The sequence below is a fragment of the Crossiella sp. S99.2 genome (genome assembly GCF_023094165.1).
GTDB lineage: Bacteria > Actinomycetota > Actinomycetes > Mycobacteriales > Pseudonocardiaceae > Crossiella.
The window spans coordinates 57495-230412 of the sequence record NZ_JALMDK010000017.1 but is presented as its reverse complement, the minus strand read 5'-3'; the positions used below and the strand labels follow the sequence as shown (position 1 = coordinate 230412).

General features: G+C 70.3%; 129 protein-coding genes and 2 pseudogenes (1 of these 131 running past the window's edge). 67 read left to right on the top strand and 64 right to left on the bottom strand.

Annotated features, from left to right (window positions below):
* Positions 1-220: 220 nt before the first annotated feature.
* From MZC64_RS42030 to MZC64_RS42020, 3 genes and pseudogenes are all read right to left on the bottom strand, one after another.
* Complete coding sequence (locus tag MZC64_RS42030; RefSeq protein WP_247764727.1) at positions 221-1711, bottom strand: FAD-dependent oxidoreductase; 1491 nt, start codon at positions 1709-1711, stop codon at positions 221-223.
* 40 nt (positions 1712-1751) lie between these two features.
* Positions 1752-11186 (bottom strand): annotated as a pseudogene (locus MZC64_RS42025) (SDR family NAD(P)-dependent oxidoreductase); the annotation flags it as partial.
* Positions 11187-11235: 49 nt separating this feature from the next.
* Positions 11236-18573: a type I polyketide synthase gene (locus MZC64_RS42020; protein ID WP_247764731.1), complete on the bottom strand. Its 7338-nt coding sequence runs from the start codon at positions 18571-18573 to the stop codon at positions 11236-11238.
* A gap of 671 nt (positions 18574-19244) precedes the next feature.
* On the opposite strand from MZC64_RS42020, the gene MZC64_RS42015 reads away from it, so the two are divergent.
* Positions 19245-21944 carry an AAA family ATPase gene (locus MZC64_RS42015; RefSeq protein ID WP_247764732.1) on the top strand — a complete coding sequence of 900 codons (2700 nt, stop codon included), beginning with the start codon at positions 19245-19247 and terminating at the stop codon, positions 21942-21944.
* Here MZC64_RS42015 and MZC64_RS42010 read toward each other — a convergent pair.
* Genes MZC64_RS42010 through MZC64_RS41985 form a run of 6 tightly spaced genes read right to left on the bottom strand, consistent with a single transcriptional unit; the run spans position 21933 to position 30745 of the window.
* Positions 21933-22886, bottom strand: coding sequence for a Gfo/Idh/MocA family protein (locus MZC64_RS42010; RefSeq protein ID WP_247764733.1), 954 nt, complete (start codon positions 22884-22886; stop codon positions 21933-21935). The two genes, MZC64_RS42015 and MZC64_RS42010, sit on opposite strands and share 12 nt — an antisense overlap.
* Positions 22886-24292 (bottom strand): NDP-hexose 2,3-dehydratase family protein, encoded by a 1407-nt coding sequence (locus MZC64_RS42005; protein WP_247764734.1) that lies wholly within the window; start codon positions 24290-24292, stop codon positions 22886-22888. The genes MZC64_RS42010 and MZC64_RS42005 overlap by 1 nt, the downstream gene beginning before the upstream one ends.
* A gap of 32 nt (positions 24293-24324) precedes the next feature.
* Positions 24325-25653 (bottom strand): lipopolysaccharide biosynthesis protein RfbH, encoded by a 1329-nt coding sequence (rfbH, locus tag MZC64_RS42000; RefSeq protein ID WP_247764735.1) that lies wholly within the window; start codon positions 25651-25653, stop codon positions 24325-24327.
* Positions 25650-26789 (bottom strand): DegT/DnrJ/EryC1/StrS family aminotransferase, encoded by a 1140-nt coding sequence (locus MZC64_RS41995; RefSeq protein WP_247764893.1) that lies wholly within the window; start codon positions 26787-26789, stop codon positions 25650-25652. The genes rfbH and MZC64_RS41995 overlap by 4 nt, the downstream gene beginning before the upstream one ends.
* 10 nt (positions 26790-26799) lie before the next feature.
* Positions 26800-29901 carry an amino acid adenylation domain-containing protein gene (locus MZC64_RS41990; protein ID WP_247764736.1) on the bottom strand — a complete coding sequence of 1034 codons (3102 nt, stop codon included), beginning with the start codon at positions 29899-29901 and terminating at the stop codon, positions 26800-26802.
* 16 nt (positions 29902-29917) lie between these two features.
* Positions 29918-30745 (bottom strand): hypothetical protein, encoded by an 828-nt coding sequence (locus tag MZC64_RS41985; protein WP_247764737.1) that lies wholly within the window; start codon positions 30743-30745, stop codon positions 29918-29920.
* A 149-nt stretch (positions 30746-30894) separates the two neighbouring features.
* On the opposite strand from MZC64_RS41985, the gene rfbA reads away from it, so the two are divergent.
* Positions 30895-31776: a glucose-1-phosphate thymidylyltransferase RfbA gene (rfbA, locus tag MZC64_RS41980; protein WP_247764738.1), complete on the top strand. Its 882-nt coding sequence runs from the start codon at positions 30895-30897 to the stop codon at positions 31774-31776.
* Here the strand turns inward: rfbA and MZC64_RS41975 are convergent.
* From MZC64_RS41975 to MZC64_RS41965, 3 genes are all read right to left on the bottom strand, one after another.
* Entirely contained in the window at positions 31734-33050 is a 1317-nt protein-coding gene (locus MZC64_RS41975) for a hypothetical protein (protein ID WP_247764739.1), read from the bottom strand. The genes rfbA and MZC64_RS41975 overlap by 43 nt on opposite strands.
* 44 nt (positions 33051-33094) lie before the next feature.
* Positions 33095-34102 (bottom strand): hypothetical protein, encoded by a 1008-nt coding sequence (locus tag MZC64_RS41970; protein WP_247764740.1) that lies wholly within the window; start codon positions 34100-34102, stop codon positions 33095-33097.
* Between the two features lie 127 nt (positions 34103-34229).
* Positions 34230-35330, bottom strand: a complete 1101-nt coding sequence (locus MZC64_RS41965) for a glycosyltransferase (RefSeq protein ID WP_247764741.1) — start codon at positions 35328-35330, stop codon at positions 34230-34232.
* 359 nt (positions 35331-35689) lie between these two features.
* Between MZC64_RS41965 and MZC64_RS41960 the strand changes: the two genes are divergently transcribed.
* The 3 genes from MZC64_RS41960 (at position 35690) to MZC64_RS41950 (ending at position 40466) form a co-directional block, all read left to right on the top strand.
* On the top strand, positions 35690-37054 hold the full coding sequence (locus tag MZC64_RS41960; protein WP_247797782.1) for a M1 family metallopeptidase: 1365 nt from the start codon (positions 35690-35692) through the stop codon (positions 37052-37054).
* 44 nt (positions 37055-37098) lie between these two features.
* Complete coding sequence (locus MZC64_RS41955; RefSeq protein ID WP_308301130.1) at positions 37099-38151, top strand: acyltransferase; 1053 nt, start codon at positions 37099-37101, stop codon at positions 38149-38151.
* Between the two features lie 194 nt (positions 38152-38345).
* Positions 38346-40466, top strand: a complete 2121-nt coding sequence (locus MZC64_RS41950; protein ID WP_247764744.1) for a tetratricopeptide repeat protein — start codon at positions 38346-38348, stop codon at positions 40464-40466.
* A 4-nt stretch (positions 40467-40470) separates the two neighbouring features.
* Here MZC64_RS41950 and MZC64_RS41945 read toward each other — a convergent pair whose 3' ends face one another.
* The 5 genes from MZC64_RS41945 to MZC64_RS41925 form a co-directional block, all read right to left on the bottom strand.
* Positions 40471-41958 (bottom strand): hypothetical protein, encoded by a 1488-nt coding sequence (locus MZC64_RS41945; protein WP_247764745.1) that lies wholly within the window; start codon positions 41956-41958, stop codon positions 40471-40473.
* A gap of 266 nt (positions 41959-42224) precedes the next feature.
* Positions 42225-43037, bottom strand: coding sequence for a hypothetical protein (locus MZC64_RS41940; RefSeq protein ID WP_247764746.1), 813 nt, complete (start codon positions 43035-43037; stop codon positions 42225-42227).
* Positions 43034-44818: a GMC family oxidoreductase gene (locus MZC64_RS41935; protein ID WP_308301129.1), complete on the bottom strand. Its 1785-nt coding sequence runs from the start codon at positions 44816-44818 to the stop codon at positions 43034-43036. The genes MZC64_RS41940 and MZC64_RS41935 overlap by 4 nt, the downstream gene beginning before the upstream one ends.
* Positions 44815-45183 carry a hypothetical protein gene (locus MZC64_RS41930; protein ID WP_247764747.1) on the bottom strand — a complete coding sequence of 123 codons (369 nt, stop codon included), beginning with the start codon at positions 45181-45183 and terminating at the stop codon, positions 44815-44817. The genes MZC64_RS41935 and MZC64_RS41930 overlap by 4 nt, the downstream gene beginning before the upstream one ends.
* A gap of 326 nt (positions 45184-45509) precedes the next feature.
* A complete protein-coding gene (locus tag MZC64_RS41925; RefSeq protein WP_247764748.1) occupies positions 45510-47093 on the bottom strand; it encodes a helix-turn-helix domain-containing protein in 1584 nt (527 codons plus the stop codon).
* Between the two features lie 109 nt (positions 47094-47202).
* Here MZC64_RS41925 and MZC64_RS41920 point away from each other — a divergent pair, with 109 nt between their 5' ends.
* The gene (locus tag MZC64_RS41920; protein WP_247764749.1) at positions 47203-48315 is read left to right on the top strand and encodes a serine hydrolase; all 1113 of its coding nucleotides are present in this window, start codon (positions 47203-47205) and stop codon (positions 48313-48315) included.
* Position 48316: 1 nt separating this feature from the next.
* On the opposite strand, the gene MZC64_RS41915 is transcribed toward MZC64_RS41920, so the two are convergent.
* The 5 genes from MZC64_RS41915 to MZC64_RS41895 form a co-directional block, all read right to left on the bottom strand.
* A complete protein-coding gene (locus MZC64_RS41915) occupies positions 48317-49579 on the bottom strand; it encodes a cation:proton antiporter (RefSeq protein ID WP_247764750.1) in 1263 nt (420 codons plus the stop codon).
* Between the two features lie 100 nt (positions 49580-49679).
* A complete protein-coding gene (locus MZC64_RS41910; RefSeq protein ID WP_247764751.1) occupies positions 49680-50648 on the bottom strand; it encodes a hypothetical protein in 969 nt (322 codons plus the stop codon).
* Positions 50645-50992 (bottom strand): helix-turn-helix transcriptional regulator, encoded by a 348-nt coding sequence (locus tag MZC64_RS41905; protein ID WP_247764752.1) that lies wholly within the window; start codon positions 50990-50992, stop codon positions 50645-50647. The genes MZC64_RS41910 and MZC64_RS41905 overlap by 4 nt, the downstream gene beginning before the upstream one ends.
* Before the next feature lie 99 nt (positions 50993-51091).
* Complete coding sequence (locus tag MZC64_RS41900) at positions 51092-51679, bottom strand: TetR/AcrR family transcriptional regulator (RefSeq protein ID WP_247764753.1); 588 nt, start codon at positions 51677-51679, stop codon at positions 51092-51094.
* 277 nt (positions 51680-51956) lie between these two features.
* Positions 51957-52553, bottom strand: coding sequence for an alpha/beta hydrolase (locus tag MZC64_RS41895; protein WP_247764754.1), 597 nt, complete (start codon positions 52551-52553; stop codon positions 51957-51959).
* Positions 52554-52677: 124 nt separating this feature from the next.
* Here MZC64_RS41895 and MZC64_RS41890 point away from each other — a divergent pair, with 124 nt between their 5' ends.
* The 4 genes from MZC64_RS41890 to MZC64_RS41880 all read left to right on the top strand — a co-directional run bounded on the left by MZC64_RS41890 (position 52678) and on the right by MZC64_RS41880 (position 55105).
* Entirely contained in the window at positions 52678-53634 is a 957-nt protein-coding gene (locus MZC64_RS41890; protein WP_247764755.1) for a hypothetical protein, read from the top strand.
* 64 nt (positions 53635-53698) lie between these two features.
* Positions 53699-53830 (top strand): hypothetical protein, encoded by a 132-nt coding sequence (locus MZC64_RS48390; RefSeq protein WP_282106727.1) that lies wholly within the window; start codon positions 53699-53701, stop codon positions 53828-53830.
* A 212-nt stretch (positions 53831-54042) separates the two neighbouring features.
* The gene (phoU, locus tag MZC64_RS41885; RefSeq protein WP_247764756.1) at positions 54043-54744 is read left to right on the top strand and encodes a phosphate signaling complex protein PhoU; all 702 of its coding nucleotides are present in this window, start codon (positions 54043-54045) and stop codon (positions 54742-54744) included.
* 4 nt (positions 54745-54748) lie between these two features.
* Entirely contained in the window at positions 54749-55105 is a 357-nt protein-coding gene (locus MZC64_RS41880) for a hypothetical protein (RefSeq protein ID WP_247764757.1), read from the top strand.
* A gap of 30 nt (positions 55106-55135) precedes the next feature.
* On the opposite strand, the gene MZC64_RS41875 is transcribed toward MZC64_RS41880, so the two are convergent.
* From MZC64_RS41875 to MZC64_RS41860, 4 genes are read right to left on the bottom strand one after another with little or no spacing between them, the layout of a single operon-like run.
* Complete coding sequence (locus MZC64_RS41875; RefSeq protein WP_247764895.1) at positions 55136-56080, bottom strand: bile acid:sodium symporter; 945 nt, start codon at positions 56078-56080, stop codon at positions 55136-55138.
* 55 nt (positions 56081-56135) lie between these two features.
* Complete coding sequence (locus MZC64_RS41870; RefSeq protein WP_247764896.1) at positions 56136-56729, bottom strand: MerR family transcriptional regulator; 594 nt, start codon at positions 56727-56729, stop codon at positions 56136-56138.
* A 43-nt stretch (positions 56730-56772) separates the two neighbouring features.
* A complete protein-coding gene (locus tag MZC64_RS41865) occupies positions 56773-57942 on the bottom strand; it encodes an MFS transporter (RefSeq protein ID WP_247764758.1) in 1170 nt (389 codons plus the stop codon).
* On the bottom strand, positions 57939-58505 hold the full coding sequence (locus MZC64_RS41860) for a Chromate resistance protein ChrB (protein ID WP_247764759.1): 567 nt from the start codon (positions 58503-58505) through the stop codon (positions 57939-57941). Before MZC64_RS41860 ends, MZC64_RS41865 begins: the two co-directional genes overlap by 4 nt.
* A gap of 929 nt (positions 58506-59434) precedes the next feature.
* Here MZC64_RS41860 and MZC64_RS41855 point away from each other — a divergent pair.
* The 5 genes from MZC64_RS41855 (at position 59435) to MZC64_RS41840 (ending at position 62301) form a co-directional block, all read left to right on the top strand.
* Complete coding sequence (locus MZC64_RS41855; RefSeq protein ID WP_247764760.1) at positions 59435-59605, top strand: hypothetical protein; 171 nt, start codon at positions 59435-59437, stop codon at positions 59603-59605.
* Positions 59602-59733, top strand: coding sequence for a hypothetical protein (locus MZC64_RS48385; RefSeq protein WP_282106726.1), 132 nt, complete (start codon positions 59602-59604; stop codon positions 59731-59733). The genes MZC64_RS41855 and MZC64_RS48385 overlap by 4 nt, the downstream gene beginning before the upstream one ends.
* Positions 59730-60410, top strand: a complete 681-nt coding sequence (locus tag MZC64_RS41850) for a hypothetical protein (protein ID WP_247764761.1) — start codon at positions 59730-59732, stop codon at positions 60408-60410. The genes MZC64_RS48385 and MZC64_RS41850 overlap by 4 nt, the downstream gene beginning before the upstream one ends.
* 142 nt (positions 60411-60552) lie before the next feature.
* Positions 60553-61029: a hypothetical protein gene (locus MZC64_RS41845; protein WP_247764762.1), complete on the top strand. Its 477-nt coding sequence runs from the start codon at positions 60553-60555 to the stop codon at positions 61027-61029.
* Positions 61030-61557: 528 nt separating this feature from the next.
* A complete protein-coding gene (locus tag MZC64_RS41840; protein WP_247764763.1) occupies positions 61558-62301 on the top strand; it encodes a type 1 glutamine amidotransferase domain-containing protein in 744 nt (247 codons plus the stop codon).
* 38 nt (positions 62302-62339) lie between these two features.
* Here MZC64_RS41840 and MZC64_RS41835 read toward each other — a convergent pair whose 3' ends face one another.
* Both MZC64_RS41835 and MZC64_RS41830 read right to left on the bottom strand, forming a co-directional pair.
* Positions 62340-63062, bottom strand: a complete 723-nt coding sequence (locus MZC64_RS41835; protein WP_247764764.1) for a ParB N-terminal domain-containing protein — start codon at positions 63060-63062, stop codon at positions 62340-62342.
* 191 nt (positions 63063-63253) lie between these two features.
* Positions 63254-64549, bottom strand: a complete 1296-nt coding sequence (locus MZC64_RS41830) for a S8 family serine peptidase (RefSeq protein ID WP_247764765.1) — start codon at positions 64547-64549, stop codon at positions 63254-63256.
* A 244-nt stretch (positions 64550-64793) separates the two neighbouring features.
* On the opposite strand from MZC64_RS41830, the gene MZC64_RS41825 reads away from it, so the two are divergent.
* Positions 64794-65780: a transcriptional regulator TrmB gene (locus MZC64_RS41825; protein WP_247764766.1), complete on the top strand. Its 987-nt coding sequence runs from the start codon at positions 64794-64796 to the stop codon at positions 65778-65780.
* A gap of 97 nt (positions 65781-65877) precedes the next feature.
* Here the strand turns inward: MZC64_RS41825 and MZC64_RS41820 are convergent, their stop codons facing one another.
* Entirely contained in the window at positions 65878-66456 is a 579-nt protein-coding gene (locus MZC64_RS41820; protein ID WP_247764767.1) for a TetR/AcrR family transcriptional regulator, read from the bottom strand.
* A gap of 91 nt (positions 66457-66547) precedes the next feature.
* Here MZC64_RS41820 and MZC64_RS41815 point away from each other — a divergent pair, with 91 nt between their 5' ends.
* Entirely contained in the window at positions 66548-67648 is a 1101-nt protein-coding gene (locus MZC64_RS41815; RefSeq protein ID WP_247764768.1) for an FAD-dependent monooxygenase, read from the top strand.
* Positions 67649-67680: 32 nt separating this feature from the next.
* Positions 67681-68574, top strand: a complete 894-nt coding sequence (locus MZC64_RS41810) for an NADP-dependent oxidoreductase (protein ID WP_247764769.1) — start codon at positions 67681-67683, stop codon at positions 68572-68574.
* A gap of 155 nt (positions 68575-68729) precedes the next feature.
* On the opposite strand, the gene MZC64_RS41805 is transcribed toward MZC64_RS41810, so the two are convergent.
* The 6 genes from MZC64_RS41805 to MZC64_RS41780 are packed head-to-tail and all read right to left on the bottom strand — an operon-like array spanning position 68730 to position 77603.
* Positions 68730-69752 carry a family 2 encapsulin nanocompartment cargo protein polyprenyl transferase gene (locus MZC64_RS41805; protein WP_247764770.1) on the bottom strand — a complete coding sequence of 341 codons (1023 nt, stop codon included), beginning with the start codon at positions 69750-69752 and terminating at the stop codon, positions 68730-68732.
* Positions 69749-71101 (bottom strand): family 2B encapsulin nanocompartment shell protein, encoded by a 1353-nt coding sequence (locus MZC64_RS41800; protein ID WP_247764771.1) that lies wholly within the window; start codon positions 71099-71101, stop codon positions 69749-69751. Before MZC64_RS41800 ends, MZC64_RS41805 begins: the two co-directional genes overlap by 4 nt.
* Positions 71098-72420, bottom strand: coding sequence for a cytochrome P450 (locus tag MZC64_RS41795; RefSeq protein WP_247764772.1), 1323 nt, complete (start codon positions 72418-72420; stop codon positions 71098-71100). Before MZC64_RS41795 ends, MZC64_RS41800 begins: the two co-directional genes overlap by 4 nt.
* The gene (locus MZC64_RS41790; protein WP_247764773.1) at positions 72417-73469 is read right to left on the bottom strand and encodes a hypothetical protein; all 1053 of its coding nucleotides are present in this window, start codon (positions 73467-73469) and stop codon (positions 72417-72419) included. The genes MZC64_RS41795 and MZC64_RS41790 overlap by 4 nt, the downstream gene beginning before the upstream one ends.
* A 16-nt stretch (positions 73470-73485) precedes the next feature.
* Complete coding sequence (locus tag MZC64_RS41785; protein WP_247764774.1) at positions 73486-76185, bottom strand: cholesterol oxidase substrate-binding domain-containing protein; 2700 nt, start codon at positions 76183-76185, stop codon at positions 73486-73488.
* Positions 76185-77603, bottom strand: a complete 1419-nt coding sequence (locus tag MZC64_RS41780; protein ID WP_247764775.1) for a family 2B encapsulin nanocompartment shell protein — start codon at positions 77601-77603, stop codon at positions 76185-76187. Before MZC64_RS41780 ends, MZC64_RS41785 begins: the two co-directional genes overlap by 1 nt.
* Before the next feature lie 587 nt (positions 77604-78190).
* On the opposite strand from MZC64_RS41780, the gene MZC64_RS41775 reads away from it, so the two are divergent.
* The 10 genes from MZC64_RS41775 (at position 78191) to MZC64_RS41730 (ending at position 94110) form a co-directional block, all read left to right on the top strand.
* Complete coding sequence (locus MZC64_RS41775) at positions 78191-79612, top strand: family 2B encapsulin nanocompartment shell protein (RefSeq protein WP_247764776.1); 1422 nt, start codon at positions 78191-78193, stop codon at positions 79610-79612.
* Positions 79599-81755: a polyprenyl synthetase family protein gene (locus MZC64_RS41770; RefSeq protein ID WP_247764777.1), complete on the top strand. Its 2157-nt coding sequence runs from the start codon at positions 79599-79601 to the stop codon at positions 81753-81755. Before MZC64_RS41775 ends, MZC64_RS41770 begins: the two co-directional genes overlap by 14 nt.
* Before the next feature lie 134 nt (positions 81756-81889).
* Positions 81890-82618 (top strand): spermidine synthase, encoded by a 729-nt coding sequence (locus MZC64_RS41765; protein WP_247764778.1) that lies wholly within the window; start codon positions 81890-81892, stop codon positions 82616-82618.
* A gap of 305 nt (positions 82619-82923) precedes the next feature.
* Positions 82924-83118 (top strand): hypothetical protein, encoded by a 195-nt coding sequence (locus MZC64_RS41760; RefSeq protein WP_247764779.1) that lies wholly within the window; start codon positions 82924-82926, stop codon positions 83116-83118.
* Positions 83119-83205: 87 nt separating this feature from the next.
* A complete protein-coding gene (locus tag MZC64_RS41755; RefSeq protein WP_247764780.1) occupies positions 83206-85719 on the top strand; it encodes a LuxR C-terminal-related transcriptional regulator in 2514 nt (837 codons plus the stop codon).
* A gap of 30 nt (positions 85720-85749) precedes the next feature.
* Positions 85750-87309 carry an alkyl sulfatase C-terminal domain-containing protein gene (locus MZC64_RS41750; RefSeq protein ID WP_247764781.1) on the top strand — a complete coding sequence of 520 codons (1560 nt, stop codon included), beginning with the start codon at positions 85750-85752 and terminating at the stop codon, positions 87307-87309.
* Positions 87294-88031: an ANTAR domain-containing protein gene (locus tag MZC64_RS41745; protein WP_247764782.1), complete on the top strand. Its 738-nt coding sequence runs from the start codon at positions 87294-87296 to the stop codon at positions 88029-88031. The genes MZC64_RS41750 and MZC64_RS41745 overlap by 16 nt, the downstream gene beginning before the upstream one ends.
* Positions 88032-88878: 847 nt before the next feature.
* Entirely contained in the window at positions 88879-89313 is a 435-nt protein-coding gene (locus MZC64_RS41740; protein WP_247764783.1) for a hypothetical protein, read from the top strand.
* Positions 89314-89442: 129 nt separating this feature from the next.
* On the top strand, positions 89443-92031 hold the full coding sequence (lanKC, locus tag MZC64_RS41735) for a class III lanthionine synthetase LanKC (RefSeq protein ID WP_247764784.1): 2589 nt from the start codon (positions 89443-89445) through the stop codon (positions 92029-92031).
* A gap of 255 nt (positions 92032-92286) precedes the next feature.
* Positions 92287-94110 carry an ABC transporter ATP-binding protein gene (locus tag MZC64_RS41730; protein ID WP_247764785.1) on the top strand — a complete coding sequence of 608 codons (1824 nt, stop codon included), beginning with the start codon at positions 92287-92289 and terminating at the stop codon, positions 94108-94110.
* A 171-nt stretch (positions 94111-94281) separates the two neighbouring features.
* Here MZC64_RS41730 and MZC64_RS41725 read toward each other — a convergent pair whose 3' ends face one another.
* Positions 94282-95769 carry an MFS transporter gene (locus MZC64_RS41725; protein WP_247764786.1) on the bottom strand — a complete coding sequence of 496 codons (1488 nt, stop codon included), beginning with the start codon at positions 95767-95769 and terminating at the stop codon, positions 94282-94284.
* Positions 95770-95815: 46 nt separating this feature from the next.
* Between MZC64_RS41725 and soxR the strand changes: the two genes are divergently transcribed.
* The 6 genes from soxR (at position 95816) to MZC64_RS41690 (ending at position 102780) form a co-directional block, all read left to right on the top strand.
* On the top strand, positions 95816-96286 hold the full coding sequence (soxR, locus tag MZC64_RS41720; RefSeq protein ID WP_308301131.1) for a redox-sensitive transcriptional activator SoxR: 471 nt from the start codon (positions 95816-95818) through the stop codon (positions 96284-96286).
* A 112-nt stretch (positions 96287-96398) separates the two neighbouring features.
* On the top strand, positions 96399-99071 hold the full coding sequence (locus tag MZC64_RS48380; RefSeq protein ID WP_308301128.1) for an AAA family ATPase: 2673 nt from the start codon (positions 96399-96401) through the stop codon (positions 99069-99071).
* A gap of 334 nt (positions 99072-99405) precedes the next feature.
* Entirely contained in the window at positions 99406-99729 is a 324-nt protein-coding gene (locus MZC64_RS41705) for a hypothetical protein (protein ID WP_247764788.1), read from the top strand.
* A 98-nt stretch (positions 99730-99827) separates the two neighbouring features.
* Complete coding sequence (locus MZC64_RS41700) at positions 99828-100331, top strand: hypothetical protein (RefSeq protein ID WP_247764789.1); 504 nt, start codon at positions 99828-99830, stop codon at positions 100329-100331.
* A 31-nt stretch (positions 100332-100362) separates the two neighbouring features.
* Positions 100363-101202: a PadR family transcriptional regulator gene (locus tag MZC64_RS41695; protein ID WP_247764790.1), complete on the top strand. Its 840-nt coding sequence runs from the start codon at positions 100363-100365 to the stop codon at positions 101200-101202.
* A 69-nt stretch (positions 101203-101271) separates the two neighbouring features.
* Positions 101272-102780, top strand: a complete 1509-nt coding sequence (locus MZC64_RS41690; RefSeq protein ID WP_247764791.1) for an FAD-dependent monooxygenase — start codon at positions 101272-101274, stop codon at positions 102778-102780.
* Here the strand turns inward: MZC64_RS41690 and MZC64_RS41685 are convergent.
* The 3 genes from MZC64_RS41685 to MZC64_RS41675 all read right to left on the bottom strand — a co-directional run bounded on the left by MZC64_RS41685 (position 102765) and on the right by MZC64_RS41675 (position 106010).
* On the bottom strand, positions 102765-103346 hold the full coding sequence (locus MZC64_RS41685) for a dihydrofolate reductase family protein (RefSeq protein ID WP_247764792.1): 582 nt from the start codon (positions 103344-103346) through the stop codon (positions 102765-102767). The two genes, MZC64_RS41690 and MZC64_RS41685, sit on opposite strands and share 16 nt — an antisense overlap.
* 66 nt (positions 103347-103412) lie before the next feature.
* Positions 103413-105617, bottom strand: coding sequence for an ABC transporter ATP-binding protein (locus tag MZC64_RS41680; RefSeq protein WP_247764793.1), 2205 nt, complete (start codon positions 105615-105617; stop codon positions 103413-103415).
* 123 nt (positions 105618-105740) lie between these two features.
* Positions 105741-106010 (bottom strand): DUF5132 domain-containing protein, encoded by a 270-nt coding sequence (locus MZC64_RS41675; protein ID WP_247764794.1) that lies wholly within the window; start codon positions 106008-106010, stop codon positions 105741-105743.
* Between the two features lie 299 nt (positions 106011-106309).
* Between MZC64_RS41675 and MZC64_RS41670 the strand changes: the two genes are divergently transcribed.
* Genes MZC64_RS41670 through MZC64_RS41660 form a run of 3 tightly spaced genes read left to right on the top strand, consistent with a single transcriptional unit; the run spans position 106310 to position 109686 of the window.
* Positions 106310-107635, top strand: coding sequence for an aspartate aminotransferase family protein (locus MZC64_RS41670; protein ID WP_247764795.1), 1326 nt, complete (start codon positions 106310-106312; stop codon positions 107633-107635).
* Positions 107632-109041, top strand: coding sequence for a class I adenylate-forming enzyme family protein (locus MZC64_RS41665; protein WP_247764796.1), 1410 nt, complete (start codon positions 107632-107634; stop codon positions 109039-109041). Before MZC64_RS41670 ends, MZC64_RS41665 begins: the two co-directional genes overlap by 4 nt.
* A 3-nt stretch (positions 109042-109044) precedes the next feature.
* The gene (locus MZC64_RS41660; RefSeq protein WP_247764797.1) at positions 109045-109686 is read left to right on the top strand and encodes an alpha/beta fold hydrolase; all 642 of its coding nucleotides are present in this window, start codon (positions 109045-109047) and stop codon (positions 109684-109686) included.
* Here the strand turns inward: MZC64_RS41660 and MZC64_RS41655 are convergent, their stop codons facing one another.
* From MZC64_RS41655 to MZC64_RS41625, 7 genes are read right to left on the bottom strand one after another with little or no spacing between them, the layout of a single operon-like run.
* Positions 109687-110613 (bottom strand): Gfo/Idh/MocA family protein, encoded by a 927-nt coding sequence (locus MZC64_RS41655; protein ID WP_247764798.1) that lies wholly within the window; start codon positions 110611-110613, stop codon positions 109687-109689. It lies immediately after the preceding gene.
* On the bottom strand, positions 110610-112343 hold the full coding sequence (locus MZC64_RS41650) for a B12-binding domain-containing radical SAM protein (RefSeq protein WP_247764799.1): 1734 nt from the start codon (positions 112341-112343) through the stop codon (positions 110610-110612). The genes MZC64_RS41655 and MZC64_RS41650 overlap by 4 nt, the downstream gene beginning before the upstream one ends.
* Before the next feature lie 27 nt (positions 112344-112370).
* The gene (locus tag MZC64_RS41645) at positions 112371-114095 is read right to left on the bottom strand and encodes a B12-binding domain-containing radical SAM protein (protein ID WP_247764800.1); all 1725 of its coding nucleotides are present in this window, start codon (positions 114093-114095) and stop codon (positions 112371-112373) included.
* A gap of 18 nt (positions 114096-114113) precedes the next feature.
* Positions 114114-115859 (bottom strand): beta-ketoacyl synthase N-terminal-like domain-containing protein, encoded by a 1746-nt coding sequence (locus MZC64_RS49000; RefSeq protein ID WP_247764801.1) that lies wholly within the window; start codon positions 115857-115859, stop codon positions 114114-114116.
* Positions 115856-116728, bottom strand: coding sequence for a glycosyltransferase family 2 protein (locus tag MZC64_RS41635; RefSeq protein WP_247764802.1), 873 nt, complete (start codon positions 116726-116728; stop codon positions 115856-115858). Before MZC64_RS41635 ends, MZC64_RS49000 begins: the two co-directional genes overlap by 4 nt.
* Entirely contained in the window at positions 116725-117015 is a 291-nt protein-coding gene (locus MZC64_RS41630) for an acyl carrier protein (RefSeq protein WP_247764803.1), read from the bottom strand. Before MZC64_RS41630 ends, MZC64_RS41635 begins: the two co-directional genes overlap by 4 nt.
* 25 nt (positions 117016-117040) lie before the next feature.
* Positions 117041-118969 carry a KedN5 family methylcobalamin-dependent radical SAM C-methyltransferase gene (locus MZC64_RS41625; RefSeq protein ID WP_282106723.1) on the bottom strand — a complete coding sequence of 643 codons (1929 nt, stop codon included), beginning with the start codon at positions 118967-118969 and terminating at the stop codon, positions 117041-117043.
* 139 nt (positions 118970-119108) lie between these two features.
* Here MZC64_RS41625 and MZC64_RS41620 point away from each other — a divergent pair, with 139 nt between their 5' ends.
* From MZC64_RS41620 to MZC64_RS41610, 3 genes are read left to right on the top strand one after another with little or no spacing between them, the layout of a single operon-like run.
* Positions 119109-120068 carry a PIG-L deacetylase family protein gene (locus tag MZC64_RS41620; protein WP_247764804.1) on the top strand — a complete coding sequence of 320 codons (960 nt, stop codon included), beginning with the start codon at positions 119109-119111 and terminating at the stop codon, positions 120066-120068.
* A 16-nt stretch (positions 120069-120084) separates the two neighbouring features.
* Positions 120085-120711, top strand: coding sequence for a helix-turn-helix domain-containing protein (locus MZC64_RS41615; RefSeq protein ID WP_247764805.1), 627 nt, complete (start codon positions 120085-120087; stop codon positions 120709-120711).
* Positions 120712-120715: 4 nt separating this feature from the next.
* Positions 120716-121240: a hypothetical protein gene (locus MZC64_RS41610; protein ID WP_247764806.1), complete on the top strand. Its 525-nt coding sequence runs from the start codon at positions 120716-120718 to the stop codon at positions 121238-121240.
* A gap of 6 nt (positions 121241-121246) precedes the next feature.
* On the opposite strand, the gene MZC64_RS41605 is transcribed toward MZC64_RS41610, so the two are convergent.
* Together MZC64_RS41605 and MZC64_RS41600 are read right to left on the bottom strand one after the other, a co-directional pair.
* Entirely contained in the window at positions 121247-122311 is a 1065-nt protein-coding gene (locus tag MZC64_RS41605; protein ID WP_247764807.1) for a methyltransferase, read from the bottom strand.
* Positions 122311-123441 (bottom strand): radical SAM protein, encoded by a 1131-nt coding sequence (locus tag MZC64_RS41600; RefSeq protein WP_247764808.1) that lies wholly within the window; start codon positions 123439-123441, stop codon positions 122311-122313. The genes MZC64_RS41605 and MZC64_RS41600 overlap by 1 nt, the downstream gene beginning before the upstream one ends.
* Before the next feature lie 205 nt (positions 123442-123646).
* On the opposite strand from MZC64_RS41600, the gene MZC64_RS41595 reads away from it, so the two are divergent.
* Together MZC64_RS41595 and MZC64_RS41590 are read left to right on the top strand one after the other, a co-directional pair.
* Entirely contained in the window at positions 123647-125350 is a 1704-nt protein-coding gene (locus tag MZC64_RS41595) for a carbamoyltransferase C-terminal domain-containing protein (RefSeq protein WP_247764809.1), read from the top strand.
* On the top strand, positions 125347-126504 hold the full coding sequence (locus MZC64_RS41590; RefSeq protein WP_247764810.1) for a DegT/DnrJ/EryC1/StrS aminotransferase family protein: 1158 nt from the start codon (positions 125347-125349) through the stop codon (positions 126502-126504). Before MZC64_RS41595 ends, MZC64_RS41590 begins: the two co-directional genes overlap by 4 nt.
* A 42-nt stretch (positions 126505-126546) precedes the next feature.
* Here MZC64_RS41590 and MZC64_RS41585 read toward each other — a convergent pair whose 3' ends face one another.
* Together MZC64_RS41585 and MZC64_RS41580 are read right to left on the bottom strand one after the other, a co-directional pair.
* Positions 126547-128208, bottom strand: coding sequence for a PHP domain-containing protein (locus MZC64_RS41585; protein WP_247764811.1), 1662 nt, complete (start codon positions 128206-128208; stop codon positions 126547-126549).
* A gap of 323 nt (positions 128209-128531) precedes the next feature.
* Positions 128532-128825, bottom strand: a pseudogene (locus tag MZC64_RS41580) (helix-turn-helix transcriptional regulator); the annotation flags it as partial.
* A 163-nt stretch (positions 128826-128988) separates the two neighbouring features.
* Between MZC64_RS41580 and MZC64_RS41575 the strand changes: the two are divergent.
* The 4 genes from MZC64_RS41575 (at position 128989) to MZC64_RS41560 (ending at position 132920) form a co-directional block, all read left to right on the top strand.
* On the top strand, positions 128989-130335 hold the full coding sequence (locus tag MZC64_RS41575) for an MFS transporter (protein ID WP_247764812.1): 1347 nt from the start codon (positions 128989-128991) through the stop codon (positions 130333-130335).
* Positions 130332-131474, top strand: coding sequence for an ROK family transcriptional regulator (locus tag MZC64_RS41570; RefSeq protein ID WP_247764813.1), 1143 nt, complete (start codon positions 130332-130334; stop codon positions 131472-131474). Before MZC64_RS41575 ends, MZC64_RS41570 begins: the two co-directional genes overlap by 4 nt.
* A gap of 59 nt (positions 131475-131533) precedes the next feature.
* Entirely contained in the window at positions 131534-132247 is a 714-nt protein-coding gene (locus MZC64_RS41565; protein ID WP_247764814.1) for an SDR family NAD(P)-dependent oxidoreductase, read from the top strand.
* A 412-nt stretch (positions 132248-132659) separates the two neighbouring features.
* Positions 132660-132920 (top strand): hypothetical protein, encoded by a 261-nt coding sequence (locus MZC64_RS41560; protein WP_247764815.1) that lies wholly within the window; start codon positions 132660-132662, stop codon positions 132918-132920.
* A gap of 64 nt (positions 132921-132984) precedes the next feature.
* On the opposite strand, the gene MZC64_RS41555 is transcribed toward MZC64_RS41560, so the two are convergent.
* The gene (locus MZC64_RS41555; protein WP_247764898.1) at positions 132985-134007 is read right to left on the bottom strand and encodes an Lrp/AsnC family transcriptional regulator; all 1023 of its coding nucleotides are present in this window, start codon (positions 134005-134007) and stop codon (positions 132985-132987) included.
* Between the two features lie 86 nt (positions 134008-134093).
* On the opposite strand from MZC64_RS41555, the gene MZC64_RS41550 reads away from it, so the two are divergent.
* Together MZC64_RS41550 and MZC64_RS41545 are read left to right on the top strand one after the other, a co-directional pair.
* Positions 134094-135662 (top strand): AbgT family transporter, encoded by a 1569-nt coding sequence (locus MZC64_RS41550; RefSeq protein WP_374205866.1) that lies wholly within the window; start codon positions 134094-134096, stop codon positions 135660-135662.
* A gap of 43 nt (positions 135663-135705) precedes the next feature.
* Entirely contained in the window at positions 135706-136872 is a 1167-nt protein-coding gene (locus MZC64_RS41545; protein ID WP_247764817.1) for a M20 family metallopeptidase, read from the top strand.
* Here MZC64_RS41545 and MZC64_RS41540 read toward each other — a convergent pair whose 3' ends face one another.
* The gene (locus MZC64_RS41540; protein ID WP_247764818.1) at positions 136873-137109 is read right to left on the bottom strand and encodes a type I-E CRISPR-associated endoribonuclease Cas2; all 237 of its coding nucleotides are present in this window, start codon (positions 137107-137109) and stop codon (positions 136873-136875) included.
* Between the two features lie 15 nt (positions 137110-137124).
* The gene (locus MZC64_RS41535; protein ID WP_247764819.1) at positions 137125-138012 is read right to left on the bottom strand and encodes an NAD(P)H-binding protein; all 888 of its coding nucleotides are present in this window, start codon (positions 138010-138012) and stop codon (positions 137125-137127) included.
* 104 nt (positions 138013-138116) lie between these two features.
* Between MZC64_RS41535 and MZC64_RS41530 the strand changes: the two genes are divergently transcribed.
* The gene (locus MZC64_RS41530; protein ID WP_247764820.1) at positions 138117-138503 is read left to right on the top strand and encodes a nuclear transport factor 2 family protein; all 387 of its coding nucleotides are present in this window, start codon (positions 138117-138119) and stop codon (positions 138501-138503) included.
* A gap of 129 nt (positions 138504-138632) precedes the next feature.
* Here MZC64_RS41530 and MZC64_RS41525 read toward each other — a convergent pair whose 3' ends face one another.
* Positions 138633-140036 carry a KamA family radical SAM protein gene (locus MZC64_RS41525; RefSeq protein ID WP_247764821.1) on the bottom strand — a complete coding sequence of 468 codons (1404 nt, stop codon included), beginning with the start codon at positions 140034-140036 and terminating at the stop codon, positions 138633-138635.
* Positions 140037-140156: 120 nt separating this feature from the next.
* Between MZC64_RS41525 and MZC64_RS41520 the strand changes: the two genes are divergently transcribed.
* The 7 genes from MZC64_RS41520 to MZC64_RS41490 all read left to right on the top strand — a co-directional run bounded on the left by MZC64_RS41520 (position 140157) and on the right by MZC64_RS41490 (position 148229).
* On the top strand, positions 140157-141170 hold the full coding sequence (locus MZC64_RS41520) for an L-erythro-3,5-diaminohexanoate dehydrogenase (protein ID WP_247764822.1): 1014 nt from the start codon (positions 140157-140159) through the stop codon (positions 141168-141170).
* Positions 141171-141175: 5 nt separating this feature from the next.
* On the top strand, positions 141176-142807 hold the full coding sequence (locus MZC64_RS41515) for an amidohydrolase (RefSeq protein ID WP_247764899.1): 1632 nt from the start codon (positions 141176-141178) through the stop codon (positions 142805-142807).
* On the top strand, positions 142804-144387 hold the full coding sequence (locus MZC64_RS41510) for a lysine 5,6-aminomutase subunit alpha (RefSeq protein ID WP_247764823.1): 1584 nt from the start codon (positions 142804-142806) through the stop codon (positions 144385-144387). Before MZC64_RS41515 ends, MZC64_RS41510 begins: the two co-directional genes overlap by 4 nt.
* Positions 144384-145133, top strand: a complete 750-nt coding sequence (locus tag MZC64_RS41505; RefSeq protein ID WP_247764824.1) for an OAM dimerization domain-containing protein — start codon at positions 144384-144386, stop codon at positions 145131-145133. The genes MZC64_RS41510 and MZC64_RS41505 overlap by 4 nt, the downstream gene beginning before the upstream one ends.
* Positions 145130-145528 carry a hotdog domain-containing protein gene (locus tag MZC64_RS41500; protein ID WP_247764825.1) on the top strand — a complete coding sequence of 133 codons (399 nt, stop codon included), beginning with the start codon at positions 145130-145132 and terminating at the stop codon, positions 145526-145528. Before MZC64_RS41505 ends, MZC64_RS41500 begins: the two co-directional genes overlap by 4 nt.
* 245 nt (positions 145529-145773) lie before the next feature.
* The gene (locus tag MZC64_RS41495) at positions 145774-146631 is read left to right on the top strand and encodes an alpha/beta fold hydrolase (RefSeq protein WP_247764826.1); all 858 of its coding nucleotides are present in this window, start codon (positions 145774-145776) and stop codon (positions 146629-146631) included.
* 80 nt (positions 146632-146711) lie between these two features.
* Entirely contained in the window at positions 146712-148229 is a 1518-nt protein-coding gene (locus tag MZC64_RS41490) for a trypsin-like serine protease (protein ID WP_247764827.1), read from the top strand.
* 210 nt (positions 148230-148439) lie between these two features.
* Here the strand turns inward: MZC64_RS41490 and MZC64_RS41485 are convergent, their stop codons facing one another.
* Positions 148440-149210: an arylamine N-acetyltransferase gene (locus MZC64_RS41485; RefSeq protein ID WP_247764828.1), complete on the bottom strand. Its 771-nt coding sequence runs from the start codon at positions 149208-149210 to the stop codon at positions 148440-148442.
* Between the two features lie 248 nt (positions 149211-149458).
* Between MZC64_RS41485 and MZC64_RS41480 the strand changes: the two genes are divergently transcribed.
* Positions 149459-150253, top strand: a complete 795-nt coding sequence (locus MZC64_RS41480; protein WP_247764829.1) for a polyprenol monophosphomannose synthase — start codon at positions 149459-149461, stop codon at positions 150251-150253.
* Positions 150254-150366: 113 nt separating this feature from the next.
* Here MZC64_RS41480 and MZC64_RS41475 read toward each other — a convergent pair whose 3' ends face one another.
* From MZC64_RS41475 to MZC64_RS41460, 4 genes are all read right to left on the bottom strand, one after another.
* Positions 150367-150714: an RNA polymerase-binding protein RbpA gene (locus MZC64_RS41475; RefSeq protein WP_247764830.1), complete on the bottom strand. Its 348-nt coding sequence runs from the start codon at positions 150712-150714 to the stop codon at positions 150367-150369.
* Between the two features lie 249 nt (positions 150715-150963).
* Positions 150964-151737 (bottom strand): thymidine kinase, encoded by a 774-nt coding sequence (locus MZC64_RS41470; protein ID WP_247764831.1) that lies wholly within the window; start codon positions 151735-151737, stop codon positions 150964-150966.
* 32 nt (positions 151738-151769) lie between these two features.
* Complete coding sequence (locus tag MZC64_RS41465; RefSeq protein ID WP_247764832.1) at positions 151770-153182, bottom strand: MFS transporter; 1413 nt, start codon at positions 153180-153182, stop codon at positions 151770-151772.
* Positions 153183-153318: 136 nt separating this feature from the next.
* Positions 153319-154077 (bottom strand): MBL fold metallo-hydrolase, encoded by a 759-nt coding sequence (locus MZC64_RS41460; protein ID WP_247764833.1) that lies wholly within the window; start codon positions 154075-154077, stop codon positions 153319-153321.
* Between the two features lie 79 nt (positions 154078-154156).
* Here MZC64_RS41460 and MZC64_RS41455 point away from each other — a divergent pair, with 79 nt between their 5' ends.
* Positions 154157-154783 carry a transglycosylase family protein gene (locus MZC64_RS41455; RefSeq protein WP_247764834.1) on the top strand — a complete coding sequence of 209 codons (627 nt, stop codon included), beginning with the start codon at positions 154157-154159 and terminating at the stop codon, positions 154781-154783.
* An 85-nt stretch (positions 154784-154868) separates the two neighbouring features.
* On the opposite strand, the gene MZC64_RS41450 is transcribed toward MZC64_RS41455, so the two are convergent.
* Positions 154869-155666 carry a glycerophosphodiester phosphodiesterase family protein gene (locus tag MZC64_RS41450; RefSeq protein ID WP_247764835.1) on the bottom strand — a complete coding sequence of 266 codons (798 nt, stop codon included), beginning with the start codon at positions 155664-155666 and terminating at the stop codon, positions 154869-154871.
* Between the two features lie 67 nt (positions 155667-155733).
* Between MZC64_RS41450 and MZC64_RS41445 the strand changes: the two genes are divergently transcribed.
* From MZC64_RS41445 to cysC, 6 genes are all read left to right on the top strand, one after another.
* Positions 155734-156090 (top strand): hypothetical protein, encoded by a 357-nt coding sequence (locus MZC64_RS41445; RefSeq protein ID WP_247764836.1) that lies wholly within the window; start codon positions 155734-155736, stop codon positions 156088-156090.
* 89 nt (positions 156091-156179) lie between these two features.
* Positions 156180-158225, top strand: coding sequence for an EAL domain-containing protein (locus tag MZC64_RS41440; RefSeq protein ID WP_247764837.1), 2046 nt, complete (start codon positions 156180-156182; stop codon positions 158223-158225).
* A gap of 794 nt (positions 158226-159019) precedes the next feature.
* Positions 159020-160210 carry a cupin domain-containing protein gene (locus MZC64_RS41435; protein WP_247764838.1) on the top strand — a complete coding sequence of 397 codons (1191 nt, stop codon included), beginning with the start codon at positions 159020-159022 and terminating at the stop codon, positions 160208-160210.
* A 19-nt stretch (positions 160211-160229) separates the two neighbouring features.
* The gene (locus MZC64_RS41430) at positions 160230-161471 is read left to right on the top strand and encodes an MFS transporter (RefSeq protein WP_247764839.1); all 1242 of its coding nucleotides are present in this window, start codon (positions 160230-160232) and stop codon (positions 161469-161471) included.
* Positions 161472-161496: 25 nt separating this feature from the next.
* Positions 161497-162705, top strand: coding sequence for a cupin domain-containing protein (locus MZC64_RS41425; protein ID WP_247764840.1), 1209 nt, complete (start codon positions 161497-161499; stop codon positions 162703-162705).
* Positions 162706-162968: 263 nt separating this feature from the next.
* Positions 162969-163526 (top strand): adenylyl-sulfate kinase, encoded by a 558-nt coding sequence (cysC, locus tag MZC64_RS41420; RefSeq protein WP_308301127.1) that lies wholly within the window; start codon positions 162969-162971, stop codon positions 163524-163526.
* 2 nt (positions 163527-163528) lie between these two features.
* On the opposite strand, the gene MZC64_RS41415 is transcribed toward cysC, so the two are convergent.
* Positions 163529-164776: a hypothetical protein gene (locus MZC64_RS41415; protein WP_247764841.1), complete on the bottom strand. Its 1248-nt coding sequence runs from the start codon at positions 164774-164776 to the stop codon at positions 163529-163531.
* A gap of 483 nt (positions 164777-165259) precedes the next feature.
* Here MZC64_RS41415 and MZC64_RS41410 point away from each other — a divergent pair, with 483 nt between their 5' ends.
* On the top strand, positions 165260-166063 hold the full coding sequence (locus MZC64_RS41410) for an AfsR/SARP family transcriptional regulator (protein ID WP_247764842.1): 804 nt from the start codon (positions 165260-165262) through the stop codon (positions 166061-166063).
* Positions 166064-166071: 8 nt separating this feature from the next.
* Here the strand turns inward: MZC64_RS41410 and MZC64_RS41405 are convergent, their stop codons facing one another.
* Genes MZC64_RS41405 through MZC64_RS41395 form a run of 3 tightly spaced genes read right to left on the bottom strand, consistent with a single transcriptional unit; the run spans position 166072 to position 170752 of the window.
* Positions 166072-167112 carry a sulfotransferase gene (locus MZC64_RS41405; RefSeq protein ID WP_247764843.1) on the bottom strand — a complete coding sequence of 347 codons (1041 nt, stop codon included), beginning with the start codon at positions 167110-167112 and terminating at the stop codon, positions 166072-166074.
* The gene (locus MZC64_RS41400; protein WP_247764844.1) at positions 167109-167696 is read right to left on the bottom strand and encodes a flavoprotein; all 588 of its coding nucleotides are present in this window, start codon (positions 167694-167696) and stop codon (positions 167109-167111) included. Before MZC64_RS41400 ends, MZC64_RS41405 begins: the two co-directional genes overlap by 4 nt.
* Positions 167693-170752, bottom strand: coding sequence for a type 2 lanthipeptide synthetase LanM family protein (locus MZC64_RS41395; protein ID WP_247764845.1), 3060 nt, complete (start codon positions 170750-170752; stop codon positions 167693-167695). The genes MZC64_RS41400 and MZC64_RS41395 overlap by 4 nt, the downstream gene beginning before the upstream one ends.
* Before the next feature lie 569 nt (positions 170753-171321).
* Here MZC64_RS41395 and MZC64_RS41390 point away from each other — a divergent pair.
* Entirely contained in the window at positions 171322-172080 is a 759-nt protein-coding gene (locus tag MZC64_RS41390; RefSeq protein WP_247764846.1) for an ABC transporter ATP-binding protein, read from the top strand.
* A 4-nt stretch (positions 172081-172084) separates the two neighbouring features.
* A protein-coding gene (locus MZC64_RS41385) for an ABC transporter permease (RefSeq protein ID WP_247764847.1) crosses the window boundary here: on the top strand, positions 172085-172918 show its start. Its footprint extends 1635 nt past the window's final position; the window shows 834 of its 2469 coding nt (coding positions 1-834); the start codon lies at positions 172085-172087; the stop codon falls past the right edge of the window.

Sequence of the window (172918 nt, the reverse complement as noted above, 5' to 3'; positions counted from 1 at the left end):
GTCCAGCCCAACGCATGCACACCCTGCTCACCAAGCATCGCTAGCCCACCACGATGCAACCACCACTAGAAACCGCCTTGTCGTACACGGTGTTGGCCGAACTGGCGGCGTGCTCCGCACTCCCCGGCCACTTGGGCCAACTGGTACGCCCACTTGGGCCAAACTGGCGTACCGGTTGGGCCAACTCGACGCCCATAACGGCCAACTCGGGTGGGTGGGGTTAGCGTCTGATGGCTGGTTCGCCGAACCAGGTCCGTAGCGCGCTGCGCAGTCCGGCGTCGTCGGCGCCGGTCGAATCCGCCCAGGCCACATAGCCGTCCGGCCGTAGCAGCAGGGCCACCGCCGCGATCTCCGCGGTCGGTTTGGCCGGGACCACGTCCACCCGGCAGGCCCAGCCGTCGATGCCGGCCAGGCTGACCGCGCCCTCGGACAGGTCGAGCACCACGCCCCGGCCTGCCCGCAGCAGCACGCCGAGGTCGGTCTCCCCGGTGGAGAGGGCCACTGGCACGTGCGGCAACCGGCGGCCCAGCAACGGATGCGCGCCCGCGGTCGCGGAGGTGATCGGGTAGCGCACGTCCAGATTCCCCTGCACCTTGATCAGGTACTCGTTGACCTCGGCGAACTGGATCAACTCGGTGAGCAGTTCCCGCACTGGCGCCACCTGCTCCACCGGGTGCATCAGCGCCACCTGCGCTTGCGAGGTGCGGCAGGCGCGGGCCCCCGCCGGGTGGCGCTCCGCGTGGTAGGTGGACAGCAGTCCCGGCGGCGCCCACCCGTGGATCTCGGCCGTCAGCTTCCAGCCCAGGTTGACCGCGTCCTCCAGCCCGGTGGCCAATGCCTGGCCCCCCAACGGAAAGTGCACGTGCGCCGCGTCCCCGGCCAGGAACAACCGCCCCGCCCGGTACCGCTCGGCCTGTCTGGTCGCGTTTTCCCAGCGGCTGAGCCAGCGCGCCTGCCCGGTGGGCTGCCAGTCAGCCTCGGCCAGCCGGGACACTGTCGCCCGCAGCTCGTCGAAGGTAGGCGTGGCAACGGGATCCGGCGTGGCGCGGCCGAATTCGGCGGTCACCACCCGGATCCGCCCCGGACCCGACGGCACCGCCATCAGGATCCCGTCCGGCGCCAGCCGGGTGCCGATCCACTCGGTCAGCGCGTCGCCGGGTTCGTGCTCGACCTCCGCGATCAGGCCGTAGAACGGGGATTCGGCGCCGGGGAAGTCGATCCCGGCCAGCCCACGCACCACACTGCGCGCGCCGTCGCAGCCCACCAGGTAGCGGCACGGCACCGACTCGATGCCCGCCTCCCCCCGCAGGTCCACCACCACACCGTTCTCGTCCTGGTTGAAGCCGACGACCTCCTGCCCGTGGCGAATGGTCACCCCGAGTTCTACCGCCCGCTCGGCCAGCCGCCGGGCGAGCTGGGCGTGCGGGATGACGAACCCGTACACCCGCTTCTCCCGCATCCGCGCGGTGTCCAGCCACAGCAACGCGAATCGCGCCTGCGGCAACTCGACTCCATCGGACCGGATGGCGTCCATGATGCCCCGCTGGGCGAGCAGTTCGACAACCGTCGCGTTCACCGCGATACCCGGGGCATCCTCCCTGGGCTGTGGACGCTGTTCGACCACAAGCGTGCGCACCCCCAGCAGGGCCAGCTCGCAGGCGAGCATCAGGCCGACCGGGCCACCGCCGGCGACAACGACCGAGTGGCTCATGCCAACTCCCTTCGTGACATTTCGGAACCTCATGACGGACTCACCGCCCGGACCCGGACGCGAGTTCCGCGCAGAGGTGTTCGGCCAGTGCCGCGGGCGTCGGGTTGTCGTACATCGCGCCCGGCGAGACCTCGATGCTCAACCGGCGCAACCGCTTGCTGAACTCCACCGCCGCCAGCGAGGAGAACCCCAGATCCAGGAAGTTGACCTCCGGATCGACCCGGTCGGTAGCGGGGATGTTCAGCACTGTTTTGGTGGTGGTGGAGACCAGGTCCAGCACGATCGCCAGCCGTTCGTCACCCTCGGCGGCAGCCAGCCGTTCGTGCAGGGAAGGCCCGGCTTCCTCGGACACCGGCTGGGCGGGTTCCGGTTTGACGAGGGCGCGGAACAGCGCCGTGTGGCCGCCTGCGTTCACCACTTGCGACCAGTCGGCGTCGGCGACCAGGATGCTCTGGCCCTGCCGGTCGAAGGCCCGGCCCAGCACGCCCATGGCCAGCTCGGGCGACAGGCCGCGCAGGCCGAGCGCCTGGCCGTCCTGCGTTGGCCCCCAGCCCACGTGCAGGGCGCCGCGTCGTTGGGCGAGCGCCTGCATGGCGGCCTGCGCGGGCGCGGAACCGGGTAACTCCGGCGCGGCGGAGAACAGCACGAAGGCCGCCAGGTCCAGTTCGGCGGTCAGCTCGTCCAGCACGACTGCTTCGTCCACTGTGGACTGTGCACTGTGGACGACGACGGCGAGTGGGTGCGTGTCGGGGATGCCGTTGATGACCTCGGCCAGCAACGCCCGGTCGGCCGCGGATCCCCTTACCAGGTCCACGGATGCCCCGCTCCCGAGGAGACTGGCGTGGAGTTCCGGCACCGGCGTCTCGGCCACCAGCACGAATCGTTCGGCGCCGTGCTGAGCCAGCCAGCGGGCCGCGGGTGCGGCCAGGAGGCTGTCGCAGCCGGTGATCAGGACGGTCGCGCCGTCGGGCACCCGGGCCTTGTCCTCCTGGACAGGGAGGTGGATCAGCCGCCGCGCGAACACCCCGGCGGGCCGGATCGCGAGCTGGTCCTCGCCGTCGGTCGCGGTCAGCACCTGGGCCAGTCGCGCGCCGGCCCGGCTGTCGAGCGGGCCCGGCAGGTCGACCAGCCCGCCCCAGCGTGCCGGGGACTCGGTGGCCATTGCCTGGCCGAATCCCCAGAGCTGGGCCTGGGATGGGTCGGCAGCCGTACCGTCGACCGGCATCGCGCCGACGGTCGTCGCCCAGACCGGCGCGGCCACCTCGGCGTCCTCCAGTGCCCGCAGCAGGTCGGCCGTGGCGGCCACATCAAGCTGAACGCACAGCACACCTCGAACGTCGCCTTGCCGTGCCTGGCTGATCAGTTCCGGCGTGTCCACGATGACCGGGACGGGGTCGAAACCGTGCTCGGTCAGCGCCTGGAGTACTCCCAGTGGGTCGTCCAGGTAGGTGTCCGGGATGGCGACCAGCCAGCGTCCGGCCGGAGCGTGGGGGGTGTCGGGCAGCAGGGTCCAGGTGAGGCGGTACTGGCTGTCGCGCTGGCGGCGCCACCTGGACAGCAGGGGCAGCGCGGTCCGCAGGGCGGCTTGCTGGTCCGCGTCCACCGTGCCGAGCAGCGCCGCCAGATCCGCGTCCGAGAACTGGTCCGGTGCGGGTTGACGCGGTTCGGTCAGCCAGTAGCGCGAACGCTGGAACGGGTAGGTGGGCAGTTCGACTTGTTGCGGCTGAAGGGGTTCGAGCAGGGCTTGCCAGTTGAGCGGGTGGCCGTGAAGGTGAGCTTGGGCGAGGGCGGTGGTGAGAGTGGTGGGTTCGGGGGCGTTGCGGTTGAGGGTTGAGGTGATCAGGGCGGTGGTGTTGTGGTTTGCGAGGGTGGTCAGGGTGGTGTCTGGGCCGAGTTCGAGGTAGGTGGTTGCGCCGAGTTTTTCGAGGGTGGTGATGCCGGGGCCGAAGTGGACTGGTTGGCGGATGAGTTGGGCCCAGTAGGTGGGGTCGGTGAGTTGTTCTTGGGTGGCAAGGGTTCCGGTGAGGTTGGAGATGATCGGGATGGCGGGCGCCCGGTAGGTGAGGGTGGCTGCGTGGTCGGTGAAGGCTTCGAGGATCTGCTCGGTGTGCGCGGAGTGGAAGGCGTGGGCTACGCGCAGCTTCCGGGTCTTGATTCCCTTTGCCAGCAGGAGTTCTGCGAGTTGGTCGATGTGTTCGATTGATCCGGAGACGACGGTGTGGGTGGGGCTGTTGTAGGCGGCGATGTCGATGTGGTCTGGCAGGTCGGTGGTGGTCTGGATGTTGAGCATCGAGCCGGGTGGGAGGGTGTTCATCAGGCGGGCTCGGGTGGCGACGAGGCTGCAGGCGTCGGGGAGGGTGAGGACTTCGGCGGCTGCGGCTGCGGTGAGTTCGCCGATCGAGTGGCCGATCAGGTAGTTGGGCTGTAGGCCGTAGTGGGTGAGCAGGCGGAACAAGGCCAGTTCCAGGGCGAACAGGGCTGGCTGGGTGTAGAGGGTTTGTTCCAGGAGTGCGGTGTGCTGGCCGAACATCACCTCGCGCAGGGGGTGGTCCAGGTGCTTGTCGAACTCGGCGCAGATTTCGTTCAGGGCTTCAGCGAAGACTGGGTTCGCGGCGTAGAGCTGGCTGCCCATGCCGGGGTGTTGGCTGCCCTGGCCGGAGAACATGAAGACCAGGCCGCCGGTGTTGCCGTCATGCCGGTGGGTCAGGAGTGCGGGGTGTGGACGGCCTGCGGCGAGTTCTTCCAGTGCTGTTGCGAAGTCCTTGCTGTCGCTGGCAATGACCGCGGCTCGGTGCGGGAACTGGGCGCGGGTGGCCAAGGTGTGGGCCACGTCGACCGGGTGGAGGTCGGTCCGGCGGGCCAGGTTTCTGGCTTGGGCGCGCAGGGCCTGATCGGACTTTGCGGAGAGCACCCACGGCACGACCGCGTCACTGGGCGTTTCGGTCGGGGGCTCGGCGGTGGGCGGTTGTTCGAGGATTACGTGGGCGTTGGTGCCGCTGATGCCGAAGGAGGACACGCCGGCGCGACGAGGGTGGTCGGTCTCGGGCCAGGGCGTGCTTTCGGTGAGCAGCTGCACGGTGCCGCTGGACCAGTCGACGTGGGGCGTGGGCTGGTCGACGTGCAGGGTTTTGGGCAGGGTGGCGTGGTTCAGGGCGTGCACCATCTTGATGACACCGGCGATACCGGCGGCGGCCTGGGTGTGGCCGAGGTTCGACTTGAGCGAGCCGAGGTAGAGCGGCCGGCCTGCGCGTTGGTTGCCGTAGGTGGCCAGCAGGGCCTGGGCTTCGATGGGGTCGCCGAGCGTGGTGCCGGTGCCGTGCGCTTCGACCGCGTCGACTTCACCGGGGGTCAGGCCGGCGTTGGCCAGGGCAGCCTGGATCACGCGTTGCTGGGACGGGCCGTTGGGGGCGGTGAGGCCGTTGGAGGCGCCGTCCTGGTTGACGGCGGTGCCTCGGATGACGGCCAGGACTTGGCGGCCTTCGCGTACTGCGGCGGAGAGGGGTTGCAGCACAACGAGTCCGGCGCCTTCGGCGAAGCTGGTGCCGTCGGCGGCCGCGGCGAAGGATTTGCAGTGGCCGTCGGCGGCCAGGCCGCGCTGGCGGCTGAACTCGGTGAGCACGCCGGGGGTGACCATCACGGTGACACCGCCGGCCAGCGCCATGGTGCAGTCCCCGCTGCGCAACGCCTGTACGGCCTGGTGGATGGCGACCAGTGAGGACGAACAGGCGGTGTCGATGCTGACCGCGGGGCCTTGCAGGCCAAGGGTGTAGGCGATGCGGCCAGAGGCGACGCTGCTACCGGTGCCGGTGCCGAGGTAGCCCTCCAGATCGGGGGAGACCTGGGACAGGCGGGTGGCGTAGTCGCTGTGCATGAGGCCGGTGAACACCCCGGTTTGGCTCTCGCGCAGCGTGCTGGGGTTGATGTTGGCGTGTTCCAGGGCCTCCCAGGCGATTTCGAGCAGGAGTCGTTGCTGGGGGTCCATGGCGAGGGCTTCGCGTGGGTTGATGCCGAAGAAGTCCGCGTCGAAACCGGCGGCGTTGGCGAGGAAACCGGCCCGCTGGGTGTACGTGGTGCCGGGGTGATCGGGGTCCGGGTGGTAGAGGTCGCTGTGCCAGCCACGGTCCTCGGGGAAGTCGCCGACGGCGTTGGTGCCGTTGGCGACCAGTTGCCAGAGGTCTTCGCCGTTGCTGACGCCGTGTGGGAAGCGGCAGCCGATACCCACGATCGCGATGGGCTCGTTGGGCTGCAGGACTTCCAGCGTGGTGGGGGTGGCAGCCTGGTTGGCGAGTAGTTGATCACGCAGGAAGTGGGCCAGGGCGGTGAGGGTGGGGTGGTCGAAGATCGCCGTGGCGGGCAGGCGGTGGCCGGTCGCGGTGGTGAGGTTGTTGCGGAGTTCGACCGCGGTGAGGGAGTCGAAGCCCAGTTGCTGGAAGGCTTGTTCGGGGTCGAGGCGGTGGGTGGAGGGGTGGCCCAGTACGGCGAGGGCGTGGGTGTGGATGAGGGCGAGCAGGGTTTGTTCTTGCTCGGCCGGGGTTTGCTGGGCGAGTTGGGTTGGCAACCCGGTTGCGGTGGAGCGGGCCGGGGCCAGGTTGGCGAGTAGTGGGCGTGGGCTGGTGCTGTTGAGCCGGGCTGGGTTGAGGCGGGCCGGGATGGTCACCGGATCCGGGTGGGTCAGGCTGAGGTCGAGCAGGGCGAGGGCGTGCTCGGTGTCGAGCGGGGTGATGCCGCTGGTGATCAGGCGCCGCTGGTCAGTCTCGGTGAGATGGCCGGTCATACCGCTGGCTTCGGCCCAGAGGCCCCAGGCGAGGCTGGTGGCAACTCGTCCCTGGGCGTGGCGGTGGTGGGCGAGGGCGTCGAGGAAGGTGTTCGCCGCGGCGTAGTTGGCCTGGCCCGGGTTGCCGAGGATGCCGGCCAGCGAGGAGTACAGGACGAACGCGGTCAGGTTGTGGTCGCGGGTGTGGTGGTGCAGCAGGTAGGCGCTGCGGGCCTTGGCGGTGACGACGTGGGCGAGCTGGGCGGGGGTGAGTGTGGTGAGGGTGGCGTCGTCGAGGACTCCGGCGGTGTGGAAGATCGCGGTGAGTGGGTGTTCGGCGGGGATACCGTCCACCAGCGTGGCCACGGCCGCGGAGTCGGTGAGGTCGCAGGCGATGATCTCGACGTGTGCGCCGGACTGGGTGAGTTCGTCGTGTAGCTGTTGGGCGCCTGGGGCGTTGGGGCCGCGGCGGGAGGCCAGCAGCAGCCGCTGGGCTTGGTGGTTCGTGATCAGGTGGCTGGCGAGGGCGGTGCCGAGGGTGCCGGTGCCGCCGGTGATCAGGATCGTGCCGTGGCCAAAGTCCTTTTCGGACTGGTCCACTGTGGACTCGGTACGGGCGAGGCGGGGGATGAGCAGGGTGCCGTTGCGGACCGCGATCTGGTCTTCGCCGTGGGTCAGGGCGGCGGACAGTGCGGTGGACAGGGCGAGGTGGGTGTTGGGGTCGTCGTCGATATCGGCGATGAGGATGCGGCCGGGGTGTTCGGTTTGCGCGCTGCGCAGCAGTCCCCAGGCCGCGGCGGCGGGCAGATCGGTGACGGTGTCGCCGGTGTTGGTGGTGATCGCGCCGTGGGTGAGCACGATCAGGTGTGGGTTTTCGCTGGTGGTGAGCCAGTTCTGCAGGTGGGCGAGCAGGGCGGTGGTGAGTTCGACGGCCTGGTCAGCGGGGTTGTCGTCGCTTGGGGTGCTGATCAGCGGCAGGACCACAGCGCGCGGGGTGTTGATCGTGGTGTTGAGGTGCTGGGACAGGGTGGCGTGCAGGTGGGCGCGGTCGGTGTTGGCGACCAGCACGGTCCAGTCGGCTGCCTCGGCAGCGTCGGTTTCCCGGGCCAGCCAGGTGAGGTGGAACAGGCTGTTGTGCTGGGGGTTGGTGAGTTGACCCGCGGGCAGGGGGCGCAGGGTGAGGTTGCCGATGGTAAGCAGGGGCGCGCCGTCGGTTCCGGTGACCGTCAGGCTCTGGTGCTGGTCCTGACCGGTGGTGTGCACGTGCAGGGCGGTGGCCTGGGTGGGTTCGGCGGTGTGCAGGTGGACGTCCCGCCAGGCGAACGGCAGCTGCGGGGTGGTGAACGGGGTGCGCAGGGCCGTGGTGTGCAGGGCGGCGTCGAGCAGCGCCGGGTGGAAGTGGAAGTTGCCCGGTTCGGTGCCCGGGGGCAGGGCGGCGGCGCCGTGGACGGTGTTTCCGTTGTGCCAGGCGGAGTGCAGGCCCTGGAAGAGTGGGCCGTAGTGGAGGCCGGTGTCGGCGAGGTCGTGGTAGAGGTCCGCGGTGGGCAGCGGGGTGGCGGCCGGGGGCCAGGGCGTTGCGGGTGGCGGTGGCTGGTGGGTGGTGGCGAGCAGGGCGGTGGCGTGCAGCACCCAACTGCCGGTGCTGGGTCGCGAGTGGACGGTCAGGGCGTGCCCGCCCTCGGTGTCCGTGGTCAGGTGCAGGTGCAGCTGGACGGTGTCCGCCTCGCCCACCCGCAGCGGGGTGTGCAGGGTGAGTTCGGTGATGTGGTTGCACTCGGCGTGCCGGGCGGCGTAGATCGCCAGGTCCAGGAACGCGGTTCCCGGGAGTAGTGCGGTGTCGTGGACTCGGTGGTCGGCGATCCAGGGGTGGGTGGCCAGGGAGATCCGGCCGGTGAACACGGTGCCGTTGCCGGGCAGGTCGACGACCGCGCTGAGCAAGGGGTGTTCGGCGGACTGCTGGCCGAGTTGGGTGGGGTCGCCGCTTTCGGTGCTGGTGAGCCAGTAGTGGGACCGCTGGAAGGCATACGTGGGCAGGGAAATCGGGCGCGGGTTTGTTGTGCCGAGGACGGCCTGCCAGTCGAGGCCGTGGCCGTGCAGGTGAGCCTGGGCGAGTGCGGTGGTGAAGGTGTGGACCTCGGGTTGGTTGCGGCGCAGGGTGATCAGGGTGTGGGCTCTAGGGTGACTGGTGAGGGTGTCCTGGAGGGTCGGGTTCAGGACGGGGTGCGGGCTGGTTTCCAGGAAGGCGCGGTAGCCGTCCCGCAGCAGGGCTTGCACTGCCTGGTCGAATCGGACGGTGTTGCGCAGGTTGTTGTGCCAGTACGCGGCGGTGAGCGTGGTGGTGTCGATGCAGTCGCCGGTGAGGGTGGAGTAGAACGGGATTTCGGCCGGCTGCGGGGTGATGGGGGCCAGTGCGGCGTGGATGTCTTCGGCGAGGATGTCGACTTCGGCGCAGTGCGAGGCGTAGTCCACCTTGATCGCGCGGGCCTGCACGCCCTGGTCGGTGAGCTGGGCGAGCAGGCGTTCGAGGGCTGAGGTGGGGCCGGAGACGATGGTGGTGGCCGGGCCGTTGATCGCGGCGATGGACAGCTCGGGGTAGTCCTCGGTCAGGAGCTGTCGAACCTGTTCCGTCGGCAGGGTCAGGGCGGCCATGCCACCGGTGCCCGCCAGCCGGATCAGCAGCTGGCTGCGCAGGGTCACTACCCGGGCGGCGTCGGCGAGGCTCAGCGCACCGCTGATGTGGGCGGCGGCGATCTCGCCCTGGGAGTGGCCGATGACCGCCTGCGGCTTGATTCCGTGGTGTTCCCACAGCCGGGCCAGGGACACCATGATCGCGAACAGCGCGGGCTGGACGACGTCGACGCGTGCTAATGATGCGGCGCCGGGGCGTTGCAGGAGGACATCCAGCAGGGACCAGTCGGTGAACTCGTCGATGGCCTTGGCACAGGCTTCGAGGTGTTCGCGGAAGACGGGGAAGTGCTCGTACAGTTCGGCGCCCATGCCGGACCACTGCCCGCCCTGGCCAGGGAAGACGAACACCACGCCGTTGTCATCGCCGCCGTTGCCGGACTGGTCGAGTCGGTGGATCAGCAGGGCGGGGTGCGGCCGACCTGCGGCGAGTTCTTCGAGTGCGGCCGTGAACTCCGTGGCGGTGCTGGCGATGACCGCGGCGCGGTGCGGGAGCTGGGCGCGGGTGGTGGCCAGGGCGTGGGCCACGTCGGCCGGGCGCGGATCGGACAGGCGGGCCAGGTTTCTGGCCTGGGCCCGCAGGGCCTGATCGGTTCGCGCGGAGAGGACCCACGGCACGATCGCGTCTTCGGTGACCTCGGCGGTCGGCTCGGTGGTGGCCGGGGGTTGTTCGAGGATGAGGTGCGCGTTGGTGCCGCTGATGCCGAAGGAGGAGATGCCCGCGCGGCGTGGCCGGCCGGTCTCGGGCCAGGGCGTGCTCTCGGTGAGCAGCCGCAGGGTGCCGGTGGACCAGTCGATGTGCGGCGAAGGCTCGTCGACGTGCAGGGTTTTGGGCAGGGTGGGGTGGTTCAGGGCGTAGGCCATCTTGATCACGCTGGCGACCCCGGCGGCGGCCTGGGTGTGGCCGATGTTGGACTTCAGCGAGCCGAGGTAGAGCGGCCGGTCGTGGTGGTGCTCGCCGTAGGTGTCCAGCAGGGCCTGGGCTTCGATGGGGTCGCCGAGGGTGGTGCCGGTGCCGTGCGCCTCGACCACGTCGACCTGGTCCGGGCTCAGGCCGGCGTTGGCGAGCGCGGCCTGGATGACGCGTTGCTGCGACGGGCCGTTCGGTGCGGTCAGGCCGTTGGAGGCGCCGTCCTGGTTGATCGCCGAGCCGCGGATCACGGCCAGGACTTGACGCCCCTGCTGAAGGGCGGCCGAAAGGGGTTGCAGCACAAGGAGTCCGGCGCCCTCGGCGAAGCTGGTGCCGTCGGCGGTGGCGGCGAAGGACTTGCAACGGCCGTCGGGGGCCAGACCACGCTGACGGCTGAACTCGGTCAGCACGCCGGGGGTGGCCATCACCGTGACACCACCGGCCAGGGCCATCGTGCACTCACCGGCCCGCAGGGACCGGACCGCCTGGTGGATGGCGACCAGTGAGGAAGAGCACGCGGTGTCGATACTGACCGCTGGGCCTTGCAGGCCAAGGGTGTAGGCGATCCGGCCGGAGGCGACGCTGACCAGGGTGCCGGTGAGGTGGTGGCCGGTCAGCTCGTCCGCGGGCTCGTGCAGCCGAGGTCCGTACTCCTGAGCCGTCACCCCGGTGAACACGCCCGTGGCGGTTTCGCCGAGGCTGGTGGGGTCGATGCCCGCGTGTTCCAAGGCTTCCCAGGCGATTTCGAGCAGGATGCGCTGTTGCGGGTCCATGGCGAGGGCTTCGCGCGGGCTGATGCCGAAGAACTCGGCGTCGAACTCGCCCGCGTCGTGCAGGAAGCCGGCCTCGCGGACGTAGACCTTGCCCGGCTTTCCCGGTTCGGGGTCGTAGAGGTCCTCGATCGGCCAGCCGCGATTGGTGGGCAGCCCTGAGATGGCATCGGTTTCCGCGCGGACGAGCTGCCACAGTTCGTCCGCCGAGGTGACCCCGCCGGGAAAACGGCAACCCATGCCCACGATCGCGATGGGCTCGCCTTCCCTGGCCTCCAGTTCCTGGATGCGCTTGTGCGCCTTGCGCAGGTCTACCGTTGCCCGCTTGAGGTACTCGCGGAGCTTCTCGTCGCTCATGCCGGTGGTCCCCAGTCGAAAGAAGAGTCTGTGGTGGTCTGGTCGCGGGCTACGGCGCCTGGAATTCGTTGTCCAGGATGCTGAACAGCTCCTCGTCGGTGGCTGTCGCGAGATCCTCGGGCGCCGCGGCATCCGGTTGGGTGCGCACCGGCTGGTGTGCCGCGCCCGCCGGGAGCGGGATCTTGCCGCTCAGGAAGGCGGACAGCGTTGCGGGCGTGGGATGATCGAAGATCATGGTGCTCGGCAGGCGCAGGCCGGTGGCCGCGGCGAGCTGGTTGCGCAGCCGGACGGCGGTCAGCGACTCGAAGCCGAGGCTTTTGAAACTGCGCGCGGATCCGACGTCCTCGGCGTCCGCGTGGCCGAGGATCTCCGCCACCTGCGTCCGCACCAGCTTCAGCAGCGCGCGCTCACGCTGCCGCGGTGACAGCCCGGTCAACTGCTCGGTGAGTGTCGAATTGTCCTGGGGCGCGGTCGATTCCTGGAGCTGGGCCTCGGGCAGTTCGGCGAGCAGCGGGCTCGGGCGGGTCAGAGTGAAGGCGGGGGCGAACCGCGTCCAGTCCACGTCGGCGACGACGCTGCTCACCTCGTCCTGGTCCAGGATCTGTTGCAGTGCGGCGAGGGCGCGGTCAGGCTCCATTGTGGACAGACCGTGCGCGGCGAGCCGTTCCCGGAACGCGTTGTCCTCGGTCGCCATCCCGCCGCCGGCCCACGGTCCCCAGGCGACCGCGTGTGCCGGGAGGTCGCGGCCGCGGCAGTGCTGGGCGAAGGCGTCCAGGAAGGCGTTGCCCGCCGCGTACGCCGTGTGGTTGCCCGCGCCCCAGATCCCGGAGATCGAGGAGTAGAGGATCAGCGCGTCCAGTGATCGCGGGGCGAGCAGGTCGGCCAGGTGCCGGGCGCCGAAGACCTTGCCGGACAGCACATCGCGCATCTCTCTTGGGGTGCTCTGCGTCAGCGGCGCTTCGCGGTTGACCCCGGCGGCGTGCACCACCACCCGCAGCGGGGCCTCCGGCCGGTCGATCCTGTTGACGAGCGCGGCGACTGAATCCCGGTCCGCCAGATCGCAGGCCAGGACCTGGGCGGTCACCCCGAGTCCGGTCAGCTCGGTGATCAGCTCGGTCGCTCCAGGTGCCTGGTCGCCGCGGCGGCTGGTGAGCACGATGTGCCGGGCGCCGTTGCGGGCCAGCCAGCGGGCCAGGTGCGCGCCGAGTCCGCCGGTGCCGCCGGTGATGAGGGCGGTGTCCCGTGGGCGCCACTCGCGCGCGGCCTTCCTGGGCGCGGCGCGGAGGAGCCGCCGGGCGTAGGCGCCGGCGGGGCGGATGGCGAGCTGGTCCTCGCCCTCGGGGCGGGCCAGCACCGAGCAGAGCGTGGTCAACGCCCGTTTGTCGAGGGACTCGGGGAGGTCGATCAGGCCACCCCAGTGCTGCGGCAGTTCGAGTGCGGCGACCCGGCCCATGCCCCACACCAGGGCCTGATCGGGATGCGTTGGCGTCTCGGTCTCGGCGGTGGCGACCGCGCCGTGGGTGACCGTCCACAGTGGAGCGATCGTGCCGCTGTCCTGGATTGCCTGGAGGAGCGCGAGGGTTCCGGCGAAGCCGGTGGACACGGGGAGATCGGGGGAGTGCGGGCGGTCGTCCAGGGCGAGCAGGGACAGGATGCCGGTGACCTCGTCGCCGGTGGACAGGGCCGACTTCAGCAGGTCGGTCAGTGTGCTGCGGTCGAGGTCGTTCTGGGTGAGGCGGAGGTTGAGAATGTTGATGCCCTGCCCGGCGAGGTGCTGGGTCAGCGTGTCGGCTGTGGGGTCACCGTCCGGTGCGACTACCAGCCAGCGGCCGTGCAGGCGGGACGATGACTGGATGCTGAGCTGCTTCCAGGAGATCCGGTAGCGCCAGCCGTTCTTGTCGGCAGCAGTGCTGGGGTTCAGCCAGTAGCGGGTGCGTTGGAACGCGTAGGTGGGCAGTTCGACCTGCTGTGGCTGGTGAGGTTCGAGGAGGGTTTGCCAGTTGAGGGGGTGGCCGTGGAGGTGGACTTGGGCCAGGGCTGTGGTGAGGGTGGTGGGCTCTGGGTTGGTGCGGTTGAGGGTGGCGGTGATGAGTGCGGTGGTGTTGTGGTTGGTGAGGGTTGTGAGGGTGGTGTCTGGTCCGAGTTCGAGGTAGGTGGTGGCGCCGAGGTTTTCGAGGGTGGTGATGCCGGGTCCGAAGTGGACTGGTTGGCGGATGAGTTGGGCCCAGTAACCGGGATCGGTGAGTTGTTCTTGGGTGGCAACTGATCCGGTGAGGTTGGAGATGATCGGGATCGTGGGTGGGTGGTAGGTGAGGGTGGCTGCGTGTTTGGTGAACTCGGGCAGGATTTGTTCGGTGTGTGCGGAGTGGAAGGCGTGGGCGACGTGCAGCTTTCGGGTTTTGATTCCCTTGGCTTGCAGGAGTTCTGCGAGTTGGTCGATGTGTTCGGGTGATCCGGAGGCGACGGTGTGGGTGGGGCTGTTGTAGGCGGCGATGTCGGCCTGGTCGAGTAGATCGGCTGTGCCGTGGATGTTGAGCATCGCGCCGGGTGGCAGGGTGTTCATCAGCCGTGCTCGGGTGGCGACCAGGCTGCACGCATCCGGGAGGGTGAGGACGTCGGCGGCTGCGGCGGCGGTGAGTTCGCCGATCGAGTGGCCGATCAAGTAGTCGGGCTGGAGTCCGTAGTGGGTGATCAGCCGGAAGAGAGCCAGTTCCAGGGCGAACAGGGCTGGCTGGGTGTAGCGGGTTTGTGCCAGGAGAGCGCCTTGGCGGTCGAACATCACTTCGCGCAGGGGGTGGTCGAGGTGGGTGTTGAACTCGGTGCAGATTTCGTCCAGGGCTGCGGCGAATACCGGGTGGGATTGGTAGAGCTGGCTGCCCATGCCGGGGTGTTGACTGCCCTGGCCGGAGAACATGAACACCAACTTGCCCTGGCCGCCGTCGTTGACCTGGCTGATCAGTTCGGGGTGGGTGCGGCCTGCGGCGAGGGCTACCAGCGCGGCCGTGAAGTCGTTGGTGTTGCCGGCAATCACTGCTGCTCGGTGCGGGAACAGGGTGCGCTTGGTCAGTGCGTGGGCCACGTCGACGGGGTGCAGGTCGGTCCGGTGGGCGAGGTTGGTGGCCTGGGCGCGGAGGGCCTTGTCGGTCTTGGCGGAGAGAATCCACGGCACGACCGTGTTGATTGGTGATTCGGTGGAGATTTCAGCGGCCGGGGGTTGTTCGAGGATTACGTGGGCGTTGGTGCCGCTGATGCCGAAGGAGGACACAGCAGCCCTGCGCGGGTGGTCGGTCTCCGGCCAGGGGGTGCTTTCGGTGAGCAGGTGCAAGGTGCCGCTGGACCAGTCGATGTGCGGGGACGGTTCGTCGATGTGCAGGGTTTTGGGCAGGGTGGCGTGATGCAGGGCCTGCACCATCTTGATCACACTGCCGATGCCCGCGGCGGCCTGGGCGTGGCCGAGGTTGGATTTCAGCGAGCCGAGGTGGAGTGGCTGGCCGTTGCGGTGCTTGCCGTAGGTGGCCAGCAGGGCGTGGGCTTCGATGGGGTCGCCGAGGGTGGTTCCGGTGCCGTGCGCCTCCACCGCGTCGACCTGGTCGGCGGTAAGGCCTGCGTTGGCCAGGGCCGCGTGGATCACGCGCTGCTGGGCGGGGCCGCTCGGGGCGGTGAGGCCGTTGGAAGCGCCGTCCTGGTTGATCGCCGAACCCCGGATGACGCCGAAGACACGGCGGCCTGCGCGCAGGGCGGCGGAGAGGGGTTGCAGCACAACGAGTCCGGCGCCTTCGGCGAAGCTGGTGCCGTCGGCGGAGGCGGCGAAGGACTTGCAGCGGCCGTCCGGGGCCAGACCGCGTTGGCGGCTGAACTCGGTGAGGATGCCGGGGGTGGCCATCACGGTGACGCCACCGGCCAGGGCCATCGTGCACTCACCCGCGCGCAGGGCCTGCACGGCCTGGTGCAGGGCCACCAGGGAGGAGGAACAGGCGGTGTCCGTGGTGATCGCCGGTCCGTGCAGGCCAAGGAGGTAGGCGATCCGGCCGGAGATGATGCTGAGGCTGGTGCCGGTGAGGCGGTGGCCGGTCAGCTCCGCCGACTGCTCGTACCGCCGGGGGCCGTACTCCTCGGCCATCGCGCCGACGTAGACGCCAGTGGGGCTCTCGGGCAGGGTGGTGGGATCGATGCCCGCGTGTTCGAGCGCTTCCCAGGCGATCTCCAGCAAGATCCGCTGCTGTGGGTCCATGGCGAGTGCCTCATGGGGGCTGATGCCGAAGAAGTCGGCGTCGAAATCCCCGGCGTCGGGCAGGAAACCACCCGCGCGGGCGTAGGACTCGCCGTCCGGGGCGAAGTGGACCTGCTCGGGCCAGCCGCGGTCGATCGGGAACCCGGAGATCGCGTCGGTTTCCTGGAGCACCAGCTGCCACAGCTCGGCCGGCGAGCTGACTCCGCCCGGGTAGCGGCAACCCATACCGACGATCGCGATGGGTTCGTTGTGGGCCAGTGGTGCCGTGGTGGTGACGCCGACGTGGCCGGACAGTTCCTCGCTCAGGTGCCGGATCAGCGCCTGCGGGGTCGCGTGGTCGTAGAGCAGGGTGGTGGGCAGGTTGAGGTTTGTCGCCGTGTTGAGGTGGCCGCGCAGTTCCAGGGCGGCGAAGGACTCGAAGCCGAGGTCCTTGAACGTGCTGTGCAGGTCCACGGGGTCGGTGGGTGCGTGGCCCAGAACTGCGCGCACGCTCGCCTGGACGAGATCCTCGACCGTGCGACTGTCCAGGGCGGCCAACGACGTGGGTTCGGCCTGGGCAGTGGAGTTCAGCCAGTGGCGGGTGCGCTGGAAGGCGTATGTGGGCAGGGAAACCGGGCGCGGGTGGTGTGCGCCGAGGAGGGCTTCCCAGTCCAGGGTGTGGCCGTGCAGGTGGGTCTGGGCGAGCGCGGTGGTGAGGGTGTTGGGTTCGGGTTGGTCGCGGCGTAGGACGGCGGTCGCCAGGGCGGTGGTGAGGCTGTGCTTGGCGAGAGTGGCCAGGGTGGTGTCCGGGCCGAGTTCGAGGTACGTGGTGGCGCCCAGGCTTTCCAGGGTGGTGATGCCGGGTCCGAAGTGGACTGGTTGGCGGATGAGTTGGGCCCAGTAGCCGGGATCGCTGAGTTGTTCTTGGGTGGCAAGGGTTCCGGTTAGGTTGGAGATGATCGGGATGGTGGGTGCCCGGTAGGAGAGGGTGGCGGCGTGTTCGGTGAAGGCGCGCAGGATGGGTTCGGTGTGTGCGGAGTGGAAGGCGTGGGCTACGTGCAGCCTTCGGGTCTTGATTCCCTTTGAGTACAGGAGTTCCGCGAGTTGGTCGATGTCTTCGATTGATCCGGAGGCGACCGTGTGGGTTGGGCTGTTGTAGGCGGCGATGTCGATGTGGTCTGGCAGGTCGGTGGTGGTCTGGATGTTGAGCATTGCGCCGGGCGGGAGGGTGTTCATCAACCGAGCGCGGGTGGCGACCAGGCTGCACGCGTCGGGAAGGTTGAGGACGCCTGCGGCGCAGGCGGCGGTGAGTTCGCCGATCGAGTGGCCGATCAGGTAATCGGGCTGCAGGCCGTAGTGGGTGACCAGGCGGAACAAGGCCAGTTCCAGCGCAAACAAGGCTGTTTGGGTGTACAGGGTCTGTGTCAGGAGAGCGGAGTGCTGGTCGAACATGACCTCGCGCAGTGGGTGGTCCAGGTGCGGGTCCAGCTCGGCGCAGATCTCGTCCAGGGCTGCCGCGAACACCGGGTGGGTTTGGTAGAGCTGGCTGCCCATGCCAGGGTGCTGGCTGCCCTGGCCGGAGAACATGAACACCAGGCTGGGTGCGCCATTGTCGAGCCGGTTGCGTACGACTGCCGGGTGCGGCCGACCGGCGGCCAGTTCCGTCAGTGCGGTGCTGAATTCCGTTGCGGTACTGGCGATCACCGCTGCCCGGTGCGGGAAGTGCGTGCGGGTGGTGGCCAGCGAGTAGGCCACGTCGACCGGGCGCGGGTCAGACCGGCCGGCGAGCTTGGCGGCTTGGGCGCGCAGGGCCTGGTCGGTGGTGCCGGACAGGACCCAGGGCACCACCGCGGCACCGGGTTCGCTGGCCACTGGAGCCTCGATGTCCGGGGGCTCCGCGAGCACCACATGGCAGTTGGTGCCGCCCATGCCGAAGGAACTCACCCCGGCGATCAACGGCCGGTCGGGATGCGGCCAGGAGGTCAACTCGGCCTGGACCTTGAGGTTGAGCTGGTCCAGGTCGATTTCCGGGTGCGGGGTCTCGAAGTTCAGGCTGGGCGGGAGTTCCCGGTGCCTGATGCTCAGGATCGCCTTGAGCAGACCGACGATCCCGGCGCCGCCCTCCAGATGTCCGACGTTGGTCTTGGCCGAACCCACGACCAGCCGGTCACCGGGGGAGCGCGCGGACCCCAGCGCGGCGCCCAGCGCGGCTGCTTCGACGGGGTCGCCGACCCGGGTTCCGGTGCCGTGCAACTCGACGTACTGCACCTCCGCCGGGTCGATGCCGGCCCGCTCGTGCGCGCGCCGGAGCACGTCGGCCTGGGCTGTCGCGCTGGGCACGGTCAGGCCGTGTGTGCCGCCGTCGTTGTTCACCGCGCTGCCGCGGATGACGCAGTACACGGTGTCGCCGTCCTCGATCGCCCTGGCGAGCGGCTTGAGCAGCACCAGGCCGCCGCCTTCGCCGCGCACGTAACCGTTGGCACGGTGGTCGAAGGTGAAGCAGCGGCTGTCGGGGGAGAGGCCGCCGAAGGCCGCGGTCCGGGCGGTGCTCTCGGCGGCGATGATCAGGTTGACGCCGCCGGCCAGCGCGAGGGTGGACTCCCCGGTCCGCAGGCTCTCGCAGGCCAGATGTACTGCCACCAGCGAGGAGGACTGCGCCGTGTCCACGGTCAGGCTGGGGCCGCGCAGGCCCAGGGTGTAGGAGAGCCGGTTGGCCAGGATGGCCCGCTGGGTGCCGGTGAGCGAGTGCTGGTTGAACGACTCACTACCGCCCTGGTTGAGCAAGGTCGTGTAGTCGTCCCAGATCGCGCCGAGGAAAACCCCGGTCCGGGTGCCGTCCAGGTCGGCGGGGCGGAGGCGCCCGTCCTCCAGGGCCTCCCAGCCCAGTTCCAGCATCAGTCGCTGTTGCGGATCCATCATGGCGGCCTCGCGCGGCGGAATGCGGAAGAACCCGGCGTCGAAACCGTCGACCTCGTCCAGAAAGCCGCACTCATAGCGGGTTTCCGACCCGGTCGACAGTGCCGGCGGCCGGTTCGGTGGTACCGGTGCGATGGCGCTGCGACCGTTTCGCAGCAGCTGCCAGAAGGCCAGTGGGTCGGCTGAACCGGGGAGACGGCAGGCTATTCCGGTCACCGCGATCGCGTCGTCATGGGCAGCACCATTGGCGGCGTTGACCATTATTACTCCCCCCAGGCCGGCAGTAATCACTCGGCGTAGGATTGCCGGGCGGGCTAGTGCGCCTCTAAACAGGCTCTAAACCGTATTCCGGGACCGCGCCCGCCGCCGAACTCGACCCGCTCCCGGGTCCGCCGGGCCCCACGGCGGGTCTGTCCGAGACGTCCTGTTCCGGTGGCACCGCTACCGGGCCGTTATCGGGGACATGCCCAGAGATCGCCCGGGAACCATGATCGAGGAGTAGGATCAGTCCGAAGCCAGAGCGCTGTAGATCATTCCGGCAGCAGTGCTCAACTGGGGTGGGGGAAACCCTGTGGCATTTCTGGGGGTCGACTGGGGCGGTATTAGGAAAGAGTTCTTCCCTTTGTTTACGCGCAGCTGACAGCGGGGAAGAACACGCGTGTAACACGTGTGTGAAGTTGTGGACCTGAGATCCGGCCGGTGCGGGCGTGCCCGACCGGAGCGCCGGTCCACCTGGTGGCCGACCACGGTCGGCGGCGCGGCCGTTCCGAATTGTCGATCAGGTGCCGGAGGCAGCCGGTACACCTTTTGTACATCGACGCCGGAACTGGCTTCTGTGGGGATTACGCCTGCCCGCCCTGATCTTGAGGTTGCGCCTCCCGGTGTGGCCTCTCGTCGTCTTGACGGTCACAGCGCTGGGGGATACACCAATCATGTTCCTGATTGAAAGAAGTGATGAGACGAAGGTCTTCGAAAAGAGTCTCAAGGAGAGCGAACAGCACCGCGGCAGCGTGCTGCTGGTCACCGCGCCAGACGGGTGTGGGAAGACCGAGCTGTTGCACCAGTTCGCCGACCACGCGCGTTCCGAGCAGATGCTCACGCTCATCGCGAACTGCGTCCGGTCGGAACGGCATTTCCCGCTCGGCATCATGGAACAGCTGCTCACCCAGTCGGAGTTGCCGGGCTCGCTGACCGATGAGGTGACCACCCTCCTTGAGTCCACTAAGGACATTGCCGAACTGGACGTGCTCGAACTCTCCGTCCGCTTTTCGGAGGGTTTTCACAAACTGTTCGCCAAACTCGGCAAGATTCACCCGCTGGTGCTCTGTATCGACGATGTGCACGACATCGACCGGGTGTCCCTGCACTGCCTGCTGTACCTGATCCGGCGCATCCGCAACGAGCGGATCGTGGTCATCCTGACCGAGCGCGAGGACATGACGCCCGGTCACTCGCTGATCCTGGGCGACCTGCTGCGCCGGGCGCACGTGCGGCGGTTCAGCCTGGCCCCGCTGAGTCACGGCGGCACCGAGCGGCTGCTCGCCCACCACCTGGGCGCCGCCCCGCCGGAGCCGACCGCCGCCGAGTCCTTCCTGCTCACCGGCGGCAATCCGCTGCTGCTGCACGCGCTGATCCAGGACATGCAGAAGCGCGCCGGGCTGGTCCCCGGCCACGCCTACCAGCAGGCCGTGGTCGAACTGCTGCGCAGGCACGAGCCACACGTGCTGCGGATGGCCCAGGGCCGCGCGCTGTTCTCCGGCGCCAGCCCCAACCAGCTGCTGGAGCACTCCTTCGAGGCCGGCCCTGGCGCGGCGGATCACGCGCTGCGCATCCTCACCCAGCTCGGCCTGGTGCACGAGCAGGACTTCCGGCATCCGCAGATCGGCACCGCCCTGCTGGCCAACCTGGCCCTGGACGAACGCGCCGTGCGGCACCGGCGGGCCGCCCAGCTGCTCTACGAACAGGGCGCGCCCGCGGTGGAGGTCGCGCACCACCTCATCGCCGGCGGCGCCACCGCGACCCAGTGGAGCGCCCCGCTGCTGGCCGAGGCGGTGGACCAGGCGCTGGCCGAGAACGACACCGCCTTCGCCAGGGAGACCTTCGAGTACGCCACCACGCAGTTCGCCGACGCCGGCCTGAAGTCCGCGATCAAGGCCAAGCTGCTGGAGTACACCTGGGGCAGCAATCCCGAGGCCACCATCCGCACGCTCTACCCGCTGCTCGCCGAGTTGCGCGCGGGGCAGTTGCCGGTCAGGTACGCGTTCTCGTTGGTGCGCAACCTGGTCTGGTACTGCCACGGTGACAAGGCCGAGGAGGTGCTGGCCGCGCTGGACGCCAGGGCCGCCCTGCACGACAAGCAGGCCGCGGCCGAGGCGGAGGTGATCCGCTGCTGGCTCTCGGTCAGCCAGCCCACCTCGGCGGAAACCGTGGTGGAGAGCGCGATCCCGGCCGACGGCGACCTCCGGCTGCGCGCCTTCCGGATGCTGAAATCCGCGCTGCGGCACGGCGCGTCCGCGGCGGAGGTGACCGAGGCGGAACAGGCCCTGCGCTACACGGAGTTCACGGCGCAAACGTTTGAGCCGGTGTTCAGCCTGATCACCCTGCTGATCCACTCCGAGCAGGCGGACAAGGCGATCACCTGGTGCGACAAGGTGGAACGCGAGGCGGTCAGCGCGCAGCGTCCCGAGTTCCGCGCCCAGCTGCTCGCGTTGCGGGCCCAGGCCCTGCTTGGCCAGGGCGATCTCGCCGGCGCCTACCAGCACGCGAGGGAGAGCCTCACCGTGCTGGCGCCTGCCGCGTGGGGGGTGGCGGTGGGCCTGCCGCTGGCCATCCTGATCGAGGTGTGCCTGGATCTGCGGCGGGAGGAGGAACTCGGCGGCTACGTCGGGCATCCGGTGCCGCCGGAGATGTACCAGACCCGCTACGGGCTGCACTTCGTCTACGCCCGCGGCCTGCACCACCTCGCCACAGGCCAGCTGGAGGCGGCGGCCGCGGACTTCGACAAGTGCGGTCAGCTCATGGAGGCATGGGAACTGGACTCGCCCACCTTCATCTCCTGGCGGATCGGCGCGGCCGAGGCGCGCCGCCGGGCCGGGGACCACGACGACGCCCGGCACCTCATCGCCGACCAGCTCGCCCGGCTGAGCCGGGACCAGCCACGCACCTGGGGGGTGAGCCTGACCGCGATGGCCGAGCTGACCCAGCCCGCCGAACGGCACGCCGTGCTGACCGAGGCCACCGAGATGCTCAACCGCTCCGGCGATCACCTGCAACTGGCCCGCGCGCTCACCAAACTCGGCCACACCTACGAGCAACTCGGTGAGGACGGGCCGGCGCGCACGATGTTCCAGCGGGCCCAGCAGACGGTCAAGGACTATGACGCCGATCCGGTGTGGCCCCAGCTGGAGTTCGGCCTGGACGCGCTGGCCGTGGACGATCCGGTGCTGGAATCGTTGAGCTACGCCGAACAACGGGTGGCCGCGCTGGCCGCGCACGGGGCCACCAACCGGCAGATCTCGGTGCGGCTGCACATCACGGTCAGCACGGTGGAGCAGCACCTGACCCGGATCTACCGCAAGCTGGGGGTCAAGGACCGCAAGGATCTGGCCGGCCTGCTGAGGTCACGCCCGTGAGCGGACCTCGGCCAGCAACCGGGCCAGTTCCAGGCTGGACTCCATTGCGGGGGAGACGCCGGCCCGGACCGCGGCGACAAAGGCAGCGATCGTGTTGGCCACCTGGTCGTCGGGTTCGAGCACGATCTCCTTGACGTCCGGGCCGCGCCGCAGGTGCAGGGTGGGCCGGTGGTCGGCGGGCGGGGTGAAGGCGTGTTCCACGCTCAGCCGCCCTTCATCGCCCCACACTTCATACATCGAGCGGTAGGCGTGCTCGAAGCCGAACGTCAGGTGCGCCGCGACCCCGCCAGCGGCTCGCAGCAACGCGGCGCCCGCCACGTCCACACCCCGTGCGCCGGGGGTGAGGAAGGCGCCGATGACCTCCAGCGAGCCGCCCAGGAACAGTGAGGCCGCCCGCAGTGGGTAGACGCCCACGTCCCAGAGCGCGCCACCGTCCAAATCGGACTGATAGCGGATGTCGCCGGGCGGCAGCGGCGGGATGGCGAAGCAGGACTGGAAGACCTGCACCTGGCCGATCGCGCCGTCGGCCAGCAGGGCCAGGGCCTCGGCGTGCTGGGCGTGGTGCACGAACATGATGTTCTCCATCAGCACCAGCCCGGACCGGGCGGCCAGCGCGAGCAGTTCCGCGGTGCCGGCCGCGTCGGTGGTCAGCGGCTTCTCCGCGAGCACGTGCTTGCCCGCCCGCAATGCCGCCGCCACCCATTCCGCGTGCAGCGCGGCGGGCAGCGGCACGTACACCGCGTCCACGTCCGCCCGCGCCAGCAACTCCTCGTAGCCGTGCACCGGGCAACCGCCGAAGACCGCCGTCGCGGCGGCCGCGCGATCCTTGTCCCTACTGGCGATCGCCGCGATCTTGATCCCCGGCGTCCGCCCGACTGCGGGCAGCACCCGGCGCCGGGCGATGCCCGCGTAGCCGAGCACACCGAGCCGCAGCGGGTCCATCACCCCTGCGCCCACATGGCGTTGAGACAGGCCAGCAGGGTGCGGGCCTGCACGTTGACGTAGTGGCTGTGCCGCACCAGCGAGATGAGCTGGCCGTGCGAGACCCAGCGGAAGCCCGGCGGCGGGTCCAGGGGGGTCTGGCTGTCGTCGGTTTCCACCACCAGGTAACGGCTCTCGGCGTTGATGAACCGTCCGCCCTCCTCCGAATGCACTGCCTCATAACGGATCCGGGCCGGGTCCGCGTTGAGCACCAGGTCCAGGTACCGCGGCCGGGCGGGCTCAGGCAGGTCCAGGTAGTTGCTCGGTACACATTGGACGGTGGGGCCGAGTTCCATGGTGTCCAGGAAACCGCCCTCGACCCGGGACTGGGTCAGCACGTGCGGCACCCCGCCCAGCCGCCGGGTCAGGAAGGCCGCCACCCCGCGCCCGCACGGCTGGATCAGCGGCTGGGTCCAGGAGGCGACCTCGCGGGAGTCGGCGTGCACCGACACGGCCACCACGCTGAAGTACTGACCCTTCTCGTGGTCGATCGAGTACGGCCGGTGCACCCAGCCGGGCAACGAACCCAGCGGCATCAGCTGCGCGTGCACCTGGTTGCGCGCTCGTTCGGCGGTGATCCAGGACAGCAGGTCCACATCGGACCCCATCGCGCCGGTTTCCTCGCTCTGGCTGGGCACACAGGCCAGCACGGTGCGCGAGTCCATGTTCACCAGGTTGTCCTCCAGCAGGAGCTCGCCGATCTGACCCAGGGTCAGCCAGCGGAAGTCCTCGTGCACCGGCACCTCGTCGAAGGCTTCGACGATCATGTTGCGGTTGCACTTGCGGTAGAACCAGGAACCGTGTTCGGACTGCAGCACATCGGCGACCACACTGCCGTTGCGGGTGGTGCTGAAATGCTCCAGGTAGCGCACCGGCGAACCCTGGTGCACCTTCATGTAGTTGCTGCGGGTGGCCTGCACGGTCGGCGAGAGCTGCACCAGGTTGGGGTTGCCGGGCTCCATCTTGGCCTGCATCAGGAAGTGCAGGACGCCGTCGAACTCCTTGACCAGGATGCCCAGGATGCCGACCTCGGGCTGGTTGATGATCGGCTGGTACCACTCGACCTGCGCGCCGTCGTCCACGCTGGCCCGCAGCCCTTCGACGGTGAAGAACCGCCCGCTGTCGTGCTGGAGGTTGCCGGTGGTGGCGTCGAAGGACCATTTGTCCATGGCGGAGAACGGGATGTGCTCGACCCGGTGCCGTTGGGAGGACACGCGTTCGGCCCACCACTTGTGGAAGTCCTCGACGCCGCCGAACCGGCCCTCCAGGGCCTTGGCCGAGAGAGTGAGCCTGCTGACCAGCGCGGCGTCCTCTCTCGGCTGGAGCCGAGAGGAGGCGGCCGCGCTGTCGGCGAGGTTGGATACCATGACACAGCTCCTTGGCTGGGGCGGTCGCCGGCTCAGCGCCTGCTGCGCGCCTGCACGAATTCCTTGATCGAGTCGAGCACGTAGTCGAGCATCTCCTCGGTGAGCGAGGGGTAGACGCCGACCCAGAAGGTGTGTTCGGTGACGATGTCGCTGTTGGTCAGCTCCTCCGCCACCCGGTGCGGCGCCTCGACGTAGGCGGGCTGGCGGGTCAGGTTGCCGCCGAAGAGCCTGCGGGTGCCGATCTTGCGGGTTTCCAGGAAGTCGACCAGCTCGGCCCGCTTGAACGGCGCCTCCGGATCGACGGTGATGATGAATCCGAACCAGCTCGGATCACTGTCCGGGGTGGCTTCGGGCAGGATCAGCCACGGCACTCCGTCCAGGCCCTCGCGCAGCCTGCGCCAGTTCGACCGCCGCACCGCGCCGAAGTAGTCCAATTTGGACAGTTGAGTCAGGCCGAGGGCGGCCTGCAGGTCGGTGGACTTCAGGTTGTAGCCGATGTGGGAGAAGATGTACTTGTGGTCGTAGCCTGCGGGCAGCGTGCCCATCTGGTAGGAGAAGCGTTTGAGGCAGGTGTTGCTCTCACCCGGTTCGCACCAGCAGTCCCGGCCCCAGTCCCGTAACGACTCCACGATCCGGGCCAGCGCCAGGTTCGAGGTCAGCACGCAGCCGCCCTCGCCCATGGTCAGGTGGTGCGCGGGGTAGAAGCTGACCGTGGCCAGCTCGCCGAAGGTCCCGGTCAGCTGGCCGCGGTAGGTCGAGCCCACCGCGTCGCAGTTGTCCTCCACCAGGATCAGGTCGTGCTGTTCGGCCAGCTCGGCCAGTTCTGCTGCCTCATAAGGGTTTCCGAGGGCGTGCGCGATCATGATGGCCCTGGTGCGCGGCCCGATCGCCCGCGCCACCCGCTCGGCGGTGGTGTTGTAGGTCTTCAGTTCGATGTCGAGGAAGACCGGGATCAGGCCGTTCTGCAGGATCGGGTTGACCGTGGTCGGGAACCCGGCCGCGACCGTGATCACCTCATCGCCCGGCCGCAACCGCCGGTCCTCCAGCTGCGGCGAGGTCAGCGCGGTCAGCGCGAGCAGGTTCGCCGAGGAGCCGGAATTGGTCAGGTGCGCCTTGCGTCTGCCCATCCGGCGGGCGAACGCGGACTCGAACATCCGCGAACTCCGGCCCGCGGCGATCCGCATGTCCAGGGCGGCCTCCACCAGCGCCGCCCGGTCCTCCTCGTCCAGGGTCGCCCCAGAAGGCCAGATCTCGGTGACACCCGGCACGAACTGCCTGCCGCTCTGGCTTTCCTGGTGGTATTTGCGGGCCAGGTCCAGGACAAGGGCCTTGCTCTCGCTCACGTCGTCACTCCGGTTCATCGCCCCTCCACCCGGTGCTGCGTTACCAGTTCGGTCAGTTCGGCGGCCACGGTCTTGACCTCCGCGTCGGCCAGGCCGTGGTGCAGCGGCAGCAGCAACGTGGCGTCGGCTGCCGCCTCGGTGGCCGGCAGTGGCGTGACATCGGCCTGGTACGCGGGCACCTTGTGCAGTGGCGGATAGCGGAACGTGGTGTAGATCCCACGTTCGAGCAGCCCGGCGGCCACCACATCGCGGATCCGTGGATCCAGCTGCACCCAGTAGAAGTAGTAGGAGGAGCTGTGCCCCTCGGGCAGCGGCGGCGGCAGCACGACCCCCGGCACCCCGGCCAGCAACTGGTCGTACTGCTCGACGATCTCCCGGCGCCTGCCGATGGCCTGCGGCAGGTTGCGCAGCTGCACGCTGCCGATGGCCGCGGTCAGGTCGTTGCCGATCATCCGGCCGCCGAAGTCGCGCACGTCCAGTTCCCACCAGCGGTGCGAGACCTTGGCCGCAACAAAGCCACTGGACTGGGCCAGGCCGTGGTAGGCCAGTCCGCGGGCTTTGGCGGCCAGTTCGTCGTCGCGGGTGTAGAGCATGCCGCCATCGCCGGTGACCAGGATCTTCATCGCGTCGAAGCTCCACATCGCGATATCGCCGAAGCTCCCGCACGCCTTGCCGTCCACCCGGGAGTCCACCGCGCAGGCCGCGTCCTCGATCAGCCGCAGGCCGCGGTTGCGGCAGAACGCCGCGATGCTCGCGATGTTGCCAGGGTAGCCGCCGTAGTGCAGCACCAGCACCGCTTTCGTCCGCGGCGTGACCGCCCGTTCGATGTCCTCAATGGACGGATTGAGGGTGCGCGGGTCGACATCGCAGAACACCGGCCGGGCGCCGGTGGCGGCGATGGCGTTGGCGGCGGCGACGAAGCTGACCGAGGGCAGCACCACGTCGTCCTGGGGGCCGAGGTCCAGCATCCGCGCGGCCAGGAACAGCCCGGCGGTGCAGGAGTTGATGAACAGCACGTTGGGGGCCGGCACGTCCAGGTGGGCGGCGAACTCCGCCTCGAACGCCTTGGCCCGCGCGCCGTAGCCGAGCCAGTTGCTCGCGAAGACCTCGCTGACGGCCGCCAGTTCCTCGGCGCCCAGACTGGGCCGGAACACGTTGATCAACTCATGCCTCCTGGGGCTGTGGGGCGACGCCTGCCGCGGCGAGGTGCCGCGCGAGCAGCTGTGGGGTGGGGTGCTCGAACACGCCGGACAACTTGATCCGCACACCGGTGGACTCGGCCAGCCGCTGCACGATCCGCGCGGCCAGCACGGAATGGCCGCCGTGGGCGAAGAAGTTGGCCTCGGCGTCCACATCGGACCGTTCCAGCAACTCCCGCCACAGCGCGACCAGGGCGCCGACCAGACCGTCACCCGGCGCACTGGACGCTGGTGCGGGTGCCCGGTTGCGCCGGTGCTCGGTGGCCAGCTGGGTCAGCGCCGGATAGTCCACCTTGTTGTTGCCGGTCTCGGGGAAGGAGTCGAGGAAGACGAAGTCGTTGGGGGTGGCCGCGACCGGGAGCCGCTCGGCGGCGTAGCCCCACAGCTGGGCGGCCAGCGTGGGTTCCTCGGCGCCCTCGACGCAGGCGACGAGCAGGCCGCCACTGGTCTCGTCCGGGACGATCACCGCGGCCGCGGCCCGCACTCGCGGGTGCTCGCGCAGCACGGCCTCGACCTCGGGCAGCTCGATCCGGTTGCCGCGCAACTTGACCTGGCGATCGTTGCGGCCGAACAACTCGATGGTCCCGTCCGGGCGCCAGCGGGCCAGGTCGCCGGTCCGGTAGTAGCGGCCGTACCTCGGATGCCACGGGAACCGTTCCGCGGTCAGCTCCGGCCGGTTGTGGTAGCCCAGGGCCACTCCGGCCCCGGCGATGCACAGTTCGCCGCGCACGCCGATCGGGAGTTCGGCGCCGGTGGGGGAGCAGACGAAGACCTGGGTGTTGGCGATCGGTCCGCCGATGCCCACCGGTCCGCCGGTGAGCCGGTCGGTGGTGGACCAGATGGTGGTTTCCGTTGGCCCGTAGAAGTTCCACACCTCCGGTGCGACCGCGCTGAGCCTGCGGGCGAGGTCCTCGGTGAGTGGCTCGCCGCCGGAGGAGAGTCGGCAGCCCGCGAGTGCCGGGGCGGCGTCTTCCAGGACTAGGCGCCAGGTTGTCGGTGTGGCTTGCACCAGGTGCACCGGGTGGTTTTCCAGCACCCGCCGCAACGCCTTGCCGTCGGTGCGCGCCTCATCCGGGGCCACCACCACCCGGCCGCCCGCCAGCAATGGCAGGAACAACTCCAGTTCGGAGATGTCGAAGGAGAACGTGGTGAGCCACAGGAATCCGTCCTCTTCGGACACTCGCAGCGTCTGTCCGAAGTGGAACATGACGTTGGCCAGGTTGCCGTGCGAGATCCAGGTGCCCTTGGGCAGGCCGGTCGAGCCGGAGGTGTAGATGATCATCGCGGCGGAATCGGCCGACAGCGCTGGAATGTCCACAGTGGACTGAATGGGCGCCGTGGCGATAGTGAGCACCGGGATCGGGCCGGTCGTGGGCAGCAGTCCAGGGTCGGTGGTGAGCACGGCCCTGGCGCCGGAATCCGTGAGCTGGTAGGTGATTCGCTCGGCCGGATGCTCGGGGTCCACCGGCAGGTAGGCGGCGCCCGCGAGCCAGATTCCCAGCACGGCCGCGGCCAGTTCGGGCGAACGCGGGGCCGCCACCGCGACCACCTCGCCGGCGCTGATGCCCGCCGCCCGCAGCTGCGCCGCCACGGCGGCCGCGGTGTCCCATAGTTCGCGGTAGCTGACCTGCCGATCCTCGTGTTCGATCGCGATCGACTCCGGCCGCGTTGCCACCTGGTGCCGCACCCCGGTCAGCACGTCGGCCGGGTGCACTGGAACCACCGTGTCGTTGGCCGCGTCGATGACCGACCGGTCGGCGGCCGAGCAGACTTCCACCTCGCCGAGCACCCGGTCCACGTCGTCGGCGAGCCGGATCAGCAGCTCCTCGAACCGGTGCAGCAGCGCCTCGACCTCCGTGCGGTCGTAGAACTCCACGCAGTACGCGGCCCGCACCCGCAGGTGTTCGGCGGTGGAGAGCACGAAGAACTCCAGGTCGAACCGGCTCGAACCGTTCTCCAGCAGCAGCGGCTCGGCGGGTGCGCCCGCGAGGTCGAACGGGGCGCGTTCGTTGGCGGCGACGTAGTTCAGCACGTGCTTGAACAGCGCCTCCCGCCAGGAAGCGCTCCGGCGGGGCAGGAAGCCGGACAGGTGCTCCACCGGCACGTCGGCGTGGGTCAGGCCGTCGAAGAAGACGGTGCGGACCGCGCGGGTGAACTCCCGGAAACTCTGGCCCGCCGGCACCCGCACCCGCAGCGGGATCACGTTGACGTGGAAGCCGATCGCGTCGCTGTGCTCGGGACCGCGGGTGTTGACCGGGAAACCGACGGTCAGGTCCGGACCGGCGCCGTGCTGGGCCAGCAGCAGGTAGTACCCGGCGAGCAGCACCACCGCCTCGGGCGCGCGCAGTTCCCGTTGCAGCGCTTGCACTGCCGAGCGAGCCCGCGGCGACAGCTCGTGGGTGACCTGGGTGCCGCGCAGCACCGGATCCGGCACGCCCTGGCTGCCGATGGCCAGCTCCAGGGTGCCGGGATCGAACTGGTCCAGCCGCTCCCGCCAGAAGGCCAGGCTGTCCGCGCTCGGCGGCGGTTCCACCAGTGCCCGCACCGGTTCTCCGGCAGTGGGCTGTTCGCCGTTGGCCAGCGCGGTGTAGGCCGCGGCGAACTCCGCGCGCAGGACCGGGGTGGACAGCGAGTCGAAGAGGAGATGGTGCAGCACCAGGCAGAACCGGTCCGCGCCGTCCGCGCCGCGCAGCCGGGCCGCGCGCAGCAACGGGCGGCCGTCCAGGGTGAACGGGCGGGCCAGGAAGGCGGTGAGCACCTCGTCCGGGTCGCGCCCGGCCGGGTCCAGGTGCTCGATCTTGATGTCCACCCGGTCCAGGACCTGCTTGGCCAGGCTGGCCCCGGCCGCGTGGAAGACGGTGCGCAGCACCTCGAACCGGTGCACCACCTGGGCCAGCGCCGCCCGCAGCAACACCGGATCCAGCCGGCCCGCGGCGCGGAAGGCGAAGGACAGGTTGTTGATCGCGCTGCCCGGCACCATGTTCTCCAGCAGCCATAGCGCTTCTTCCTTGCGGGTGGCGGGCGCCGGGCCGGGCGCGGTTCCGCTAGCGGTCTCTGCTGGTCGCATCTGGGCCTTCTCCCGGCTAGGCGTTGAGCAGGTCAGTGACAGTCGCGGCCACCTCGGCCGCGCGCAACAGTCCGATGTGGTCGGCCGCGAACGGGATCTCCTTCGCCACCAACGGATCTGCCGCGCCGTTGCGGTAAGAGCGGACCGCGTTGAGCCCGCTGGCCGGGCTCGATGAACTCAGCGCGGTGGCCGAACGCCAGCCCGGGAACGGGTCGAACCGCGCGGCCGTTCTCAGGTAGGTCATGAAGGCGAAGAAGGTGCCGGTCAGCTCCCGGCGGCTGATCTCGTCCAGTCCGGCGCGGGCCAGTGCCTCGCCGCTGAGGTCCTCGAAGATCGTGATCAGCGTTTTGGCCAGGGTGTCCATATCATCGGTGGCCTCATAGGCCCGCCGCCCGGCCTCCTGCACCGCGTCCATCTGCTCCGGCGGCACCAGCGCGGTCAGCAACGAGAGCACGTTGCGGAACTGGGAGTACAGCGTGAAACCCACCGCGGGCTCGGGGTCGAGCAGCACCAGCAGCGGCGGGGTGCGCTGCCACTGCGCCACCCGTTCGGCGATCGCGGCCGCGTACACCGCGCCCACGCAGTAACCGAGCACCGCGCGCACCGGCTTGCCCGAGGAACGCGGCGCGGCCAGCCACCGGTCCAGATAGGCGGTCTCGTCCAGGTCTTTTCCGGTGTTCGCGTCCGGCGGCAGGGACAACCACACCGAGTGCTCGATCCGCAGTTTCGCGGTGAGTTCACCAAAACCGGCCTGCGGCCGTCCGGTGACGTCGAAGTCCAGGGCCAGCACCAGCTCCGGCCCGCTGTCCGCGGAAAGCATCTTCCAGGTTTCTGCCAGCGACATCGTTGCCCCCTTTCACCATTCGTCCCCGAGATCGTGGCCGCCGCGTCTAGCGGCAGTCTTAATCGCGGCTAAATCCAGGACAGGGTGACCGGGGATAGGGGTCGCTAGGGGTTGAGGTGCAGGGAGCGCCCGCAATTACTGTGGTTTTCATGAAGGGGATCATTCTTGCCGGGGGCCGGGGAAGCAGGCTTTTCCCGGCGACCCAGGCGGTCAGCAAACAACTGCTGCCCATTTACGACAAGCCGCTGATCTACTACCCGCTGTCCGTGCTCATGCTGGCCGACATCCGGGACATCCTGATCATCGCCACCCCGGACGCGCTGCCCGCCTTCCAGCGGCTTTTCGGCGACGGCGCGCATCTCGGCATGAACATCAGCTACGCCGAACAGGACGAACCGCGCGGCATCGCGCACGGTCTGCTGCTCGGCGCGGAGCACGCCGCGGGCGGCCAGGTGGCGCTGGTGCTGGGCGACAACATCTTCCAGGGCACCGGTTTCTCCCAGGTGCTCACCGACGCCCGCAAGGATCTGGACGGCTGCGTGCTGTTCGGCTACCCGGTGCCCGACCCGCACCGCTACGGCATCGCCGAACTGGACGAGGCGGGTCGCCTGGTCTCGGTGGAGGAGAAGCCCAGCAACCCCAAGTCCGACCAGGCGATCACCGGCCTGTACTTCTATGCCAACGACGTCTTCGACATCGCCCGCGGCATCGAACCCTCCGATCGCGGTGAACTGGAGATCACCGACGTCAACCGGGTGTACGTGGATCGGGGCCGCGGGCAGCTCATCCCGCTCGGCCGCGGCTTCGCCTGGCTGGACGCGGGCACCCACGAATCGTTGCTGGAAGCGGGTCAGTACGTGCGCACGCTGGAACACCGGCAGGCCATGAAGATCGCCTGCATCGAGGAAATCGCGCTGCGGATGGACTTCATCACCAGTGACGCCTGCTACGAACTGGGTCACACGATGATCGACTCGGCGTACGGCCGCTACGTGATGGAGGTGGCGCGCACGCTGGCTTCGTCGAGCTGAAGGACTGCCACCGCCTCCTTGATCCGGCCGAGGGTGATGAGGTGGCCTGCCAGCAGGTGGGAGTGGGCGGGGGCGTGTGCGGTCAGGACCGCGACCGCCTCCTCGGTCCGGCCGTGCTCGGCGAGCAGGTCGGAGATGGTCCAGGCCGCGGCGGCGGTGTTGCCCTCGGGGTGCGCCCGCGCCTGCTCGATGGCTTCGTCGAGCAGGCCGCAGCCGGCCAAGAGCTGAAGCCGGATCCGGAAGAAGTCCCACTCCTCCTCGCCGTCGCGGCGCGCGGTGAGGAGGTCGAGGTAGGCCAGGCCGTCCCGGGCCCGGCCGTGGTCGGCGTACAGGGTGCACAGCGCCTCGACGATCCAGTCCTCCGCGCCATCGGGCTCATCCGTGAGCGCGCGCAGCACCTCGATCGCCTCCTCGACCCGGCCATGCCGGACCAGCAGCTGCGCCAGCTCGAACGGATCACCACACGCGCGGGCGCTCGGTTGCCGGTACACCGCGATCGCGCCGTCGATGTCACCGCGCTCCGCCAACAGCTCGGCCAGGCGCTGCGCGGCGAGTCCGTGGTGCTCCGTCGCCGCGTACTCCCGCAGTTCCTCGATCCGGTCATGCCTGGCCAGCAGGTCGGCCAACTGGTCGCGTTTCCCGGAGCTGAAGCGCCGGGTGTGCAGCAGGGCGATCGCTTCGTCGAGCCGGCCCTGGCGTTCGCGGATCACGGCCAGCAGGTGGATCGCCGTGTCCGGGTCGAGGCCGCGGCAGCACCAAGGATCGGCGCACCGGTGCTGGGCCGGGATCTTCGCGGCCAGCTGCGCGGCGAGGTCCTCGTCCCGGCCTGCCCCCTCGGCGACCTCCACCAGCGCGGTGGCCAGGCCCCAGTCGTCCATTCCGGGGCTCAGCAACGCGATCGCCTCGTCCCGGTGTCCGTGCCGGGCCAGCAGCCGCCCGAAGAACTCCAGCGAGAGCCCGACGGTCCTGGTGTACGGCCGGGTGAACTCGATCGCCTCCGCTGCCCGGCCCCAGCTCTCCAGCAGTTCCGCCTGGGCTCGGGCGGCAGGCCACCATCCCGTGGCGACGTACGGTGCCAGCACCGCCAGCGCCTCGGCCTGCCGCCCCTGGTCACCGAGTAGCCGGGCCCACTCCCGCGCGCAGAACCATTCGCCGCGGCCGACCTGGAATTCGACCTCTTTCCCATGGCCGAGTTCAAGAAGCCGGGAGACCAGCAGCGGCGGAATGCAGTCGGAGAGGGTCCGGGCCCGGCGGTCGAGATCAGCGGCATCCATGCCTGCGCACCCTAGCGAACCCGCCGGCGCCCCTGGTCTGACCGTCAGCCGCCGGCGGTGCAGGGCAAGGTGCCCCGGCGCAGCGCGTGTCCGCCGGTGTTGCCGTCATCGGCCCACAGCACGGCTTTCCGGCCCCCGGCACAGGTCGACGGCGGCGCGATCGCGAAGCCCTCGTTGTTCAGGTTGGCCAGTTGGGTGGGACGGTCGTAGGTGGCGGTGGCGGTGAACTTGCCGCCGCGGACCTCCAGCGTGGCCGAGCGGCCGCTACAGGTGTTGTCGCAGGTCGCCCACACCCGCCCGGTGTCGGCCTCGAACTCCAGGCCCATGATCGCCGGCAGGCCGCTGGGGATGGCGGCCACCCGGGTGTAGCCGCTGCCGGACTGGTTGAGCGCGTAGGCGTAGATCACGCCGTTGTTCTCCAGGCCGACGAAGTACAGGCCACTGCCGTGACCGGGATAGGAATCGGGGCGGTACGGGGCCTTTGTCCGTTCGTCGAGGAAGCCGCGGGCGGTGAGCACGCTGTCCGGAACCCAGGTGATGGCCTCGGGTCCGCTGTTCGCGGCCACCTTCGGCAGGTCCGCGGTGAGGTCCCATTCCGCGGTGGCGTTGAGCGAGGAGGAGGTGCTGGCCGGGTCGAAGCGCAGGATCTTGGCCAGGCTGACCTTGCCGTTGTCCCCGTTGCGTTCGGTGGCCGCGAACACTCCGTCCGGGGTGACCGTCACGCCTTCCGCGTCCGGATCACCCTTGCCGTCGCGGTAACGCAGTGCCTTGCCCGACGCCCAGCCACCGCTGGGATCGGGGCGCCAGCCCGCACCGTCCGGCACCAGGCGATACAGCGTGCCGGGGCCGTTCTTCACCGCCCACACCACGCCGGGACTCTGGAAGGCCAGGCCACTCAGGTTGCCGCCGAAGACGTTCGCACCGTCGGCGGTGCTGACCTCGGGGCCACCCGGCCACTTGCCGTTCGGCGGTGCGGCGGAAGCGCCGGTGGCGAGCAGGCTCACGGTGAGCACGGACAGGGCAGCGAGGACAAGTCTGCTGTGGACACGCACGGGGACTCTCCTTGACGCAGGGCCTTGGCGGCGGCTGGTACGGCAAGGTAAACAACTCATTAGGAAAGGTAGTTAACAAATAGCACGGTACCTCGCCCCGGCCCACGCGTCCAGTACTGCTTATGGCCTACCCGGTCAGCTCCGCGATGACCCGGTCCGGGGACGGCATGGCGCCGATCTCCGCGGCGATCCGGCGGGCCGCGGCCCGTGGGGCTGGGTCGGCGAGCAGACTCTCGGCCAGTGCGGCCACGGCCTGGCTGGTGACGTCATCCGGCAGCAGCCGGGCGCCCGCGCCGGCGGTGAGCACGGCCTCGGCGTTGCCGAACTGGTCGGCGGCCCGGGGTAGCAGTAGTTGGGGCAGACCGGCCTGGAAGGCGCCCAGCATGGTGCCGCTGCCGCCGTGGTGCACGACCAAATCCGCTCTGGGCAACAGATCCTGTTGCGCCACCCAGGACTCGACGCGCACGTTGCCGGGCACCGCACCCAGTGCGGCGGCGGGCACGGCGGGGCCGGTGGTGACGAGCACGTCCACCGGCAGCGTCGCCAGCCCGTACAGGCATTGCCGCAACAGCTCGGTGGTGGCGAACGCGGTGCCCAGGGTGAGGTAGACCAGGGGGCGGCGGCGGACTGGCGGTGGCGCGCCGGGCGGAGACCAGCCGACCGGACGCAGCGGGATCCGGTCCGCGGTGGCCAGGAAACGCTGTGCCTGCACCGAATCCGGGCAGATGTCGAACACTCGCCCGCCGTGCAGCAGGGCCTCGGCGTCCACCCCGGCTTCGTCGGCCAGCCCGGCGAAGACCCACATGATCATCTTCCAGGTCGGGCCTGGGTCGACCCGGCCGAAAGTGTGGCCCAGCACCGGAATCCCGGCCTTGGCTCCGGCCAGCGCCGCGCCGAACGTGGTCACGTCGTGGATCAGGAGTTCGGTGCAGTGCCTGGCGAGCAGGACCGTCAGGTCCTCGGCCCAGCGCCCGGCCAGCAGCTGGCCGAGGGCGTGCCCGACGTGCCGGTCCCCGGCCGGGACACCCGCCGCCGTGGCCGCTTCGAGGGCCTCGGGCAGGCTCATCCCGGCCGGCACCGCGGGCAGGCCCGCCGCGTGCAGCACCGGCACGAACTGGGCTCCCGCGGCGAAAACCACGTCGTGACCGGCGCGGACGGCGGCTTGCGCGAGCGGCACCAACGGGTAGGTGTGACCATGGGCCGCCATCGCGGCGAACAGCAACCGCATGTCAGCGATCGAGCAGGTGCTGGAGGTCGGCGCGCAGCGTGGCGTGGGCGATCCCCTCGGTCCCCTTGTGCCGCAACCAGGCCAGTACCTCGGCATGCACGCTCATAAGCGGAATCCTAAGCACCCAGTCCGCACCCCGCCCGCGTGTTGGCCGTTGTCGTACGCAGTCTTGGCCCAACTCGCCGCCCACTTGGGCCAACTCGCCGTCCAGATCGGCCAACTCGCCGTCCACAACGGCCAACTCGGCGTCCACAACGGCCAACACGGCGTCCACAACGGCCAACACGGGGTGGATTACTGCGACAGGAACGCGACACGTCCGCCACTCGGTGGGGACGGGCCTGGGCGACGGTGGGGGTATGAATTTCATCGCGGGGCATCGACCTCGCCGACTGAGCTGCGTTCTGCTTGCCGCCGCGCTGGCGGGCATGGTGGCCGGGTCCGGTACGGCGAACGCCGAGACTGCCGAGGCCCTCGACGTCACCGGCTACGACCTCACCCTGGAGCACCAGCCCGGCGCCCAGACCCTGCGCGGCACGGCGGTGATCAGCGCCAAGGCCCGCAGCGCGCTCGACCGCGTCACCGTGCGCCTCGCCGGGCTGCGGGCCACCGCGGTCACGGTCGACTCGGTTCCGGTGAAGTCCTTCGCGCACAACGCCGACGACGAACTGCTCATCCAGCCCGCGACCACGATCCGTCCTGGCGCGGGCTTCCGGCTGCGCGTCGAGTACGGCGGAACGCCCGGACCCGGCTGGCTGGCCACCACCACGGGCGGGGCGAACGCGTTCCTGGGCAGCTCCCGGTCCTGGTTCCCGGTCCGCGACCAGGCCAGGGACAAGGCGGAGTTCCGGCTGGCGATGACCGTGCCGGACGGCTGGGGCGTGGTCTCGGTCGGCAGGGAAGGGCAGCAGCAGGCGGGCGCCGGGTCGACCACGTTCCACTGGGCGGAACCCGAGGTCGATCCCGACCACGTGAGCGTGTCCATCGACCGGTTCACCACCGAGCGCGGCGCGCTGGCCGACGGAACCCCGGTGATCACCGCGTACGCGCCGGGCCTGCAGACGGCGACCAAACCCCTGGCCGACCGGCTGCCGGAGGTCCTCGACTTCCTGTCCGCGAAGTTCGGCCGCTACCCCTTCGACGCGGCGGGCAACGTCTTCCTCCAGGTCAGCGACGGCGCGCCGGCCACCTCCCCGCAGACCCGCCCGGTGTACCTCGGCGCGGGCAACCCCCAGTACATGACCCTGGAAACGGTCGTGCACGAGCAGGCCCACCAGTGGTACGGGATCTCTGCCGCGCCCCGGCTGCCCGCGGACAGCTGCCTGTCCGAATGCTTCGCCTCCTACGCGCCCTGGCTGTGGCAGGAGGCCAAGGAGGGCGCGGATCTGGACCTCCGCTACCGCCAGATCGTCGCCGCGAAACGGGGTGAGCCCGCGTTCTGGGAACGGCTCTACCAGCCGGGCGTGACACCGGGGATCACCATGTACAACAAGGGCCCGCTCGCCCTGCACGCGCTGCGCAGGCAGCTCGGCGAACAGGCATTCGACCAGCTGCTCCGGCGGTGGCCGCAGGAGCACCGCGCCTCCTACGCCGACTGGCCGAAGTTCGAGGCCCTGGCGGCGGAGGTCTCCGGGCAGAACCTGGACGGCTTCTTCGCCGCCTGGTTCCGCGGCGCGACGGTGCCCGCCGACGAGTACCTGTGGCCCGGTCCGCTGAAGCCGTGACGTGAGTCACGGAACTACCCTGGCTTCAGCGGGCAGTACAGAGCGTGAAAGCCAACGGGCAGTTGCCGTCATTGACCGGGTTGCGGTGGGTGGCCGCCCTCATCGTTTTCCTGTACCACGTAAGGAACTTCGGCTACTTCGACGGACCGGCCGGCGGTGTGCTGCACTGGGCGTTCGACGCCGGAGCGACCGGGGTGTCCTTCTTCTTCATCCTCTCCGGCTTCGTGCTCGCCTGGTCGGTCAGACCAGGCGAGCCGGTGACCACGTTCTGGCGCAGGCGATTCGCCCGGATCTACCCCGTGCACCTGGTGACCGCGGTGCTCGCGCTGGCCCTGGGCGCCACCCTGGTGCCGGGCCTGTTACCCAGTAGCGGCAACGAAACAGCGGCCAACCTGCTGCTGATCAGTTCCTGGTGGCCGGACTGGTGGCAGGCGCTCAACCCGGTCAGCTGGTCGCTGGTGTGCGAGGCGTTCTTCTACCTGTGCTTCCCACTGCTGTTCGTGTTGCTGCGCAAGGGATCGGCGGCCTGGCTGTACGCGGTCGCCGCCGCCGCGGTGCTGGTGGTGCTGGCCTTGCCGTTCCTGGGGCTGGCGCTGTACTCCTTCCCGTTGGCCAGGTTGCCCGAGTTTGTGCTCGGGGTCGCGCTGGGACTGTTGGTGCGCAACGGTTGGTGGCGCGGCCCCGCGCTGGACCTGGCGGTGGCGGTGACCCTGGTCGGCTACTTCCTCACCGCGCAGGTGCCCGGCGATTTCCGCTTCGCCGCCTGCACCGTGCTCGGTTTCGCCCTGCTCCTCCCGGCCGCCGCCATGGCCGATCTGACTGGCACACAGTCGATCTGGCGGCATCCCAGGCTGGTCGTGCTGGGGGAGTGGTCTTTCTCCTTCTACATGATCCACCTGCTGGTGCTGCGCCTGGCGGAAATGGTGCTCGGCACCGCGCCCAGACTGCCGTTCTGGTGGGCGCTGGCCGCCTTCACCGTCGTGTTCACCGTGTCGCTGCTGCTGTCCTGGTTGCTCTACGAGCAGGTGGAGAAGCCCGCCCGCCGTCTGCTGTTGCGCCGCTGGAGCACACCCCGGCTCAAGGCGGTGCGGGTGTGAGGCGCGCGGTGGTCGCCGCGGTGGCCGTACTGGGGTGTGCTCTGGTGCGCGGAGCGCGTTCGCCGTGCTGTTCGAGCCGGCCGATCACGCGCCCGTGCCCTGAGCGGCGCGGCGGGACCAGGTCGCGTCCAGTACCGTGATCGTCGCGGAACGTAGCTGGAACGACCGGGGGTGGGACCGTGCGTGGTGATCGGGTGCGGAACGAGCTGGGCGGCACCGCGCACAGCGTGGTGCAGGCCGGCGTGATCGAGTCGGTCATCCTCTCCGGCGCGCCCGCGGACCCGGCACTGCCGCCGGTGGTTCCCGCGCAGGCGCCCACGCCGCCGGAGACCTACACCAACCGGGACGAGGAACTCGCGCGAGTGGGTGCGCTGGCCGGGACCCCGATCGGCGACCGAACCCGGCCGATGGTCGCCGCCGTGCACGGCATGGTGGGCATGGGCAAGACCGCGTTCCTCCGGCAGGCCGCCTGGCAGTTGCGGGAGCGGTATCCCGACGGCGTGCTGCACGTGCAGTACGGCGTGGCGGGCAACTCACCCGCCGAAGCCGTGTCCAGGTTCCTGGCCGCGCTGGGGGTGCCCGAATCCCGGATCCCCGCCGCGTTCCAGGCCAGGGTCGATCTCTTCCGCTCGTTGAGCGCCGGGCTGCGGCTGCTCACGGTGTTCGACGATGTCCGGGACGCGGCCCAGGTGATCGCGTTGCTGCCGAACTCGCCGGCCAGCCTGGTCCTGGTCGCCGCTGGACGGCAGGAGGCGCTGGCCGAGCTGTACCAGGACCGGGAGGTGCTCGATGTGGCCCTCGAACCGCTCCGCGCCGAGCACGGCGTCAGCCTGGTCGCCAAGGTGTGCGGCAGCGAGCGGGTGGCCGCGGAACGCCCGGCGGTGGTCGACCTAGTTGAGTTGTGCGGCGGCCTGCCGCTGGCGCTCGGGGTCGCCGCGGCCTGGCTGAAAGCGCGACCGCACCTGGCGGTGCGCGAGCTGGTCGAGGACCTCAGGGAGACCGACCGCGATCCCGGGGACTCCTCGGCGGACCGATCGGCTCGGGCCAAGGTGTTCGCCATGTTCGACCGGGTCTACGAGGATCTGCCGGAGTCGGCTCAGCGGCTGTACCGGCTGTTGAGTGTGCTGGTGGGGCCGCACTTCGGCGTCGAGGTGCTCGCGGCCATGCTCGATCAGCCGGTGCGCGCGGTGCGCCGCGATCTGGACGAGCTGTGCCAGACCGGCATGGTGCACGCCGAGCCCGGCGGGGTGCACCGGCTGCATCGCCTGGTGCGGGTGCACGCGCTGCGGGTGGCCGAGGCCGAGGACAGCAAGGCCGAGCGGATCGCCGCACTGCGCCAGGCGGTCCGGTGGTGGCTGATCGGCGCGGCGGCCGCGGATGTGGCCGTGCACGGCAGGCAGCCGCTGCGGGTGACCGATCCGGCCGCGGTGCTGGACGAAACGCCGGTGGAGATCCCGGCCGCCACGGCCCTGGCCTGGTTGCGGCAGGAGCAGACCAACCTGGTCGAGATCATGGCGGCCGCCGCGGCGCAGGGCTGGCACACCGAGGTCTGCCGGTTGTTCGAGGCGATGCACACCCTCTTCGACGCGACTAAACCCCTGGCCACCTGGGTACGTGCGGGCAAGCTGGCCGTCGACTCGGCCGTGCTGCTCGGCAACGCCGGGTACGAGGCACGCTGCCGGTGCCTGCTGGCCAGGGCGTACCAGGAACTCGGCCGCTTCGCCGAGGCCCACGAGCACCTGGATCGGGCCAGGGAACTGGCCGCGGACTGGGACCGGCTGCTGGCCTCGGTCGAGGACTTCACCGGCAACGTGCTGCTGCGCGCGGGCCGCGCCGAGGAAGCCCTGGCCCGGTTCCACACCGCGCTGGAGATCAACGAGCGGCTCGGACTGGCCAGGGGCACCGCGTTGCAGAGCATGCTGGCCGGCCGGGCACTGGGTGCCCTGGGGCGGTACGAGGAGGCGTCGCTGGCCTTCGCGCGTTCCCGGGATCTGTTGGCGGGCACCGATGCCACGTCGCTCTTGGTGAAGGTCCAGCTCAGCGCCGCGGTGGTGCTCGCGGCCTCGGGCGCGGACCAGGCCGCCGAACGCGCCTACACCGAAGTGCTGGCCACGGCTGAGGAACGCGGTGCCACGGCTCCGGCCGCGGATGCGCTGCTTGGACTCGCCGAGCTGGCGGAGCGGCGTGCCGACCGGGCCGCCGGTGTCGAGTTCCGGCAGCGCGCCGCGGCGATCTTCGAACGAATGGGCAGCCCACGCGCGGCCACCATCGCCCGCACGGCCCGGCAGCTGGCCGGGTTGCCGGCCATGACCTGATCGGTCACCAGCGCAGCACACCTGAGTTCGCGCCCGCCTGGATGGTCAACTCCGTGCCCGGCCGCCCGAGCGGAATCCAGTGGTACAGCGCCGATCCGGCCAGCGATCGCGGCACGGTGGCCTGGCCGGTGAGGCGGTGACCGTCCCGAAACAAGGCCACGATTGAACCGGGCGCCACCTCGGTCACCGCGACCTGGGCGCCGGGCCAGCGCCGCAGCGTCACCGCGCCCCACTCGTCCGCGTCCGCCAGGCAGTCGTGCCGGGCGGCGCTCCACACCACCGCCGCTCGCTCCAGCTGTTCCGGATCGGCGGCGTGCTCACTGACCGCCAGGTGGCCGGGCGGCTCGGATTCACCTGGCACGACCGGGTATCGGCGCATGGTGAGGGTGGTCGTGCCGGAGACCCGCACCCGGAGCGCGTCGGGCTCGGCCATCGTGATCTCGGGTGTGGGCAGTGGTTCGGGCAGGGCCTTCCACGCTGGTTCCGGCAGGCCCAGCACCGCGTACATCCGGGCCCGCAGGATGGCCGCGGCCTGCCCGGTCCGGGCGAAGATCGCCGCGGCGGAACCCGGGTCCTGCCCGAGGGCCTGCTCGATTTGCGGCTCCAGGGGTTCGTCCAGCCGGAGCCGGGGAAGCCGTTGGCGCAGGTGATCCAGGGGCGAGCCGGGCACCACCTCGGGTCCGCCGTCGGTGGCCAGCAACAGCGGTCTGCCCGCGCCGACGCTGTAGCTGCTCAGCGAGCCGTGGTCGGAGATCACCAGCGAGGCCGCCACGATCGCGGCCTGCCAGCCCTGCTCGGGCGGCACCACCGCCAGACCCGCATCGGTGGCCCGGCGGAGTAGAGCGTTGATCTTCAGCACCCCGTGCTGGGCCCACACGTTGGGATGCAGCACCAGCGCACAGCGGAAGCGGTCGGTGGGCAGTGCCGCGAGGATCCGCGCGGGCAGCTCGGTGCAGGCGCCGAACAGTGAGTGCCTGCCCCAGGTTGAGCACAGCAGCACAAGCTCACGCCGATCAGCACCGAAGGCGGTCCGGTACTCGCGCCGGCGCGGCTCGCTGACGCGGATGCGGTCCAGGCACGGGTCCCCGGCCACCAGCGCTCGCGGCAGCAGCCGAGGCTCGACCGAGGCGATGACCGCGAGCTGGTGATCGTGGGCGACGACCAGGGTGTGCGGGATGATCCGGTTGCGGCGCACCAGGGCCGAGCGCCGGAGGCCGGAGATCGCGGTGGGGTCGCTGGGGGAGCGGCGGTGGTAGCCGATGCCGTGCGGGAGCAGGATGAGCGGGGCGCGGACGCGGTGCAGTTCGCCGTTGTCGCTGGCGGCCAAGGCGAGGTCGTAGCGCCGGGTGAGGGCGGTGTCCCAGTCCACGGTGCGGGCGCCTGCCTCGGCGAGGTGGTCGCGGATGCGGTGGGAGAACACGGATCCGTTGTCCACGGCGAAGGTCACCGCGACCCGCGGATCGGTCAGCAGCAGGGGGAGAACGTCCCACATGCGGTTGAGGACGGCGGGGTTGCGGGCGATGACCAGGACCTCACGCTCGGGGCGAATGGTGTCCCAACGGCTTCCGGCTTCCGGCTTCCGGCTCCCGGCTCCCGGCTCCCGGCTCCCGGCTCCCGGTCTGACCATCTTACCGTCGACGGAGCGGATGGCGGCAGCGACGGTTGTCCCATCACCGCATCGTGTCCTTCCGCCGCCCATTATCGCGACAGTCTACGAACACCCCGCCCACGCCGGAGCCGCACCGCCAGTGTCCTCGATCACCGCGGCGCCGGGAGGTAGTACGGGCGGTTGTGCGCGGCCACCGGCGCGGACTGGTAGGTCCACACGCCGGCCGCCGGGGCGGCGCCGATCAGCTCGGCGAGGTCCTGGCACACCGGGGAATCCTGGTCGGTGATGGTCAGGGAGACCCGGTCGCCGTTGTCGAGCAGGTGCAGCCGGTACGGGTGGTAGACGTTCATCGGTCCGGCCAGCAGCCTGCCGTCCTCGGTGGTGCCGTAGCCGGTGATGGGCGTGTTGTTGACCGGCTCGCCCGGCAGGCCGTCCAGCCGTGCGGTGAAGCCGAACAGTTCCCGGTCCGCGGTGTCCTGGCAGCCGATGGCCCAGGTGTCCGAGCGCGGGCCGTTGAGCGAGGGCATGACGGCGGTGAACCTGGCCGGGTACTTCGGCTCGGCGTAGAGCTTGGTACCCGCCTCGATCGCGATGTCGTTGTCGCACAGCACATGGATGCGCCCGATGCCGAGCAGTTTGGTCTGGTCGACCCCGCTGGCATAGTCCACATAGGACAGTTCGGCGAGTCGATGCTCGTCACCGCGCGGAAACGCGATCACGTTGATCTCGATCTCCTGGGTGATTCCGGCGCCCGCGGCGTACTGGGCGAAGTAGAGCTGGAAGTTCACCGACACGCAGGCGCGCCCGTCGAACTCGGCGGCGCTGAGCCCGGGATGCGTCCTGGCGAGCACCTTCGCCACCGGTGCGGGCTCGACCAGGTAGTCGAGGCCGACGTGGTGCAACGCGCCATAGTGGAAGGGAAGCTGGAACGGCTCGGCGACGGGCGGCAGCTGCTGGGTCATCGGATGCTGGGCTCCTCGTGCGTGGTGGACAGGGTGACGCGGCGGCGGTCGGTGAGCTGGCCGTGCATGTGCCCGGCGCTGCGCAGGGCCAGCGCGGCCATGGTCAGCGAGGGGTTCGAGGTGCCCAGTGCGGGCATGCTGCCGCAGCCGACGGCGTAGAGGTTGGGGTGGTCCCAGCAGCGCTGCCACTGATCGACCACGGAGTCCGACGGCGCCGCGCCCATGATGTGGGTGCCCGCGCCGTGCCCGGCGCCGCGGAAGGCGAACGGCTCGCCGTCGAATTCGAGGTAGCCGGGCATGGCGGGCGTGTACCGGGTGTGGTCCTCGGCGCCCAGTAGCGCGAAAAGCTGATCGGAGACCCGTTTCGCGGCGACCATGCCGCGTTTGACGTAGTCGCTGAGCCGGTAGGTCAGCACCGGCCGAGGGTTGCCGAGCCGGTCGCGGACGGTGGGGTCGATGGTGACCCGGTTGGCCGGGTCGGCCTCCTGCTCGATCTCGAACTGGAGGGTGAACTGGCGGCCGAGTCGGTCGCCGAGTCGCCGTCGGAGTTCGGTGCCGAAGACGCCCTCGCGCAGGAGTTCGGCGGTGTCGAGGTCCGGGGTGCCCAGTGCCCAGTTCCAGCCCCAGTTGCCGAATTCGACCCGGAACGGCGCGCGGGCCGCCCTGGCCGGGCCGAAGCGGAACCCCTCCAGCCCCGAGGTCGAGCCGGGGCCCCGATACGGCCCGATCTGGCCGGGCATCAGCCCCCAGGTGAGCAACGCCGGATGGTCCATCAGGTTGCGGCCGACCTGCCCGCTGCGGTTGGCCAGCCCCGACATCAGCAGCAGTTTGGCGTTCTCGATGGCGTGCGCGGCCAGCACGACCAGTTCCGCCTCGACCGTGTGGATGGTGTGCCTGGCCGAGGTGTCGTCCTGGTACGCCTGGTATTCGAGCCGGGTGATGCGACCGTTCGCGGTGCTGTGCAGCCGGTTGACCACCGCCCGCGTGCGCAGGGTGACCGTTCCCGGCCAGCGTGCCTGGGTCCGCAGTGGCGTGTATTTGGCCTGTTCCGGGCAGATCGGCACGCAGCTGGCGTAGCCGACGCAGCGGTGCCCGTCCGGGCGGAAACCCTTGCCGCCGTCATAGCGCGGGTCGGGCACGGCGTTGCGGGCCTGCGGGGTGCCGATGACCTGCAGCTCGATCTCGTTGTCCTGGAAGGGATCGCGCACGCGGCGTCCGTTCACCGCCTCGGCGATGACCTCGTCGAGGTGGCTGCGCGGGAAGTCGCGCATCGGGAACACGTAGTCCGCGGGGAACGGCAGCCCGACCCCGTCCCGTTGCTCGCCGACATCCCCGGCGACGCCGATTTCCCGTTCCGCGGCACGGTAATACGGTTCCAGATCGTGGTAGCCGATCGGCCAGTCCCGGCCTTGGCCGAACCGGCCGGCGCGGAAGTCCTCCGGATGCATCCGCGGCACCAGCCCGTTCCAGGCCATTCCGCTGCCGCCGTTGACCCGCACGTACGGGCTGGAATAGGGCAGTTCCCCGCGCTGCCGCAGATATCCGTCCACGCCAGGGGCCAGGTCGAGCACATCCGGCGAGGGCGCCGCGACCGTGGTGCGATACGGCGAGGTCGGTGTTTTGGCGAAGGTGGTGTGAAACTTCCGCACGGCGTCCTCGGGTGCCTGTCCCGCCCCGGCTTCGAGCACCAGCACCCGCCAGCCATGCTCGCCCAGTGACCGCGCGATCAGCGATCCGGCGAAACCGGCGCCGACCACCACAACGTCGTAGCGGGTGCTCACCGGATGACCGGCCGGCGCGACCAGCTGGCGAAACCCGGAGCCGTGGTGCCCGGCGGAGCGCCGTGGAAAGTCTTCCACACCAGGCCTTCCGCGTGTGCCCGCGCGGACACGGTGTGCGCTTCGCCCGGCCACGCGCCCAGGTACCACAGGTGCGTGATCGCCCGCGCCAGCTCGACGGAACCCTGGCCGAGTGCGGCCGGATCACCGTGTGCGGCAAGCAGATCCGCGACCAAGCGGTCGTAGTGCGCGGGATCGGTGTGCTGGCGCACGGTGGCGTGGTAGCGCTCCGCCATGCCCGTCGCGCGCAGCTCCCCGTCCGTGAAACCGGTCAACCACACCGAAATCGCCACGAAGGCGTCCAACACCTACCCCCCTGAGCCGTGTCCTCTCCTCGCACCGTAGCAACGCGGGGCGAGCGGGTGGTCCCGGCGATTTCACCCGTACGGTCCTGAACCTCCTTGTCCCGCTTGGGATAAGCGGGCGTGATCACGATGCCGGGAGGCTGCGCCGTTGGACCGCAGAGTCGCCCGATCGGCTCCGGCCCGGCGGCTGAGCCGTGACCCTCAAGTGACCTGTGGCTTGCCTCACACGAGCCTCGCCCGCCCCCGCGTACCACTTGGGCCAACTGGTACGCCCACTTGAGCCAAACCGGCGTACCACTTGGCCCAACTCGCCGTCCGGAACGGCCAACTCACCGGCCGAGCTGGTCACCGAGCCGCAGGCGCAGCCACAGCACCAGGCGCTGGTCCGGGTCGGCGAGGTCGAGGCCGAAGATCTGCTCGGCGCGGGAGAGGCGGTACCGGACCGTGTTCGGGTGTACGGACAAGCGGTGGGCGGCGGCTGAGACATCGCTGTTGGCGTCCAGGTAGGCGAGCATGGTGGCCGCGTAGGTGGTGCCGTGCGCTCGGTCGTGGGCGTGCACCGCCGGGCCGAGCCGGTCGGGCAGCGACTCGTGTCCGGCCAGGGTCTGGGCCAGCGCGGCCAGTGCCGCGCCCGCCCACACCTCGGCCAGGGTGGCCACCCGGCAGGGCTCCGCGGGGCCGGGCCGGTCGGTGAGCGCGCGCAGGACCAGGTCCGCGTCGGCGCGGGAACGCGCGATCGAGCGCAGGCCGGGGACGAGTGAACCGACCGCGGCCAGCACGGGCACCCGCAACGCGCTGTGGGCTCGGCGGGCGATGTCGGCGACGAGTTCGCGGTGCGCGGGTGGCGACGGGCCGCCCGGCAGCAGCGCGTACACGGTGCCGTCGAGCAAGGCGCAGGTCTGCCTGCCGTGGTGGGCCTCGCAGTGCAGGCTCACCAGGTCGGCCAGCCGGGTGGCCGCGTGCGCCGCGCGCACGTCCTCGGCGGCGATGGCGAAGGCGGCCACCGCGACCGGCTGGTTCGGGTCCAGGCCGAGTTGGCGGGCCACCTCGATCACGCTGTCCGGGTCGCCGAAGAGCCGCCGGATCAGGTCGGCGGTGCCGCGGCGGGCGGCGTCCAGGGCGGTGCGGGCGGCGAGCAGGTGCAGGGCGACGGTGTCGGCCACGTCGGCGAGGGCCTGTTCGGCGGCCGGGTCCAGGTGATCTTCGGCGTCGACGACCCAGATCGAACCCAGTTGCTCGCCGCCCGCGCGCACCGCGATACCGAGTCGCGGCAGACCGCCGGGCAGGGCCGGGAACCGGCGGATCCGCTTGTCCTTGGCCAGTGCGCGGTACTGCTCGTCGTAGTCCGGGCCGGCCGGCACCTGGCGGCCGAGGATGCCCTGCCTGCGGCCCTCGTCGATGCGCTGGCCGGGCACGGTCGAGTAGGCCAGGATGCGCCGCTGCGGATCCTCGATCACGGTGGCGCCGCCCACCATCGCCGCGATCGCGTTGGCCAGCGCGAACAAATCGCCGATGCCCGGGGCCCGGGCGAAGCGCGCCGCGGCGGCCAGGGCCGAGGAGATCAGGGCGCCCAGGTGCTGCCAGGGCACGCTGTCCTCCGCCGCCAGCAGCACCACGCCGCAACGCTGTGCGACGGCCACCAGTTCGGTGACCGGCTCGCCAAAACTCTTCACCACCAGGCAGGCGTGCCCGGCCTCGGCCGCCGCACCGAGCAGTTCCGGCGCCTGCGCCATCGCCACGCCGACGGCGAGCAGGATCGCGCCCCGCACCGGTGGCAGTGTGGCCCGCCGCTCGAAGACGAGCACGCCGGAGACCGGCACCGGCCGCTCGGGCAGCACGGTCAACGGCCGCAGCAGCGCGGGGCCCAGTTCGTCGAGGACCTGCCCGAGATCGGGCGCCGCGGGGTCGGGCACCTGCACCACTCTAGCCAGACGGCCAAAAATTTCGCCGATTCTCTGGACCGCAACGTATGCACCCGGCCCGGCCCAGCCGCGAGGCTCTGGGCAAGGGAGAGGAGATGCCATGCGAGGCAACGGGAATGTCGCGGTGGCCCTGACGATCACCGCGGTGCTGCTGGCGCCGCCGGCCGCGGCGAACGCGACCCCGCGCTGCGACACCGGACCCATCCGGACCGCGCTGACCGCCCTGGCCCGGGTCGGCGCCGGGATCGCGCTGACCACGCGCAGTCCACGCTGCGGCCTGCGCAACAACGGGGTCGGCCGCGCCGACCGCTGGACCGGCCGGCCGGTGCGCGGCACCGAACACAGCCGGATCGGCAGCAACACCAAGGCATGGACGGCCACGGTGGTGCTGCAACTGGTCGGCGAAGGCCGGATCGCCCTGGCGGACACGGTTGACCGCCACCTGCCCGGCCTGATCCGCACCGATCGCTACGACGGGCGCGAGATCACCGTCCGGCAGGTGTTACAGCACACCAGTGGCCTGCCCGACTACCTGGAAGCGCCGTTCTGGCGGGACGAGGAACGGCGCCGCTGGGACCACATCGAACCGGCGCGCACGGTCCGGCAGGCACTGACCCTGCCGCCGCCACAGCGCTGGGGCCCGGCGGGTTTCGCCTACGCCAACACCAATTACAACCTGGCCGGACTGCTCGTCACCAAGGTCACCGGCCGCGATGTCGGCGCCGAGATCACCGAACGGATCATCAAACCCCTCGGCCTGCGCGACACCTACTGGCCCGGCGACCGGGTCACGCTGCCCCAGCCGGAGCTACGCGGTTACCTGCGGCGCGCCGGACTGTTGCTGGACCGGACCGAGTGGAACACCTCCGAGGCCAACGCCTCCGGCTCGCTGATCTCCACCGGGGCCGACGTGACCGCATTCTGGACCGCGCTGCTGACCGGCAAACTCCTTGCCCCAGCCCAACTCGCCGAGCTGAAACGCACCGTGCCGGACGAACTCAGCGACGGCTACGGCCTGGGCGTGGAACGCCAGCGCCTCACCCCGGACCTGCTCACCTGGGGGCACAGCGGCAGCATGCCCAGTGGCCACAAGTTCCGCAACGCCGTCACCGAGGACGGCCGCCGGTCGGTGACCCTGCTGATCGGCACCGACACCTTCGACTCGGCCGAGGTCGACCTGGTCATCGGCAGACTGATCCGCGATCTGCGCTGACCTACCCGCGTTTCCCCGTTCTGGTCAGCAACAGCGTCGCCGGTTTCGCGCCAAGGCCGTGCAGCACCACGCTGCCCAGCACGCATACCACGGTGATCAGCAGGATGTGATCGGCGGCCTCGCCCTCCGGCAGCCGGTTGAAGGCCAGCAGCCCGAACACGATCGAGGTGGTGCCGCGCGGTCCCAGCGTCCCGACGAGCAGGCGTTCCCGCCCGGACAGACTCGATCCGAGCAGGGACAGCAGCACCGGCACCAGGCGGATCACGGTGAGCGCGGCGGCGCAGTAGAGCACCACCTGCCAGGGCACCCCGATGGAGAAGGCGAGCACGGCCGCGATCCCGACCACGAACCACATGGACATGGTCAGCAGCGTGGTGACGTCCTCCAGCAGGTGCAGGTCCCTGGTCAGGGCGTCGGCCCTGATCTCGGTGCGGTCGCCGGGGTGGTCCTTGATCCGGCGGGCCTTGTGCAGCCGGTGCACGTAGCGGAAGGCCACGCCGCAGACGAAGGAGGCGACAAAGCCGTTGCCGTCGATGGCCACGGTCGCGGTGTAGGTCAGCAGCGGCGCCAGCAGCACCGCGACCCGCGCGGACTGGTCGGTCACCCACCCGGCTTGGTGTGCCTTGGCCAGCAACCAGGCCAGCACGGTGCCGAGCAGCACCCCGGCGAGCACGGCCTTGACCGCGTGCGGCAACACCGTGGCCAGGGCGGCCAGCGGCGACCGCTGCTGGGACTCGTCGCCGGCCAGGATCAGCGCGAAGAGGAACAGCGGGGAGACGATGCCGTCGTTGTAGCCGCCCTCCACGTTGAGCACGCTGCGCACCCGCATGGACAGCGCCCGATCGCGGACCAGCCGTTCCGCCGCGGCGAAGTCGGTGGGCACGGTGATGCCCGCGATCAGCAGCAGCACCGGCCACGGCAGATCGGGGAAGAGCAACCAGCCCAGCAACGCCGCCAGCGCGAGGCTCACCGGCAGCGCGATGAGCAGCACCCTGGCCACCAGACCGGGGTAGCCGCCCCACAACCGGCCGCCGCGCACCTCGGTGGCGTCGACGAACAGCAGCACCGCGAGGATGATCTCCGCCGCCAGCTGCACCGCCTCGGTGTTGAGCACGGCCGCGATGGAGTCCTCGTTGAGCGCGCCGACCGCGACCCCCACCAGCACCATCACCACCGGCGCCCCGATGTTCCACCGGTCCAGGCGGGCGGCCGCCAGCGATCGCACCACGATGGCGATCGCGGCCACCAGCAGCATCGAGTTCATGGGCTCATCCTTGCCCAGAGTGTCCGCAAAGGACAGACGAAAACGTTCGTGTCACACGAGATTCGCCACCAGGTCGCCCGCGCGCTCGATCCATCGTCCGTCACTTCTTGCGCAGCGCGCGCACCAGCAGTGCGCTAGACATGGCCAGCAGGGCCAGTGCGGTGACGAAGTACCAGGTGGGCTGGTCGCCGAACACGGCCGAGCCCACGAAGCCGACGGCCAGTCCGAAGGACACCCAGTGGCGGGCGATCTCGCGCTGCCACCACCTGGGCGCGGCGGGCTGGTGCTCGGCCAGCGTCACCGCGTACTCCTCGACCGGACCGAACTCCTCCGCCGGCGGGTTGCCGCCGGCCGCCAGGTGCGCCGCGGTCTCCCGGACCAGGGCGTCGGCCCGCTCGCGCGGCACGTCGTGGCGTCCTTCGAGCAGTCCGCGCAGCCGGTCCAGCCACTCGTGGTCGTGCTCGACCGCCTTCGCCACCTCGGAGGTGGACTTGCGCTGCCAGGCCCACCACACCAGCAGTCCGCCCGCGGCCAGGAACAGCGGTGTCGGCAGCGAGCCGAGCACCTCGCGGGGCAGCTCGACCAGCGCGGTCGCCGCCAGCACCACCAGCACCCCGGTGACGATCCAGGCGGGCGCCACGGTCCGGGGTCTGCCGAGCAGCCGCGCGAGGTTGCTCGCGTACAGCGCGCAGAGCAGCGCCGCGTAGACGATCGGCACGCCGGTGAGGCCCGCAGGGGTGAGCGGGATGAACAGACCCTTGACGAACAACAGGAAGACGCCCAGCACGATGGTCTTGAGCCCGACCCAGCCGATCATCGCGGAGCAGGTCTCGAACACCGTCACCCCGTCGCGGCCGCGTTTGGCGCGCTCAGCCAGCGGCACCCGGGTCGCGGCGGTCTGTTCGGCGAACTCGGCGGGGGTGCCGAAGGCCTGCTCCGGTGACTCGCCGCTGTCCTCGCAGTGCTCGGCCACCTCGGTCAGCACGGTGTTGATCAGGGCCAGGTGCACGCCGCGCCTGGCGAGTTCGAGTCGGGCCCGGTCAGTCCAGGAAGCAGTGGCCATGGTCATGTCCTGTCCTTGCGCACGGTGCGGACGAGCCGGTCCATCGCGGCTGAGAAGTCCCGCCAGTGCCCGATCTCTTCGTCCAGTCGGTCCCGGCCCGCCGGGGTCAGCCGGTAGGTCTTGCGCCCCGGTCCGCCCTGGCCGGCGACCCACTCGGCCTCGACCAGACCGGCGGCCTCCATCCGGCCGAGTACCGGGTAGAGCGCCCCGCCTTTGATCGTGCCGAGCCCCTGCTCGGCCAGCCGCTGCACCAGCGCGTACCCGTGCAGATCGGCCTCGGCGAGCACGGCCGCCACGGCCAGTTCCAGCGTGCCGCGCAGCCAGCCCGCCGTCAGTTCGGCTCCCGCCACCTGTCTTCCGCCATCAACTAGAGAGCAATCCGGACTAGTCTGATTTCAGACTAGCTGGGCGAAGCGAGGGTGTCACGTGGGCCGGGGCGTGCCGCGGTATCAGAGCCCGAGGGTGGTGAGTAGGGCCTCGATCTGTCGCTCGAATTCCGCGCGGTCGTAGGACACCAGCGCGACCCGCCACAGGCCCTGCACGTACGTCGTGATGATCGCGGCGACCGCCGTGGGATCCACCGGCGCGGTCAGCGCGCCGGCGTCCAGGTCGGCGGTGACGCGGTCGTGCAGCGCGGTGCGCAGGGTGGCGATGGCCTCGTCCGCGCGGGTGCGCAGGTCGGGCTCGGCAAGCACTTCTTCGGTCGACATCGCCGCGAGCATGCACAGCCGCGACGGCGTGGCCGGATCGTCCAGGCAGTCCAGGATCGCGCCGAAGAACGCCCGGACCCCCTCGGCCGCGGTCGGCGGCTCGGCGAGTGCGCGCAGGCGATCGGCGATGACGGTGTCCTCGTAGCGGCGCAGGCACACCAGGTACAGATTCTTCTTGCTGCCCACGGTGTTGTAGAACGAGCCCTCGCCGATCCCCATCGCCTTGAGCAGGTCGCGCAGTCCGGTGTCGACGTAGCCGTTCGCCCAGAACAACGTCGTCGCCGCATCAACCGCCCGGTCGTAGTCGAACGCGATCTTCCGTGCCACGGCGATCACGGTACACCTATTTGTAGCAGTCGCTACAAACTGATCTCCGCCGAGCCCGGCTGACGACGATCGGAGTCCCCATGTCCGCCTTCGCACCCGCCGCGGCGGCAGCGCTCGACCTGCCGCCCGCAACCGAGGACGCCGTCCACGTCGTGATCCCCGCCATCCCCGGGTACGGCTTCTCCGGCAGGGATCGGAGTTCTTCGCCGGCAACCGTTTTGGTGACGGCCGCATCGAGATCCCGATGGGCGCGAGCCTGTTCCCGGCCGAGACCTACCTACCCCCGCGCGAGTGGGCCGAACAGGCGTGGTCGACCGTGTTCCACTGGAACAAGGTGGATCGCGGCGTCCACGTCGCGGTAGCGGGAAATCCCGTACAGACCGATGAAGGACCCGAGGGAGTGCCCGACGTAAATCACGCGCGCGAACGGGCGGCCACCGACGGCGCCCGTGCGCAGTGCGGTGACCACGTCATGCACCGCGACAGCTCCCACGGCCGCGTCGAGCCGCCGGCTGACCGGATGCGAGCTGGCGCCCGCGCCAATCCGGTCGACGTTGAAGGTGGCGTACCCCGCGAGCGCCGCGGCCCGGACGTAGGAGTACTGGCCGCCGCCGACCGGGAAGTCCCAGTACCGGTGGTCGTAGGTGGCCCCGTGCACGAGCAGGTGCACCGCGCTGGGCCGCCGGTGACGTGGCAGGCACAGCCGGCCCCGCAGGGTCTCGGTCGCCGGGCCGTCCTCCGCGATGCGCACCGAGAGGGTGTGTGTGGTGCAGACCGGATCGCCGGACATCGCGGCGTCGGCGGGCCCGGCGGCGGAGGCCAGCAGCATCGCGCTGATCAACGCCGTCACCAGGTGGGAACGGGTACGAGTCATGATCGAGCCTCCTTGGGCGGTGCTGCCTTCTGCCCACTACACGAACGGTTCCCGCCCGGATCGACACCTGGCCGGACAGCGCGTTTCCCGGACGGCGAATGCCCTAGCGCACTAGACTGAACGGATGGGGAGTCCGTTCATCCGCGCCACCGCCTGCGCCCTGATGCTGACCATCACCGCCTGCGGCGGGCCCGAGAAGTCACCCGCACCGTCCGGTCCGCCCGAACTGAGTGTCGCGGACTACCAGCAGAAACTCACCGGCCTGGTGGACGCGGCCCGCCCGCTCACCGAGCAGCTGAACCCGGCCACCACCCTGGAGCAGCTCAACCAGATCCGGGTCCAGCTCAGCACCGCGTTGCGCGCGCAGCACACCGAATTCGGCAAGTTCCGCCCGCCCAAGGCCGCCGCCGTGCCGCACCGGGAACTGACGGATCACCTCTCCTCCTTCGCCACCAAGGAGGACCTGCGCACCCCCGCCACCGGCGGCGGCAACAACTCCTGCGGCCTGCCCGTCCCGGAGGCGCTCCGCCTGCACCAGGCCAAGGTGAACACCAGGCAGGCACTGGGCAACGCGGTTGTGCGGGCCCTGCCAGGGGAATTCGGCAAAGTCGGCGTCCAGTTCACCGGCTTCCCCGAACCGCCCGAACCGGCCATGCCCGAACTCGAGACCCGCAGGCCGCGTGACGGCGAGGTCCTGCAGCGTGGCCCCGGCGGCTCAACCACGGTGACCATCACCAACAACAGCGGCAAGCTGGACGCCGTGGTGTCGGCGGTGGTCGGCGGCGACCCGGCCAAGCCGCGCGCCAGCGTCTTCGTGCGTGGCGACAGCACGGCGACCCTGTCCGGCCTGTCCGGCCCGTTCGAGCTGTACTACAAGTTCGGCAACGACTTCGACCCGCAGCGCCGCGGCTTCACCCGGGACTGCGAGTACCGCAAACTCCAGGACCCGCTCGCCGATCAAGGCCCCTGGTCGATCGGAATCAGCAAGAGCGATCTCAGGACGATCCCGCTGCTCCGACTGACCAAGAACGGTAACAGCGACTACCGGACGGCCACGATCCTCAAAGCCGCCCCCTTCTGACCATTCCTATCGCGCCGCGGCTGGTCATGGCGACGGTGCGGTACCGCGTTGAGCCGTTCAGGACGTGCGCTTTCTCGCCTTGCCCGAGCCATACCAGTCCCCGGAGCAGCCGGTGCCGATCGCCGATATCTGTCCATTGTGGATCGAGCTTTGGCAGAACCAGGCGCTGGACTTGGTGCGGTTGCGCGATGAGTGACGCAGGTGTTCGTGCTGATCGCCGGGCTCGAGTCCGAGTACCTGCGGCAGCGGATGCCGCGGAACCAGCGGGCGAGCCCGGCGGAAGGAACGCGTAAGTTCGGCCCGCGATGTCTTGCCTGGCCCCGGCGCAGCGGATTACCTCGGTATCCGGGCGCCGGAACGACCGGCCGTACTCCCGGTCGCGGCCGAGGACATCGAAAGGCGTGACCCATGCGGGATGCGTTCCACCACCGGCTGGACGTGCTGGTGCTCCAACTCGCCCGGATGTGCGATCAGGCCGCCCTGGCCATGCGCCGCGCCACCGACGCACTCCTCGACGGGGACATTCGCCTGGCCGAGCAGGTGATCGCCGACGAGGCGACCGTCAACCAGACCAGAACCCGGATCGAGCAGGACGCGCAGACCTTGCTGGCCCTGCAATCGCCGGTGGCCAAGGACCTGCGGGTGATCGTGACCGCGTTGCGCTCGGCCGAACATGTGGAGCGGATGGGCGAGCTGGCCCACCACGTCGCGCTGGCCGTGTTGCGCCGCCACCCGGAACCGGTGCTGCCCGTGCCGCTGTGGTCCCGGTTCGAGCGGATGGGCTCGATCGCGGTCCGGATGGCCGGCACCACTGGCAAGGTCGTGCGCGAGCGGGATCTGAGCCTGGCCCGCAGCCTGGGGGAGGCGGACGCGGAAATGGATGAGCTGCACCAGTCCCTGTTCGCCCTGATCGGCTACCGGAAGTGGACCTTCGGGGTGTCGGCCGCGGTGGAAGCCACTCTGCTCAGCCGCTACTACGAGCGCTTCGCCGATCACGCGGTCGCGGTGGCCGAACGCACCGCGTTTGTGGAGACCGGTAAGGAAATCGTGCCGCCGCGTACGGATCGCGTCAGGGCCCCTTCAGTCCTGGCCGCGCGCGGGCTGCACTGACCGCATGCGCACTCAGCCTCCAGTTGTCCCCGGTGGATTCGGCATGCCGCTGGGCATGACCCTGGCCGTGGTGACGGTCCTGATCGCCCGCGCCCTCGGCGCCACCGCCCAGCCGGTGCTGTCGGTGCTCGGCATCGTGGTGGTCGTCGACGTCCTCGCGTTGCTGAGCACCGCGGGGGCCACCCTGGTCACCGCCGCGTTCGGCTGGTGCGTGCACACCGGATTTGTGCTGGGCGGTCACGGAACGCTGGAGTTCACCGCGCAGTCCCGGCACGACGCGCTGGTGCTACTGCTGTGCGCGGCGGGCGCGATTCTGTTCGCCACCCTGGTCCGGGCCCGGCCGGCCGCCAAGGCCGCGTGAGTTCGGCGCCCGCGAGCTTGCCTGCCGGCGCTAACCGGTCGTGGGCAGCAGCCGGGGCAGGACCCGGACGTAGACCACCATCCCGACCACCTCGACCAGGGTCTGGGTGACCACGACCACCGCGGCGATGGCCAAGGCGTCGGGCAACGCCAGTGCGAGGGGGAGCACGACCAGGGAGTTGCGGGTGGCGCCGCTGAACACGATCGCCCGCCCGGCCGGGATGTCCAGGCGGAACAACCGCGCGATGCCGAGTCCCGCGAAGGCCATCACCACCAGGAAGAGCACGTAGCACGGCACCACCGCGGCCACCTGGCCCAGGCCCCGGTCGAGCTTGGGCACCTGGGAGGCCACCACCGCCAGCAGGGTCATCGCCATCAGCGGCACCATGGCCGTCCCCAGTGCCTCGACGACCCTGCGCCCAGAGTCGCGCCGGGCCGCCCAGGTCTGGGTGAGCCAGGCCAGCGTCAGCGGGATGACGATCAGCACCAGGAACGCCTCGGCGAACGGGCCGGCCTCGACCACCTCGGCCAGTTCGGCGCCCAGGAACAGCAACAGCAAGCCCGGCAACAGGATCAGCTGCGCGAGCAGCAACAGCGGCGTGGCCGCGAGCAGTCGGCGACTGCTGCCGCCGGCCAGGCCGCTGAAGACGATCACGTAGTCCACGCACGGGGTCAGCAACACCAGCAGCACTCCCAGCCGCAGCGCGGGCTCGGCCGGGAGGAAGACGAACATCGTCGCGACCACCAGCGGCACCACCACGAAGTTGACCACCAGCGCGGCGGCCAGGAACCGGCCATCCCGCAGCGAGCGGCCGAGTTCGGCGGCGGGCACCTGCAGGAAGGTCAGGTAGAGCAGGGCCGCGAGCACCGGGTTGATGGCCAGTTCCAGCCCCGGCCCCACCGCAGGGACGGCCCAGCCCGCCAGTGCACCGGCGGCCAGTGCGCCCAGGTAGACGGCGACCTGGTGCCGTTCCATGCCCGCGACCAGGCCAGACGACTGGGACAACGCGAACTCCTCGCGGGTGCGGCGATCAGGCGGCCGGGGTGAACAACCCGGCGAGCAGCTCGGCTGCCTCGGCGGGCGCACGCACCTCCAGGCGCACCCCGTCCACGATCGTCTCGGCCACCGCGCCGGAGAGCAAGTGCCGCCACTGCTCCGCCCGCTCGGCGACGCCGTCCCCGGTCAGCGAACACGCCACCGGGGCTGCCCGCCACCGCTCCGTCGTCGGGGAGCTGAGGAAGGTGCAGCGCGGGTCGCAGCGGCCACTGCGGTCGGGCAGCTCGGTCAGGTGCGCCAGCGCCTGACGCAGCACCGCGGTGAACCGGTCCAGCTCGGCCGCGCGGTGCCCGGCCTCGGCGATCCGGTCGGCGACCCGGGGCCGCAGCTCATCCTTGACCTGCGTGCAGGAGCCGGATTCCCACCGCACCAGCAGGTCGGCGATCTCGGCCAACGGCAGCCCGAGGTGCTGGGCCGCGCCGATGAATTCCAGCCGCCGCACCGAGTCCTGGCCGTAGCGGCGGTAGCCGGCCGGGGTCCGTTCGGCGGGCAGCAGTCCCGCGGTCTCGTAGAACCGCAGGGTGCTCGCGGGGACGCCGGTGTGTTCGGCGAGCTGGGAGATCCGCATGGTGCGCACCCGTTGACGGTAAACCTTCACCTCGACTCGAAGGTCAAGGCCGTTCCGTCGAGATGGCGCGCCGACGTTTCAGCAGTGCCGGCAATGGGATCACGGCCAGCAGCACGGCCAGGGCCGCGTAGCCGACGGCCAGGGTGGTCAGCGTGGCCACGCCCGCGACGAGCAGCGGGCCCCCGGCGTCGCCGAGTTCGCGGCCCAGTTCGGCCGCGCCCATGGTCTGGCCCATACGTGCCTCCGGGGTGGCGGCGGCCAGGGCGGCGAAGCCGAGCGGGGTGATCAGCCCGGTGCCGCCGCCGATGAGGGCGGCGGCCAGCAGCACACCGGTCAGGCCGGGCAGGGCCGCGGCGCCAAGTCCGGCGGCGGTGATGAGCAACCCGGCGAGCAGTCCGGTGCGGGTGCTGAGCCGGCCGGCGTCCAGGGCACGACCGGCCCAGGGCTGGACGAGCGCGGCGGTGGCGGCCAGCACGGAGACCGCGGCGCCGGTGGCGATGGCGCCGAGTCCGGCCGCCGCGCCGGAAACCGGCAGGAAGCCCACACCGACCGACAGCGCGGCGGTGGCGGCGGCGAGCGCGGTGGTCGGGGCGAGGAATCCGCGGTCGGCCAGGCGGCGGGCGAGGTCGGCGACGGTCTGCCGGGCGCGGGGCAGCGGTGGCACGGTGGGCACGGCGACGGCGGCCCAGATCGCGACGATCACCGCGCACCCGGCCATGACGGTGAACAGCAATTGCAGGCCACCCGCCCAGGCGAGGACGCCGCCGAGCAGTGGGCCGAGGGTGTAGCCGATGGACTTGTAGAAGCCGTAGCTGCCGAAGGCGCGACCACGTTTGGCCGCCGGGTTGAGCCGGGCGACCATCGCGGCGGCCGCGGGGGAGAAGGCGGAGGCCGCCGCGCCCTGGCCGAGACGGGCTGCCCACAGCCAGCCCGGACTGTCCGCGACGGCGTAGAGCGCGGAGGCCGAGGCGAAGGCGATCAGGCCGCCGAGTAGCACCGGTTTGCCGCCGACCCGGTCGGCGAGTGTGCCGAAGACCGGCTTGAGCAGCACTTCCGCGCCGTCGTAGAGGGCGAGCAGCCCGCCCAGCACCAGCAGCGAGGTGACCGCGTCCTCGGCCGAGCCGCCCAGGTTGGCGGCGATGCCGTGCGCGCCGAAGGAGGTGGTGAACCCGGCGGCGTACAACGGCCACATGGCCCGCTTTGGCGCGGTCATGCCCCGTCCGCGCCGGTGCTGTGCAGTGCGGTGAAGACCCGCTCGGCGTAGTCCTCGCAGGCGGTGACGCACTGCTTGAGGCGGTGCCCGGCCTCGTCGGCCTCGGGCGCGCCGAACACGTCGCGCGCGGTCAGGTCCCGGTGCCAGCGTCGCAACCGCTCCAGGCTTTGCTCCTCCTCTTCCAGCTCGGCCAGGGTGAACTTGCCGATCCGGATCTCCTTCTTGATCTCGTCCTCGAACTTGCCGCAGTCCGCGAGGAACTCCACCCAGTCCGCCGAACGCGCCGCGGTGAACATCTCCCGGAACCGGTCCGCGTCCGCCGCCGATCGCCCAGTGGCCTGGAGTGTCACGCCCTGACCGCCCGCGCTGTCGGTGAGATCGAGGGCGCGGCGCACCCCGTCGGCGAACACCGGCACCTCCGGCACCGCCCAGATGCCCTGACCCAGCGACAGCGCGCCGACCTTGCGCAGCTCCCGCCACACCGCCACCCGGTGCCGGGACGGGTCCGCGGGCAGCTTGATCACCAGGATCAGCCAGCGGGTGGTCTGGTCGGTATCTGGCACGAGGAGAAATGTAGCAGGCGTTACAATGGACCTCGTAACGTAGCGGAGAAATGCGCGAGACGGCCCTTGTCGGACAAGTGCCGGTGAGCGTGCATAACGAGGCCAACCCGGGTCGCCAGCAGATCCGGTATGGCCAAGCGCGGCACCTGACGTCCAACCGAGGACAGGGTGCGGGTGGACAGGCGCCGCGGGCGCAATCCTGACGGTCGGGTGCTCCGGCGGCACCTGCCGGCGCCGTCTGGGTGCGGGAAGGGTTCAGTCCAACCTGGTAGTTAATGTACCGCGATACGGCTGTTGACGCCGGTGCCGCTATATCGGGATCCTTCCTTGCGACGCCATCGCGTTGCGAATTGGTGGCCTGGTTTCCGGTATGCGGCGGAGTGTGATTTCGGTATGAAGAATAGTGTCGGAGTAGTGCGGATCATGAGTGTTTTTCCGGCAATAGTGCCGGTGCGGAAACTCGGTATGGTCAACTCGCCGCCGATCCGGGCGGAACCCGCTCCGCCGGGTTGATGGCGACCCGGCGGCCCCGGCGGGCTGGTCCGGTCCGCTGGACAGTGCCCATCTTCCTGGACGCCGGCACTGTCCGCCTTCGCCCGCGACTGCCCGACCGCCCTCCGGCAGGTCGCCGACGAGCCGGACCAGCCCGTCCCTCGATGCCGCCGCCCCCGCCGTGCATTCTCCGACTCCGACAAAGGCAGATCACATGACGGAGATCAGCGCCAGAGTCGCCGAACTGCTCAGCCAACTGGTCCGGGACGGCTGGGATTTCCACTATTTCGGCGGAAAACACCGCCCGAACCTGCTCGGTGCGGTCCGCCGCTGGCCCGAGCACGCCGATGTGGTGACCATCTGGGCCGACGAACCAGGCGGCCAGCGCCCATCGCGTCTGCCAGGAAGCCGGCTGGGACCCGTTCGAGCCCGGAATCGTGTTGTGGGAGTACCGCTCCGACCCTGGCACCACCCTGGCCGCGGCACTCGCGTTGCCACCACCGTCAGATGAGCGGGCGCCCGCCTGCCCGTTCCCGGCCTCCCCGGCCTACCGCGCCCCGGCACAGCTGCGCCGCCGCCCGGTGACCATCCGGTTCGGTCGCCGATGACCCGCTGGTCTCCCGCGGCGCTGCGCACCGCGGTCCGTGGCCGGAACCACGGTGCCCGCCGGCCGGCGGGCACCGTGCCGGCACTGGAGTTCATGGCCTGGGTGCCGCGCGGGTTGCGGGCGCTGTGAACCGGCTGGCGTCCTGGCCGGAACTGCACCTGCTGGACCTGCCGGTGTGGCTGGTACCCCTGTCGACACTGCCCGCGGAACCGATACTCCCGCGGCGGGTGGCGGAGAGCGGGCCGACATCGACACTGACCGAGTCGCAGCCGATTCTGTTGCACGGCAGCACAGCGCGGGTCATCGAGGGCCTGGACCGGTTGCGCTTCGCGGTGGCCGGGGCGCGTACCGAGGTCGAGGTGTGCCTGTTCGAGGGCACCATCCGGCAGGCTGTGCTGCTGGCCGCGCGCGCCGCCGTGCTGGGTGGACTGTCACTGTCCACATCGGACAGATCCGCCATCGTGGCCTGGACCTTGCGTGCCTATCCGGAATGGTCGGACCGGCTCATCGCCGAGGTCGCCGGTCTATCCCCGACCACGGTGGCCACCACGCGTCGCCGGCTCGGCGCATCGGGCGGCAGCGGCCCGCGGATCGGCCGGGATGGCCGCGCCCGCCCGGTCAGCAGCGCCGAGGCACGCCGCCGGGCGGGGGAGTTGTTCGCCGCCCGGCCCGGCGCCCTGCTGCGCGAGGTCGCCCTGGAGGCCGGGGTGGCGCTGTCCACGGCCCAGGACGTGCGCAAGCGGATGCGGGCCGGGCTGGACCCGGTGCCCAGCGGAATTCGTGCGCGGCCGACGGACGGCGCCTGAATCCGCGTTGTCCAACCACAGTCGGACCGGGCCGAACTCTGTGTGGCCAGCCAGATTTTCCCGGCCCGGCGCTCTGCTGCGTACGGTCACTGTGGACGGTCATTGTGGACAGTCCGTCATCCGTGCCGGGGACGGAGGAACGATGCGCCACCGCTGGCCCGAATACGACAGCCTGGCCTACGGAATCCCGCCCGCCGTGCCAGGAACCCTGTTCGCGCTGGCCCCGGCCGGCGGCATCGCGGTCACCCCGCGGGAGGGGCGCGCCATCCTGTTCGGCCGCGGCCGTGCGGAGAAGCAGCTGTGCGTCGGCGCCGACGACCACCAGGTCAGCCGCGAGCACGGCTCGGTGACCTGCCGCGAAGCCACCCAGGCCCTGCGGGAACTCCAACCGGAGGTCGGCTGGACCAGGAAGCGGGTCAACCGGGTGCTGATCGCCGTGCGCCAGCGACTCGCCGACAACGGTGTGCCTGGGCTGACCCCGGCGGAAGCCGGTGCGCGGTCCGGCACCACGGTGCACGACAACCTGTTCCAGGAGCTGCTGGTCTCCACCACGCTGGTGCCACCCGAGCTGGCCCAGCTCACCTCAGAAAAGTGCAAGCCTGTGCCACTTCACTGCTAACGCGGTGAAGATCAGAACACGCAGAATTCGGTGATGGCACTGGTACCTGGGGATGATCGCAGGAAGCTGGGAGACATCCTCCGCTCCGTCCGGCCGCCGGTCCCTGTCGACCGTGGGCGGCCCGCCGCTGCCCTGCTCGTCTCGCTGGTGGCCTGTACGCTCGTGGGGGACGCCCGGGTCGCGGATCTGGCGTTCGCCGAATGATGGGGTGGCTGGTCAGCGCACCGTTGTGGCTGGCGATCGCGATCGGCGTCATCCGCGGGGTGCGCGCGCAGGACGAACCGCTGTACCCCGAGGACGAACGCGGCTGACTGTCGGCGCGACCTCATCCGCCGGGCCGGTAGGCGCCCGCACTCCACTCGTTGCCCTCGGGATCGAACACCCGGGCGCGGCGGCCACCCTGGCCCGGCCCGGGCAACCGCGGACTCGGCCGGCTGGCCGCCCGCGCGGTAGTTTGCACTCTCCGGCAAGCACATGAGTGCTGCTCCGTGCTGCGGGTCCGATGACGCCGACCAGTGAGGAACCGCGGTGGCCACTGTGCTGTTGCCCCTGCCCGATCGCGACTTCGACGTGACCGAGGTCGCGGTGCCCTGGCGAGTGCTGACCGACGCCGGGCACCGAGTGGTGTTCGCGACCGAACAGGGTGGCCATCAGCCCGCCGCGGATCCCAGGCTGCTGACCGGCGTGTTGTTCGGTCAGCTCGGCGCGGCCAGTCAGCCCAAGGCCTTTTACGCGAGTCTGGAACACGATGACGCGTTCCGCGCTCCGCTCGCCTGGGGGACGCTCGACCCGGCCGCCTACGACGCCCTGCTGCTGCCCGGCGGGCATGCCCCGGGGATGCGGCAGTACCTGGGTTCCGAGGTGCTCCAGGCCAAGGTCGCCGAGTTCTGGAGCCTGGGCAGGCCGGTGGCCGCCATCTGCCACGGCGTGCTGGTGCTGGCGCGCACCCTGGATCCGGCCACCGGTCGCAGTGTGCTGGCCGGGGAACGCACCACCTGTCTGCCGAAATACCTGGAACGGACCGCGTACTGGCTCACCGCCTGGCGCCTGGGGCGGTACTACCGGACGTACCCGGCCTATGTGCAGGACGAGGTGTGCGCGGCCCTGGACCGGATCGAGCAGTTCGAGCGCGGTCCGGTCGAGCTGAGCAAGCGTGGCACCGCATCAGATGACGGGCCGGCTTTCGTTGTGCGGTCGGGCCGGTACCTCAGCGCCCGCTGGCCCGGTGACGCGTATCTGTTCGCGAAGACCCTGGTCGACTTGCTCGCCTAGCGGTCCGGCAACCGCGTGCCAGGCGCCCAGCGCCGCGGTCACCTGGCTTCGGCGTCCTCCGCTGCCGGGCTGGTGGCCGCGGCCTCCAGCCGCTCCAGTTCGGCGGCGAAGCGCACGAACTCCCCGGCCCACTCGCGCAGCAGCCGCGACAGCATCGGGGAGCATTGCCGCGGCACGCTGTCCCGCAGGACCAGCCAGTCGGCCGACACGGAATGGTTCGCCTCCAGCCAGCGCAACAGATTCTGCCAGCGCGTGGCCACCCGGTCGCCCGCGTCCTGGCGAAGCTGCCGTAGCGCCGCCGCCAGACCACGAGGCCCGGTGCGGTCGTTGTGCCGGCCGGTTGCTCCCGCCGGGTTGTCCCCCTGGAGCGCGACCCGGATGCCCGCCACCGTGTGCACGGACAGGCCGACCGTCGCGGCGATCGCCCGGTCGCTCCACTGTGGACAAAGGTGCACGATGTGCTCGACCGCCGCCCGGCGTTCGGCGAGCAGCAGTGGCAGGCCGTGTGTGGCATTCGCCTTGACCCGCAACAGAAAGGCCGTTTCCTGGTCGCCGTCGAAGTAGCACACCTGGACGGTCCGCCTGCCGCTGAGCACCGCGGCCTGGAGGCGGTGCACCCCGTCGATCACCCGCATGGTCTGCCGGTGCACGAGGATCGGTGGGAAGGCGGTGAGTTCGGCCAGTGATCGGGCGTGTTCGATGCTCAGGCCGGAGGTGCGCAGAGACGACGGCACTCGCAGCCGGTCAACCGGGACGGTCACCGGACAGGAGTTGATTCCCGGAGTCCGCCGGACAGTGCGGTGCTCCATATGGCTTTCACGCTCCAACTTCGCAGGGGAACCTGTCACACAACGGGTGTGGCCGGGGCCACCCGTGCGAGAGAACGCCCGAGTCGTGTGCCACATAACGATCTCGGGCGTCTCCCGCGCGGGCTGTCCTGGCTAGGGAACGTTCACCGGCTGCCGGCCGGCGCCGGCGGCCACTTGGTGGCGTCGCCGAGGTCCAGGAGGGGTTCCTTGACGCCGTCGGGGGAGTCGTCGGTCCAGTTGAGGTTGCCGGTGCTGCGCAGGTAGTCGCGGATGGCGAAGACGTCGGCGCGGTTGGCGGGTTTGCGGACGCTGGCGTAGAGGGCGGTCGCGCCCGCGACGTGTGGGGCGGCCATGGAGGTGCCGCTGAAGGTCTGGTTGTAGCCGCCGTCCTTGAAGGTGGAGTGGATGCAGACGCCGGGTGCGGTGATCTCGATGCCGGCGCCGAAGTTGGAGAAGTCGGCGAGGGTGTCGTCCTGGTCGGCGCGGCAGGTGCTGGCGGCGCCGCCGCCGGGGTCGCCGTTGAAGTCGGCCAGTGCGGAGACGGTGATCACCGAGGCGTAGGCGGCGGGTTGGTGGTTTCTGGCGTCGGCCTTGTTGTTGCCCGCGGCCACGGTGAGCGGGACGCCGGCGTCAACCAGGTTGTTGATCGCGGTTTCCAGTGCGCTGGGGGCGCCGGTACCGCCGAGGGAGGCGTTGGCGACCTCGTAGGTAGCGGCCCTGGCCCGGACCCAGTCGACCGCGGCGACGAACCAGGACCACTGACCGGAACCGTTGTCGCCCAGTACTTTCAGTGCGGTGAGCCGGGCGCCGGGGGCGATGCCGACCACGCCGGTGCCGTTGTCGACGGCCGCGGCGGTGCCAGCCACATGCGAGCCGTGGCCGTGCCGGTCGTCGCCGGTGTTCTCCTGGCAGGTGCCGGAGGTGCAGTCGACGCGGCCCGCCACGTTGAGGTCGGGGTGGTCGAAGTCGATGCCGGTGTCGAAGATGACGATGTCGACGTCGGGCACGTAGTCGGGCTGGCCGTTGATCTTCAGGTTGGGGTTGTCGTCGGCGAAGACCCGGCGGATGCCGGTGGGGACTGATTGTGCTTGGGGCTGGGGGTTGTCGAAGGCGGGCCAGCTGCCCCAGGGCATGGCTTCGCCGCTGATCGACATCGGGCCGTCCGGCTCGATGGACTTGACCAGTGGGTGGGCGCGCAGTGCGGTGACGGCGCTGGGGGAGAGGGTGGCGGCGAAGCCTTTGAGGGCGTGCCGGTAGACCCCGCGCAGGGTGCCGCCGTGCCGGTTCAGGTGGACCTCGGCCAGTGCGGCGGGGTCGGCGACGGCGGGGTCGAGCTGGACGATGACGTCCATCGACTGCCCGGCCGCGGCGTGTGCGGGCAGGCCGGTGGTGGCCGCCGCGGCGATCACCATGGCGGCCATTAGTTTCCTGGTCCTCATGTCTGGCTCCTTCAGCAGGGAGTGCCCATGGGCCATGAAGTGCTGACGGGGCTTGTTCTATCCGCCGGGCAGGCCCAGTGGCGGCACCGATGGGACAGCGGCACCAGCGAGCCACCCGCGGTGAGCGCGGCCGTCCCGGCGCGGTGCTGGTCGCGCGGGCCGGAGACGGGAATCCGTTGACGCGTGGCGTGATCCGCGGTTGGACAGCGGCACCGCACCGCCGTCCGGATGCCAGCATGCGTGGATGGACAACGACGGGCTCATCACCAAGCTGCGGCGGCTCGGTCTGGGCGAGGCGGCGGCACGGCTGTACGTGCTGTTGCTCAACCGGGTGCCCGGTCCGCTGCCCCAGCTCGCCGCGGGCACCGGCCTGGAGGTCGCCTCGCTGACCCTGGCCTACGGGCAGCTGGTCGAGGCGGGCCTGGCCAGCGCGGTCGGCGCGGAGGACGCGCTGGTCGCGCCGGTGCCGCCGGCGACCGGGCTGGAGGTCCTCAGCCGACGCCGGGCGGCCGAGCTGGACGACGCGCGGATCGCGGTGACCAACGCCTTCGAGTGCTTCCGCCGCAGGCGTTTGTCGACCTACGCCGACAACCTGGTCGAGGTGGTCACCGGCGAGTCCATCGGGCATCGCATCCGGCGAGCGGTCGACAGCGCCCGTGCCCTGGTCCGGCGGTTCGACTCGCCGCCCTACTTCTTCACCGCCGGCGCCAACGCGACCGAGGAGCTGGCCCAGCTCGCCCGGGGGATCCAGCACCGTTCGGTGTACTCCCGCGCCTCGCTGGAGAATCCCGGCTATCTCACCGAGAACGTCGAGATCTGTATCGGCGCGGGCGAGCAGGCGCGGGTGCTGCCGTCGCTGCCGGTCAAGCTGACCATCATCGACGACACCTGTGCCCTGCTGTCGCTGTCGATCGCCGAGGCGGATGTCAACAACTCGGTGCTGATCGTGCGCCCGTGCGGACTGTTGTCGGCCTTGATCGCCTACTTCGAGTTGTCCTGGCAGACCGCGATCCCCTTCTACGGGGCGGATCCAGGCGCGGAGCGGTTGCCGCTGGCCGACCGCAGGCTGCTGGTCCTGCTCGCCGCCGGTCTCAGCGACGAGCGGGTCATCCGCGAGATCGGGGTCAGCCGCCGGACCTACTTCCGCCGATTGCAGCTGCTGATGACCCGGTTGGGCGCGACCTCCCGGTTCCAGCTCGCCTTGCAGGCACAACGCCGTGGGTGGTTGTGACCGCGGAGACATCCTGGAAACACCGCGCGCCCTGTCGACTCCGTGCCCGAACGTCCCCGCCGACCGCGAACCCGTTGCACCACAAGCACAACACGGTTCACTCGCTGGCGGTGGCCGCCCAGGCCGCCTCGATCATCTGGAAGATCTCGTCCACCGCGGCGTCCGGATCGGCTGCCTCCCTGGCCAGCGCGAAGGCCTCGATCGTGAACCGCGCGAGCGCGCGGCAGGCCGTGCTGCTCCTGGACAGGTCCGGATCGGCGGTCAGGGCCGCGGCCAGCGATTCCGCGTGACGCAGGCGCATGGACTCCTCGTACTGGCGCAGGGCGGGGGAATCCTGGATCAGGTTCCAGGTCTGGGTCGAGCCCTCCGCCGAGCAGTGCCGCACCAGGGCGTGGATCTCGCGGCGTAGCAAGGGGATCAGCGGTTCCCGCGGCGCCCGGCCGGTGACCGCCTGGGTGAGGCGTTGCTCGAACTCCTGGTCCTGCTCGAACACGAGGGCCTCTTTCGAGGCGAAGTGGGAGAAGACGGTGGTGACGGCCACGTCGGCCTCGGCGGCCACGTCCCGGATGCCCACCGCGTCGTACCCGCGCGCCAGGAACAACCGCAGGGCGGTGTCGGCGATCTTCTGGCGGGTCGCGGCCTTCTTGCGCTCCCGACGTCCGGGCGGTGCGGTCATGCGCTGATGCTATCAGGTGCAAAAGTGTAGCTGTTGTTTAAAGCTAACCGTTAGTGTTATGTTCGAGAGGAGGACGAGAGGGGAACCGAGGATGCGTACGGTGATCGTGGGCGCGGGACTGGTCGGCCTGACCACCGCGGCCTCACTGCGGCTGATCGGGCACGAGGTGACCGTGCTGGAACAGGCGCCGCGGGTGCGGGCCGCCGGGGCTGGCATCGGCCTGTGGGACAACGCGTTGCGCGAGTTCGACCTGCTCGGCATCGGCGAGCGGGTCCGGCGGATGGGCACACCCGTGGACGCCTGGTTCTACGACGCCGCCGGCCGGCCGGCACGCGCGCCGGGCTACGACCCGGACGCCTACCGGTTCTTGATGGTGCCGCGGCCGGAGCTGACCAACCTGCTCGCCGACACCGCCGGCCGGGACCGGATCCGCCTGGGCACCCGCGTGATCGGTTTCGCCGAGCACGACACGCAGGTGGTGGCGCACCTGGCCGACGGAACCCGGCTGCGGGCGGACCTGCTGATCGGCGCGGACGGCGTGCACTCCGGCGTGCGCGCCGCCCTGCTGCCCGGCAGCGCGGCGGTCCCGCACGGCGGGCACCACGCCTGGCGGGCCGTGGTGCCCGCCGGCGACGAGCGGCCGGCGGGCACGATGATCACCATCGGTTCCGCGCGGACCCGGGGCGGTTACACCCGGGTCGCGGAGGGGCGGACCATGTGGTGGGTCGCCCAGTTCGACGCCGGTGAACTCGTTGGCGGCAAACGGGATCGGGCACTGCGGCGAGCCCGCAACGTGGCCGGGTCCGGGTGGCATGCCGAGCTGCTGGCGATGATCGCGGCGACCCCGGAGGAGTCGATCCTGGAAAACCGGATCATGCGCGTCCCCGGGTTGCCGCACTGGACCACCGGGCGGGTCGCGCTGATCGGGGACGCCGCGCACGGCCTGTCCCCGCACATCGCGGCGGGCGGCACCCTGGGCATCGAGGACGCCGGGGTGCTGCGCGCCGAACTCGCGCGCGGAGCCGGCCTCGCCGAGGCACTCGCCCGCTACGACAGCGCCCGCAGAGCCCGTTTCGACCAGGTACGCGCGCACGCCGCCGCGGTGGAGCAGGCCAACGGGGCCGTCGAGTCCGCCGAGCGCTACGCCGCCTTCAGCCACTGGATGCGCAGCACCGCGCCCACCACCTACTGACCAAGCCGGCCAACAACATGAGGGACAACGACATGCGGAAAGTGACCTTCGCCGAGTTCGGCGCTCCGGACGTGCTGCGCCTGGAAGCCGCCGAGCCGCCACACGCAGGCCCCGGACAGGTGCGTATCGCCGTGCGCGCGGCGGGCGTGAACCCCGTCGACTGGCGGATTCGCTCCGGACAGCTCCAGCACGCCCATCCGGTCGAATTGCCCGCCGGGATCGGGATCGACGCCGCCGGGGTGGTGGACGAGGTGGGCGCGGGCGTGGCAGGAGTCGAGGTCGGCGAGCACGTGTTCGGCGCGGGTTCGAGCACCTACGCCGAGTTCGCGGTGCTCTCGGCCTGGGCCCGGATGCCGGCGGGGCTGAGCTTCGCCGAGGCGGCCGGGTACCCCTCGGTGGTGGAGACCGCGCTGCGCATCCTGCGCGAGGTCGGGGTGCGACCGGGCCAGACGCTGCTGGTCAGCGGCGCCGCCGGAGGTGTCGGTTCGGCGGTGCTGCAGATCGCCCGCGACCGCGGCATCACGGTGATCGGCACGGCAGGCGCCGCCAACCAGGACTACCTGCGCGGCCTGGGCGCGCACCCGGTGACCTACGGCGCGGGCTGGGTGGAGCGGGTGCGGCGGCTCGGCCAGGTCCAGGCGGCGCTCGACGTGGCGGGCGCGGGTGTGCTGCGCGATCTGGTCGAACTGACCGGGGATCCGCGAAAGGTGGTCTCCATCGCCGATCTCAGCGCGCCGGAGTTCGGCGTCCACTTCTCCGGGAAAGCGGGCAGCATGCCGGCGGCCCTGGCCGAGGCCGCCGACCTGATCACCCGGAGAAAGCTGCACATCCCGGTCGAAAAGTCCTACCCACTAGCCGAAGCCGCGGCCGCCCACCACGACAGCCAAACCGGCCACACCCGAGGCCGCCGAGTCCTGCACCCCTGAACCGTGTTGGCCGTTCTCGTACGGCGTGTTGGCCGTTGTGGACGGCGAGTTGGCCCAACTGGTACGCCAGTTTGGCCAAAGTGGGCGTACCAGTTGGGCCAAGTGGTACGAGTTCGGCCAAGACTGGGTACGACAACGGCCAACACGCCGGTGAGTTAGTGGTCTCGGTGGGTGAGTAGGCGGGCCAGGGTGCTGAGTTCGGCTGCTGGGCCGCTGGCGGCGTCTGCGGCGCGTAGGTGGCGGGCGGCGGTGGAGAGCAGTTCCGCGGCCCTGGCCTGGCTCCAGGCGCGGCCGCGGGCGTGGTCGATGAGTTCGGCGGCGTGGGCCAGGTCGGCTTCGGAGAGGGTGTCCTGCTGGTACAGCCTGGCCAGCAGGCGTCCGGGTGCGGTGGCCGAGCACAGGGCGGCGACCACCGGCAGGCTTTTCTTGCGGCGGCGCAGGTCGGCGTAGACGGGTTTGCCGGTGGTGGCCGGATCGCCCCAGATGCCGAGCAGGTCGTCGACGTGCTGGAAGGCCACCCCGAGGTCGAGGCCGAAGGCGCGCATCCGGTCGGCCACCGGCGGGTCCGCACCGCCGAAGATCGCGCCGATCGCGCAGGCGCACCCCATCAGCGCGCCGGTCTTGCGCTCGGACATGGCCAGGCATTCGGCCACCGTGATGCCCGGCCGCCGCTCGAAGGCCAGGTCCGCCTGCTCACCGTCGATCAGCGCCTGCACGGTGGCGCCCAGCAGCGCGCCGGCCCGTGCGGCGCCGGGGTGGCCGCTGCCGCACAGCACCTGGAAAGCCAGTGCCAGCAAGGCATCCCCGGTCAGGATGGCCTGGCTGACGCCGAACACCGTCCAGGCGGTCGGGCGGTGCCTGCGGGTGGGATCCCGGTCCAGCACATCGTCGTGCAGCAGCGAGAAGTTGTGCACCAGCTCCACCGCGACCGCCGCGGGCAGCGCGGTCTCGGCCGTGCCGCCCACGGCCAGCGCGCTGAGCAGGGTCAGCGCGGGCCGGATCGCCTTGCCGCCGTTGGCATCCCGTGGCCTGCCCTGCTCGTCGGCCCAACCCAGGTGGTAGGCGGCGATCCGCTGGGTCGAGTCGGGCAGTTCCGCGATGGCCGCGCGCAGGGCGGGTTCGACCAGGGTGCGGCTCCAGCGCAGCACCTCCCGCGCCGGGCGTTCGGTGGTGGTCATCGGCCCACCTGCACGCAGGTCAGCACGCCGAGCGCGTCGGGCACCAGCACCGCCACCGAGTAGTAGGCGCTGACCAGGTACTCGGTGATCGCGCGCGAACCGGTGGACATCCGGCGCAGGTTCAGGCCGGGCTCGTGCTCCGCCGGCAACCCGGTCTGGTGCAGACCGATGACGCCTGCATCGGCCAGTCCGGTGCGCAGCGCCAGCATCGAGGTCGCGCCGCGCGCGGAGACCGGGATCTTGTCGCAGGGCAGCAGCGGCACCCCGCGCCAGGTGCGCACCGCCCGGCCGTGCAGTTCGGCGGTCTCGGCGTGCAGGCCGCGGTGGCCGCACTCCCGGTCGAAGGCGGCGATCGCCTTGGGGTGGGCCAGGATCGCCCTGGTCTTACGCCGCCGGGCGAGCAGTTCGTCCAGGTCGTCGGGGGCGGGCGGGCCGCCGCGGGTGTGCAGGCGCTGGTCGCGGTCGGCGGTGGCCAGCAAGCCGAACCCGGCGTTGGTGACCAGCTCGCGTTCCTGGCGTTCCCGCAACGCCTCGACGGTGAGCCGGAGCTGTTGCCGGAACTGGTTCATCGGGTCGTTGTAGAGGTCGTCCACCCTGGTGTGCACGCGCAGCACGGTCTGCGCCACGCTGAGGGGGTACTCCCTCGGCGCGGGGTCGTAGTCGGCGAACGCGCCGGGCAGCCCGGTTTCGTCGTGATGTCCCGCGCTCACCCCGATATCGGCTTCACCGCGCCGGTTGCGCGGCAGCCGCGCACGGGCCGCGTGCTCAGCCAGGTGCTCGCGCAGCCCCCTGGACCGCGCGCGCACCCCCTGGAATGCCTGCCGGGACAGGGTGAGCACGGTGCAGTGGGTCAGCGCGGTGAGAACCTCGGGCGGGGCCTCGCCGGTCAGCAGGTGGTCCGCGCCGTGGTGGTCGCCGTCGGCCAGCCTGCCCAGTTCGCTGGACTCGCCGTAGGTCCCCGGCCGGGTGCGCCGGAGTTTTCCGTGCACCACCAGGACAAACTCCGGTTCGGTCAGCACCTGCCCCGGCTCGATCTCCCTCGGTGCGAACGCCCCGGCCAGCTCCCGCAACGCGTCCGTGTCAGACAGGCCCCGCAGCAACGGCACTTCGGTCAGCGTTGCCGGGATCACCCTGGGCGTGCCGTCCACGGTGGTGCAGCCGACCCGCCCGTCCGGCGCGGTGTGCGTGCGCCGCCGGTTCACCCGGTAGACGCCGCCGGGCGCCTCCTCCCAGGGCAGCACCCGCAGCAGCCAGCGCGGCGAGACACCCCGGTTCCGCGGCTCGGTTTTGGTGGTGCCGGCCAGTTTCCGCGCGGCCTCGACGCCCAGGCTCAGCTGCTGCCTGCTCATCGCGCCCGCCGGATGAGGCAGTTGCCGGGCACCCGGACGGTGGGCCCGATGGTGATCGCGTCCACGCCGTGTGGCGGCAGGTCGATCCGCACCGCCGGATCCCGCATGATCATGGCCAGCGCGATGGACAGTTCCTGGTTGGCCATCGCCGAACCCGGGCAGTACCGCACGCCGACGCTGAACGGCAGGTACTCGTGGTTGTGGTAACGCTGGTCGAGGAAGCGCTCCGGCCGGAAGTCCGCCGGGTCGGCGAACGGGGTTTCCCGTTGGTGCGCAACACAGATGGATGGCACGATCTCCACCCCGGCCGGGAAGGTGTGCCCGGCGCAATGGAACTCGGTGCGCACCTTCTGCGCGCTGCCGTTGGGCACCGGCGAACTGTGCCGCAGGGTTTCCTGGCAGACCGCCTGCAGGTAGGGCAGGGCGGGATAGCCCGCGGGATCCCGGGCGTCCGCCGCGGCCAGTTCGGCGCGCAGCCGGGTGGTGGCCGCGGGGTGCTGGGCGAGGTGGCACAGCGCCCAGGCCAGCGAGGAGGAGGTGGTTTCCTGACCGGAGACCAGGATCGTCATCAGGTAGCAGACGACCTCGGCGTCGGAGAGCACCGCGGGGGAGTCCAGCAGCTGGTCCAGGATGGTGGTCTCGGCCGCGTGCGAGCCAGCCCGATGCGCGGTGAGCAGTGCCGCCAGGATCCGGCCGAGGTCCGCTTCCGCCGCGGCGTAGCGATCCTGGGCGGCCTGGGCGGCCGGCTCGTTCTCGGCCAGGGTGGCCAGCTGTTTGTCGTGCAGGGCGGCCACCGCGCGGTCGAAGGCGCCCAGCAGGTCCCGGCCCTGTTCCGGGTGCAGCGCGCCCAGCAGCAGACGGATGATCACCTTGCGGGTGACCTCGTTGGTGAACTCCGGCAGCGGCACGCCCCCGGCCGGGATCCGGGCCACCTCGGCCGAGACGAGGTCGGCCATCAACCGGCCGCGCTGGTGCGGGTCGGCCGCGGCGATGGCCTGACTCATCACCCGGCGCGCCTCCTGGTGGCGGCGTCCGTTGAGGAAGGTGATCGAACCCTCGCCGACCAACGGGCGGAACAGGTTCGTGCCCTGCCCGTGCAGATCCTTGCTGTGCAGCACGAAAATCTGCCGGATCGCCTCCGGCTCGGCCACGTACACCCGAGGAGTGCGGCCGGGCCCGCGCACGGTGAACAGCGGGCCGTAGCGCCGGTACAGCTCCCACAGGCTCCGCGGCTGATCGCGCTCCACCGCGAGCCAGCCCTCCGCGTCCAACTCGGGGCCTGGCGGCAGGCCGTCCGGGCGGGTCAGCGAGTTCGTCATGATCGACCACCAATCAACGGGTCCGGAAGGGCCTGCCGTAGCCGGGCGGCGGCGGTGCCCAGCCCGGCCGGGCCGCGCAGCAGCCGCCGGGGGCCGGGCAGGTTGCGCTGGTCGAACCGGCCGGTGCGCAGATGCCAGGCGTGCCAGCCCGCGATCCAGGCCCGCAGCCCGTCCAGATAGCGCACGACCTGCTGCTGCCCGGCGGCATCCAGGGCGAGGTCGTCGAAGAGCACCGGCAGTTCGGTGGCCACGATGTGCTCGAACTGGCGCAGCCGCGCGGTGACCAGGTCGCCCAGCACCGCCATCGCCCGGTCCCGGTCGCAGCGCAGGAACGCCTGCACCACCACGACACCGTTGCTGATCTCGCGTTCGTACTCGGTCTCGATGCGGTGCGAGACGATGTCGTTGAACAGTGCGGGGGCATCCGCGGCGATCGCGTCCAGCAGCTGGATCGGTCTGCTCCGCCGGATCTCGGGCGGCAGGAGCACACCCCCGGCCGCACCCGCGATCGCCGCGGCCTGCCCGCGCCCGATGGTCTGGCGGCGCATCTCCACGAAGTCCACCGGATCGGGCGCGCGCTGGTGCACCCGGTTGGCCAGTTCCCACAGGTTGCCCCCGGCGAAACCGAGCACCTGCCGGGCCAGCACCGCCCGCGCCGCACTGTCCATTGTGGACGTCGTGCGCGGCCACAGGTCGACCAGGCCGCGTTCGACCGGGTTGAGCGGAATCGGCGTGGGTGCTTCGCCGGCGGGCAGGAACAGCGCGAGTCGTTCGACGAACAGCCTGGCCTGGACCGGTTTCGCGGGCAGCTTGTACTTCTCGACGAAGTAGTCGTCGAGGTAGGTGCCCCAGATGATCCAGTGCGCCACCAGGTGGATGCCGGGGGCCGGGACATCCGGGTGGGTCAGTGCCACGAACAGCCCGAAATCGGTGCTGTCGTAGCGGTGGCCGTCCCAGACGAAGGCCAGCATGCCCATCTCGGCGGCCCAGGCCCTGGCAGCCGGGCGGATCTCGGCCAGGTCGGGGTGCTGCCGGACCGGCCAGGGCATCGGAAACCCTTGGTGCTCAACGGAAGGCATGGCTCGCGCCCTTCGGCAGCCGGTAGGCGGAGGCGGGCGCCAGCAGTGAGTCCAGGAATGGGCTGCCGAACACCCCGTGCGGGTCCAGCTCCTCGAAGGCCGCCACCGCGCCGTCCCAGCTCTGGGTCCAGGACTGGCCCGCGCGGTAGGCCGAGGGGATCACCTGCTCGCGCACGCCGGGGTCGGCGTAGGCGGATTCCCCGTCGTAGGCCCAGCCCTTGGACCATTCCGGGCGGACGGTCGCGTAGTCGCCGGTGAAGTTGGCCAGCAGCCACTGCTCGGTCTCCCGGTAGAATCGCGGCGCGTCCGCGGTGCCCGGGGTGGTGGTCAGATCCAGGTACAGCACCACATCCCAGTCCGGGTGATCCGGCCGGGGCCGGGCCACCGACAGCAGCGGCGCCGCCGCCCCCGGACCGGCCACCTCGCGCGGCTCGTCCAGCCCGCTGATCTGGGCCACGATCATGCCGTTGATCGGGTAGCGGCCGGCCTGGGCGTGCTCGGCCAGGGTGCGCCGGCAGAAGCGGTGGAACTCGCTGACCGCCCGCTGGAGGTTGGCCCGGCTGGTCAGCACCGCCCAGCTGCCGGAGGTCACCCGCAGCGCGCTGCCGCGAATGTTGAGCAGGGTGTTCTTCGACCAGCCCCACAGGTCCCGCGAGGCGGTCAGCGACAGCCCGGTGCTCATGCTCGCCAGCAGCATGGCCTGGAACGCCGGGGTGAGCGCCGGATTCCCGGCCAGGATCCGGGCCAGCAACTCCGAGGCGGCGCGGGGTAGCACGTCGCGGAAGGGGTAGTTGTAGGGCTGGTCCACCACCCGGGCGGTCGGCGGACGCTGCGGCTCGACGCTCCACACCTGCAACCACGGCGTGTCGGTGTAGGGATACCAGAGCAGGTTGACCCGGCCGTGCCTGCGCACCCACGCGGCCAGCGAGTCCGGTCCGGCCGTCGTCGGCGGGGCCAGCAGCGTGGCCACCGGGATGTGGTCGAAGCTCTGGCAGCGCAGCCGCTGGTTCACCCCGACCCGCAGTGTCACCTCGGTGATCAGGATCCGGCCCAGGCTCACCAGCAGCGCGCCGATCTCCGGCTCGTCCCGGTCGAACTCGCGCAACACGTAGGCCCCGGCGCCGGCGTCCCAGACCACCGCGGTCAGCCGCAGCACCAGGTTGCTCACCGTGCCGTAGCTGTGGCCGGGTGCGCGGATCTCGCCGTCGGCGGGCACCGCGGTGCCGTGCCCGTCCACCGCCAGCACACCGCCGAGGGTGATCTCCCCTGGCGCGGGCACCGCGGTGACGCCGTAGCCCGCGATTTCCAGCTGGGCCAGCAGATCCTCCATCCGGACGCCGGTCTGCGCGGTGACCGAGGCGGGCTCGCCGGGCTGGATACGCACCGCGGTGAGGCCGGCCAGGTCGACCAGCAGTACCTCGCCCCGCTCGCCCGCCCTGGTGACCAGCGGCGCCCAGCTGTGCCCTGCTCCGCGCGGCCGCAGCCGCCAGCCGTGGGTGTGCGCCCAGTTGGCCAGGGTGAGCACGTCCTGCTCGTGCGCGGGCGTCGCCGTCCACAGCGGTTCGCTCTCGATCTCACCGGACCAGTTGCGGAAAGTGCCGTGCCGCAACGGGATCCCGGCCGGGAAGGCCGGGGGTTCCGCACCGGCGGGCCGGGCGCTGGTCAGCCCGCCGGGCGGTCCCCACGAGGGCGCGCGGTCGGCGCCCTCGGTCTGGTAGCGGCTGGAGTGCAGATGCCAGTCGTGCGCGCCGGACTGGTAGTCCTGCAGCCCGGTGAGGTAGCGGGCCAGATCGGATTGCGCGGCCGGGCCGAGCCGGTGTTCGGGGACCAGTGGCGGCACCTCGGTGAGCGCGGTGTGCTCGAACTGCCGCAGCCGCGAGGTCAGCAGATCGTTGAGGGTGTCCGCGGCCTGCTGGGTGTCCAGGCCGAGGAACCGCTCCAGCACCAGGATCCCGTTGTCGTGCTCGCCCTCGTCGTGGATCTCCCGCTCATAGGAGAAGATGTCGTTGCGCAGCAACACCGCGTCGGCGAAGCTGTCCCGGATCACCCGCATCGGCCTGGTGCCGACGATCTCCGGCGGCAACTCCACATCCAGGGCGTACTCCAGCAGGTCCGCCGACCACGGCGCGCCGCCGACCTTGCGCCGCATCTCGATGTACTCGATCGGATTGGGCACCCGGTCGTGGCCGATGTTGGCCAGTTCGGCGAAGACCTCCTCGAACTGGTCGGTGGTGCTGGCGGCGAAGCGGGCCCGCCAGCCGGGGGACATCCGGGCCACGGTGCGTGGCCACAGATCGGCCAGCCCGCGTTCGACCGGATTGGTCGGTTCCGGTGAATCGCCACCCGGTTCCAGCGGCATGAACGCGGGCAGCCGGGCCAGGTGCGCGCGGGCGCCCGCCAGGTCCCGGCCCCGTTTGAACGCCTCGACGAAGTAGTCGTCGAAGAAGAACACCCACACATTCCACTCGGTGACCACGTCCAGTTCCGGGCCGGGCGCGTCCGGATACCCGTAGGCGCACAACAGGGCCAGTTCCATCGACTCGAACCGGCTTTCCGTCCAGAGAGCCGAATCGAAGATGCCCATTTTCCGCGCCCAGTCCAGGGAGTTCGCCCTGGCCTGGTCCAGGTGTGGATTGAGGCGGCTGGGCCACGGCAGGTAGAACCGCGGCATGGTGAACGACGGCATCAGCCCGGCTGGCTTTCGGTGCCGATTTCGACGTGTTCCAGAATGCCCAGCGCGTCCGGCACCAGCACCGCCGCGGAGTAGTAGGTGCTGACCAGGTAGGACATGATCGCCTTCTCGCTGATCTGCATGAACCGCACCGACAAGCCGGGCTCGTACTCATCGGGCAGGCCGATCTGGTTCAGCCCGATGACGCCCTGGTCCTGCTCGCCGACCCGCATCAGCATGATCGAGCTGGTCTGGGTCTGGGAGATCGGGATCTTGTTGCACGGGTAGATCGGGATGCCGCGCCAGGACGGGATCCGGTGCCCGCCGACATCCACGGCGTGCGGGTAGAGGCCACGCTGGTTGCACTGGCGGCCGAAGGCGGCGATCGCGCGCGGGTGGGCCAGGAAGTAGGCCGGGTCCTTCCACACCGTGGCCAGCAGTTCGTCCAGGTCGTCGGGGGTGGGCGGGCCGGAGCGGGTGTGGATGCGCTGGCTGAGGTCGGCGTTGTGCAGCAGGCCGAACTCGCGGTTGTTGACCAGTTCGTGCTCCTGGCGCTCGCGCAGGGCCTCGATGGTCAGCCGGAGTTGCTGCTGCATCTGGTTCATCGGGTCGTTGTAGAGATCGGCGACCCTGGTGTGCACCCGCAGCACGGTCTGGGCGACGCTGAGCTGGTACTCCCGCGGGTCGAGTTCGTAGTCGACGAAGGTGCCGGGCAGCTCGGCCTCGCCCTCGTGTCCGGAGGCCAGGTCGATGGCGGCCTCGCCCTGCTCGTTCTGCGCCTGCCCGGCCCGCACCTGGTAGTGCGCCAGGTGTTCGCGCAGCTCCGGCGACTGCTCCAGGAGTTCCTGGAAGGACTGCCGGGACAGCAGCAGCGCGGTCACCGGCGTGATCGCCTTGACCGTGTACGGCCAGTTCTGCTCCTGGATCAGCGCCTGGTCGCCCGCGTACTCGCCGTCGGCGAGCACCCCGAGCAGGCTGTCGTCGCCGAACTCGCCGACCCCGATCCGGTTGGCCTTGCCGTGCGCGATCAGGATGAGTTCACTCGCGGGCTGCCCGGCGCCGGCGATCAGCTCGCCCGGCCGGAACTCCCGCTGGGTGAACCGCCCGGCCAGCGCCTCCAGCACCTCCAGATCGTCGAACCCGCGCAGCAGTCCCAGTTCGGCCAGTTCGGCCGGGATGACCCGCACCTCGGCGCCCACCGTGCTGAAGGACACCCGGCCGTCACCCAGGGTGTAGGTGAGCCTGCGGTTCACCCGGTATGTGCCACCGCCTGCCTGTACCCAGGGCAGCAGCCGCAGCAGCCACCGCGAGGAAATGCCCTGCATTTGCGGCACGGTTTTGGTGGTGGTCGCCAGATTTCGCGCGGCAGTGGTGGACAGGCTCAGCTGCGACTGCGGCTCTTCCGCAACAGAATTATGCACCGTCTCGGTCACAACACTCTCCAGCTCTAGGGGAGTCCGACGGTAGTGACCGGAAATTCCGGCTGACAATTGGCCGATCGGGGAAGCGGGAAATGCGTGGCCGGCGGTTGTTCCTACGCTGGGTGGGGCGTCAACGGTCCACTGTGGATGGAGACTGGGTATCGGTGCGCACATTGGGCGAAGCAAAATTCCGTGTGAGGTCGAGTTCTCCTCGGCAACAACCGAACCGGCGTTTGCATTAACCCAGGCAAGCCTCGACATTTCCGCACCGATCGTGCGGGCCGGCCGGGGTGGCCGGTGCGGGTGTGTCTGGTCAACCCGCCCGGCAGGCCGGCGGCCGGGCCGTGCCCCGAATCACCGGAATGGCGGATCAAGGTCAATAGGCCATTCGGTGGTCCCGGTTCCGGCCGGCGAGCGGCAGGCAATCATGCGGCAAAATCAAGGGCATAGGAACTAAATGTCCGCTTTTGAACCCGATCGGGTTAAACCGGTCAGGCTGATCTTGTCTTCGCAGAGCGGCCCGACATAGCGTCCCTTCCGCCTCGGAACCGATTGCTCAACAATTCCCTGCTTCGATTGGTGGTCCTGCTGTGCCCGAAATGACTGATGAACGCTCGCCGCAGCGCAACGGAAACGGCGGCGGGCAGCTCAGCCTCAGCACGGCGGCCGCACGCAAACTGTCCTCGACCAGCAAGTCCGTGCCGCAGATGCAGGGCATCACGCCGCGCTGGTTGCTCAACCTGCTGCCCTGGGTGGAGGCGCGCGGCGGCGCGTACCGGGTCAACCGGCGGCTGAACTACACCCTGGGCGACGGGCGGCTGGCCTTCCAGACCACCGGCAGCGAAGCGCAGGTCATCCCCGCCGAGCTGACCGAACTGCCCTTACTGCACGACTTCGCCGACCTCGACGCGCTCGGCCTGATGGCCGGCCGGTTCACCCAGCGCGAGTACGAGGCAGGCCAGGTGCTGGTGAGCGCGGACAGCCCGGCGGAGGAGCTGGTGCTGCTGGTGCACGGGCGGCTGACCAAACTCCGCGAGGGCGAGTACGGCCAGGAGTCGACGCTGACCATCATGGCCGACGGCGACCATTTCGGGGACGAGTTCCTGCTCGATGCCGACAGCCGGTGGGACTACTCGGTCAAGGCGGCCACCGCCTGCACGGTGATGTCGCTGAGCAAGTCGGACTTCCACGAGCTGCTGGAGCGGTCCGCGTCCCTGCGCGCGCACATCGAGCGGCAGCTCGCGCTGGTGGACAAGGCGCAGAACCCCTATGGCGAGGCCGAGGTGGACATCCGCTCCGGCCACCGCGGCGAGCAGCTGCTCAGCGGCACCTTCGTCGATTACGAGATGAAGCCCCGCGAGTACGAGCTGAGCATCGCGCAGACCGTGCTGCGCGTGCACACCAGGGTGCAGGACCTCTACAACGAGCCCATCGACCAGCTGGAACAGCAGCTGCGGCTGACCATCGAGGCGGTGCGGGAACGCCAGGAGCACGAGCTGGTCAACAACCGGGACTTCGGCCTGCTGCACAACGCCGACTTCAGCCAGCGCATCTACACCCGCGGTGGCCCGCCCACCCCGCACGATATGGACCGGCTGCTGAACACGGTGTGGAAGAACCCCGGGTTCATCCTGGCCCACCCGGAGGCCATCGCGGCCTTCCGGGACGAGTGCACCCGGCAGGGCATCTCCCCGGAGACCATGCACGTGCCCGGCGGCCGGGTCTCCGCCTGGCGCGGGGTGCCGATCTACCCCTGCTGGAAGATCCCGATCACCGACAAGCGCACCACCTCGATCATGGTGATGCGCACCGGCGAACAGGACCAGGGCGTCATCGGCCTGCGCAAGACCGGGCTGATCGACGAGTACGAGCCGGGGCTGAGCGTGCGGTTCATGAGCATCGACGAGAAGGCGATCGTCAACTACCTCATCACCTGCTACTACTCGCTGGCCGTGCTGGTGCCGGACGCGCTCGGCGTGCTGGAGCACGTGCAACTCGGGAGCGTTGATGGCCGCGGCTGAGGCCGATCCGTTCGTCCGCGCCAGGGAACTGGTCACGCCGGGGCTGAAGGCGGCGGCGGACCGGATGAACTCCGGCACCCGCCAGGTCATCGGCTACCACTTCGGCTGGTCGGACGAGCAGGGCCGCCCGCTGAAAGCCAACAACGGCAAGGCGGTGCGGCCCACCCTGGCCATGCTGGCCGCCGAGGCCGTCGGCGGCAAGGCCGAACGGGCCGCCGGGGCGGGCGCCGCGGTCGAGCTGGCGCACAACTACTCGCTGCTGCACGACGACGTGATGGACCAGGACCCGACCCGGCGGCACCGCCCGACAGCGTGGACGGTCTACGGGGTGCCCGCCGCGATCCTGGCCGGGGACGCGCTGATCACCCTGGCCGGCGAGGCACTGGTCGCCGACGGCGCGCCGCTGGCCGCCGAGGGCGTGCCTCGGCTGGACGCGGCGCTGCTGCGGCTGATCGACGGCCAGGCGGCGGACATGGCCTTCGAGGGCCGGACCGAGGTGGGTCTGGACGAGTGCCTGACCATGGTCGGCGACAAGACCAGCGCGCTGTTCGCACTGGCCTGCGAGCTGGGCGCGCTGGCAGCCGGGGCGCCACCGCAGCAGGTCTGGCAACTGCGCCAGTTCGGCGAACACCTCGGCCTGGCCTTCCAGCTCAACGACGACCTGCTGGGCATCTGGGGTGATCCGGAGATCACCGGCAAGCCGGTGCTGGCCGACCTGCGCGCCCGCAAGAAGTCGCTGCCGGTGGTGGCCGCGCTCAACGCGGGCAACGCGGCCGCCACCCGGCTGGCCGAGCTGTACCACCGGGACGCCCCGCTGTCGGACACCGAACTACGCACCTGCGCCGACCTGGTCGAGGAAGCGGGCGCCCGCACCTGGGCGCACCAGGAAACCCAGCGCCAGCTGGACGCGGCCCTGACCTGCCTCCACGCCGCGAACCCCCGGCCAGGGGCCGCCGCCGACCTCACCGCGCTCGCCCACCTGCTGACCACCCCACCCGCCCCGCACGCCGCGACCGCCCCGGCCGAGAATCCCCCTGCCCCCAACGCATCGCGGTCCTTCCCACTGCCCGAGTTCCAGCTCAACCGCGCGGCCCGGCTCAACCCCCAGCTGGAAACCGCCCGCGCGCACACCGATGCCTGGGCCATCCGCCTGGGCCTGGTCGACCCGGACCCGACCGTCATGCCCTGGACGCAGGCTCAGCTCGCCGCGAACGATTTCGGCCTGCTGTGCGCGCACAAGTTCCCGGACACGCCAACGGAAGCGCTCACCACCGTCACCGACTGGTACACCTGGCTGTTCCACCTGGACGACTACCTGGTCGAGACCTTCGCCCGCACCGGCGACCTGCCCGGTGCGAAGGCATACCTGGCAAGGCTTCCCCAGTTCCTGTCCACCGACCCCGCTCAGCAGCCACCGGAGGCGGCCAACCCGACCGAGCAAGCCTTGGCCGACCTGTGGTCCCGCACCGCGCCGCCGATGTCCCAGGCGTGGCGACTCCGCATCCGCGGCGCCCTGGAGGAACTGCTGACCGGCCACCTCCAGGAACTACGGCAGACCGCCGCAACGCACCCCGCCAACCCGCTGGAGTACCTGGCAGCAAAGCGAATGACCAACGGCGGCCGGGTAGCCGACCACCTGGCCGAGTTCGCCAGGTCAGCCGAACTGCCACCCGCTGTGGCCGACGGCCCAACCCTGCGGTCCCTGATCGACGCGGTCACCGACGGCGCGCTGCTGCTCAACGACATCTACTCCTACGACCGCGAGGCGCAGGACCCGGGCGAGACCGGAAACATGGTGCTGCTGCTGGAAAAACTCCTCGGCTGCGGCCCCCAGCAGGCCGTGGAAGCCTGCAACGACATGATCACCGCCAGGGTCCGCCAGTTCGAGCACATCGCCGAGGTCGAGATTCCCGAGATGTGCCAGGCACATCAGCTCTCCACGGCGCAACGTGCCACCGTGCTCGACCACGTGGACAGCCTGCGCGACTGGCTCCCCGGCTGGCTGGCCTGGCACCAGCGCGCCGCCCGCTACCAGAGCACGGACCCAGTGGCGGCCGTGCAGACGGTCACCCGCAGGCTCGCCGGCCCCACCGGCCTCGGCACGGCGACGGCCCGCCGGCTGGTGGCCCGCGCCGGCACCTGAGTCCGCTGTGCGGAGTTCCCCAGCCGAGGCCCTGCCTTACCCGATCGTGCGGCGTCTGCCCCCACGCGGTGGCGCTGGAACCGCTGATCGCGGGTAGCGAGTAGCGTCACGGTCCGGCGTTCGGAAGGAGACCGGTGACCGCCCGTTTTCAGGTGCTCGATTCGTGTCAGACCTCGTTGGGTGTGCTCATGCTGCGCCGTCGATGGGATCCCGCCGTCGACCGCGAGGTCTACGAGATCAAGCTCGATGACGAGTTCCTGATGTCCAGCCTGTTCACCGTCGCCGAGATCGAGCTGGCGCACCTGGCTCTCGCGGGTCTCCCGGAGGCGCCTGTTGACGTGCTCGTGGGCGGACTCGGGCTCGGCTACACCGCGATGGCGGTGCTGGCGCACCCGAACGTGCGTTCCCTGCTCGTCGTCGACGCGCTGCCCGAGGTGATCGAGTGGCATCAGCGAGGGCTGATTCCCGCCGGAGCCGTGGTCACCGCCGACTCGCGATGCGAGCTGGTGCACGGCGACTTCTTCGCGATGCTGCGATCCCCGGCCGGATTCGACCTGGGGGTCCCCGGACGGCTGTTCCATGCCGTTGTGGTCGACATCGACCACTCGCCGCGTCATCTGCTGCACCCCGGCAACGCCGACTTCTACCAGGCAGCGGGCCTGCGGCGGGTTGCCGACCGGCTGCACCCCGGTGGGGTGTTCGCGCTCTGGTCGAACGACCCGCCGGATGAGGAGTTCACCGCCGTCCTCGGCCAGGTCTTCGTGGACGTGGAAGCCAAGATCGTCAACTTCCGGAATCCGTTGCAGGACCGCGAATCGGCCAACACCGTGTACCTCGCGACGAAGGCAGCCACCGACTGCTGACCCTGCGCGCTGTCTGCGCTGACCTGCGCGGGTGGCGGATCGCCTGAGTCGGCGCCGGGACCAACGCCGCGCTGAGCGCACGCCGGCCTCCCCCCTCAGCTCGCGGCCACCTCGGTCAAGTCTGCCGCCCGCGGCCCGGCCGCGGCAGGGACCAAAGTCCCTCGACGGCGATGGGGCTGGCCCAGGTAGGTCCACTGTGGACACAAACGACTGTGCGCGCAGGCTCACCCGCGCCGGGGGAGGACCGCGGTCGAAGTCCACTGAATCCTGGTCGGAGTCGGCACGGTGACCAGGAGACGAGGGCCATGAACCGAACCAGGCGCCGGATTCCGCTCAGGATCCTGCTTCCCGGACTGCTGGTCCTGGCCCTGTTGTGCGGGTCGCGCGGGCCGGAGGACGCCGGTGCGGCGCGACTGTCCCCTGTGGTGCTGGTGCTGCCCGGCGGGGTGCCCAGAATGTTGGTTCCGCTGCTCTGGTTCCTGCTGCGCGAACGCGACTGAGCGCGGCCAATCGGTTCAGGGCAAGGGAATCACCGGTATGGCGCAGTCTGCCGACCGGTCTTGGCGACTTCCTGGAGAAAGGTGACCATGACTAGCAGCGCGCAGGTGGCGGAGACCGAGCCGGGGGCGCGGATGCCGGTGCCGGCCGGTCCGGTGCTCCGCCGGGACCGGCTGGAGTCCATTGTGGACATCCAGCTGCGATCGGGCGCACCCCAGGTGTTGCTGGTGTTCGGGCCCGCAGGCACCGGCAAGACCACCCTGCTCGCCTCCTGGGCGCGGCGACGGGTCCAGGAGACCGGCACGACCGCGGTGCGGTGGGCCACCATCACCGCGCGGGACAACGAACCGGAGGTGCTGGCGGCGACCATCGGGGCGGCGCTGAGCGGCGGCGCCGGGCCCGAACCGGCTCCGGTCTGCCTGGTGCTGGACGAGGTGCACGAACTGCTGGCCCCGCAGGCGTTGCGGGAGCTGGAACGCTGGTTGCGCGAGCTGCCCGCCGGCCTGCGGGTGGTGCTACTGGCCCGCTTCCCACCCCCGCTCGGGCTGGCCCGGCTGCGGGTGGAGGGCAGGCTGCGCGAGATCGGCATGGCCGAGCTGGCCTTCACCACGGCGGAGGCCGCCGCGCTGCTCACCGCGCTCGGCCACGCACCCACCGAGGGTGAGCTGGACCTGCTGATGCGGCACACCGAAGGCTGGGCGGCCGGACTCCGGCTGGCCGCGATCGCCCGCGCGGGCGAACCGGATTCGGCCGACCGGCTGCTCGCCGACTACCTGCGCAACGAGGTGCTCGGCGCCGAACCGGCCCTGGTACGGGAGCTGCTGACCGCGGTGTCGGTGTGCGAGGGGTTCACCGTCGAACTGGCTGCCGCCCTGAGCGGACTGGCCCAGGCCGGTCACCTGGTGGACCGGCTGCACGGCGCCCGCGGTCTGCTGCGGCGGACCGACGGCGACGGCCAGTGGTACCGCTGCCACCCGCTGCTGCGGCACCACCTGCACGCCGAGCTGACCCGGCTGCGGCCGGAGCGGGCGGTGGAACTGCACCGGCTGGCCGCCGACTGGTTCCTGGCCGCGGGCGCCCGGATCCTCGCCCTGGAGCACGCGGTGGCCGGGCAGCGGGCGGACCTGGCGGCCCGCCTGGTCGCCGAGGTCGGCCTGACCGAGGTGCTGGCCGGCCGGGCCCGCGCGCTGGCCCAGGTGCTGGCCCGGCTGCCCACGCACGTGCTGGCCCGCCCGTCGGTGGCCCTGGTGGTGGCCGCGACGGCGCTGGCCACCGGGGACACCGCGGCCGCCGAGGAGGGACTGCGCCGGATCGGCCACCCCGAACTGCCGTTGCGCTCGCCCCGGTTACGCATCCTCAGCGCGGCCATCCTGTTATGGCGCAACGGAATCGTCGGTGAGGAACCCGCCGCGGAGCTGCTGGAGCTGGCCGAGGGGGACAGCGGCGCGCCGGAGGTGGACCTGCTCGTGCTGCTGGTCAAGGGCGGCTGGGCGCTGCGGCAGGGCGACCTGCCCTCGGCCCGGTCCGTGCTGAACCGGGCGCGCCGGCTGACCGCGGCCGGGGAACGCCGGGGCGCGCTGCTGCACGTCCTGGCCCAGCAGGCGATCGTGGCCGCGGTCGAGGGTGAACTGGGCACCGCGCGGGCACTGGCCGCCAGCGCGGTCCGGCTCGCCGAGGAACACGAGTGGACCGCCACCGCGAGCTGCGGCACCGCGCATCTGGTGCTGGCCGCCGAGGCCCAGCTGCGGCTGGCCGCCGACACCGCCCGCGCGCACCTGGCCGCCGCGGCCCCGGTCTGCGGCGGGGATCCGTTGCCGCGCCTGGCCATGGGCAGCCTGGCCGCGGTACTGCGCTTCGAGACCGGCGCGGATCCGCACCGAGCGCTGCTCGACCTGTGCGCGCTGTGGACCGAGTACGACCGGCCGGGACCGGTGCCGCCGTGGCTGGCCGCCTGGTTCAGCCCGATGGCGCTGCGGATGGCGCTCCAGGTCGGCGAACTGGGCCGGGCCAGGCAGATCGTCGAGCACGGCACCCGGCTGCTGGGCGCCCGCGCCGAGGCCGGGCTGCTGCGCGCGGTGATGCAGGCCCACCGCGGCAGGCTCAGCCAGGCCCGCCGGTCCCTGGCCCCGGTGCTGACCGGCCGGGCACTGCCCGCGGCCGCGCACAACCTGGTGGACGCCTGGCTGCTGGAATGCCTGCTCGCCGACCGGTTGCGGGCCGACCGGCACGCCCACCGCGCGCTGTGCCGGGCGCTGGCCCTGGCCGAACCCCGGGAACTGCTGCGCCCGTTCCGCGCGGCCGGCGCGCCCATCCGCGACCTGCTCGCCCGCAACCTCGGCCGCTACGGGCGCCTGGAGCACTTCGCCACCGCCGCGGCCGCGGCGCCCCCGGTGGAGCGGCCCGCGGTGACCGCCACACTCACCAGCCGCGAGCTGGACCTGCTGGCCGAGTTGCCCTCGATGCGCACCGCCGAGGAGATCGCCGACTCGCTCTACGTCTCGGTCAACACGGTCAAGACCCACCTGCGCGGCATCTACCGCAAGCTCGGCGTCAACCAGCGCCGGGACGCGGTGATCGCGGCCCGCCGCTGCGGCTTGCTCTGACCTTCGAAACGATTGCCAGGAGCAGAAACCATGAGCATTCCCCGACCGCGCCGTCCATTCCGCGCCCAGCCGCCCAGCCCGCCGTGGCCGCCCGAGGTGGACACCATCGTCCCCGGCCGCTGCTGGGCGTTGCGGGACCCCGCCACCGGCTGCGCCTGCCTCGCCGTCGAGGGCGACACCGGCCTGGTCCTGATCAACACCGGCGTGGACGCCGGCGCGGGCCAGGCCATCGCCGAGATTGTGCCGCTGCTGTCGGCGAAACCGGTGTGCGCCATCGTCTACCCGCGGGCGTCCATGCGGCACTGCCTGGGCACCGCCGCGATCGTGCCGCCGGCCGAGGTCAGCACCGGCACGGTGGTGGTCGTCGGCCTGCCTGCCTGGGGCACCGACGGGCTGACCACCGCCTGGCCGCCGCCCCCGTCGTCGGCCGACCCAGGGCCGCCGCCGGTGCCGCCCAACCTGTTGCTGCACGGGGAAAGCAGGCTCCGGCTGGGCGGGCTCCAGCTGCGTCTGCTCCCGGTCGACGAGCAGGCCCTCGCGGTGCACCTGCCCGAGCACCGGCTGGTCTTCCTCGGCGAACCCGGCCCGCAACCGCTGCGCTGGGTGGCCGCGGTCGACCTGCTGCTCGCCACCCGGATCGAGCACCTGGTGGGCACGCACCTGCCGCTGCTCTCCGGCGCCGCGCGGACCAAGGAGATGCTCACCCTGTGGCGGGATTCCGTGCAGCACCGGCACGATCAGGCGGTGCGCCGGGTGCTCGACGGCGCCTGGCCGGAGGACAACGCCACCCCGCTGCCGGAGCTGGCCGAGTTCCCGGCCCTGCGACCGTGGCTGGGCGCGGCCCGGTCCAGCTGCCAGGAGGCAGTCGCGAGCCCGACCGCCGCCGCGGTCACCGCGGCCAGCCGGGCACCGCGAACCGTGCGCGCGCAACAGGTTCTCCGGCTCGCCGGGGGCCGGGACCCGGTGCTGGCAGAGGCGCGCCGACGCCTGGACGCCGCCGATCCGCAGGGCGCGGCGGAGCTGGTCGCCGACGTGGTGCTGCTCGATCCGGCGGATGCCGAGGCCAGACGGCTCTGGGGAGTCGCGCTGTGCGACCTGGCCGACGGCGAACCCGATCCGGGGCGGCAGCGGCACTACCGCACCGCCGCGGCCACCCTGGACGAGGCCGCCGACCCGGCGACGGCGCGCCGCCAGGCCGCCAGCCGGCTGCGCGGCCGTCCGCCCGGCGCGCTGATGGAACTGCTGCGCTACCGGCTGGACCCCGACCGCGCCACCGGCGCCCGGACCCGGCTGCGCTGCCGGATCACCGACACCGGCGAGCAGTTCGAGCTGGAGCTGCGCAACAAGGTGCTGCTGGTGCGCAGATCACCGCCGATCCGCCCGGCGGACGCCACCATCGTGCTCGGCTCGGCCGCGCTCGTGGAGTACGTGGCGGGCGCGGCCGACCTGCCGGACCTGCTCGTCCGGCACGAGGTGACCGTGGACGGCAGGCCGGAGGCCGCGGTGGCCTTCTTCGCCGCCTTCGACCGGGAGATCCACACCCCGGCCGGCGCGATCCGGGACGGAGACCAGCCGTGCGCGCCGCGCTGACCGCCCCGCTCACCGCCGCGCTGACCGTCCTGGACACGGACATGCCGAACCTGCTCGGCTCGGCGGTGACCCTGCTGCGCCCGCACAGCGGTGGCGACCCGCCCCGGCTGCTGGCCGCGCGCGGGGTCGGGGCGGTGATGGACGATCTCCAGGCCGCCGGCCAGGGCGGCCCGGTGCCGGCGGCGGCCGACTCGGCCCGGCCGGTGCTCAGCGCGGACCTGTGGGCCGATGAGCGCTGGCGGCCGTTGCGGCTGTCCCATGCCTGCGCGGCCTTCCCGCAACACCGCGACGAACTGGGCGCGCTGAACGGGGTGGCGGCGCTGCCCTGCCTGGCCGATCACCGCAACCTGGTGGTCCTCTCGGCCTACCTCAGCCGCGCCCCGGACCCGGTGTCGCTGTCCGTGCTCGCCCGCTACGAACGGCTGGTCGCGGCCACCGTCGCGGTGATCTCCACCCTGGCCGGCCACCCACCGGGCAGCCGCCGGGTGCTGGAGGGACTGACCGAGCGCCTGGCGCTCGACCGGGCGACCGGCATCGTGCTGGCGCTGTGCCGCAGCACCCCGGCCGAGGCCGAGGCCCTGCTCCGCGACGTGGCCGACCGCGCGGGATTGACGGCGGCGGAACTGGCCGAACACCTCATCGTGCACGTGTCCGGCCGGCACAGCGACCCGGCCGCCGCCGAACTGTGGTCCGCCCTGCTGCAGGAACACCAGCCCGGCTGACCACGGACCTCCGCCCAGTTGGCCAAAGTCGTACGCCGGGTTGGGCAAAGTCGTACGCCGGGTCAGCGCGGTAGCACGAGGTGGTTTTCCCAGGCCCTGGTCGTGGGTGGTCGTGTTGAGCCGGTCGGCGATGATCGCCGCGGTCATGCCGCCGCCGTGAACGGAGATGCTTGACGCCGGGGGCGCCGAGCCGGGCCGGACCATCGCCGACACCCGCGCCAACTGCGGCTCGCCGGACCTGGACCCGATCGTGCTCCACGGCGTAACCGGATCCCGCGCCACGACCGTCAGCCACCCGGGCGGCCTCGCGCACCAGGCCCGGTTCGCCGTGGCGCCCCTCGCCGCAGCCTTCGACTGGCATCAGCGAGGACAGTGTTCTGGCTGGCCAGTTCGTCTGCCCCGCCGGCGAAAGTGGCCACCGCGTACGCACGATGAGATCGAATTCTCCTTGAGCGGATCAATTGATTGTCCCGGCAATTAGTCTGCAAGGTTCACTGCATCGAGTGCGTGGAGGTGCGCATCTGGGTTGACTGTCGCGTCGGAGTTCCTGGTTTTCGAATTAAACCTGAATCGACTTACGGTCATGCGATCGTGTGTATTGCCTCGCTGGTCTGTGCGGGTAATGTGTTTAGGGTAAGTGGTGCGACGTGCACACTTCGGGATGGACTGATACCGGCAATCAGCCTTCTCTTACTCCTTGTGATGGGCCACCGGCTGCTGGCTTCTCGGTCGTCTCACCATTTCTTGCGGAAGCAGGGGCTGGGGTGAGTGATTCTGGGTGCGTGAAAGCACAGGGTGGGGTCGGATCAAATTTGCCGAACGTCAGTGCGACGCCAAGGAGGACTTTATGCACAAGACACGCTGGACGGTCATGTCGCTCGCGGTGATGACGTGCGTTCTGAGCACGACGACCATCGCTGCGGCTGCCCCTGGTGCCGAACCCGGGGTCAAGGTTGAGAAGGCCGTAATTCACGTTGGTGCGGACGGGGAGAAGGTTGCCACCATTTCTGGGACGTACTCCTGTTCGGGAGCCGGGGATGAGAAGTACATCGGCGTATTCATCGAGATTGCCCAGAAGCAGCCGACTCTGGCGCTTGGGGCGACTGCTCACATTCGGCCCTGTCCGGCGGTGAACAGGCGGTGGGTTACCGACGTGGTGGCGGCCACGGGGGAGTACAACCCCGGTAAGGCTGACTACCTGGCGATGTTGAAGAACATCAAAACGGGTGAGAACTTCGGGGAGGTGCGGGCCGAGATCGATCTCATCAGGTCCGCCAGGTGACAACACTGCCGGTGCGCACCGTGTGAGCACTGTCGGGTTCGCTGCACTCCTGGGTAAAGATGGAGTTCCTGCCCGTTATGGCGGACAGGAACTCCATCGCGACCTGAGTGCGCATGCGAAGGGAATTTGATGGATCTTCAGTATCTGCCTTACTGTCACTCGGGGAATCCGTTCTACGATCTTGCGCGTGATAAACAAGGAGGCGGCAGTTATCTCGACCTCCTGTCGATTCCGTCGAACTGGGTCTGTCCTAGGGATAATGGCTGGACGTACCTCTCCCCAATGTCATGCCCGCTTCCCGGACAAGGCTGGAAGATTCACGTCTCGGCCACCTTGGGCAACGCCGGGGACATGCTTGGGACAGTGGCGCGGTACTGTTTTGCGCGCGGAATCCCGTTGAAGTTCCGCCCTGATGAACAGGCGCTGCTGCGGTCGAACTCGAAGTATGCGCACCGGGCCGGCAGTGGCAAGTTCATCACCATGTACCCGGTCGACGAGCAAGCTCTGGAAGAGGTTCTCGGTGATCTCGACGAACAGCTTGCCGGTGCGGCAGGGCCCTACATCCTCAGCGACCTCCGGTGGAACTCGGGGCCACTGTACGTGCGGTACGGGGGGTTCCAGACGCGCACGGTCGTACTGCCGTCCGGGCTGAGCGAATTCGCGATCGAGGACAGGCGCGGGAATTTGGTGCCCGACAAGCGTGAGCCGGCCTTCTACGTGCCGGACTGGGTCGAGCTGCCGCCCTTCCTCGAAGCCCAGCGGGAACGTCGAACGGCCTGCGCGCCCGCGGAGTTCCCGTTCAAGGTGCACCGGGTCCTGCACTTCTCCAACGGCGGTGGCGTGTACCAGGCGACCGACCTGCGCAACGGTCAGGAGGTCGTCCTCAAGGAGGCGCGACCACACGCCGGACTCGACGCACTGGGCACCGACGCCGTCACCCGCCTGTCCCACGAGCACGCCGTGCTCCAGCGACTGCGCGGACTGTGGTGCGTGCCCCAGGTCCACGACTACCTCATCTGCCAGCAACATCACTTCCTGGTGATGGACTACGTCGAGGGGAAGCCACTGTGGGAGACGATCGCCGAACGGATCCTCCCGCTGCCCCCGTCGGCCGGCCTGCCTGCCTTCCAGCGCTACACGGCCTGGGCCCTGGACATCTTCGCCCAGGTCGACCGGGCGCTCCAGGCCATCCACGACCGCGGTGTCGTCCTGGGTGACCTGCATGCCAGGAATGTGCTCGTGCCCCCGCACGGTCCGGTCGTGCTGATCGACTTCGAGTTCGCCGGACTGGACGATGCCGAGTTCCGCGTGCGGGACACCGCCCTGGGGTTCGAACCTCCGGCGGGGATCACCGGCCCGGCATCCGACGACTGGCAGCTCTGTGCCCTCGGGTTGAACCTGTTCCTGGCAATGCCACACCTGCTCAGCCTGGACCCCGCGAAACTGCCCCAGCTCCTGGACGGCATCGCCGCCAGGTTCCCCATTCCGGCGGATTTCCGCACGCGACTCCACCAGCGCCTGGCGCCGCCTGAACCGGCCGGCGAGGCCGGCGCCACCGAGCCGGCCTGGACACCGGATGCGCCCGGAGCCCGAGCCGCGATCGTGTCCGCGATACTGGCCAGCACCACCCCACAACGAGATGACCGGCTCTTCCCCGGCGATATCGCCCAGTTCGCCAGCGGCGGGCTCAACCTGGCCTACGGCGCGGCAGGCGTCCTCTACGCGTTGCACCAGGCCGGAGCCGGGCGCTTCGCCGAGCACGAGGCATGGCTGGTCGACCACGTCCGACGGTCGGAGAATCCGCAGACCGGCTTCTATCTCGGCCTGCACGGCATCGCCTACGCCCTGCACACGCTCGGATGTGCGACCGAGTCCGCCGATCTGCTCGACCGGATCCTGTCGGCGCCGCTGCCCGGCGCCGGTATCGACCTGATGGACGGGCTGCCCGGCATGGGGCTGAGCTTCCTGCATTTCGCCCGCCACACCGGCGACCCGGTGTTGCTGCACCAGGTGGAGCGCTGTGCGGACCTGCTGGGTGCCATGCTCGCGGCCGCCGATTCCGCCAGTGAGCCGCGCTTCGCCGGACTGGCCAGGGGCTGGACCGGCGCCGCCCTCTTCTACCTTCGCCTCTACGAGCACACCGGCGACCAGTGCTTCCTGGACCTCGCCGCGCAGGCACTGCGCCGCGACCTCGCCGGCTGTGCCTGGCTGGACGGGGACGTGCTGCACGTCCGGGACAAGACCACCACACTGCCCTACCTGGCAGGAGGCAGCGTCGGGATCGGACTGGTGCTGCAGGACTATCTCCGGCATCGCCATGACGAGGAGTTCGACCGCGCGCTGACCGGTGTGGTGAACGCGGCCTCAGGTCTGTTCTACCTCCTGCCGGGGTTGTTCCACGGCGTCGCCGGAATCCTGGAGTTCCTGTGCCGGGAACGTCAGCGCTCGCCCAGCATCGCGATCAGCGCCCAGATCGAGCATCTGCTGCGGCTGATCGCCGACCAGGCGATCCGGTTCCGGGGAGGTGTGGCCTTCACCGGCCACAACATGTTCAGACTGTCGACGGACCTGGCCACCGGCTCGGCGGGCGTGCTCCTCGCGCTGACCGCGGCGCGGACCGGTCAGACCGCCATGCCGTTCTTCCAGCCGGAGCACGGCCGGCGCCCTTCCGTTCCCGTCTCATCCAACGCCCAGCTGGAGCTGGTCAACATCAACTGAAAGCGAGGGAAACACCATGGTTATTCTCGATCTTCAATCCCTGGAGCCCGACGACGTGCAGCAGGGGTGCGGGGCCAGCAACTTCAGCATCGGTTGCAGCTTCAGCGTCCTCTGCACCGGCAAGGGTATGTGAACTGGTTCCGGCCCCAGGGTTCCTGACTGACCGGGCAGGTGGCCAGGGCGAGCGGACCACCGCATCTTCGCCCTGGCCACCTCGTCTTCCGCCACCTGACCCGCACTACCGGAGGAAGAACCATGCCGCCACGCCAGTCCGCCGCCACCAGGCCGCGACCCGGCCACGCCATCCTGGACCTCGGCCGGAGTGACCGTCTCCGCCTGGTGCTGGTGGTCACGCTGGGCCTCATCGGCGCGGCGGCCAACCTGGCCGTGCCGCTGCTGGTCAGGGAACTCATCAGTGCGGTCGCCGAGCACCGTGACGTGACCGGCGTGGTGCTGGCCATGGCGGGGCTGGCCTTGAGCGCCCTGGTCGTCACGGCGACGGCGACCTGGTTGCTGCAACAGACCGGGGAACGGCTGATCCTGCGGGTGCGGTGCCAGGTGATGGACCACATCCTCCGGCTGCCGCTGGACGTCGTTCGCTCCCACGGCGCCGGTGCCCTCGGCACCCGGCTGACCACCGACGCCGCTCACCTGCGTTCCCTGGTCGACGTCGGGTTCGCCCAGCTGCCGGTCGCGGCGGCCACCGCGATCGCCACGGTGACCGTGATGGCCGTGTTGTCGCCAACGGTGACCGTGGTCGCGCTGCTCACCCTCGGCCCTGGCGCGATGTTCGTCCGGGTGGCCACGAGGAAACTGCGGCAGCGTTTCCAGGATCTGCAACAGTCCACTAGCGCGCTCGGACAGCACGTCACCGCCACGGCCTCGGCGCTGACCACGATCAAGGCATGCGTCGCCGAGCCGCGGGCGGCCGCCGACTTCGCCGAGAAGGCCACGCACCTGAGCGTCCGGACCCTGTCCGTGGCCCGGCTCCAGTCGATGGTCACGCCGGTCATGGCGCTGGGCAACCAGGTCTCGATGATCGCGGTGGTGATCGTGGGCGGCGCCCAGGTCAGTGCGGGCGCACTGCCCGTGTCCACCTTCATCGCCGTGCTCCTGTGCCTGTTCCAGCTCACGGTGCCGCTTGGTGTCCTGGAGGCCGGGATCAGCCGGATCCAGATCGGCCGGGCCGCCCGCAGGCGGTTCGCGGAGCTGCTGGCCACGCCTGCCGAGCGCGCGGCGCCCGCCGCCCCGGAAACGCCGCTTTCCGATGGCGGCACGGCGGTCGAGTTCCGTGACGTCTGGTTCGACTACCACGGTCACCCTGCCCTGCGCCGGGTCTGCCTCGCCGTGCCGGGCCGTGGTCTCACCGCGATCATCGGGCACTCGGGCGCGGGCAAGTCGACCGTGCTGAAACTCATCGAGAGGTTCATCGAACCCACCCGCGGCACAATCCACGTGCTGGGCCGGGACATCGGGAATTGGCCGCTGCACTCGCTGCGCCGGAACGTCACCTACGTCGACCAGGAGTTCACTCTCCTGGAGGGCCCGATCCGCCTGAATCTCACCCTCGGACTCGATCCCGGCCTGGCTGAGCAGCGGTTGTGGACCGCACTGGCAACCGTCGGCCTGGAGCAGGACATCCGGCGCCTGCCGGACGGCCTGGACACCCACCTCGGCCGGAACCACGACCTCTCCGGCGGTCAGCGCCAGCGCCTCGCGCTGGCCAGGGCGCTCATCCGGGACACCCCGCTGGTCGTTCTCGACGAGCCGACCTCCCAGATGGACACCACCAATGAGGCGCACCTGCTGCGGGCGATGGACGCGTTGGCAACGGACAGGGCGGTGCTGGTGGTCGCCCATCGCCTGTCCACCATCCAGAACGCCACGCACGTCCTGGTGCTTGAACAGGGCAGGGTCGTCGGCAGCGGCACCCACGCCGAGCTGAGCCTGTCCTGCCAGCACTACCGGGAACTGCTTGTCGGCCACCGTGAGTGCGCCGCCGCCCTCGCCCCGCACCGGTCGCGAACCGATCCGGCCGCCGTGGCCGGGTCCACCGCGGTGGGGCGGCTCGTGCCGTGATCGTCACCGGCCACGACACCTGTGCGCGGCGAGGGTGCGGCAGCCCCGCCGCCCGCGATGTCCGGCCCAACCGAAGACGACCAGGTAGACGAGGGCGGCGCTGACCAACTACCTCACCGCCCGCCGCTGCGCCGCGGCCCGTGACGCGGCACGGCACCCCTGCCCAGTGGGTCACCGTCTGCCCAGCACCAGCAGGACGACGCCGGCGAGCAGTACCGTCAGCGCGGCCGAGATCAGGGCGCTGACCTCGAATCCGGCGGTGAACGCGGCACGGGCCGTGGCGAGCAGGGCGGCGCTCTCGGCCGCGGGCAGGGCGCCCGCAGCGGCGACGGCTCCGGTGAGGGTGTCGCCCGCTGGTCCGGCGATGCCGCCCATATCCGCGCGGTAGACGGCCGTGATGACGCTGCCGAGGATCGCGATGCCCAGCCCGCCGCCCAGCTGGGGCGCCGCGGAGGCGATGGCCGACGCGGCGCCTGCCCGCTCGGCCGGGGCGTTGCCCACCACGATGGTGGTGGCCAGGGCCATCATCGGTCCGAGCCCGGCCGAGACGATGATCGTCCCGGTCACGAGCACGCTCAGCGGGGTGGCCGGGCCGAGGGTGGCCAGCACACCGAAACCGATGGCCGACAGCAGCAGCCCACCGCTGATGATCCACCCTGGCGGCAGCCGGCGGGCGAGCCGGGTCGCGCCGAGTGAGCCGAGGATGATCCCGATCGCCGATGGTGCCGTCCGCAGTCCGGCGGTCAGCGGAGTCAGCCCGGCCACCAGCTGGAGGTACTGCGCCACCGCGTAGTTCGTGCCCCACAGCACGAAGATCCCGAGCACGAGGGTGAGGGTGGCCGTGGTGAACGCCGGGGAGGCGAACAGGTGCAGATCGAGCATCGGGTCGGCCAGCCGGCGTTGGCGGCGGACGAACAGCAGGGCGCAGGCCAGCCCGAGGGCGAGGGTGGCGAACGCGATCGGGTCCGGTCCGGCCGCGGCGACCTGCTTGAGCCCGTAGACGATCGGCAGCACGGTGGCGATGGAGAGCACGGCGCTGGGCAGGTCCAGCCGGCGCCCGCCAGGAGATCGGCCCTCGGGCAGCGTCACCGGCCCGACGACCAGCAACACGAGCATCAGCGGGATCGGCAGCAGGAACGCCGCGCCCCACCAGAAATGCTCCAGCAGCCAGCCGCCGACCAGCGGTCCGATCGCGGTACCGGCCGAGACGGTGGCGATGACGATGCCGACGGCCTGCGCGCGCTGGCGTGCTTCGGTGAACAGCGCCACGGCGAGTGCGAGCACCGAGGGCATGAGGGTCGCGCCCGCCACGCCGAGCAGGGCGCGCACCGCGATGAGCACCTCCGGGTTCGGGGCGTACGCGGCGGCCACGGACAGCGCGCTGAACGCGGTCGCGCCACCGAGCAGCAGCCTGCGCCGCCCGATCCGGTCGCCCAGCGTGCCCATCAGGACGAGCGTGCCGGCCAGCAGGAACGCGTAACCGTCGACGATCCACAGCAACTGGGTGCTGGACGCGCCCAGGTCGCGGCCGATCGCGGGCAGCGCGAGGTGGGTGATGGTCAGTTCGAGGGAGGCCAGCAGCGCGGGGAGCAGGAGAACCGCGAGGCCGAGCCATTCCCGCCGGCCGGCGAGCCGGGGACCGGCGATGTCACGAGTCATGCCGAACAGCTTTCAACCTCAGGTTTACCCGAGGTCAAGAGGTAGGATTCCGCAGGTGGTGGATCCGCAAGCCGAACTGACCATTGGCCAACTCGCCCGGCGAGCCGGGGTGACCGTCACGGCGCTGCACTTCTACGAGGAGCAGGGCCTGGTGACCAGCAGGCGCACGGCGGGCAATCAGCGGCGGTTCCCGCGGCACGCGCTGCGCCGGGTCGCGCTCATCAGAGTCGCCCAGCGGGTCGGCATCCCGCTGCGCGAGATCGGCGCGGCGCTGTCCGAACTGCCCGCGGACCGCGCGCCGACGCAGGAGGACTGGGAGCTGCTCGCGGCGCGCTGGCACGCCGATCTGGACCTACGGATCAGCCAGCTTGTCCGGTTGCGTGACAAGCTCACCGACTGCATCGGCTGCGGCTGTCTCTCGCTGCAGAACTGCCTGCTGCGCAACCGGGACGACCGTTTGGGGGCCGCCGGCACCGGGCCGCGGCGGCTCTGGCTGACCCGGGACGATCGCCGGTAAGGCGAAGCCGCGGCCAACGGTGCGGGAACAGGCGGTGTGCCGCGAGCCTGGCACTGTCCGAAATGGAATGGCCTCCGGCCTGCGCCGGGGGCCATCTCACTATGGTGTGCCGGTGGAACCGTTCGTTGGCAGGCAGGCCGAGCTGGATCTCCTGACCGGGGTGGTGGCCACGGCCGAGGCCGGGATCACCGTGGTGGAGGTCGTCGGCGAGCCCGGTATCGGCAAGTCGCGGCTGCTGTACGAGGCGGGCCCGCGCGCGGCCGCACAGGGTTTCACGGTCCTGACCGGCCGGGCGGGGGAGTTCGAGCAGGAGCTGCCGTTCGGGGTGTTCCAGGACGCCCTGGCCGACCGTTTCCCGGTGCCTGCCGACGATTCGCCCGGCGGGTGGCGGGCGCTGCACCGGGCGGTGTCCGCCGTGCTGACACCGCGCACCGTGCTGGTACTGGATGACCTGCACTGGGCCGATGAAGCCTCGGTGCACCTGCTCGCGCACCTGAGCCGCCGCCCGCCGGCCGGACCGCTGGTGCTGTGGCTGGCCCACCGGCCCCGGCAGCTGCCGGACAAGCTGGCCGCGGTGCTGCACGAACCGTGGACCGCCCCGGTCCACCGCGTGGAACTGACCGCCCTGGACTACTCCGCCGCCGAGCAGCTGCTCTCCGACGTGCCCCAGCCGCAGCGCCGCAGCCGCTACACCGCAGCCGAGGGCAACCCGCTGTATCTGGGCATCCTGGCCCGCACCGCCGGGCCGCACACCGGCACCAGGGCGCTGCTGGCCGAGTTCGGCCAGCTGTCCGACCGCGCGCGGCTGGTCGCCCAGGCCGCGGCAGTGCTCGGCGACCAGGTCGAGCCGGAGCTGGTCGCGGTCGCCGCCGACCTGACCCCGGCCCAGACCGAGGCCGCCGCGGCGGAGCTGTTCACCGCGGACCTGCTGCGCGCCACCGGAGCCGGGGCCCGGGTCGCCTTCCGGCATCCCTTGCTGCGCAACGCGGTCTACCACTCGGCCAGTCCGCTGTGGCGGGCCGCCACGCACGGCCGGGTGGCCGGGGAACTGGCCAGGCGGGGCGCGGGGGTCGGGGTGCGCGCCCCGCACCTCGCCCGCTCGGCCGCGGTCGGGGACACCCAGGCGCGGGAGGAGCTGCGCGCGGCGGCCAGGGAGGCCCTGCCGGTGGCCCCGGCGACCGCGGTGAGCTGGGCCCAGGCGGCGCTGGACCTGCATCCTGCGCCTGCCGACGAGGTGGGCGGGGAGCTGCGCCTGGAACTGGCCCAGGCGCTGGCGCTGGCGGGTCGCAGCGCCCAGGCCTGGGAGCTGGCCAGAGCCCTGATGACCGAACCCGCGCTGCGGCTGCGGGCGACCGCGCTGTACGCGGGCACGAGCCTGTCCTTCGCCTGGGCGGAGGAGACCACCGAGACGCTCTACGCCGAACTGGACCGCGAGCCGGACCAGGACGACCTGCTCACCGCCATGATCGCCATGCACCTGGCCGTGCTGGAGCTGTCCCAGTTCAAGTTCGCCGAGGCCGCCGAGGTGGCGGCGCTGGCCCTGCGACGACGTCCGGCCGGGGCGGACTGCCCGGTGCGCTGCGCGGCCCTGGCCATGCTGGCCATGACCCACCCGCAGCTGGGGCGGGTGCGCGAGGCGGTGGAGTTGCTGGCGGAGTCCACCGAGATGTTCGACCGGATCAGCGAGGCCGACCACCGGGCGTTCTTCTGGATCGGCCACGCCGCACCGATCACCGAGATCTACGGGCACCTCCGGCTGGACAGCGGATTGCGCCGGTTGCGGCAGGAGCTGGTGGTGATGGAGCGGACCGGCAACGTCACGGGCAGCGCGGGCATCTACGGCTACAGCTCCGTCGGCCAGGCCGCGGCGGGGCAGCTGACCCAGGCCATGGCCTCGGCGGCGGAGGCACTGGAACTGGCCAGGCTGGACGGGGCGACCCCGCTGCTGGAGGCGGCGTTGTTCTTCCAGGGCATGGTCGCGGTGGACTGCCTGGACCTGGACACGCTGACCCGGGCCTACCAGGAGATGTGCGCGCTCCCCGAGCAGGGCCCGGAGGTCCGGCGCCTGCCCCTCGCACTGGGCATCGAGCTGCTGCGCCGGGGTACCACCGGCCGGGGCGAGGGACTGGCGCGGGTGATCGAGCGCATGGGCGGCCCGGCGCTGCCCCAGCTGCTCTACCGGATGCGCCTGCGCGCCTATGCCGAGCTGGCCGAACTCGGCGAGCCGGGCGACTGGGCGGACCGCGCGGAGGAGCTGGCCGAGGAGGTGCTGCCGTGGAGCCTGGGGTTCGCCGCGCTGGCGCGGGCGCACACCCTGCACCAGGCCGGGGAACTGGGAACGGCCCTGGCCCGGGCCGAGGCGGCGGCGGAGATCTTCGTGGCCACCGGGCAGCGGCTGCAGGCCGGCCGGGCCCGGATGCTGGCCGGACTGATCCACGGCGCAGGCGGCAACCGGTCGATGGCACTGTCCGAACTGGACAGTGCGGCGGCGATTCTCGCCCTGTGCGGGGCAGACCGGTATGTCGAGCTGGCCACCCGGCACCAGCGCAAGCTCGGCCGCCGCGTCCCCGCACCGGCCCCGCACACCGCCCGGCACTCCCCGCTCGGCCTGACCCGGCGGGAGGCCGAGATCGCCGGACTCGTCGCCAGGGGGGAGAGCAACCGGGCCATCGCCGAACGGCTGGTGGTCAGCGAACGCACCGTGGAGACCCACCTGGGGCGGATCTACCGCAAACTCGGCGTGTCCTCGCGCACCGCGCTCGTCGCCCGGCTCCCTCGCCCGTGATCACCCGGTACGACGCCACGGTCCGGGAATTTCGCTACGCCCTGTAGTGAAATTAGGCTGTTTGGCGTATTTCCCGGCCTTCGTCAGCTCGGATACCGTTTCTTTCCGGAGGGGAGAGTTTTCGGCTCGCGCTCAATGGGGGAAATTCCGCGAGCAATTCCGCGTGCCCGCATTCGTGCCGGCCAAAACCGCCCAGGTTGATCTCCTGGCGGTCGGTTGTATGGTCGAGTTCTCCGGGATCTTGCTGAACTGCGGCAGTCGAATCCGATTCCTCCGCAGCGTCTGAAACAACAGAGGGGATAGCTCCATGAATGGCACTTCGCGCTGGTCGAGAATGCTTGGAAAATTCGCGGCGTTCGCCGGCATGGTCGTGGTCGGCGGCCTCATCGCCGCCGCCCCGGCCGCCGCCGCTCCGGTGCCGGCGGCACCGCTGTTCTCGGGCTGGATCTGTGCCGGCACACCCGTTCCCGCCGGTCACGTGATCACCTCGATCCGGCAGGACTCGGGCTGTGGCGGCCGCAGCTGGTTCGTCCGGCTCCCGGAGAACGGCTTGTGGATCTGCGAATCCTCGGTGCCGATCCCGTCGGGGTACGTGGTCACCGCCATCCGGCAGGACTCGGGCTGCCTCGGCAACAGCTGGTTCATCCGATTCGGCTGACCGGTCCGGGCGGAGCCCCCAGCTCCGCCCGGCCGGTGAACTGCGGCAGCCGGACCCGATTCACCCGCCGCGCTTGAGACAACAGAGGGGATAGCTCCATGAATGGCACTTCACGCTGGTCGAGAATACTTGGAAAGCTCGCCGCATTCGTCGGAACGGCCGTGATCGGTGGCCTCATCGCCGCCACCCCGGCCGGCGCCGCACCCGCCGCCGCTCCGGCGCCGGTCGTCGCCGCCACCCCGGCCACCCCGGCGGCACCGCTGTTCTCGGGCTGGATCTGTGCCGGCACGCCTGTTCCCGCGGGTCATGTGATCACCTCGATTCGGCAGGATTCGGGCTGTGGCGGCTACAGCTGGTTTGTCCAGCTCCCGCAGAACGGCTTGTGGATCTGCCAGACTCAGCTGCCGCTTCCGCCGGGGTACGTGGTCACCTCGATTCGGCAGGATTCGGGCTGCGCCGGCTACAGCTGGTGGATCCAGTACCCGCAGAACGGCATGTGGATCTGCCAGACCCAGCACCCGCTCCCGCCGGGGTACGTGGTCGTCTCGACCAGGCAGGACTCGGGCTGCAACGGCTACAGCTGGTTCATCCGACTGGGCTGACCGGTTCGGGCGGAGCCCCCAGTTCGGCCCGATGTGCGCCCGGCCGGTGCAGGACATCAGCTCCGGCCGGGTGCACAGCGCCGCGATCAGCGCGCACCTGTGGGGGTTGGGCCGCAACGTGATCCGCGGCGTGCGCGACGTGCTCGGCCGCCGCGAGGCCATCCACAGCCGGGACGTGGCCGTGCTGAGCGAGCGCTGCCGTCTTGACAGCCATCAGTCGGTGCCAAATACTCGGCACCGACTGATTGGAGGCGAGCGATTGGGTGCGAATGATCGCCGCGCGGTGTCCAACCCGCTGGGACTGGCGGTGCTGGGGTTGCTGATGGAGTCGCCGACGCATCCCCATGCCATGGCTGCCACCCTGCGCGAACGGGGCATGGATCGGGCGTTCAAGGTGACCACCGGTTCGCTGTACGACGTGGTCCGGATGCTGGAACGGGCCGGGTGGATCGAGGCCCGGGAGACCGTCCGGGTGGGTGCCCGACCGGAACGGACCATCTATCAGCACACCGCGCCGGGGCGGGCGGAGTTCGTGCGCTGGGTGGATGAACTGATCCGTACCCCGGCCGAGGAGTACCCGAAGTTCCTGTCGGCGGTCAGCTATCTCGGCGCGCTCGGGCCGGATGGCGCCGCGGCGGCGTTGCGGGAGCGGGCCGACCGGATCCGCGCGTCGTTGGCGGAGATCCGGCAGGGGCACCGCGAGGTGCTGGCGGCCGGCGAGGTGCCGCGCCTGTTCGTGGTGGAGGCCGAGTACGCGGTGCGGATGCTGGAGGCCGAGCTGAGCTGGGTCGAGGAGATCACCACCGAGATCACCACCGGCCGGTTGGCCTGGCCGGAGCCGGTGACCGGCTGGGTCCGCGCCAACTCGTGACGCCCCAGCAGGACCGGGAATCTGAGGGACGGCGACCGAAGGAATGTCGGCGCCAGGAACGGAGGTTCGATGCAGGTCATGGTGGCCGGGGCGGGCCCGGCCGGGTTGATGCTGGCGGCGGAACTCGCACTGGCCGGGGTCGAGGTGGCGGTCGTGGACCGGCTGCCGCAACGATCGCCGTTCTGCCGCGGCTTCACCCTCAATGCCCGCAGCCTGGAACTGCTGGACCGGCGCGGCATCGCCGACCGCTTCCTGGCGGAGGGCCCGACGGTGCCCTACGGCATGTTCGCCGACCCGGGCCGGCCCCTGGACCTGAGTGCGATGGACACCGATCACCCGTACGTGCTCGGTATCGCGCAGACCCGGGTCGAGGAACTCCTGGAGCAGTGGCTGGCCGAGCTGGGTGTGCCGGTGTCCTGGGGGCACGAGGTCATCGACCTCGAACAGGACGGCGCCGGGGTTGACGTGACCGTCCGGGTCGGCGGCGAGCAGGAACGCAGGCGGGTCGACTACCTCGCCGGCTGTGATGGCAGCCGCAGTGTCGTGCGGAAACGCGCCGGAATCGGCTTCCCAGGCACCGCGGCCACCACGTACGGCCTGCTCGCCGACGTGGAGCTGGCCAATCCCGCCGACCTGCCGTTTGGGATGACCGACGGCGAGCACGGCACGGTGTTCGTGCTCCCTCGGCCCGGCTACGTGCGGATCGTGCTCGACGAGCCGGCCCCGCCCGCCGACCGCGACGAACCGGTCCGGCCGGCCTACTTCCAGCAGGTCCTGAACGAGGTGCTCGGCCACCCGGTGCAGTTACGCAATCCGCGCTGGCTCACCAGGTTCTCCGACGCGGCCAGGCAGGCGGACCGCTACGTCGCGGGCCGGGTCGTGCTGGCCGGGGACGCCGCGCACATCCACCCACCGGCAGGGGCGGTGGGGGTGAACGTGGCGCTGGCGGACGCGGTCAACCTCGGCTGGAAGCTCGCCGCCACCGCACTCGGCCGCGCGCCGGACGGCCTGCTCGACAGCTACCACCACGAGCGGCACGAGGCCGGGGCCCGCGTGCTGCAAACCACCCGCGCCCAGATGATCCTCGCGCGCCGTCACCCGGACCTTGATCCGGTCCGGGACCTGTTCGGGAAACTCACCGACCTGCCCCCGGTCAACACCTATCTCGCCGAACTGGCCGCCGGAGTGAGCACCCGGTACGACCCCAGGATCCCCGGTGCACACCCGTGGCTGGGCACACTCGCACCGAACCTGAAGCTGACCCTAGGCGAACGGCACACCAGCGTCGCCGAACTGCTCCGGCCCGCCCGCCCGGTGTTCCTCCACCTCGGCGACCGCGCCCTGCCGAGCAGTGCGGACGGCGGAGTGGACACCCACCACGCCCGCTGTCCCGAACACGCCGAACTCGAAGGCATGCTGATCCGCCCCGACGGACACACCGCCTGGATCTCCACCACGACCGACCCACAACCCACCGACAGCCTCAGCACCGCCTGGTCCACCTGGTGTGGCGCCCCCGCGTTCTCCCCGCCCGGACTGGACGAGCACACCGATCAGCTCGGTCAACGGCGCACCTGATAGCGCAGGTGCAGCACCCGGTCGCCCTGGATCACCACGTCAGGATCCGCCAACAGGTGCTGCGCGTGGACCGACCCGAAGTAGCGCTTGCCGGACCCGAACACCACGGGTGCGACGTCCATGCGCACCTCGTCGACCAGACCCGCGGCCAGCACCTGGCCACCGACCTCGCCGGCGGCGACCTCGACCAAGCGGTCACCCGCAAGCTCCCGCGCCTTGGCCACGGCTGCCTCGACGCCGTCGACGAAGTGAAACGGCGCCTCGGGGTCCCAGCCCTCGGGCGCCGGCCGGTGCGTCACGACGACCACGTGGTCGATCCCGCCCGGCGGCTTCCCGTCCCAGCCCTCCGTCAGGTCGAAGACGCGGCGGCCGGCGATGGTCACCCCGATCTGGTCCCAGTACGGCCGGGTGTAGTCGTAGGAGGTCTGCGACACCTTCAAGAAGCCGCTCTCGTCCAACGGGACCTCACCGCTGGACAACCAGTCGAACAGCGGTCCGGGCTGGTCATTCTCATCCGCGATGAAGCCGTCCACCGACACCGAGGCATACATCACTACCTTGCCCACGGGGCTCTCCTCTGCGTTGGGGTGCCCCCAAATTAGCGTGTCGTGAGCTGTCGCTCTGGCAAGAAATCAGTCGGCGGGCATCGGTGACGGCCATGGGTCGAGCCGTTCCCGGGTGTCGGTTTCCCCAACCTGCAGGCGCCACAGGGAAGCGTAGAGGCCGTCGCGGGCCAGGAGTTCGTCGTGGGTGCCCTCTTCGGCCACCACGCCGCCCCGGTCCAGGACCAGGATGTGGTCGGCGTGCCGGATCGTGGACAGCCGGTGCGCGATGACCAGCAGGGTGCGGTCGCGGGCGAACTCGTGCAGGGCGCGCTGGATGGCGGCTTCGGTGTCGTTGTCGACGGCGGAGGTGGCTTCGTCGAGGATGAGGATCGGGGCGTCCTTGAGCATGGCGCGGGCCAGGGACAGGCGCTGGCGCTGGCCGGTGGACAGGGTGGCGCCGCGTTCGCCGATCGGGGTGGCGTACTGCTCGGGCAGGGCGTGGATGAACGGGGCGGCCTCGGCCGCTTCGGCGGCGCGGTGGACGGCGGCGGGCGGGGCGGTGAAGGTGCCGTAGGTGATGTTGTCGGTGATGGTGCCGTCGAAGAGGAAGGCGTCCTGGGCGACGAAGCCGATGGCCTGGCGCAGATCGCGCAGGCGCAGGGTGCTGATGTCCTTGCCGTCCAACAGGATCGTGCCCGCGTCCGGCTGCTGGAAGCGGAGCAGGAGTTTGGCGATGGTGGTCTTGCCCGAGCCGGTGGTGCCCACGATTGCGGTGACCCGGTGCGGGGCCACCCGCAGGGACAGGTTCCGCAGCACCGGGGGCCGGTCCGGGTAGGCGAAGGTGATGTCCCGCAACAGGATCTCGCCGCGGACCGCGGTGACCGGCAGGGGGCGGCCGCTGCCGTTGGGTTCGGTGGGCAGGGCGCGCAGCCGCAGGATGTTGTCCAGGGCGACCACCGAACGCTGGTACCGGTCCACCGAGTCGCCCAGGGTGCGCAGTTTCCACAACACCTGCAGCGGCAGGCTGATCAGGGTGCTGAAGACCTCGAAGCGCAACGGCCCGGCCAGCACCGCCCGTCCGCCCAGCAGCAGGATCCCGGCCAGGGACACCGTGGCGCAGCCGCGGACGGTCTCGGCGTAGGCGGCGACCTCCCGGTCCGAGCGTTCGTCACCGCGCCGGTACTCCTCGCTGAGCGCGGCGATCCGGCGGATCTCGTAGTCCTCGGCGCAGAAGCTCTTCACCGTCGCGTCGGCCTCGATGGCGTTGACCACCTGGCTGTTCAGCCGGGCCGAGCGTTCGCCCGCGGCCACGAAGTGCGGGGCCACCTCCCGCTGGTAGTGCAAGGAGAGCCCGGCGATGACCGGCACCGGCAGGAAGGCGATCCAGGCGACACCGGGGGCGAAGATCAGGAAGGCGGGCACGGTGATCAGGAAGCTGGTCACCAGCTGGGTCATCTCGTGCGCGGAGGTGGCCAGGAAACGGCCCAGCGCCTCGATGTCCTCGGTGAGCACCTTCGCGATCCGGCTGCCGCGCTCCTGTGTGACGTGCTGGGTGGACAGGCGTTGCACGTGCGGGTGCAGTTCGGTGCGCCAGTCGTGGCGTACTCGGTGGGCCAGGTTGCGCCACAGCAGGCCCGAGCTGAAGGAGAGCACCGCGACCGCGACGCAGACCAGCGCGGCGAGTCCGGCCAGCAGCCACAGCTGGGCGGTGGCGGTGACCAGCCCGATGCGCACCAGCAGCAGGCTCTGGCCGCGGATGAGCACCACCGCGACCCAGCCGATGAACACCGCCAGCGTCAGGTCCATCACCTGGCCCAGCGCGGAGAGCACCGTGGCCAGGTAGAACCGGCCCCGGTGCCGGCCCACGATGCGCAGCAACGGGCGGCGCACCCCGGCGGCGGCTCCGCGGGCCCGCTTGGCCCGCACCCACGCGCGCCGGATGATCACCGCGGTGGCCAGCAGCACCAGGCCGAGGCCCACCAGTGGCGAGGGCCGCAGCACCAGGCCGAGCACGGCGGCGCCGCAGGCGATGGCCAGCGCGCGGGCCAGCCGTCCGCGCCGGCGCGGACGCACCGGCGCACCCGTGGTGGGCTGGGCGGGGGCGTGCAGCAGGGCGACCGCGCGCTTGACCACCGCGCGCACCCGCCGGCCGACCGTCTCGGCGGTCACCTCGGGATCGTGACGGAGCAGGAGCCTGCCGGTCACCGGATTGGCGCGAATTACCTGAATTCCGGGGGTGGCGTCCAGGCTGCGCGCCACATACTCGGCCAGTCGTGGCCGTCCCAGCAACACGCCGATCTCCCAGCGCTGACGCCCGGGAACGACTGACCGTGGTTGTGCCGCCGCGGTTTCCATGAACAACAGCCACCGGTTCCCTAGCGTGCCACGCCTATGACTGATCCGCGCCCATTCGGGTCAATTGGGCGATACCGATGTGCCCGGGGACTGTTTCCTGACCTTCGGCTTGACCGGTTCGGCCTCGGTCAGGTCGGCGGTCGCCTCGGCAGTGAGGTCGGAGATACCCTCAGCCGCTTTCGCCGCGGCCTTCCGCACCTCCATGACCAACCCCACCGAGGCGCGGACCACGCCACGGACCAGGGGTTTCGCCACTTTGGCCGCGAGCGGCGCGGTGACCAGCCCGATCAGGAACGGGGCGACGGCAGGCAATGGCATGGCCAGGTCCATCCGTTCTTCTGGGTTTCCGAAATGCGCTGACTCCGAATTTCGACGCTAGTACCGGCTGTTGATCGAGTCAACACCCGTAACGGGCGGTGTGGATCATGACCTCTCTGATTAAGTGCATTCGCCGGGCCTGGGATTTCGCCGGTTCGGACTAGTCAGCCCGATTCCGATCGTGGTCCGGCTGCGCACAGTGGTGCTTTTCCGGCGCTGGTCACGAAGACACACTCAGCCGATTGTCCTGAACTGGTGAGCTTGCTCTACTTGATTGCACTGCGGGTGTCTCACGAATACGGAGGACGGCAGTGTCCCTCTCACCGGTCAACCGGCAGAGCAATGCCGATGCCCTGGCGAAGATCAGGACCGTCATCGCGGGCGGGGTCAGCAGCGGTATGCGGATCGACGCCATCCCAGCGCCGCTGGTGGTGCGCCGGGCCCAGGGTTGCCGGGTCTGGGATGTGGAGGACAACGAGATCATCGACCTCAACATGGGCTACGGCTCGCACCTGTTCGGCTATGCCGACACCGAGGTGCTGGCCGAGGTCGGCGAGCAGTTCGCGCTCGGCCACCTCACCGGCCTGCCGCACGAGCTGGACACCGAGGCCGGGGCGCTGATCGCCGAGCTGGTGCCGGGCATCGAGCAGGTGCGCTTCGCCAACTCCGGCACCGAGGCGGTCACCTCCGCGCTGCGCCTGGCCAGGGTGAGCACCGGCCGGTCCCTGGTGGTGACCTTCGAGGGCCACTACCACGGCTGGAGCGAGACCGTGCTGCGTGCGGGCAAGGCCGTGGGGCACTTGCGGGAGGGCTCGCCGGAACAGGTGCGGCCGGGCGCCCCCGGCATGATCCCGGAGGCCCTGGCGCACACCGCGCAGCTGCCGTGGAACGACCACCAGGCCGTGCGGGACCTCTTCGCCCGCGCCGGCCGGGAGATCGCCGCGGTGGTGCTGGAACCGGTGCTGGTCAACGCGAACGTCATCCCGCCAGCGCCCGGTTTCCTGGAGCTGCTGCGGGAGCTGACCACCGGCACCGGCGCGCTGCTGGTCTTCGACGAGGTGATCACCGGCTTCCGGGTGGCCAGCGGCGGCGCGCAGCAGCGCTACGGCGTCGAACCCGACCTGACCGTGCTGTCCAAGGTGCTCGGCGGCGGGTTCCCGGTCTCGGCCTTCGGCGGCAGGCGGGCGGCGATGCGGCTGCTGGCGGCCAACCAGGCGCACCACGCCGGGGTGTTCGCCGGCAACCACGCCGCGATCCGCGCGGTCGTCGCGCAGCTGGGCAAGATCCGCCGCACTCCTGGGGTCTATGCCGAGCTGGAACACCTGGGCGGGTACGCCGAGGAGGGCGTCCGGGCCCTGGCCGAGGCCGAGGGCCGCCGGGTCCGGGTGGCCAGGGTCGGCTCGCTGGTGTCGGTGGCGCTGCTGCGGCAACCCGTGCCGCCGGCGGCGGGCTTGCGGGAGCTGGCCGCCGCGATCGACTTCGCCGCCCACCGGCGCTGGCAGATCGCCGCGCAGAAGGAGGGCGTCTACTTCCACCCCAACCCGATGGAACCCTGGTTCCTCAGCACCGCGCACACCAAGGACGTGCTCGACAAGGTCCTCGCCACGCTCGGCCGGGCGCTGGCCGGGGCCAGGTGAGCGCCCGCGCCGAGCTGCTGGCCACCCTCCGGACCCAGGCGTCCCGGCTGGGCGAGCGGCCATTGCTGGTGGCCGGGGAGCGCGGTGTCAGCGGCACCGAGTTCCTGGCGCTACTGGCCGAGAAGGTGCACCGCTACCAGGGTGCGGGCATCGGCGCGGGTGCGGTGGCGGGCATCCAGGCCTGGCCACCGGCGGAGTTCCTCAGCGACCTGTTCGCGGTGATCGGCACCGGCGCGGTCGCGGTGCCGTTGCCGCGCAGGCTCACCGCGTGGGGTCTGGAGCGTGCCGAGGCGCTGCTGCCGTTCACCCATCTCCTGGTGGCGCCCGGCACCGGCTTCGGACTCGGCCCGGTCGTGGCGCACGCCGGTGGCCGGGTGCTGAGCCTGAACACCGCCCGCTCCGGCGAGGGGCCACGGCAGGCGGCCACCGCGCAGCTCACCTCCGGCACCACCGGCCGCCCCCGGGCCGCGCTGCGCACGGCCGCGGCCCTGCTCGCCGAGGCCGCCGCCTACCGGGACACCCTGGAGCTGGACGACGGGCAGGTGCTGGGCTGCGCGGTGCCCCTGCACCACGCCTACGGTTTCGGCCTGTGCGCGCTGGCCGCGCCGCTGGCCGGGGTGTGCGTGCACCATCTGTCCGCCGAGCGGCCGCGGGTGCTGCTGCGGGAGCTGGCCGGGCGGGGCATCACCCTGTTCCCCGGGGTGCCGCCGATGCTGCGGGTGCTCGCGGGCGCGGCCACCACCATGGTGGGCACCGATTTCCTCACCGCGGGCATGCCACTGGACGCCCGCACCGCGGACCTGGTGACCGGCCGGCTCGGCGCCCGGCTGGGGCAGGTGTACGGCACCACCGAAACCGGGCCGATCTGTGTGCGACCGCCCGGCGCGAACCCGGCCAACGGCGCGGTCGGCCCGCCGCTGCCCGGGGTGGAGGTGCTGCTGGCCGAGCCGCCGGTGGCCGTGCTGACCGCGGGCGGGCTCACCGGCGCCGGTCTGGTCACGGTGCGCTCGCCCGGCCTGATGTCCGGCTACGCGCACGACACCACGCCCTTGACCGGGCATTTCACCACCGGCGACCTGGCCAGGTGGTCCGGCGGCGAGCTGGTGCTGGCCGGCCGGGTGTCCACCTGTCTCAACGTGGCCGGGATCAAGGTCAGCCCGGAGGAGATCGAGGCGGTGCTGCTGGCCTACCCCGCCGTGTCGTCCTGCCTGGTGTCCGGAATGGACGATCCACTGCTGGGCCAGCGCATCACCGCGCTGGTCACCCCGGCGACCGTGGACCTCGCCTCGCTGGCCGCGTTCTGCCGGGAGCGCCTGGAACCGGCCCTGCTGCCACACCGCCTCACCGCGGTGGACTCGCTGGCCACCACCGAGACCGGCAAGGTCCTGCGGGACCAGCCGGTGTAGGCCGTGCACCCCGTGCTGCTGGTGCACGCGCTCGGTGACACCGGCGCGGGCTGGCGGCAGCTGCGCACCGTGCTGGCCGCGCCGGGCCGCCAGGTGCTCACCCCGGACCTGCGCGGACACGGCGGCACCGCGGCCGGGTACACCGCCGCGCTGGTGTGCGCGGACCTGATCGCGGTGCTGGACCGGCACGGGCTGGCCCAGGTGGACGTGGTGGGCCATTCCCTGGGCGGGCACGTGGCCACGCTGCTCGCCCAGCGGCAGCCACACCGGGTGCGCCGCCTGGTGCTGGAGGATCCGCCACCGCCGCCGAGGGATGACCGGGACGCCGCCGCGATCCGCGCCAGGGCCCAGCCGCTGACCGCGTTCCTGCGGGACCGGCGGGGCCGGGTGGATCCCAGGGCGGTGCGGGCCTTCATCGAGGAACTCCGCGAACCGGACCCGGACTGGTGGCGGCGGCTGGCCGTGATCACCGCGCGCACCCTGGTGATCAGCGGCGGCCTGGACAGCCCGGTGCCGCCCGCCCTGCTGGCCAGGGTCGCCGCCACGATCCCGGACGCCCGGCTGCTGGCCGCCTCGGCCGGGCACCACGTGCACCAGCGCCGCCCGGAGTTCTTCGGCACGGTGGTCTCGGCGTTCCTGGCCTGATCACACCCCGGCGAGCCGGTAGGCGGTGGTCACGATCTCCTGCAGGGCCAGTGCTTCCCCGGCGGTGACGACCGCGCCGGGGCCGGATCCGGTGACCGTGTTGAAGAAGGCGGTCAGCGCGGCCAATTCGGGCCGTTGCCGGCTCACCTGGACCGTGCCGTCGGCCAGCCGCAGCTCACCCCGCCGGAAGTCCAGTAGGTGCGGGCCCGCCGGGGTGTGCGCGGTGAGCGCCATCGCCACCGTGCGCGCCGCCCGGTCCAGCCGCAGCACCGCGGGCACCCCGTCGAAGGTCATCCGCAGCTCGGCCCGGTCCTCCACCGCCCCGCCGCTCAGCGAGCACCCGTCCACCCTCGGCGGCCCGAACACGGTGACCAGCACATCTAGGGCGTGCGTGCCCAGGTCCAGGAGCACGCCGCCCCCTGCCAATTCACGGTCCTGGTGCCACGGTGTGCAGGCGCGCCACAGGCGGTCGCCGGGCGTGCTCATGGTGAATTCGATCCCGGTGACCACGGTGTCCCGCACGGCCGCGGTGAAGGCGGGCAGCAGTTCGTGGAAGCGGTAGGGCAGGTTGACCCCGACCAGCGGGTCCCCGTCGGCCCGCGCGGCCAGCAGCCGGGCCTGGTCGATCCGGGCGGCCAGGGGTTTCTCGCACAGCACCGCCACTCCGGCGGTCAGCGCGGCCAGCGCGGGCGGCACGTGGTCGTGGTTGGGCGTGCACACGGTGAGCACATCCGGCTCGGCGCGGGCCAGCACCTCCCGCACCGAGCCGCCGACCCACACCCCGGGCTGCCCGGCGAAAAGCCCGGCGGCGCGTTCCGGGTCGCGGTCGCACGCGCCGACCAGCTTCAGATCGGGCCGGGCGGCCAGGAACGGCAGGTGGTAGCGCTGGCACACCCGCCCGCAGCCGATGATCGCGACCCGGATCATCGGCTGGCGGCCGGGGCGGGGGACTGGCAGGCCCGCTCGATCCGGACGGCGAAGTCGGGGAAGGCCGCGCCGAGGTGGCGCCGGTCGTACTCCTCGACCAGCCCGCGCAGCGCGGTGTCCAGCCGCTCGGCCAGGTCCGGGCCGCCCAGGTCGGCCAGCAGCAGCCCGGTGTTGAGGAAGGCCACCAGCAACCGGTCCAGGCTCTGGTCCCACCGGCGCAACCGGCTCAGCAGCGGCCGCACATCCGCGCCGGGGCCGCCACGCCGGGCCCGGACGGTGTCGGCGATGCGCTGGGCCAGGAAGGGGACCTCGTTCTCCTTGCGGTCGTTGATCTCGGAGCTGACCGCGCTCCACGCCGACCACAGGTCCTCCACCCGGTCGTCGGCCACCCGGTACTCCCGCCGCGCCTGCCGCAGCACCTCCCAGGCCACCCCGTCCACCCCGGGGATGTCGGGTTCGCCGTAGGTGCTGACCTTGTCGTAGATTTCGGTGCCCCGCAACGCGATCGCCCGGTTGATCAGGAAGAACGGGTTCTCGCACTCGTGCACCCTGGCGGCCACGATGAACTCCAGGTTCTGCCACAGTTCGTCCACCGTGGTGCCGGGTTCGATCATGATCCAGCCGGGTTCGAGTTCGATGCGTTCCTGTTTGAACATCCGGGCGGCGTCGAAGTTGTAGTCCACCGTGGTGCCCTTGCGGAAGCGTTTCATCATGCCCGGCGAGCCGGACTCCATGCCCAGCAAGGCCAGCTCCATGCCCGCCCGGCGCAGGGTGCGCAGCGCCTCCCGGTCGATCAGCCCGGTGTCCACCCGGAACTCGCAGTGGAAGTTGACTTTCAGGTTGCGCCGCAACACCTCCTCGGCGAACCCGACGGCGTGCTGGTAGCCCTCGCTGAACGCGCCGCCGAAGTTGTCGTCGTTGAACCAGACGAACCGGGTGCCGAATTCCCGTTGCAGGAACTCGATCTCATCCACCGCGTCCACGATGGGCCGCACCCGCCACGGGCCGCCCTCCACCCCGGGTTGCCTTGGCGCGTAACAGAAAGTGCACTTGGCGTGGCAGCCGCGGCTGGTGTAGGTGGAGGCGCGCGGGGTGGGGATGCCGGTGGCCCGGTGGTGCAGCAGCAGGTCCCGCGCGGGCCAGGGTTCGGTGGCCAGGTCGGGTAGTTTCGGCGGGCCGCTGGTGCTGACCCGGCCATCGCGCCAGAAGTACAGGCCGGGCACCTGCTGCCAATCTCGTCCGGCGGCAAGGCAATCCAGCAAACCCTCCGCCGTCAGCTCGCCCTCGCCGAAGGCCACGCAGTCGGCCTCCGGCACCCGTTCGGCGATGAGTTTGGCGTTGTAGGTGCAGAAGGCGCCGCCGATGGCCACGAACACCGCAGGGTCAGCCGCGCGCACACAGCGCAACAGCCGCACCGCGTCCACGATGTGCAGGTCGTACATGATGCTGATGCCGACGAACATCGGGCGTTCCTGGCGTACCAGCGCGGTGATCGCCTCGTCGCTGGGGTTGCGGCCGTGCAGGTTGAGCGCGGTCACCGAGTAGCCGCGGTGGCGCAGGTGCCCGGCGATGCAGGCCACACCCAGGTTCTCCCGCACCCGCTTGTAGAACAGGCGCATCGCGGGGTCCAGGCGCAGGTATTCCTCGTCGTTGATCAGCACGTTCTGGTTGTTCAGGCTGGCGGCGCCGGTGGAGATCTCCCGTGGCGTCAGCAGGACCACGTCGGACATGCTCGCTCCTTGGATGTCAGGGCCGGGTCAGCCGGTCAGCGCGCGGATGCCGCAGCGGCGTTCGGTGTCGGCGGCGAACTCGGGGAAGGGCAGGCCGAGATGGCGCCGGTCGTAGTCGGCCACCAGTTCCCGTAGCTGCGCGTCGGCGCGCTTGGCCAGTTCGTCCTCGCCGTCCTCGGCCAGCAGCAGCCCGGTGTTGAGGAAGGCCAGCATCAGCTGTGGCAGCTCCTCGACCCATCGGCGCAGCAGGCCGAGTAGCGGGCGCAGCCCCTGCTCACCCCGGGCGCGGCGCTGCCTGGTGGCGTCCACGATGCGCTGGGCCAGGAACGGCAGGCGTTCCTTGCGGTCGCTGACCTCGGCGCTGACCTCGCTCCACACCGTCCACAGGTCCTCCAGTCGCGGGTCGGCCAGCCGGTACTCTCGCCGCGCCTGGCGCAGCACCTCCCTGGCCACCCCGTCCACCCCGGCCAGTTCCGGCGGCAGCGGATCGGCGACCTTGTCGTACATCTCGGTGCCCCGCAACGCGATGGCCCGGCTGAAGAAGGAGAACGGGTTCTCACTGACCGCGATGTCGGCGGCGATGATGAACTCCAGGTTCTGCCACAGTTCGTCCACCGTGGTGCCGGGTTCGATCATGATCCAGCCGGGTTCGAGTTCGATGCGTTCCTGTTTGAACATCCGGGCGGCGTCGAAGTTGTAGTCCACGGTGGTGCCCTTGCGGAAGCGTTTCATCATGCCGGGCGCCCCGGTTTCCAGGCCCAGCAAGGCCGAGGTCATCCCGGCCCGGCGCAGCGTGCGCAGCGCCTCGCGGTCGATCAGGCCGGTGTCCACCCGGAATTCGCAGTGGAAGGAGATGCGGATGTCGCGGCGCAGCAGTTCCTCGGCGAAGCCGATGGCGTGGTGGTAGCCCTCGGTGAAGGCGCCGCCGAAGTTGTCGTCGTTGAACCACAGGAACCGGGTGTCGAATTCCCGTTGCAGGAACTCGATCTCATCCACCACGTCCTCCGGCGGCCGCACCCGCCAGGCGTTCCCGGAGACCCCGGGAGCCCTTGGCACATAACAGAAAGTGCACTTGGCGTGGCAGCCGCGGCTGGTGTAGGTGGAGGCGACCGGGGTGCGGATCCCGGCCGCGCGGTGCCTGCGCAGCATGTCCCTGGCCGGCCACGGTTCCTCGGTGAGCACGGGTAGTTTCGGCGGCCCGCTGGCCCGTACCCGGCCGTCTCGCCAGAAGTACAGGCCGGGCACCTGCTGCCAGTCCCGGCCGGCGGCCAGGCAGTCCATCAGCCCCTCCGCCGTCAGCTCGCCCTCACCGAAGGCCACGCAGTCGGCCTCGGGGAGGAGTTCGGCGATCAGCTGGGCGTTGTAGGTGCAGAAGGCGCCGCCGATGGCCACGAACACCGCCGGGTCAGCCGCGCGCACACAGCGCAGCAGCCGTACCGCGTCCACGATGTGCAGGTCGTACATGATGCTGATGCCGACGAACACCGGGCGTTCCCGGCGGATCAGGTCGGTGATCATCTCATCGCTGGGGTTGCGGCCGTGCAGGTTCAGCGCGGTCACCGAATAGCCCCGGTGGCGCAGATGCCCGGCGATACAGGCCACCCCGAGGTTCTCCCGGACCTTCTCGTAGAACAGGCGCATGGCGGGGTCCAGGCGCAGGTATTCCTCGTCGTTGATCAGCACGTTCTGGTTGTTGACACTGGAGAATCCGGTCAGGATCTCCCGTGGTGTCAGCAGGACCGCGTCCGCCATGCTCGCTCCCTTCCCGGTTCAGGCCACGCCATGACTGTCCTCTGTGGACATTGGGGGCGCGGTGAGGACCATGGCCGCGCTGCTGCCGCCGTAGCCGAAGTTGCTGACCAGCACCGAGCGCACCGCCCGCCGCTCGGACCGCTGGAGCACCCGGACCCGGTTGGCCTCCAGCGCATGGGTGAGTCCCGGGGTGCCGGGCACGGTGCCCTCGCGGATGGCGCTGATCGCGACCGCCAGCGCCGGGAACGCCGAGGCGTGCAGCAGGTGCCCGGCGGCGCCCTTGTGCGAGCTGAGCGGGACCCCGTCCCAGCCGAGCTGGTCCCCGACGGTCTCCAGCGCGAGCAGTTCGGCCGCATCGCCCTGCTGGGTGCCGGGCGCGTGCCCGTGCACATAGTCCACGGTGGCCAGGCCGGCCATGGCCAGCGCGGCCCGCATGCACTGGGCGCCGACCTCGGCGTGCAGCCGCCGCCGGCCCGCGCCGCCGACCCGGCAGGCGATCCCGCCGAGCACTGCCGCCGGGGTGTGTCCCCTGGCCGCGGCGTGCTCGGCGGTCTCCAGCACCGCGACCCCGGCGCCCTCGCCGATGGTGAGCCCGGCGCGGTGCAGGTCGTAGGGCCGGGCGGGCCTGCTGCTGGAGGTGCGCACGGCCTCCATGGCGGCGCAGTCGTAGCGGTTGAGCGAGGACACCCCGGTGACCACGGCGATCTCGGCCAGCCCGCAGCGCAGCCACTCCCTGGCCATGGCCAGACTGAAGGTCCCCGAAGCGCAGGCGTGTGCGAGCACCGCCGCCGTCCCACCCGGCCCGACCACCCCGTCCCCGCGCCAGCCGGGTTCCAGCGCGATCTCCCGGACGTGCTCGGGCGCCCCGGCCCCGGCCAGGTCCGGCACCACGCCCACCGCGGTCAGCAGCGCCCGCTCGGGCACCCGGGACAGCCCGGCCCCGGCCAGGGCCTCCCGCACCGCCAGGTCCAGCAGCACCCGCCGCCGGGGCACCCCCGCCGGTGCGGTCACGGTGGTCTGCCCGACCATCTTGCTGCGCAACCGCACCGGGTCGAACCGGGTCAGCGGGACCAGCGCGCGCTCACCGGTGAGCAGCCCACGCCAGAACCGCGCGACGCCGTTGCCGTAGGCGGTGACGAGCCCAAGCCCGGAGACCACCACCGCGGATCCGGCGCCGCGCGCGGTGTCCCCGGTGACCGGCCCGCGGAGCAGGCGGAGCAGCACGCTGCCGGGTGCGGTGTCCTCGGCAGGCGGTTCGGGCACCGGGCTGCCGCCGGGACTGACCAGGGTGCCCACCACGAGGTAGGCCCCGTGCCGGGGGTCGTGGGTGATCTCGCAGACCACCATGGCCCGGTGCCAGCCGGTGGCCACGGCGGCCCGGGCCCAGCGCAGTGCCTGGCAGGTGGCGGTGCGCTGGTTGATCAGCACGTAGGTCGGCCCGTCCCAGTCGCTCTGCTCGGCGAACTCCTGGACCAGGTGCGCGGGTTCCGGCGAGATCGCCTCGGTGGGCCGGAGCTTGCGGCCCTCGTGCTCGGCCTCCTCACAGCGGTTGACGAACGCCGCGGTGGCCCGCGCGCCGTAGTCCGGGGCCGCCAGCACCACCGGCAGACCGGCCAGCAGCGCCCGGGGGAGGGGATCGAGCAGGGCGCCGAGAACGGCGGAGACCACGCCCGGCACGGTGTCCGCGGTGCGGCCACCCGGTGTGCTCAGCAGGGCCGGGGCGGTGGAGCCCTGGACGAGGGGGCCGAACCCCGCCGCGCTCACCGGACCGCCTGCCGGGTCAGCGCCGAGGCCAGCTCGCCGGGCCCGATCCGCCCGGACAGGAACTCGGCCACCCTGGCCAGCGGTGGCCGTCCGTGCCGCGCTGCTGCCAGGGCCCAGAACCGGGACAGGTCCTCGCCGGTAGTGCGCCGGGCCAGCGGCAGGTGGTACGCCCTGGCGGGCAGCAGCCGGAAGTCCGCGCCGATCTCGGCCAGGCGCAGGCCCAGTTCCAGGTCCTCCCCGCCCCACAGCTCGCCGAAGTCCTCGTCGAAGCCACCGGCCCGGGTCAGCAGCTCCCGGGACATGCTCGTGCTGGTCCCCACGCACGCCAGCCATCGCAGCGCGGGGTGCCCGGCCACCGTGCGGGCCACGCCCTCGATGAACGAGCGCCTCGGCCCGAGTCTGCGGGCGAGCTGGTCCAGGGCGGGCAGGTCGCGCAGGCCGAGGGCCCGGCCGCCGGCGCCGGGCAGCACCTCGGCCGGGTGCGGTGGGTCGGGGGAGAACCGGAAGGCGGTCAGATCGGTGATCCGGCCGTGCGCCACCGTGTTGTGCTCGTGCGCGTACTGGTGTGCGGCCAGCAGATCCGGGCCGGCCAGGGTGTCATCGTCGAGGAAGAGCAGCAGCGCGCCCCTGGCCAGTCGGGCGCCGGTGTTGCGGGCCGCGGCCACACCCCGGCCGCCGCTGTGGGTCACCCGGATCGGGGGCGGGTCGGGCAGGGCGGTCAGGACCTGCTCGACCGCGCCAGGCCTCGGCGAGTCATCGACCAGGATCACCTCGTAGTCCGCGCGGCGCAGGTTCTGCTGTGCCAGGGCGGCCAGGGTCAGCAGCAGGCGGGTGGTGCGGTCGCGGGTGGGGACGATGACACTGATCATCGGCCCGGGGGAGCGGGGGAGGGCTCGCCGGTCTTCTGCGCGAGGATGTATTCGGCCAGGCCGTCGATGTTGAACAGGGTCTCCTCGGTGAGGTCCTCGTCCTCGAAGACCACGTCGAAGCGTTCCTCCAGCACCAGCAGGTATTCCAGGGCGTCCAGCGAGCTGAACCCGTAGCGGTCCACCAGGCTCACCTCGGCCAGCTCGTCCTCGGTCACCGCGGGCCGCGGCGCCCGCATCATGCGCGCGGCCAGCTCGTGCAGCTCCCGGATGAGTTCGGCCCGATCCATTCGTCCTCCTCGATGCGGTGGCGGGTCACCCCGTGGCCGGGTGGAACCGTTGCGCCAGTTGCCCTTCGGTCATCCCCCGGTAGGAGTCCATGCGGTAGAAGTGCTGGGGGTCGGCGCCGAAGCCGGTGGGGTAGTAGAAGTCGGTGGTGCACGGCACGGGCTCGGCTCGCTCCCCCCGGCGCAGCGCGGCCACCAGTGCGGGCACGTCGCAGCCGAAGTCCTGCCCGGCCCGGACGAACCAGTCCTGGCCGTGGCGGCGCACCACCGGCAGGTCCTCGGCCGGGCCGCCGTCGGGGCCGCAGCGGATCGGCTGGCACAGCAGGTCGAACCGGAACACTTCCTCCACTGTGGACAGTGCGTGCTCCGGCAGCAGCGGGCGCACCGCAGTCCGCCACCAGGCGCGCAGCACCTCCTGGGTCAGCAGCGGCCACACCGCCGCGTCCACCAGGTCACCGCGGGTGCCGGCCGCCGCCTCCCGCAGCCGGGCCACGTCCGGGTCCCCGGCCGTCTCGACCCAGTCGGCGAAACCCAGCACCACCCGGGACTGCGGGACACCGGCCAGTTCCCGCAGCGCGGTCCACACCCCGTGCAGCAGCCTGCCTCTGGCCAGCACCCGGTTCCAGCACAGGAACCGGCCCATCCGCTCGTTGTCGGCCAGGGTCATGGTGTCGTGGGCCAGCACGTACTCGAAGTCGTCCTGCTCACCGCGCACGGTCACCAGCCCGTGCTGCTCCCGCTTGTCGTGGTATTCGGTGTTGGGCAACAGCATCAGCTGGTGCACCGCGACGAACGGGGTGTGCCGCGCCGCCCGGTCGTACCCTTCAAGGAAGGAGTCCACGGTCTCGCCGGGGGCGCCCCAGATGAGTTCCAGGTAGACGTTCATCTCCCGTTCGGTGAGCCAGCCGACCAGGTCCTCCCACTCGTTGAGCCGCATGTTGCGCCGCCGCATCCGGGACAGGGTGACCTCGTCCATCGTCTGCAGCGCGAGGATGAACGAGTTGTGCATCCCGGCCTCGCGCATCTTCGCCATGATGCGGAAGAACCCGGCGGATTTGTTCTTGGCCCAGGAGGTCTCCAGGCTCTGCGGATAGCCGTACCGGGCGCGCACTTCGAGGAGGTCGTCCAGGAAGTCCTCGTCGGCGGGCAGCATGCCGAAGTTGGAGTCGCACAGCACAAGCGTGGGCGCGCGGTGCTTGCCGAGCAGCTCCAGTTCGGCCCGCAGCCGGTCCCGGGAGAAGGAGCGCATCTTCTGGCCGGTCGCGCCGCCCCAGTAGCAGAAGGAGCACTTGTACGGACAGCCGCGGTTGGTCTCCAGCAGCGCGTACGCGTAGGGGAATTCGCCGCCTGCGTCGGTCAGCGGGATGGCGCCGGAGAGGATCGGCGAGGGCAGCGAGTCCAGGTCGTCGATGCGCGGCCGCTCCGGGGTGGTGACCAGCTCGCCGTCGTCCGCGCGGAAGGAGATGCCGCGCACGCCGTGCAGCTCCCGCGGGAGGCCGCCGTCGAGGTAGGCGTGCAGCAGTTCGGGGAACACCGGCTCGCCTTCACCGTTGACCACGACGTCGACCTGGGGGAACAGCCGGAACACCCGTTCGGCCTGGTGTGCGACATGGTTTCCGCCGAAGATGACCCAGCCACCGGGGTTGAGCTGTTTGAACGTCTCGGCGAGGGCGCCGAACGCGCGATGGTTCCAGCCCAGCACGGAAAAGCACAGTATGTCCGGTAAACCGTCCCGGAAAAGATCTCTGGCCATCCGGTTCGAGCCCACGTCACCGGCATAGTTGCGAATGGTGATGTCCATTCGCTCGTGAATGCGTGTATCCGCGTCCGCGCAGGACTTGAGGTATCCCATTGCCAACGGCATGGAGGCATGTGAATTTGTCCAGACACCCTGTTGGACAAGTGTCACCCGGGTCTTCACATGCACTCCTCGCCCGCATTCGGCACGGCTCGGCATTCCCGCCAATGTAGCGCACAACCGGGCACTTCACTACCGCAGCGGAATGTCGCTGGGTAACTTGAGGCAGTCTTGAGCCAATCGAATTACATTTGCTGTGCGGATCGTTGTGCTTGGCCGCGGCGGCTACGCTAAGCGAATGACGGAACTGCCGGATGCGTGGCGGCCCATCGCGCTGCCCCATACGGAGGTCACCGCCACCGGAATTCGATTCCTGGGCCGTCCGGTCGAGCCACCGCCGGCCGGTCCGGACCTGCTGGCCCGCTGCGACGGCACCCGGGCCCTGCGGGACTTCCCCCCGGCGGAGCGGGACCGGCTGCGGCAGAGTCACCGCGCCGGGCTGCTCGTGCTGGCCCCGCCACCCCGGCCCCGCGCGGGTGCGGCGCCGGTCGTGGTCTCGCCGCACCCGGATGACGCCGTGCTCGCGCTGGGCGGCCTGCTGGCCGCGCGCGGCGGCCGGGTGCTCGATGTGTTCAGCGTGGAGACCTGGACCAGCATCCCCTACTACGCGGCCCGCCCCGAGCTGACCACCCGGCTGCTGGCAGCCGAGGAACTCGTGGCCTGCCGGGTGCTGGGCGCCGATCCCGAACTGCTGGGTTTCCTCGACGCCGCCGACCGCCCGGAGCACGCGGCCGGCTTCCTGGCGCCGGACCCGGCGGCCGGGCACACCGGGGAGCCGGAGCTGTTCGCGGCGCTGACCGCCAGGCTGGCCAAGGAACTCACCGGATGCGCCGAGGTGTACCTGCCGCTGGCGGTGGGCGGGCACGTCGATCACCTGCTCTGCCGCGAGGCCGTGCTGGCCCTCGCCGCCAGGGGCGCGTTGCCGGGCAGCCGGCTCGTGTTCTACGAGGACCAGCCGTACTCGCTGTTCACCTCCGCCGAGGAGCTGAGCGCGGCACTGGCCCCGCGGTTGCGCGCGGCCGGGCTGGACCGGCTCCGGCCGCGGCTGCTGCCGATGGACGCCACGGCCGGGCAGGCCAAACAGGAGGCGCTCAAGGCCTACCGCATCCAGGTGCGCGCGGGCATCCGGCGCCGGGTGGCCCGGTACGAGCGGGCACTGGCCGGGCCGGACGTGGCCGCCGAACGGGTCTGGAGCTGAACAGGGAGGAACCGGGATGTACGTGCTGGCCGGAACACTGGCGGCGGCGGATCTCGCCGTGGTCACCGAGGCGTGCGCCGAACTCGGCCTCGCGGTGCACCACGCCGATCCCGAGGCGGCCGGGGCGCGCGTGGCGGACGTCCTGCTGTGCGCCCTGCACCGCACCGCGGGCGAGGCGGTCGAGCCCTCCCCGGCCGAGGTGCGCCGGCGTGGCGGCTACCCGATCGCGGTGCTGGAATCCGTCTCGGCCACCGGCGTGCTCGGGGCGCTCACCGACGGCTACGCGTTCGCGCTGGCCACGCCGTTGCGACGGCCCCGGGTGGTGGCGGCACTGGGCTACCTCAAATCGGTCGCCCCACCCGAGCCCGCGCAGCGGCTGACCTTGTCGCCCGGACTGCTGCGCTCCCCGTCCCGGCAAACGCAGGCGAGCGCGGCCGAGGCGGGGCTGCTGCGGGCACTGGCGGGCAAACCCGGGCAGATCGTCTCGCGCGCGGAACTGACCGCGGCCACCGGCGGCGAGGACGTGAACACGGTGGTGTCGGTGCTGCGGCAGAAGCTGGCCGACCTCGACTCCGGCGCGAAGATCCTCAAGGTGCCGCACCTGGGCTTCCGGCTGGTCGGCACGGTCGAGGACACGCGGTAGCCGCGTGCGCGTCCTGGTGATCACCGGCGCCCCCGGGGTGGGCAAAACGCACGTGGCCCAGCGGCTGGTCTCCTGCTACCGGGTGCCGGTCGCGGTGCTGGACTGCGATCCGTTCGTGCACCCGTGGGAGTCCGGCGAACCCCTGTACCGGCTGATGGCGGCCGAACTGGGCGCCCGCATCCCCGCCTACCGGGAGTGGGGGGCGAGGGTGATCGTGGTGCACGGGGTGATCCTGGCCGGCGGGCGCACCTACGAGCCGGTGCTGGAGGTGCTGTGCGCGCTGGGCACCACGCCTGTGGTGTACGGGCTGTGCGCCGGACCGGACGCGCTCGCCGACCGCATCCGGCAGGACCACGCCGCCCCGCACCTGGTCACCGGGCGGCTCGCGCTGACGCACCTGGACCAGGACGTGCCCGAGGTGCCGGGGGTCCGGCTCATCGAGACCACGCACCGGGACGAGCAGGCCGTGGTCACCGAGATCGCCCGGCAGGAGCTGGCCGACCTGGGACCGGGCTGGCTGGTGGGGTGAGCGGGATCAGCTGTACCGGCCCACCGTCAGCCCGCCCGCGCCGGGCCGCAGCGCGAGCACACACGGGTGATAGTGCGTGGCCCCGATGCTCTCGACGTAGGCGCGGTGCTCCCGCCCGAGTTCCCCGGCCAGGTTGAGCTGCTCGTCGCGTTCGGCGAAGGCCGGCCAGCGCGGCGGCGTCGGCGGCTTGAGCAGCATCCGCCCGGACAGGCCGAGCCCGGCCAGCTCATCGGCCAGCTGGGCCGCGCAGAACGGGCCGCGCGCATCGCCGAAGGAGGCGAACTGCACCAGCGCCTCACCCCGTTCGGTCAGCAGCTCCGGGAGCTGGCGCACGATGGCCCGCACGAAGTCCAGCCCGTCCGGTCCGCCCTCCCCGGCGAGCCAGCCCAGCGCCCCCCGGCGCATCGGCAGGAACGGCGGATTGGAGAGCACCAGGTCGAACCGCTCGCCCAGGTCCAGGGCCGCCATATCGGCCTGCCGCACGGTGACCCGGTCGGCCAGACCGTTGAGGGCGGCGTTGAAGGTGGTCGCGGCCAGGCACTCCGGGTTGATGTCCACCGCGAGCGCCCGCGCGCCGTTGCGGGCCGCCGTCATCGCCAGCGCGCCCGTGCCGCAGCCCAGGTCCAGCGCGGTCCTGGCGGTGCGCCGGGCGGCCACCAGCCGGCAGAGCGTGCTGGTGTCGGTGCCCACCCAGGGCGCGTACGAGCCGGTTTCCCGGCCGGCCGCGCGCCAGGCCGCCAGCACCGTCAGGCCCTCCAGCCGCACCAGCGCGTACTCGGCCGAGAGCAGGCCCGACTCACCGGAGACGATCTTGGTGCGGTCCAGCAGCTCCAGCAGCGGTGTGGGCAGCGCCGCCACGGGCACCTGCCGTCCCAGCACGAACAGGGCGGCCAGCGCCTGCTCCTCGGGCAGTCCGGCCACCGCGCGCAGGTACTCCGGGTTGCGCCACGGCGCGAGGTCGCCGAAGCGGGCGCCCGCCATGACCAGCAGGTCGTGCTGGGGCAACCGGGTCAGCCGGGCGGCGTCGGCCCGCTCGTAGTCGGCAGGGCCCAGTCCGTCCACCGAGATCATCACGCGCTCCCGAACACTGGTGCGAAGGTCGACTTCAGCTCCCGCAGCCGGGCCAGGGCCCTCGGGCCCGCGTACGGCGCGCAGCGGGTGATCTCCGCGTCGGAGATGTGGTCCAGCAGGTACAGGTTGACCACGTCGATCGGCCCGGTGCAGCTGCGGCAGTACGGGAACCGCGGCCGCGGCTGCATGAACATCTCGTAGTGCTGGTGCCTGCCGAACTGCTCGTGGATGAGCTGCGGCTCCTTGGTCACGTTGCCCATGGGTTTGAGCCAGGCGTAGGGGCAGCAGGACACATCGCCCTGCCCGAACAGCTGGACCATGGTCGCGGTGGCGTAACAGCGCAGGGTGCGCACGCCGGTGCGCAGCTGGTTGCCGATGTGTTCGACGAAGGCCCTCGGCGGCAGCACCGGCGCCAGCTCGTCGTAGCGGGCCAGCAACTCGGCGAAGTGCTCGCCCAGCGGCGGGGCCAGGTTGTCCTTGGCCTCCCCGCGCACCGGGAAGAAGTACAGCATCGCGCCCTGGCCGTACCGCTCCAGCAGGAACTCGGCGAAGGCGGCCTGCCCGGTCACGTTGACGTTGCTGAGCACCGACTGCACCTCGACCGGGATGCCGCGTTCGACCGCGCCGTCCAGGCCACGCATGATCACCTCGAACAGCCGGTGCTGCTTGGGCGGCAGCCGGTGCGCGTTCATCTCCAGGGTGTGCCCGTCCAGGGACAGGCAGAGCTGGCAGTTGCCCAGCGCGGCCAGCGCGTCCAGCCGGGCGTCGGTGAGGAAGACCCCGTTGGTGATTACCTGGACAACCTCGTACTTGCTACTGCATTCGGCTACGAATTCGGTGGAGCCTTTCAACCAGAAGAACTCACCGCCGGAGAGTCGCATGATCGGACTGTCCACCTGCTGGTGATAGGCGTCCAGGATCCGGTGCCAGTCCGCCCGCCGGTCCGTGGTGAGCCGGAACTTGGCGTCCGGCACGTTCATCAGCAGGTTGAAGTCCTCGGTCAGGCAGTACGAACACCGCATCTGGCAGAGCTGCTCCTCGATGACCATGTCGTTCATCAGCAGCCGCAGTCGATTGTGCTCGTCCCGGTTCGCGAACATCGCCGCGCGATAGTCGTTCTTGAGTGCCACGCCGTACCCCATGATTCGGGAGGCATTCCGGTCCGTTCGGTTTTTCGAGCGTAGGAGAGCCGTCGAGTGAAGGTCAATACGCCATACGGTACCGATGGAAAGCACACTGTAGAACTCGGCGGTCAATTCCTGGACCGGGCCGGAAGTGGTCGGTAAACTCGCGAATCTCGACCGTCCCCATTTTCCTGCGGGTAAGGACACGCGTATGCTCGCGCTCGGTCTCGGTGGTTCCAATCACGACTTCTCCGCCGCTCTGGTGCACGAGGGAGAGATCAGCGTCGGCATCGAGGAGGAGCGGCTGGCCCGCCGCAAGTACGCGGTCAACGTCAACTCGCTGGCCAACCGGGGCTGGCGGTACTGCCTGGACACCCACGGCGCCCGGCTGGCCGAGGTCGACTTCATCGTCGCCGACGACACCCTGCTGCCCACCTGCTACTTCCACTTCCGCGGCCGCACCCACCTGATCCGGCACCACCTCGCGCACGCCGCCAGCGCCTTCTACCCCTCCCCGTTCGCGGAGGCGGCGATCCTGGTGGCCGACGGCGCGGGCAGCATGATCGACGGGCACGGCGTGGAGACGCTGACCCTCGGCGTGGGGCGCGGGGTGGGCATCCACGAGCTGTCCAAGGTCTACGGCACCGAGTGGACCACCGACGGCAGGCACGCCGATCGCGTGTACCAGGCCGGGGACAGCAACCACTCGCTCGGCTTCCTGTACAAGGCGGTCAGCCGCGCGATCGGCTTCACCCTCTATGAGGAAGGTCCCTGGTATCTCACCGAGGACGGCAAGACCATGGGGCTGGCCCCCTACGGCGGCGACCGCTACCTGGCGCGGTTCCGGCGGCATCTGGAACTGCTGCCGGAGGGCCGGTTCGCCTTGCACCTCAAGGGGGAGGACGGTCTGCTGGACTTCCTCGAACACGTCCTGGACGGCCTGGAGGGGGAGGACCGCTTCGCGCGGGCCGCGGACCTGGCGTGGGCGGCGCAGGAAACCCTGGAGACCGCGCTGCTGCACGCGGCGCGCTGGCTGCAGCGGGAGACCGGGCTGACCCGGCTGGCCCTGGCCGGCGGAGTGGCGCTGAACTCGGTGGCCAACGGGAAACTGTTGCGGCACACGCCCTTCACCGAGGTGTTCGCCCAGCCCGCCGCCGGGGACAACGGCTGCGCGATCGGCTGCGCCTACTACGGCTACCACCAGCTCGGCGAACGTCCCCGGCCACGCGGCACCGGCCGGCGGCCTCGCCCGCAGGCCCACACCTACCTCGGCCGCACCTACCCCGACGCGGAACTGACGGCCGCACTGGATGCGGCGGGACTGCCCTACCGCCGGGTTGAGCGCCCGGCCCGGCTGGCCGCGGAGTTGTTGCCCCGGGGCGCGCTGCTCGGCTGGTTCACCGGCGGCTCGGAGTTCGGCCCGCGCGCACTGGGCCACCGCAGCATCCTGGCCGACCCCCGGCGGCCCGAGATGAAGGACATCCTCAACAGCAAGGTCAAGCACCGGGAATCCTTCCGCCCCTTCGCCCCGGCCGTGCTGGCCGAGCGCTGCGCGGACTACTTCGACCTGGACATCGAGTCACCGTTCATGCTGATCGTGGCCCCGGTCCGGGCGCACCGCAGGACCGAGGTGCCCGCGATCACCCACGTCGACGGCACCGCCCGCGTGCAGACGGTGACGCGGGAGGCCAACGGATCCTTCTATGACCTGGTGGCCCGCTTCGATGAACTGACCGGAGTGCCGGTGGTGCTCAACACCTCCTTCAACGACCGGGGCGAGCCGATCGTGGAAACCCCGGCGCAGGCACTGGCCTTCTTCGGGCCCAGCAAACTGGACTACCTGTTCCTGGAGGACTACCTGGTGGCGCACAGCGAACCGGAACTGGACACCGCGCTGGCCGAGGCCACCGGATGACGCGGTACGAGCCGTGGCGCGGCCTGGCACTGTGGGGCGAGGCGGAGGAGAAGGCGGCGCTGGAAGTGCTGCGCTCCCGGTCGCTGTTCCGCTACTACGGCCCGGATCTGTTGCACCGCACGGATTCCTTCGAACGGGAGCTGGCGGAGCTGCTGGCGGTGCCTTACACCGTAGGGGTTTCCTCGGGCACCGCCGCACTGGCCTGCGCGCTGATCGGCCTGGGCATCCCGGAGGGCGCCGAGGTGATCATGCCCGCGGTCACCTTCGTCGCCTGCGCCAACGCGGTGGTCTGGGCGCGCGGCGTGCCGATTTTCGCCGAGGTCGACGACACCCTCACGCTGGACCCGGCGGCGCTGGCGGAGCAGATCACCGACCGCACCTGGGGCGTGCTGCCGGTGCACCTCAACAACGCCGCCGCCGACCTGGACCCCATCCTCGCGGTGGCCCGGCAGCACAACCTGGTCGTGGTGGAGGACGCCGCCCAGGCCGCCGGAGTCCGCTACCGGGGCCGCCGGGCCGGGGCCATCGGGGACGCGGGCGCGTTCAGCTTCCAGCTGGAGAAGAACCTCACCGCGGGCGAGGGCGGCGCGGTCAGCGTCACCGATCCCCTTGCACACCAACGGATTGTCCGCTACCAGGACCAGGGCGGCCAGTTCACCACCGCCAGGGGCAATGACCGCGGGCAGGCGCCGGATGCGTTCCTGGGTGTGAACCTGCGCATGACGGAACTGACCGCGGCCCTGCTCCGCGTGCAACTGGGCCGCCTAGACCCGATGCTCGCGCACCTGCGCGCGGTGGCCACCGAGGTCCGCACCGCACTACCGGACTTGCACTGGCGGCGACTGCCCGACGAGCAGGGCTCCGGCGGCGACCTGACCTTCTTCCTCGGCTCCCGCCTGGACGCCCGCGACCGGGTGGCCGCGCTGACCGCGCACGGCATTCCCGCGCACACGCTCTACCAAGGGCAACCGGTGTACGGCAATCCGGCGATCCGGGCCGGCCGCACCCCGTGGGGCACCCGGTGGGGCACCCCCGCCCGCTGCCGGACCAGCGAGAGCCTGCTGGGCCGCTCGGTGACGATCAGCCTGGGCGCCACCATGACCGCGGCGGACGTGCACGCGGTGATCACCGCCCTGCGCGGCAAGCCCGGCTGAATCCCGCCGGCGCCCCGTGGACCCGGGGCGCCGGCGGATGCCCTACGCGGGCAGCGCCCACATCGGGTTGGTGTAGAACCACAGGTCCTCCCACGGGTCGGCGTCCCCGGCCACGTCCATCGCCGGACCGGCCGGATCCACCGCCGCACCACCGAGTCCGACCGCGACCCGCTTGCCGTCGGTGCCCCGCAGCCGCAGATAGAACGGCTCGTCCAGGCGCCCGAGGGCGTGGGTGAACTTCGCCGTGCCCGCGGTGGCGTTGACTGTGAAGGAGCGCACCACCTTCGTCTTCGGCGCGGAGAAGGTGTCCCGGTCGGCGACCGGACCGGTCACCGCGCCCTGGATGATGTCCACCCTGGCCAGTTTCGGCACGAACTGCGCCCAGTTCGGCAACCGCGCCAGATCCACGCTGATCACCAGCTCCAGCGCGGTGCCCCGCCGCGCCCGCAACACCCCGCCCAGCGTGACGCTGTCCCGCGCCCACCGGTCCGCGGTGCGCAGCCGGATGTCCAGCCCGGCCACCAGCGCCCCGTGGTCCACCCAGACCCGCCCGGCCCGGATCCCGGCCATCACCGCGCGATAGGAGTGCCCGTCCGCGCCGACGTGCGTGCGGGTGTAGGCGCCGGGCCAGAAGTCGGCGTTGGTGAGGTCGGGCACCTTCCCGTGCACGGCGTCGGCGAGCTTGCCGTCGCGGTCGAAGTTCGAGCCGGGGCCGGTGACCGCGGTGTCGCCGTAGATGGCGTGCGAGTCGGAGTTCGCGGTGACCCACCACGGCCTGCCCTCGGCGAGCAGGCTGTCCCACAATCCGCCCACGGTGGCGGTCATCCAGTCGAAGCCACCGAAGGTCCGGTAGCTCGCCGGCGGGTAGGCGGGGAAGGAGTCCGGGCCCGGCTCCATGAAGTAGTAGCCGCGGGAGAGCCCGGCGCCGAACGGCTTGGCGATGCCCGCGGCCTGGTGCCCCGGCGCGGCCTCCATGCCCACCGCGATGTGCGGCTGGGCATCGCGCCAGTTCCGGATCTCGTGCGGGGTGTCGATCCCCTGTCGGGCCGGGTGGTTGGCCAGGAACAGCACATCCTCGATCCGCCTGCGCCGCAACGCGTCGGCGAGGAAGTCGATGCCCGCGATGGCCAGTGCCTCGTTGGCGGGGGTGTTGGTCAGGGCGTTGCGCACGATGCCGTCGAAGGAGCCCTCGAACTCCTGGAGCACGCGCACTTCCTCCCGTCCGGGGTGGACGAACACGGTGCCATGCTCGGCGGCCGGAATGTTCCACTCCAGCCCCTGGAACACCAGCGCCTCCGGCACATCCCGGCGCGCGGCCACGATCTCCGGGTGCACCCGTTCCACCCCGATCCGGGCATGCGTCGGCCCGCCGTGGTCGGTGATCACCATCCAGTCCAGCCCGTGCGCGGCGCCCTGCCGCACGTGGTCGATCACCCGGTAGCGCCCGTCCAGGCTGTACTGGGTGTGGATGTGATGGTCCCCGGCAAGCCACCGGTAACCCCCACGCGGGGGCGGCGCCGCACTCGCGGTCGCACCGAGAATCCCTGGCGCCACGGCGAGTCCGGCGCCGAGTAGCCCGGCCCGGCGCAGCATCGCCCGGCGGGACAACCCATCCGGCGGCAGCGCCTCGTCCGGCACCGCCTGGTCGAGTGCCTCGGGTAGCGGGTGGTCATGGTCATGATGGTGGTGATGATGATGGTTCACAGCCGGTGGATCGGGGCCGGCCGAAGCCAACCTGGATAGCCCACCCCGGTGACTACGCCGGCAACCGTTCGCACCGGGTGTCGGCCCAGGTCACGGCGGGCATGGCGAGAAACCCAGACAGATAGTTCAGCCTTCGCGACTGCGGAGAACTCCGGCCGAAGCGTCGATCATGTGGTCGTGGCGGCGAAGCCAGTGCACGCGACCTTGAGTTGCCGGTGGTCCACCACTGCTTGATCTTCTCTTGCCAGCTGCCGGGCAGAGGTGCGACCAACGGGGATCCGCGGGAAGCACGACCGCACTGGCGGGAGTTCACCCAGCCCGCCTCACCTGAGGTCGGGCATGTCCCGGAGCTGCCTGCGCGAGGTGACACCGAGCTTGCGGAAGATGTTGCGCAGGTGGGCATCCACCGTGCGGGGGCTGAGGAACAGGCGCGTGGCCACCTCTTTCGACGTCGCGCCCGCCGCGACCTGGCGCGCGATGTGCGTCTCCTGCATGGTCAGCCGGTCGTAGGTGTGCTCGGAGCGGCTGCGCGCCACTTCCCCGGTCGCGCGCAGCTCGTCCGCGGCACGCCGGGCGAAGGCAGCCAGGCCGATCTCGGACAGCAGTTCATGCGCGGAAGCTGACCACCACGGCGAACAACGAACGGCGGGCGTGCTCCCAGACCCGGAACACGCCCGCCGCGGCCAAGGCCGTGCGCCGTCCGGTGACCAATCAGCCGTTGTGAATCACCTGGGCATACTTTAGTGTTCGTCGCACGTAAAGATCCGTGGGGGGTTCCAGATGACCGTGGTCGTAGCGGACCAGCCGTCGATGTCGCCGAGGCGGACCCGGTTCGTCCGCCACTGGGCAGGCAGGCTGGTCGCGTTCGGTGAGTTCATCGACGGCTACGACTTGCTGGTCATCGGCGCCGCGATGCTGTTCCTCCGGCCGTATTTCGACCTCACCCCGTTCCAGGTGGGGGTCGTGACCGCGGCGGCGTTCGTGGGCACCGCGGTCGGCCTGCTGGTCTTCGGTGACCTGTCCGACCGGTTCGGCCGGCGGGTGATCCTCATGATCAATCTGGTGTTCTTCGTAGCGGCGTCCATCGCCGCCGCGTTCGTGCAGGACGTGTGGCAACTGGTCGCGGCGAGATTTGTGCTCGGTGTCGCGGTGGGCATGGACATTCCGACCACGCACGCGTTCCTCGCCGAGATCGCGCCCACGTCCCGTCGTGGCCGCATCGCGGGCAGCCTGCCCAACATGATGTGGCTCGGTGGCGCCATTGTCTCGGTGCTGCTCGCGCTCGCGCTCAAGCCGGTGTTCGGCGAGGAGACCTGGCGGTGGTTGTTCGGCCTGGCCGCGCTGCCCGCTGCCGCGGTACTGCTGGCCCGGCAGTTCCTGCCCGAGTCGCCGCGCTGGCTGCGTGCGCAAGGCCGGGTGGAGGAGGCGCAGCGGGTCTACGACACGCTCGGGCTGGAGCCGCCGAAGCACGAGGCCGCCGTGCGGCGGAACTACCGGGCACTGTGGTCCGGTGGGGCGTGGCGGCGGCTGGTGACGGTGACGGCGTTCTTCGCCATTCAGGCCTTCGGCGGCGCGGTGGCGACGGTCGCGGGCCCACTGATCATCAGCAGCCTCGGCATCGGCGTGTCCAACACCCTGTATTTCTCCCTGCTCGGCTACGTGATGGGGATCATCGCGGTGGCGGCGGGCGCCTTGGTGATCGATCGGATCAACCGTCGTTGGCTGGGCGTGTGGACGTGCCTCGGTGTCTTCGGCGCGGGGCTGGGCATCGCGTTCACCGGCGAGAATCCCGGCGCCGGCCTGGTGATCTTCTGGGCGGTGTACGCCACGCTGACCTGGCTCGGCCCTGGCGTGCTGTGCTGGGTGTGGAGCGCGGAAGCGTTCCCGACCGCGCTGCGTGGCCTCGGCTCCGGTATCGCTCAGGCCGCGACCCGGCTGGCGATCGCGCTCAACGTGTTCCTGGTGCCTACGCTGGTGCAGGAGCACGGCATCCAGGTCGTCGCGTGGTATGCCTTCGCTTTCGTGGTGTGCGCGGTCCTCGTGGCGGCGTCACCGTGGCTGGCCACCACCGGGGTGGAACTCGAGGAAGTCAACGAGGCCGAGTCCAGCCCGTCGGTGCGGCCATGAGCGAGGCCACTCGTTCCCAGCTCAGTGGAACCCAACCGCGCAACGCCCGGCAGGCCAACACCGCCGCCCTGTTGCAGCTGCTCGTCCACCGTGGCCCGGTGGCGCGCAGCGAGATCGCCAAGGAGCTCTCGCTCAACCACGCCAGCATCGGCCGGATCATCGAACCGCTGCTGGCCGCCGGCATCGTCCGCGAACTGGCCGAGCAGCCCAGCCGGATCGGCAGGCCAAGGGTGCCGGTGGAGCTGAACCCGACCAGCCGGTACGCGGTCGGGGTGCACCTTGGCCTTGAGCGAACCACGGTCGGACTGACCGACCTGGCCGGTCACTGCGTCCGGGCACACACCGAGGACCGCGATCCGGCCGACAGCGCGGGCACGGTGGGGAGAGCCGCCGAACTGGCCGCCGAGATGGCCGGCTTCGCCGCCGGCCCAGTGCTGGGCATCGGTGTGGCCGTCGGCGGCGAGGTGGACCGCGCGGCTGGCCGGGTCGTGCGCAACGACGTGCTGGGGTGGGTCGATGTCCCGGTCGCCGATCGGGTGCGTGCGCGGACCGGGCTCAACGTCGTGGTGGACGGCAACGTGTCCGCCCTGCTCGGCGCCGAACTCACCTTCGGAGCGGAGCCGGGCCGGCACAGCGTGCTGTATCTGTTCGTCGGCAACGTCGCGGAGCTGGGGTTCCTCGGCCGACCGGTGGCGACGGGTCCGGACGGCATCATCCAGGGCAGCTTCGGTCGTATCCTCGTGCCTGATCTCACCGGCGGCGGTTACGCGCGCTTCGGCGAGTGCGGGACGGACGTGGCGCTGCTCGCCGCGGCTCGATCCGCCGGACTCGCGGTGACCTCGCTGACGGACCTGGTTCGCCTGGCCGAGGCGGATCCGGTCGCGATCGGGCTTCTTGAGGCGCGCGGTGCCCAGGTCGCCGTGGTGGCCGACACGGTGTACGAGCTGATGCGGCCGCGCATGATCATCCTCGGTGGTAGCGGCGCGGCATCGGACCGATGGCTCGAGGTGGTGCGCGACCGCGTCGAGACGACTCCACCGGAGGCGCTGGTCCGGCCGCGCGCCAGTGACAACCTGCTCGTCACCGCGGCGGCGGGACTCGTCGTGCGCGCCTTCCTCGCCGCCGGAACCGCCGAATGAAACGGGTGCTGCGCGTTGACCGTGGAACTCGCTGATCCTGGCTGGGAAGGGGTGGGGTCATGAGTGGTGTGGTGGTGCTCGGCGGTGCGGGTGGTATCGGCTCGGCCATCGTGCGTGCGCTACTGGCGGCGGGACGACAGGTCGCCGTGGTGGACATCGCGCCACCGCCGCTGGAGCTGGCCGGCGTGCCGTGGATCCTCGGCGACGCAACCGACTCAGCCGTGATCGGCGCCGCGTACGACGCGCTCGGCAGCACGACCGGGCTGGTGCACTGCCTGCTGGCTGAGCATCGCGCCCCGCTGGCCGAGCAGACTTCGGACGCGGTGCGCAGCGTGCTGAACATCGGTGCGGTGTCGGCGTTGGAGCCGTTGCAGCAACTGCTCGCCCGGGCCGGCGGAAGGTCGTGCGCCGCGGTGCTGGTCAGTTCGATCCACGCGGAGTTGGCGTGGGGTGGCCAGGCGCCGTACGCGATGGCCAAAGCCGCGTTGGAGGCACTCGGTCGCGCAGCCGCCGTGGAGCTGGGTCCGCGCGGGCTTCGGTGCAACGTCGTCCGGCCGGGGTTCGTCATGGTGCCCCGCAACGCGCATCGCTGGCAGGACGTGGACACCCGTAACGCGTTGACCAAGGTGCAGCCACTGGGCGAACTGGCTCAGCCGGACGACATCGCTCGCGTGGTGGCCTTCCTGCTCAGTGATCAGGCCAGGCTCGTCTCCGGCGCGACCGTCACCGTGGACGGCGCGATGACGGCCGTACTGCCCGAGCCGACGACGTAGTTGACACCGGCGCGAACGAGTTTGCCGTCGTGGACAAGCCATCACCAGCGCAAGCGTGCGAAGGGAGCAGTTTCCCTGAATGGCACCCTGTCCCGGGAACAGCTGACGCCACCATGCAAACCGGCGCCGCCGAACTCGATCTGCCAGGCACCGCAGCCGGCCTGATCGCCACGAGCGGCCGGTTCGACGTCTCAACCGCACTCGTCGTACCAGACAACGTGTCCGTTACCCATTGCGGTCGCGGCGCGGTCGGTGCCGTTCCGCGCGGCGGCCTGCGACTTCGTCCTCTCCCGCCACTGCCACTCCGGGTGCACCGCCGAGTCCAGCACGCCGCGGTTCAGCTTCCCGGGGAACAGACTGCCGTCCGCACAACTACCGCCTGATCAACCGTTCCAGCGGCAAGTGCCTCGCGGTGCCCAAGGACAAGAAGGACGTGCTGAACACGCTGGCCGTGCAGGTGGACTGCGCCAACGCCGCCTACATCACCACCTGGGGCTACGGCATCGCCGCGGGCTCGGTGCAGTACCTGCTCTCGCCCACCGGAGTGCCGAACCGGGTGCTGGTGGTCGCCGGTGACTCGCTCAACGACGACGCACCCGCGGTCCTCGGTGAGCAGAGTGAGACCGGCCCCACGCCGGTGTCGGCGATCTGGAACGCCAGACCGGTCAGCTGAGGTGATCTCAGCCCGGTGCGCCACGCCTCGGCACGGCCAGGGAGTGGCGCACCGGGCGATCTGGTCACAGCAGGGGCGGTGCGTGGAACTGGCCGAGGCCGGTGGCCGGGTCGCGGTCCAGCCAGTAGCGGCGCAGCTGGGCGAGGACGACGTCGACGCCGGCGGTGAGGATGCCGGGGATGGTGGCCAGGTCGTAGTCGATGAAGGTGGCCAGTTCGCCGGGATCGGTGACCAGACCCGTGCACAGGACCGAGGTGTCACCGGCGACGTGGGAGCTGAGCCGGGTCTGCGGGAGCTGGTCGACGCGGCGGATCACCTCGGCGGTCTGACCGGGGGCCACGCGTAGCCGCAGCACGAACTGGGTGGCGAAGCCCAGCCATTCGGACACCACTTCGAGCCGGGGTCTGATCCAGCCCTCGTCGAGGATGCGCCGGACCATCCGGTGCGCGGTCGAGGTGGGCAGGCCCGCGGCCCTGCCCAGGCCGGCCGCGGTGGCCCGGCCGTCCTGCTGGAGCAGCGTGATCATGGTGCGTTCGGCGTCGGTGAGGGGTTTGGCCGGTGGCGCGATGCTCGCCTCGGTCTCGGCGGGCATGCCGGTCAGCTTCAGCAGGTGCTGCTGTTCGGCGTCGGTGAGGAACTGTGGGTCCCAGTGGCCGCCGCGGTGCGGGGTGGCCAGGGCGGGCAGGGTGGCGACCCGCCGGATCCCGGGGATGGCGTACAGCCGGTCGATCGTCGCGCTGGTCTCGGCCTGCGAGGGCGCGTGCACGCCGACGTAGGCGGGGTAGTCGCCGGAGATCTGGGCCAGGTACACCACGTGCGGCAACGCGCCCACCCGGCCCAGCACGGTCAGCGGGGTGTCGCCGGAGATGTCCAGGAACAGGTTGACCGGCATCGTGGTGGAGTGCAGGCCCCAGTGCGCCTGCCCGATCACCCGGATCATCCGGGCCTCGGCCAGCCGGTCGAAGCGGCGTTTGAGCGTGCTCGGGTCGATGGCGAGCACCGCGCCCAGGTCGTCCCAGGTCGCCCTGGGGACCAGGTGCAGGGCCCCGATGAGCCGCCGATCCACGTCATCCAGTGCTGGATACATCACCCTCCGCTCGTCTGTGCCAGGTTATCCCATCTTTACCTCGCTCGGCTGGTTTTTATCCCGGTTGAATGTCAGGGTATCCGTCAATGTCCCGCTTGGTGGAGGGAGTGGCCGTGAACACCAGCGCGGTGGAGCCCCGGTCGAAGTTCCTGCGTGTGGCCTTCCGTGGCCTGGCCGTGATCGAGAAGGTCGGCAACCGGCTGCCCAATCCGTTCTGGTTGTTCTGGCTGTTGGCCGGGGTGGTCGTGGTGCTCAGCGCGGTGCTGGCCGCGGTCGGGGTCACCGCGGTCAACCCGGCCACGAACAAGGTCATCTCGGTGCGCAGTCTGGTCAGCGCCGACGGGCTCAAGCTGATCATCGAGGGGGCGGTGAGCAGCTACGCGAACTTCCCGCCGCTGGCCACGATCATCACCGTCATGCTCGGGATCGCGGTGGCCGAACGCAGTGGGCTGTTCACGGTTCTGCTGCGGCGGATGGTCGCGCGGGTGCCGGGGCGGTACCTGACCTTCGCGGTGGCCATGACCGCGATGGTGGGCCACGTCGCCGGTGACGCCGCCTACGTCACGCTGATCCCACTGGCCGCGCTGGTCTTCCGCGCCGCCGGGCGCAGCCCGGTCCTCGGCTGCATCGTCGCCTACGTCTCGATCTCCGCCGGCTACGACGCCTCGCCGTCGCTGACCACCACCGACGTCCTGCTCTCCGCGATCTCCACCGCGGCGGCCCGCACCATCGACCCCGGCTACCTGGTGACCCCGGTGGCGAACTACTTCTTCGGCCTGGCCTCCTCGGTGCTGGTCGCGCTGGTGATCACGATCGTGGTGGAGAAGGTGCTGGCGCGGCGGCCGGACCTGGCCGCCGACGAGGAAGCGGAGCAGGACGGTGCCGCCGAGTTCGGCGAGATGGCGGTGACCGCGGCGCAGCGGCGCGCGCTCCGGGTGACCGGGCTGGTCGCCCTGGTGTTCATCGCGGTGCTGGTGGTGGCGATGATTCCGGCGGGCTCCCCGCTGCGCGGCCCTGGCGGCAGTGTGGTCAACTCGATGTTGTTCACCGGCATGGCGCTGGTGCTCGGGGTGTTCTTCGCGGTGCTCGGCACCGTCTACGGCCGGATGACCGGCGCCTACACCGCAACGAGCGGCATCATCGCCGCGATGGTGGAGGGCATCCGGTCGATGGCGCCGATCCTGGTGCTGTTCTTCGCGATTTCGCAGTTCCTGGCCTACTTCAAGTGGAGCAACATCGGCGAGGTGCTGGCCATCACCGGCGCGCAGGGCCTGCGCGAGCTGAACTTGCACGGCTGGGTGGTGCTGGTCGGCATCGCGGTGCTGATCACGGTGATGAACCTGGTCATCACCAGCGGCTCCGCGCTGTGGTCGCTGGCCGCGCCGACCCTGATCCCGATGCTGATGCTGATCGGGATCAGCCCGGAGACCACCCAGGCCGTCTACCGGGTCGCCGACTCGGTCACCAACTGCGTCACCCCGATGAGCCCGTATTTCGTGATGGCGCTGGGTTTCATCCAGCAGTACCGCAAGTCCGCTGGCATCGGCACCCTGGCCTCGTTCACCCTCCCGCTGGCCGCGGTCATCTGGGTCGTCTGGGTCGCCTTCTTCGTGGCCTGGTACCTGCTGGGTGTGCCGTTCGGGCCCGGCTCCTGAGCACACCCGCGATCCGGCCCGGCAGCACGACTGAGAGAGAGCCATGACCCCGGCACCTGACCTGCTCACCCGCGCGCACGCGGTCTCAGCGGAGATCATCGACGACATCCGCACCCTGGTCAGCCACGAGACCGGCAGTTACGACCTCCCGAAGCTGGCGGTGGGCCTGGACTTCCTGCAGGATTTGGCGCTGCGCAGGCTCGGCGCGCCAGAGCACCAGCGGTACCTGCCCGGCAGCGGCCACGGCGCCGCCGCCACCCTCACCTACGCCGGAACCGGGCCAGGCCACGTCGCCTTGCTCGGCCACTACGACACCGTGTGGCCCACCGGCACCCTGGACCGGTGGCCTGCCGCGCAACCCGGGGACACCGGCAGGCAACGACTCGGTGGGCCGGGCATCTTCGACATGAAAACCGGCCTGGCGCAAGGGATCTGGGCGCTGAAGCTGGCCCGCGAGTCCGGTGCGCAGACACCGGCGGTCACGTTCGTCTTCACCGGCGATGAGGAGATCGGCTCCCCGCTGTCCCGGCCGCTGATCGAGGAGGTGGCCAAGAGCGTGGACCTGACCCTGGTGCTCGAACCCAGCGCGGGCGGGGCGGTCAAGACCGGACGCAAGGGCACCGGGATCTTCACCGTCACCGCCACCGGCGTCGAATCCCACGCCGGGCTCGCCCCAGGGGACGGTGCGAGCGCGATCCTGGCCCTGGCCGAGTTCGTGGTGGCCGCCGCGGCCGTCGCCGATCCCGCCGCGGGCACCACGATCAACACCGGGCTCATCAGCGGCGGCACCGGCAGCAACGTGGTGGCCGGGCAGGCCACCGCCAGCGTCGACATCCGGGTCCGCGACCAGGCGGAACAACAGCGGGTCGACGCGGCCCTGGCGGCGATCACCGTCAGCGACCCGCGAGCGCGCATCACCATCGCGCACCACTGGAACCGCCCGCCGATGACCCTGAACTCCGCCTCGGTCCCGCTGCTGCGGCTCGCGCAATCAGTGGCCAGGGACCACGGCCGCGAACTGGGCCACGCCGCCGTCGGCGGTGCCAGCGACGCCAACTTCATCGCCGCGCTTGGCCTGCCGGTGCTGTGCGGGCTGGGCGCGGTCGGCGGCAACGCCCACGCGGCAGGTGAATTCATCTATCCCGACACCGTGGCACCGCAGACCGCACTCGTCGCGGGCATGCTCGGCCGGCTCGGGAGCATTCTCTGATCACCGGGTGTCCCCGGACCAGCCCCGCGTGCGCGGGGACGACACTTCCTGACCTGTGAGGTTGCCGGCCACTGGTCGAAGCATGAGGTCGATGCCCTCGAAGTCCACCGGAACCCAGTTGTGGTCGTGGCCCCTGAACGCCAGGCCCTGTTGGTTGTCGGTCTGGTGCACCATGATCGCCCGGCCGGTGCGCGCCATCTCCACCACCCGCACCCACCGCCGCGGCCAGTTCCGCATTTCCGGGTCGTGGTGTCAGCGGAAGTCCGCGACGTGGTCGCGGGCCCACTCCGCGAAGGTCCGGGCCGGGCGGCCGGTGGCCTCCCGCACGCCGGGCCACGGGCGCAGCAATGCGGAGTAGTCCTGTTCGGACGTTCCATCCTGCCCCGAACCCTCGGCGCCGCCGTAGTCCACGAACCCGAGCAGCAGGTCGGCGTTCGCGGCGGCGGTCCCGCCCTGTGCCTTGAGCAGCTCACGGGCGTGCTCGCGGGTGACTTCCTGGTAGCGGACCTCCTCGCCCAGGGCCGCGCTGATGGCCTCGACCTGTTGGCGGTAGGTGATCTGGGCGGGCCCGCTGAGCGTGTAGACCGCGCCGACGTGGCGGTCCTCCAGGAGTGCCGCGACGGCGACGGCCGCCACGTCCGCCTCGTGCACCGGTACCCCGATCTGGTCGGCGAAGGGGTAGCGGACCACCCGTCCGGCCCGGATGGACGGGGCCCAGACCGGCAGCATGTTCGTCATGAACTCGCCCGGCCGCACCATCGTCCACTCCAGACCGGACTCCCGCACCGCCTCCTCCACTCGTGGGTGGTGGTAGGTGTCCAGGCCGACGGTGACGGCCGCGGCGGACAGGACGACCACCCTGCGCACGCCCGCCTGCTTGGCCAGCGCGACGACCTCGCGAGCGGTCTCCGGCACGGCGAACAGGTACAGCCGGTCCACCCCGTCGAAGGCGGGCGCGAGCGTGGCGGGTTCGGTCAGATCGCCCCGCACCACCTCAACTCCCGCCGGCAGGCCGGCCGCCGCAGGGTTGCGGGTCAACGCCCGCAGGGACACCCCCGCCTGGCGGAGCTGGTCGACCACGTGCCTGCCCACCAGGCCGGTCGCACCGGTGACCAGGACCTTCCTCGGCGTTTCGCTCATGGGGCAACCATAGGGTCGAATGCGGACGGCTTGTGTCCTAGATGGAGCATCGGACGGGGTGTTGAGCCGGGCCATTCCGAGACCGATGTGACTAGAATTCCGTCATGACGAGTTTCCGCGCGGCGGTCGAAGCCCGTGACCCGGAGGCCCTCGCGGCCACCCTGGCCGACAACGTGGTGTTCACCAGCCCGGTGGCCTTCCGCCCGTACCAGGGCAAGCCGATCACGGCGGCGATCCTGCGGGGAGTGCTGCGGACGTTCGAGGACTTCCGCTACGTCCGCGAGATCGGCGGCGACCGCGACCACGCCCTGGTCTTCCAGGCACGCATCGGCGAGACCCAGGTGGAGGGCTGCGATTTCCTGCACCTGGACGAGCACGGTCTGATCGACCAGCTGACCGTGATGGTGCGCCCGCTCTCCGCCGCCCAGGCGCTGTCCGAGGCCATGGGCGCGCAGTTCGATCGCATCAAGCAGGAGGCCATGAACGGCTGAGGCGCCGGCCGCGGTGACGAGCTGACGACCGGTGTGCGGCAGCGAGGTGATCGGGTGGTGGAACGAGTCCGAGCTGGCCGGAACGGGTCGCTTCGAGCCCCGTCACGAGGCTCGAAGCGACCGCCGTTCTCAGTCGTTCTGGTGTTCGGCCCACCACTGCTTGCCGGTCTCCGGCAGGCTGGTGATCGGGTCGTAGTACGGGTACCGCCGGTCCAAAGCCTCGGCGTCCTGTAGCTCGATCCCGGTGCGGTAGTTCTTTGTCCAGTAAGAGATTCCGCGCTCCCGGTCGTACTCCGAGATCTGGTGCACCCACCGCTTCCCCACATACGGCACATCGCACACGATCCGCGGCGTCGCGTACCCGGGCAGGTACCCCATGATCGCGTGCTGCAACTCCATCGCCTCCCACACCGCGACCCGCCAGTGCTCGGCGTTGGGGATCATGTCGCACATGTAGAAGTAGTACGGCAGGATGTTCGCCTCGCCCTGCAGCGCGAAACACAGGTCCAGCAACGCGTCCGGGGTCGCGTTGACGCCGCGCATCAGCACGCCCTGGTTGCGGACGTCGCGGATGCCGACCTCCATCGCCGTGCGGGCGGCCTCGGCGACCAGGGGGGTCACGGACTGGGCGTGGTTGACGTGGGTGTGGATGGCCAGGTTGACGCCGCGGCGGCGGGCGGTGCGGGCCACGCGTTCCAGGCCCTCGACGACCTTGGGCTGGAGCCAGTGCTGGGGGAGGCCGGCCAGGGCCTTGGTAGCCAGGCGGATGTCGCGGACGGTGGGGATGTCCAGCAGGCGCATCAGGAAGGATTCCAGTTGCGGCCACGGGACGTTGGCCACGTCGCCGCCGGAGACCACGACGTCGCGGACGCCGGGGGTGCGTTTGAGGTAGTCGATCATCTGGTCTTGCCGGTCGACCGGTTTGAGGGACAGTTTGTGCTTATCCACCAACGGGGTTGAGTTGCCGACCAGGTCCATCCGGGTGCAGTGGCCGCAGTACTGCGGGCAGGTGGAGAGCATCTCCGCGAGCACCTTGGTGGGGTAGCGGTGGGTCAGCCCCTCGACGACCCACATCTCCGCCTCGTGCAGCGAGTCGCGGCTGCTGTGCGGGTGACTGGTCCACTCGCGCAGGCGGTCGCTGGCCACCGGCATCATGTAGTTGCGCACCGGGTCGGCCAGGAAGGCCTTGGTGAACTCCGCGCCAGGGGCCGCGCCCTCGGGGACCATGGTGTTGATCATCTGCGGTGGGATCAGCATCGACATGGTGGCCATGCGCTGCTGGTCGGCGTCGAGGTCCGCGTAGAAGTCCTCGGAGAGCAGTTCGCCCATCACCTTGCGCAGCTGCTTGGCGTTCTTCACGCAGTTCACCCGCTGCCACTGCGCGTCGCGCCACTGCGCCTCGGTCACCGCACGCCATCCTGGGAAGCGTCGCCAGTCGGGTTCGACCAGCTCCTTCCGGACATAGGTGTATGGCTGCCGAGCAGCGTGTTCGAGCGCCTCGGACACCGACGCAACCTCGTGAACCGCAGTCATAAGTACTCCTCGCCCTCAGGAAGACGTAAAGATATGCTGCCAGAGCGCAAGGCTGACGTAAATCTTCCGGAGGTGACTGTGACGGAGCGTGGTGGTTCGTCGCCGTACGGTTTGCACCGCGTGATCGAGCCGGCCGGGGTGCTGCCCCAGCAGGCGTGGCGGCTTGACCCCGATCCGACGCCCGGTCCGGCCGAGGTCGTGATCGACGTCGAGCGGCTCAACCTGGACGCCGCCTCCTACCGCCAGCTGCGCGAAGCCCACCCGGACGCCGCTGACCTGCGGAAAGCAGTGCTGGACATCGTGGCCGAGCGCGGCAAGATGCAGAACCCGGTGACCGGGTCCGGCGGCATGCTCATGGGCACCGTACGCGCGGTCGGACCGGACTCGCCGCTGGGTCTCAAGCCGGGGGACCGGGTGGCCACGCTGGTCTCGTTGAGCCTGACGCCGCTGGTCATCACCGATGGGCTGGCCGGCTGGGACGGGGCGGGGGAGCAGGTGCCCTGCCGGGGGACCGCGGTGCTGTTCGGGCGTTCGATCGCCGCCGTGCTGCCCGCTGACCTGCCGGAATCCCTGGCGCTGTCCGTGCTGGACGTGTGCGGCGCGCCCGCGCTGACCGACCGGATCGTGCGCCGCAAGAACGCCGAACGGGGCCGCCCGGCCACCGTGTGTGTGCTCGGTGGCGGTGGCAAGTCCGGGTCGTTGTCGCTGGTCGCGGCACGTCGGGCCGGGGCGGGACGGCTGGTGGCGCTGGTGCCGACCGAGGCGGAGGCCGCATCCGTGCGGGCCGCCGGGATCGCCGATGAGGTGGTGCTCGCCGACGCCCGGAACCCGGTCGCGGTCGGCGAGGCCGTTGGCGAGCAGGTCGACGTCACCGTGGTGTGCGTGGACGTGCCGGGCTGCGAGCACGGGGCCGTGCTGGCCACCGCCGACGGCGGCACGGTGATCTTCTTCTCCATGGCCACCTCCTTCAGCGCCGCCGCACTGGGCGCGGAGGGCCTGGCCGCCGATGTGGAGATGCTGGTCGGCAACGGGTACGTGCCGGGGCACGCCGACTTCGCCCTGGACCTGCTGCGCGCCGAGCCGGGGGTCCGGATGATGTTCGAGGCCCGCGAACGGCAGACTTCGCCGGTGTGAGCACCATGAGCCCCCCGAACCCCGCCACCGCCACCACGACGCTGCTGCTCAATGGCCGCGTGCACTCGCCTGCCGCGCCCGATGCCACCGCCATGGCCGTCGCCGACGGCATCGTGGTGTGGGTCGGGCAGGACTCGGTCGGTCGCGCCCTGCACCCGGACGCGGAGATCATCGACCTGGACGGCGCGTTCGTCGCGCCCGCCTTCGTGGACGCGCACGTGCACGCCACCTCGGCCGGACTGCTCTACAGCGGCCTGGACCTCACCGGCTGCCGCACCCTGCGCGAGTGCCTGGACCTGGTCCGCGCCTACGCGGCCGAGCATCCTGGCGTGCTGATCTGGGGGCACGGCTGGGAGGAGGTCAACTGGGCCGAGGGCCGCCCGCCGACCCGCGCCGAACTGGACGAGGCCGCCGGTGGCGCGCCCGTCTACCTGTCCCGGATCGACGTGCACTCCGCCCTGGTCACCACCGCGCTGCTGCACCGCGCCCCGGGAGCCAGGGACGCCGACGGCTGGTCCGAACAGGGCCCGCTGGCCCGCGCGGCACACCACCACGTGCGCCGGGCGGCCAAGGAATCGCTGACCGCCGCCCAGCGGCAGGAAGCCCAGCGGCTCTTCCTCACGCACGCGGCGAGTCTCGGGGTGGCCGCGGTGCACGAGTGCGCCGGACCGGACATCTCCAGCCCCGAGGACCTCACCGACCTGCTGCGGCTGTCCGCCACCGGGGACGTGCCGCAGGTCTTCGGCTACTGGGGCGAGGCAGGCGGCCTGGCCGTGGCCAAGGAACTCGGCGCCACCGGGGTGGCCGGGGACCTGTTCGTGGACGGCGCGCTCGGCTCGCGCACCGCCGCGCTGTGCGAGCCCTACACCGACGACCCCAGCACCTCCGGCGCGCTCTACCTGGACGCGGACGCGGTCGCCGAGCACCTCATCGCCTGCACCAGGGCCGGGGTGCAGGGCGGCTTCCACGTCATCGGCGACCGGGCGGTGGCCCAGGTGGTGGCGGGCTTCGCCAAGGCGGAGAACGTGGTCGGCGCGGCCGCGCTGGCCGCCCGGCACCACCGCCTGGAGCACCTGGAGATGGTCACCGCGGAACAGGCCGCGCGGCTGGCCGGGTGGGGTGTGATCGCCTCCATGCAGCCGCTGTTCGACGACGCCTGGGGCGGCACCGATCGCGCCTACGCCCAGCGCCTCGGCTTGCCCCGCGGCGCCCAGCTCAACCCGTTCGCCACCGTCGCCGCGGCGGGCATGGTGCTGGCCTTCGGCTCCGATGTGCCGGTCACGCCGGTGGATCCGTGGGCGACCGTGCGCGCCGCCGTGTACCACCGCACCGAGGGCCTGGGCATCTCACCGCGGGCCGCCTTCACCGCGCACACCCGTGGCGGCTGGCGGGCCGCGGGCATCCAGGACGGCGTCAGCGGCACCCTGCAGCCCGGCGCGCCGGCCACCTACGCGGTGTGGGCGGCGGGTGAGCTGGTGGTGGCCGCACCCGATGAGAAGGTGCAACGCTGGTCCACCGACCCGCGCTCCCGGGTGCCTGCCCTGCCTCGCCTGGACGCCGGGGCCGGACTGCCGCGTTGCCTGCGCACCGTGCTGCGCGGGCGCACCATCCACCACATCGAGGAGGACCGCCGGTGAGCCGGGAGACAATGCTCGACCTCGACGCCGAGGTCGTCGCACGGGCACGGCGGCTGGCGGCCGAGGCCGCGTTGCCGGTGGTGACCCTGGCCAAGGCGCACACCACGGTCGCGGTGGAACGCGCCACCCTGCGCCTGGCCGGGATCACCGGCGCGGACACCACGCACCGGGCGGGCGATGTGCCCTGGGTGAACCGGGTGGTGGACACCGTGCGCGAGCAGTGCGGCCTGGCGCACGGCTCGGTGCTGCCGGTCTTCCATGCCTTGCGGGAACACGGTTTCAGCGACCTGACCGAGCTGGCCGAGGCCACCGCGGCCGGGCAGATCACCTTCACCGTGCCCACCGGTAAAGCGGCCGAGCGGGCGGCCAAGACCGCGCGGGTGGCCGTGGCCAAGGGCATGCGGCGGATCGACCGCAACCGCGCCCAGCGAGCCAAACTCGTGGACCGCATCGGCGATCCGGCGCAGCGGCCGTGGATCTACCTGATCGTGGCCACCGGCGACATCGACGAGGACGTGGTGCAGGCCTGCAACGCCGCCCGCGCCGGAGCCGATGTGATCGCGGTGATCCGCTCCACCGGACAGTCCCTTCTGGACTATGTGCCGGAGGGCGCGACGCACCACGGGTTCGCTGGAACCTATGCCACGCAAGAGAATTTCCGCATCATGCGGGCCGCGCTGGACGAGGTCAGCAAGGAGGTCGGCCGCTACGTGCGGCTGACCAACTACGCCTCCGGCCTGTGCATGCCCGAGATCGCGGTGCTGGGCGGGCTGGAACGCCTGGACATGATGCTCAACGACTGCATGTACGGCATCCTGTTCCGCGATATCAACCCGATCAGAACCTTTGTGGACCAACGGTTCTCCCGCCAGGTGCACGCGCGCGCCGGGATCATCATCAACACCGGCGAGGACAACTACCTCACCACCGCCGACGCGGTCGAGGCCGCGCACACGGTCACGGTGTCCCAGCTGCTCAACGAGCATTTCGCGCACGAGGCCGGACTGCCCGATGAGCTGCTGGGCCTCGGCCACGCCTTCGAGATCAACCCGGAGCTGCCGGACTCCTTCCGGATGGAACTCTCGCACGCCCTGCTGGCCCGCGAGCTGTTCCCGGACGCGCCGCTGAAGTGGATGCCGCCCACCAAGCACATGACCGGCGACGTCTTCCGCGGCCACCTCCTGGACGGCTTCTTCAACCTGGCCGGGGTGCTCACCGGGCAGAGCATTCTGTTGGTGGGCATGATGACTGAGGCCGTGGTGACCCCGTGGCTCTCCGACCGCGACCTGGCCCTGGCCAACGTGCGCTACGTGCTCAACGCGGCCGGCCGGCTGGCCGAGGACTTCCGGCCGGCCCCGGACGGCTTCATCGTCAAGCGCGCCAACCAGGTCCTCGGCGAAGCGGTCGACCTGCTGGAACGCATCGTCGACGACGGCCTGCTCACCGCGATCGCGCACGGCACCTTCGGGTTGATGAAACGTCCGCCGGAGGGCGGCAAGGGCGCCGACGGCGTGATCGAGAAGGCCGACGGCTACGTCAACCCGGCCAGTGACCTGCTGGACGAGGGGAGCGACCGATGAGCGGCGAGAAGCGGCACGTCCGCCCCTACGGGGACACCACCGGCGACGGCATGGTGCAGATGTCCTTCACCCTGCCCGTCCCGCACGGCCCGCGCGCCGAGGGCGCCGCCCAGCAGCTGGCCAACAAGATGGGCATGGACCCGGCCATGGTGGTCCACTCCAACCCCATCGGCGCGGACTTCACCTTCGTGGTGGTCTACGGCTCGGTGCAGCACATCATCGACCTGGACGCCGTGCAGGTGGTCGAACGCGAGTACCCGCTGCTCACCCCCGCCGACGTCAACGCGACGGTGAAGAAACGGTTGCGCCGCAAGCTGACCGTGGTCGGCGCCTGCATCGGCACCGACGCGCACACCGTGGGCATCGACGCCATCCTCAACATCAAGGGCTTCGCCGGCGAGAAGGGCCTGGAGTACTACCGGGAACTGCGCGTGATCAACCTGGGCGCCCAGGTCACCGTGCCCGACCTGGTCAAGCGCGCCCGCGCGGAGAAGGCCGACGCGGTGCTGATCTCCCAGGTGGTCACCCAGCGGGACGCGCACATCCACAACACCCAGGAGATGTCCGCCGCCTTCCGCGAGGCCATGGGCGAACGCCGCCCGCTGCTGGTGGCCGGCGGCCCCCGGTTCGACCCGCTGATGGCCGAGGAACTCGGCGTGGACCGGGTCTTCGGCCGCGGCACCACCCCGGGTGAGGTGGCCAGTTTCCTGGTCCACGCGATGAACGAGCGGAAGGTGGCGGTGTGAGCGCGGCACTGGTCGAAGGGTTCTCGGTCACGCACAGCAGGTACGTGCCGTACGCGCACGCCCACTACGGCGGCAACCTGGTGGACGGGGCGTACAGCCTGGGCCTGTTCGGCGATGTGGCCACCGAGCTGTGCATCCGCACCGACGGCGACGAGGGCCTGTTCGCCGGCTACTCGGGCGTGGAGTTCCTGGCCCCGCTGCACGCCGGGGACGTGGTGGAGGTGACCGCCACGCTGACCCGGATCGGCAACCGCTCCCGCTCGGTGGCCTTCGAGGCCCGGGTGACCTGCCGAGCCAACCCGGACCGCGGCCCGTCCGCCGCCGACGTCCTGCCCGAACCCCTGGTGATCACCAGAGCCACCGGCACGGTCGTGGTCCCACTCCCCGCAGGCTAACCCACCCGGCGTGTTGGCCGTTCTCGTACGGGGTCTTGGCCGTTGTGGCACGTCGGTTTGGGCCAACTGGTACGCCGGTTTGGCTCAAGTGGGCGTACCGGTTGGCCCAAGTGGTACGGGGTTTGGATCACGCCGCCGATTCGCCAACAGAGTCGTCGAGTTGGGCCAACACGGTGTACGACAACGGCAAACCCGGTGTACGAGAACGGCCAACACACTGGGACTGATGGACCATCATGGGCGGCATGAGCGGTGTCCTCTGCCCCACCACGACCGCGGAACTGGATCATGGCCTGGTCGAGTACCGGTTCGACCAGCGCGGCAGCGCCACCGTGCTGGTGTTGCACGGCGGACACCTCAACGCGGGCCTCGCGCTCGGTGAGGACGTGTTCGCCGACGCCGGTTACTCGGTGCTGGCGCCCTCGCGCCCCGGATACGGCCGCACACCCCTGGCCACCGGCACCACGACCAGCGGATTCGCCGATGTCCTCCGTTCGCTGTGCGAGCACCTCGGCATCGCCCGGATCGCCGCCGTGGTCGGCGTTTCGGCCGGCGGACCGACCGCGATGGCGATCGCCGCCCGCCACCCGGACCTGGTCGAGCGGGTCATCCTGCAGAGCGCGGTCGGCCCGGTCCCGTGGCCGGACGCGCGGACCCGCCTGGCCGCCCGGATCGCGTTCGTCCCCGCGACCGAGCGCGTCACCTGGTCAGTCGTGCGCGCGATCATGCGCCTCGCACCGGATCTCGGCCTGCGCCTGCTGCTGGGTGACCTCGCCGCGCTGCCTGCCAAGCAAGTCGTGCGCGCACTGTCCGCCGAGGACCGCCGGATGCTGATCGAGCTGTTCTCCCGGATGCGGTCCGGCGAAGGCTTCCGCAACGACCTCGCCACCCTCCGGGCCGGGGCCGACCAGGTGGTCACCCAGCCCACCCTGGTGATCGCCAGTCGCAACGACGGCGCCGTGCCCTTCGCCCACGCCGAGGCCCTGTCCGCCGCGATCCGGCACAGCAGGCTGATCGAGAGCGCCGCCGACAGCCACTTCGTCTGGCTCAGCCACGACTGGCCGGCGATCAGCGGCAAGATCCGCGACTTCCTCGCCGACTGAATCCCGGCCCGCACCGGCTGTGACCCAGCCGTGACATAACGCGGATATCACGCGGACATGGCAGGGCCAGTTTGGCGGCCATGCGACTACAGACCACAGCCTTGGCCGCCACCCTCGCGGTGGTGGCCACGATGGCGGGCGCCGTCCCGGCGCTGGCCATCAAGGGCGGCATCCAGTCACCCCAGCCCTACTCGTTCATGGGGTCGTTGCAGCGGCCCGATTCGCCGCGCGCGGACGGTCACGTCTGCGGGGTCACGCTGATCGCGCCGCAGTGGGCGGTCACCGCCAGCCACTGCGTGCGCAACCCCAACCAGGCCCAGGTCGGCACCCCGCGGGACTGGAAGGTCCGCTTCGGCGCGCTGAGCACCAAAACCGGCGGCGAACTCACCGAGGTCGACAAGTTCTACCGCTACTCCAACTACGTGCACGAAGGCGATTTCGCCCTGCTGCACCTGAAAACCCCGGTCCGCGCCGAACCGGCGAAGATGCCCTCGGCCACGCCGGCCGACCACACCCCGGCGCGCATCCTCGGCTGGGGCATGACCTGTGACGACCGGAAACCGGAGTGCTACCCGGAATTCCTGCGCGAGGCCGACACCGTCGTGCAGCCGGACGAGCTGTGCAAGCCCGCGGGCATCCACGAGGAGCGGGAGATCTGCGTGGGCGCCAAGGACGGCAGCGTGGCGCCGACCAACATGGACTCCGGCGGTCCCGCGCTGATCCGCGAGGGCGACCGGTGGGTGGTGGTCGGCGCGGTCAGCGGCGGCAACTCCACCCAGCCCATCGTCTACACCGACGTGCACTGGTTCACCGGCTGGATCAACGGCATCACCAGCGGCACCGCCGTCCCGCCGGACAGCCCCCGCCCGAACCTGGAGGGCGCGGTCGACCTGGGCATGTGCGCGGCCTCGGTGGTCCGCACCCCGGAGTCCCGCCCGCAGGACCCGGCGCTGATGCTGACCAACGGCCACTGCGTGGGCGAGAACCAGCCCAAGCCCGGGTCCGCGCTGGTGGACCAGCCCGCCGACCAGGTGGTGCGGATCGGCGACCGCGACGGCTACGCCGAGGCCACCGCGAAGGCGAACCGGCTGCTGTACGCCACCATGACCGGCACCGACATCGCGCTGTACCGCCTGGACCAGACCTACGCCCAGCTCGAAGCCGACGGCGCCAAGATCTTCCAGCTCGCGACCAGCCCGGCTCGTCAGGGGGACAAGATCGACATCCTCTCCGGCGGGCAGGGCAACCGCTTCAGCTGCGTGGTCGAGGCCGAGGTGCCGCACCTGCGTGAGGACGGCTACCAGCAGGACGGCGCGTTGCGTTACGCGGCTGGATGCGGGGCCTCGCACGGGTCTTCGGGCTCGCCGTTGGTTGCGGCGGATGGGGTGACCGTGGTGGGGGTGCACAACACCGGGAATGACGCCGGGGAACAGTGCACTCGGAACAACCCGTGCGAGGTGGCCGCGGACGGGACGGTGACGGTGAAGAAGGGGCACCGGTACGGCCAGCGCACCAGCATGATCCCGGCCTGCGTCGGGGCCGGCTCGGTGCTGGACCTGACCCGGCCGGGCTGCACGCTGACCCGCCCGGCAGCCTGACCAACGGGCCGGGCCTCACCCCACGGTGGGACCCGGCCCGCCACCCCGCGTCCCATAACGGCCAACACACCGCCCACAACGGCCAACTAGCCGTCCACAACGGCCAACACACCGTCCACAACGGCCAACACGCGCGGGGAAGGGTGTGTTGGCCGGTTTCGTACGGGGTGTTGGCCGAAGTGGGACGGTGTGTTGGCGGTTGTGGGTGGGTTAGGGGTAGGTGGGGAGGTGGGGGAGGGTGATGCCGAACCACTTGCGGTAGGCCGCGAGCAGGTCGGCTTGCTCGATCTGCTGTTCGTGGCGCAGGTCGCCCTCGGTGCGGATCAGGGTGTGGCCGGAGAGGGTGACTCGGTCCGCGCCGTTCTCCAGGGGGAGGGAGACCATCACGTTGCGGGTGAAGTGGGACTTGGGGGAGGTCTGGTGCCACCAGCACATCGGGGCGAAGTCGCGTAGCGGCAGTGGGCGCGGGTCGACCCGGTAGGCGCCGGAGTCGCCGTGCCAGACCTCGACCTCGGGGCCCGCGTCGATCAGTCGGAAGGTGCCGCCCGCGTCCGCCTGGGGCGCTCTGGAGTCCCAGCGCAGGGGGCTCAGGGCGAAGCGGCCGAAGCCGACGTCGGAGAGCCACACCACGCCCTGCTCGTCGGTCACCAGCAGCGCCAGGTGGTCCTGGGGCGGGCCCAGGGCGGTGGCGTGGAAGACCCGCGCGCCGGCCAGGGTCACCGTGAAGCCGACCGCGCGCAGCAGCTCGGCGAACAGGCCGTTCAACTCGAAGCAGAAGCCGCCGCGGCGGTGGGTGATGATCTTCTCCGCCAGATCGGCCGGGTCCAGGCTCAGCTCGCCGGGCAGGTGGATGCCCAGGTTCTCGAACGGGACCGTGCGCAGATGACGTCGTTGCAGGTCAGCTAATGCAGCGGCGGTGGGGGCGGCCGGGAGTTCGGCGCCGATGCGGGCGAGGTAGGCGGCGCGGGTCGTGGTGTCCACGGGGGGAGTCTGCAACCTCGGGCCCGCAGGAGGCCCAGCGTTCTTCGTCACCCGGAAGACTCACTTGTGCCGGTCCGGGCACCCGCTGACCCGGGCTCCGCTACCGTCAGCGACTACGCTTGCCGGGTGAGTCGGCCGATGGCCCGAATGGATCACGGCCCTGCGATACCGGCGCGCCCTGACGACAAAGACGAACACCGACCGGCGGAGGCGATGGCGCCGTCCACCGCCGGCGAGGAGGACACGGAATGGCCGACCAGCGCGACAGCCACGCGGAGAACCGGAGCCCGAGTGGGCCGCCCAGCCCGGTGCTGGTGGTGATCCCGACCTACAACGAGCGGGAGAACGTCCAGCTCATCGTGGGCAGGCTGCACGCGACATTGCCGGAGGCCCACGTGCTGGTCGTCGACGACGGCAGCCCGGACGGCACCGGCGAGGTCGCCGACGAGATGGCCGCCAAGGACGAGCGCGGCCGCATCCACGTGATGCACCGGACCGAGAAGGCCGGGCTCGGCGCGGCCTACATCGCCGGGTTCAAGTGGGCCCTGGAGCGGAACTACGCGGCCATCGTGGAGATGGACGCCGACGGTTCGCACGCCCCGGAGGACCTGCCCCGGCTGCTCAACGCCCTGATCGACTCCGACCTGGTGATCGGCTCCCGCTATGTCACCGGCGGCAAGGTGGTCAACTGGCCGAAGCGGCGCGAGATCCTTTCCCGCAGCGCCAACATCTACGCCCAGGTGGCCATCGGCGTGCGGATCAAGGACATCACCGCGGGCTACCGGGCCTACCGCCGCGAGGCCCTCGACAAGATCATCCAGGATGGCGTGACCTCGATCGGTTACTGCTTCCAGATCGATCTGGCCTGGCGCACGGTGCAGGCCGGGTTCCGGGTGGTCGAGGTGCCCATCACCTTCACCGAGCGCGAGATCGGCGTCTCCAAGATGAGCGGCAACATCATCAGCGAGGCGCTGCTGCTGGTCGGCAAGTGGGGCGTCAAGCACCGGGCCGGTCAGCTCAAGAAGCTGTTCAGCAGGCGCTGAGTCGCACGTAGACGCACGAAGGCCGTCCGGGCGGGAGAACCGGACGGCCTTCGTTTTTTCCTGTGCGCGGGAGGTGCGGTGGTGCGTTCAGTCCGGGTTGATCCAGGTGCGGATCAGGCGGAGGTGGCGCTCCGGCGTCCCCGAAGCTCCTCAAGCCGCTCGGTGAGCAGCTCCTCAAGCTCGGGGATGGAACGACGCTCGAGCAGCATGTCCCAGTGGGTGCGCGGGGGCTTGGTCTTCTTCGCCTCCGGCTGGCTGCCGTCGATCATCTCCGACTCGGTCCCGTGCAGACGACATTCCCAGGTGGAGGGAAGTTCCGCGTCGTCGGCGAACGGGACGTCGAACTCGTGCCCCTTCGGGCAGGCGTACCGCACCGACCGGCGCGGTGCGAGGTCGTGGTTACGGTCGGTCTCGTAGCTGACAGCTCCGAGCCGGCTGCCACGCAGAACGCGGTCGGCCATGACGGTGTCCTTTCGCTCGGCTGAAGACCGCCCGCCTTCAGCTCACGGCGTACTGCTTACAGAGTGCAACAACGAGGGCGTCGTTGTCGTTCCCGGTTTGGCCTAGTTGGTCGCCCTCGGTGATCTATTTCACCTATCAACGAGGACGTCCTCCATAGGGATGTCATCGCCGCAGAGTCATGACGCGTTATCAGCGCATGCTACGGGTAGTTCACCCAGTTGGGGGTAGGTATTGAGGGCTGATGCAGATCAAGCCAGGCTGAGCTGGCCCACCGGTGTCGAGGTGGGACCAAGCTCACCTAGACGAAAGTGCCTCCGGCACAGCACTTGGTAACGGACCGTAGCTCCTGCGTCGCTCTCGCGCTGGGCACGGTCCGTATCCGGTACTGGCTGGTCCGTATCGGTCACCGTGTCCGCGACAAAAACCGTGTCACCCGCTCGGACTATCTGGTTACCCAGGATCCGCGCGTTGAACCGCCCCTGCAAGCCGCACCAGCACAGCACCTCCACCTGCACCGCCTGCAGCTCGTCAGCCAGCTCGAACAGCCGCCGTGAGCCCGGGAAAAGCTCACTGCGGAAGTCCGTGGCGATGCCGAAGCAGTAGACGTCGACCTGCACCTCATCGGCCAGCTCGGCGAGCTGTTCGACCTGGGCGGCGCTGAGGAACTGCGCCTCGTCGACGATCACGTAGTCCACCCGGCGGCCCTCGGCCCAGCACTGCCGGACCAGTAACACCAGGTCGGTGTCCTCGTGCACCTCCACCGCGTGCCGGGTCACCCCGATCCGGCTGGAGATCTGCGGCTGCCCGGATCGGTCATGCCGCACGAGCAGCAGCCCGCCCCGGCCCTGCCGGGCCAGGTTGTGGTCGATCTGCAGCGCGAGGGTGGACTTGCCGCAGTCCATCGGTCCGTAGAAGAACCGCAGCCGGCCCGAGACGGGCAGCGCCCGCCGCGCTCCGGCCGCGGGCACCGCGGACAGGGCGTCGGTGGGATCCGGTTGGTTGGGTACCGCAAGTACGTCCACGGGCCGTGACCCTAACGTGAGGCCGTTGTTGATCACAGCACCGCCGGTTCTGAGTTGCCGACGGCGCGGATCGCGCGGCGGACCGGAACCAGCCAAACCAGGATGAATCCGACGATGAAGAAGATCATCATGCTCAGGATCGCCAGCCGGAACGAGCCGGTGGCCTGTCCGATCCCGGCGTAGACCAGCGGACCGAGCCAGGAGGTCGAGCGCTCGCCGATCTCGTACACCGCGAAGTACTGGCCCTCCTTGCCCGCCGGGACCATCTGGCTGAACAACGACCTGGCCAGCGCGTTGGTGCCGCCGAGCACCAGGCCGATGCCCGCGGCAATGCCGAAGAACTGCAGCTGCTCCCCGGCCTGCACGAAGTAGGCCAGCGCGAGCATGATGATCCACACCACCAGGCTGCCCAGGATGGTCTTCTTGGCGCCGATCCGCTTGGCCACCAGGCCGTGCAGCACGCCGCCGATGAAGGCCACGAACTGGGTCATCAGGATGGCCGTGATCAGTGTGGACTGCGGCAATTTCAGTTCAAGACTGCCGTACTGGCCCGCCACGTTGGCCACCGTGGAGATGCCGTCGGTGAAGATCAGGTAGGAGCCGAGGAAGGCCAGCGTCAGCGGGAACTTGCGCGCATACCGCAGGGTGTCGCCGAGTTCGCGGAAGCCGCCGCCGATCTTCCCGCCGCCCAGGTCGGCCCGCTCGGGTTTGGGCCGGTCGCGCAGCACCCGCAGCGGCACCAGGGTGAAGGCCGCCCACCAGATCCCGGTGAGGATGAAGCAGGCCCGCACCGCCTCGCTCTGCGCCAGCCCGAACAGCTCGTGGCCCTGGAACAGCCCGAGTTGCAGCGCCAGGCACACCCCGCCGCCGAGATAGCCGAAGGCCCAGCCCCTGGAGGAGAGCGCGTCGCGTTCGTCCGCGGTGGAGATCTCCGGGATGAAGGCGTAGTAGACCACCACCGAGGTGCCCCAGCAGATGTTGCCGATGGTGAACAGCAGCACCCCGATCTGCCAGTTCTGCCCCTCCACCAGCGCGAGCAGGCAGGTGGCCACCGCGCCGGTGAAGGCGAACCCGGCCAGCATCCGCCGCTTGTTCTGGCTGCGGTCCGCGATCGCCCCGGCCACCGGCAGCACCAGCACCTGGATCACGGTGGCGAAGGAGAGCAGGTAACCCCACAGCGACCCGGCCGGGAACACCAGGCCCAGGATGCTGACATCGCACTGCACCAGGGTGTTGTCATTGGCGCACGGCGTCGGCCCGTTCAGCGCCGTGTCCGCCTCGGCCGCGGCGCGCGCGATCGAGGTCAGGTACAGCGACAGGAAGACGGTGACGACCGAGGTCGGGAAAACCGAGTTCGCCCAGTCATACCAACACCATCCGCGTTGCGTCCGCCGCCGTTCCTCCGGCGTGGCGACCGCGGTGCCCGCACTGTCCAACCCACTCATCCCCGACCTCCCGGCGCGGTGTGCCGTGCCCGCGCAGTGGGGGGACTGTACTGGCCGTGGATGACGAACCGGCCAGCCCGCAAGCGAGTCGTGACGAATCCGAGTATTTACCCCCAATTCGTCACGGTGGATCACCTCAGACCGTGATGTGCGAGCCCGGTTCGGCGAACTCCACCGGCCCGGTGAACCGCGCCGCCGCCCGGGTCACCGCGTCATCCGGGGAGACCGAGCGGCCCAGGTGAGTCAGCAGCAGACGACGTGCGCCGGCGGCCTGTGCGGTCTCTCCCGCGTCCTCCGGGGTGTGGTGCACCGGCGGCTCGTCCGCGGGGCGCCGGTCGCTCTCGGCCTCGCACAGGAGCAGATCGCAGCCACTGGCCAGCTCGGTCAGCGCGGGGCAGGCCGCGGTGTCGCCGGAGAAGACCAGGCAGGCATCGGGGGACTCGACCCGGACGCCGAAGGCCGGGATGCCGTGCTCGACCGCGCGACTGGTCAGGGTCAGCTCGCCGAGCTGGACCTGGTGGCCGTCGTGCAGCTCATGGATGGCGAAGGCGGACTCCACCGGGCTGCGCTCCGGGCCGTTGGTCAGGAAGTTCGCCAGGCGGTCGGCCAGGCCCGGCGGGCAGTACAGCGGCAGCGGGTCCCGGTCGATGTCGGCGTAGCGCAGCGCGTAGTAGGCGGTGAGCAGGTCGGCGGTGTGGTCGGCGTGCGCGTGCGAGATCCAGATCGCGGTCAGCCCGGCCAGGCCGGTGTGGTGCTGCAGCGGGCCGAGGGTGCCGGTGCCCGCGTCCATCCAGACCCGGGTGTCCCCGTTGGTGACGAGGTAGCCGGAGCAGGGGTTGTCCCGGGTGGGGTAGGGCGTGGCGTTGCCCAGGACGGTCAGGGTCAGTTCGTTCACCCGCACAGCCTAGTTCGTGACCGTTCCGGTACTCGTGCCGCGGTTGTGACCGGTGTGATCAAGTCCTACCGTGTCCACTATGGACAGACCGGGACCGCTCCGACTGGTTGCCGTGCTGCTCGCCACGGGTGCGGCCCTGTTCGCCTTCGGTGCCACCGCGGCCGCTGATCCGTCCACAGTGGACTGGCAGCGGTTACGGATGTGCGAGTCCACCGACCGGTACCACGTGGACACCGGCAGCGGCTACTACGGCGCCTACCAGTTCGACCTGCCCACCTGGCGCAGTGTCGGCGGCAGCGGCCTGCCGCATCAGGCCAGTCCGGCCGAACAGGACTTCCGGGCGCTCTACCTGTACCGGATGCGTGGCTGGCAGCCCTGGGAGTGCGCGGGCAAGCTCGGCCTGCGCGCTGACCGGGACGCGCGCAGCAAGCGGGTACCCGACTACGGCGAGGCCAGTTACATCAGCGGCGCCAAAACGCCGGTGTGGCCCGGCCGGGTGTTCGGGCCGGGGGACTGCCATCCGGCGTTGCGCACCTGGCAGCTGCGGATGAACGCCTACGGCTACGGCTTCACCGGCACCGGCTGCTACCAGGACAAGACCAAGGCCGCGGTGCTGGACCTGCAACGCGCCAACGGCATCAAGGACTCCGGCCTGCTCGGCCCGAAGACCTGGTCCGCAGCCTGGACCGGCAAACCCCCGCGCTAGCCGCCGCACCCGTCGAGTTGGCCCAACTGGTACGCCAAGTTGGGCAAACCGGGCGTACGAGTTGGCCCAAGTCGACGGGAAGGGGTCAGCCGGCGGGCCACTGGGAGCGGGACCGCAGGACTTCGCGGAGCAGGTCGGGGCGGTCGGTGACCAGGCCGTCCACGCCGACCTCCAGCAGGGCGGTCATCTCCTCGGTGGTGTCGATGGTCCACACGTGCACCTCGATGCCCAGCCGGTGCGCGGCGGCCACGAACCGCTGGTCCACCACCGTCAGCTTGCCCGCGGTGGCCGGGACCTGCGCCAAGCTGCCCTTGACCAGCGCCTTCGCCGCCAGCGGCCGGATCCGGCCACCCGCCCACAGCAGCCCGGCCGAACGCGGTCCGAGCGCGGTCATCAGCCGTGGTCCGGCCAGCCTGCGCAGCCGGGCCAGCCGCCGTTCGGAGAAGGAGGCCAGGGCGACCCGGTCCCAGGCCCCGAGCCGTTGCAGCAGGCGCAGCACCGGGGCGACCGCGGAGTCGGACTTGACGTCGACGTTGAGGTAGGCCTCCGGCAGTTCCTCCAGCAGGTCTTCCAGTCGGGCGATCGGCTCGACGCCGCCCACCTTGGCCTGTTTGACCGAGGCCCACAGCTGATCGGCGACCGCGCCGACACCGTCGGTGGTGCGGTCCAGCAGGTCGTCGTGGTGCACCACGACCACGCCGTCGCTGGTCGCGTGCACGTCGGTCTCCAGGTAACTGAACCCTTCTTTTACGGCTCGTCGGAAGCCGCTCAGCGAGTTCTCCATGCCGGCCAGCTCGTCCAGGTGCCAGCCGCGGTGGGCGAAGGCACGCGGGTAGGGGCCGTCCAGGTACGGGTGCGCGGGGGTCGGGAGGTGAGGCAGCACCGTGTGAGTGTGCACCGGCGGCGTGGCGTGTGGGTGAGCAGGCCGGGTCCGACTAGCGTCTTCACCCATGGAGGTGGTCTCCGGGGTGCCGTTCACGCGCAGGCACGAGGTGCGGCATTGCGCGTGGTGCGGACGTCCGTTACCCGGTTCCGGCCGCATCGGCCGACCCCGTCGCTACTGTGGCCAGGCCTGCCGGCAACGGGCTTATGAACGACGTACCCAGGTGCAGCGCGGTGGACTGCCCGAGGACGCGGTGGTGCTCTCCGCGGCCGAACTCGCCGATCTCCAGGACCGGTTGTTCCAGCTACGCTGCGCGGCCGAGGACGTCATGACCGCGGCTGAGGACGGCGTGGAGCTTGCCGAGTTGCGTCGAATGGCGGCGGGTCTGGTTGACTCTGCCCGAGGTCTGGAGCGGCTGCGATAGTCGGCAACGGAACTCGGAGCCCGACGGAGGGCTCTTGCCCGCGTGTGCACAGGGAGATGACGATGGCGCCCGGCGGTAAGGAGGCGCAGGTGACGGACCAGGTCGGCGCGGAGGCGGTGCTGCGCACCGTCGACTTCGGCGTGGCGGTCACCGACCTCGGCGGCAGACTGCGCTGGCTCAACCCGGCCTTCGCGAACCTGCTGCGGATCCCGGAGGAGCAGGCGCTGGGCCGGTCGCTGCCCGCGCTGCTGCCCGGCGTGCCCGACGGCCCCTCCAAGGGGGAGCCGGTGCTGGCCCCCAACTCCACCGGCGAGCCGCCGACCTGGCTGGAGATCACCTGCACCGCGCTGGAGTCCGGGCACGAGCTGCTCTACCGGGCCGCGGACATCACCCAGTGGCGGGACCGCGAGTTGCAGGCCGTGCACCAGGCCCAGGCATTGCACCGGGCCCAGGTGCTCGGGCAGATGGGCAACTGGGAGTGGTTCGTCAACGACGACCGGGTGCTCTGGTCGGAGGCGCTGCTGGAGATGCTCGGCTACGAGCCGGGCGCGGCGCTGACCTACGCCGGCTACCTGGCGCTGGTGCCGCCGGAGGACCGGCCGCTGGTGGACCGGGCGATCCAGCAGTCCCTGGACACCGGCGAGAAGTTCTCCTACACGCACCGGATCTGCCGCGCGGACAACGGTGAACAGCGGATCTTCGAGTGCTTCGGCGAGGTCATCTGCGACGCCGCCGGCGCCCCGGACCGGATGCTGGGCACCGCGCGGGATGTCACCCAGTCCCGGCAGTTGCACAGCGAGCTGCTGCGGATGGCCGATGAGGACCCGTTGACCGGGCTGCCCAACCGGCGCGCGCTGACCAGGGAGCTGGAGCGGCAACTGGCCTCCGGCGCGGACGGCACGCTGCTGTTGCTGGACCTGGACAACTTCAAGGATGTGAACGACCTGCGCGGGCACGCCGTCGGCGACCGCGTGATGCGCACCCTGGGCGCGGCGCTGCGGGAGAAGCTGCGGCCCGGTCAGCTGCTCGGCAGGCTCGGCGGCGACGAGTTCGCCGTGGTGCTGCCCGGGATCGCGACCGAGGAGGCGGTGGAGATCGCCGAACGGCTGGGCGCCGCGGTCGCCGCGCTGTCGGTGGTCGCCGGTGGCGCGGCCACCCGGATGACCGCCAGCACCGGCGTGGCCCGCTTCGACCGGGCCGGTGGCTGGGAAGCGGTGCTGGCCAACGCGGACCTGGCGCTGTACGCCTCCAAGGGCAACGGCCGCAACCGGGTCACCGTCTACGATCCGGCGCACTACGCCGACACCGCCAAGCGGGTCTCGGTGCTGGACCGGCTGCGCCGCGCGCTGGAACGCGGCGGCTTCGCCCTGCACGCGATGCCGATGGTGAACCTGCGGACCTCGCGCACAGTCGGCTACGAACTGCTGCTGCGCCTGGAGGACGGCCACTCGCCGACCCCGGGCCCGGCCGAGTTCCTGCCCGCGGCCGAGCGCAGCAACCTGGTGCACGACATCGACCGCTGGGTGCTCGGCGAGGCCATCGACCAGCTGGTGCAGAACCCGGATCCGATGCTGCGCTTCAACGTCAACGTCTCCGGCCGCACCCTGGAGGACGAGGACTTCGCCGCGTTCGTGCTGGACCGCCTGGCCAGCGCCGGTGTTGCCCCCGGCCGCCTGGGCCTGGAGATCACCGAGACCGCCGCGGTGACCAACCTGGACGCCGCCCGCCACCTGGCCGAACAACTGCGCGCCATCGGCTGCCGGATCACCCTGGACGACTTCGGTTCCGGCTTCGGTTCGTTCGTGCACCTCAAGCACCTGCCGATCACCGGGTTGAAGATCGACGGCGAGTTCGTCCGCGGCATCGACACCGGCAGCAGGGACGGCGTGCTGGTCACCGGCATCATGGAGATCGCCCGCGGCCTTGGCCTGTCCGCGGTGGCGGAGTGGGTCGAGCGGCCGACCCAGGTCGAAGCGCTCACCCGGCTCGGCGTGCGGGTCGCACAGGGCTTCCACCTGGGGCGGCCACGGCCGTTGCCGGTGGTGCTGGCCGAGCGCAAGGAACAGCAGAACGGCATCCGGCGCGCGTTGCCGATGCCGGCGGAGACCCCGGAACAGCCCGCCATCAAGCCCTAGTCGACTAGGTCCTGCTCGGACTGTGCCTGCGGATCAACGTGATCGAGTGATCTCGACGTAGAGTGCGGTCAGACCTCCGATCAGTCAGCTGTCAACCCGCGGCCGGTTCTGGCTCTGTCGCGAGTGTCGGAGATGCTGGGAGTTCGTTGTGGTGCTGGCCGGTGATCAGCCAGTGGCGCCGGGCAGCCGAGTAGCCGATTGAACAGGCTGGGCAGCGAGGCAGGGTGCCGATCGCCGTGGTCCCGGCGGCGGTAGTGCGCTGGAAGTTCAAGGCAGTTCTCGTGGATTGAGCCTGAACACCCTTTCTCCGTCTCAGGAGGCCACCAGTGCTTGGCTCCTCCTGTGTTTGTTGCGTATACGGCGGGTGCTTTCCAGTGTGTGGCCGCGCCATTCAGTGTGGTTGATGTTGACAGGCTCGTGGCGGCGTGAGTACAGTCCGAATTGCCTAGGGGGGCGATCAGCGAAGGCATTGTTGCAAGGGGGATTAAGCGCGATCCGACGTCTTTTCGGTGACAGCGTGTTGTTGCTGTGGTGATGTCTTCTTCTTTGTGATGTGGCTTTGTGTGCCTGCCTTTTGCGCCGCGAGGGCGCAGGTTTTCCGTTGGAATGCGGGAAAAGTTGCCTCGTTGTGAAGGGGGTGTATCAATGGTCAAGATTGAGCTGGTTGAGGAGTCCATCGAACTCCGCGCCTGTAATTCGATCTTCTGATTTCATGACAAGCCTGGGTGGCGCGCGTTTGTGCGCCACCCAGGCGCCTTGCTTTGAATTCTGCAACGTCTGTTAGGGAGACGGCTATGCGAGCGCTAACCCTGTCCGAGGTCCTGGGGTCGGAGGATGAGTTTTTTTCAGAGTACTTCAACAGGAAGCCGTGGCTGCGGCGAGCTGCGGTAGAAGGGGATTCCCGTGCGGTGTTGTCGCTTGGCGACTTGGATCATCTGCTGCATGCTGAGGTCATACGTCCACCCTATATCGATATCACCAAGGGTGGCAGTCGGGTGTTCGAGAAAACCTATACGTCTCAGCTTCGGGTGCAGACCGACTATGTAAACGACGCGATCGTTCCGGAGCATGTTATTGAGCACTTTCGGACTGGTGCGACAATCACGTGGAATTCGTTGAATCACTTTCTGCCCACCATGCGTACCTTTGCCGGCAAGCTGGGTGAGCGGTTCTCGTGTCGCAGTGATGTTGTCGCATTCGTAACGCCAGCCGGGCGACGGGGGTTCTCGCCGCACTACGACTCGGTTGAGGTATTCGTGATCCAGCTTGAGGGAACGAAGCACTGGAAGGTCTGGCCCACTGGTCCAGAACGCCCTGGTGACGCACAGTGGTTCACTATGGAGGAACTGGGCGAGCCCGTGATCGAGACCTCGCTTGAACCAGGTGACGTCCTTTATCTGCCGTACAACACGCCTCATGTGGCCGCATCCGACGATAATGTGTCATTGCATCTGTCGGTCATGGTGCGCCCTCGGCACTGGCGTGACCTGGTTGCCGAGGTCGTACAGTCTGTGGTGGCCGCGGATCCGGAGTTCGGCGACTTCCCGCTGCTCAGTGCTGAGCGGGAGGAAGAACTCACGGTCAAGTTGCGGGATCAACTGGTCGCACTGTCGAACCGGTGCGCAAAACTCGACCTACGGCGAACTGTGCGCGACCTCGTCAGCAGCCCGATCCAGCAGGTCGGTGCGAAGGTCGGCACCTTTTTCGCCGATCAGTCCAGAATCGATCACATCACTTCGATGACGATGGTGATGAAGGTGCCGTCGACGCCGATCGACGTTGTCGGGGCGGCACCCGAGGATACGCTCAGGGTCGAGGTGAACGGCCACAAGTTCAACTTTCCCCGGCTGCTGGTCGAGGAGGTTCGCACGATGGAGTCAGCAAGGTCAGCCGGCCGCCTGGTTGCCGAATATGATCAGGATACGAACGTGCAACTCGCCCGAGCCTGCGCGCGAATCGGCCTGCTCGACACGGTCCAGGGCTGAGCTCGGAGGGCAGGGCGTCATGTGGGAACGAGTGACGAGGCAAACCCGGGCCGCGACTCGCCGGAACCGGGACTTCGCCCTGTTGTGGTTCGGCCAGGTCAGTTCCACACTCGGCAGCAAGATGGTCCAACTAGCGGTTCCGCTGTACGTGCTCGGTACGACCGGGTCCACGGTGGATGCCGGGCTGGTGGCCTTCGCGGCGGTGCTTCCCGGCATCGCGCTGCAACTTCCCGCAGGCGTTCTGGTCGATCGGCTGAATCGTAAGACGATCATGCTGGTGTGTGAGGGAGTACGGTTTGCCGGCGCTGCAAGTGTCGTGTTGAGCTTCTGCTACGGCAACGTTTCGGTGTTGCACCTGGCTGTGGTGGCAGCCGTTGAGAGCGCCGCAGCCGCGTTCTTTGACCTGGCTGAAGAAGCCGCGCTTCCGCAGATTGTCAGGAGAGCGGAGCTGGCTCGCGCGATCGCGTTCAACCAGGCCCGTATTCGAGTAGCCATCCTGGCTGGTCCGGCGCTGGGCGGGGTGCTGTTCGGAATATCGCCGATACTGCCTTTTCTCGCCGACGCGCTCTCCTACCTAGTCTCCGGTGTCTGTGTATTGTTGATTCGTGCCAGGCTGTCCGGCGATCGCACGGCGCCAGTTCCAGGTGATCGCCGAAGTGACCTTCGGGAAGGCTGGCACTGGGTTCGTGCCAGACCATTCTTCCTGATGGCCGCGGTCTCCATCGGGCTGACCAATATCGTAGGTACGGCCTTTCCGTTGGCTGTCACTGCGAAGCTGACCGGGGAGGGGCTGTCTCCATATGGAGTCGGACTGGTAATCGGGACGCTCGGAGTGTCCGGGCTGCTTGGCTCGATAGTGGCGCCTCGAATAACCAACACCGTTCCGGTTGGCACGGTGTTGGTCTTGTCCCGTTGGCTTATGGCGATCAGCCTGGTGGGTGCCGCAGTGGTCTGGGGTGGCATGCTCACCGCGATCTGCGTCGCGCCCATTGCGGTGGCCTCGCTGGTTTCTAATGTGTCTTTCGGGGCGACCCGGCTTCGCGAGATACCGGAGCAGTTCCGTGGACGGGTGAACTCCGTGCTCACTTTGTTCACTACCGTGTTGACCCCGCTCGGCCCGTTGGCGGTGGGCTTCGTGATTGCCGAGTGGGGGCCAGTGTGGAACATGGTCGCTTTAGCCGCTTTTATGACACTGGTAGCTTTGCTGTCAAGCGCCAGCAGGGCTCTTCGAAGCCCGTTGCAGAACGTTGCGCCGAGGTGAATTCAATAATAGGGGGAGATTCTTTGTGGTTGCGTCCGGCAAGGGGGTACTCGGCCTGTCCGGGGTCGAGTTGGCTGCGGCAAGGAAGGCTGGGAATTATCTTCGGCTGGAGGGGCACTTCGGTGCGTTCTTCGATGCGTTTGACCTGGTGAACTTCGATGACCTGGTCAGTACTCCATTCTATCCGCACGAGTGGCTACGGCTGATCAAAAACGGTCAGGATATGCCATCTGGACAGTACAGCCGTATTCGTACCAGGCGAGGTGGTCGGCAGGAGACGACACTTGATCACGCCGCCGTGTCCCGGGCATTGGCAGAGGGATACACCCTGGTCTTGCACGGTCTTCAGTACTCGCATCGGCGGATTGGGCGACTGGCCCGCATCGCGGCCGAGGAACTCAAGGCGGCGGTTGCGGTCAACGCGTACCTGACGCCTGCTGGTGAGCAGGGCCTGAATCCGCACTTTGACCATCATGACGTGTTCGTCATCCAGTTGCACGGCTCCAAACGATGGTCCGTGCATCCACCGGTGTTGCGCAATCCGAGCCCTGATCTGACCTGGTCGGGACTGACCGCCGCGCAGCGGGCGGACATCGTGCGGCAAGCCGCCGAGCTGACCGAGATCGACCTGCTGTGCGGCGACTCGCTGTTCTTGCCCAGGGGCACCGTCCACAGTGCTGTGACTACCGGCAGCGTTCCGTCATTGCACCTGACGGTTTCGGTCGATCCGACCACGCACAAGGATCTCTACTCGGCATTGGTGCGACGGCAGGCCGCGGGAGAGTGGATGCGTGCGGAGTTCGGCGCGCAAGGCTCGACGGAGGAGGTGGCGGACCGGTTCTCGGCGCTACTGGCCGGTGCGGCTCCGGAGCTTGTCGAGGACCTCATGATCGATTCTGCCTTCCAGTTCCTGCCACCCATGCCCGCCAGGGTGCTTGATCAGGTCGAACTCATTCAGAACCCAGCGTTGGCCGAGCGCTATCGGGCGCGGCCTGGTCTCGCGCACCGTGTGGTGAGCCGGGACCCGGAGGCCGTCCAGTTCGAGATCGGGGGCAACCGGCTGACTCTCCCGCCTCCGGCGGCCGGCTGTGTCGAGCTGTTGTTGTCCCGTGGTGGAGCCACCTTCGACGAGGCCCGCGCGGAGGTTGGCGTCGAGGCCGCTGAACAGATTGTCGCCGCCCTGTTGAGACTTCAGGCTGTCGAGCCGGTCGGTCCGGTTGGCAAGCCGAACTGACCCTCCGCAGGGTTCCGGACACGGGTGGCCGCGCACCGGGGCACAAGCACAAGGGGATTGCGAGTCGCCTTGTCCTGCGGCCAAGTGCTGCGGGCCGGCTCAATCGTCAACCGGACTGGGCCGCTGGAACTGTGTGACGGGATTTGCCAGACACTCCACTATGGACGCTTGGAGAATCGGAGGCCTGGATGCAGGTCAGTGGGCAGAGGTCGCAAGGTACCGGTGAGCGGCCGACGGCCGAGCTGCACAGGCAGCCGACAAAGGTGAACCGGGCAGCGCGCGCGGCACGGAACCGGCACCGGCCGATGGTCGTGTGGTTCACCGGGTTGTCCGGCGCGGGCAAAACCACCATCGCCGACTTGGTGGAGCAGCACTTGCATGAGCGAGGACGGCACACCTACCTGCTTGACGGGGACAATATTCGGTTTGGCCTTAACCGGGACCTGGGGTTCAGTGTCGAGGACCGGCGGGAGAATGTACGCCGGATCGCCGAGGTTGCCGGGCTGATGGCCGAGGCCGGCATGGTAGTGCTGGTGGCCTGCATCTCGCCGTTCCGCGCCGAACGCGAGATGGCGCGCGGGATGGTGGCCGTCGGGGAGTTCTGTGAGGTCTTCGTCGACACCCCGCTGGCCGTGGCCGAGTCCCGTGACCCGAAAGGGCTCTATCGGCGGGCGCGCCGCGGCGAGCTGAAGAACTTCACCGGCATCGACTCGCCGTACGAATTGCCGGATCGACCTGAGATCCGGGTCGACACCACCAGAGTGTCCCCGGCCCAGGCGACCGCGGCGATCCTGACCCAGCTTGCCTCGATGGGTCTGTGACTTCACAGTCGGCAGGCGGTGACCTCTCTGATCTGTTCCACCGAAGCGCGAGCCAGCGCCGAGTCGTAGCCGGTCAAACTCCTGCGCAGGGACTCCAGTCGCTGACGGGCGCGGCCGGACTCCACGGTGCTGGTCAGCGCGAGCGCCTGCCGGGCCGCCGCTACCGCACCGTCGACCTGGCCCAGCATCAGTCGCGCCTGTGCGAGCGAAGTGGAGTGCAACAGGTGGTTGCGGCGCTGGTTCGCGTCAAGCTGGCGCAGACTGCTCATCAGGTTCTGCTCGGCCTTCTCCGGGTTGCCCAGCTCCAGGTGTGCCCGGCCGGCGTCGGCCACCAGGACTGCCTGGCTTACCCAGCGGCTCCACGGCGGCTCGCTCGTGTCGCGCGCGCCGTCGAGTGACGCCGCTGCCTCCGTCAGTGCGCGCGTGCAGGCGGACTTCTCGCCGAGCTGAGCGTGTGCGCGAGCGCGCCGCGTAGCCAGCACCGCGGGCACCCGGCCGCCCACGGCCCTGCCCAGTCCCTTGCTCGCGATCCGCAGCAGGCGCAACGCGTCTGATGCATGGCCGTGCCAGGTGAGGTGGTAGGCAATACACGACAGAATGTAGGCGCCCAGTTGGCGGTCACCGGCCAGCTTGGCCGCCCGCAGCCCGACGAGCAGAGCCCGCTGCCCCGCACCGTGCCGGCAGTGGTCGGAGAACACCCAGCCAGCGATCAGGGCAAGCTCAGCGGCGGCCTGGTACAGCCGCCGCCCCAGCGTCGAGTCGTACGCACCGTCGTTGATCAGGGTTGTCACCCAGAGCAGATCGTGGCTGCTCCAGTCGGCGACGACCAGACCGCCGTGGGACTCATCGAGCTGCCGCAGCTGTGCCGCCCGCAACGCAAGATGCCTTAGCATCGCCGGAGTGACCTCGGTGCCGGTCGCACGCGACCGGACGGGGCTGTTGTCCGCGGTCAGCCAGTCGACCGCCACGGACAACAGCGGTTCACCGGTGAGCGGAGGGGGGATCGCGGCCGCTGTCCCTCGGCGCACCGCAAGCCGCCGCAGCGAACTGGCGACCTGCTCCGCATGCCAGGGCGGGTTGATCTGTCCCTCGGGCAGGGGGTCTTCGGCTTGGTTCCTTCTCCCCGGCCAGATGTGGCCGACCTCGACCGGAGTGCCTAACCGGTCGGAAAGCACGGCGGCGACGAGCTCCGGCACCTGGCCCCGTGGAAAGGAACCCTTGAGCCATCCGTATGGCGCCTTGGCGCTCACTGTGCCTGCTCCGAACGTCTTGTTGAGCTCGCGAGCCAGCCGTTCAGGCGACCAGCGCAATCTGTCTAGATAGGCGGTGAGCTGCGGAACACGCGCCGGCGTCATATACATCCCCCCGGATTCCTGTCTTGGCCCGCAGTTGCCTCCCCAGGTGACTCGCGGCTGCAACCAGGCTGTCACAACCGGTCCAGACGTGCTGCGGACTGGTCCAGAAGCACGCCATTGGGCTAGGACCGGGGATAACCAGACAGTCACCGGTCCTGGTGACCTCGACTGACCGGCATGCTGACTCTTCTGACCCGGCAGAAGCCTTCTCAACCGAGCAGAATGACGTTGTAATGGCTGGGCTGAGCTTATAGGGGGTAGAGTCTGACATAGTCACGCCGTTGTTCTGCACTTTGGGAACTAAGGACGGTCCTGTGTGCTGTCGCCGCCAGTGGAATTGGGGATTTCATATAGGTGCGGCTGGTTCGGGGGGAAACAATGACACTGAACACGAACATGCGGTTCCGGCTGGCCGGCCGGGTGGAGGTGGTGACAGGTGAGCTCGTAGTGCCTATCGCGTCAGCGACGGTTCGCGGGCTGTTCTCCGCTCTGCTGTTGGAGGCGGGCAGCTATGTGACCAGGGAGCGGCTGATCGAATCGCTGTGGGATGACCCGCCGAAGTCAGCGGGGGAGAACCTGCGCGGCTACGTCTGGCGGCTCAGGCAACAGTTGACCGTGGCCGCCGAGGGCCTGGCTGACCGGTTGGCCACTCTGGTCGGCCACAGCGGCGGCTACGCGATGCTCGTGCCGCCACATCAGGTCGATGTGTTCCAGTTCAGCGAGTTGGCGGCCAGGGGTAGCGCCCAGCTCCGCGCAGGCGCCCTCGCGGAAGCAGCTGCCAGCTTCGGACATGCCCTGAAGCTGTGGCAGGGCCCAGTCGGTCAGGGCTGTGCGGCTTCCCGGACGATGCAGGCACGGTTTCGTTCGCTGGAGCAGCTACAACTGACCGTGCGGGAACGGCTGGCTCACGTCAGGTTGGTCGAGGGGCGTTCCGCTGAGCTGATTCCCGACCTCCAGACCATGGTTGGTGCGGCCCCGTACCGGGAGGTGTCGTGGGCGCTGCTCATGCGGGCCAGTTACCTGGCCGGTGACATCGCGGGCGCGATGGCGACCTGGCAGGCTGCCACCTCGACGCTGGCGGAGAAGTTCGGCCTGGATCCTTCCGAGGAGTTCCGAAATCTGCACCTCTCGGTGCTGCAACGCGATGAGAACCGGGTCCGGAACGGAGTGCTCCGGCTCTGAGACCTGGATCAGCTACGCACAGGTTCGCCGAGTAGCCGCATTCCTGAGGCGCATGCATTCCGGAGTGCCGCCAGCTCGGCAGGCGGCAGCGCCGCCGCCTTGCCTACCGGGTCCTGGCTGAGCAGGTCGGCCGCGGTATCAAGCCAGCAGGCGTCGGCCTCCACGCCAAGGAAACCGGCGAGCTGAGACAGCTCGGCCGAGGGATCGGCGAGGAGGTCCTCGTACCGCAGTGTGGTCAGCCGCGCATGGGGGATCTCGGCCAATGCCGGCAGCCCCCGCGCAAGCATGGTCGACCACAGACGTCCGAACGTCTGGACTGGAATCGGGCGGTCCAGGGTGAAGGCCAGCTCGAAGCCCTCGATGCACAGTCGGGCGAGGTCTTCGGGCAGGTGGGAGAGGTGTTGCTCAGTCAGCTCGCTGAATCGGCTGACTCCGGCAAGGTCAAGAATTTCGGTGGCCAGCGCAGCCGAGCGGTAACCGGCGTGCCGGCTCATCGACAGGGCGCAGTCGAGGCCGTCACGATACATGTGGATGAACCTGGCCGCGGGGAAGGCGGCGCGGAGAGCCGGCACCCAGTCCAGCGAGTGGCCCGAGCGTTCGACCACCACTCGTCGGCCGAAGCGGTCGGCCAACATCGCGAACAACGCCCGATGGTGCTCGGCAACCGGGCGGACTGGCCACAGTGGCACGGCTCGCCCCAGGTCGTCGAGGAGCCGGTCCGGGTCATCGGTGAGGTGCGGCAATGTCATCAGACTGATGGCGGGCACTCCCATCGCGGGGGAATAGCGGCCTCGGCAGTTCTGATAGAGGAACTCGGGCAGCGGCGCACCGCGCTGGAGCATCAGGTTGAACACCGGATGCGGATCGCTGAGCAACCGCCAGAACTCGGCGCCGGAGAACACGCCGCCCGGTAGTGCGGTCCTGCCGCCGAGCGAGACGAACAGCTCGTTGAGGCTCAGCACTTCAGGATGCCGATTGAGAATCCGTGACACCACCGTGGAACCTGTCCGGCCGGTCCCGACGACAAAGAAAAGCGGGCGGGTGCTCATCGGGCCTCCGCGAGGTGCGTGTCCAGGGCTGCCAGCAGGTCGGTGAACCGGGCCGGTGCGCCGACGTTGGCCTCGTGTGTGGACATGCTGCGGCCGAGTACCGGATGCACGACTACGACGTTGGCCCGCTCAGCCAGCCTGGCCATATGCCCGCGGTAGGCGTGCCCGGCCATTCCGCCTGGCGGCAGCGACGGAGCGATCGCGATCGGGGCAGCGGTGCACTGCAATGCCAGCAACAGCGGCGAGTCGGCGAGACCGAGTGCAAGCCGGCCGACAAAGTGCAGGGTCGCCGGATAGACCACGACGGCCTCGGCCCACTGGGCCAGCTCGACGTGCGGCGCGGTCTGATACGGCTTGTCCGACCATTCGTCGGTGATGAAATCTCCGCCGGTGACAAGGTGGGTGGTGGTAGGCGTGATGAACCTCAACGCCGCTCTGGTCAGCACCACCTGGGCCGCCACTGCCTGGCAGTAGTGGCGTAGTCGCAGCATGTTCTCGGGGAGTGCGACAACCGCAGGCGCGCCGGTTCCGACGACGAGCACCCGCTTGCCGTCCAGGTTCGGAAAGCCCGAGTTCTCCGTCATGACCGGCTCCACGCCGGTGGTTCAAGCCAGAGCACCGAAGGCGCCCCGGCGGGGGCCAGCAGCCGCAGCAACGTAAGACAGACTCCCGCCTTCCCCAGCAGGAGACCCGGGATGTTGCTGCCGCTGACCCGGCCGAACCGCGGACCGGTGACCGCGAGGGAAGTCACCAGGGCATCGGCCCGCTGCGAGTGTTCCAGCTTCCACCGTTGCACCGCGGGCAGCGTCTCCGTGGCCAGGGTGAACAGTTCGAGGCCGCCAGAGTCACCGTGGCACAGGCAGTGGTTTCCCAGCGAGCCAGCGGCGGCCGTGGCACGCAGGGCCGCTTCGGCCTCGCTCAGGTAGACCGGATCGGCGAGCATGCGGTAGGCCAGTAGCCGGGATATGCCGATGCCGGTGGAGCCGTGGCACCACAGGGTCGGGTGTTCCTGTGCGATTCCGGTCAGGTCGTCGAAGTCCCGCAGATCCCGCCATGCGTCCACGCCCGGGATCCGCAGACTGATGTCGTGTGCCAGCGCCTGTTGGCCAAGCACCCCGGCCTCGTCGCTGCCGAGCACCTCAGCGGCTTTGAGTAGCGCCCAGCCGATACCGGCTGAGCCGTGCGAGAATCCGCCCAGCGGAGCCTGGCCGGCGCCGCGGCTCCAGCCAATCCCACCGAGCGTCGGCAGCGCGGTGGCGGAGAGGCGTTCGGCACAGGAGTCCACGATGTCCAGCAGTAGTGGGAATCGGTAGTGGTTGTAGAGGTCGGCGGCCACCACGGCGCATCCGGCGAGGCCGGCGACCAGGTCCGCTGAATCCTCCTGGCGCACCGCGGTGAGCAGGTATGGCAGGGACTTCTCCATCAGCTCCACAATGGACGGATCGCCGGTGAGTAAATGTAGATGGGCCAAGGTGTACTGGGTGCCGGCAAGGCCGGCAAATGCGCCTACCCGGAACACGCTGTTGTCGCGGATCCGCGCCTGCAGCTCGGTCGTGACCGGACGGCTCGCGCGGCGGCTCAGATCGGCGAAGCGGTCGTCCTGGTAGTGCCGCGCGGCGTAGCCGAACAGCAACGACATCCCGGCCAGACCGTCGTAGAGGGTGGTGTTGAGCGGCTGGTAGCTCAGCTCGGCGCCGCGGACTCCGTCGGTGCCGATACCGATCCAGGTGCAGTCCCGCTCGCCGAGCAGGGCTGTGTCGGCGATCTCCTGAATGGCTGCTCGTGTCAGGCCCGGCAGGTCCAGGTCATTACTCGTCGAGTCGGCACGGGTGTCGCTGAAGGCTGGAGTCCGGCTACCGGCCAGTGTGTCCAGCGCGTCGATCAGGATCGCCAGCTGCGTGGCCTGGTGATCCGGACCCAGCAGTGCCAGCTTGCGGTGCAGGGCCTGGCCGCTGGGTTCGGTGAAGAAGTCGGGGGCGACCGGCTGGTTGCCTGAATACAGCGCGGTGGAGCCGGGCCTGCTGTGGAATGCGGGAATGTCGCCGCGGAGCAGTTGCTGTCGCTCCGACTCGATGATCGGCACAAGGTCGCGCCTGGTCACCGCGGCGGTCCACAGCTTGTCGAGCAGTTGTTCGGTGTCGCGGGCGTCTCGGAGATAGTCCGGGTGGAAGCGTTCAAGCCGGAACAGGTCGTAGCGCCGAGTCGGCCTCGCCAGGTACCGCACCTCAATGTCCTCGGCACTGCGCAGAATCTCGGCGAAGCGTTCGCGGTCAGCGGTTGCCGCGTCATAGCCGAGGAGGAAGCCGCGCTGGATCTCAGCGGTGTGGTCGGCCGGGTCGGCGGTGCGGCCGCCGGTGTGCGGACGGTTGCGTGCCGGACTGATCTCCCGGTGTGCCCCGATGATGCGCATCGTGTCGGTGAACGGCTCGACGATCACCGGGATCGGCTTCGGGGTGCGGGATGGAGCACCGCCGCCGACCGCGCTCACATCGACCCCAGGAGCCAGGCCGTCCCCGAAGGTGCGCAAGGGAAGTATCAGCGTGGCCAGCACACTGTGGGCAAGGAAGTCGACCGCGCGCTCATGCGCGTTGGCTGAGCCGAGTCCACGGACTGAGCTGTGCTGGAGAATGGTTTCCAGGTCGACTGGCACTGGTGAGTCGCCCACCGCGATCAAGTTGGTCATGTGGATGTCCACGGCGCCGAGTATGTGCAGGACGGCGAGCACAGCGCCGATGCGAAGGTAGAAGCGGCCGAACCCCGACTCGTCGGCACACGGGTGGTGTTCCAGGTACTCGCACCAGCCGTGACGTGGGCGGGACAGTACCCGCATGCTGTCGATACCGAGGCATGTTCGCTCGTTCAGCAGGGCGATCGCGTCGGCGTAGACGCGTTCGGCCGCTACCGAGCGTGGCTTGTAGATCAGAGACTGGCCGTGGTCGAACATCAGGTGAGCTACCGAGCGCCCATCGTCGTGTGGGTCGCCGAGACCACCGCGCACGGAGGTGAGGGTGACCTCGGCGGTGTTGAGCAGGCCCTCGGCGTGGATGACCGGAAGATCGACGTTTAGCCGGGTCAGCAGTTCGACGGTGTGCATCAGCCAGTTGTCGCCGCAGCGGATCAGTTCGCGGCCGAGCAACGGATACTCGGTGAACAACCGTTCACGATAGGCGGGGTCGCGCAGTATGCGGTCGTTGTAGTCCGCGTACCGATCTTCGGGTGAGTAACCCTGGAGGACGCCTTCGGCGCGGACGGTGTGCAGTGCCAGGATCAGGGTCCGGTGACTGACCTCAGTCAACTCGGTCGCCAGGTTCTCCAGCATTACGGAGACAGCCGGCTCCGTGAAGGTGATGTGCCCGGATAGCTTCTCAAGGTGAATACGCAGCTTCGCCTCGTAGTGGTGAAGAAAATCTCCGGTCAAGCCGTCGAACGGGATCCGGTCGTATGGCTCACCGTAGAGCATGATCGTTAGCCGCCAGGCGGCGTTCCTATCCGGGACTGTAGTTAGTATGGCGTCAAGTTCGCTCGTCCAGGCGATGGACTCCGGTGTGACCGTGAACGGCGTGTTCGCGATGAGGGCTACGAACTCGTTCTTGGTGGTCCGGGCCTCGGCCAGGCGAAGATCGAATGTTTCCTCGTCCAAGTAGGCTGACTCCCGCCACTTCGTCACCTCCTTGTCCATCGTGTCCTCGGCTGCGGCCGGTCGGCGTTCATGAAAGAACGCAGCGCGCTGAGCGTGATACCGCGTCTCCCGCATGATTCTGCTCATTTCTCTTGTCAGGCGGGTGCCGCGGGCGGAGCGCCGTCTGCCCCACCCGCGGCCCACAATGACCTCGCAGCGGCGCTCTGCCGCTACCGGGTCAGCAGTTGCACTCCCAGGTCAGAGTGCAGATGTAACCTCCGCTGGCCATGGCAGCGACGCGCTCCTCCATAAGGTCCTCGCGGCCGAGTTCGCCGAATCCAAGGCCCGCCGGGTTCGAAGTGCTGGTCCAGTCAGTGACGCTCTGTGTCGCCATAAGTGACCCCCTTCAGAAGGAATGAGAATTTTTCCGTGATGTACGCCGAAATCGCGTACAAAGGCGAACCTATCAGCGGGTCGTGGTGGGTTGGTGTTGGTGCTGTAGCGGCAATGTGCGCGGCCTGTATAAATGGCGTATGGGCTCCGTATGCGAGCTGAGTGTGTTCTCAGGTTGGTCTCGGTACCTTCCTCGCATGAATCAGGTAGTCACGCATGATCCATCCCTGCCTCGTTCGGTGGTCCGAGCTCACGGTGTGACGAAGGTTTATGGTGATGCGGAAGCGGAGGTGCATGCGCTGCGGGGCGTTGATATTGGTTTCGGGGCGGCTGAGTTTACCGCCATCATGGGGCCGTCTGGATCGGGAAAGTCGACGTTGCTGCATTGCCTTGCCGGGTTGGACACGGTGAGCAGCGGTTCCGTGTGGCTGGGGGAGGATCAGATCACCGGGATGAACGATGCGGAGTTGACTCGGCTGCGACGAGACCGGATCGGGTTCATCTTCCAGGCTTTCAACCTGCTACCCACACTGACTGCGCGGGAGAACATCCGGCTGCCGTTGGAGGTCGCCGGACGGAGGGTGGACCAGGATCTGTTCGACCGCGTGGTGGCTCGGGTCCGGCTGAGTGACCGGCTTGAGCACCGGCCAAGTGAGCTGTCGGGCGGGCAGCAGCAGCGGGTGGCGGTCGCTCGGGCACTGGTGAGCAAACCGGAGGTGATCTTCGCGGACGAGCCGACCGGCAACCTGGATTCCGGCACCGGCGCCGACCTGCTGAAGTACCTGCGGTTGTCAGTGCACGAGTTCGGCCGGACGATCATCATGGTCACCCACGATCCACTCGCCGCCTCCTACGCCGATCGGGTCGTCTTCGTTCGTGACGGGCGATTTGTGCACGAACTGAGCCAGCCAACACCGGACATAGTGCTGGAAACCATGAAGAAGCTGGAGGGCTGAGCGGATGCGCAGGCTGACCCTTGCCGGGCTGCGGGCGCATTGGCGCCGGTTGCTGCTTGCCGCGCTGGCCACACTGCTCGGTACGGCATTCGTCGCGGGCACTCTGGTGTTGGGTGACTCATTGCGCACCAACACCGAACGGACGATTTCCGGAAACGCGAACCGTGCGGATGTGGTGGTGGCGGCGCAGAACCTGTTGCGCAAGCTGCCCGCCGACACCGCGGCGCGGATCGGCGAACTCCCTGGTGTGCGGCAGGTTCAGGGGCTGATCCAGGGCGATGTCACCGTGCTCGGGCGGAACGGACGACCGATCCGGGATCAGCCGGTCGGGTTCTCCGTCACCATGCGCACCTCGGTCACCGCGGGCCGGGTGCCCGCGGTGGATGACGAGGCAGTGCTGGCCGAACAGACCGCGCGTGCTCTGGGGTACCGCATCGGCGACTTGATCGTGTTGCTGGACAAGGCCCGCGGACAGCGGCACGAACTGCGGGTCACCGGACTCGTCGACGTCGCCGGGCAGGGAGTACTCGCGCTGCGCGGCGGCGTCGGTGTCACCGAGCCGGTGGCGCGTGCGATGACCGGAGAACATGCCTACAGCGAGGTCTATGTGCGGGGCGCGCCCACGGAATCCTTGCGTGCCAAGGTCGCTGGTGTGGTCGGTGGCGGACCGTACGCGGTGTACACCGGACCGCAGTTCGCCGAGAGGCAGGCTGCGGCCAGCGGCGTCGACCCGGTGGTGTTGCGGTCGGGCCTGGTGATGTTCGCGTTGGTTGCCTTGTTCGTGGCGATGTTCGTCATCCACAACACCTTCAACATCCTCATCTCCCAGCGCACCCGC

Coding starts and splice junctions, on each gene's coding strand:
- MZC64_RS42020 (WP_247764731.1), bottom strand. CDS start 18,573: ATGGTCAACGCCGCCAATGGTGCTGCCCATGACGACGCGATCGCGGTG.
- MZC64_RS41940 (WP_247764746.1), bottom strand. CDS start 43,037: ATGACCCAGCAGCTGCCGCCCGTCGCCGAGCCGTTCCAGCTTCCCTTC.
- MZC64_RS41830 (WP_247764765.1), bottom strand. CDS start 64,549: ATGAGGACCAGGAAACTAATGGCCGCCATGGTGATCGCCGCGGCGGCC.
- MZC64_RS41730 (WP_247764785.1), top strand. CDS start 92,287: ATGCCGCCACGCCAGTCCGCCGCCACCAGGCCGCGACCCGGCCACGCC.
- MZC64_RS41590 (WP_247764810.1), top strand. CDS start 125,347: ATGACGCGGTACGAGCCGTGGCGCGGCCTGGCACTGTGGGGCGAGGCG.
- MZC64_RS41635 (WP_247764802.1), bottom strand. CDS start 116,728: ATGATCAGTGTCATCGTCCCCACCCGCGACCGCACCACCCGCCTGCTG.
- MZC64_RS48385 (WP_282106726.1), top strand. CDS start 59,602: ATGACCCGCTGGTCTCCCGCGGCGCTGCGCACCGCGGTCCGTGGCCGG.
- MZC64_RS42010 (WP_247764733.1), bottom strand. CDS start 22,886: ATGGACCCGCTGCGGCTCGGTGTGCTCGGCTACGCGGGCATCGCCCGG.
- MZC64_RS41875 (WP_247764895.1), bottom strand. CDS start 56,080: ATGGAACGGCACCAGGTCGCCGTCTACCTGGGCGCACTGGCCGCCGGT.
- MZC64_RS41615 (WP_247764805.1), top strand. CDS start 120,085: ATGTACGTGCTGGCCGGAACACTGGCGGCGGCGGATCTCGCCGTGGTC.
- MZC64_RS41605 (WP_247764807.1), bottom strand. CDS start 122,311: ATGATCTCGGTGGACGGACTGGGCCCTGCCGACTACGAGCGGGCCGAC.
- MZC64_RS41555 (WP_247764898.1), bottom strand. CDS start 134,007: ATGTATCCAGCACTGGATGACGTGGATCGGCGGCTCATCGGGGCCCTG.
- MZC64_RS41965 (WP_247764741.1), bottom strand. CDS start 35,330: ATGCGGTTGCTGTTCGCCGCGATGGCGGCCCATGGTCACACCTACCCG.
- MZC64_RS41495 (WP_247764826.1), top strand. CDS start 145,774: ATGAGCGGTGTCCTCTGCCCCACCACGACCGCGGAACTGGATCATGGC.
- MZC64_RS41570 (WP_247764813.1), top strand. CDS start 130,332: ATGAGCGAGGCCACTCGTTCCCAGCTCAGTGGAACCCAACCGCGCAAC.
- MZC64_RS41760 (WP_247764779.1), top strand. CDS start 82,924: ATGAACCGAACCAGGCGCCGGATTCCGCTCAGGATCCTGCTTCCCGGA.
- MZC64_RS41530 (WP_247764820.1), top strand. CDS start 138,117: ATGACGAGTTTCCGCGCGGCGGTCGAAGCCCGTGACCCGGAGGCCCTC.
- MZC64_RS41755 (WP_247764780.1), top strand. CDS start 83,206: ATGACTAGCAGCGCGCAGGTGGCGGAGACCGAGCCGGGGGCGCGGATG.
- MZC64_RS41455 (WP_247764834.1), top strand. CDS start 154,157: ATGGACAGACCGGGACCGCTCCGACTGGTTGCCGTGCTGCTCGCCACG.
- MZC64_RS41490 (WP_247764827.1), top strand. CDS start 146,712: ATGCGACTACAGACCACAGCCTTGGCCGCCACCCTCGCGGTGGTGGCC.
- rfbA (WP_247764738.1), top strand. CDS start 30,895: ATGAAGGGGATCATTCTTGCCGGGGGCCGGGGAAGCAGGCTTTTCCCG.
- MZC64_RS41915 (WP_247764750.1), bottom strand. CDS start 49,579: ATGAACTCGATGCTGCTGGTGGCCGCGATCGCCATCGTGGTGCGATCG.
- MZC64_RS41435 (WP_247764838.1), top strand. CDS start 159,020: ATGCGAGCGCTAACCCTGTCCGAGGTCCTGGGGTCGGAGGATGAGTTT.
- phoU (WP_247764756.1), top strand. CDS start 54,043: ATGCGGGATGCGTTCCACCACCGGCTGGACGTGCTGGTGCTCCAACTC.
- MZC64_RS41465 (WP_247764832.1), bottom strand. CDS start 153,182: ATGAGTGGGTTGGACAGTGCGGGCACCGCGGTCGCCACGCCGGAGGAA.
- MZC64_RS42005 (WP_247764734.1), bottom strand. CDS start 24,292: ATGGTATCCAACCTCGCCGACAGCGCGGCCGCCTCCTCTCGGCTCCAG.
- MZC64_RS41725 (WP_247764786.1), bottom strand. CDS start 95,769: ATGACTCGTGACATCGCCGGTCCCCGGCTCGCCGGCCGGCGGGAATGG.
- MZC64_RS41595 (WP_247764809.1), top strand. CDS start 123,647: ATGCTCGCGCTCGGTCTCGGTGGTTCCAATCACGACTTCTCCGCCGCT.
- MZC64_RS41410 (WP_247764842.1), top strand. CDS start 165,260: ATGACACTGAACACGAACATGCGGTTCCGGCTGGCCGGCCGGGTGGAG.
- MZC64_RS41550 (WP_374205866.1), top strand. CDS start 134,094: ATGTCCCGCTTGGTGGAGGGAGTGGCCGTGAACACCAGCGCGGTGGAG.
- MZC64_RS41945 (WP_247764745.1), bottom strand. CDS start 41,958: ATGTGGGACGTTCTCCCCCTGCTGCTGACCGATCCGCGGGTCGCGGTG.
- MZC64_RS41390 (WP_247764846.1), top strand. CDS start 171,322: ATGAATCAGGTAGTCACGCATGATCCATCCCTGCCTCGTTCGGTGGTC.
- MZC64_RS41825 (WP_247764766.1), top strand. CDS start 64,794: ATGGACAACGACGGGCTCATCACCAAGCTGCGGCGGCTCGGTCTGGGC.
- MZC64_RS41405 (WP_247764843.1), bottom strand. CDS start 167,112: ATGAGCACCCGCCCGCTTTTCTTTGTCGTCGGGACCGGCCGGACAGGT.
- lanKC (WP_247764784.1), top strand. CDS start 89,443: ATGGATCTTCAGTATCTGCCTTACTGTCACTCGGGGAATCCGTTCTAC.
- MZC64_RS41505 (WP_247764824.1), top strand. CDS start 144,384: ATGAGCGGCGAGAAGCGGCACGTCCGCCCCTACGGGGACACCACCGGC.
- MZC64_RS41880 (WP_247764757.1), top strand. CDS start 54,749: ATGCGCACTCAGCCTCCAGTTGTCCCCGGTGGATTCGGCATGCCGCTG.
- MZC64_RS41845 (WP_247764762.1), top strand. CDS start 60,553: ATGCGCCACCGCTGGCCCGAATACGACAGCCTGGCCTACGGAATCCCG.
- MZC64_RS41540 (WP_247764818.1), bottom strand. CDS start 137,109: ATGCGGAACTGGCCGCGGCGGTGGGTGCGGGTGGTGGAGATGGCGCGC.
- MZC64_RS41690 (WP_247764791.1), top strand. CDS start 101,272: ATGCAGGTCATGGTGGCCGGGGCGGGCCCGGCCGGGTTGATGCTGGCG.
- MZC64_RS41625 (WP_282106723.1), bottom strand. CDS start 118,969: ATGCCGAGCCGTGCCGAATGCGGGCGAGGAGTGCATGTGAAGACCCGG.
- MZC64_RS41565 (WP_247764814.1), top strand. CDS start 131,534: ATGAGTGGTGTGGTGGTGCTCGGCGGTGCGGGTGGTATCGGCTCGGCC.
- MZC64_RS41400 (WP_247764844.1), bottom strand. CDS start 167,696: ATGACGGAGAACTCGGGCTTTCCGAACCTGGACGGCAAGCGGGTGCTC.
- MZC64_RS41895 (WP_247764754.1), bottom strand. CDS start 52,553: ATGACTCGTACCCGTTCCCACCTGGTGACGGCGTTGATCAGCGCGATG.
- MZC64_RS41865 (WP_247764758.1), bottom strand. CDS start 57,942: ATGACCGCGCCAAAGCGGGCCATGTGGCCGTTGTACGCCGCCGGGTTC.
- MZC64_RS41815 (WP_247764768.1), top strand. CDS start 66,548: ATGCGTACGGTGATCGTGGGCGCGGGACTGGTCGGCCTGACCACCGCG.
- rfbH (WP_247764735.1), bottom strand. CDS start 25,653: ATGAACCGGAGTGACGACGTGAGCGAGAGCAAGGCCCTTGTCCTGGAC.
- MZC64_RS41785 (WP_247764774.1), bottom strand. CDS start 76,185: ATGCCGTCGTTCACCATGCCGCGGTTCTACCTGCCGTGGCCCAGCCGC.
- MZC64_RS41525 (WP_247764821.1), bottom strand. CDS start 140,036: ATGACTGCGGTTCACGAGGTTGCGTCGGTGTCCGAGGCGCTCGAACAC.
- MZC64_RS42015 (WP_247764732.1), top strand. CDS start 19,245: ATGTTCCTGATTGAAAGAAGTGATGAGACGAAGGTCTTCGAAAAGAGT.
- MZC64_RS41750 (WP_247764781.1), top strand. CDS start 85,750: ATGAGCATTCCCCGACCGCGCCGTCCATTCCGCGCCCAGCCGCCCAGC.
- MZC64_RS41870 (WP_247764896.1), bottom strand. CDS start 56,729: ATGCGGATCTCCCAGCTCGCCGAACACACCGGCGTCCCCGCGAGCACC.
- MZC64_RS41740 (WP_247764783.1), top strand. CDS start 88,879: ATGCACAAGACACGCTGGACGGTCATGTCGCTCGCGGTGATGACGTGC.
- MZC64_RS41675 (WP_247764794.1), bottom strand. CDS start 106,010: ATGGACCTGGCCATGCCATTGCCTGCCGTCGCCCCGTTCCTGATCGGG.
- MZC64_RS41985 (WP_247764737.1), bottom strand. CDS start 30,745: ATGTCGCTGGCAGAAACCTGGAAGATGCTTTCCGCGGACAGCGGGCCG.
- MZC64_RS41545 (WP_247764817.1), top strand. CDS start 135,706: ATGACCCCGGCACCTGACCTGCTCACCCGCGCGCACGCGGTCTCAGCG.
- MZC64_RS41790 (WP_247764773.1), bottom strand. CDS start 73,469: ATGCCCTGGCCGGTCCGGCAGCACCCCGACCTGGCCGAGATCCGCCCG.
- MZC64_RS41810 (WP_247764769.1), top strand. CDS start 67,681: ATGCGGAAAGTGACCTTCGCCGAGTTCGGCGCTCCGGACGTGCTGCGC.
- MZC64_RS41800 (WP_247764771.1), bottom strand. CDS start 71,101: ATGAGCAGGCAGCAGCTGAGCCTGGGCGTCGAGGCCGCGCGGAAACTG.
- MZC64_RS41990 (WP_247764736.1), bottom strand. CDS start 29,901: ATGCGACCAGCAGAGACCGCTAGCGGAACCGCGCCCGGCCCGGCGCCC.
- MZC64_RS41975 (WP_247764739.1), bottom strand. CDS start 33,050: ATGGATGCCGCTGATCTCGACCGCCGGGCCCGGACCCTCTCCGACTGC.
- MZC64_RS41575 (WP_247764812.1), top strand. CDS start 128,989: ATGACCGTGGTCGTAGCGGACCAGCCGTCGATGTCGCCGAGGCGGACC.
- MZC64_RS41890 (WP_247764755.1), top strand. CDS start 52,678: ATGGGGAGTCCGTTCATCCGCGCCACCGCCTGCGCCCTGATGCTGACC.
- MZC64_RS41770 (WP_247764777.1), top strand. CDS start 79,599: ATGGCCGCGGCTGAGGCCGATCCGTTCGTCCGCGCCAGGGAACTGGTC.
- MZC64_RS41920 (WP_247764749.1), top strand. CDS start 47,203: ATGCGAGGCAACGGGAATGTCGCGGTGGCCCTGACGATCACCGCGGTG.
- MZC64_RS41820 (WP_247764767.1), bottom strand. CDS start 66,456: ATGACCGCACCGCCCGGACGTCGGGAGCGCAAGAAGGCCGCGACCCGC.
- MZC64_RS41535 (WP_247764819.1), bottom strand. CDS start 138,012: ATGAGCGAAACGCCGAGGAAGGTCCTGGTCACCGGTGCGACCGGCCTG.
- MZC64_RS41910 (WP_247764751.1), bottom strand. CDS start 50,648: ATGACCATGGCCACTGCTTCCTGGACTGACCGGGCCCGACTCGAACTC.
- MZC64_RS41645 (WP_247764800.1), bottom strand. CDS start 114,095: ATGGCGGACGCGGTCCTGCTGACACCACGGGAGATCCTGACCGGATTC.
- MZC64_RS41630 (WP_247764803.1), bottom strand. CDS start 117,015: ATGGATCGGGCCGAACTCATCCGGGAGCTGCACGAGCTGGCCGCGCGC.
- MZC64_RS41705 (WP_247764788.1), top strand. CDS start 99,406: ATGCTTGGAAAATTCGCGGCGTTCGCCGGCATGGTCGTGGTCGGCGGC.
- MZC64_RS42030 (WP_247764727.1), bottom strand. CDS start 1,711: ATGAGCCACTCGGTCGTTGTCGCCGGCGGTGGCCCGGTCGGCCTGATG.
- MZC64_RS41620 (WP_247764804.1), top strand. CDS start 119,109: ATGACGGAACTGCCGGATGCGTGGCGGCCCATCGCGCTGCCCCATACG.
- MZC64_RS41515 (WP_247764899.1), top strand. CDS start 141,176: ATGAGCCCCCCGAACCCCGCCACCGCCACCACGACGCTGCTGCTCAAT.
- MZC64_RS41700 (WP_247764789.1), top strand. CDS start 99,828: ATGAATGGCACTTCACGCTGGTCGAGAATACTTGGAAAGCTCGCCGCA.
- MZC64_RS41475 (WP_247764830.1), bottom strand. CDS start 150,714: ATGGCCGACCGCGTTCTGCGTGGCAGCCGGCTCGGAGCTGTCAGCTAC.
- MZC64_RS41480 (WP_247764829.1), top strand. CDS start 149,459: ATGGCCGACCAGCGCGACAGCCACGCGGAGAACCGGAGCCCGAGTGGG.
- MZC64_RS41805 (WP_247764770.1), bottom strand. CDS start 69,752: ATGACCACCACCGAACGCCCGGCGCGGGAGGTGCTGCGCTGGAGCCGC.
- MZC64_RS41695 (WP_247764790.1), top strand. CDS start 100,363: ATGTGCGCCCGGCCGGTGCAGGACATCAGCTCCGGCCGGGTGCACAGC.
- MZC64_RS41775 (WP_247764776.1), top strand. CDS start 78,191: ATGACTGATGAACGCTCGCCGCAGCGCAACGGAAACGGCGGCGGGCAG.
- MZC64_RS41795 (WP_247764772.1), bottom strand. CDS start 72,420: ATGACGAACTCGCTGACCCGCCCGGACGGCCTGCCGCCAGGCCCCGAG.
- MZC64_RS41430 (WP_247764839.1), top strand. CDS start 160,230: ATGTGGGAACGAGTGACGAGGCAAACCCGGGCCGCGACTCGCCGGAAC.
- MZC64_RS41650 (WP_247764799.1), bottom strand. CDS start 112,343: ATGTCCGACGTGGTCCTGCTGACGCCACGGGAGATCTCCACCGGCGCC.
- MZC64_RS41960 (WP_247797782.1), top strand. CDS start 35,690: ATGAATTTCATCGCGGGGCATCGACCTCGCCGACTGAGCTGCGTTCTG.
- MZC64_RS41445 (WP_247764836.1), top strand. CDS start 155,734: ATGGAGGTGGTCTCCGGGGTGCCGTTCACGCGCAGGCACGAGGTGCGG.
- MZC64_RS41655 (WP_247764798.1), bottom strand. CDS start 110,613: ATGATCCGGGTCGCGATCATCGGCTGCGGGCGGGTGTGCCAGCGCTAC.